This window comes from Streptomyces sp. NPDC048291, from assembly GCF_043201715.1.
In the GTDB taxonomy this organism is placed as follows: domain Bacteria; phylum Actinomycetota; class Actinomycetes; order Streptomycetales; family Streptomycetaceae; genus Streptomyces.
In genome coordinates, this window is sequence record NZ_JBICZC010000003.1 from 115,046 (window position 1) to 339,822 (window position 224,777).

Sequence of the window (224,777 nt, forward strand, 5' to 3'; positions counted from 1 at the left end):
CGCTTCAGCGGACACGGGACCTCCGGTGCGAGGGTGTGCTCAGCCGGATCCGGGTGTACGAGGTGTACGGCGCGGTCGCCCGCTCGGCCTCGGCGATCACGGCGTGGAGCGGGGGCAGGACGGAGTCCGGGGGCGTGCCCGGGTGCAGCCAGACCCGCAGGCCGACGTCGAGGCGTCGCCGGCGGCGGGGCAGTACGCGGGCACGGGCGCGGGCGACCCCGGGTACGGTCGCGGCGCGTGTGGTCAGGGCCTGTGCGAGGGCCTGGGGACGGACCGTGGAGCCGGGAGAGGGCAGGGCCAGGTGCCGGGTCGGGCCCGTGCGGAGCTGTGTGAGGGACCAGTACGCGAGGAGCGCGGTCAGGGCGATCGTCGCGGCCAGGACGGTGGGGGTCCACCAGCTTTCGGCACGGAGCCGTGCCAGGCGGGTGCGGTCCGGCAGGACGGTGCCCGTGCCCGCGGTCGGCCACCACGACGGCAGCCGCCCCTGGAGGGGGCCGCCGGCCATGAGCCATGCGCCCGCCAGGAGCAGTGCGAGCCCGGCGACGGCGAGGACGGTCCGGTTGGCGGTCGTCCGGGCACGCCCCATCATGTGTCACCTTCCGGGGTGCGGGCGGATACCGGATCGGGCCGGTCAGGCGTGGGATCACAGGATGCCTCCCGCACCGGCTGCAGAGACGGGCGCCAGACCGGCTCCGGGACGACGACGGCCCGCAGTCGGGGGACGCGACGCAGGTTGCAGGCGGTCAGGGCGGCTCGGGCGGCGGAGGTGACGGCGTCCCGGGTGTTCGCCCGGTCGCCGAAGCAGAGACCGGCCCGGACGGTGACGCGGCGCCTGCGCACCCGTACGCGTACCGCTCCGATCCCCGCCACGTCCGCCACCGCGTGACGGACCAGCGACTGCACCGCGGAACGGTCCACCGCCGCCTCCACGCGGGCCGCGGGGACCCGGACCGTGCACTGGTGGCGCCGGCCCGGGGTCACCGCGAGCAGGATCAGCCAGACACCGAGCAGGGCGGCCAGCGCGCCGACGGCGACCACGGCCGGATCCCCGGGGCCGTGACCCGACAGCCGGTCCACGGCCCCGACCCGCCAGGGCGCGGCCGCCCGGTGAGCGGTGTGCACCTGGAGCATGTCGAAGGCGAGAGCACCGCAGGACGCGGCGGCCGGCGCCGTGAGCACGGCGACGGGGACCCGGCGCTGGGACCACCGACGGCGGGGCGTACGGCCCTCGTCGCCCTGCGGAGCGGCGGGGGACGCCGGTGCCCGGGGCGCGGCCAGCGAGGTGACCGTGACCCGCGTGGACGCCACGTCCAGCCCCGTCAACTGCCCGGTGCGCGAGGTGACATGGCGCTGGACCTCCCGCACGGTGTCGGCAAGGGGAGCCGGGTAGGGCAGCGTGATCCCGAGGGACAGCTCCGCCCGCCCGCCGCGCACGGACGCCGCGGCCCCGGTCGCCCGGGAGGCGCCCCGTCGGGGGAGCGCCTCGGTGACCGCCCGCTCGGCGATCCGGCGCACGGCCCGTTCCGAGACGGTGGTGGTGCCCCGCTCGGCCGCGGCCGTCATCGGCGGCTCCGCTCGAACGCGTCCCGTACGTCCTGGACGCCGGCGCCGCCCTCGATCCACCGGCCCAGCGCCCAGCCCAGGCCGCCGAGTGCGGCCACGAGCAGGCAGGCGCCGAACCCGCCGAAGAAGCCCGCGAACGCCAGCGCCATGCCCGCGGCCATTCCCACCACTGGTGTACTCATGTCCCTCTGCCTCTCACCCCGTAAGACTCCCCGTTTACCCCGTGCCCTGGCACCGTCACTCCACGCGGGACCCGGTGGTGTTCTCGGGGTCGTCCTCGTCGGGCAGGTGGACGTCGTTGACGATGATGTTGACCTCGACGACCTCCAGGCCGGTGATCCGCTCCACCGCGTCGACCACGTTCTCCCGCACGTCCCGGGCCACGTCCATGACGGAGACGCCGTACTCGACGACCAGGTCCAGGTCGACGGCCGTCTGCCGCTCGCCCACCTCCACCTTCACCCCGCGTCCCACGTTGGCACGGCCGCCGGGCACGCGGTCGCGTACGGCGCCGATGGTGCGGGAGAGACCGCCGCCCATGTCGTGCACGCCCGGGATCTCCCGGGCCGCGATGCCCGCCACCTTCACGACGACGACGTCGGCGATCGAGGTACGGCCCCGGTCGGGCGCGGGCTGGTCGGCCCCGGCCGTGCCGCCGGACACGGCCGTGGTGTGGGGCGGCCTGCCGGTCTGCGGGGTGGACAGGTCCTTGGCGGCGGGTGCGGTCTGCGTGGTCATCGCGGGTTCCTCTCGGCTTTGTCCTCGATGGGCTCTTGCTTCGTCAGACCCGGCCCGGGCGCGTCTGTGACGCGGGGCCGGAAACAAATCGGCGGGGTGCCACACATGTGGCACCCCGCCGATCACGCTGCGTCAGCTGGTGGGCATCAGAACGCTGTCGATGATGTAGACGGTGGCGTTGGCGGTCTGGACGTTGCCGCAGACCACCTTGGCGGAGTCGTTGACGGTGTAGGACTCGCCGGAACCGGAGGTCGTCACCTTCGACTTCTCCAGGGTCTCGAAGGAGCCCTTCTCCAGGTCCTTCGGGGCGAGCTTCTGGCCGACGACGTGGTAGGTGAGGATCTTCGTGAGCTGGGCCTTGTCGTTGAGGACCTTGTCCAGGGTGGCCTTGGGGATCTTCGCGAAGGCGTCGTTGGTCGGCGCGAACACAGTGATGTTCTGGGCGTTGTTGAGGGTGTCGACCAGCCCGGCCTTCTTCACCGCGGCCACCAGCGTGGACAGGGCCGGGTTGTTGGAGGCGGCGGTGGCGACCGGGTCCTGGGCCATGCCGTCGAAGGAACCGGCGCCGGTCTTCGGCACCGCCGAACAGGCCGTCCCGAAGGGCTGGTCCGCCGAGGTGGTGCTGCCGGAGCCGGCCATGCTGTCGTCCGAGGCGGAGGCCGACGCCGACGACTTCGACGAGGAGTCCGCGTTGGTGGAGTCGGAGCCGCTGTCGGAGCAGGCGCTCAGGGCGAGGGGCAGGACGGCTGCGGCGGCCAGGGTCACGGCGGTACGGCGGATACGGGTGTTCATGGTGTTTCTCCTGTTGGTTGGCGCAGCCTGAGCTGCCTCGACACGGGGAAGGGAAAAGCGGTTTGGGGGGTCAGTCGACGGTCACAACCACGGAGTGCCATCCGCTGGCGCCGTCGGGGATGGTGCGGGTGCGTTTCTCGGTCTGCACCACGCCGGTGCGGTCGGTGGCCCGGACGGTGAGGGTGTGGCCGCCCTTGGTGGCCTGCCAGGGGAAGGTCCACTGGCGCCAGGTGTCGGCCGTGTCCTCGGCGGCGAGCCGGGCCTCCTGCCAGCGGCCGTCGTCCACGCGGATCTCGACCTTGTCGATGCCGCGGTGCTGGGCCCAGGCGACGCCGGCGACCATCACCGTGCCCGCCCCGGGCCGGGCGAACGGCTTCGGTGTGTCGATGCGCGACTCCGTCTTGATGGGCGCCCTGCGGGCCCAGCCACGCTTGACCCAGTAGGGGTCGTAGGAGTCGAACGTGGTGAGCTCGATGTCCTTGATCCACTTGCAGGCGGAGACGAAGCCGTACAGGCCGGGCACCACCATGCGGACCGGGAAGCCGTGCGCGAAGGGCAGGGGTTCGCCGTTCATGCCGAGGGCGAGGAGGGCCTCGCGACCGTCCATCACGTCCTCGACCGGGCTGCCGATCGTCATGCCGTCCACCGAACGGGCCACCAGCTGGTCGGCGGGGCCGCCCTTAGAAGGCGGCTTCACCCCGCACTCGGCCAGCAGGTCGGCCAGGCGTACGCCGATCCAGCGGGCGTTGCCGACGTAGGGGCCGCCGACCTCGTTGGAGACACAGGTGAGCGTGATGTCCCGCTCGACCAGGTCACGCCGCAGGAGATCGTCGTAGGAGAGCGTGACCGGGCGGGTGACGCCCTTGCCGTGGATCCGCAGCTTCCAGGTCGTCGCGTCCACCTTGGGCACCACGAGGGCCGTGTCGACGCGGTAGAAGGCCGCGTTGGGCGTGACGAAGGGGCTGAGACCGGGGATCCGCGGGCCCGCGCCCTTCGGCACGGCGGGGGCGGGGGACGCGGGCGCGGGCAGCACCACGTTCCCCCGGGAGGCGACCGCGTCCCGGCCGCCGGCCCCGGTCAGGGACCGGCCCAGCAGACCGGCTCCCGCCGAGGCCACGGCCGCCGTGCTCGCCGCGATCACGAAGCCGCGGCGGTCCCAGTCCCCGCCGGACGGGACCGTCGGCGGCGCGTGGGACTCCGTGCGGTGTTCGAGGCGGCCCGTGAGCACATACAGGAGTACGGCTCCGCCGACGGCCCCGGCCACCGAGGGGAGCGCATCCGTGACGCCGGTCGAGTCGGGCCTTCCGGTCGCCGCGAGCGCTCCCACGGCCCCGAACAGCAGCACACCGGCCGCCGCCGTGCGGCGGAACCGCAGTCCGGCCATTCCCAGGGACACCGCGAAAAGCGCAAGGACGGCGAGAATTCCCAGCTGGAGAACCAGTTTGTCGTCGGTGCCGAAATTCCGGATCGCCCAGTCCTTGACCGCGGCGGGCGTGCGGTCGATCGCGGCGCCGCCGACGGCGACCACGGGACCGGCCTGCGGGCGGACCGCACCCGCCACGGCCTCGGCGACCGCGAGCGCCGCACACCCGGCCAGCGCACCGCTGAGCGCACCCAGCAGCAGCCGCACCGGACCGGGCCGGCGGCGGGGATTCTTCTCGTTCTCGGTCACGTGGGGAATCCGGTTCTGAAACCCCGCCGGATTGGTCGCACCCACGATCGGATGAATTTCCTTTTCCCACCAATCCGCGCCCGCTCCGGCTACGGATCACCTATAAAAGTCCATTCATTTGGCCGGTCGTCGAATATGACGGCGGTCGTCGGCATCCGCCGGGCCCTCGCGGCCCGAAGTCCCGCGTAACGGGGACCGCGCCGCGGTGTCCAACCCCTGAGAAGACCGACTTTCGGAAGACCGGACGAGAGGAGCCGCCCAGTGGCGGGGGCCCGCACACCGAGCGCACCACCCGGCGGCGCACCACCGGACGCCCGGCCCGGCACGGACGACGCCCTGCTGGCGGTCCGTGCCGCGGAGGGTGACGAGGACGCGTTCGCCGTGCTCGTGCAGCGGCACGCGCCGTCGCTGACCCAGCTCGCCACGCGTCTGCTCGGCACCCGGACCGAGGCGGAGGACGCGGTCCAGGACGCCTTCCTCAGCGCCTGGCGGCGGCTGCCCGAGTTCCGGGGACGTTCCTCCTTCGGCACCTGGATGTACCGGATCGTCACCAACCGCTGTCTGAACGTGCTGCGTTCCCGCAGGCCCACGGCCCCGCTGGAGGCGGTCGCGGAGGTGGCCGCGGCCGAGCACAGCACGTCCCCGGCCCGGATCACCGAGGGCCGGGACGCGGTGCGTGAACTGCGCGAGGCCCTCGACCTGCTCTCGGCGGAACAGCGGGCCTGCTGGGTGCTGCGGGAACTGGACGGCCACTCGTACGAGTTCGTCGCGGAAGCGGTGGGCATCAGCCAGGAGGCCGTCCGCGCCCGTGTCTTCCGCGCACGCCGTTGTCTGACACAAGCGCTGGGGGCCTGGCGATGACCGACCGGACCGATCCGCCGCACGGCACGTCCGCCCACGAGGACGACGACGAACTCCTGCCCTGCGGACGGTTGTTGTCCCGAGTGTGGGCCGACTGGGAGGACCAGTCCGACGACGCCCACCGGCGAACCTGCCCGCACTGCCGGGAGGCGGTGCGCGGGCTCGACGAACTGGATTCCGCGGTACGCGGGTTGCGCACGGAGACGGCGGACACCGGCTCGTACGACGCCGAGTCGCTGACCCGACGGATCATGGACGTCGTCCGCCTCGAACTGCGTCCGGGCCGCCCCCTGCCGCTGGGCGAACCCGCCGAGGACCTGTGGATCATGGAAGCGGTCGCGGCACGCGCCCTGCGCGCCGCGGCCGAGACCGTACCGGGCGTCCGCGCCGGCTCCTGCCGCCTCCTCGAGGTCCGTGAGGACGGCACGGTCGAGGTCCGGCTCGACATCCACGCCCCGACCGGCGTCCCCCTGCCCGACCTCACCGCGCAGGTGCGGGAACAGGTCGGGCAGGCCTCCGGCCGCGCCCTGGGCATGGCCGTGGCGGCCGTGCACATCCGGGTCACCGACCTCCTCCCCCCGACGGCCGACGACGGCCGGGAAGGCAGTACGCCATGACCGAGCACACCGCGAGGACCCCGCACGGCGCGCTCGTCGAGGAAGTCGCCACCGCCGTGACGGGTGTGCCGGGGGTGGCCTTCCTCCGGCCCGGCCTGGCCGATCGGCTGCGCAGCGCGCTGCCCCGGCCGGCGCCGAACCCGGCAGGAGTCCGGATGACCCGACCGGACGGCGAGGGGCCCTGGCACGTCGAGATCCACGTCGTGGCGCTCCGGCAGGCGCGGACCGTGGACGTGGCTCGCGGTGTCCGCGACGCCGTAGGACGTCGCCTGGGTGTCCTGGCCCCCGCCGCATCCCCGCCCCGGATCACCGTGACGGTCACGGGGCTCCTCTGAGGCCGGTCCCAAGGGGGGCGGAGGTGCGGTCGCCATCGACTGCGCCACGACGATCCCCCTGACCGCGGTCGCCGTCGGAGAGGAGACCGGGCAGGTTCCGGCGCCGACCGGTCGCCCGGGAGTCGGCGCGGGAGCGCGGCCGGGCAGGACGGACACGGCACCGTCCGGCAGCGGGTCCCTGCCCCGGCGATCCTCCAGTGGCCGGGCCGCGGGAGGCGGCACGGCCCGACGATCGATCGTCGTGACCGTCAGCCGGGAAAGGCCATCAAGGCGAGCGGCGTGGTGGTGGGCTGCTTCGAGCCACCGTCGGGTTCGACGGTGAGGCCCATGCCCGACGCCCGGTCGACGCCGCCTTGCATCAGGACGGTCTGGTCACTGCGGTCGGGGTCCATCAGCCCGGCGGACCGCATGGTCCCACCGTCGTTGAACCAGAGTTGGTAGACCTTGCCGCCGGGCGGACGGGCCATTCCCGAGACGACGAACACGGCCCGGTCCCGGCTGCGGGAGACGACGACCGTGCCGGTGGCGCCTCCGGCCAGTTCGGCGGCCCGCGTCCGGGCGTCCGGCGCCGCGAGTACGGCGGCGATCTCGTCGGCACCCCGGGATGCCTGGCGTGCCTCGGCACGGGCGTCCGTAGCCTGCTGGTGCTGCCACACGGTCGTCCCGCCGAGCGCCGCAGCCGCGGCGAGGCAGGCGGCGAGCGCCCACCGGGACAGCAGCCGGGCCTTCAGCGCGGCCCGCGCCGGGAGGACCCGGATGGGCGTGCCGGGTGTCTCCTGGCGGACGGTGGTGATCCGGCGCAGCACCTGCTCGCGCAGTGCCGGGGAGGTGGGCGCGGCGACGGCCAGCCCCAGTCGGGCCGCGGTCGCGCTCAGCTCGGCGGTTTCCTGCGCGCAGGGCTCGCAGCCCACGAGGTGACGTTCGAACGAGGCGTTCTCCTGGTCGGACAGGGCATGCAGGGCGTACGCACCTGTCAGCCGGTGCAGGTCGATGGTCGTCACGCGGTCACCCCCAGGCAGTCGCGCAGCCGGATCAGTCCGTCGCGCAGTCGGGTCTTCACGGTCCCCAGCGGGAGCCCCAGTGCCTCGGCGACCTCGCGGTAGGTCAGGCCCCGGTAATAGGCGAGAGTGACGGACTGGCGCTGGAGTTCGGTCAACGTGCGCAGGCAGCGCCGCACCTGTTCGCGCTCCAGGCGTGCCTCGACATACTCGGCCACCTCGTCGTACTCCGGCACCTTGTCGAGCAGCGCGGCCTTGTGGTCCCGGAGCATCGCGGCGTCCACCGAACGCACCCGGTCCACCGCCCGGCGGTGCGCCAGCGTGAGGATCCAGTTGACCGCCGTCCCGCGATCGGGCCGGTAGTGGGGTGCCGTCCGCCACACCTCCACCAGAACCTCCTGCGCCACCTCCTCCGACTGCGCGTGATCCCGCAGCACGGCACGCACGACGCCCAGCACCGGGCCCGCCACGATGTCGTACACGTGGGCGAACGCGTCCTCGTCCCCCAGAGCCACCTGCCCCACGAGTTCCTGCAGGTCGGGCCTCACAGGGCGGTCTGTGCTGATATGTACTGCTTCTTTCACCGAGGGCCTCCACCGTCGGGACATGTCCGGGCGTAATCCGTTCCTGCAGGCCACGCGGATTGGTTGCACTCGTGACGAATTCTCTGACGGCGACGACCAGACCCCCAGGTTCCGCAGGCGGTCCGGGCCAGGCGGCAGGTCATCAAGCGCCGAGGTTCCTCTCGCCCCTCGACCGCCGCGATCCACTTCGGGGTGGCCACTCTCACGGCCCGCCGCCCGGCCGGAGCCGAACTCCCGTCCGGGTGGCGAGCCTGAGACTGCCGGCTTCCGTCGAGGAATCCGCTCAGTTGGCGAGGCTGAAGTCGCCGCCCACCGGGGCTGCGATCTTGTCGACGCCGGTCAGGGCCGTCAGCGTGGTCACCGGGGTGCTGCTGTCGGTGGTGGTGCCGTTGCCCAGCTGGCCGGAGCCGTTGGCGCCCCAGGAGCGGACCGTGTTGTCGCCGATCAGGGCGATGGTGTGCTCCCGGCCGCCGGCCGCCAGTTGGACGCCCGTCAGGCCCGGCACGGTGACCGGGGTGATCCGGTGGTCGGTGGTTCCGTCGCCGAGCTGGCCGGACGTGTTCTGGCCCCACATCTTGAGCTCGTTGTCGCTGTCGGTCACGGCCATGCTGTGGTTGCAGCCGGCCGCGACCAGCGAGACCCCGCCCGACCAGCCGCCCCGGGTGTCGACGGGGGTGTAGCGGTTGATCGTGCTGTTGTCACCGAGCTGGCCGTTGGCGTTGTAGCCCCACGCCTTCACCGCGTCGCCGCTGCTGCCCGGCCTGCCGACCAGGGCGAGGTTGTGGTTGCAGCCGGCCGCGATCCGGGTGACGCCGGTCAGGCCACCGACCGGGGCGGGGACGTTGCGGCTGGCGGAAGTGCCGTCGCCGAGCTGGCCGTTGATGTTGTAGCCCCAGGCCCACACCGTGCCGTCCTCGCGCAGTGCGAGGCTGTGGTTGAGTCCCGCGGCGATCGCGACCACCTTGTTCAGGCCCTCGACCCGGACCGGGACGCTGCTGTCGCTGTTGGTGCCGTTGCCGAGCTGCCCGTAGTTGTTGCGGCCCCAGGCCACCACGGTCTGGTCGTCCAGCAGCGCGAGGCTGTGCCAGCCGCCCGCGGCGATGTCCCGGGCGTTGGAGAGGTTGACGACCTGACCGGGCGCGTTGTGGCTGAACACCGAACCGTCGCCGAGCTGCCCCGACCCGTTGGCGCCCCAGGACTGCACGGTCCGGTCGGTCAGCAGGGCCAGTCCGTGCCCGGTGGCGGAACCGCCGCCGCCCGCGGCGATCTTCACCACCTCGGCGCTCGTCAGCCCCAGCACCGTGGTCGCCGTCGTGCGGAAGTCGGTCCAGGTACCGTCACCGAGCTGCCCGGAGCGGTTGTTGCCCCACGACTTCAGCCGCTTCTCCTGCTTGGCCGCGGCGGGCGCGCCACCGGCGGGCGCGGCCGCGTGAGCGGTGATCGGGGCCAGCACAACGGCGAGCGAGCAGAGCGCGGCAGCAAGCCTGCGACCTGTGCGAGAGAGGTCCACGGACGGGTCCTTCCGGAGATCACGAACATGACGTGATCTTCGTAGCGGCCCCGGCAGGTACCGCGGGCACGACTCGGCTCCGGTTCACCCGGTCAGCGGACTGGTCACGCGACTCGACGGCCAACCGCCTCTGCGCATGGCCGACCATCGCCCAGCGTGTGCGACACGAGGCCGCACCAAGCCAGTGAGGACAGCCGCATGAACGGAATGCGACAGTGCCGGACTTCGGGCCCGTGCCCAGGTCCGTCCCCGCGCTCACCTGCGTCGTTGGCAACGGCGGGGTGTGAAGCTGGGCGTCCTCGCTGCCCGTGGCCACCGTCGCCGGACAGGTGCGGCGCGGCAGCGGGCCTGAGTGGGCGTACAGCTGGTGGCTGAGCCCGCCGAAGCAGCAGACCGCAGGCTTGCCCTGGACCCTCGCGTACCGGCCTTGACCCCGCTTGGCTAATGCGAGTAGCTTTCTGGCTATCAACGTTAGCCATGGAGGTCGGCATGACTGAGTTCCTGAACGTGGAAGGCGGCACCCTCGCCTACGAGGTGACCGGCTCCGGTCCGCTGATCGTGCTTGCGCACGGGATCGGACAGAGCCGCGACGCCTATCGGTTCATGGTCCCGGAGCTGGTGGCCGCCGGTTACCGGGTCGCGGCCATGGACCTGCGCGGCAGCGGCGAGTCGACCGCGACGTGGGCGTCCTACACCCGCACCGACATCGCCGGCGACCTGATCGCCCTGATCGAGCACCTCGGCGGTCCCGCGGTGCTGGTCGGCCACTCCATCTCCGGCGGTGCCGCGACGATCGCCGCCGCCAAGGCACCGGCACTCGTGAGCGCCGTCGTCGAACTGGCGCCGTTCACCCGCAAGGTGGAGTACTCGCTGAGCGCCCTGGGCGTGTCCCGCTACCGCAGGGGCGCGACGGCGATCTCGGCCGTCGCCCTGCTCGGCAGCCACAAGCAGTGGCGGAAGTACCTGGAGATCGCGACCCCGGAGCCGCGCCCGGCGGACTGGGCCGCGAGCCTCGATCGCACCGACGCGATGCTGCACGAACCGGGCCGGATGAAGGCCCTGCAGAAGCAGATGAACAGCGCCGCCGACGCCGGTGCCCAACTCGGCAACGTGCGCTGCCCGGTCCTGGTCGTCATGGGCACCCTGGATCCCGACTGGGGCGACCCGAAGGCCGAGGGCGAGGCCATCGTGGCCGCGCTTCCGACCGGCGTCGGCCGGCTCGAGATGCTCCCGGGGGCGGGCCACTACCCGCAGGTCCAGTTCCCGTCGGCAGTGGTCGGCCTGGTGCGCTCGTTCCTGGAGACGGCCCGTGCCTAGGGCCGGACTCGACCGGGCCACGGTCATCGCGGCCGCGTCGGAACTCGCCGACGAGGTCGGTTTCGCCGGCCTGACCATGGGCCTGCTGGCCGAACGGGTCGGCGTGCGGACACCGTCGCTGTACAAGCACGTCGATTCGCTGGACGCCCTCCAGCGGGGCGTCGGCCTCCAGGCCGTCCGCGACATCGGCGCCGTCCTGACCCGTGCCGCCGTGGGCCGGTCCGGTCCGGACGCGGTCCGCGCGATCACCGAGACATACCGGAAGTGGGCCCTCGACCACCCCGGCCGGTACGCCGCCAGCATCCGTGCCCCGCGTCCCGAGGACGAGGAGTACCAGGCCGTGGCCCACGACGCGGTGCAGATCCTGTTCGACGCGGTCGCCGGCTTCGGGCTGACCGACGAGCGCGCCATCGACGCGGTCCGGGCCCTGCGCACCGTCATACACGGCTTCGTCGGCCTCGAAAACGACGACGCCTTCCAGATGGGGCGCGACCCCGCCGACAGCTACCGGTTCGTCGTCGACACGCTCGTCAACGGCATGCGGGCCGAGGCCGCCGTCGGCGGGCCCGACACCGTGCCGCTCCACGCCGGGGAGAGATCATGACCCAGGCCGCCGACTCCCCGAACCGCACCAACGCCGCCTCCGGGCTGCTGTTCCTGACCGAACTGATCGGCTGGACGGCCACCCCGTGGGCACTGCACCGGGTCGGCTGGGCGGTCGCGATCACCGCGCTGGTCCTGCTGATCGCGCTGCCGGCCGTCGTCGGGACACCCGGCGACCGCCCCTTCGACCCGCCGGTGGCGATCCCCGGCGCGGCGATGCTCCTGCTCGTGCTCCTCGAAGTGGCCGCCGCGGCGCTGGCGCCGTGGTTCGCGTGGCCCATGTGGGCGGCGGCCGTCGCGGCCGCGCCGGCCGCGACGTCGGTCGCACTCGAACAGCCCCGCTGGCGTTGGCTGTTGCGCCACTAGATCACGACTCGATACGCGTCCCAAGTGACGTCCCGTAACTGCCGACGCCAGATGACTCCAGGCCTTTGTCACGGGTCCCGGGCGGCGCTTGGTCCTCCCGGACGTAGTACCGCTTCGACAGCCTCCGCGAGACCTTTGATCAGGGGGCGGAAGCGTGCGGGCTTGGTACTGGTTCCTGGGCACGGGGTTCATCGTCGTCGCGTTCTTCTGCTTCATCACTGCCCTGACGATCTGGAACACCGCGCGCACAGACCAGACCTACCAGCGAAAGCCGAAGCACGTTGCGATACAGAGCGGCATGGGGAGGGCTGCCCGGCAGCCACTGGCCGCGAGAGATCATCTCGCCGCGTCTGGTGTGATCTCGGCGTCGGAACCCTCCTGGACAGCCCCGTATACCGGGCTGAGCCCGCGTCAGTTCGCCGAGCTGATCACGGCCCTGCGGCGCGAGGGCACCGACCCTGGAGCCTGTCGCGACCGGGTCATCACCACCGCCGCCAACGTCAATGACGTCACCCAGGCCCTCGCTCTGGTCGACGCCATCCCGCCTGTGACCGACCGGCCCGACCGGCCACGCCACCGCCCCGACTCGCTGCTCGGCGACAAGCGCGTCGAGCAGACCCTTGCCCTGCTCGACCAGTTCAAGCGCCTCGCCGTCCGCTGGGAACACCGAACCGAACTCCGCAACGCCTACGCCTCATTGGCCTAGGGCCTCATCTGCTGGAGGCGGCTGCCGAAGCACCGATCATGGTCACACCCCGAGCTGTTGGCTACAGCTCACACCACTTACCCAGAGGGCCGGCCGCCTTCCTGGACCCTCGTCGGCCCCGGGCCCGGGCGGGGTGAGCCGATCCGAAGGTCGTGGGCTTCTCCCGCGCGATCACAGGCGTCGGAGGGAGCCGGGATGCGTCATGTCGATGGCGGACTGAGAACCACCCGGGTAAGTTGGCGATCTTCGGATGGCAGAAGCTCCCGGAGTCCCTGAATGCGAACGTCATGACGCACCCCGCCCAGCCCCCCGTACGACTTCGCCTCGCCACCGCGCTTGACGGCCTGGCCGTCGCCTTCGGCGGGATGACGGCCCACCCGGACGAGCACAACTGCGAGTGCCACTGGGGCAGCGCCGAAGAACTCGCGCAGCTCAAGGTTCCGGATACGGAGCTGGACCCCGACCTCCTGCGCCGCACCTGGCAGGCCCCCGACTGGAGCGACCACGCATCCGTACTGCGCCGGATCCTGCCCCAGTTCGCCACGGCCCTCGTCAAAGGCTCCGTCGAGCCGCTCTTCGGCTTGGAGGAGGCCGGCCGCTCGTTCGCTATCGGGCATTGGCAGCAGTGGCCCACCGTCCAGGCCGAAGCGGTCAGGGACTTCCTGCACGCCTGGTGGGCCGACACGCTCACCGATCCCGATCCCGCGGTACCCGCGTACGAGGTCCTGGCATTGGTCACCGAGGCAGCTGCCACGCTCACCCCGTGGCTCACCACATGGGAAACGCTGACCGACCACCCGGCCGACGACCACCTGGCCGAGGCGGTGGCAAAGTGGGAGTGCGACCTGCTCGGCGACCAACTCCCCTGGGACTCCTGGGAGAACGAGGAAGAGACACGCACCGAGCTGACCGCCTGGCTGGTCCGCAATGCCCCTGCGCGGCTCAGGGCCTACGGCGTATCAGGGGAACTGCTCCACCGCATACGGCTGCTCGGCCTCACCGGCGACGATCGTTGGGAGGACCCGCACTGGCCCGGCCACCGCTGCTGATCCACCGAACCGTGCTGTGCCCTTGCGCCGGCAGCCCCGCAGGCCCTTCCGGTTCCTCAACCGCGACAGGGCCTGCCACCACACCGGCTACGGGACAGCCTCTAGGCGTCAAGGGACTCCGCGGCCTCACGGATCACCTCAAGGACGAGGTCAGGATGCGAGAGCATGGGAACGTGGCTGCTGTCCACGGCACGGACCTGGGCGCCCATGCGCTCGGCGGCGGACCGCTCCAGGTCGGGGGGTACGGTCCGGTCGTTGTTGGCGACGATGAACCAGCTCGGCCTGGTCCGCCAGGCGGTGCCGGGAACCTGCTGGTCGAAGAGGTCCGCCGCTGGTACGGCGCCCGTCGCCAGGACCAGTTTCTGCTCCGCTTCCGGGAGGTCGCCGCAGAAGTCCGGGACGCCCGAGGCCTTCAGCCACACACGGCCGTCAACGACCTCCACGTGCTCGAAGATGGGCGTGCGGGGGAACTTGTCCAGCTGTTGCTGCGACGTCTCGTCCTCGTCCGGGGCGAGCGCGGCGATGTACACCAGGGCGCCGACACGGTCGTGGGTGCCCGCTTTGGTGATCAGGGTCCCGCCGTAGGAGTGGCCGACCAGCACGATCGGGCCGGGCACGTGGTTGAGCGTGAAGTCGACGCACGCGACGTCGCTTTCGAGCGAGTCGAGGCCGTGCTGCGAGGAGAAGACCTCGTGCCCTTCGGCCTGGAGCGTGGGGATGAGCTTGTTGAAGCACGACCCGTCCGCCCAGAGTCCGTGGGCGAAGACAATGCTGGGCTTGCCCGCCATGGCGCCCCTCCTGTGAAGAGATCAAATATGCGGCATTGCACCATATTGCCTGCCCGGTGACACGCCTTGCCTGACAGCCAGGCGTGTCACCCCATGCCCACCGGGCCACGCGGTACCCGATGGAGTCGATGCGACGGCCTCCGGGACGGAGCGCGGCAGCCGCTCGCTCGAGGTGAGCGGCTCGCGGATGCCCGCGGCCCCGGATCCGCGACGGTGTCCGCGGGCGTTTCGGGACCGCGATTCGGGTTCCTGCCGTCAACTGGCCTGGAAGTAGTGGCCGTTGTCCGGATCGGCGAGGAGGCCGGGCCGGGCGGGTGCCCAGCCGAGGGTCCGGCGGGTGATGAGGCTGGACGCCGGCAGGTCCAGTGTGACCACGGCCGTGAGGAACCCGAAGTATCCCGGCAGCATCAGTTCGTCCGCGGGAACGCTGACGGCGGGCAGGCCCAGACGGCCGCCGACGGCCTCGGCGATCCCGCGGAACGGGATGCCTCCGTCCTCGACCGCGTGCCAGTACCGGCCGGCCGGGCCCTTCTCCAGCGCCAGGCGGAACACCGAGGCGGCATCGCGGGCGTGTACGGCGCCCCACAGGTTCGCGCCGTCCGCGGGGTAGCCGGCGAAGCCCTTCTCCTTCGCGACCGCGATCAGCGCGGGGAGGAAGCCGGTGTCGGTGGTGCTGTGCATGATGGGGGCCCCGAAGGGGTTCCGCGGTGGCCGTGCGGGTGTCGGTGCCGTCGCGTCAGGTGCCGGCGGCCGGTCGGTGGGTTCGGCGGGGGCGCCAGCCCGGGCGGGGGACGGAGTCGAGCAGGGCTCGGGTGTACGGGTGGCGCGGTGTCGTGAGGATCCGGGCGACGGGGCCCTCCTCGACGACCCGGCCGTCGCGCATGACCACGGTCTCCTGGCAGAGCTGGCGGACGACGGCGAGGTCGTGGGTCACGAACACCAGCGTCGTGCCCTTCTGTTCACGCAGGTCGGCGAGGAGGTTGAGGATCTGGGCCTGGACGGAGACGTCGAGGGCGGCGACCGCTTCGTCCAGGAGCAGGATGTCGGGCTCGACGGCCAGTGCGCGGGCGATGGCGGCGCGCTGGCGCTGACCGCCGGAGAGGCGGGCGGGCCGGGCGTCGGCGAGCCCCGGGAGGCCGACCGTGTCGAGCAGTTCGGCGACGCGCGCGGCCCGGTCCGGGTGCCGGCCCAGGCGGCGGGCGTGCAGCTGCAGCAGCTCGGCAAGTCCGGCGCCGATGGTCTGGCGCGGGTCGAGGCAGGAGTAGGGGTCCTGGTGCACGATCTGGACGGTCGCCGCCCGGGCGAGGCGCTCGGTGCGTCCCCTGGGGCGCGCGTCGACCGGGTTGCCGCGCAGCAGGACGCGGCCGGTGGTGGGTTGTTCCAGGCCTGCGATGAGGCGGACCACCGTCGACTTTCCGGCGCCCGACTCCCCTACCAGGGCGAGGGCTTCGCCCCGGCGCACCCGGAAGGTGACGTCCTCGCAGGCCGTCACGTGGTCGCGTCGTACGGCGTAGCGTTTGGTCAGGCCGCTGACCTCCAGCAGAGCGGTCATACTTCCTCCCTGGTCCGGTCGAGGTCGCCGGCGAGTTCGTCGGCGCGGTGGCAGGCGACGGCGCCGTCGGCGTCGGGGCGCAGCGTTGGGCGTTCGGCGCGGCAGCGGTCCTCGGCGAAGGCGCAGCGCGGGGCGAAGGGGCAGCCCTCGGCGGACTCGTGGGCCGCCGCGGGCCGGCCGGGGATGACGGGCAGCCGGGCGCCGGGCTCGCCCACGCCGGGGCGGGCGGCGAGCAGCCCTGCCGTGTAGGGGTGGCGGCGGCCGGAGTGCAGGGCGGCGGCGGGGCGTTGCTCGACGATCGTGCCCGCGTACATGACGGCGATGCGGTCGCAGACGGCGCCGGCCAGTTCCAGGTCGTGGGTGACGAAGAGCAGCGCGAGGTGCCGTTCGTGGCGTTGCTCGTCGAGGATCGCCATGACGTCCTGCTGGGTGGTGACGTCGAGGGCGGTGGTGGGCTCGTCCGCGAGCAGCAGGCGCGGTTCGGTGACCAGGGCGGAGGCGATCATCATGCGCTGGAGCAGGCCGCCGGAGAGCTGGTGCGGGTACTGGGCGAGGCGGCGTCGGCCGTCCGGGATGCCGATCTCGGCGAGCAGGGGCACCAGCCGCTCCTCGGCTTCGGCCCGGTTCAGGCCGTGGTGGCAGAGCAGGGGTTCGGTGAGGAAGTCGCCTAGGGTGCGGACCGGGTTGATGTGGGCCCGCGGGTTCTGGAAGATCATCGCCGCGTCGTGGGCGAGATAGCGGGTGAGGCGGTCGCCGTGCAGGGCGTGCACGTCCTGGCCGTCGAAGGCGACCGTGCCGCGCGGGCGGGCGTCCCGCGGGAGCAGCCGGATGACCGCGCGCGAGGTGAGCGACTTGCCGGAGCCGGACTCGCCGACCAGGCCGAGGGCCTCACCGGGGGCGAGGTCGAAGGAGGCGTCGCGGACGAGGGTGCGGGGTTCCTGGCGGCGGCGGTGCAGGTCGATGCCGAGGTGGTCGACCCGCAGCAGGGGCACGGGGTCGGTCATCGCAGGGTCTCCTGGTGGCTGCGGGCGATCATCGTGTCCCCGAGGAGGTTGAAGACGACGACGGTGAGGACGATCAGGCCGCCGGCCATCAGGCTCTGCCCGGGCGCTCCGGCGAGCAGCGAGGACTGGCCCTCCGAGACCATCAACCCCCAGTCGGAGGTGGGCGGTTGCACACCGAGTCCGAGGAAGGACACCCCGGCGAGATCGATGAGCGCGGAGCCGAAGGCGGCGGTGGCCTGGGCGACGACGAACGGCGCGAGGTTCGGCAGCAGATGGCGCAGGTTGATGCGCCAGGCCGACATCCCGGCGGCCTCCAGAGCGGCGATGTACGGCAGCCGGCGCTCGCGCACCGCCACCCCGCGCACGATGCGTGCCATGTACGGCAGGTAGGCGATGGCCAGGGCCACCACGGGCGCCGTCAGTCCGGAACCGAGCACGGCGACCGCGAGGACGGCCAGGAGCAGGCCGGGGAAGGCGAAGAGGATGTCGTTGACCCGGCTGACGATCCGGTCGAGCCGGCCGCCCCGCCACGCGCACAGCAGGGCGAGGGCGACACCGCCCGCGGTGGCGCCGACGATCACGAGGGCCGGGCCGAGCAGACTGATCCGGGCGCCGTACAGCAGCCGGGAGTACAGGTCGCGGCCGAGGGCGTCGGTGCCGAGCCAGTGCCCGGCGGACGGGTTCCGGCTCGCTTCGGCCATGTTGACGGCATCGGGTCGGTGGGTGGCGAGGACGGGGGCGAGCAGGGCCAGCGCCACGAGGAGCGCGGCCAGGGCGGTCAGCGCCTTGGCGGAGGGGGAGGCACCGCGCAGGGGCAGGCGCAGGGTCAGTCCGCGGGTGCCGAGCCGTACGGCGGACACGTTGCTCATCGGGAGCTCACCGCCCGGATTCTCGGGTCGAGGGCCGCCTGCAGGGCGTCGGTGGCGGCGTTGACGACGATGAAGACCACGACCATGAGGAGGCCGACGGCCTGGACGACGGGTGTGTCCTTCTGCGCCACGGCGGCGACCAGGGTGGCGCCGAGGCCGTTGAGCCCGAAGGCCTGCTCCACGACGACGTCCGCGGCGATGAGTCCGCCGACGGTCAGGCCCGCGGCCGTGCTGATGGGGATCATGGCGTTGCGCAGGATGTGCCGGCGCAGGATCCGGCGGCCGGGCAGGGCGCGGCTGCGCGCGGTCTCCACGTGCTCGCGGTCGGCCTCCTCGCGTACGGCGGCCTTGGTCATCTGGGCGAGATAGGCGGCGGAGGACAGCGCGAGGGTGAGGGCGGGCAGGGTCAGGTGCTGGAGCCGGTCGCCGAGGGCGGGACCGCCGCCACCGAGGGCCGGGAACCAGTGGACCTTCACCGCGAGCAGCGCGACCAGCGCGGACGCGGCGACGAACGAGGGCACCGCGAGACCGACGCCGGTGAGCGCGGTGATGACCGTGCCGGTCCGCCGGGACAGCGCGGCCCAGATGCCCAGCGCCAGGCCGAAGAGGAGGATCAGGACGGCGGCGTACCCGACGAGCAGCAGGGTGTCGCCGACGCGCGGCCCGATGAGCGAGGAGACGGACTGGCGGTACGTCAGTGACGTGCCGAGGTCGCCGTGGCAGAGGCCGGTCAGCCAGTCCCAGAAGCGGACCGGGAGCGGCTGGTCGAGACCGAGCCGGTGGCGGATGGCTTCCAGGGTGCGCTCGGAGGCGTGCGTGCCGGCGAGGCGGGTGGCGGGGTCGCCGGGCGCCGCGGCCAGCGCGGCGAACAGGGCGAACGCGGCGACCAGGACACTGCCGGCGACCCCGAGCAGCCGCAGCAGGGCCGTGGCCGCCGTACGGGCGAAGGGTTTCGTCACGAAAGGTGTCATCGCGCTCACCTGCTGCCGATCAGCGCGAGGGACGGGGCGAAGGTCTGGGCGAAGGAGGTGGTGGCTCCCGTGATGCGCTTGTTCATGTACGTCACCTCGTACGGGGAGAGCAGCGGTACGGCGAGGGTCCTGGCCTCCCAGCGCCGCTGGGCGTCGGTGATCAGCACGGCGCGCTCGTGCGGGTCGAGGGTCTGCTGCGCCTTGGTGAGCGCCGCCGTGGCGGTGGGGTCGTCGAAACCGGCCCAGTTGAACATCGCGTCCGGCAGGACCAGGTTGGGGATCCAGTCGAGCGGGTCGGGGATGTCCAGGAACGCCTCCGCCAGGACGAAGTCCAGCCCGCGGCGGTAGGTGGGGTCGTAGAACATGCTGGAGAACTGGAGCGCCGGGAGCTGGCGGATGGTCAGTGTGAGGCCGATGGAACGGGCCGCCTGCTGGATCACGGACGCCGCGTTGATCTGGTCCTGGTTTCCGGCCGCCACGGCGAGGGTGCCGGAGCGGAGGCCGGGGTGCTTCGCGACGAGGGCGCGGGCGGTGCGCAGGTCGGCGGCGGTGGGTGTGGTGTGGGCGAGGGGCAGCGCGGCGGCGGCCTTCTGGTAGACCGACCTGGTCCCGGGGTCCCAGCCGGTGGCCGGGAGCACGGTGGTGCTGGGGGTGGCGGCGCCCCGGTAGACGGTGTCGGCCAGCTGGGTGCGGTCGATGGCCAGGGACAGCGCGCGGCGGATGTCCGGTTCCGCGGCGATGCCCTTGTCCTGGAGCGGGGCCACCTGTACGGACTTGAGGCTGGGACCGTAGTAGAGCTGTCCGGCGACGCTTCCCTTGAGGGTGGGCAGCGCGGCGTTGGGGACGTCGTAGGCGCCGTCGATGGCACCGCTGGCCAGGGCCTGGGTGAGTGCGGTGGTGTCGGTGACGAAGAGCAGGGTGACCTTGCGGGCATGGGCCCGGTAACGGGCGTCCCAGTAGTGGGAGTTGGCCTTCAGCTCGATGCTGGCGCCGGACTTCCAGGAGGCCAGTTCGAAGGGGCCGGAGCACATCACACCGCCGGCCGCCGTGCCGAACTTCTTGCCCGCCCGCCGGGCGTAGCGGGCCTGGACGACGGTGCCCGCGGTGGTGGCGAGTTCCTTGAGGAAGAGCTCGTCGGGGCGGGTGAAGCGGATCGTGACGGTGTGGGTGCCGGTCGCCTCGATCGACTTCACGTTGACGAAGAAGGAGGAGGCGATGGCGTTCGGATCGAGCTGCCGCTTCAGGCTGTAGACCACGTCGGCGGAGGTGAGCGCGGTGCCGTCCCAGAACCGCACGTCGTCGCGCAGGTGCAGAACCAGGGTGCGTGCGTCGGGCTGGTCCCACGAGCGGGCCAGCGCGGGTGACGTGCTGAAGTCGGGGTTGAGGCGCAGCAGGCTGTCGCAGAGGTTGCTGACCACGAGGTACGGTGAGGAGTCGCCCGCCTGCTGGTAGTCGAGGGTGGTCGGCTCGCCGGCGGGCAGGTCCCACACCAGCGAGTCGAGCCGGCCCGTGGCCTTGTCGGACGTGCTGCGCAGGGTCGTGCTGCCGAGCTCGGCGCGTGGCAGGGCGGTACAGCCGGCCAGCGCGAGCGCGAGCACCGTCATCGTGAGGAGCAGCCGTCTGAGCGCGGTCACGACGGACTCACCGCATCGACGACGGTCAGGGCGACGACGGTCAAGGAGAGATGGGAGGCGTGCTCCCCTCCGGTGCGCAGGATCTGCGTGGTCGTCCTGCCGTCGGCGGCGAGCCACTCGTTCTCCTCCGTACCCGGGTGCGGCACGTACATGGGGAAGTCGCTGGAGGCGACGTGCAGTCGCAGCGCGTGTCCGGGGCGCAGCCGGTAGCCGGTGTGGGTGAGGTCGAAGGTGACCGGCGCGGGCGCGCCCCCCGGTATCAGGCGCTGGCCCCGTACGAGCACGTGCGCGGCCCCGTCGGGCGACACGTCGAGGAGCTTGAGGTAGACGTGTGCGCCCGGTCCGTCGGTGCCGACGGTCAGTGTGGCCCGGACCGGTCCGGCCAGGTCCAGCGGCTCGGTCACCGGGTCGGCGGTGAAGGTCAGCACGTCCGCGCGGTCGTACAGGGGGGACTCGTCGACGTGGTCCCGGAGTGCGGAGAACGAGTCCGGCACCAGGCTGGGCACCAGGTCCGACGGGTCGTGCACCCAGCTGACGGCCGCTTCCCCGGCCGGCGCGTCCGGCCACAGGCCGCCCCCGCCCCCGTCCAGGTGCAGGCGCAGGGTGCGCGCCCCGGCGGGCGGCCAGCTGTCCGCCGTACGGTCGCCGAGGTGGCCCTGGTGCCAGCGCACCCGGGGCAGTCGCTCCGGGGTTCCCTCGCCCTTCACGAACACGTCGAAGAACTCCACGAGGGGGCCCAGGTGGCGCGGCAGCAGCCGGTCCACCGCCGCGTCCACGTGCGCGTGGTCGAGTTCGGGCGGTACCGGGGCGTCGTCGAGGTGGTAGTTCTCGTGGTCGATCGAGTCGGCGTGCAGGTACTGGAGGGGAGCCCAGCCGGGGCGGGAGGAGAGCTCGGCCCAGTCGTTGATGCTGGGCTGGAGGCAGTTGTCGAACCAGCCGGCCTGGTGCAGCACCGGCAGCGGAGGTCCGTCGAAGGGATGTCCGTGCGGGAACGCGGGCACCGCCTTCACCTCGGGGACGAAGGAGTCCCACATGACCGGCCGGGCGCCGATGCCCTCGGTGATCTCCGTCATCGCCTCGATCAGGGGACGGCGGCTCAGGTCGGGCTCGAACTCGTACACCCACCGGTCGGTCCAGTAGGCGGCGTAGTAGAGCGCTCCGAAGAGCTGGGTGACGCCGTCGCGTTCCCAGTAGTCGGGGCGGATGCCGTCCGCACCGGTGACCCGCGGGGCGATCGCCTTCAGCGCCGGGTGCCCGGCGGAGGCGGCCGCCCACTGGGTGGCGCCGTAGTAGGAGTCGCCGAACATCCCGACCCGGCCGTCCGACCACTCCTGGCGCACGATCCAGTCGATCGTGTCGTAGCCGTCGTCGGCCTCGTGGACGAAGGGCGCGGTCTCGCCCTCGGAGCGGAACTTGCCCCGCACGTCCTGGACCACGACCGCGTAGCCGCGTGCGGTCAGGTAGGCGGCGATGCGGTCCATGAAGACGTAGCGGCTGTTCTTGTCGTACGGCAGCCGGACCAGCGCCGCCGGAAGCCGTCCGTCGCGGCCGGACGGCAGACCTTCCCGGCCGGACGGCAGATAGAGGTCGGTGGCCAGGCGCACCCCGTCCCGCATCGCGACCATCACCTGGGTCGCGGTGTCGGGGACGGGAGCGGGTTCGGCACGGTGCACGGGCAGGGGCATCTCACAGCTCCGGAGGAGGGAAGCGGGGTGCGGATCGCGGCGCGTGCGGAGAGTGCTCCGGGATCGCGATGCGTGCGGAAGGTGGCGCCGAGAGGGGTACGTGGCGTCGACGTGGCCCCGATTGAACAGCAATGTGAACACCGTTGTCTAGGGTGGAGTCTATGGTGGTGTCTGGACTGATCACGCGGCTGTTCCCTAGGATCACCGCAGGCTCGGCAGGCAGCGGAAGGGAAGTCCATGGGAGCGGCAGGGACCAGCGGAGGACGACGCCGGGGCAGCACGCTCACACGGGAGCAGATCATCGAGGCGGCCGTCGAGATCAGCACCGCCGAGGGCCCGGCCAAGGTGTCCTTCCGCTCCTTGGGCGCCCGCCTCGGTGTCGTCGCCACGGCGCTCTACCGGCACTTCCGTGACAAGGACGAGCTGATGCTCGCGCTGGCCGACCAGATCTTCGTGGAGATGACCGACCGCTTCACCCCCAGCGGGGACTGGGCCGCCGACCTGCACCGGATCGCGCAGCTGGGCCGGGAGGTGGGCCGCCGGCACGCGGTGACCCTCGCGTGGCTGGGCTACCGCAACACGGGCGGCCCCGGCGACCAGGGCATCGCCCTGGCCATCCTCCGGCTCCTCCTGGACGCCGGGCTGACCCAGGAACAGGCGCTCTTCCACTACGAGTTGTTCACGGACACCATGATGGGCCTGCACACGGTCGACGCCATGCGCGAGTCCCTCGACGAGGACACCCGCCGCAAGGACGACGCCGCTCTCGCCGCCCTCTACGCCAACGTGGCCCGCGCCGAGCCCCGCGCCTCCCGGATGCCGGCCCTCGCCATCGACAGCGACCCGGACGCGCTCTTCGCCGCCCAGGTCGACCTGCACATCCAGGCGATCCGGGCGACGGCGGCCGGCGCACCCACCGGCGCGCACCGGCCTTGAGGCGACCCGGGCCGGGGCATGTCGTCAGGCGTGGCGCCGTAGCCGATGACGCCGCACGACATGGCGTTCCCGCCGCTCGTCCCGAGGCCCGTGGCACCGTCGGGCGCGCGACAGCCGCCCACCTCGCCATGCTTCGCGGCGGCCAGGGTTGTCCCACGGTCGACGACGCGACGGATGAGCGCACGTGAGTCGCCGCGGGCGACAGCCACCGGTTCGCGGAGCAGTCGGCTTGCTCACGACTCGCCACGCACCCGGGTTCGACTGCGTGGGGTCCGCCCGGGCCGGCCGCGATCACCGGGCGCGTCGCCGGATGTTCACGGGTTCAGGGGGCCCGTACGGACTGCGCCGCCGCTCAGCTCCGGGGGAAGTCCGCGGCCCGGGAGGCGGTTTCCTGGGCGCGCAGTTCGTCCAGGGCGTCGCGCAGTCGGTCGTGGACGGCGTCGTAGCCGCCGTTGCCCAGGACGATGCGGCGGGGCGGAGGGTCCTGCCGCATCGCGTCGACCACGGCCTCGACGCCGCGGTGGGGATCGCCGGGCTGGCGGCCGTCCTGGCTGATCATGGCCGCCCGGACCGTCTCCACGAACTCCCGGTAGGCCGCCACGGTCTCGGTCACCGGCTCCTGGACGAAGCCGGCGTAGGCCCGGGTGCGGAAGGCGCCCGGCTCCACGGCGAGAACCCGGACACCGAACGGCTCCACCTCGGCGCGCAACGCGTCCGACATGCCCTCCACCGCGAACTTGGCGGCACTGTAGAAGCCGAAACCGGGCACGCTGGCGATCCCGGCGACCGAGGACATGTTGACGATCCATCCGCCGCGCCGCTGCCGCATCCCGGGAAGCACCGCGCGGACGAGGTCGACTACGGAGAAGAAGTTGAGCTCGAAGGAACGACGGACATCCGCCTCCGGGGAGCCCTCCACCGACCCGTACCAGCCGCGGCCCGCGTTGTTGACCAGGACGTCGATCCCGCCGAAGCGCGCCTGCGCTGCCCGGACGGTGTCCCGGACCTGCTGGGGGTCGGTGGTGTCCAGCTCCGGGAGCAGGATCCGCTCCCGCGCCTCGGCGCCGTGCAGGTCGGCCCATTCCTTCAGCTGCCCGGGGCGGCGGGCGGTCAGCACGACGTTGTCGCCCTGCCGCAACGCGACGTCGGCATAGGCCCTGCCGAAACCACCGGTACCGCCGGTGATGAACCAGGTCTTCATGGTGCTCCTCCTTGGAGCGTGCGGGGCGGCAGCGTCTCAGGGGGCGATGACCAGGCCGCTGATCAGCGGGCCTTCGAGGGTGAAGCGGTAGTCGAGGTCGACGCTGCCGCCGGGGAAGTCGCCCTCCAGGTGCTGGGTGAGGGTGAACCGGCGGGTGCCGGTGCGCTCGGCTGCGAGCGGCGTGGTGGTGTAGGTGAACTCGGAAGCGGCGTCGGCGATCCAGTCGGTGATCGCGGCGATGCCGGTGTGGGTGCGGCCCTCGTCGGTCACGCTCGCCTGCGGGGTCAGAAGCCCGGCCACCGCGGTGGTGTCCCGGGTGTCGAGCGCGGTCACGAACTGCCGGACGGCCGCGGGCAGGTCGGTGATCTCGATGCGAACGGTGCTGTCGGTCATGGGGATGCCTTACGTGAGGTGCCGTGCGCGAGGTGATGCGCGTGACGTGATGTGCGTGCGTCGGCCGGGAGGGGGAGGCCCCGGCCGGTCGGCTCATGTCGACGACGATGTGGGCTCTCCCGGGGAGAGGGTCAAGCGCACCGGGCCCGGCGGATGCACACTGGGAGAATGTCCTGGGGATTGACGATCGGCGAGTTCGCCCAGCTGACGCACCTGAGCGTGCGGACGCTGCGCCGCTACCACGAGTCCGGGCTGCTGGAGCCCGCCTCGGTGGACCCCGTCACCGGCTACCGCTACTACGCCGGCGACCAGATCCCCACCGCACAGGTCATCCATCGGCTGCGAGAACTGGACGTGCCGCTGGCCGACGTGGCCAAGATCCTCGCCACCGAGGACGCCGCGGAGCGCGCGGACCTGGTCGGTGAGCACCTGCGGCGGCTGGAGGCGGAGCTGGACCGCACCCGGGCCGCCGTGGTCTCCCTGCGAAGCCTGCTGCGGCCCGGCGACGGCGGCCTGCGGGTCGAGCTCCGCCCGGTGGCGGCCGGCACGGTCGCCGGGGTCGAGGACGTCGTCGGCCACGAGGAGCTGGTCTCCTGGTACGACGCGGCGATGGCCGAACTGGACGCCGCGGTCGCCGGTCTGCCGGCATCGGGGCCGCCGGGTGGGTACTACGCCAACGAGCTGTTCACCCGCGGCCGGGGAACGGCGATGGTCTACCGGCCCGTGGCGGACCCGCCGACCCTGGGCCGGGTGCGGCCGACGGATCTCCCGGCCGGCGAACTCGCCGTGGTCGTCCATCCCGGACCGCACGACGACATCGACGTCACCTACGGCCGGCTGGGCGCGTGGGTGGTCGACCACGCCCTCGCCGTCGACGGTCCGGTGCACGAGAGGTACCTCGTCGGCCCGCACGACGACCCGGATCCGGCGGCCTGGCGTACCGAGATCGGCTGGCCGGTGTTCCGGCTCGCGCCCACATCCGGCTGACGGCCGGCTGACCGCCCGGGGCCACCGGCGTACCTCGCCGACCTGCTGCATCGTGGCTCGGGCCGGGGTGGGTCCCGCGACGGAGCGGGTGCCTTCCCCGGGATCGCGGCAGGCCGGGCGCGGCAACAGGCCGCGGACATCGCCGGGCACCGTGGCCGCTACGCCGCCGGGCTGAAGGCGCTGCGGACGTACCGGGCCGCCGTCGCCGAAATGCTGCACAGGCTGGGCCGGCGGGTCACAGGGCCGACCCGCCGGACGCGTCGATGCACTGGCCCGTCACCCAGCGGGAGTCCGGCGAGGCGAGGAAGGCCACGATGTCCGCGACGTCCGCCGGTTCTCCCATCCTGCCGAAGACGGACATCGCGGCGTGCCGGGCCTCGGCCTCGGGGGTTTCCCAGCGCTTGCGGTTCAGGTCGGTCCTGACGAAGCCCGGTGCCACGCAGTTCACCGTGATCCGCCTGTCCCCCAGCTCCTTGGCGAGCGTGTGGGTCAGGGCCTCCAGGGCCGCCTTGGCCATGGTGTAGGCGAGGGAGGACGGGAGGGCGACGCGGGTGGCCGCCGAGCTGATGTTGATGACGCGGCCGCCCTCGCGCAGCAGCGGGAGCCCTTCCTGCACGAGGAACAGCGGCGCCCTGGCGTGGACGGCCATGAGCCGGTCGAAGCCCTCCGGGGTGACCTCGCGGACACCGCCCCCGATGTTGAAGCCGGCGTTGTTGACCAGGATGTCCAGCACGGTCGGCTCGCCCAGTGCGCGCAGGCCGGCGTCGAACCGCTCGTACACCGTCCGGATGCCGTCGTATTCGTCGAGCGGACCGTGCAGGGGAAAGGCGCGCCCGCCGGCGTCCGTGATCAGTGCGACGGTCGCACGGGCCGAGGACTCGTCGCTGCCGTAGTGCACGGCGACGAGTGCGCCGTCCGCCGCGAGACGGCGGGCGATGGCCCGGCCGATCCCCCGCCCGGCGCCGGTGACCAGAGCCGTCCTGCCGTTCAGCGTGCCCATCGGACCCCCCGCGTCATGACCACAGCACACAACCCGGGCGAGCGTAACTCATTGCAGAAACCACGTATCCGGTGCGTTCCGCCGCACGGCGGTCCCCCTCGCCGTGTCGGGCCCGGCCACCGGGTGGCCGGGCCCGACACGGGGTGGTGGCCGCGTCAGTCGACGCGGATCGTCACCGTGACGGTCTTGAGCACGGCCGGCAGCTTGGTGGTGTCGACCTTCAGGATCTCGCCGTTGTCGGTCTGGCCCGAGGCCGGCAGCACCTTCTGGTGCACGGTCCACTTCCCGTCGGGGTCGACGGCGATGGTGTCGATGCCGAAGTCGTCGTCGTTGGACAGGTACAGCGTCTTGCCGGCGTCCGTGGTGGCGACGCCCTCGACCTTGTCGTGCGCGAAGAACTTCCCGCTGGGGTCGAGCTGGCTCACCAGCGTCCCGAGGTCGAGGTACGGCTGCTTCTGCGCGACCTGGACGCCGGCGCCGGTGAGCGCGGTGAGCGCGGCGTTGGTGCCGACCTTGCCGACGAACGCCTCGGGCGACTTGCCGCCGATCGTCAGCCCGCTGACGTCGGTCGCGCCGTTGATGTCGACCTCGTAGAGCGACTTCCGGGCGAACGGCTCGAAGTTGCCGTCCCGTTCGTCGATGACGAACTTCGTGTCGGACAGTGCCGTGATCTCGCTGTTGGCGTCGCCCGTGGTGGCCGGGTCGTCCAGGAGATAGAGGTACTGCTTGGTCTTGAACGTGCGCAGGTCGACGGTGACGATGCGGGTGGGCGCGAGGTTGGACGCCTTGGTGCTGCCGAGGTCGGGCTGCTGCAGGGCTGCCTGCATGACGCCCACCAGGGTCGAGCCGTCCGGCGTGACCGTCAGGCCCTCCATGCCCTTGTTCTTCAGGCGGTTGGCCAGCTCGGCCGGCAGGTAGCCGAGGATCTTGTGGTACTGGTTGTCCTGGCTGTCCTTGTACGGGGTCAGCCGGCCCAGTTCGTAGCCGTTCGCGTCGAAGTGCGTGAGGTACGGGCCGTACTCGTCCGAGACCCAGAACGTGCCGTCGGGCAGCGCGACCAGGCCCTCGGAGTCGTAGCCGTAGGGGTCCCGGGCGACCGGCGTGGGAGTGCCGCCGTTGGCGTTGGTCGCGGTGACGTCGTCGATCACCTCGCTGGTGTCGTGCGGCGGACGGCCGCTGTACTGCACGCCGCCGAGGCTCTTCGGCCCCTTCAGGGTGATCTTGTCGACCAGCTCGGCCCTGCCCTTGCGGAGCTTGAACTCGCCGATCTGCGGGGTGAAGTCGGTGAGCATCTCGGACTTGTTGCCGTCCGGGGCGTCGGCGTTGGGACCGCGGTCGGTGAGGCCGTAGAAGTAGCCCGACTTGCCCGGCACCGGGGCGAGCGAGGAGCCGTAGCCCTCACCGGAGATCTCGGTGGTGGTGCCGCCCGGGCCGGTGACCGTCGCGAGCGCGGGCAGCGGGTCGCCGTTCCGCTTGGTGTCCTTGAACAGCTCCACGGCGTCGGTCGCCGTGTACGTGAAGGTGTCCGTGCCCGTGAAGCCGGCGTTCGGCGTGTACGTGAACGTGCCGTCCGCGTTGACCGTCGCCGTGCCGTGGGCCGGGTCGGTGTGCCGCACGACGGCGGTCGCGCCGGAGTCGTTGCGCAGAACGTCACCCGTCACCTCGTGGTGGCCGGAGTAGGAGTCGGCGGTCGCTTCGAAGTCGTGCGTCGGGGCCGACAGCCAGCCGTGGGCCTGGGCCACGACGGTGCCGGTGCCCGCCACCGCGGCGGTGACGACGATCGCTATGCCGATCCGGGTGCGCTTGCGCAAGCGAGGTCTTGAGGTCATGCCCATGAACTTGTAGGTCGGTGATGAACCCTGAGTCGCCATCAGGTGAACCGGCGGTTCAAAGTGGCCTGTTTTCGGCCTTCGGGTCGCAGCGTGCCGACACATCTGTCATGTTCACATCTTGACGGTCTTGGTATAGACCTTTTACTTTCCCGTCATGGCCGCTCCCCGTCTGCCCCGGCAGACCGGTCACGCGCTCCCACCCCCCTCACTCCACGTCAGGAGCAGCTCTCCATGCGCCCAACTCCCGTCCTGTCCCGCCTCCGCGGGCACCACGCCCTCGGCCGGCTGACGCTTGCCGTCGTCCTCGCCGCCGTCCTGTCCGCCCTGTTCACCGTCGCCCCGGCCCAGGCGGCGACCGGCCAGATCACCGGCCTGGCCGGCAAGTGCGTGGACGTGGCCGGCGCGAGCAGCACCAACGGCACCGCCGTCCAGCTCTACGACTGCAACGGCACCGGCGCCCAGAGCTGGTCGAACGGCGGCGACGGCACCCTGCGCGCCCTCGGCAAGTGTCTGGACGTGGTCGACCGCGGCACCGCGGACGGGGCCGCCGTCCAGCTCTGGGACTGTTCCGGCGGAGCGAACCAGCAGTGGGTCGTCACCGGCGCCCACGACATCGTCAACCCCGCCGCGAACAAGTGCCTCGACGTGACGGGCAACAACAGCGCCAACGCCACCCGGCTGCAGATCTGGACCTGCACCGGCGGCGCGAACCAGAAGTGGAACGCCCCGGCCGCCGACGGCGGAGGCGGCAACCCGTCCGGGTTCGTGGTCAGCGAGGCGCAGTTCAACCAGATGTTCCCGAACCGGAACGGCTTCTACACCTACCAGGGCCTGACCGCCGCGCTCGGCGCCTACCCCGGCTTCGCCACCACCGGCAGTGACACCACCAGGAAGCAGGAGGCGGCCGCCTTCCTCGCCAACGTCAGCCACGAGACCGGCGGACTGGTGTACGTCGTCGAGCAGAACACCGCCAACTACCCGACGTACTGCGACTGGAGCCAGTCCTACGGCTGCCCGGCAGGCCAGGCCGCCTACTACGGGCGCGGCCCCATCCAGCTCAGCTGGAACTTCAACTACAAGGCGGCCGGCGACGCGCTCGGCATCGACCTGCTCGACAACCCCTGGCTGGTGCAGAACGACTCGGCCGTCGCCTGGAAGACCGGCCTCTGGTACTGGAACACCCAGAGCGGCCCCGGCACGATGACCCCGCACAACGCCATGGTCAACGGCGCCGGCTTCGGCCAGACCATCCGCTCCATCAACGGCTCCCTGGAGTGCGACGGCCGCAACCCGGCCCAGGTCCAGAGCCGGGTCGACGCCTACCAGCGCTTCACCTCGATCCTCGGCGTCGCCCCCGGCGCCAACCTGTACTGCTGACCGCCTCCGTGTGTCCGTGAGGCCGTTCGCGGGAGCCGGCCGGGCGTGCGGTCGCCCGGCCGGCTCCCGCGCCGCCGGCTCAGCCCGGCAGTGTCCAGTTCTGGGCCGCCGTGCCGTTGCAGGTGTACAGCTGGAGCTGGGTGCCGTTCGTCGTCGAGGAGTTGGGGTCGTCGAGGCACAGCTTCGACTCGGGGTTGACCAGCGACCCGCTGCCGCCGGCGGTCCACTGCTGGGCGCCGGTGCCGTTGCAGGTCCACAGCTGGATCAGGGTGCCGTTGGTGGTCCCGCTGTGGTCGGCGTCCAGGCACTTGCCGAGGGCCCTGACCGTGCCGTCGCCCGCCACGGTCCAGTCCTGGGCGTAGGTGCTGTCACAGCCCCAGATCTGGACGTGGGTGCCGTCCGAGGTGCCGGAGGACGCGACGTCCGCGCACAGGTTCGAGGCCACCGCCGAGGTGACCGGGCCGATCCGCGGCGAGGCCGGGGCCGTGGTGTCCCCCGCGTACGAGGGCGGCGCCGCGGAGGCCGCCGTCGCCCAGGACGTGTTGGCGCTGGTGCCCAGGGTGAAGTCCAGGGTCCCGCCGGCCGTGATCGCCGTGGTGGGAGCGTAGGCGTTGTTCCACGCCGTGCCGTTCCACGCCGCGGACTGGACGTAGGGGGCGTTGTCGGCCGCTCCGTTGCCGTTGATCGTCAGCGACTTGCCCGAGGGAAGGGTGACCACGGCCTGGGTGAACAGCGGTGAGCCGAGGGCGAGGTCGGCGGTTCCGGGCGTCTCGGGGAACATGCCGAGCGCCGACCACACGTACCAGGCGCTCATCGCGCCGAGGTCGTCGTTTCCGTCGGCGAGGCCGCCCGGGGTGTTCGACCAGATCTGGTCCTGGATGGCCCGCACCGTGCCCTGCGTCGTGTAGGGCTGCCCGGTGTAGTCGTACTCCCACGGCAGTTCGATGCTCGGCTCGTTGCCGACCCAGGCGTAGCCGTTGGCGCCGGTGTAGCTGCGCAGCACGGTGTCCAGGTAGTGGTTCATCGCGGTGTTGCCGCCCTTGGCGCGGGCCAGGCCGCCGATGTTGAAGGGCACCATCCCGGTGTAGATCCACGAGTCGGCCTCGACCATGTCGGTACCGCTGGTGGGGTCGAAGCCGCCGGTCCACGCGCCGCTCGCGTTCCGGGGCTCCACGAAGCCGGAGGCGGGGTTGAGCACGTTGCGCCAGTCCTGTGCGCGGTTGGCGTACGTCTTCTGGTTCGCGGTGTCGCCGAGCGCCCCGGCCAGCGCGGAGATCGCGAAGTCGGCCGTGTCGTACTCCAGGGTGGTGGCCACCGGGCCGTAGAAGTTGCAGCAGCCGTAGCTGCCGTCGTGCGGCATGTATCCCGGCGAGTTCAGGTAACCGAGGCCGGGCCGGTCGTTGTTGGTGGTGCTCGCCTGCTTCACCATGTCCGCCAGGGCGGTCGTGGTGTCGAAGTTCCGGGCGCCGAAGGCGTAGTAGTCGGCGAGGATGGCGTCCGCCGGGTCACCGACCATGACATAGGACTCGCCGTTGTTCTCCGACCACTTGGGGAAGATCCCGGTCTGCGCGTAGTCGTCGACCATCGACTGCGCGGTGTCCGAGGCGACCTGGGGAGCCACCAGGGCTTCGAGCTGGGCCTGCGAGCGGTAGATGTCCCAGCCGGAGTAGTTCGCGTACACCGCGCCGTGCCCGGCGTCCACGGTGTGCGTCTTCCCGTCGAAGCCGTAGTACTGGCCGTTGCTGTCGCTGATCACGTTCGGGTGCAGCAGCGAGTGGTAGAGCGCGGTGTAGAAGGTCTGCTGCTGCGCGGCCGTTCCGCCGGCGATCTGCACCTTCCCGAGCGTGCTGTTCCACGCGTTCTGCGCGGCGGTGCGGGTCGCGTCGAAGTCCCAGCCGGTGTTCTCCCCGGTCCGGTTGGCGACGGCGTTCGCGACCGACACGTAGGAGATGCCGACCTTGGCCTGCACGACCGGGTTGCTCGTGGTGTTGAAGGTGACATAGCCGTTCGAGGCGGCGGCAGCAGGGGCGACCGAGGCGCTGGGGCTCTTGCCGTGCAGGACAGGGTGGTTGGGCTTCTCGGCGGCGTTCTTCGACGCCTTGGCCGGTGCCGGGGACGTGGCGGCCGAGGCCTTGGCGAGCGAGCTGCCCTGCGAGGCGAACGGCTGGTCGAAGACCATGTCGAAGTACACGGTGTACGTGTTCCCCGCGCCGCAGAAGTGTCCGCTGGTGACCTGCCCGCTGACCTCCGTGTTCGACACCTTGGTGAACTGTGTCGAGCCGGCGCCGTTCTGACTTCCCGTCAACTTGAAGATCAGGTTGGCCTGGCTGGTCGAGGGGAAGGTGAAGCGGGCCATGCCGCTGCGGGTCGTGGTGGTCAGCTCGGTGGTCACCTGGTTGTCGAGCGCGACCTTGTACGACCCGGCGGAGGCCGACTCGTTCGTGTGCGAGAACGCGTCCGTGGCACCGGTGTTCACGGCTCCCACCGTGGGCAGCACCGGTATGTCACCGGCCGCGCCGCAGCCGGGTCCCGCGATGTGGGTCAGGCTGAAACCGGTGATCGACGAGTCGTTGTACTCGTAGCCGCCGCCGTCGGGACGCGACGGTGTGTCCGGGCTCCACTGCACCATGCCGAACGGGACGTCGGCGCCCGGGAAGTCGTCGGCCTGGTTCGACGTACCGATGAACGGATTGACCAGGGTCGCCGGCGCGGTGACGAGCGCGGCCTTCCCGACCGCCCACGCCGGCGTGCACAGCCCGGCCGCGGCGAGCGCCGCAGCGGCGAGGAGACCGAGCGCCATGGTTCCGGGAGGTCTCGACAGTCGTGTGATCACGGGGTTTGCTCCTCGTACTCGGGAGTTGAGGATCCGACAACGTTGTCTCCGCGGATGACAACGTTGTCCAACCAGGGAGACGAGGTACCTGGGACGCGAACGCTTCGATGGACCCCTGGGCTGTGGGCGCCCCAGGAGCGGAGCGGGAACTCCTCGTGAAGCTAGCCACAAGGCAGGGGCATGTCAACGACTGCCGCAGGCCGGTCCGCGGTACGCATCTGACGACATCTCAGGCGGTCGCCCGCCTGGACCGCGGCAGTCCGCCGGACCGGGCGGCAGACTACGGTGGCGCATCCGGCGTCAAGGGAGGCAGCGCATGATCGACGTCGTCCTCGGAGTGGACGTGGGCACTTCCAGCACCAAGGGCGTGGTGGTGGACACCGCCGGCCGCATCCTGGGCGAGGCCGTACGCGGTCACGTGGTCGACCGTCCCCGGCCGGGGCACGTCGAGATGGACGCACAGGTGTGGTGGGACGAGTTCGTCTCGCTCGCGGCCGAACTGCTGGACCGCGACGACGTCGCCGTCCGGGCCGTCGGGGTCAGCGGCATGGGCCCGTGCACCCTTCTGGTCGACGACGTGGGAGAGCCGGTGCGTCCGGCGGTGCTCTACGGCGTGGACACCCGCGCGGAGGAGCAGATCGGCCGACTGAACCGGGAGTTGGGGCCGGACACGATCTTCCGCAGGTGCGGTTCGGCACTGTCCTCACAGGCCGTCGGGCCGAAACTCGCCTGGATCCGCGAGCGGGAGCCCGACGCGTGGGCACGCGCCCGCCGCCTCCTCATGCCCGCGTCGTGGCTGGCGCACCGGCTGACCGGCGCCTACGCGCTGGACCTGCACTCCGCGAGCCAGTGCACCCCGATGTTCGACATCCACGGGCAGCGCTGGATCCCCGAGTGGGCCGAGCACATCGCGCCCGGCATCGAACTGCCGCCGCTGCGCTGGCCGGGCGAGGAGGCCGGCCGGGTGGCCACGCCCGTCGCGGGCATCCCGGCGGGGACTCCGGTCGTCGTGGGGACGATCGACGCGTGGAGCGAGGCCGTCAGCGTGGGCGGGCACGGCGTCGGCGACCTGATGCTGATGTACGGCACCACGATGTTCCTGGTGAACACGGTCGACAGACTGGTGACCAGCCCGTCGATGTGGTCCACGGTCGGTGCCCTGCCCGGCACCCGCTGCCTGGCGGGCGGCATGGCCACCTCGGGAGCCGTCACCGACTGGCTGGGGCACCTCTTCGGCGACGTCGGCCCCTCGGTGCTGTTCGACGAGGCGGCCGCCTCGCCCCCGGGAGCGAACGGCCTGGTGATGCTGCCGTACTTCGCGGGCGAGCGGACACCCCTCATGGACCCCGACGCCCGGGGCGTGATCGCGGGCCTGACGCTGGGTCACACCCGGGGCGACCTGATGCGGGCGGCGCTGGAGGCCACCGCCTACGGGGTCCGGCACAACGTCGAGACGATGCTGGCGGCCGGCGCCGACATCCGGCGGATCGTCGCGGTGGGCGGCGGTACCCGGGGCGGGCTGTGGCCCCGGATCGTCAGCGACGTCACCGGTCTCGAACAGATCGTCGCCCGGACCACCGTCGGTGCCTGCTACGGTGCCGCCTTCCTCGCCGCCGGGCTGATCGGCCGCCCGGACATCACGGCCTGGAACCCGCCGGAATCGGTGGTCCGGCCCGATCCCGCCACCGCGGAGGTCTACGAGCGCCGGTTCGCCCAGTACCGGGTCCTGTACGAGAGCACCACCGCGGTCACCCACGCCCTGGCCCACGAGCAGAACACCGGTCCCGGGAGCCAAACCCCGTGACGTCGCGGGGCGTTCGGGACCGGAGTCCGCCTGCTATGGTGCGCCGATGTCAGCGATCAAGGAGTTCCAGGTCACCTTCGACTGCGCGGAACCCGAGCGTCTCGCGCGCTTCTGGTGCGAGGTGCTGGGGTACGTCGTACCGCCGCCACCGGCGGGGTTCACCACCTGGGACGAGTTCAAGGACGCACAGCCGGCCGAGCAGCGGGACGCGTGGTTCGCCTGCGTGGATCCCTCCGGAGTGGGCCCGCGCCTCTACTTCCAGCGCGTCCCCGAGGGAAAGGCCGTCAAGAACCGGGTGCACCTCGATGTGCGGGTCGGCACCGGACTCGTGGGTGCGGAACGCCTCGCGGTACTCGAGGCCGAATGCGCGCGACTGGTCCCGCTCGGCGCGGTACACGTGCGGACGCTGTACGACGGCAACGACGCGTGCATCCCGATGCTGGACATCGAGGGCAACGAGTTCTGCATCGACTGAGGGTTCCCCGGGACGGGACGGGCGCCGCCTCGCCGTCAGGCCCCGCGGGCGCGGGACGCCAGGCGGGCGGCGAGTGCGGCGACGAGGTCGCGCAGTTCGTCGGGGCGCTCGATGACGAACGGCCGGTCGAGCGCGGCGAGTACGGGTGGCAGCCAGTCGAGCCGCTCCGCCCGCAGCTCGACCCGCCACCAGCGCTCGGCCGCCCGGTCCCGGCCTGCCGCGGGCTCGTGCTCCGCCAGGCTCGCGACCCCGGCGGGCAGGTGGGCGCGGATCTGCGCCGCCGTCCCGTGGATCCGCAGGGTCACCTCGTGCCGGTACCCGGCCGTGGCGAACGCCGACAGCAGGCGCTCCGCCGGTGCGGGACCCTCGGGCGCCTCGAAGGAGCCGGGCAGGGTCCGCGCGTCCGCGATGCGGTCGAGCCGGAGGCTGCGGTCCTCGCCGATCCCGGCGTCCCTGCCGGTGACGTACCACCGGCCCGCGTGGGCGACGATCCCGTACGGGTGCAGCGTGCGTTCGCTGCGTCGTCCGTCGCGGTCGGCGTAGCGGATCGAGACCGGCCTGCGGTGGCGTACCGCGTCGGCGACGGTGAGCAGGACCCCGGCGTCCGGAGGGTCGGACTCGGCGGGCCGGTCCGTGAAGGCGAGGGCCTCCAGGAGGGTGTCGAGCCGGCGGGCGACGGGCTTGGGCAGCACCCGCCGGATCTTCGCCGACGCCGTCTCGTTCGCCGCGCGCTCCGCCGTCGTCAGCCCCGCCCGGCGGCCGGCGACCAGGCCGAGCAGCACGGCCAGTGCCTCGTCGTCGCTGAGCATGAGCGGCGGCAGGCGGTACCCGGGGGCGAGCCGGTACCCGCCGTAGCGGCCGCGCACCGATTCGACGGGCACGTCCAGGTCGATCAGCTGGTCCACGTACCGCCGCACGGTGCGTCCTTCGACGCCGAGCCGGTCGGCGAGTTCGGCCACGGTCCGGGTGCCGCCCGACTGGAGCAGTTCCAGGAGGGTCAGCACGCGGCCGGTGGGTCGGGACATGTGCACAACCTAGCCCGAATACCGGACCGATTCTGTCCGCTATTTCTCCTAGCCTGCGCTGTGCACGCCTTCAGCACGGCCAAGGAGATCCCATGGACTTCGTCTCGATCCGCATCATCACCGGCGACGTGGCGCGCCTCGTCGCGTTCTACGAGCAGGCCACGGGGGCCCGGGCGACCTGGGCCACCGAGGACTTCGCCGAACTCCGGACGGCCGGCGCGACCCTCGCGATCGCCGGTACCCGCACCGTCCCGCTGTTCGCCCCGGGCTCCGCACGCCCGGCGGCGAACCAGAGCGTGATCACCGAGTTCCTCGTCGACGACGTGGACCGCGTCCACCGGAACCTGAAGGGCTTCGTCGACGACTTCGTCACCGAGCCCACCACGATGCCCTGGGGCAACCGGTCGCTGCTGTTCCGCGACCCCGACGGCAACCTCGTCAACTTCTTCACCCCCGTCACCCCGGCGGCCCTCGCGAAATTCGGCCGCTGACGCCCCGGGCTGCGCCTCGGCCGACATCTCGGCCTGCGTCTCGGCCGTGACCTCAGAGGGTTGTCAGCCAGGCCGCCGTGTCGTCGGGGTGGGCGAAGCGGTGGGTGTGGAGCGGGGCGAAGCGGGGATCGCCGACCCGGCGCCCGATCTCGCGGCTCCGGGCGCCGTGCTGGGACCAGGCCCACCAGGCCGGGTGCTCCCGGCTCAGCCACCCCGACCAGGTCTCCCTGTTGCCGCCGAACAGGGACTCGCGGGTGACGGTGCGCCGGACGGACCTGCGCAGTACGCGGGGCATGACGACGCGTCTGGGATAGTCCAGCCAGATCACGGTGTCGGCCCGGTCCCACAGCAGGTCACGGACTTCCGGATAGCCGAGCGAGTCGACGACCCAGCGAGGCCCGGCGGTGAGTCGTGCGACGTCCTCGGCCAGTTCGCCGTTGACGGCCCAGCCGGGGCCATTGAAGTACAGGGCGTCCATCTCGTGGTACGGCACGCCCAGACGGCTGCCCAAGGTGCGGGCGAGGGTGGACTTGCCCGCGCCCGTCACACCCACCACCAAGATCCGTTCCACCGGTGCACCCTACCCCGCGCGCGACGTCGCCGTCCGGGCCGGTTCCGGCAGCGGGTGCCGGGCTCCCCTGAGTACCGCTACTCATGCCCGCCCGCGCCCGGGCGGGGACGATGGGTCGTGCCGGCGGACGGGCGGCGGGAGACGGGGGCACGGACCATGGGCAGATTTCTCGGGGCGGTGGCGGCGGTCGTGGCGGCGGCCACGGCGCTGGTCCTCGCGTATGTGGCGGGGGCGCCGACGGCGGTGGTGTTCGCGGTGGGGGCGGGGGCGCTGAGCCTGCTGTGGCTGCTGCTCCTGCTCACCGTGCCCTGGAACCTGTACTTCCGGGCGCATGCGGTGCTCGCCGAGATCGCGGTCAGCCGGGAGAAGGGCATGACGGTTCCGGCGGCCCGGGACGCAGAGGCCGCGCGCATCGCCCGCGCGATGCTCCGGGCGGCGGTCGCGGGGCACGTCGTCACGGCCGCGGCCGTCGTCGCGGTCGCCTGGGCGACGGGCGAGTTCACGGGGTACTGGTTCGCCGCGTTCTTCCTGCTGAGCACCTTCTTCCGGCCGGCCGGCGCGTACTTCGGCCAGCTCCGCGGGCGCCTGGGCAGCCTCCTCAAGGACGTCACGTATCCGCGGGACGACGTCGTCGAGTTGCAGGCCCGGCTGAACCGCGCCGAGGCCGGGACGCGGGTCCTGGAGGAGAAGGCCGAGGAACAGTACCGGGCCCTCGCCGAACTGCGCCGTACCGTCGACGCGTTGGCCCTGGGCTCGGAGGAGCGCGCCGAGCGGGCGGACCGCAGGATCACCGCGCTGGGCAGGGAGTTCGAGTCCACGGTGAACCGGCTCACCGACAACCAGGAACTCATCGCGGGCGTCAAGGCGTTCCTGCGGCTGCTGCGCTCCGGCGACGCCTCGAACGGCATCCCGGCCGCCGGGTGACGGGCCGCTGGGTGACCGGCGTCGGCCGGCCGGCCGTCTCCGGCGCCCGCGCTGTCTAGGGTTGGGGCATGGACGCCAGTACAAAACCCCCCGCCCCGAAGGTCGTTGACCCCGCGGAGCTGCTCGCCGACCCGTACGCCGGGTACGCCCGGCTGCGGGAGGCCGGGCCCGTGCACCGGGTCGCCGGCACCGACGGGCTGCCGGCCTGGCTGGTGACGCGGTACGACGACGTGCGGCAGGCCCTGGCCGATCCGCGGCTCTCCCTGGACAAGGCCCATGCCAAGCCCGGCGGTTACCGCGGGCTCGCGCTGCCGCCCGCGCTCGACGCCAACCTGCTGAACATGGACCCGCCGGACCACACCCGCGTCCGCCGCCTGGTGTCCCGGGCGTTCACGCCCCGCCGTATCGCCCTGCTGCGCGAACCCGTCCGGCGGACCGCCGGCGCCCTGCTCGACGCGATGGCGCCCCTCGGCCGTACCGATCTGGTCGCCGCCTACGCGGCACCGCTGCCCATCGCCGTGATCTGCGAGCTGCTGGGCGTGGCCGAGGGGGACCGGCCGGACTTCCGGGCCTGGACCGACGCCCTGGTCGTCCCGGACCCCACCCGGCCCGAGCGGGCGAAGGAGGCCGTCGGGGCGCTGCTGGCCTTCTTCGCGCGGCTGCTCGCCGGCAAGCGTGCCGAGCCCGCCGACGACCTGCTCTCCGCCATGATCGCGGTACGGGACGAGGAGGACCGGCTCAGCGAGGACGAGTTGATGTCGCTGGCCTTCCTGATCCTGTTCGCCGGGTACGAGAACACCGTCCACCTGATCGGAAACGCCACCCTGGCCCTGCTGCGGAACCCCGGGCAACTGGCCGCGCTACGGACGGATCCGGACCTGCTCGGGCCCGCCGTGGAGGAACTGGCCCGCTACGACGGGCCCGCGCCGCTCGCCATCCGCCGCTTCCCGACCGAGGACGTCGCCATCGGCGGGGTCACCGTCCCGGCCGGCGAGACGGTGCTGCTGTCTTTGGCGGCGGCCCACCGCGACCCGCGCCGCTTCGCCGAGCCCGACCGGCTCGACCTCGGCCGCGACGCCACCGGGCACCTGGCCCTCGGCCACGGCATCCACTACTGCCTCGGCGCACCGCTGGCCCGGCTGGAGACCGAGATCGCACTCGGCGCACTCCTCGCACGCTTCCCCCGCCTCGAACTCGACGTGCCGGTCGACCGGTTGGAGTGGCGTCCGTCGATGCGCACCCGCGGGCTGCGCGCCCTGCCCGTGCGCTACTGAACGGGCCGGCGGGCACACCACGGCCCCCCGGATGCCGCCGCTCGGGCGTCTCCGGGGGGCCGTGGTCCGGCGGGCGCCGCCGTCAGGTGCTGGTGCGCCTGCGGGCCGGCGCGCGGGAGGCGGACTTGGGCTCCCGGGGCAGGGTCTTGCGCGGTGCGGTGTCCCTGGTGTCGAGCACCTGGTCGCCGTCCACGGTGTCGAGCACCCGGTCGCCGTTCGCGGTGCCGGGGACCCGGTCACCGTCCGGGGCGGCGAGTACCCGGGCGCCGTCCACGGTGTCCAGCACCTGGTCGCCGTACAGGTCGTGCAGCCAGTTGGTCTGGTAGATGGTGTCGAGGTAGCGCTCGCCGAGATCCGGTGCGATGGCGACCGCGGTGAGGTCACGGGCGTCGTGCCGGGTCAGCCAGTCCGCCGCGCCGCTGACCACGGTCCCGGTGGAGCCTCCGAAGAGGAAGCCGTGCCGGGCCATGCGGTGGCACATCCGGATGGTGTCCGGCTCCTCCACCTGGATCACCTCGTCGACGAAGGACTCGTCGAGCAGCGGCGGGCGCATGCTCATGCCGAGGCCGGGGATCATCCGGCGGCCGGGCTCGCCGCCGAACGCCACCGAGCCAGCCGCGTCCACCGCGACGATCCGCACCGGACGGTGCCATTCGCGGAAGTAGCGGGCGCAGCCCATCAGGGTTCCCGTGGTGCCCGCGCCGACGAACAGCACGTCGAGCTCGGGGAACCGGCGGGCGATCTCCGGGGCGGTGGTGCGGTAGTGCGCCATCCAGTTGCCCGCGTTGGTGTACTGGCTGAGCCACACGTACCGGTCGTCCGACGCGCACAGCGAGCGGACGTACTCGATCCGCGTGCCCAGGAACCCGCCGTTGGCGTCCTGGTCGGCCACGATGTGCACCTCGCTGCCGAGCGCCTCCATCAGGAGCCTGGTCGACAGGTTGCAACGGGAGTCCGTCACACACAGGAACCGGTAACCCTTGCTCGCGGCGATCATGCTGAGCGCGACGCCGAGGTTGCCGGAGGAGGACTCGACCAGGACGGAGTCCGCTTTCAGGATTCCGTCCCGCTCGGCCTTCTCCACCATCTCGTTGGCGGCCTTCAGTTTGATGGATCCGGCGAAGTTGAAGGCCTCGCACTTCAGGTAGAGCGGGTGTCCGCAGATCGACTCCAGGTCGACGTAGAGGTCGCCCTCGTTGAAGGCGTAGGGAGCGGAGATGACAGGCACGGCGGGCCTCCTGGTGCCGGGCCGAGGACGACGGCCTCAGCCGTAGCGGCGCAGTTCGTGGAAGAAGTCATCGATCAGACCGAGGTCCCCGGCCCGGGACACCTCGTCGTAGACGTACTTGCCGACGGCGAGGTCGAGGACGCCGAGTCCGAAGGGCGAGAAGACCACCGGGCGGTCGGGCGGCGGGGCGGCCCGGCCGGCCATGACGTCGCCGAGGGTTCCGTTGAGGAAGTCACGGCTGCCGGTGAGCTGTTCGGCCAGATGGGGTGACGTGTCGGCCTTGAGGCAGTGGTCGACGTCGTCGACGAAGTTGGCCGCGCCCAGCAGGACCTCGGGGGCGAGGTCGCGCAGGGAGACGTGCAGGACCAGCGGGTTGTGGGTGAACCAGGCCGGGTCCGTGACATGGGGTTGTCCCGCGATGGTGGCGAAGACCAGCAGGTCGCTGCCGCGGACCAGGTCCTCGGCGCTCTCGTGGACGGTGATCCGCGCGCCGCCGCCGGTCTGCTCCAGGTAGCCGCGGAAGCCGCCGGCGCTGTCGGCGGACAGGTCGTGCACGCCGATCTCGTCGAAGTCCCAGCCGGTGCCGGCCAGGAACGTGTGGATGTAGCGGGCGATCAGACCGGTACCGAAGAAGCCGACCCGGCGGGGGCGGGTGCGGGTGCGGCTGAGCCAGTCGGCGGCCAGGGCGGCGGAGGCCGCGGTCCTGGTGGCGCTGATGATCGAGCTCTCCAGGCAGGCGAACGGGTAGCCCGTCTCCTGGTCGTTGAGGATGAGCACCGCGGACGCCCGCGGCAGCCCGCTGCTCACGTTCTCCGGGAAGCTGGAGACCCATTTCAGTCCGTCCACGTGGACGGAGCCGCCGAGGGAGGCCGGCAGCGCGATGATCCGCGAGGTCGGCCGGTCGGTGAAGCGCAGGAAGTACGACGGCGGGTTGACCGAGTCGCCCGCGTCGTGCAGCCGGTAGACGGTCTCGACCAGCTCCGTGAGCTGTTTCTCGCGCCCGCTCAGCGCCTGGTGCACCTGCTCGCCGGTGATGACCGCGAAGGTCGGTACGGCGGGCCGCCCGGGGGTGGCGGACCGGCTGCTGGTCGACAGTGTGTCGGTCATCGCTCGCTCGCCTCCGTCGCCGGGCGGTCCTCGGCCGGCCGGACGGGTTCGCCCATGCCGACGAGCACCTGCCGGTCTCCGGTGAACGCGTCCCGGCTGTGCGCGGTGCGGATGTTGTCCACGAGCAGCAGGTCGCCCCGCTGCCAGGGTTCGCGCCGGGTGTGCGCCTCGTAGGTGCCGTTGATCAGCTGGACGACGTCCTCGCCGATCGGTGTGCCGTCGCCGTGGCGGGTGTTGAACGGCAGTCCGTCCGCGCCGTAGACGTCCACCAGGTACTCGCGCACCTCGGGTGCGAGGGTCCACTCGTTGAGGAAGGCGATCTGGTTGAACCAGCAGCGGCGGCCGGTGACGGGGTGCCGGACGACGGCGCTGCGGCGCTGCTCGGTGCGCAGCGAGCCGTCGGGCTGCCAGGTGAAGTCGATGGCGTTGGCCCGGCAGTAGCGCTCGATCTCGGCGTGGTCGGCGGTGCCGAAGGACTCCGTGAGGCTCGCGCCGATCTCGTCGTTGTAGAACCGGGTGAGGATCCAGCCCTCCCGCTCGAACCGTTCGACGAGCCCGGCGGGCAGTGCCCGCAGCACCTCCTCGGCGTCGGCCACCGCCGTGGCCCCGCCCTGCTCGGGCGCGGTGAGGCAGGCGAACAGCATCAGGCCGGGCGCCTGGCGGAGATAGCTCAGCTCGTGGTGCATGCACATGGGCTGGTTGGCCGGCCAGGGCGTGGCCGCGTACACGCCGGGCCCGTGGGTCTCGCGGGGGGCGAAGGCCTCCCGCTCCGTCATGAGGTCCCCGGCCAGGTGCCCGAAGACGGCACCGGTCTGGGCGGTGTCGCGCAGTCCGAGGCCGCGGACGACCAGTGCCCCGTGCTCGGTGACCTGGGCGCGCAGCGCCTCGCGGTGCTCGGCCGCCCATTTCGGGGGGTCGTCGGGGGGATCGACGCGCAGGAGTGCCGGCTTGTCCGGCCGCAGCTCCACGTCGAGCGGTGATGCCAGGGAGGAGAACGGCATCTCGGGTTCCTTTCGGTCGACCGCCTGGGGTGTGACGGGTCAGGAGGAGGCGAGGGGGAGGACGGTGGTCAGGACGGCCCGCGCGGCCTCGGCGGGGCGGGTGCGCAGGAAGTGGTGGCCGCCGTCGGCGAGTTCGTGCAGCTCGACGCGGTCGGCGAGGAGCAGCCAGTCCCGGTGGTGCCGGGCGTGGCCGGCGGTGTGCGGGTCGTCGGCGGCGACGACCACCGAGAGCGGCGCGGACACCTTGACGGGCGGCGGGGCTTCCAGGGCCGTGCCGAAGTAGCGGTGGGCCGCGACGCAGTCGTGCCGGTAGGCGGCGGCGATGTGGGCGGCGTGCCGCGGGTTCAGCTCGGCGAGTTCGGGGTGGCCGCCGTCCGCGGCCAGGCGCGTCGCGAGCTCGGCGTCGCTCAGGTGCGCCAGTTCGGTGACGGCGGTGTGCCGTTCGGCGGCGGTGCCGAGGAGGTGCGCGCCGAGGAACAGCCGTTCCACGTGTACGCCGCGCTCCTTGAGCCGCCTGGCCGTCTCCATGGCCGGTGCGGCTCCGGAGGAGTGGCCCCAGAGCATGACCCGGGTCGGTCCGCGCGCCGTGAGTTCGGCGGCGACCTGCTCGGCCACCTCCTCGACGGACGCGAACGGCTCGGGGGGTGCGGCGAGGTTGTGGCCGGGCGGGTCCACGGCGAGGACGGTGAGGCCGCTGCCCGCCAGGGCGCTCGCCATCGGCTGGTAGTTGACCGCGTTTCCGCCCGCGGAGGGGAAACAGACCAGGGCGCACTCGTCGGCGCCGGTCCCGTCCGCCAGGGTCAGCAGCAGCTCCGGGCGCTGCCGGGCCGGCCCGTCGAGGAGGGCGGCCAGGTCGGCGAGGACGGGGTGCCGGGTGATGTCCTTCAGGGACACCGCGCGGTCGAGGGCGAGGCTGAGCCTGACCGCGGTCAGGGAGGTGCCGCCGGAGTCGAAGAAGTGGTCGGTGCGGCCGACCTGTTCCTCGGGCACGCCGAGCAGTTCGGCCCAGGCCGCGGCGACCCGCCGTTCGGTCGCGCCGAGTTCGCCGGCCGGCGTCCGGTGCGGGTCGCCCGTCGCCCGGTGTGCCTCGCCGGCGGGGGCGGCTTCGGCCTGCCTGGTCAGGGCCTTCTTGTCGATCTTGCCGTTGGCGGTCAGCGGGAGGCTGTCCTGCCAGTGGAAGGCGGAGGGCACCATGTAGCCGGGCAGTGCGGCGCCGAGTTCCTCGCGCAGGGCCTCGGGCCGCTGCCGGGTGCCGGAGTAGAAGGCGATGAGCTGCTTGCCGCCGCCGGTCCGTTCGGCGACGACCACCGCGCCGTCCCGTACGCCGGCCACCCGGAGCAGGCAGTTCTCGATCTCGCCGATCTCGATCCGGAACCCGCGGATCTTGACCTGGCTGTCCCGGCGGCCGAGGAACTCCAGCTTGCCGCCGGGGTGCCAGCGCCCCCAGTCGCCGCCCAGGTAGAGCCGTTCGCCGGGCCGGTAGGGGTCCGTGCGGTACGCCTCCCGGGTCCGCTCGGGGTCGTTGACGTAGCCGCGGCCCACGCAGACGCCGGAGAAGGCGATCAGCCCGGGGGCGCCGAGCGGTACCAGCGCCAGGTGCTCGTCGACGACGTGGACGCGGATGTTGTTGACGGCCCGGCCGAGCAGCACCCGCTCGGGCACCTCCCGGAGGAGTTCGTGGTTGGTGTCGTCGGACGTCTCGGTCAGGCCGTAGGCATTGAGCAGGCCGATGCCCGGCTGGACCGCCAGCCAGCGCTGGACCAGTTCGCGCTTCAGCGCCTCGCCGGTCACCGACACGTACCGCAGGTCCGGCAGGGCGCGCGGATGCTGCTCCAGGTAGGAGACCACGACCTCCAGGTACGACGGCACGAGCTGGGCCACGCCGACCCGGCCGCGCTCCAGGGTCTCGGTGAACCGTGCGACGTCCGTGATGACGTCCTGCTCGACCAGCAGGGTCCGGCCGCCGGCCAGCAGCGGGGCGACGAGCTGCCACAGGGAGATGTCGAAGCACTGCGGGGCGGTCTGGGCGACCACGGTCCCCGCGCCGATCTCCAGGTCGTCGATCTTGGCGTGGAGGTGGTTGAGCATGCCCGCGTGCTCGCACATCGCGCCCTTGGGCTCGCCGGTGGAGCCCGAGGTGAAGTAGATGTAGGCGAGTTGACCGGGTTCGACGCGGATCCCGGGGTCGTCGTCGGGGTGCGGTTCGGCGTAGGCCGTGTCGAACGGCAGCTTCGCGACGTCCGGCAGGGCGGCCAGCGCCCGGTCCAGGGTGCCGGTGCTGCCGGGTTCGGTCAGCGCCAGCCGGCAGCCGGCCCGGGACAGGGTGGTCTCGATGCGGCCGGCCGGGAAGTGCGGTTCGATCGGCAGGTACACGCCGCCCGCCTTGAACACCGCCAGCACCGCCGCCAGCCAGTCGAGGGTGCGCTCGGAGACGACGGCGACGACGTCCTCCCGGCCCAGGCCGCGAGCCAGCAGGGCGCGGGCCAGCCGGTTGGCGCGCCGGTTGAGTTCGTCGTACGTCCACTCCCGGGTGCCGTGCACGGCCGCCACGGCCTGCGGATGCGCCCGCACCCGCTGCTCGAACAGTTCGTGGGCGCGGGCGTCCGGCAGTGGGCGGTGCGGCCCGGCCAGGCCTTCGAGCTGCTCGTGCCGTTCCTCGGCCGAGAGCAGGCTCTGCCGGGTGTGGTCGGCGTCGGGGTCGTCGGTGAGCAGCCGCAGCGCGGTCAGGTGGTAGCCGCCGATGCGGGCGGCGGCCCCGGCGTCCAGGACGTCCGTGCGGTACCGCAGGCTCAGCGTCAGCAGGCTGTCGTGGTCGGTCCAGCGCACGTGCAGTGCGTCGTCGTCGGTGTGGTTCCCCCCGGCACCGGGGGGACTCCAGACCACCTCGTACGACGGCTCCGTCAGCCCGAGTTCGCGGCGCAGTCCGGCCACCGGGTGGTCCTGGTGCGCCTGCACCTCCGCCTCGGCGTGTGCGGCGGCCGAGAGCAGGGCCGCCCAGCTTCCGGCGGGGACGGGCACCCGGCACGGCAGCGGTTCGCCGCCGGAGACGGTGGTGTGCCCCGTGACCACCTCGGGCTCGCCGGAGAGCGCGGCCAGCACCTTGAGGTGGGCGGCCAGCAGCACGGTGCCGGCCGGCAGGCCGTGCCGCGCGGCCAGTTCACGCACCGCCCGGGTGAGGTCGTCCGGCAGCGGTGTCTCGTGCCCGGCCGTGCCCGGCACCGGTTCCCGGGCCCAGCGGGGCACGGGGGTGGCACCGCCGGCGGTCAGTGTCCGGGTCCAGAACTCCCGGTCCGTCTCCACGCGCGTTCCCATCGAATGGCCTTCCTCAACTCACGGTCGCCGTGGCGGCGTCGGCTGCTGTCGTGACCCGGGCGACGCCGGCGGACCGGCTGACGCCGTCCGGCATGTCCACCGCGGGATTGCCGCCCCACCGGGCGTGCGGGGGGACCTCCTCGCCCTTCATGAGGAAGGAGTCGGGTTCGAGCACCGCGCCGTCGCCCATGGTCACGCCGTAGTGCACATGGGCGGCGATGCCCAGGGTGCAGCCGTCGCCGAGCGTGGTGACGTCGGACTTGAAGGTGCCGTCCTCCTGCGAGTGGCACTGGATCTTGCTGCCGGCGTTGAGGGTGCAGTCGTCGCCGATGGTGGCGAGGGTCCGCTCGGTCAGGTAGCAGCCGTCGTCGAACACCCTGCGGCCGATGTGCACGCCCAGCAGCCGCCAGACCAGGCTCTTGAACGGGGTTCCGTTGAAGAGGTTGAGGAAGTGGTCCGGTACCTTCCACAGCCGTTCGTGCCACCAGAAGTAGGGGTCGTAGATGGAGCACAGCCGGGGACGCAGCGCCCGGAAGGAGGCGAGGCAGCGCTCGACCAGGACGAAGTAGGCGGCGGAGAAGGCGAGGGTGAATGCCAGGTAACCGCCTATCACCACGTGGCCGACCACGCCGTAGAGGTCCACGGAGGCGAGGCCGAACAGGGTGAGCGCGAAGGTGTGGAGCCAGCGCAGGAACAGCATGAGCGCCATGGAGCAGAGGTTGTAGCGGTTCTTCGCGGCCAGCCGGTGGCGAAACGTTTCGCCAGTCCTGAGGTGGTCGAAGCCGGCGTCGCGCTCCACCGAGCGGGGGATCTCGAAGCACGGTGACCCGAGGAGCCCCACGCCTTCCCGGACCTCGCCGTCGAGGGGCACCATCACCTTCGTCGCGAGCAGGCAGTTCTCACCGGTCCTGGCGCCCGACGGGTAGGCGATGTTGTTGCCCAGGAAGTTGTGCGCCCCGATCGAGGCCCGGGACAGCCGGAAGGACGTGCTGGAGAAGTCCGCGTTGAGGACGGAGAGGCCGTCGGCCACCATCGTCCCGCTGCCGACGGAGACCAGCAGCGGTGTCTCGTGCTGCACTTCGGTGCCGAAGTTCGACCCGGTCTGCTCGACCCGCGACAGGTCGTAGCCGATGCCGCGGAGGTAGCCCACGATGTAGGAGCTGTCGCCGAAGAGCCAGGCGAAGAACCTGACGTTCGTCATGCGGGCCGTGGTCCGCTGCAGCGCGTAGTGGAAGCCGTAGAGCGGATAGACCTTGTCGGGCTTGACCAGGAGGCCCAGCAGGCGCGGCAGGGTGCACAGGGCCGCGAGTCCCAGGACGAGGAAGCCGAAGAAGAGCACGGCGGAGAGCAGCAGGGCGTCGGGGAGCAGTTCCGACCAGCCGAGCGCGACCGTGTTCGGGTCGAGCCGCTTGCCGATCACCGGTACTTCAGTGAACAGCATGTAGGCGCCGCCGACGGCCAGCGGGACGTACACCAGGAGCAGTTGGAGCAGCGTGCCGAGGCCGAACCAGGCGCGGCGCAGGGTGCCGCAGTTCGCCGGGGCGATCCTGACGTAGTCGGTCCGGGTGGGCTCCGCGGGGGATCCGTGCCAGCGCTCGCCGTCCGGGACCGCCTGGCCGCGGTGCAGGGCGGAGGAGTGGCCGAGCTGGGCGCCGTGGCCGAGGGAGGTGTCGATGTCCAGCACGGTCTTCTCGCCGACGAAGGCGTTCGCGCCGAGGGTGATGCGGCCGGTCTGGATGTGCCCGGCGTGCGCCCGGTAGCCGAGGAAGAAGGAGTCCTTGCGGATCACCGTGCCCGCGCCGACGGTCAGCAGGTCGGTGCAGACGGGAACGGAGTGGGAGAGGATCGTGACGCCCTTGCCGATCCGTGCGCCGAGGGCCCGCAGGTACAGCACGTACAGCGGGGTCCCGGTGAGGAAGACCATCGGGTTCGCGTGCAGCAGCGCCTTGACGAGCCAGAACCTGAAGTACGTCAGGCCCCAGACGGGGAACTCACGGGGGCGCCAGCGGCCGACGAGCAGCCATTTCGCGACGACGGGGAAGGCGCACAGCGCCACGAACGCACCGCCGCCGAAGAGCAGCGACCGCAGATAGACGTCGGCAAGTCCCTTGCCGGTGGCGATCCACTCGTATCCCCTGGCGGTGACGAATCCGGAGACCAGGGAGTAGCCGAGGAAGACCAGCAACTGGAGGGTTCCGCAGACCAGATGGTTCCACCGGCCGGCGCGCGGGCCCGGCGCCGGTGACGGCTCGGACTGCTGCGGGGCGGGCACCGGATCGACGGGAGCGGGGGCGGTCCGGCCGAGTGCCGCCGCCAGGCTCTGGATCGTGGGGTGGCGGTAGATGTCCCGCATGGACGGCGACGGGAGATCGGCGGCCTTGCGTATTCGGGCACAGAACTGGGCCATCACCAGGGAGTTGGCACCGAGGTCGGTGAAGAAGTGGCTGTCGAACGGGACGGTCTCGGCGTCGAGGAGGTCAGCCAGCGCCTGCGCGAGCCTCCGCTCGGTCTCCGCCCCTGTGGGGCCGGTTCCGGTCAGGGCGACGGCAGGTTCATCCGGCTCCGAAACGACCTCGGAGGACTGTTCCACCATGCGATCTCCTGGAGAACGTGGATGTTCCTGATCACGAACCGGCGGATTCAGTCTGTCCGGATAAGGGCCTCACGTGCCACTTGTCCCATGGGTGGGAGCGAGCGCCCGGCATGAGCCGTCAGGCCCGCATTCCCTTGGTTTCACGCCCGGAAGGGGGGCGTGCGAATCACCCGAACGGCGGCCCCCCGGCCGGCAGCCCGCCTCGCGGGCACCGGCATCGGCCGGGGAACGGGACCGCCTCGTGCGGCGGCCGTACCCGGGTCCGTGCCGCGCCGGCGGGTGTCCTCACCGGCGGCGCGTGGGCACGGATCCCCGGGTTCCTCGGGTCGGGTCAGTCGTCGGCACCGTCCGTCGTCGGCACCGCGGCGGTCTCGTGCTCCGCGATGCCGACGAAGCGGCGTACGGCCTCCACGGGCATGTCGAGCCCCTCGGAGGCGGCACGCTCGTCACCGAACACCTGCACCGCCTCGGCGACGGCCACGGCCAGTTCGGCCTCCGCCTTGCGGACCTTGACCTCGGCCTTGTCCACGGTGTCGACCACCGCCAGCTGGCGGCGCTGCTTCTCCTGGAGCCGCTGCTTGCGGGACAGCGTTTTGTCAGAGTTCTGCACAGTCACGACCAAGATCATATGCGGGTCCGTGCACCCGCACGAAATCGGCAACTGCGCCCCCTCGAACCCCTGTTCACCCCCGCGTCAGGCCGTCAGCATCGCCCAGACCGCGTGGCCGCTGGTGAGCCGCGACCGGTCGACGCCCCAGGAGTCGGCGAGCTGCTCGACGAGCAGCAGCCCCCTGCCACCCTCGTCGTCGGGGCCGGGATCGCGCCGGGGCAGGCCGTGGCCGGAGTAGTCGTGGTCGTGGACCTCCAGCCGCAGACATCCGTCGGCGACCAGCCCCATCCCGCACAGGATCCGCACGCTCAGCGTGTGGATGACGGCGTTCGTGGCCAGTTCGGACACCAGCAGCACCGCGTCCTCGCACAGCTCGCGGGAGAGTCCCCACTCGGTGAGCCGGGCTCTCACGGAGCGGCGGGCGACTCTGACGCTGGAGCGGTGCGAGGGGAGCTCGATCCAGTGCGCACGGTCGGGCGCGTCTACGTCTAACAGGTCGCGGGGGGAGGTCGCGTGGGGGGACACGATGGCTGCCTTCCGTAAGGCGGGCGCGGCGGAGAGCGGGCTGAGCAGGCAGAACGGGCGGAGCAGAGCGGCAGAGCGGGCAGGACTGGACAACGACCGCACAGGGAGCGCGACATCGCCCGTGATCGTGACCGCGATTTACTCAAGTAATCATGCGCGCATGCAAGTTCAGGCTGCAACCGACTCCCTGATAATTTCAGAATGCCGGTATCGGTCTGGCTGCTTCAGCAAGTGCCTGTCACACTCATTCGGGTGACAGTCCCTCAGGAGGTAGGGCGTGAGCGAAGGCCGTTCGAACGCGGGGAGCACCAGTGCGCCCACCGTGCTGCGCATGATCCTGGGCCGCAGGCTCCAGGAGCGGCGTCAGGGAGCGGGCGTGTCACTGGAGGACGCGGCGCGGGCGCTTCGGGTCACCAGCCTGACCATCCGCCGGCTGGAGAAGGCGGAGGTCACGCTCAAGCCCCTGTACGTGGAGAAGCTGCTCGAGACCTACGGCGCCGACCGGCAGGAGCGGGACGAGTTCGTCGCCTTCGCCGAGCGGGCCAACGAGCCCGGCTGGTGGCACACCTACCGGGATGTGCTGCCCACCTGGTTCAGCGCCTACGTGAGCCTGGAGACCGGCGCGACGACCCTGCGCACGTACGAGCCGCACTACGCCACGGGGCTGCTGCAGACCCGGGAGTACGCGCGCCACGTGCTGAGCGGCGGTTTCCCCAACGACAGCGACGAGGACCTGGAGCGGCGGGTGAACCTGCGGCTGCGCCGTCAGGCCCTGCTGGAGCGCTCCGACGCGCCGACGCTGTGGGTGGTGATGGAGGAGGCCGTCCTGCACCGGGTGGTCGGCGGGCCCGAGGTGATGCGGGAGCAGATCGAACGGCTGCTGGAGGCCTCGGAGCTGGCGCATGTCAGCGTCGACGTCGTCCCGTTCACCGCCGGTGCCCATGTGGGCGTGTGCGCCCCGTTCACCTACTTCCGCTTCGCGGAGCCGGAGTTGCCGGACGTCGTCTACACCGAGGTCCTCTCCGGCGCGATGTACCTGGACCAGCGCTCCGACGTCGTCGCCCATCTGGAGGCGCACAACCGCATGTCCCTGCTCACTTCCGACGCGCAGAGCAGGGCGCTCCTGAACCGCATGCGCAAGGAGTACTCATGACCACCTTCGACACCTCCTGCGACGGCAGTGTCCACGACGTGTACAACGGCATGCCCGCATCGGACCTGGGGGAACAGGGCTGGGAGTCGCCCTGGAGCGGTCCCAACGGCGGTCAGTGCGTGCAGACGAAGCAGCTCGCCGACGGCAGGATCGCGCTGCGGCAGTCGACGGATCCGGCCGGCCCCGCCCTGATCTACACCCCGGAGGAGATCACCGCGTTCGTCGCGGGGGTCAAACGCGGCCTCGCCGACCACCTCACCAACGGCTGACCTCTCCCCCACGCTCCCCCCTCTTGAAAGGTTCAGGATGACCAACTCGCACGCGGCGCGGGACATCGACACCAGCAGGCCCCACTCCGCCCGCATGTACGACTACTACCTCGGTGGCAAGGACCACTTCGACGTCGACAAGGTCGCCGCCGAGACCGTCGCGTCCGCCTACCCGGGCATCTTCGTCTGCGCCCGGGAGAACCGTGCCTTCATGCACCGGGCCACCCGCGTCCTCGCCCGCGAGCACGGCATCCGGCAGTGGCTCGACATCGGCACCGGCATCCCCACCGAGCCGAACCTGCACCAGGTGGCCCAGTCGGTGGTCCCGGAGGCCCGGGTGGTGTACGCCGACAACGACCCGCTGGTGCTCAAGTACGCCGAGCGGCTGATGCGCAGCACCACGGAGGGCCGTACCACCTACATAGAGGCGGACGTCAACGACCCGCAGACGCTGCTCGACGCCCCGGAACTGGCGGAGGTGCTGGACCTCGGGCGGCCGGTGGCACTCTCGCTCAACGCGCTGATGCACTTCGTGACGGACGCGCAGGACCCGTACGGCATCGTGAGCCGGCTGCTCGACGTGCTGCCCTCGGGCAGCGCGCTGGCCCTGAGCCACTGCACGCCCGACTTCGATCCGGACACCTGGCAGAAGGTCACCGACATCTACAACAACGCCGGTACGCCGGTGCAGTTCCGCTCGCGGGCGGACGTGGCACGGTTCTTCGAGGGGCTGGAACTGCTCGACCCCGGCGTGTCCGTCGGCCACCGCTGGCGCCCGGACACCGAGCCGACCGCCACCGACGCGGAGGTCAGCCTGTGGACCGGGGTGGGCATCAAGCCGTAGGAGCCATTCCGAGGGGGGAAGAGCCTCCGGGCTGTCGTACCGCATGGGGGTGCGGTACGACAGCCCGGGGGTGTCAGCCGATGTGGTAGCTGTCGCCGTACACCTTCCAGTCCAGCGGGGTGTTCAGGCACAGGTTGCCCTTGTTCAGGAAGACCCGCTGCTCGGTGTCGACCCGGGTGGTGTCGCTGTGCGCCTCCTCCTGCTTCATGGCCCAGACCCGGGCGTCGAGGAAGGCGTTGAGGTACGTCTTCTCGTTGCCGCCCTGGGCCGGGGGCTTGGCGTGGCCGAGGGCGCGCTTGCGTATGTTGCTGAAGCTGGTGGGGTCGTCGCCGTCGCCGTGCATGACGATGGCGTCGTAGTAGGTGAACTGCCCGAGCGTGCCCAGCCCGTCCGTCTTGCCCTGCTGGACCGCCGGGTTGAAGTACACGCGGTCGCGCTCGTCGTTCTGCGCCTGCTGGAAGGCGCTGTCCTGGGCCGCCTTGCGCCAGTCCGCGGGGAAGTTCGGGTCGAGGCCGCTGTGCGAGTCGGTGCCGTTGACCCGGCGCAGGGCGGGCAGGTACTTGGCGAGCACGTTGCCGGGCTTGCGGTCGGTGTAGAGCTGGACGAGGTCGAGCATGTCGCCGGTACCGGAACAGAAGCCGATGATCCCGGCGGTGTAGCCGCGGCCGTCGCCGATGTCCTCGATGTACTTGTACTGCGCCTTCCAGTCGAGCGAGGAGTTCTCCGCGCTCGACACCAGCTTCATGGCGATCTCCTTCTTCGCCGGGTCGTCGAGGCCCACGCAGCCCGCGGCCGACGGGGCGGCGGCCGAGGCGTGCGCCGGGCGCAGCAGGACGGCTCCGGCGCCGACGGCGGACGCGCCCAGCAGGGCGAGCAGGGTACGGCGGGAGGTCAGGACGGGGTTGGTCGTGGTGGTGTCGTTCGGGTTCCGCACAGTGGCTCCAGTGGGGGGTGAGAAGTTCACCGATAGGAAGGTTTCCTATCAGTTGAACCCACTGATGTGTACCCGTCACGCAGAAAGTTCGTAGGGTCGAACAAGTCCGCCGGCGCGGTCCGGGGCGGCCGGCAAGGCTCAGCCCGTGGCGGTCCAGGCCTTCGGGCCGATGCCGCGCCACTCGATCAGCTCGGGGTCGTCGACCGTCGTACTGGCCTCGGGCAGGCCCGCGCGGCGCAAGAACTCGACGATGTCGAGCAGGTGGTACGCGGTGCCGACATACTCTCCGCGGATGGTGACCCGCCGGCCGCCGTCGGGGCCCGGCGGCTGCACGATGACAGGCGCGCCTTCCATAGTCCCCGGATGCCCCCGAGCGGCACGGATCATGCGCTGCGGGCTCAGCGGACGACGTCGAAGACGTTCTTCTGCACGCCGTTGGCGTAGACCTCGTGCTCGACCAGCTTCAGCTGCTGGGTGTCCTTGTCCGTGGCGCTGAACAGGCGCTTGCCGGCGCCGAGCAGCAGCGGGTAGACGAGCAGGTGGTAGCGGTCGATCAGGCCCGCGTCGGACAGGGCGTGGTTGAGCGAGGCGCTGCCGTGCACGATGACCGGGCCGCCCTCGGTCGCCTTGAGGGCGGCGACCTCGTCGAGCGAGCGCAGGATCGTGGTCTCGCCCCAGTCCGACACCAGGTCGCCGTCGGTGAGGGTGGTGGAGACGACGTACTTCGGCAGCGTCCGGTAGTGCGCGAACTCCGGCATGTCAGGCCACACCGGACTGAACGCCGCATAGCTGGCCCGGCCCAGCAGGAGCGCGGTCGACTCCTCCTGTTCCCGCCCCTTGATCTCGAACACCTCGGGGACGAACGCGATGTCCTTGAAGGTCCACCCGGAGTTCCGGTAGCCGGGCTCGCCACCCGGGCCCTCGACGACTCCGTCGAGGGAGATGAAGGCAGTGCTGATCAGGGTTCGCATCGGGGTTTCCTCGCCGTCCGGGGTCTGCCGCGGTGCTCCACGGCACCGCCCTCCACACCCTCCATCCGACAATAAAATTTGTCAAGAAAACTCAGATTGTCGGCGAGAAGCTCCCGGCCGGATTGGTGGAATTTTCAACAACCTCTGCCTGTTGTCGGCGTCGAAGGAGGTCAGAGGTGGACACGACGTACTACGACCAGGGAACCGCCGCCGAACGCTGGGCCAGGGCGCAGCTGTTCTTCGACGCCAAGGACTACGCGGGCGCCGCGCAGGTGCTCGCCGGGCTGGTCGAGGAGGCGCCGGAGCAGACCGGACCCCGGCTGCTGCTGGCGCGCGCCTACTACCACTCGGCCCAACTGCGCCGCGCGGAGGCCGAGTTGCGCGAGATTGTCGAGCGCGACCCGGTGGAGCACTACGCCCGGCTGATGCTGGGCCGCACCCTCCAGCGGCAGGCCCGCCACGAGGAGGCGGAGCCGCACCTGCGGATCGCCTCGGTGCTGGCCGGGGACTTCCCGGAGAACTGAGGAACCGCCGGCCGCGCCGTCACAGCGGCGCGGCCGCGCGCAGGATCAGGAACAGCGTCACCGCCGAGTTCGCGGAGGACATGGCCGATACGAGGGTGCCCGCGGCGGCGCCCCAGACGGCGAGACCGGCCGCGGTGAACGCGGAGGGCCAGCTGCGGGCCACCGGGGCGGGCCCGAGCAGGGCGGCGACCCGGCGCGGCACCGGACCGGTGGCGGCCGCCGCGGCCAGCGTCGGCGCCGGGGCGCCCGCGGACAGCAGGGCCGCCTTGCCGATGGCCCGGGCGACCGTGCGCCGGTCCCCCACCGAGCGGGCCGCCTCCTCGTCCGCCCAGCGCTCGGCCGTGTAGCGGACGGCGGTGCGCAGGGGCCGCAGGAAGGGGTTGGCGCGGGCCGCCAGGTGGACGGCGAGCAGGTGATGGTGGTGCCGGGCCGCGAGGTGGGCGCGTTCATGGGCGAACAGGGCCCGGCGTTCGCTTGGGGCGAGGCCGTCCAGGAGCGCGGTGGTGACGACGATCCGGTCGGGGAGCGCGTAGGCGTAGGGCGTGCTGTCGGGCAGCACGGCGACCGCACGGCCGGGCAGCGCGGTGAGCGCCCGGCGGGCACGCCGGGTGACCCGGCGGTGCCGCAGGAGGGTACGGCCGCACAGGACCGCGACCGCGGCGAGGGCGGGGATGGCGGCACGGCCGGCGATCTCGTCGTGCGGGACGGCGGCCCGTACCTCCGGGTCGGACCAGCCGTCCGGGAGGGGGTTGCCGGGGAGCTGGGCGGTGCCGACCACCATCAGCAGGACGAGGCAGAGCGTGCTGCACCCGGCCATCACCACGGCCATCGCGGTGAGCAGCCGGGTGGCGGCGCGCGGATGCAGCCGCCCCTCGGCCAGCCGGGCGACGGGCCACGCGGTCAGCGGCAGGACCAGCGGCAGGAAGACGAAGACCCCCATGGACGGTCAGTCTTCCGTACCGCCATGGTCCGCGGCCGGGACGTTCCGAGTGTTCACCGGGCCCGGCCCGGCGGCCTCCAGCAGAGCCCGCAGCACCTGTTCGTCACCGGGCGGCAGGGCGGTGACGAAGCTGGCGAGCACCGCCTCGCGGTCCCGTTCGCCGTCGAGGAGCCGGCGCATCCGCAGGGCGGCGAGCCGGGCCACGTCGGCGGTCGGCGTCCACAGGAAGGAGCGGCCCTGCCGTTCCCTGGCGACGACGTCCTTGGCGAGCAGCCGGGTCAGGATGGTCACGACGGTGGTGTAGGCGAGGTCGCCGCCGAGCCGCTCCTGCACCCAGGCGGCGGTGACGGGACCGCCGGCCTCGCGCAGCGCGCCCAGCACCTGCCCCTCCAGTTCCCCCTGCCCCCGCCGGGCCCGCGCCATAGTCCCGTCTCCCTCCGGCGTCGGCGTCTGGTGACACGCTCACCGGCGTGTCTCACCACGCTACTTCACGTCGGCCCCGCCCCCGTACGTCCGCCGGCCACGACGGTGCGCGATCTCGCCGAGCACGATGTCCACCGCGAGGAAGGCGGCCAGCGGGATCCCGAGCAGCGGCACGAACCAGCCGAGGACCGCGACCACCGCCATCGCCGGGACGAGGAGGTACGGCGGGACCTGCGCCCAGGCGCCGCGCGGGACCGGCCGACCGAAGGCGGAGCCACGGCCGCGCTGCCACCACATGCGGTAGCCCCACACGATCAGCAGGATCAGGGAGAGCGCCAGCAGGGCCAGGACGAGCTGGTTGACCAGGCCGAAGAGGATGCCGGTGTGCAGGTCGATGCCCCAGCGGGTGAGTTTGGCGAGCACCGGGTAGTCGGCGAAGCGCAGCACGTCGGTCACCTCGCCGGTGCCCGGGTCCACGGCGACGGCGTCCTGCTTCTCGGGCCAGCTGCGCTGGACCTGCCGCACCACGTAGGCGCTGTTCGCGTCGGCGGGCGGGACGATCTCGACCGGGTCCCCGAGTCCCTCCGCGCGGGCGGCGGCGAGCACCTTGTCCAGGCCTACGCCGTGCTCGGCGTCACCGCCGGTCCCGGCCGCCGTACCGTGCCCCGCGTGCTCGCCGCCGCTCGCGGCGGCGGAGACGGACGGGGTGGCCTGGCCGAGGGAGGTGCGCAGCTCGTCGATGTTGGCGCCGGCGTAGGTGGACCAGGTCAGGCCGGTCGCCGAGAGGAAGACGAAGCCCGCGGCGGCCCAGACGCCGACGGTGCCGTGCAGGCCGAGCGTGCGCCGCCGGCCGCTGGTGCCGCGCACCTTGCGCAGCGCCCGGCGCCGGGCGAACCACAGCACCAGGCCGCCGCCCGCGATCACCCACAGCCAGCTGGCCGCGAGCTCGCTGTAGAGCCGTCCGGTGTCGCCGAGGTGGAGGTCGCGGTGGAGCTCGTCGATCCAGGTGCGCAGCGGGAGCGCGCCCGTCGAGCCGTACTGTTCGAGCGCGCCGCGCACCTTGCCGGTGTACGGGTCGACGAACACCGCGAGGGTGTGGTCCGGGTTCACGCCCGGCACGCCCGACAGCAGCACCCTGGTGGTGGCGCCCGCCTCGGGCGCCGGCCGGATCGCGGAGACCGTGCCCTCGGGACGGGCCTTGCGGGCGGCGGCGACCTGCTCGGAGACCGGCAGCTCGGTCTTCCCCACCGGGACGGTCAGCTCATGGGCGTACACCAGCTTCTCGGCCTGGAAGGAGAAGGCGTACAGCAGGCCGGTGGCGGCGGCGACGAGCAGGAAGGGCGCGACCAGGACGCCGGCGTAGAAGTGCAGGCGCAGGACGAGGGGGCGCAGCGGGGCCCAGCGGCTCGGGGACGCGGCAGGGACGGTGGGTTGCGGGACCTCGTCCGTGGCCGTCGAGGGGGCGATGGACATCGGGGGCTTCTCCGGGGGCTGGTGGCGGAGCGGGGACGGTCCAGTAGTCGGACCGCGCCCGGGCCGAGTTCCCCACGGCCGAAGTGACCTGAGTCACATGCCACGCCATGGCATGCTGGCCCGATGGCATCTCCCAGTGATCGCGCACCTCTTGCCGAGCGGGTCGAGGAACTCCTCGCCCCCGGCGGCCCGTTGCCCATCGTCGCGGCCGGCGACCCGGTCCTGCGGCGCGGAACCGAGCCGTACGACGGCCAGTTGGCCCCGGCCCTGCTGGCCCGCTTCGTCGAGGCCCTGCGCGTCACCATGCACGCGGCACCGGGCGTGGGCCTGGCCGCGCCCCAGGTCGGCGTCCCGCTCCGCATCGCGGTCATCGAGGACCCGGCACCGGTACCGGAGGAGGTGGCGGCGGCCAGGGGCCGGGTCCCGCAGCCGTTCCGGGTCCTGGTCAACCCGGTCTACGAACCCGTCGGCACCGCCCGCGCCGCGTTCTTCGAGGGCTGCCTGAGCGTGCCGGGCTGGCAGGCGGTGGTGGCCCGGCCCGCGAGCGTCCGGCTGACCGGCGCGGACGAACACGGGCACGCGCTGGACGAGGTGTTCACGGGGTGGCCGGCCCGCATCGTCCAACACGAGACCGACCACCTCGACGGCATGCTCTACCTGGACCGGGCCGAGCTGCGTTCGCTGTCCTCCAATGCCGCCATGGCAGAGCGCTGGACCCAGCCGACCCCGGCGACGGCGGCTGACGAGTTGCGCTTCCCACTGCCCTGAGCGCAATCGCGCCCCTGAGGGGCGCGGGGAACTGCGCGACCGGCCACGACGGCGCCGCGGCCGACCGACAGCCCCCGCCCCCCTTCGGCCCTACCCCCGGTAAGCCTCCAGCAGCCGCAGCCACACCTCGCTCAACGTCGGATATGACGGCACCGCATGCCACAACCGGCTGATCGGCACCTCCCCGGCGACCGCGACCGTCGCCGAGTGGATCAGCTCACCCACCCCCGGCCCCACGAAAGTGACCCCGCGCAGGATCTCGGCCTCCAGGTCGACCACCATCCGGGCGCGCCCCTTGTAGCCGTCGCCGTACAGCCCGGCCCCGGCGACGGACGAGAACTCGACGTCGACGGCCCGCACCCGGTACCCGGCCTGCTCCGCCTCCGCGAGGGAGAGCCCGACGGCCGCCGCCTCCGGGTCGGTGAACACGACCTGCGGTACGGCGTCGTGGTCGGCGGTGGCCACGTGCGCACCCCACGGCGCCTCCAGCAGCGGCGTGTCCGCGACGCGCGCCGCGATCACCGCGCCCGCGATCCGGGCCTGGTACTTGCCCTGGTGGGTGAGGAGCGCCCGGTGGTTGACGTCCCCGACGGCGTAGAGCCAGTCGGTGCCCTCGACCAGCAGCGTGTCGTCGACCGACAGCCAGGAGCCCGGCTCCAGCCCGACGGTGTCGAGGCCGATGTCGTCGGTGTGCGGGACGCGCCCCGTGGCGAAGAGGATCTCGTCGGCCTCGATGCGGTCGCCGCTGTCGGTCACCGCCACGACCGTGCCGTTCTCGCGGGTGACCGACCGGACGGACGTACCGGTGCGGACGTCGACGCCGGCCTCCTTGAGCGCGTCGGCGACGAGTTCGCCGGCGAACGGCTCCATGCGGTTGAGCAGGCCCTTGCCGCGGACCAGGAGGGTGACCCGGGAACCGAGGGCCTGCCAGGCGGTCGCCATCTCGGTGGCGACGACACCGCCGCCGACGACGATCAGCCGGCCGGGCGCCTCCTGCGCGCTGGTGGCCTCGCGGCTGGTCCAGGGCTTGACCTCGGCGAGGCCCGGCAGGTCGGGCAGCTGGGCGCGGGTGCCGGTGGCGACGGCGACCGCGTGCCGGGCGGTGAGGGTGGTCAGGGTGCCGTCGGGGCCGGTCACGGTGACCGTGCGGGGTCCGGCGAGGCGGCCATGGCCGCGGTAGAGGTCGGCGCTGATGCCGTCCAGCCAGGCGACCTGGCCGTCGTCCTTCCAGTCCGAGGTGAAGTAGTTGCGGCGGGCGAGGACCGCGGCGGTGCCGAGGGGGCCCTGGACCGCCTGGGCGAGGCCGGGCAGGCGGCGGGCGTCGGACTGGGCGATGACCGGGCGCAGCAGGGCCTTGCTGGGCATGCAGGCCCAGTACGAGCATTCGCCGCCGACGAGTTCGCTCTCCACGACCGCGGTGGTGAGGCCGGCCGCACGGGTGCGGTCGGCGACGTTCTCCCCCACGGGCCCGGCCCCGAGCACCACGACGTCGTAAGCGATGGTTTCCGTTTCCGTCATGGGGCCAGTCTTGCGGGTGGTGTGCGCGGAGGCCACACGGGTAGGCAGGCGGAATACCTGCCCGGCCGGACATGTTGTGGCGAGCGGTTCCGCCCCGCCCCGGGGCGCCCCCCACGTCAGGAAGAGGGAAGCACGCATGAGCAGCACCGTGGAGCTCACCAAGGAGAACTTCGACCAGACGGTCTCCGAGAACGAGTTCGTCCTCATCGACTTCTGGGCGTCCTGGTGCGGCCCGTGCCGGATGTTCGCGCCGGTCTACGAGAAGGCCGCCGAGGCCAACCCCGACCTGGTGTTCGGCAAGGTGGACACCGAGGCGCAGCCGGAGCTGGCGCAGGCCTTCGGCATCCAGTCGATCCCGACCCTGATGATCGTCCGCGACCAGGTCGCCGTCTTCGCCCAGCCGGGAGCCCTGCCGGAGGCCGCCCTGACGGACGTCATCGGCCAGGCCCGCAAGCTGGACATGGACGAGGTCCGCAAGAGCATCGCCGCGCAGCAGGGCGGCGCGCAGGGCGAGTGAGCCCCGGTGGGCGGAGTCGAGGACACCGGCCGGGATCAGCTGGACTCGCGCTGCACGACCGAGGCACCGAGCACCCGGTGCGTCTCCGGTTCGCCGCCGGGGTCGCGCACCACGCGGTCGACCAGTTCGGCGAGGTCCCGGCCGGAGGGCAGGTCGATGTGGATGGTGGAGAGCCGGGGCCGCAGCAGCCGGCCGAGCATCAGGTCGTCGGCGCCGAGCACCGCGGTGTCCTCGGGAACGCGCACGCCCTCGTCCTGGAGGGCGCGCATTAACAGCATCGCGTACTCGTCGTTGTACGCGAACACCGCGTCGATCCCCAACTCCGGCCACCGTGCGGCGAGTTCGGCTGCCGACTCCTCCGTGTAGCCGAGCGGCACCCCGGTCACCTCGGCGTCGGTGCCGCGCAGGGCCTGGCGCACGCCTTCGAGCCGGGGCCGGGAGTAGGTCTCCAGGCCGGTCTCCTCGGGCACGACCACGCCGATCCGGCGCCGGCCACGGGCGTACAGGTGCCGTCCGGCGCAGTGGCCCACGGCATCGTGGTCCATCAGCAGGGCGTGGGCGCCCTCGACGCGTTCGGGGCCGAAGGTGACCACGGCGCGGGCGCCGGCCCGCTTGAGGACCGCGACGCCCTCGGGGCCGAGTTCGGAGCCGGGGACCAGTACGGCCACCGGCCTCAACTCGGCCCAGGCGCGGGCGGCTTCGTCACCGCGCAGGCCCGCGGTGCCGTGGTGGACGACCGTGTAGTCGAGGCGGCTGAGGGCCCACTGGAGATCGTTGATGAACTGCCCGTACAGCGGGCCCATCGCGATGGCCGGGGCGGGCATCAGGACCATCCGGCTGTGTCCCGCGCGCAGGCTGCGGGCGGCCGCGTGGGGGACGTACCCCAGTTCCTTCGCGGCCTCGTGGACCCGGCGGCGGGTGGGCTCGCTGATCCGGACGGCACTGGTGTTGTTGAGGACGTAGGAGACGGTCGCGCGGGACACGCCGGCCAGGCGGGCCACATCGGCGCTCGTGGGGACCGAGCGCGGGACCGGCGACGCTGCCGAGGGCGGTTTCGGGATGTGCACCATGACGTACGGCATCTTGGCAGAAGCCCGGAGAGGGGGGACGGGCGGGGCAAGGTGGTTGACCGTTCGACAAATTGGGGCCTTCGCCGCACCTGATCCGCGGGCCCGTCGCACCTGATCCGCGGGCTCGTCGCGCCTGATCCGCGGACCCGTCGCCTCTGATCCGCAGGCCGTCGTGCCTGATCCGCGGGCCCGTCGCGCCTGACCCGTGCGCTCATCGCGCCTGACCCGTGCGCCCGTCACATCCGATCCGCGGGGCCTTCACGCATGAACGAACATGTTCGCCAGGAACTTGTTCGCGACGAACGTGTTCGTTATGGTGGTCACATCCCAGCGCATCCCCGTTCCCGTCGGGAGCGCCCTCATGCCCAGGAGACCCACATGCCCACTCCCCACCACCCCATCGCGATCGTCGGAGCCGGTCTCGGCGGGCTCACGCTCGCCCGGGTGCTTCGGGTGCACGGTGTCGAGGCGGCCGTCTTCGACCTCGACGCCTCCCCCGCGGCCCGCACCCAGGGCGGCATGCTCGACATCCACGACGACTCCGGCCAGCCTGCGCTGCGCGCGGCCGGGCTGCACGACGCGTTCCTGGCGCACGTCCACGCGGGCGGCCAGGCGACGCGGGTGCTGGACAGGGACGCGCGGGTCCTGCTCGACCTGCCCGACGACGGCGCCGGCGGGCGGCCGGAGATCGACCGGGGCGACCTGCGCCGGCTGCTGCTCGGCTCCCCGCCCGAGGGCGTGATCCGCTGGGGCGCGAAGGCGACCGGCGCCCGCCCGCTCGGCGGCGGCGGCCGGCACGAGGTGACCCTCGACGACGGCAGTTCCTTCACGACCGACCTGCTGGTCGGCGCGGACGGCGCCTGGTCCAGGATCCGCCCGCTGGTCTCGGACGCGCGGCCCGCGTACACCGGGATCTCGTTCGTGGAGACCGACCTGCCGGACGCGGACGTACGGCACCCGGTGAGCGCCGAGGTGGTCGGCGGCGGCGCGCTGTTCGCGCTCGGCGCGGGCCGCGGGTTCCTCGCCCACCGGGAGACCGACGGCAGCCTGCACGTCTACACGGCGATGGAGGCGCCCGAGGAGTGGCTGGACGGGATCGACTTCGCGGACGCGGACGCGGCCAAGCGGGCCGTGCTCGATCACTTCGGCGGCTGGGACAAGAGCCTGCGGGCACTGGTCGCGGACGCCGAGGGCGCGCTGGTGCCCCGGCGGATCCACGCCCTGCCGACCGGGCACCGCTGGGACCGGGCGCCCGGGGTCACACTGCTCGGCGACGCCGCGCACCTGATGTCCCCGTTCGCCGGTGAGGGCGCCAACCTGGCGCTGGCCGACGGCGCGGACCTGGGCCTCGCGCTGGTCGCCCACCCGGACGACATCGAGGCCGCCGTGGCCGCCTACGAGGAGAAGATGTTCGCGCGCGCCGAGCGGTCCGCGGCGGACTCCGCCCGGGGCGGGGCGCTGCTGTTCCGCGCCGACGCGCCGCACGGCCTGGTCGACATGTTCACCGGCGGCGGGCCGGACGTCAGCGGGGCGGCAGCGTCCGCGTGACGCGGTCGACCAGGTCGGTCCAGCCGGCCTCCAGGCGCTCCATCGGCATCCCGCACTGCCTGGTCAGATGGTGGATCTGGGCGGGGTCGAGGTAGGCGAGCAGCGTCTGGGCGAGCAGTTCGCAGTCGGCGTCCGGCTCGATCTGCCGCAGCAGCATCGTGACGTGGGTGCGCAGCGCCTGGATCGGCGGGTTGGCGTAGCGCCGGGTGGGCTCGGGCTGGGCGGCCAGCTGGAGGTCCAGCTGCTCGGCCGCGCGGTAGAGCACCGCGACGCCGAACGCGCGCAGCCGCTCGACCGGCGGGGCGCCGGGGCCCAGGGGCGGCGGGCCGCCGAGGAAGTCGGCCTGGAGCTGCCGCGACGAGTGGTCGAGCAGGGCCATCAGCAGTCCGGTGCGGTCGCCGAAGCGGCGGAAGACCGTGCCCTTGCCCACCTCGGCCGCCGCCGCCACCGCCTCCATGGTCACGCCGGCCACGCCGTGCTCGGCGATCAGTCTGGCGGCGGCCTCCAGCAGGCGGGCGCGGTTTCGGGCCGCGTCGGCGCGCAGGCACGGTTCCTCGGGAGCAGGCCCGACTTCGAGCAACTGCGGGGTGTCGAAGGGCTCCTGGGGCTGCGGAAGGGGCGGCAGGGCGCTGGACATGAAGACAGCGTAAAGCATGGGGAACAGAACTGGACCGAGGTCCGTTTAAGGTGTTAGAAATTAAGCGGACCTCGGTCCGGATTCGTTACGGCAGTGTTTCACCCCCACTTGGAGTTCCCCATGTCTGTCCGCATCCTTGCGCTCGTCGGCAGCCTTCGCGCCGGTTCGCACAACCGCCAGCTCGCGGAGGCGGCCGTCAAGCTCGCCCCCGAGGGTGCCGTCGTCGAGGTCTTCGAGGGCCTGGCCGAGATCCCGTTCTACAACGAGGACATCGACGTCGCGGGCAGCGTCCCGGCCGCCGCCGCGAAGCTGCGCGAGGCCGCCCAGGCCGCCGACGCGTTCCTGCTCTTCTCCCCCGAGTACAACGGCACCATCCCGGCCGTCCTGAAGAACGCCATCGACTGGCTGTCCCGCCCGTACGGCGCCGGCGCCTTCGGCGGCAAGCCGGTCGCCGTCGTCGGCACCGCCTTCGGCCAGTACGGCGGCGTGTGGGCGCAGGACGAGGCCCGCAAGGCCGTGGGCATCGCCGGCGGCAAGGTGATCGAGGACATCAAGCTGTCGATCCCCGGCTCGGTGACCCGCTTCGCCGAGACCCACCCGGCCGACGACACCGAGGTCGCCGCCCAGCTGACCGAGGTCGTCGCCCGCCTGCACGGCAACGTGGCCGTGGCCGCCTGAGGCACAGTCTGAGACACCACCCGAAAGGGGCCGGCACCCGCCGGCCCCTTTCTCGTCTTCCAGGTCCCGCTCGTGGTCACTCGATCGCTCGCTCGATCGCTCACTCCATGCCGGCGAGCCGCTCTACGGCCGGCGCGACGAAGGTCTCCATCCACCCCGAGGTCTCGCCCAGGCGCGGGGACAGGATGACGGTGTCCAGGCCGAGCTTGGCGTAGCCCTCGATGTCCCGGCTGAAGGCGTCCAGGTCACCCGTGGTCACCGGCTCGGCGCCGTACGCGATGGTCTTGCGGATGCTGTCGTAGTCCCGCCCGACGGTGTCGCAGTGGCCGCGCAGCACCTCCAGCTTGTGCCGCAGCTCCTCCGGGGAGGACGGGATGAGGTTGCACGCGTCGGCGTACTGGGCGACCAGGCGCAGGGTCTTCTTCTCGCCCTGGCCGCCGATCATGATCTCGGGGTGCGGGGTGCTCACCGGCGCGGGCACGCAGAGCGTCTCGGCGAGCTGGTAGTACCGGCCCTCGAAGGGGCCGTCGTTCTCCGGGTCCCACATCTGCAGGCAGATCCTGAGCGTCTCCTCCAGCCGCTCGAAGCGCTCCGCGAGCTGCGGGTAGGGCACGCCGAGTCCGTGGTGCTCACGGTCGTACCAGGCGGCGCCGATGCCCAGGGTGGCGCGGCCTCCCGACACCACGTCCAGGGTGGTGGCGATCTTGGCGAGGAGTCCGGGGTGCCGGTACGTCACCCCGGTCACCAGGGCGCCGAGTCGCACTGTGGAGGTGCGGCCGGCCAGGTAGCCGAGGGTGGTGTAGGCCTCCAGCATGGGGTCCTCGGCGCCGCCGTTGAACTCCATCTGGAAGTAGTGGTCCATCACCGAGAGCCAGCTGACGCCCGCCGCCTCGGCCGCGGCACCGGCGGCGGCGAGTTCGGCGCCGAGGGCGGGCCCGCCGCCGGGGTGGTTGAACCGGTTGATGTGCACGCCCACGCGCATGGCCGTTCTCCGTCCGCCCTGATGTTGCGCACTGATGTTCAGCGCTGGTGTTCCGCACTGATCGTCTGCTGCCTCCTCGACGCTAGATCCTGGAGCGCGCTCGAAGTCAAGCCCCGGCACCGTGGGTCCGGCGTGTCCGGGCAGGTTTCCGGACAGCACCCGCCGGATGGCGGGGAGGTTCCGCCGTCCGGCGGCCCCGGGGAGCGCACGACCGCGCGGATCATGGGGGTACGAGCCGCAGCGCACCACCACGAGGAGCCGCCATGACCTCCGTACCGCCCCCGTTCGACCCCGAGCTCTCCGCCGCCCTGGAGCTGATCAAGGACGTGATCTCCCCGTCGTTCACGATGGCGGACATCGCCGAGATCCGGCAGGGCGCGGGGATACGGCTCCTCGCCGAGCTGGACCTCACGTTCGAGGGTGCGTTCGAGGTGCAGGACCGCACGGTGCCCGGCCCGGTCGGCGCGCCGGAGATCTCGCTCCTGATCTGCCGCCCGGTCGCCCCGGCCGCCGCCGGTCCGCTCCCGGTGATCTACCACGTGCACGGCGGCGGCATGGTCCTCGGCAACAACCGGGTGGGCGTGGACGTCCCGCTGGCCTGGGCGAAGGAGCTGGGCGCGGTGGTGGTCTCGGTCGAGTACCGGCTGGCGCCCGAGCACCCGCACCCGGCGCCGGTGGAGGACGTGTACGCGGGCCTGCTGTGGACCGCGGAGCACGCGAAGGAGATCGGCGGCGACCCGGAGCGGATCGTGATCGCCGGTGCCAGCGCGGGCGGCGGCCTCACCGCGGCCCTGGCCCTCCTCCTGAGGGACCGTCAGGGCCCTTCCGTGATCGGCCAGATGCTGATGTGCCCGATGCTGGACGACCGCAACGACACCCCCTCCAGCCACCAGATGAAGGGCCTCGGCGTCTGGGACCACACCTCCAACGAGACCGGCTGGACCGCCCTGCTCGGCGAGCGCCGGGGCGGCCCCGGCGTCTCCCCCTACGCGGCCCCGGCCCGCGCCGCCGACCTCACGAACCTCCCCCCGGCCTTCCTCGACGTCGGCTCCGCCGAGACCTTCCGCGACGAGACCGTCACCTACGCCTCCCGCATCTGGCAGTCCGGCGGCATCGCCGAACTCCACGTCTGGCCCGGCGGCTTCCACGGCTTCGACGGCTTCGCCCCACAGGCGGCCGTCTCCCAGTCGGCACGCGCGGCCCATGTGGACTGGCTGCGACGGCTGCTGGCACGCTGAGCGGACGTCAGCCGACGGGCTCCGGCTGCTTCGCCGGGGCCCGTCGGGCCGTCGCCCGGTCCAGGTGGACCGCCACGGTGCCGTAGAACCGCTGGACGGCGTCGTCGACGCTGCGGATGAACCCGGTCTCGGCGTTGCCCCGGCCGCTGCCCATGCTCTTGAGGAGGGAGAGCCGGAAGCCGGTGATCCGGGCGCCGTCCGCCTTCGGCAGCAGGTCGGCCGGTTCGGGGCGGAGCCGTTCGAGGGTGCCGCGCGGGCCGGCGGTGTCGCCCTCGACCAGGGTCTCGATGTGCAGGTCGGCCGGCGCCTCGGCCAGCGACCGCACCAGCCGCTTGGCCCAGCTCAGCGGGTAGCCCTGCTCCGGGGCCGGGATCTGCATGGCCGTGCGGAGCCTGCCGGTGCGCAGATCGGCCGCGATCTCCAGCACTCCCGGCGTGCCCTCGATGCGCAGTTCGGCCTGGAGCCGGCCCTGCAGGCACAGCTGGTCGGCGAGCAGGCTCCGGCGCTCCCTGGGGTCCCGGCCGGCCCTGGAGCCACGGACCGGGAGCACCTTCTGCCCGAGTTCGCCGCCCAGACCCAGGCAGACCTGCCGGATCAGCCGCTCCCAGCTCTCCACCACGTCGAGGGCGCGCGGGTCGCCCTGGCACAGGGTCTCGTCGTCGATGCCGTTGCGCACCGGGACCCAGGCGGGGCCCATGTTCTGGAAGCCGTGGCAGCCGGAGTTCTCGTGCTGGAGGTAGTGCAGCAGTTCCTGGAGCAGCCAGGCGTGCGCCTTGTTGCCGACACCCTCGTGCCGGATCAGCATCTGGGCCTGGTGGGCGACCTCAGCCCAGGAGAGGTGGCGCAGCGCCACCTTGTGCTTGCGCCGCCCGTCGATCTTGACGTCGACGAGCGGACTGCCGTCCAGGGCGACGTCGTTGGAGAGCGTGATCACGGCCTCGTAGCCACGGCGGGCCGCGATGTCCATGTAGGCCTGCACCTGCTCGGACTTCAGGGCGTTGCCGTTGGTCTTCGTCTCGACCAGGGCCGTCCACAGCTTGCCGGCCCGCTCGACGCGCACGACCCCGTCGGGACGCCGTGGGGTGTCGCCGTGCGGCAGGGACACCTCGGTGAACGTCTCCATGCGTCCGGCCGGGGCGCCGAAGCCCGCGGTGAGCCGTCGGCCGAGCTCGGGCACCTGGGCCATCACCGAGAGCAGGACGGAGGTGGCGCGCGTCTCGCGGTCGCGGTCGCTCTTCAGGGCCGAGACGGGGAAGAGCCGGGCCTGACGCCAGGACTCGTTCTCCGCGAGGGACTTACCGGCCGCCTTCGGCAGGGTGACCTTCTTCTTCGCCGTGCGGGGGCGGGCGGCAGACGGCTTCGTCGCGGTGTCGTCCGCGGGCGGGCGGGGCGCGGGGACGCCGTCCAGGTTGTCCGCCGCCTCCTGCTCGGCCAACGGCTCGGGACCGGCCTGTTCGTCGTCGGCGGGGCCTTCCAGCGCGTCCTGCGGTGCGTCGTCGTCGATGTCGACGCCGAAGTCGGTCGCCAGACCGGCCAGTCCGTCGGCGTACCCCTGACCGACGGCGCGGAACTTCCACTCCCCCGCCCTGCGGTACAGCTCCCCGAAGATGACGGCGCTCACCGCGGCGGCGTCCTCGATGGTGAACCGGAGCAGTCCGTCGCCGGCCGCGTCGGCCAGGGTGACCGTGAGGTTCTCCAGTTCGCCGAAACGGGCGTCCCGGTACCGGCTGGCCGCCACGACCATCCGGTCGACGTCCTGCGGTACGGCGGTCAGGTCGAAGCCGATCCGGTCCTCGTCGCCGGCCTCCGTGGGCGTCTTGCCGAGCAGTTGCACACTGCCGTCGGCCGCCACCGGGTTGTTGTAGAAGTAGAAGTCGGTGTCCCCGCGCACCTTGCCGTCGGCGCCGACCAGCAGAACGGACACGTCCGCGTCGCCCTCGCCGCTGGGGCTGACCCAGCCCAGGCTGACGATCACCGAGCCGACGTTCTCGCTCAGGGCCGACAACGTGACGTTGGACCCCTTCACCATCTCCTGCATGAATCCCCCCAGGATCCCCACCGTTGAGCTCGGCCAACTGTAGTGCGCACCGAGCTCGGCGGCGTCTTCAGTCCGGAAACGACCGACTTTTTACGATCTTGACCAGGCGGGCGGGGAAGCTCAGGGTCGGCGCAGGCCGAGCGCCCTGCGGTACGGCGGCCGGGGGCCCGCGGTGGTCGTGATGGTGGTGCAGGTCGGGTGGGCGGTCAGGGCGGCGGCCGCACTCCCCCGTGCTGTCCTCATGTGATGCCTCCCGCTCGTCGGATGGCCCCATCGTCGAGCGGGAGGAGGTGCGCGGTCGTCGGCCGATCGTCTCTGCCCGGGTGTCCTTCGGCTACGCCTCGGCGTCTTTGGTGGACTCAGCCCCCGTTCGCCGAGGCCTTCTTGATCGCCTCCCTGATCCTGGAGTAGGTGCCGCACCGGCAGACGTTCTCGATGGCGTCGATGTCGGCGTCCGTCGGGTGCGGGGTGTGTTTCAGGAGGGCGGCGGCGGCCATGATCTGGCCGGGCTGGCAGAAGCCGCACTGGGCCACGTCGCAGTCCAGCCAGGCCTGTTGGACGGGGTGCAGGGTGTCGCCGTCGGCCAGGCCCTCGATGGTGGTGACCGCGCGGTCGGCGCAGTCGGCGACCGGGACCGTGCACGGCTGGATCTCCTCGCCGTCGAGGTGGCTGGTGCAGGCGCGGCAGACGCCCACCCCGCAGCCGTACTTGGGGCCGGTGACGCCGAGCAGGTCGCGCAGGACCCAGAGGAGGGGCATGTCGGCGGGGGCCTCGACCGTCACCGGTTTGCCGTTGAGGACGAAGGAATACGAACGCATCGGTGCCTTCTGGGAGTCGGGAACGGCAGTGGTCAGAAGTCGAGGGGGAAGCTGCGCGGCTTCCTGCCGGTCGCGCGGGCGTAGGCGTTGGCGACCGCGCCCGCCGCCGCGGGGACGCCGAGTTCGCCGGCACCGCCCGGATCCCCGCCGGACGCGACGATGTGCGCCTCGAACACCAGCGGGGCGTGCCGCTGGCGGGCGTAGTGGAAATCGGCGAAGCTGCCCTCGCGGACCGCGCCCCGGTCGATGTGCAGCCCGGCGCGCAGCACGGTCGAGATGCCGTCGACGGCGGTGCCCATGAGCTGCGCCTCCAGGCCGCGCGGGTTGACGGCCGTGCCGACGTCGGCGGCCATCACCACCTTGGTGACCCGGGGGTTCTTCGGGTCGGTGGCGTCGATCTCGGCCAGGCAGGCGACGGCGGACCCGTACTCCTCGTGGACGGCGACGCCCTGCGCGGTACCCGCGGGCATCCGCCGCCCCCAGTGCCCGGCGGCGGCCGCCCTGGCGAGGACGGCCTTCACCGCCTTGCCCCGCAAGGTGGTACGGCGGAAGGCGACCGGGTCCCGGCCCAGCGCGCGGGCGATGTCGTCGACGACGATCTCCTCCGCCGTGCGCACGGTCCCGGAGTCCACCGAGCGCCAGGCACCGAGCGGTACCGGCAGTTCGATGCCGCCCGAATCGCCGCCCACCCGGCCGAAGTTGTACAGCCCGCTGTCACTGGGCAGCGGCCGTACCCCGGCGGACTGCGCGGTCGGACCCTGTCCGTCGGAGGACTCCCCCACCGAGGCCGTCATGTGCTGGAAGGCCACCACCCGGCCCCCGGCGACGCTGGCCCGGATCCGGTGGTGGTCGGCGGGGCGCATCCTGCCGTGCCGGATGTCGTCGTTGCGGCTCCACATCAGCTTGACGGGCCGGTGGGCCGCCTTGGAGACGAGGACCGCCTCGATCGCCTGGTCGAAGTTGAGCCGCCGCCCGAACGAGCCGCCGCCGCGCAGCACATGGACCCGTACGGCGGTCTTCGACAGCCCCAGCAGGTCGGCGACGGTCTCCCGGGCCTCCATCGGCGTCTGGGTGGCGAACCACAGTTCGGCCCGGTCGGCGCGGACGTCGGCGACGGCCGTGAGCACCTCCATCGGGGCGTGGCTGACGAACGCGAACGCGAACTCGCCCTCGACCTGCGTCGATCCGCGCGGCGGGGTGCCGAGCCGGGGCACCGCGGCCCGCAGCCGGGCGCGGATCTCCTTGTCGGACAGGGGAGCGAGCGGGCCGTCGGCCCAGGTGATCCGCAGCGCGTCCCGGGCCTGGAAGGCGTGGTGGAAGGTGTCCGCCACGACGGCGACCCCGCCCGGTACCTTCACGACCGCGTGGACGCCGGGCAGGGCGCGGGCCGCCGTGTCGTCGAGGGAGACCAGCTTGCCGCGCAGGGTCGGCGGCCGGGCCACCACGGTCGGCTTCGCGCCCGCCACCGCCAGGTCACCCGCGTACTTGGCGGCGCCGGTGACGATGTCCCGGGCGTCGATCCTGGTCGTCGGCTTCCCGATCACCCGGTGCCGGGAGGCCGGCTTGGGCTTGCTGGACACGTCCGGGGTACGGATCCGGGCCGCGCTCGCGGTCAGGGAGCCGAAGGCGGCGATCCGGCCGTCGGGGGCCACGACCATGGTGTTCCTGGTGCGCAGGCTGCGCGCGGGCAGCCGCCAGCGGCGGGCGGCCGCGGTCACCAGCCGGGCGCGCGCGGTCGCGGCGAGCTGCCGGGCCGGGTCGTACAGCGAACTGACCGAACTGGAGCCGCCGGTGTACTGGTTGCCCTTGCTGCGGGCGTCGGCGAGCGGGATCCGGACGTCGGCGAGGCGGGCGTCCAGCTCCTCGGCGATCATCATGGCGACGGCGGTCGTGATGCCCTGGCCGACCTCGACGCGGGGCAGCCGTACGACGACCTCGTTGGCCGCGGTGACCTCCAGGACGAGCATCTCCTCGTCGGTGCCGGTGACCAGGACGCCCGGGGCCGCGGTGGCGCCGTCGGCCCGCGGGGCGTCGCAGCCGAGCGGGGCGGCGACCGTGAGGGTGGCCGCGGCCACCGTGTACACCATGAATCCGCGGCGGGACGGTCCGGCGGCGGCCCGCGCGGGCTCGTGGCGGTCCAAGCGGGGCTCCTTCGGTCGGTTCCTGTGCCGGCGCTGTGCGCCGCCGGGTCTCGACAGCTAGGAGGGGCGGGCGCCCGCATCGGTTGCCTGCCGTGCCGGGCTCTCCTCGGCTGCCGGCCGGATGGCGCATCATGGCGGTATGAAAGAGCTGGCGGGGCGGCTGGCCGCGGTGGACCCGGATGCCGGGGCCGCCGTCGCAGTCATCGCCTACTTCGACCGGCTGGCCGAGACCAGGGCCGGCCTGGAGGCGCTGGTGCGCGGGGCCGCCGTGCTCGCCGGTTGTCCGGCGCGGCTGACCGACGAGGAGCGGCGGGTCCGGGTGCGGGTGGAGCCGGACGGACGGCGGACGGACCTGGCGGGCGCGCCCGAGCCCGGGTGGCCGTGCGCCCCGCTGGTGCCGGACGGGCCGCCCGCGCTGTGGCTGGAGCGGGCCGGGTCCGACGGTCCGAGCGTCGTCGACGCGGTGATCCTGGAGCGGGCCTCGGCGGCCGTACGATCCGTGCTCGACCGTACCCGGGGGCGGGCCCCGGGGCCGCCGGTGGACGACCCCGCGCTGGTCGAGACGGTCCTGGACGCCGGCGCCCCGCTGCCGGCCCGGCTGCACGCGGCCCGCAGGCTCGGCCTGGACACCGCCGATCCGGCGGCGCGCTACCGGGCGGTGGCGGCGGCCGACGGGCCGCCCCTGATCGTGGCCGACGGGCCGCCGCCCGTACTGCCGGCGGGACGTGCGGGCGTGGGGACGGCCGTGGCCGCCGTGGACCTCCCCCGGTCCTGGTCGGCGGCCCGTACCGCGCTGCGGTTCACCTCAGACGGCGGCGCGCGGGAGCCCGGCGGCCCGCCCGTCGTGCACGCCGACGAGCTGGGCGGGGTCGCGCTGCTCGCCGGTCTCGTCGTACCCGGTGCGGAGCCGGCGCCGGACGTCCGTGCCGTGCGGGCCGCCGCGGCGGACGCGCCCTGGATGCTGCGCACGCTCCACGCGGTCGCGTCGACGGCGAGCCTGCGGGCGGCGGCGGCCGACGTCAGCGTCCATCACTCCACGCTCCAGGACCGGTTGACGCATGCCGAGCATCTGCTGGGCTGGTCGGTGCGCACCCCGCAGGGCCGGTTCCGGCTGCAACTCGCCCTCACCATGCACCAGCTGATGGACAACCAGTGACGGTCAGTAGACGTCCCGGACGTAACGCTTGTCCGCGGCCAGCTGTTTGACGTATGCCGTCGCCTCGTCCTCGGTCAGTCCACCGTGCACCGCGGCGATGTCCCGCAGGGCCCGGTCGACGTCCCTGGCCATCCGGGAGGCGTCGCCGCAGACGTAGAAGTGGGCGCCGTCCTGGAGCCAGGACCAGAGCAGCGGGCCGTGTTCGCGCATCCGGTCCTGGACGTAGACCTTGGCCCGCTGGTCGCGGGAGAAGGCGGTGTCGAGGCGGCTCAGGGTGCCCTCGGCGAGCAGGGCGGTGAGCTCCTGCTCGTAGTAGAAGTCGGTGGCCCGGTGCTGTTCGCCGAAGAACAGCCAGTTGGGGGCGCGGTGGCCGCGTGCCCGGCGCTCCTCCAGGAAGCCGACGAACGGCGCCACACCGGTGCCGGGGCCCACCATGACCATGGGGGTGGCGGGGTCGGCGGGCGGCCGGAAGTGCGGGGAGCGCTGGACGTGCACCGGGACCGGCGTGCCGGGTTCGGCGTCGGCGAGGAACGGCGAACAGACGCCCTGCCGGGGCGTGCCGCGCAGGTTCTCGTAGCGGACCACGGAGACGGTGAGCGAGACCTGGTGGGGGTCGGTCAGCGGGCTGGACGAGATGGAGTACAGGCGCGGCTGGAGCCTGCCGAGGACGCCCGCCCACTCCTGGGCGGGCGCGCGGATCCCGAACTCGCCGACGACGTCGACCGCCTGCCGGCCCCAGGACCACTTGGCCAGCTCGTCCTTGTTGTCGGGGCGCAGCAGCTTCCGCAGCTCGCGGGGGTCACGGGCGCGTTCGGCGGTGAAGCGGAGCAGGTCAGGGGTGACGCGGGTGATGTCCAGGTGGCGGGAGAAGGCCTCGGCGAGGGGGACTTCACCGACTCCGTCGACCTGCACGCCGGTTGCGGCGGCGAGTCCGGTGGCGGCCAGCCATTCCGTCACCAGGGCCCGGGAGTTGAGGGGGCGTACGCCGAGCGCGTCGCCCGCCTCGTAGACCAGCGGGGTCTCGCTGTCGCGGGTGTCGAAGGTGAAGCGGCGGACCTCCTTGCCGGCGCCCGGCAGGCTCAGCGGCCGGTTGCCGACGAGGCGGGCGGTGGTGGGGGCGGGGCGCCGGGACCTGGCGGGGGCGGGCGCCGGTGCCGCGGGGCCGTCCTTGAGCGCAGTCAGCACCTGGTCGAGCCAGACCTCCGCCCGGGTCTCGTAGTCCGGTTCGCAGTCGGTGCGCGGCGCGATCCGGACCGCGCCGAGCTCGTCCAGCCGGCTGTCCAGGCGCCGCCCGTGCCCGCAGAAGTCGTCGTAGCTGGAGTCGCCGAGGGCCAGCACCGCGTACCGGCGGCCTTCGAGGCGCCCGGCGTCGAGAGCGGCGAGGCCGTCCCAGAAACCGGCGCCGTTGTCGGGGGCGTCGCCGTCGCCGAAGGTGCTGGTGATCAGGAGCAGGTCGGCGCCCGCGGGCAGGGCGGCCGGGTCGGCCTGGTCCATGGCGAGGAGGGAGGCCGCGTGGCCGCCCGCGGTGAGGCGCTCGGCGGCGGTGGCGGCGAAGTCCTCGGCGTTGCCGGTCTGCGAGGCCCAGAGGACCACCACCTGGCGCCCGGGCGTGGACGGCGGAGCCGGGGTCGCGGCGGACCGGGAGTACATGCCGGCGAGGGTGCCGTTGACCCACCGCGCGTGCTCGGGGCTGAACGGCGCGTCCGGCGGCAGCACGGGCACGCCCGGGGCGCCGACCGGGACGCCGGCCAGGAAGCCGACCAGGTACTGCCGTTCGGCCGCGGTGAGGACCGGCGGCGGAGCGGGGTCGAGGCCGAAGACGGAGGCGGCGGAGGCGTAGACGGGCAGTGCGGCGGCGGGCGCGACGGTGCCGGCACCGGGTACGACGGCGACACCGGGTACGGCGGCGGATGCGGGCACGACGACGTCGGCGGCAGGGTTCTCCGCCGCACCGGGCACCAGCACACTCACCGCTGTGGCCACCTTGGTCAGCGACACCGCGCACACCTTCAGCTCGGGCTGGAACGACAGGGGGTCGACCGCGTCGCTGGTCACCGCGTTGACGCTGAGGTACTCGCCGAAGAGGTCGTTCCAGTGGAAGGGCGCGAAGCAGGTTCCGGGCAGTACCCGGTCCGTGACCACCGCCGGCAGCACCGCCCGGCCGCGCCGGGAGGCGACCTCCACGGAGTCGCCGTCGGCGAGCCCGAGCCCGGCCGCGTCCTCGGGGTGGACCTCGACGAACGGGCCCGGGTTGAGCCTGTTCAGCTTGGCGACCTTCGCGGTCTTGGTCAGGGTGTGCCACTGGTGCTGGAGGCGGCCGGTGTTCAGGACGAACGGGTAGTCGTCGTCGGGCATCTCGGCGGGGTCGAGGTGCGGCCGGGCGTGGAAGACGGCGCGTCCGGAGGCGGTGGCGAAGCTGAGGGAGCCGTCGGTGTTCACGTACCGGACGGGGTTGCGGTCGGGTCCCTCCGCGGTGGCGGCCGGCCACTGGACGGGGGTGGCGCGCAGCCGGTCGTAGGTCACGCCCCGCAGGTCGTAGCCGGTCTGCGGGTTGTGGAAGCCCTTGATCTCCTCGAAGATCTCCTCCGCGCTGTCGTAGGAGAAGCCGTCCTCGTATCCCATCGCGCGGGCCACCCCGGCGATCAGCCGCCAGTCCGCGGTGGCCTCGCCGGGCGGGTCGGCGGCGGGGCGGGCGAGGGTGAGGTTGCGCTCGCTGTTGACCAGGACGCCCTCGGTCTCGGTCCACAGGGCGGCCGGCAGGACGACGTCGGCGTAGGCGTTGGTCTCGGTGTCGGTGAAGACGTCCTGGGTGACGACGAACTCGGCGGCCTCCAGGCCCTCGATGACGGTCCTGCGGTTGGCGACGGAGGCGACCGGGTTGGTGCAGATGATCCAGCAGGCCTTGATCTCGCCGTCGGCCATCTTCCGGAACATCTCCACGGTGCCCTTGCCCACGCCGTCGGCGCGGATCGAACCGGGCGCCAGCCCCCACCGCTCCTCGACGAACTCGCGGTCGGCGTCGACGAGCACCGACCGCTGGCCGGGCAGGCCCGGTCCCATGTACCCCATCTCCCGGCCGCCCATGGCGTTCGGCTGGCCGGTGAGGGAGAGCGGGCCGCTGCCGGGGCGGCAGATCTTCCCGGTCGCCAGGTGCAGGTTGACCAGGGCGTTGGTGTTCCAGGTGCCGTGCGTGGACTGGTTGAGACCCATGGTCCAGCAGCTGGTCCACTCCCCCGCCTCACCGATCAGCCGGGCGGCGGCGCGCAGGTCGGCCTCGGGGATCCCGGTGATCTCGGCGACGGTGGCGGGCGGGTAGTCGGCGAGGAACTCCGGCATCGCCTCCCAGCCCTCGGTGTACGCGGCGACGAACTCGGGGTCGGTGTGCCCGTTCTCGTACAGCAGGTGGAGCAGGCCGTTCATGAGCGCGAGGTCGGTGCCCGGCCTGACCTGGAGGAACAGGTCGGCCTTCGCGGCGGTGGCGGTGCGGCGCGGGTCGACGACGATCAGTTTCGCGCCCGCCTTCACCCGGTCCATCAGGCGCAGGAAGAGGATGGGGTGGCAGTCGGCCATGTTGGCGCCGATGACGAGGAAGACGTCCGCCTTGTCGAGGTCCTGGTACGAGCCGGGCGGGCCGTCGGCGCCGAGCGAGAGTTTGTAGCCGGTGCCGGCACTGGCCATGCACAGCCGGGAGTTGGACTCGATGTTGTTGGTGCGCAGATAGCCCTTGGTGAGTTTGTTGGCGAGGTACTGGGCCTCCAGACTCATCTGCCCGGAGACGTAGAGGGCGACCGCGTCCGGGCCGTGTTCGTCGACGATCGCCCGCAGCCGCCGCGCGGTCTCGGCGACCGCCGCGTCCACGGCCGACGGCACCGCCTCCGCGCCGCGCTCGGGCCGCAGCAGGGCGGTGGTGAGGCGGCCGGGCGCGGCGAGCATGTCGGCGGTGGTGGCGCCCTTCGTGCACAGCCGGCCGAAGTTCGCCGGGTGCTGCTTGTCGCCGGACGCCTTCAGGACGGTACGGCGGCCGTCCGGGCCGGTGCCGATGTCCAGGACCATGCCGCAGCCGACCCCGCAGTACGAGCAGACGGTCCGCACCCTGCCGGTGTCGGCGCTGCGCGAGTCCGGCGCGGCCACGGGCACCCCCTGTTCCTGCTGGTCGGCTTCTTCCATCCGACCCCGACGGTAGGTACGGCTGATTACACCGGCGTCACCGCTCCTGATCAACAGGGGTTAAGGCCGCCGCACAGCCGCGCTCCGGACGCTGTGAGCGGAAGCGCCCGGAATGCCTGCGCGGGCGGTCCCCGGACCGGTCCCGGGATGCGCCGCGCCGGTACCTGTTGCACGATGAGGGCGGCCGAGGGAGGGGGCAGGCGAGGAGGACCGGGTGGACAGGGACACCTCCTCACGACGAGCGGCCGCACCGGCACCGCCGACCGCGCCGACCGAACCAGCCGCACCGACCGCACCGACCGCACCAGCTCAGACCGCACCGGCGGGACCCTCGGCGGCGACCGCGCGGGACGCCCCGAGGCCACCGGGCGCGCGGGACACACGGGAGACGCGGGACGCCCCGAAGCCGCCGGTCGCGCCCGGCGCGCGGGGCACACCGGCTCCGGCCGCCACGGACGCATCCGCACCCCCCGGCGGCATCGGCTACATCGACATGCTGCGCGGGATCGTCGAGGGCGCGGCCGTGGGCTTCGCCGTCCTCGACACCGATCTGCGCTACCTCTACGTCAACCCGCACATGGCCCGGGCGACGGGCCTGCCCGCCGCCGCCTACCTGGGCCGCACCCAGCACGAGGTGCTGCCGCACATCCAGCGGCCCGACCAGGTGCTGCGGGACGTCATCCACGACGGCCGGCCGCGCGAGGCGATCATCACCGGACGCACCTGGGTGGACTCGCCGTACCAGGTCCGGGAGTGGCGGTGCGTCTACCACCGGCTCGTGGACGGCACCGGCAAGGTCGTGGGCGTCGCGGCGGTGGGCCTGGAGATCAGCGAGCCGCAGCAGTACGTGTACGAGCTGGAGCGCGCCCACCGACGGCTGGCGCTGCTGGACTCGGCCGCGTCCCGGATCGGCACCGGCACCGACGTCGCCGGGACCTGCCGGGAGCTGGCGGAGTTCGTCGTACCGGAACTGGCGGACGCGGCCGGGGTGGAGCTCACTCCGCCGGACACCGTCTCGGCGCGGCGGATGCCGACCCGGCTAGCGGCGTACGCCACCCGTCCCGGGCTGGTCACCGGTCTCGCGGCCCTCGACGCGCGCGGTGAGCTGGTCGGCTGGCCGCGCGGCACCGGGACCCGGCGGAACCTGGCTGCGGGCCGGATCTGGCGCCGCAACGCGATCACCGCGGCGCAGTGGCGGTCGCTGACACCGCGCTGGGCGCCCGCCCAGGCCTGTCTGACCGCCCGGGTCCACTCGGTGCTGCTCGCGCCCCTGGTCGCGGACGGCCGGGTGCTCGGCACCCTGATGCTGGCCCGGGCCGGGGACTCCGCGCCGTTCTCGAACGAGGACGCCACGGTGGCCCGCGAGCTCGCCGCCCGCGCCGCCCGCGCCCTGGACCGGGCGGTCCGCTTCGAACGCGAGCACACCATGGCCCTGGAGCTGCAGCGGGCCCTGCTGGCCGAGCCCGGCCAGTTGCAGCGGCACGGCGGTGTGGAGACCACCGCCCGCTACCGTCCCGCCGACGACGGCTCGCTGATCGGCGGCGACTGGTACGACGTCCTGGCGCTGCCCGACGGCCGCACGATGCTGGTCATCGGGGACGTGATGGGCCACGGGGTGGACGCGGCGGTGGCGATGAGCCACTACCGTTCGACGCTGCGCGCGCTGGCCCTCGCCGGACTCTCGCCGCGCCGCATCCTGCAGCACGCGGACCGCATGGTCGCCGACTCCGGCTTCGAGCGGGTGGCCACCTGCTTCCTCGCGCTCGGCGACTCGGACGTCTCCACGCTCACCTACGCCAGCGCCGGCCACCTGCCGCCGGTCTGGCTCACCCCGCAGGGCGAGATGCAGCTGGTCCCGGTGCCGGTCGGGCCGCCGCTGGGCAGCGGGCTCGGCCGGTACGAGCAGGGCGTCACCCCGGAACGCGGCGGGGTGCTGCTCCTGTACACGGACGGTCTCGTGGAGCGGCGCGGAGAGGACATCGACCGCGGTCTGGCCAGGCTGACGGGGCTGAAGCTGTGCCCCACCGATCCGCTGGACAAGATCCTGGACACGGTCCTGACGCACCTCGCCGCCGGCTCCGAGGACGACATCGCGCTGCTCGCTGCCCGCGTGGTACCCGGCTGAGCCGGACGCGCCCGTACGCCGGGGCGCGCGCCCGTCGTACCTCCGGCAGCCTCGTGACACCGCCGTGCGTGGCTCGTTCACCGCCAGGGAAACGATCAGCAGTGAGGACCCGGTATGCGGTACGACGAGAACGGCACGGCGGCCTCCGTGGAGCAGGGGCTGCGGGACTGGTTGTCCCGGGCCGCCGGGGAGCCGCTCGCGGAGGTTCACCGCTGGGCGCTGCACCCGCCCGGAAAGCTGGTGCGGCCGGTGCTCCTGCTGGAGTCGGCGGCGGCCGTGGGCGGGTCGTACGACCGGGTCATGCCGGCGGCGGTCGGGGTGGAGCTGGTGCATGTGGCGAGCCTGTTGCACGACGACATCCTCGACGACGACCGGCTGCGCCGGGGCAAGCAGTCGGGGCACGCCAGGTTCGGTCCCGGCGCGGCCGTCCTGGGCGGTGACGCGCTGATGTTCGCGCTGTTCGAGCAGGTGGTGGAGTGCGGTGGGCGCGGGGTGCCGGAGGCGGCCGTGCTCCGGGCCGTGGGCACGCTGGCACGCGCCGGCCGGCGGATGGCGCAGGGGGTGGCCCGGGAACTGGACCCGGTGCGGGCGCCGGACCCCGTGGCCGGGTATCTGGAGATGGTCCGGCTGAAGACGTCGGCGTTGCTGAGCGCGTGCTGCGAGGCGGGCGCGGTGCTGGGCGGCGGCTCGCCGGGGCAGGCGCGGGCGCTGGCCGGGTACGGCGAGGCGCTCGGGGTGGCGTTCCAGATCCGCGACGACCTGCTGCCGTACGGCCCGGAGGCCGGCCGGACGGGCAAGCCCGCCGACAGCGACCTGCGCAACGACCGGCCCAGCCTGCCCCTGCTGCTGGCCGGGCCGGTCTCGGCGGATCCGGAGAAGGTGGGGCGGCTGCTGGTGGAGACGGGCGCGCTGGAGGAGTGCACGCGGCTGGCGCGCGTCTACGCGGAACGGGCCCGCCGGGAGCTGGACGCGCTGCCGCCGGGCCCGCACCGGACCGCGCTGTGCCGGACCGCCGAGGCGCTGGCACCCGGACCGTGGCACGCGGGCGGTACCGGTTGAGGCCGGCACGGCTGTCCGGTCATCTGGAGACGCTGCGCCCGTACGACCTGGTGGTCACCCCCGTCATCACCGCGCTCGGCACCGCGCTGACCGCTCCGGCCGTCCAGTCCGGGCGGTTACTCCTGGCGGCCGCGCTCGGCCTCACGGCCTGTGCCGGGGCGCTCTACACCGCCGACTACCTCACCCGGCACGAGGACGCGCGGACCAAGCCGTACCGCCCGATCCCCTCCGGACGGCTGCGGGCCGCCACCGCACGCCGGTGCGCGGTCCTCCTGTGGCTGGCGGCGTTCGTGCTGGCCACGTCGGCCAACTGGCGCTCCCTGCTCTTCCTCGGCCTCGCGGTCCTCGCCCAGGACGCCTACGGGCGGAGCCTGAAGGGCCGGGGGCTGTGGGGGGATCTGGCCGTCGGCTTCTCGGGGTGGTCGTGCCCGCTGCTCGCGGGGGCCTGCTGCGCCGCGCCCTGGCCGCCCGCCCGGCTGGTGGCACCGGCGCTGCTGCTGGGCCTGCAGGGCACCTTCGGCAATCTGCTGCTCGCCCTCGACGACCGTCCGCACGACCTGCGCGCGGGCTGCCGCACCCTGCCGGTACGGCACGGTCCCGGCCGGACACGGACGGTGCTGACCGCACTGGCGGCGACCGAGTACGCGGGAGCGCTGCTCCTGCCGGGCCGGCTCGGGCCGGCCACCGCACCGGTGTTCCTGCTGCTGGCCCCGGCTGCCGCGGCCACAGCCGCCGCGGTGCTCGGCACCGTGCGGCGGCGTCCGGACCGGGCCGTCGAACTGCACATGTACGAGCGGGTGTGGCTGCCCGCGGCCCTGTGGGCGCTGACCGGCAGGACCGCCGTGGCCGTGGCGGTCGCGGCGGTCTCGGCCGGGGTGCTGCGGCTGACGTCCCGGCCGATGCTGCGGCCCGAGCCGTACGAGAAGGGCGGCGCGATCGGTGCCTGAGCCGTGGGATCAGTCGAGGGTTCAGCCGCGGGCTCGGTCGCCGGTTCAGCGGCAGGCTCAGGCGTAGGTTCAGTCGTAGGTTCAGTCGTAGGTGAGGACCATGCGGAAGTGCGCGCCCCCGGTGATCATCTTCTGGTAGGCCCCGTCGGCCTGCTCCAGCGGTACGGGTTCGATCGTCGGGCGGATCCCGTGCAGGGCGCTGAACTCCATGGTGTCCTGCACGTCCTGTGCGGTGCCGGACGGATGGCCGCGGACCACCCGGCCGCTCATCAGCAGCTGGAGCGGGCTGATCCCGAGGGGCTCGGGGTCGGCCCCGATCACCACCAGTTCGCCGCGGGGTGCCAGCCCGTCCACGGCCGCCGTGATCGCCTGGGAGTTGCCCGCGGTGGCCAGGACGACATTGGCGCCGCCGAGCGACTGGAGGGCCTCCGCGACCGGTGTCGGGGCCGTGGAGTCGACGTAGTGGTGGGCACCGAGCTGCTTGGCGAAGTCGGCCTTGTCGGCGCCGCGGGCGACGGCCACCGTCTCGAAGCCCATGGCCACCGCGTACTTCACCCCGAGGTGGCCGAGTCCGCCGAGGCCGACGACGGCGACCAGGTCACCGGGCTCGGCCGGGCTGCGCCGCAGGCCGTTGAAGGTGGTCACGCCCGCGCAGCCCAGGGGCGCCGCGTCGGCCGAGGTCAGTCCGTCGGGGATGCGGGCCAGGGCGTCGACCGGTGCGATCACCTGCTCGCCGAAGCCGCCGTCGTAGGCCCAGCCGGGCGTCTTCAGGTTCTCGCAGACGATGAAGTCGCCCTGCCGGCAGGGTTTGCAGTGGCCGCAGCTGCCGCCGAACCAGCCGACCGCCACCCGGTCGCCGAGCTGCCAGCCCCAGGCCTCGATGCCCTCGCCGAGTTCCTCGATCCGCCCGGCGATCTCGTGACCGGGGACCACCGGGAACGTGACGCCGGGCAGCGCGGCGGTGACGAAGAAGGCGTCGCTGTGGCAGATGCCGCAGGCCTCCACGGCGATCCGCACATGGCCTGGGCCCGGCCTCGGCACCTCCCGCTCGACGATCTCGAACGGCCCGCCCAGGGCGGTCACCTGCGCGACTCGGTAGGTACTCATGCGTCTCTCCCGGAACGGGTACGACGGGTAGGGTCGCCCCCCTCCCCCAGCACACCAGCTCCGGGCCGATCCCGCGCGTCGAGCCCCCGTGCCACGGGTGCGGGCCGGTGGGGGCTGGCCGCGCAGTTCCCCGCGCCCCTTCGGGGGCGCGGGGAAGGCCTGGTGATCAGGAGGTGATGCCGTTGTACTGGTCCCAGGTGTAGGCGAGGTCCGGGGCGGAGGGCTTGCCGGGCCAGTTGAAGTAGTCCCAGACGAGTTCGGCGGGGTTGGTGGCGAGGTAGCCCCGGCCGGGCAGGTCGTCGGCGTCGTCCCAGGCCCAGGGCGGGTTGGCCGCGTCGGTGTCGCAGGCGCCGTTGGCCGGGCCGAGGACACCGCCGGCGCCGCACTTCGCGCCGTAGGGGTTGGAGCTGTCGTCGCCCGCGAAGTTGTTCGGCGTGGCGAAGAGCGTGGTGAGGGTGCGGTTCGCCCACATGCCGTTCGCGGCGAAGACGTCGGTCAGGGTGTACTGCACGTCACGGTCGTTGGAGCCGGAGGGCACCTCGGCGGTGGAGCCGGGGTAGTAGACGATGCCGTCGCCGCTCGCGTACTGGCTGCGCTCCTGGGACAGGTAGCCCTCGGCCCAGGCGGCGTGGGTGTTGGGCTGCTGGGTGGTGAACGGGCGGCCGTGCCCGTCGTCGTGCGGGTCGCCCTGGAGCTTCAGCGTGCCGTCGACGCTCTCCTGCCCGCTGGTGAAGTCGCTGCCCGCGGGCACCCAGGAGTAGAAGTTGCTGTGCGCGACCGTGATCGCCGCCTTCAACTGACCGTGCGCGGAGCCGTCGTCGGCCACGACGACCAGGACGCCCTCCGCGTCGTTCTCGTGCTCGGTGAGGTCCTCCTGGTAGTTGTCCAGGACGCCGTCCGACCAGTCGCGCGGGTGGAAGTACGTGTACAGCAGGTAGGAGAAGGACGGGGTCTGGACGACCGAGTAGTAGACGTGCGCGGCGAGCGGGAACTGGCTGGTGTTCTCCCAGTTGTTACGGCCGTTGAGGTCGCCGTCGTAGTCGTACGACGTGATGTAGTCGGACTTGCCGCCGAGCGCGGTCTCGCCGGTGGAGTCGACGTCCTGGAAGTTGACCGGTGCCCACCACTGGGCGAGGGCGGCGCGGTCGGCGGCGGCGTCCGCGTGGGCCGCGGTCGGCCGGGTGAGGCCGGCAGCGCAGACGGCGGCGAGGGCGGCCGTCACGGCGAGGGATCTGCGTCGGGTCAGCGGCACACGGAAACGGTGGGGGCGGCTGGTTGCCACGGTTCCTCCGGGGGGCGGCGAAAGGAACCGGCACGACGGTGAAGTCGACGTGCCGGTACGGGAGTTGACGCGTGTTCCGGTGGTGCGTGTGATGCCGCGCGTACGATACAGCGCGGCGCGGGAGGCCCGGCAGGCCTCAGCAGGTGACGGTGCCTCCGCGCAGCGCGTGGCCGCTGTCGTTGCTGTCGTCGGACCACCACACGGGCTTGGTGCCGCCGCTGCACGCGTCGGAGCCGGAGACGGCGAAGCCCTCGTTGTTGTAGTTGCCCATGCCGGTCGGGCGGTTGTAGACGGCGGTGGTGGCGAGGACGCCGGAGGAGTTGATCTGCAGGGTGCGGTGCTGGCCGGAGCAGGTGTCGTCGCAGACCGCCCAGAGGCGGGACGCCTGCGGCTCCCACTGGAGCTCCATGACACCGGCCATGCCGCTGCTGACGGACGCGACGCGGGTGAAGGTACCGCCGTCCTTGAGGACGTAGCCGTAGATCATGCCGGTGCCCTCGACGCCGACGAAGAAGACCCCGCCGGAGTGCGAGCCGTAGTTCGCCGGGTTGTAGGCGGCACCGGTCGAGGCGTCCTTGAAGCCGGCGGCGGTCAGGGTGGCGTCGGGGACCCAGGTGATGCCCTCCAGGCCGAGGTTGGAGCCCACCGACGGCAGGTCGGAGGTCAGGTTCCACTCGGTGGAGGCGGTGAGGGTGGTGGCGGTGCCGCTCACGTCGTACTTGAGGACGGAGAGCCTGCTGGTGCCGGAGGAGTCCGCGTTGCGCTCACTCGACACGAAGACGCCCCCGGCGGAGCCGGAGCCGGTCAGCGTGACGCCCTCGTCGTCGGGCGTGCCCGAACCGCCGGGGAACTTGAGCGTCTTGCCGGACGTCCAGCCGTTGGCGGTGTCGGCCTTCCAGGCGGTGGAGCCGTTCGGCACCAGCCGCCACAGCTTGCCGCTGTTCTGTGCCGCCCACATCACGCTCCCCTCCTGGTAGAGGCCGCTCATGTCGGAGCCGAAGGCGTTCTTGGTGTCGGCGGTGGCGACCGAGCTGCCGCCCGGCCACGCGGTCGCCGAAATGCCGCCGGAGCCGCAGTCGTTGGCGGCGCCGAGGGTGAGCGCGGCCGAGCCGAAGGCGCCGGTGCCGTCGGGGCAGCGCGACCACGAGGGGTCGGAGTGCTGGGTCCAGCCGAAGCTGTCGACCAGGGTGGTGCCGTCGGCGAGGTAGAGGCGCGCCTCGTCGTCGGAGCCCAGACCGAAGGAGTTGTGCACGTCGAAGGCGACGAAGCCACCGGGGGCGAGCGTGGTCCCGGAAGCTATCGCGTACTTGGAGCTGTCGTTGTCGTCCCGGAGGATCCAGCCGGAGAGATCCACCGTGGCGGTGCCCTTGTTGTAGAGCTCCACGGAGTCGTTGACGTCTCCGGTGGTCACCACCTCGTTGATCCGGATGTCGTCGGCCGCCGCCGCGTGGGCGGGGGACGCCGTCAGGGCGCCGACGGCTAGCGTCGGTCCGGCGACGGCGACGAGCAGAACGCGGAGGCTGCGGCGCCACCGGCGAGCACGTGATTCGGTCACGAAGTCCGTCCTGGGGTGTCGTTGTGACAGGCCGCCAGGACCCTTCCTGCGCAGCCCGAACGGCCGCCTTCGCGCAGGTGAGGTGGTTGTGAACGGTGAGCGAACCGCCAAGATCGATCCGGTCGGCCGGCTACGCGGGTCTGCTGTGCAGGACTTCGCGGGCCTGCTCGGCGGCGCGGGCGATGCTCTCGCTGACGAAGTCGAGAAAACGGGCGATGTTCTCCAGGCGGTCGGCGGCGGGGGTGCGCGGGCCGAGGACGGTGACACCCTGTCGTGCGGTCTCGGCGATCTGGGCGGTGCCGCGCGCGCTGGCCATCATCGACTGGTACCAGACGTCGTCGTCGACGAAGTACCGCTCGCGGCGGCGTTCGTCGCGCTCCCTGCGGACCAGCCCCTGCTCCTCCAGGAACGCGACCGCCTTGGAGACGGACGCCGGGCTGACCCGGAGCCGCTGGACGAGTTCGGACGCGGTGAGGCTGGCCGCGTCACTGACGCAGAGACAGGCCAGCACCCGGGCCATCATCTTGGGCGTGCCCGACTGCATGAAGACGGTGGTGAGCGTCTCCTCGTACTCGGCGACGGCGTCGGCGTCCCGTCCGTGCGGCTGCGGGACCGCTCCCGGCCCCCGGGAGGAGGCGGGCCGGCGCCGGTGGGCGCGGCGCTCGGTGGCCCGGTGGGCCAGGTCGGCGCGGTAGGCGGTGGGACCGCCGTTGCGCATCACCTCACGCGTGACCGTCGAGGTCGGACGGTCGATACGGCGGGCGATCTCGGCGTAGGGGAGGCTGTCGGCCAGCCCCAGCGCGATCTGCTGGCGTTCCTGCTGGCTGAGCCTGCCTCCCGGCATCGCGATCTCCTCGTTGTTCCCGCAGGGCGGTCCCTGACCTCGCGAGCATAGCGTTCACTCACGGCTCATTGCAATGACAGATCATCCGCCGTTGCGTTACCTTCAGGACCGTTGCAACAGTTTACATGCTCTTAGCTGCCTATATATCAGTCGTACGCAACAAACGCGTTGTCGCAAACAGGAAAGCAACGTAGCGTTTCCGTTGTCAGAAACAACGAGGCCAAACGGGAGACCACGATGCAGAAGTTCGACACCCCCGCCCCGATCTCCGCCGTCCTGGACATCCCCGCCGGACGCGTCCAGTTCATCGCGGCGGACCGCGCCGACACCACCGTCGAGGTTCTGCCCGCCGGCCCCGCCAAGAGCCGCGACGTGAAGGCGGCGGAGGCGACCACCGTCTCCTACTCCGACGGCGTCCTGCGGATCACGTCCGGGACCCCCGGCAACCAGCTCTTCGGCCCCTCCGGCTCCGTGGAGGTCACCGTCCGGCTGCCCGCCGGCTCCGGCGTCGAGGTCAGGGCGGCCTCCACCGAACTGCGCGGCGTCGGACGCCTCGGCGACGTCGTCTTCGACGGCGCGTACCGCGAGATCAAGATCGACGAGGCCGCGAGCCTGCGCCTCACCGCGACCGACGGCGACGTCGAGGTCGGCCGGCTGGGCGGGCCCGCGGAGATCAGCACCGCACGGGGCGACATCCGGATCGGCGAGGCGACCCGCGGCACGGTCGTGCTCCGCACCCAGGACGGCGACATCTCGGTCGGCGCCGCCACCGGCGCCTCGGCCGCCCTGGACGCCGGCACCGGCACCGGCCGCGTCGACAACGCCCTCAAGAACGACGGCACCACCGAGCTCGACATCCGCGCCACCACGTCCCGTGGCGACATCACCGCCCGCAGCCTGTAGGCAGGTTGACCGACCGTCCGCCCCGAAGGGCCCGGCACCCCGCGCGCCGGGCCCTTCGCCGTCCCCGGTGACCCCTCACAAGTATTCACGTACCTGAACCTTGCGCACATGTATGTACGCACGTGTCGTCGCATGCGAGACTCCTTCAACTCCCCCACTCATCGGTTCAGTTGGAGAGGAAGGCACCCATGCACATGTCCCGCAGGGCCGTGCTGGCCACCGCAGGCGGCGCCGCGGTCGCGTCCGCCGCCGTACCTCAGTCCGCGCAGGCGCTCGCCGGCCGGGTGCCGACGGCGACGGAGGAGGTGCTGCGGGACGCGGCCGACTACGCGGTCGCGAAGGTGCGTGCCGTCGCGCCCGGGGTGAGCGGCTTCCCCGTCGGGACGAAGTTCGAGAAGTGGGTCTACTCCCAGAACGGCGACTGGGTGGGCGGGTTCTGGCCCGGCGTCCTCTGGATGAGCTGGCTGCACAGCGGCGACGACAACCTGCGCGACCTCGCCCTCGCGTCGGCCGCGAAACTGGCCCCGCGCCAGTACGACACCGGCACGCACGACCTGGGCTTCCTGTTCACCCCGTCCTGGGTCACCGCCTGGCGGCTGACCGGCGACACGTCCTGGCGGGACGGCGCCGTACAGGCGGCGCGCTCACTGCTCCAGCGCTACAACCCGCGGGGCCGCTACATCCGGGCCTGGGGTGCGCTCAGCACCTCCGACAACGCGGGGCGCATGATCATCGACACGATGATGAACCTCGACCTGCTCGTCTTCGCCGCCCGGCAGACCGGCGACGGCGCGTTCATGGACGCGGCGGTGGGACACGCGCAGACCGCCCGGCGGCTCTTCCCGCGGCCGGACGGCTCCACCCCGCACGTCTACGACCTCGACCCCGCCACCGGCACCCCCATCGGCCCGAACACCGTCCAGGGCTACAGCCCCACCTCCTGCTGGGCCCGCGGACAGGCCTGGGGCATCTACGGCTTCACCACGATGTACCGCCGCACCGGCGACCACGGGTTCCTCACCACCGCCCGCGCCCTCGCCGACTTCGCCGTCCAGGCCCTCGGCCCGGACCACATACCCGTCTGGGACTACCGCGCACCGCAGCAACCGCACGACGTCAAGGACGCCTCCGCCGCGGCCGTCATGGCCTGCGGACTGCTCGACCTGGCCGCCGCCACGGGCAGCGGGCGCTACCGCACCACCGCGCTGCGCATCCTCGGCGCCCTGTGCGGGACCTGCCTCACCACCGACTCCGGCCGCGCCGAGGCCGTGGTGGCCCGCTGCACCCGCAACCGCCCGGCCGAGGACGGCATCGAGATCTCCCTCCCCTACGCCGACTACTACCTCCTCGAAGCGATCCTGCGCGTCCTGCGACCGCACGACCTGGACCGCGCGATCGACCTGTCGACGGTCTGAGGAGGCGCCGCCCGTCGCTCAGCCGGCCGGCGCCGGCCGACCAGGACGACGGCCGCGGCACCGCTCGCCGACGGTGGCTAGGGCGTGGCGCCCGTCGTCGGGGACGTGTCGGCCGGCGGTGCGGTGAGAGGGGTCGGCGAGGGCGGGGACGCCTCCCCCGAGTCGGCCTGGACCATGAGGACGACGGCGATGACCGCCGTGGTCAGGGCAGCCATGGTGGCCAGCCACCAGATCCCGATCGCTTTCGCGTGAGCGGCCATGGCACCCTCCTTCGCCGCGGAGCGGACGCCGTTGCCCGAAGACGGAACTCTCTTTTCACAGCACGCGACAACCGGCGCCCCACACCACCGGCCTCACCGCCACATTCTGGCCGCGTTCCACGGTTGTCGCGCCGAATTGAGAAATCTGCCAGGTACTTGACCCCTTATCAGAGGAAACAACCGATTGTCCGCGGGCGAGCCCCTGCCAAGGCTCCTGCTATGGTGCGCCGATGCCGTCGATCAAGCGGTTCCAGGTCACCTTCGACTGCGCGGAACCCGAGCGCGTCGCTCGTTTCTGGTGCGAGGTGCTGGGGTACGTCGCACCCCCGCCACCGGCAGGCTTCGCCACCTGGGAGGACGCCAACCGCTCCCTGCCTGCGGAGGACCGGGGTTCGTGGTTCGCCTGCAGTGATCCCTCGGGGGTCGGTCCGCGGCTGTACTTCCAGCGCGTCCCGGAAGGCAAGGTCGTCAAGAACCGCGTGCATCTCGACGTGCGGGCCGCCACCGGACTCGTGGGCGAGGAACGCCTGGCCACGCTGGAGGCCGAATGCGCACGGCTGGTCGCGCTCGGCGCGGTGCGCGTGCAACTGCTGCCCGCCGACGACGAGAACGAGTCCTGCATCGCAATGCAGGACGTCGAGGGCAACGAGTTCTGCCTCGACTGAGCGTCCGCCGAGGCGGCGCCCGGACACGTCGGGCGGCGGCACTCCTCGGCCAGGGGGCAGGCCTGCCGGTGTGATTGCCGGTGCGGTCGGGTGACGGGCTTGTGGAGCCGATGTGCGGGCATACGGGATGTCACCCCATCGAGAGGAGCCCGTTCATGCCCGGCATGGTTGCGGCAGTCCTGTTCTTCATCGCCTTTCTGATCAACGCGGCGGACATCAGCACCAACGACACGTTCACCTCCACGAACGTGATGCTGCTGGGGCTGACCGCCCTGGCCCTGCACGTCGCGGGCATCGGCACCGGCTGGTCGTACCGGAGGCGGCGGCGCTGATCACGCGTTCCGCGGCCGTGGGTTCGGCGAGTCCCGGGTGGTCCGGTTCGGCTGGCCGGGAGGTGCGGCGGTCTCGGTCCCGGGCGGCAGGTTCATCGGCGTGACGACCTGGATGGCCGAGGGCGGAACGGGGCTGTCCTCCGGGAGCGCCCCGTGGGCCCGCATGATGATCTGGCAGGCGCGGCGCATGTCCTGGCGCAGGTCGTGGTGGAGGACCGCGGACAGGCGGCGCTCGCGCAGCAGGCGGGTGTTGTCGTGGTCGAGGTCGTGGGCGACGAACACCGCGCAGGCGCGTCCGAGGGCCGCGAAGGCCTCCAGGGTGGCGTGGTTGCCGCCACCCACGGAGTACACGGCGACGATGTCCTCGTCGCGTTCGAGCGCGTCGAGCACGAGGTCGTACTGGGTGGCGTCCAGGCCGTCGCTGTCGGTGACCTCGACCAGGGTCCGCCGCGGCTGGTCGGCGCGCATGGCACCGCGGAAGCCCATCTCGCGCTCCTCCTCGCCGCGGAAGGAGCCGCGGCTGATGGTGGTGAGCACGTTGCCCGGCCGGTCGCCGAGCCACTGTCCGAGGAGGTAGGCGGCGGTGGCGCCGGCCGCGCGGTTGTCGATGCCGACGTAGGCGAGGCGGGCGCTGTGCGGGAGGTCGGTCACCAGGGTGACGACGGGGATCCCGGCCGCGACCAGCCGCCCCACCGCGGCGGTGATCTCCGGTACGTCGGGGGCCTTGAGGATCACGCCCTGGGTACCGCGCCCGGCGATCTTCTCCAGGGCGGAGACAAGGTCCCGGGGCGGGCAGGTCTCGCGGAAGTGGAACCGGGAGCGTACGACGGCCGGGTGCAGGGCGGGCAGTTCGGCCTCCAGCGCCTCGCGTACGGCGGTGGAGAACCGGTCCGGGGCCTGCATCACGATGTCGATCATGAAGGTACGGCCGCCGATGCGGACCTGGGCCTGCTGCCGGTCCAGGTCCTTGACGGCCTGGTGGACCTCGCGGACGGTGCCCTCGCGGACATTGCCCCGCTGGTGGAGGACACGGTCGACGGTGGCCGTGCTCAGCCCTGCCTGACGGGCGATTTCCCTGATCGTGTAGGGATGGCGCATGACGGATCCCGGTGGACGGTGATGGACTTTTGATGCACTGCTGAGGATTGAATGATGGGTTCGGGTTCTCAAGACTGGCAGAAGGACAGGCACGGCGAAAGGACCCTGATGCCCTCCCAGACCACGGCACGGCGGACTCGGCCGACGACTCGGCTGACCGAGGCCGACTGTGACCTCGACGCGTTCCGCTCGCTCGTCGAGCAGGAGACCGACGCCGCCGACCACCCTTCCGCGGAGCGCGTGGAACAGAACGTGCCCCTCTACGACAGCGACCGGCTGCGTACCCTCGCCGCCACCCCCGACGGGCGCCTCGGGATCCAGGACGAGCTGGTCAGCGCGCTGCTCGACGGCCCCGGTGTCGTCGTCCTCAAGGGCGCGTTCGACGACCCGGACGTCGTCGACCGGGCCACCGGGGCCTTCACCGGGCTGATCGAGGAGGAGCGCGCGAGCGGGACCGCCCGCGGCGACCACTTCGCCCGGCCGGGCGCCAACGACCGCGTCTGGAACGCGCTGGACAAGATGGCCGTACGGGCGCCCGAGGTGTTCGCCGACTACTACGCGAACGACCTGCTGGCGCTGGTCGCCGAGGCCTGGCTGGGCCCCGCCTACCAGGTGACCTCGCAGGTCAACGTCGTCAACCCGGGTGGTGCCGCGCAGAGTGTGCACCGCGACTACCACCTCGGGTTCCTCTCCCAGGAGCGCGCCGCCGGCTACCCGGCGCACGTCCACCGCCTGTCGCCCGTCCTCACCCTCCAGGGCGCCGTCGCCCACTGCGACATGCCCGTCGAGTCCGGCCCGACCCTCTATCTGCCGCACTCGCAGAAGTTCGAGCCCGGCTATCTCGCCTGGCGGCTCCCCGAGTTCGTCGGGTACTTCGACGCCCACCATGTGCAGCTGCCCCTGGACAAGGGCGACGCGGTCTTCTTCAACCCCGCGCTCTTCCACGCCGCCGGGCACAACCGCTCCACCGGCATCCGCCGCATGGCGAACCTGCTGCAGGTCTCCTCCGCCTTCGGGCGCGCGATGGAGACGGTGGACCGCGAGGCGATGGCGAACGCCGTCTTCCCGGTGCTGCTGCGCCGCAGGGACGAGGGTTTCTCGCAGAACTGGCTGCGCCGCGTGGTCGCCGCGACCGCCGAGGGCTACCCCTTCCCCACCAACCTGGACCTCGACCCGCCGGTCGACGGTCTCGCCCCGCCCTCCCAGGCCGACACCCTGTGGCAGGCCGTCGACGAGGGCTGGACCCCCGAGCGGCTGCGCCGGGAACTCCACGCCGGCGCCGAGCGCCGCCACAGCTGAAGGGAACACCGCACTCATGGCACTTCTTCAGGACAAGGTCGTCCTGGTCAACGGCGGCAGCCAGGGCGTCGGGGCCGGCATCGTGCGGGCGGCCGTACGCGAGGGCGCGGCCGTCGTCCTCACCGGCCGGCGCCCCGAGGTCGGCGGGAAACTCGCCGCCGACACCGGCGCGCGCTTCGTACGGGCCGACCTCGCCGACCCGGCGCAGGCCCGCGACTCCGTCGCACACACCGTGGAGGCGCACGGCCGGATCGACTGCCTGGTCAACGCGGCCGGCCTGACCTCCCGCGGCTCGCTCCTGGACACCACACCCGAGTTGTTCGACCAGCACATGGCGATCAACCTGCGGGCACCGTTCTTCGCGATGCAGGCGGCGGTGGCCGACATGAAGGCCCGCGAGGCGCCCGGCACCATCGTCAACATCATCTCCAACTGCGCCCACGGCGGCCCGCCCTTCCTGGCGCCCTACTCCGCGGCCAAGGCCGGACTCGCCGGGCTGACCCGCAACGCGGCCCACGCCCACCGCTGGGACCGGATCCGGATCAACGGCCTCAACATCGGCTGGACCGACACCGAGGGCGAGGACGCCGTGCAGCGCGCCTTCCACGGGGCGGGCGACGACTGGCGGGAGCGGGCCGCGGCGGCCCAGCCCATGGGCAGGCTCGGCCAGGTCGACGAGATCGCCGACTTCGTCGTCCTGCTGCTCTCCGACCGCAGCGGAGTGGTGACCGGATCCGTCATCGACTGGGACCAGAACGTCTTCGGCGGCATGGACTGAGCACGCTGCCCGCAGTGACCCCCACCCCCTTGTCCAATCTATCGAATCTCGATAGATTCCCATCGTGAGTCGATGGAAGGACGGGCTGTGGGAAAAATGACCGTGCGCGCGCTGCGCACCGTGCTCGCGGTGGTGCTCGGTGGCACCGTGCTCATACAGGCGATGATGCTGTGGACGTTGATCAGCGGGAACGACCCGGAGGACGGAACGCTCCCGCTGACCGCGTTCCGCCTGATCACGATCCTGGGCATGGCCTCGGTCCAGGTCGCCCTGGTCTGCGTGTGGCGGCTGGTGACGATGGTGCGACGCGGAACCGTGTTCTCGCACGCCGCCTTCCGGTACGTGGACGGCGTGATCGGCTCGATCGTGGCGATCGCCCTCCTGTGGTTCGCGGTCACGGCCGTCAACGCGCCGGGCCAGCGGGACGACCCGGGCGTCAGCGTCATCATGGCCGGGATCGGCGTGGCCGTCCTCGGGGTGGCGCTCATCGTGCTCGTACTGCGGATGCTGCTCGCCCAGGCGGTCGCCCGCGACGTCGAGGCGACGCAGATGCAGGCCGAGCTGGACGAGGTCATCTGATGCCGATCGCCGTCGACATCGACGTGATGCTGGCCAGGCGGAAGATGTCCGTGGGCGAGCTCGCGGACCGCGTGGGGATCACCCCCGCCAACCTGGCGGTACTCAAGAACGGCCGCGCCAAGGCGGTGCGCTTCGCGACCCTCGCCGCACTCTGCGAGGTCCTGGAGTGCCAGCCGGGCGACCTGCTGCGCTGGGAGGCCGAGGACACCGAGGAGGAGGCCGTGGGCGGCCGGCCCGCCCCGGAGCGGGCATGAGAACGCCCGGCGCGCGGGGTCCCACGCGCCGGGCATCGGGAGGGGCGTCCGGAGGCGCGAACGCCGCAGCCGGGTGCCCAACCGTTCGTTCCGCTCGGCGGACGTGACGACGGTCCGCTGACGGTCGCCGAGATCTGCACCCTCGAAGTGCGCGGGGCCGGCATCGCGTTCCTGTCGTCCTGCGAGGGCGGGGCGGCGGATCCCGACCTGCCGGACGAGACCCTCGACCTCGCGGGCGCGCTGCTGATCGCCGGCTACCGCCAGGTGATCAGCGCCGCATGGGCGGTCATGGACGAGACCGCGCCGGAGGTCGTGCGGCACGTCTACGGCCACGAGAAGCCCGCGGCGGGGGCGGCGGAGCCGTGGGGGGCGCAGGCCCTGCACACCGCCGTCCGCGCGGTGCGCGACCGGTTGCCGCCGGTGGAGTGGGCGGGCTATCGCTACAGCGGGGTGTGAGCGGGGCGGGCGACGGTGGCGGTTCCGGTACGGCCTTCCAGTGTGGTCCGCAGGCCGTACAGGTGGGAGCGTGCGTCGGGCGGCAGTGTCTCGTCCTGGGCCAGGCGGTCGGCAACCCGACGGGCGGCCTCGGACGCGTCGGCACCGGCCGGGGTGAACGGACCGGGGAGCCAGTGGACGAGGGCGTTCCCGGCGATGGCGGGCAGCCGGGGATCCTCGCCAGGGAGGGCGTCGAGCACGGGCGGCCAGTCTCCCGCCACGGCCAGGGCGGCGAGCCTGCCCACCGCCACGCCGGGATGGGCACCGGACGTGTCGAAGTCCCGTACCGCCCGGTACGCCCGGACGGCGTCCGGATTCCCGGCGCCCGCACGGGCGGCCAGGTAACCCGTCGCCGCGAGGAGGTCCGCGAACGGCGGTACCTCCCACACCCCGAGGGCTCCGAGCGAGACCGGTACCGCCGGGTCCGCGCCGTCGTACCGCTCGATCCGGTCGCACAGCAGGGGCAGCGCGTCCACCAGCCCGAGGACGGCCGACGCCCGGGCGAAACGCGGTACGTCGGCGGGTCCGGCAGCCCGCAGCCGCTTCAGCGCCCCTTCCGCGATGCGGGCTTCGGAGCCTTCGGCGACGCAGGCCCGGACCGGCCCCGCCAGCAGCAGGAGTCCGTGGTCCGCCAGGACATCGAGGGCGAGATCCTGGTCGTCGGTGTCGGGTGAGGACAGCAGGGCCGTGACGGTGTCCGCGTCGGCCGAGCAGCGGATCAGGGTGGCGGCCCAGGCGCCGCGGAGCCGGGCCGGCAAGCCGCCGGCGGCGAAGTGGCGGTGCGCCCGGCGCGCGAGCCGGAGCCCGGCCTGCCGGTCGCGTGCGCGTACGGCGTCGGCCAGGGCCGCGATGCCGTCGAGGGAGGAGTCCGGATCGCACGCCTCGGCCGCCCTGACCCCGAACAGCTCGGCCTGCGCCAGGAGTTCCGCGGGCAGCGTCCGTACGGTGGCCGCCACGGGCCCGGCGCGCTCGGGGAGGCCTGCCCCGGCGGGCGAGTCCGGCCCGGACAGCAGGGCGAAGACATCGGCGCCGCGCTCGGGTGCGTCGAGCAGCAGACGGTGCAGGGCGGCGGTGCGGCAGAGCCCGTCAGTGGTGGTCCGCAGTACCTCGTGGGCGGAGTCGGGCTCGCCCCTCCGCCACAGCACGTCCTCGTACCGTGCCGCGGTCTCCGGACGCGGCACGCCCCGGACATGCTCCTCCAGCAGTTCGCCGCACAACTCCCCCATCCCCGGCGCGAACCGCCGCTCCAGCAGCGTCCGGACGCGCTCGGGACCGGGCAGCCGCCGCACGAGCCGTACGCGCTCCACGGCGAGGGCGGCGGCGTCGCCCCCGGAGACCCCCGAGACCCCGGAGACCCCCGAGACCCCGGAGACCCCGGAGACCCCGGAGACCGGACCGTCCAGGGCCCGCTCGACGTACGCCAGACCTTCGCGCTCCGCCGACTGCCGGGCCTCCTTGAGAGCGGCCGGCTGGGACACGTCCAGGGCGTCCAGGGCGGCGAGCGCCGCCCGGACCACGGGCCACGGCATGCCGGGCCGGACGACATCGGCTGTGCAGAGTGCCAGACGCCGCAGGGTGAGCGTCTCAACGGCGTGCAGCGCGGGCAGGGCCAGTGCCTGCGGGGTGTCCGGCGTCAGCAACGGGGCCAGCAGGTGGGCCAGTTCCTCCGAGATGCGGCGCCCGTACGCGGCCTGACGGGTGGTGCGGGCTGCCGTGACCAGGGCGCGCAGTGCTGCCGTCCGGGCGGTCGGCGGGCCGTCCGGGTCCGCCAGGGCGGTGAACAGGTGTCGGTAGGCGACCGGCGCGTCGAACGCGGCGAGCGCGTCGGCCGCCGCGCGGTGCTCCAGCTCCCCGGCCCGCCGGTCGGCGAGGACCGTGGCCTGGCGGTCCAGGAATGCCGCGACCGGCCTGCGCGGGGGAAGGGCCGGGGCTCCCAGCAGGGCGGCGGCCTGCACCGGGTCCGCCTCGGCGAGTTCCTCGACGAGGCGCGGCAGCAACTCCTCGGGCGACCGTGTCAGCGCGGCCAGCCGCCGGAAGGCCCCGTACCAGCGGTGACGGAGTGCCAACCGCCGGAGCAGCGCTCTGTCCTGGGCCCTCGAACGCAGCCAGCGGAACGCGAAGTACTCCCGGTCCTCGACCCGGTGGAAGGCTCTCTCCGCGGTAAGCACCCCCGAGTCGACGAGCAGGGCCCACATGTCCTCCGGGAGTTCCCGGCCACCGTGCGGCTCCTCCTCGGGGTCGGTGAGATGCGCGGCCTGTGCCTTCACGTGAAGGAGCGCCGGGCCGGGCCAGTCCGCGGTGACTTCTTTGAAGTAGGCGTGCAGCACCTCGTGTTCGTTGCCCGGCCGGCGCCGTGCGGGCCCGCCGACGGGCCAGTGGGCGAGACGCGCGAGCAGCAGCGGCGAACAGCGTCCCTCCCGCAACAGCTCCGCCCAGGTGTCGGAGAGTGCCAGGTCGGTGAGTTCCGCGGCGTGCTCGGGGCCGAGTCCGCGCTGCGCCGAGCGGCGGGCGAGATAGCGCGCGGCCTGCTCCGGCCGGGGCCCCAGCAGGCGTACGGCGGTGTAGGCGTCGTACTCGGCGGTCGGCTCGGGGCCCGGCGCCGCCGCCGTGACGCCTACCGCCGGCCAGCGCCGGGTGAAGTCACCCAGGATCCCGGCCGCGGTGGGTGGTTCCGCTCCGCGCGGCAGATCGACCAGGAGGTGCACCACGCCCGCCCTGAGGAGGTTCGTCCGGTCGGCGCCGGGTGCCACCGCCTCCAGGACTGCCCCGATCCGGTGTTCCAGCGCGTCCGCGTCCGCGCACCGGGCGATCGCCGCCCCCGCCAGACGCACGGGCAACAGCCCCGGGGCGGCGCCCGCCGTCCCGCCGGCGCTCTGCAGGGCTGTCAGTCTCCTGCGTTCCACCTCGTCGAGCAGGGTCGTCCGGCCCGAACCGACCCCGCCGAGGACCAGCGCGTACGACGTGGCCAGTACCTCCTCGACCGCGCTCGGCGCCTCGGACCAGGCCCGCCGACTCGGCCCCGGCCCGGGTGAAGGACCCGCCACCGCCGCGGCCAGGTCGATGAACGGAGTGCGCGTCTTCCGCTCCCCGTCGAGTTCCCGCAGCCGTCGGTGCGTGGCCGGACCGGCCACCGCGCGGGCCACACCGGTGCGGAATCTCCGGAGGGCGTCGACGGGACCGGTGCCCGCCTCCGTCTGCAGCCCGTCGACCACCGCGGCCAGGAGACCGGCCGCGCGAGGATCCGGCTCGTCCGGGAGCAGGGGCAGCAGAGCCCGGGCGGCAGCGGCGAGTTCGGAGCCGCCCCACAGCCGCAGGAAGGGACCGCCGTGCTCGCCGTACTCGCCGTACTCCAGGGCTTCCGTCGCGACACATGCCGACGCCACCTGGGCACGCCAGGACGCCGTCGTCTGCTGGTCGTCCGGCCACTTGAACGCGCGGTGCGCGGCGAGGAGCAGGGCCACCTGGTACTCGCTCCACCACGGGTGCCCGGTGTCCTTGCCCGCGCATGTCCGCCGCACCCGTGCCCGGAGGACGGAGAGGAGCCGGATCGCGGCGACCGCGTGCCGGCCCCGGTGGGCGACGAGGCCGACGAGCCGTTCGCCGAGCACGCCGAGACCGTCCGGGCCCGGTGGCAGCAGGTCGGCCATCAGGTCGCCGAGCAGCAGAACGCGCTGTACGGCCACCAGGTCGTCGAAGCTCAGCCCGTCGGCGAGGGGCCGGCGCAGCAGGTTCAGCTCCAGCCAGGCCAGATCGTCCAGCACCGGCATGTCGCGCTGTCCTCGGGCGTAGTCGATGAGGAAGGGCCGGCCGTCGCAGAACAGGATGTTGCGGTGGTTCAGGTCGCCGTGGACCACGCCGACGAGGGTGGCGGCGGTGCGCTCGTGGACGACGTGTTCGAGCAGCGTGTAGGGATCCCGGGCACGCGTGCCGCCCACCCGGACGACCCCCGGTGTGTCGCCGAGCGCCCCCAGGGCAGCGGCGATACGCCGCCGGGCGCGGTGCGGGCGGGTGTCCGTCACCCTGCCGTGGACGTACCGCACCTTCTCCGGGTCCAGGTCGCGCAGTTCGGCGTCGCAGCCGGGCTCGAACTCCACGGCCACCACCGCGTTGTCACGCTCCACCAGGAGACCTCCGGCGGTGGCCCGCGCCCCCGGTACGGTGAGCGTGACGAGTCCTCCCGGAGTCAGGACGCCCTCCTCCTCGGGAGGTGCGAGCCCCGCCCTGATGACGTCCAGAGGCGCGACCAGATGGGCTCGGAGGGTGTCCAGGTCCGGCGTGCCGTACACGGGCTGGCCCTTCGCGTCGACGCCGTTCACCACCACCGTCACGTCGGGGCCGAGCGACCGCTTCGCCGCCATCCGGTCATCGGGGTCCCGGCGGGGGACCGCGCCCTGGTACATCGCCAGGGAGGCGAGGCCCAGCAGACGGTCCAGCGCGTCCGCGGCGTGTTCGACGTCGCCGGCGGTCCCGCCCGGTGCCACCGCCCGTTCGGCCAACTGCTCCAGGCTCAGCACTTCTTGGTCCGGCTCGCACCCGGCCCACGTGGCCACGTCGACGTAGACCACCGCCTCGTCGGGCTCCAACTCCTGTGCCGTGGCGGGGTCGTGCGCGCCCGGGGTTGCGGTCCGGATGGGCACGAAGAGCGTGTGGGGAAGCTGGGAGAAGATCCGCAGGAAAGCCTCGAGTTCGTCGTGCGCCTCCTCGGCCGGGGCCAGTTTGGCGACGTGCCGGGTCCACACCCCGGCCGTCTTCGCCCGCAGACCGATGACCACCGCGCCGCTCAGGCCCCCGGCGAACTGCCTTTCCACGTGGATGTGTTCGGGCGCCCACGAAGAGGGACCCGGAGCGCTCCCGGGTTCGTCGGCCGTCCGGGCCCGGTGCAGCGCGGCCGAGATGCGGGCCTGGGCCGCCCTGCCGAACTGCTCGGCGAACGTGATCCGCACTCTGCCCCCTGCCGACGGTGACTGCCGCCGCCACGGCGCCCGCTACAGCGTAACCGCGACGGCACTTACCGCGACGGAAGGGCGCCGCGGCGGCTACGATCCTCTGGCACACTGCGCGCGGCGGGAGAGGCGACGTGACCGGGACGGACACGGTGGACGGGGCCACGACGGGGCCGTTGGGCTGGGACGACGTCTGCGAGCGGTTCCACGACATCCGGGTGCGGGCGCACGCCCATTCGCTCCAGGACGACTGGCGGGCCCTGGCGACCGAGCCCGGTACGCCCACCGCCGCCCTGCTGTCGCGATGGCAGGACCTGGTCGACGCGATCGAGCGGCTCGACGTGGCCCGGGACGACTCGACCGTACGTTACGGCGACGACGACGGAGTGGCGGAGGAGGGCGGCGAGACAGCGGCGGACGAGGAGTCGGACGCTGACGGGGAATCGGACGCGGACGGGGAGTCGGACAGTGCCTGGTTCGACGCGTGGGATCCGGCGAGCGAGGAGTTCGGCTGCCCCGGCGCCCTGTGCCGCCGGGTACGCACCGCACTGCTGCTCGCTCCGAGATGCTGGCTGCTGGACCGCGACATGAAGGCGCTGCCCCCGGCCCCGGAGCCCGCCCCGGACGGCACGCGCTGAGCACGGGGACCGATCCTCGGGAGCCCGGCGACCGCGACCCCTTGACGGAGCTCGGCGCGCTTCTGGACGGCTGCCAGGAGACGGACGACACCGGCGTGCTGCTCGCCGACACGGCCCTGCGGCTGGCCGACGAGGTGCTCGCCGGCGTCGACTGGACGCCCCGCGACGGAACGGACGCGCCCGTCGATGCGCTGCGGAGCGCGTCGGCGGTGGCGCGGTTCCACCGGCAACGCGGCCGGCACGACCCCGCACGGCATGCCGCCGAAGTCCGCGCCGGTGCGGAGGTGTTGCTGGCCGCCCTGGCCCTCACCCCCGAGGGACCCGATCCGGCGCTGGTCGACAGGTACCGGACCGTCTACCGCGGTGTTCCGGCGACGCAGGTCCTGGCGCTCGCCCGGCACGCGGTGGGCATGCGCGTGCTCGGGCACGCGGAACGTACGAACGACGACGGCGCCGTGCGCCGCGCCCTGGTCCTGCTGGACGGGGCGCTTGCGGTGGCCGCGCCGAACCATCCACACCTGGCCGCGTTCCACAGCAACCGGGGCTCCGCGCACTGGGCGTTGTTCGAGCGAACCGGTGACCGGCACGCACTGGACGCGGCGGTCGCCGACTTCGCCCGCGCGTCCGGTGCACCGGACGGCGGCGTACGACCCGCCGCCTCGCCGCACGGCGGCAAGGACCGTGCGGCCCTGCTGGGCAACCTGGGCGCGGCCCTGTCCGCACGTTTCGCGCTCTCCGGCGGCGCCCTGGCCGACCTGGAGGCGGCGGTACGCGTCCAGCGCCTGGCCCTGCGCGCCGCGGCGCACGACGACCCGGACCGCGGGCTGTACCAGTCGAACCTCGGTTCGTCGCTCGTCACCCGCTTCGAGCACACGGGCGACGCGCGCTCACTCGCCGAGGCGGTTCGGCTGCTGACCGACAGCCTGCGGAACACCGCGGCGGACACATCCGAACAGGCGGACCGACGGGCGAACCTGGCCTGGGCCCTGGCACGCCACTTCGAGCAGACGGCGGACACGGACGCGTTGCGGGCCGCGCTCGACCATATGACGCACGCGGTCGCGGCGACCTCACGCGACCACCCGGACTGGGCCTCGCGGCTGGGCAATCTCGCCGCCGTCTGCCTGCGCGTCTTCGACCGGACGAAGGACGACACGGCACTCGAACTGGCCGAGGACGCCCTCCAGGACGCGTTGAGCCGTCCGCACCGGTTGCGGAGAGCGCATCTGGAGAACCTCGGCACCGTTCACCAGCGGCGGCACGACGTACGGGGCGGCCCCGAGCACGCCAGGGCGGCCGTCGCGGCGTACGAGGAGGCACTCGCGCTGACCCCCGTGGGCGACCCGGGCCGCCCGGGCGCGCTGTCCAACCTGGGCAACGCGCTCATCGGCCGCTACCGCGACGATCGATCCCCCGCCGACCTGGACCGCGCGGTGCGCCTGCTCCGCGAAGCCGTACGCGCCCCTGCCGACGATCCGGACCGCTGCCGTTACCTGACCAACCTGGGCGCGGCCCACGAGGAGCGCTCGAAACTGGCGCCGCCGGCCCGCGCCCGGCGCCCGTCCCCCGCCGTACGCGAGCGGGAGCGTGCGCTTGCCGCCTACGCGGCGGCGGCGCGCGTACCGACGGCGCCGGTGCTGGGGCGGGCCAGGGCCGCACTGCACCGGGGGCGGCTGGCGGCGGCCGTCGATCCGCGGCGGACGGACGCCCTAGACGGCTACCGGGATGCCGTGGGACTGCTGGAGTCCCTGGCCTGGTTCGGGCTGGGACGGCTCGATCAGGAGCGGCTGCTGCGGGAGTTCTCGGGGGCTGCCGGGGAAGCCGCCGCCTGTGCCGTCGCGCAGGGGCGCGACGAGCTGGCGCTGGAGCTGCTGGAACAGGGGCGGGGTGTGCTGCTGGCCCAGGCCGTGGGCGGGCGCGGCGGGCACGACCTGCTCGACCGGACCCGCCCCGAGCTGGCCCGCCGGCTGCGCCGGCTCCAGGACGTCCTCGAACGCCGTACGTTCGACTGGCGGGAACCACCGGAGCCCTCGGACCCGGCGCTCACCCGGGCCATGGCACGCTGCTCGGCCGCGGCTGCCGAACGGGAGACGTTGCTGGCGGAGATCCGGCACCTGCCCGGGCTGGAGAGGTTCCTGCTGTCTCCGGACGCCACCGAGCTGCGCGCCGCCGCCGAACACGGACCCGTGGTCGTCGTCAACGTGAGCAGGCTGCGCTGCGACGCGCTCGTCGTCACCACCGGCGGTGTGCGCTGCGTCCCGCTGCCGGGTCTGACCCGGGACCGGCTGCGCACAGCCGCCCGGGCCCACTTACGGCTCGTCGCGAGACTGCGGCGGCCCGGCACCCCGCGGCAGCGTACGGCCGCCGCCGAGACCCTGCGCGAGACGCTGGCCTGGCTGTGGACCGCCGTGGCCGGGCCGGTACTTGCCGGGCTCGGCCTGGACCACCGCGACGACGACTGGCCGCGTCTGTGGTGGTGCCCCACCGGCCCCCTCTCGCTGCTGCCCCTGCACGCCGCGCAGCGCTACGACCCGGCCCGCCTGCGCGACACCGGAGTCGCCGACCGGGTGATCTCCTCCTACACACCCACCCTGCGCTCCCTGATCGCCGCGCGGAGACCGCCCGCGGTCCCCGAGGACCCGACCGGTCCGCGCGGCCTGCTCACGGTCTGTGTGCCGCACCTCCCGGGCCGGCCGCGCCTGCGGCACGCCGCACGGGAGGTGCGGGCGGTTCGCGCCGCGCAGCCCCCGGGACCGGCCGACGGTTCCCGGGTGTTGGCCGGACGCGGAGCGACCCTGGCACGCGTCACGGCCGAACTGCACCGGTATCGCGGGCTGCTCTTCGTGGGGCACAGCGCCCAGAGTCCGAGCGACCCCGGCCGCGCCGCCCTGTACACCCAGGACGGTCCGCTCACCATGCGGGAGATCGCCGCGCTGCGGCTGCGCACCGCCGATCTCGCCTATCTGTCCTCCTGCGAGAGCGCGTTGGGCGACCTGTCCCTGCCCGACGAGGCCCTCTCGTTGGCCGGCGCGCTCCAGATCGCCGGGTTCCGGCAGGTCGTGGCGAGCCTGTGGGCGGTGCTCGACGCGGGTGCCCCGGAGATCACCGGCGGCTTCTTCGGCCGCCTGGCGCTGCCCCCGGCGGCCGCGGCGGGAGCCGAGGGCCCGGCGACCGCGCTGCACGCCGTGCTGCGTTCCGCGCGACTGACGAACTCACCGCTGGTCTGGGCCGGTTACTGCCACACCGGCTGCTGAACCCGACCGGCGCGGGTCAGCGCAGAATCGGCAGATCCGCGTTGAGCCGCCGCGCCCCGAAGAGATAGGCGGACTGCGGCTGGATGTAGCACGCGTCGAGCCGACCGTATTCGATGTCGTACGCCGACACCCGGATGATCCCCCCGTCGGCGGGATCGTCCGCCAATTCCAGCAGCAGCCGCCGCAGTTCGGCGGCTCCCGGCGACGCGGGATCGAGGTCGCAGACCTCCAGCAGACGCAACTGCCGGTACGACCGGCCGGGCACCCGGTGCGGACCGTCCAGCACGGTGCGGACGGCGACGAAGTCGACGGTCGTGAGATCGACGCCGAGGTCCGGGTGCCCCACCTCGGCCAGTTCCTCCTCCAGTTCACGGCGCAGGCACTCCGCCGCGGACTCCCGCCCCTCGCTCTTGGCCCACCAGCGGGCGAATCCGGCCAGCGCTCTGGAGGGCACGAAACCCCGCAGGTCGTGCCGCATGTTGGGCTGGCTGCGCGGCTCCTCGTGGAAGCCCAGCCGCTCCAGGTGCCGGCGGGCCCCCGCGGAGTACTTGGCCACGCCACCCGGGGGGCCGTAGGAGCCGGGACGGCGCGGCGAGTGGAACAGGACGTACCCGCCGTCGTCCTGGACGCGCAGCAGCACCGCCGCCGACACCCGCATCCGCCGGCCCGGCCGCAGCGCCGGCAGCAGCAGGCGCAGTCTGCGCCGGTGCAGCCACAGTCCGGCCGCGCCCGAACCGAGCGCCGACACGATCAGCCCGGTCAGGATTTCCTCCAGCACTGTCCCACCCCCGAATGACTTCGCGCCGGAATCGTCTCCGCGGTCCTTTCGCCCACTCGACAATGTCCCCATGGCCCGTGCCCGCGACACACCGGACCCGTCCCGATTCCCGGACACCCTGCTCTCCCGGGCGGCGAGACGGGTGCGAAACCGCCTCGCCGCGCACTGGAACGACCGCGCCGCCGCCTGGATGGCGCGGGCCGAGGGACGGGCCGCCCGCCGACGGCTGCGCCGGGCCGAGCGCCTCCTGCGGCGCGCGATCAGGGTCACCGCGTCCGAACGGGCCGGCCGGCATTTCTCCCTCAATCTCAGCCTGCTGCTCCAGCAGCGCCACGAACTGCCCCTGTCCGACGCCCCGTCGGAGCCGGCCGAGGCGGCCGAGGCGGTAGCCGCCGCCCGCCACGCCCTCGCCGGGCTCTCGGCGGAGGAGGAGTGGTGGTGCGACGCCCTGTGCACCCTCGCGGACGCCCTCCTGTGGGTACACGCGACGGGAACAGGCACGGGCACCGGCACAGACACGGGCACGGGCACGGGCACGGGCACGGGCACGGGCACGGGCATCGAACTCGACGAGGCCGTGCGGTGTCTTGTGCGGGCCGTCGCCGATGTCCCGCGCGACTCCGGCGAACTGCCCGCTCTGGTCGTCCGGCTCGGCAACGCACTGGAGACGTCCGCGGATTCGGGAGCGGTCGATGTCGACGCGCTGGAACGGTCCCTCGGCGTGGCCCGCGACGCGGTGGCGGAGGTCCGCGGCGACGGGCGGCCCATGGCACGGTGGGCGCTGGCCGAGACCTTGTGCTCGGTCGCCCTGGCCGCCGGGTGGACGGCCGCCCTCGACGAGGGCATCGGCATCTACCGCGACCTCAGGCATGAACTTCCGCCGGAGAGCAGCGTGTTGCATTCCCTCGGCACCGCCCTCCTGCTGCGCGACGAGGCCGAGCACGCCCCCGACTCGGTCGTCGAGGCGCTGAGCGTGCTGCGGGAGGCGGCGGCCGCCGTAGCCCCGGGGAGCGCGGAACGGCGCTCGGTGGACGAGGACTTAGGGGCAGCCCTGCATACCTCGTACGAGAATTCCGGGGATACCGCACTCCTCGACGAGGCGATCGCACTGCTCGGCGCCACGGTCGCCGGCACCCCCGACGGGGAGCCCGGACTCGTCCTGCGCAGAATGCGCCTGGCGACAGCTCTGGACGCCCGGGCCACCCGCACCGGAGCGGTCCGCGACGCGCGCCGGGCCGCGGAACTGCTCTCCCAGGCGCTGGCCGGCGCCGTCACCGAGGAGGACGACGAGCAACACGCAAGCATCCTGCTCGCCCTGGCGAACACGCTGCTGACGGTGGCCGAGCTCACCGACGCACCGGATCTGGTCCCGAAGGCCGTCGGCCATCTGCGGACCGCCGCACGGCTGGCCACCGGCACGCTCCTGCGGGTCCGGGTCCACTCCAGCCTGTGCGGCGCACTGCGGTCGTCCTTCGAGCAGGGCGGTCCCCCGGCCGACCTGGACGACGCGGTGGCCGCCGGACGTACGGCGGTGCGGCTGGCCGGTGACGGTGCCGCGGACCTGCCGGAGTGCCTCACCAACCTCGCCAACGCGCTGGCCGGCACGTACGACCGGTCCGGAACCGAGGCATCCGAACTGCTCGACGAGGCCATCGCCCATGCCCGGGCGGCCGTGGCCGGGTCGACCCCGGAGCGTCCCGGACACGGCGACTCCCTCTCCTGTCTGGGCCTGTGTCTCACCGCCGAGTACGAGACGGTCAAGGACCTCACGGTGCTGACGGAGGCGGTTCGGCACCACCGCGAGGCGCTGCGGGTCACGCCCTCCGACCATGTCCGGCGTCCGGGGTACCTGTCGAACGCCGCCACCGCACTGGGCCTCCTGCACGAACACACCTCCGACACCGACGTGCTGGCCGAGGCCGTCGAGACCGCGCAGGAGGCGGTGGACACCGCCGCCGGCCACGACCCCGAACGGCATGTCTATCTCCAGGTCCTGGCCCGGGTCCTGCGCGAGCGGCACTTCGCCGCGCGCCGTGCCCGCGAACCGTCCTCCGGCGCGCATCTCCGGCAGGCGCTGGAAGCCGGACGCCGTGCCGTCCGGGTCCTGCCGCCCGGGGCACCGACAGGCGCCGCCTGCCGCGGGAACCTCGCCGCCGACCTGCTGCTGAGCCACCAGGAAGGCCTGAGCGAAGGCGACGGCGACCTGGCGGAAGCGCTCGCCCTGCTGGCCGGGGAAGCGGCCGCCCTGCCGCCCGGCACCCCGGAGCTCGCCCTGTCGCTCTACAACCTCGGTCTGGCCCGGGTGGCACGGTACGAACGCACCCACGACGGCGCGGAACTGTCCATGGCCCTCGCCGCGTTCACGGAGGCGGAGGGGATCACGACGGCTTCGCCGATGCTGCGCGCCGAGGCCGCCCTGGAACACGGCCGGGCCGCCGCCGCGGCTCAGCGGTGGCCGGCCGCCGTCGCGGGGTTCGAACGGGCACTCGCCCTGTTGCCGCTGCTGCCGTTCGCCCGGTTGGACCGCGGTGACCAGGAGTACGTCCTCACCGTGTTCGCCGGTCTGGGCCGCGACGCCGCCGCCTGTCTGCTCGCCTGCCCCGGCGCGGATCCGCTGCGCGCCGTGGAACTGGCCGAACAGGGGCGTGGCGTGCTGCTCGACGCGATGTTCTACCCGGAGAGCGACGTGGCCGCGCTGCACCGCGTCTCCCCGGAGCAGGCCGAGCGGTTCGAACGGCTGCGGGAGCGGCTCGACGCGGGGCGCTCGCGCCAGTGGTCCCGCCGGTCCGGCAGCGCCGTCCGCTATCTGGAGCCGACCACCGGAGAAGAGTCCGCCGACAGCCGGAAGGCCCTCGCGGCCGAACTGGACGACGTGGTGGGGCAGATCCGCGGGCTGGACGGCATGGCCCACTTCGCACGGCCCACCTCTGTCGGTGAACTCCTCGGCGGTTCCGCCGTCTCACAGGGCCCGGTCGTTCTGGTCAACGTCAGCCCCTACCGGTCCGACGCCCTGGTGCTCACCGCCAGCGGGGTGCGGGTCGTCCCCCTGCCCGGGCTGACCCCCGACCGGCTGGACCGGGCCGTCACCCTGCATCTGCGCACGCTGCACGCGATGCGCGCGGCGGGCAGCCGCGCCCCGGCGCGCCGTCACCGGGTCTCCGAACTGCTTGCCGAGGTCTGCGCCTGGCTCTGGCACAGCGTGGCGGGACCGGTGCTGAACGCACTGGAACCGGCGCCGGCCGAGGACGCCCGCCCGAGGCTGTGGTGGTGCCCGACCGGGCCACTGGCCCTCCTGCCGCTGCACGCCGCCCAGCATTACGACGCCCGGCTTGGCCGGGACGACGGAGTGCCGGACCGGGTGGTCTCGTCGTACACCCCCACCCTGCGCGCGCTGGTGGCCGCACGACGGCCGCACCCGCCGGCGACGGGCCTCGGGGACGCCGCCGACGACGGTGACCTCCTGGTGGCCTCGGTACCCCGCGTGCCGGGGCTGCGCCCGCTGGCCTTCGACGAGGAGGAGATCGCGGCGGTCTCCGACGCCTGCCCGCGCCCCCCGGAGGTCCTTCGAGGTGACGGGGCCACTCAGGAGGAGGTCACCGTTCGGCTGGTCCGGCATCGCTGCTGGCACTTCATCGGGCACAGCAGGCAGGACCTGCTCAACCCCGGCCTTGCGGCGATCCGGCTCGCCGACGGCGAACTGACCGCGCTGGACCTGACGGGGCTGCGTCTGCACCGCGGAGAACTGGCCTACCTGTCGTCGTGCGAGAGCGCCACCACGGGCACCGGTGTGCCGGACGAGCCGCTCCATCTCGCGCTGAGCTGCCAGATCGCCGGCTACCGGCACACCGTCGGCACTATGTGGTCGGTTCTGGACCACTCCGCCGCGGCGATGGCGGGGCGGTTCTACGCCCATCTCACGGTGGACGGCCGCCTGGCACCCGAGATGGCGGCCGACGCCCTGCACAAGGCCGTCATGCACCTGCGCCGCACCTCGCCGATCCAGGTCTGGGCGGCGTACATGCACGCCGGCGCATGAGGCCGGCGCATGAGGCCGACCGTCCGATACCCGCTCCGCAGCGTCCCCGGCTCGCACGGGTGAGGCCCCGGCCGCCTACCAGATCAGGCACCAGTAGTCGCCGTAGTGCCCGATGCCGATACGCCCGACGCGGGGCACAAGGTTCGGGTTCGGCTGCCCCACGGCCGACAGCGAGCAGACCGGGTCGCCGACCACCTGTGCAGCCGCCATCCGTTTGGCGGCGGCCACGGCCTCCGACGACGTGACCCAGGTGGTCGTTCCCGGTTCGTTGCCGGTGGTCGCCGGGGCCGGGGTCACCGGGGTCACCGGGGTCACCGGGGTCACCGGGGTCACCGGGGTCACCGGGGTCATGGAACCTGGTGTCCGCGAGGGCTGCGAGGTGAGCGGGGGCGGGCTCGGCTGCGTCGTCGTGGGTGACGGCGGGGGCGATGGCGGAGGCGCAGGCGGGGGCGAAGGCGGGGGCGGGCTCGGCCGGGGCGGGGTCACGGACGGTCTGGGGGTCGGTGTGTGGGGAGGCGCCGGCTTCGTGGTCGGCGTGTGCACCGGCGGCTGCGGAAGGGCCGGGGCCGTTCGGTGGGGCGCCGGCCGGGTGGCGGTGGGCACCGGCGCGATGGGCACCGGCGCGGTCGGCACCGGCGGTACGGTCCGGGTCGGCCGAGGCGCGGCGGTGTGCGTGGGCCTCGGGGTCGCCGGGGCCGGTGAGCTCGTGGCCGACGGCCGCGGCGAAGGGGACAGGGACGGACTCGGCGTCGACGCCGATGCCGACGCCGTGGGTGGCGGCGTGGGTGACGGCGTCGCGTGGGGGGCGCTGCCGCCGCCGGACGACAGCAGCGCCCAGGCCGCCAAACCGCCCCCCAGGGCGACCACGGCCGCTCCGCCCACGATCCACGGAGCCCGTCGCGGTGGCTGCCGGTGCCGGTTCATGATTCTCACTGTCTATCCGAACGCCCACGGCCTCAAGCCGGAGCCGTCGACGAACCCGCGAAGGCGGACGGCCGCACGACCCTCGACCGAGATCGAGAACCAGTTCGAAGAAGTGCGCGTCAAACGCCCCGCAGCACGCGTTCGATTGCCGCCCGGCCTGCCGGCCCCCAGTGCGGCTTGCCGCCGGGAAGGCCCCGGTCTCCGTTCTGCCCCATGAGCATCAGGAAGAGGCTCCTCATGGCGGCCAGCCCGCGGGCGCGCCGGATCGCCGCCTCGTCCGCATGGGCGTACCCGTCGAAGAACCGTGTGGCCGTACCCGCGGGTAGCAGCACCCATGCGGCGGCGAGGTCCAGCGCCGGGTCACCGGCGAACATGTCACCGAAGTCGACGATGCCCGAGAGCGTTCCGTCCGAGACGACGACGTTCGCGGGATGGAGGTCGCCGTGCACCCACACGGGCGGCCCCTCCCACGCGGGGGCCGCAACGGCGTCGTCCCAGACCGCCCGGACGTCGGCAGCGATGTCGTCGGGGACGACGGCCCGGAAGAACTTCTCGAAACCGTCCGTGCAGTCCCTGGGATGCGCCCCGCGGTCCGTAGCGATCGGCGCCTCGGCGGGCGCCGCCACATGGAGCGCCCGGAGAAAGCCCGCCAGCGTGTCGGCCGCGTGGGCGCCGCGGCTGATCGAGCCGTGGTCGAGCGGCTCGCCGGGAACCCACGTCATCACGGTCCAGTGCTTGGGGAAGCGCTCGGACGGTGCGCCGAACCGCACCGGGGTCGGCACCGGGAGCGGCAGGCGCGGGGCCAGCACGGGCAGCCACCGCCGCTCCTTCAGCTGGAGTTCCGGGGTGGGGTCCATGCGCTGCATGCGCACGGCCAACTCGTCTCCGAGGCGCCACATCTGGTTGCCCCAGCCGCCCGCCACCTCGCGGACGGCCAGCCCTGCAAGGTCCGGATGCTGCTCCCGCAACAGATCGCGGACCAGCTCCGCGGTGATCTCGGTCCGGGTCTCGGTCTGGGTCTCGGTCATGCGAAGTCACAGTACTTATCGATCGTTTCAGAGGCAGGACTCCGCGTCGCCCCCCGTACCAACGCTCAACGCCTCGGCGGCTGTTCGATCGCCCCGCCCCGGTGAGGTGTGGGGATGTAGCCCTTCGTCCCAGAGGGCAGAGCGTCGAGGCATGCCTGGGAGCAGGCGTTGACCAGCATCGGCAGCACATCGGTCGCCACCGTCCGCGAGAGCCATGCCTGGTGCGGGCCCGTCGCCGGGACGGGTCCGGTGCAGACGCTGCAGGTGCGGGCCGCGGTGGTGCCCCAGCGGGCGGGATCCAGGCCGTCGCGGTCCAGGGCCGTATCGCCGGGCGGGAGGAGCCGCGGGAACGGCGGCCGGTACTTGTAATTGCCGTAGACCGAGCGCGTACTCACCGTGCTGTTCACCAGCCGGGCGCACCGCGTGATTTCGTACGGGAACCAGTGCAGCCGTCTCGAGGTGTAGGGGCTGAACTCCTCCAGGCTTGTCATGTCGCCGATCTCCGGAGGTATCCGGACCAGGTTGCTTCCGTACAGCACCAGGGTCCGCACCGCCGTCAGTCGCCCGATCGAGGCCGGCAGCGTCACGATCTGCCGCCGCTCCTCGGGGCTCAGCTCCGGCAGCGGGCGGAACTCCTCCCGCCCGTCTGCCGCCGCCTCCTCGATCAGCTCCAGCAGCCGGAGCCAGCCCGCAGCACCGGTGTCCTGGATCTCGGCGTGGAAGGACGTCGCCGCGCCGGGCGGGCTCACCCGGACCTGACTGAAGCAGTCACAGTGGTCCCGCGGCACTCCGGGCCGGGAGTCCACCGCCTCGGGAAAGCGGTTCGGGAAGACCTGCGCGGGCAGCTGTTCGTCCGTCATGGCGCAACGATAGGCAGGCACTGCCGGTACGGCACCATCCGTCGGTCAGGCCCGGGCCGTCACCGGCACGGACGAGCTGTCCCGCCGGGAATCTTCGGACGCTCTCCGTAATCGGCGGGCGCCCGAGGGCATCACGGTGAGCCGCTTCCAACCGCTCCCCGCCCCCGTAGAAATGGTCCCGAGAATGCTGGGGGGCTCTCACAGTACCTGGATCACCAGGGTCTCCCGGACGTCCATAACGCCTGTCAACCTGGTTGGGCCGAAAGCGCCGACAACACGGCGACAACACTCCATGGACACGCGAACTGCGGCTTTACCCCCATGAGTTCAATTCAGCTGCCCCGAATGCGCGACCGTGCCGGCGCCTTCTTCCACGACAGAAGAGATGGAGACCAATGACGGACAGTCAATTCACCACTCACACAGAACTTTTCGACCTGAGTGGGAAGTACGCCCTTGTCACTGGCGGCACCAAGGGAATTGGGATGATGATAGCCCGCGGCCTTCTCCAGGCGGGCGCCCGCGTCGTCATCAGCTCACGCGGGGCAGACACCTGCGCGGAGGCACAGCGTCTGCTGTCCGAATTCGGCGACGTTCGAGCAATCCCCGCCGACCTGTCCAGGCACGACGAGTGTCAGCGCCTCGCCGATCTCGTCAAGGCCGACTCGGAACACCTGGACATCCTTGTCAACAACGCGGGAGCGATGTGGCGCGAGCCGCTGGCGACGTTCCCGGACGAGGCCTGGGACGCAGTGATCGACCTCAACCTCAAGTCGCCGTTCTGGTTGGTGCAGGCGCTGCTCCCCGCACTTCGCAAGGCGGGCACCGCAGATGATCCCGCGCGGATCATCAACATCGGCAGCATCGCCGCCATCCACGTCGCCCAGGCGCCCAACTACTCGTACGCCAGCAGCAAGGCGGCACTCCATCAACTCACCAGAGTGCTTGCCAGGGAGCTGGGCCCACAGCACGTCACGGTGAACGCGGTAGCACCGGGAGTGTTCCCGTCGCGGATGATGGCGTCCACGATCGATGCCATCGGCGACACGATCGCGGCGGCGGCCCCTCTGCGCCGGCTCGGCCGCGACGACGACATGGCGGGTATCGCCGTGTTTCTCGCCAGCCGGGCCGGGTCCTACCTCACGGGTGCCATCATCCCGGTGGACGGCGGCACCGCGACGACCGCAACGGGTACCCCTTAGGCTGCGGGACGGGCATACGGCGAGGGGATGGCCACGATGGATCTACGCACCGATATCCGGGAGTTCCTCAGCTCGCGTCGCGCCCGCATCGCACCCGAGCAGGCGGGCCTGCCCGCTTACGGCGGCAACCGTCGGGTCAAAGGTCTGCGCCGCGAGGAGGTCGCGCTGCTGGCGGGGGTGTCGGTCGACTACTACGTGCGCATGGAGCGCGGCAGCCTCGCCGGTGCCTCCGACGGCGTGCTCGACGCGTTGGCCTCTGCCCTGCAACTCGACGAGGCCGAGCGCGACCACCTGTTCCACCTCGCGCGCCAGTCCAGGGCGCCCAGCGGCCCACGCCGGCGCAGGCCTGCCGTGACGGTGCGCTCGACGCTGCAGCAGGTGCTCGACGCGATCTCCGATGCGCCGGCCTGGATCGGTAACGGCCGTTATGACGTGCTCGCCATGAATCAACTCGCCCGCGCGCTGTATTCACCGGTGCTGGCCGACCCGCGACGGCCCGCGAACACGGCGCGGTTCGTCTATCTGGCTCCCGAGGCAGCCAGAGATTTCTTTGTCGACTACGACCGGATTGCCGGTGACGTGGCCGCGAAGCTGCGCATGGAAGCCGGCCGCAATCCGCACGACGAGGAGCTGATCGCCCTGGTCGGCGAACTGTCGACGCGCAGCGAGCTGTTCCGGCAGCGGTGGGCGTCCCAGGACGTGCGGCTGCACCGGTCAGGACGCAAGCGGATGCGCCATCCGATCGTGGGCCGGCTCGACTTGGACGTCGAATCCCTGGAACTGCCCGCTGAACCCGGCCTGCACCTCAACGTCTACACCGCCCCCGCGGGCACACCGACCGCTGACAACGTAGCGCTCCTGGCGTCGTGGGCGGCCACCCAACAGACCCTGGCGACCGAACTCGAAGCACACAACGGATAGTCCAACCGCTTCAGCCGTACTGGTCAGCGGACTATGACTCGCCGACGGAGACCTGCTGGGCGGGTGTGACTGAGTATCGGAGTTGGCCCCGATGGACAACTACGGTGCACAGGAGGTCGCGGTGGTGAGCGCCGTCGGCACCGGCGCCCGGCCGACGGTCGCTCGGCCTCGGACCGGGCCAGACGGGTGCCTGGCACGACACGAAGCCGACCCGGATGTTCGCCACCGGGATGCCCGGCTCGGCTTACGTGGTGCGCAGTCGGGTGACCGTGATGAGGAGACGACCGGCCCCGCGCAGGCCGCAGATTTTTTTTGCGGAGAGCGACAACCTCGAGTGGGGCCGCACGTCTGGTGGGGTGAAAGGCGTTTCCGGGACGGGATTTCAGTCCCGGTGCTGCCTGACCTGTCAGCGTTGTCCATGAACTCTATGGAGTCGTTTCCTATGCGCCACGCCCGCGCCAAGAAGTCAAACCGTTCCCTCCGCACCTGGGTGCTGGGGTCGACTGCCGGTCTCGCCCTGGTGGTGGGCGGCGGCATCGCCGCTCAGGCGGCCACCGCCGACCACGCGCACCCGGCCAAGTCGGCCACGGCCGACCCGAAGCCCGTGCCCTCCACCCCGGGCAAGCACACCTCCACCGACACCGACCCGACCCCGGTCCCGGGCGACGCGAACGGCAAGCCCTACCCGTCCGCCGTGCCCTCCACACCGGCCAAGCACACCTCCACCGACACCGACCCCACTCCGGTCCCGGGCGACGCGAACGGCAAGCCCTACCCGTCCGCCGTGCCCTCCACCCCGGGCAACACCGGCCGCTGAGTCGCCGACCACAGGTGTGGCGGGGCCGGACAGGAGCCGGCCCCGCCGTACCCTTGATGTGAACGAGGACGATGCAGCTCACCCTTGCCCTGCCCTGGTGGGCCCGGCTACTGCGCCGCGCCCGGACCACCTCCTCCACTCCGGCGTCCGGCGCGCCGCTCATCGGCCGACGATTCCGGCACCTGCGTTCGGTGGCCGACCGGGACGGCGAGGAAGACTCCCCCACACTCGCCGATCTGTACCGGACCCGGCGGCTCGACATGGTCCGGCTGGCGGTCTTCCTGGTCGACGACCTGCACACCGCCGAGGACGTCGTCCAGGATGCCTTCGCCGCCGTCTGCCGTCGGCACGGCGAACGGCTGGACGACCTCCAGGACGCGCATGCCTACCTCCACACCGCGGTGGTCAACGCCGCCCGCTCGGTGCTGCGTCGGCGGCGCACCGCGCGCGCGTACACCCCGCCGTACCAGGGTCCGGGGGCGCCGGTCGACGAGTTGCTGCTGCTCGCCGAGGAGCACCGGCAGGTCTTCGACGCGCTGGCGCAGCTCACCGCGCGCCAGCGCGAGGTACTGGTCCTGCGTTACTGGTCCGACCTGACCGAGGCGCAGATCGCCGACACCCTCGGCGTGTCCCGTGGCACCGTCAAGTCGACCGCGAGCCGCGCGCTCACCACACTGGAAAAACTCTTGGAGGTGGACCGATGAGTGCTCGGGCACCGATCGAGGAACGACTGCGCGCCGCGCTGGAAGCACGCGGGCAGCTCATCAGCGCCCACGACCTGTCACCAGGCCGCCCGCCCGCCGGAGGTACCTGGGGCACACGCAGGATTCGGCGGGTGCTGTACGTTGCCGCAGCCGCCACCGCGGCGGCCGCAGCCGCCGTCGTCCTCGTGCTGTCCTCCAACACCCCGGACCGCCCCCGCCCGGCACCGCCCGCACAACATTCCAGCCCCACCGCCACCCCTACCTCCACCGTCCCGTCCGCGGTGCCCTCCGCCGTCCCGTCCGGGCCCTAGCAGGGCTCCGTTACCGACGTTGAACTTGGGTTGTCGTGGGCGGGGGTGACAGCCCGGTTCCGGCGAGGCACCCGTCGGTCAGGCCGGGGCGGTACCGGATCGTCCGGTCGGCGTCGACACGGTCTGGCTGGGCGAGTTCGGATGGAGGCACGATCGCATCGGTCAGCACGCGGCGCTCGGCCAGGCTCTCGAACCCGTGCCCGCGTCCCGTCGCCGTCATGAACGCGAGCCCGGGCCGGTGCCACTGCCTCGGGTGCCACGAGAACGCGCGCACAGGACGGGCCCGGGTCCAGGCAAACACGGCAAGATCACGAACAGGACAGGTCACGTGGACGAACCTTGGGCGGGCCGCTTCCCTCTCATCGCCGCTGTTGCGTCGCGTGGCAGCGGTTGCCGATCGTGCGGAGGGCGTCGAGCAGTTCGGGAGGCCCGTCGACTTCGAAGTCGGCGTCGATGACCAGAATGTGTGCGGCGAGCATGTGCGGAGACTCCGCGCCGACGTGGACCAGACAGGTGTGGTCGTCGACGGCTTCGACGACTGTGGCCGGGGTCAGCCATTGCACCAGCTCGGTAGCCGATTTGTGCACCCGCACCCGCGCGCGGCAGCGGGTGAGCGCGGCGTCGACGCCTTTGGTGACATAGGCGGTCAGGTCCCGCTCCGGGGGCTCGCGGGGTGTAAAGCGTGGCCCGGTAGGGGTGCGGAGCTGCATCCGGTCGGCGCGGAAGGTGCGCCAGTCGGCGCGCTCGAGGTCCCAGCCGATGAGGTACCACTTGCGGCCGAGGTGCACCAGCCGGTGCGGCTCGAGCTCCCTGCGCTGGTCGGTGCCGTCGTGGGTGCGGTAGTCGAAGCGTAGGCGGTGCTGGTCCCGGCAGGCCGCGGCAATCGCGGTCAGGACCTCCGGCGCGACGACCGGTCCGCCGTGTCTGGGGATGACGATGGAGGTGCGCAGGAGGTTGATCCGGCGACGCAACCGGGCAGGCAGGACCTGTTCGAGCTTGGCCAGCGCCCGGGTGGCCGCTTCCTCGATCCCGGCGACCGCGCCGGCGGCCGCGCTGTTCAGGCCGATCGCGACGGCGGTGGCCTCGTCGTCGTCAAGTAGCAAGGGAGGCAGCTTCGCCCCGGGTGTGAGCTGGTAGCCCCCGCCGACGCCGGGCAGCGCGTGCACCGGGTAGCCGAGCTCTCGCAGCTTTCCGATGTCGCTGCGCACGGTGCGCGCGCTCACCCCAAGTCGCTCGGCGAGCTCCGGCCCGGTCCATGAGGGGCGGGCCTGCAGCAGTGACAGAACCTGCAGCAATCGGGCGGAGACGGTCAGCACGATGAATACGCTACTCCTATTGCGGAAGGGATCTTTCCGCAATAGGAGGTGTCATGGAGGGCATGACGAACAACACCACCGAAACCGAGATCCGTCCGTTCCGGATCGAGATCCCGCAGGCCGCCCTCGATGACCTGGACGAGCGCCTGGCCAGGATCCGCTTCCCGGACGAGCTGCCCGGCACCGGCTGGGACCTCGGCGTCCCGACCGGATACCTGGCCGAACTGGTCGACTACTGGCGCAACGGCTACGACTGGCGGGCGCACGAGGCCCGGCTGAACGACTTCCCGCAGTTCGTGACGGAGATCGAGGGCACCCGGGTGCACTTCCTGCATGTCCGCTCGCCCGAGCCGGACGCGGTGCCGCTGGTCCTCACCCACGGCTGGCCGGGCTCGATCGTGGAGTTCCTCGGCCTGATCGGCCCACTGAGCGACCCGCGCACCCACGGAGGCGACCCGGCCGACGCCTTCCACCTGGTCATCCCCTCCGTGCCCGGCTTCGGCTTCTCCGGGCCCACCCGCGAAACGGGCTGGAATCCGAACCGAGTGGCCCGGGCGTGGGTGGAGCTCATGCACCGCCTCGGCTATGAGCGCTTCGCCGCTCAGGGTGGCGACCTGGGCGCGTTGATCACGCCGGAGCTCGGCCGGGTCGCGCCCGAGTCGGTCATCGGCCTCCATGTGAACGCCGCCTCCGTCGGTTTCCAGCCGATGGGCCCCGCGCCCGAGGACGTGGTGGCCAAGCTGACCCACGAGGAGCGGCAGCGCCTGGCGGCGCTCGGCAGGTTCGCCGCCGACGGCACCGGTTACCGGGCGATCCAGTCGACACGTCCGCAGACCCTCGCGTACGGTCTGACCGATTCCCCGGCCGGCCAGCTCGCCTGGATCATCGAGAAGTTCAAGGAGTGGTCCAACCCCTCGGCCGAACTGCCCGAGGACGCGGTCGACCGGGACACGCTGCTCACCAACGTGATGCTGTACTGGCTCACTGTGACAGCAGGCTCGGCAGCGCGGGTGTACTACGAGGCGGCCAAGCACGCCCAGGCCGGCTGGTTTCCCCTCACGCGTTCCGAGGTGCCCACCGCGGTGGCGAACTTCGCCGGCGACACCGCCATCCGGCACTGGGCCGAAGAAGCCAACACCATCGTCCGCTGGAGCGAGTTCGACCGCGGCGGACACTTCGCGGCCCTGGAAGCCCCCGGCCTCCTGGCCCGCGACATCAGGGAGTTCTTCCGCTCTCTTCGGTGACCTCACAGCGACCCCGGGTCCTCCCTCAGCCCTCGCCGTCTTTCTGTGCGGCCGACCGTGAAGCGCAAGGCGGCCAACTGAAGCACTCAGCGTGCGACACGAGGTCGCACCATGAGCACCGTAGTGGGCCTGGATGGACAGCCATGGTGCTCAACTACCGGTGTCCGACCCTGAGTTCCGTCGTCTCCCGCCATCCGCGCGCCGCGGTCTGCGTCGGCCGGGATGGCGGCTGAGGCGACCTCGCCTTCCGTGCTGCCTCATCTCTCACGGTTCGATGTAGTGGACGGTCTGCATCATGCCGAGGTCCTCGTGGTGGAGCTGGTGGCAGTGCGCGATGGTGCGGCCGGTGAAGTCCTCGTACTTCACCAGGAAGGTGACGGACTCTCCGGGGGTGCCGCCGGCCAGGCCGACGGTGTCGTGCCAGACGGGCACCGGGAGCCGCCGGCCGTTGCGGTGGGTGACGAGAAACTGGTTGGTGTGCAGGTGGAAGGGGTGGTTGAACGCGGGGACGGTCTCGCCGGTGCGGACGGTCCACCGCTCGACCGTGCCCAGTCGCAGGGTGTGGTTGGTGAAGGCGGGGTCGAACAGACCGTATGCCGGGTCACGGGTCAGGTCGCCGTGGGGGTCGGCCGCGGGGGTGGCTCCGGTGCCCAGCATGCGGTAGGCGTTGGGGAAGGCTCCCGGGAAGACCCCGGGGTCGACGTGGAGAACGACCTCCCGGTCCGCGCCGGGGTCGGTGACGTCGCTGTCCTCGATGAGCGGCCGGCCCGGTGGCAGCGAGCGCGGCACGCGCATCGGCGGTGCGACGGGTGCGCCGGCCACCTCGATCGTCATCAGCGGCACGGGCACACCCTCGGCGCGCAGTGCGTACCGGCCTGCCGCACCTGCCTGGACCAGCACGTCGGCGCGGTTGCCCATGGCCAGGTCGATCTCCTGGCGCACGAGCGGTGCGGCGAAGGTGACGCCGTCCTGAGCGATCTGGTGCACCGTCGGTCGGGGGGTTTCGCCGGCGACGGTCAGGCGCAGGGCGGTGACCGCGGTCGCGGCGACCAGGCGCCACCGCTGGACCTCGCCGGGCCGCAGTACGAGGGTCGGGTTGACGGCGCCGTTGACCGTGAACGTGGACGCGACGGCCGTCACCCAGGCGTTGGAGGCGAAGGCAGGGACCCGGCCGTCCCGGAGCTTGAGTTCGCTGATGACGACGACGATGTCGGCGGCGGCCCTGATCTCGGGCACCTCGTCGACGTCGCCCTCCACGATGATCGCTCCGGCCATGCCGCCGACGATCTGCTCCGCGGTGGATCCGTGCAGGTGTGGGTGGTACCAGTAGGTTCCGGCGGGGTGGTCGGCCGGTACCTGCACAGTCGTCACATACCGTGGCTCGGCGCCGCCGGCGGCGGCCTCGTCGGGTGTGCGCGGGGCGAACTCGCGCAGGACGTTGTCGGCGCGCCCGGACGGGGAGACATGCATCCCGTGGGTGTGCAGGTTGAGGCTGTTGGGGCGGTGCGGTGTGTTGTGTCCGCCGGTGTGGGGCGGGTTGGGCGGCAGGCCGTTGATGTGGGTCAGCCGCAGCGTGTCTCCGCGGCGCACCCGCAGGGTCGGCCCCGGAACGGTCCCGTTGTAGGTACGGGTGCCGACCTGTCCGTAGCCCGGGACCCAGACGTCCGTGAACCGGACGTCGAGGGTCTGCTCCACGAGCGGCGACACCGGCCCGTGCACCGACCGTGACGACGAAACCGCCGGTTGCGGGAAGCCCGCCGGCACCGCGGCTGTGCGCCGTCCGGCCGGTACCCCACCGGGTGCCCCTACGAGACCCGCCGAGGCCCTGAGCACCGACCGACGACTGACCTCTCCACATACCCCCATACCAGTTCAATCTAGATCGACTTGTGAAGGCCGCCCGGGGGACGCGCCGTGGGCACCGGATATCGCCGGTGATGCCGTTGCATTCCTGCGCTCCTGCGTGGCTGCGGGCGATGCGCGGAGCGGAGACCACACGTCACCCATTCGGCCTATGCGTGCCTGTCCCCAGGTGCGGCGTCCCCCGTTCGGCCGCACGGTGGACGTGGCCGACTTGCCGCCACGCAACAGCCATGATCGCCAGCTTCTCGGGGAGGCGCCGTGATCGTGATAGCCCTGCTCACCCCGGTGGTGCCGCTTCTCCTGCTGATCGGACTGCCCGCACTGGAGGACCGCCTGTTCCCGCCACCACCCCTTCCGGAGCCGACGGACCCCGGAGAACGTGCCGAAGGCGACTGACGCTCCGGCCCTCGTCCCCCTCGGGGACCGCGGGTTCCGAAGTCCCCGAGGCTGCGCCGGGGCGGGACAGCTGCCACCAGCCGACCGCCACGGCCTCGCGGTCTCTGCCGCGGGGAGAGGCGCACGTCAGCGCTATGCGCGTTCGGCCGAGCTGCCGATGGAGAACGGGCACGTGGTGGTCCACCGGCCGGGCCAGGTGGCCGCACCGGACACCACCGTCCTGCCGGTCATGGTCCGCGACGGGGTCTTCGGCGACCCGGTCAAGCCCCACAGGAATTGGAGTGGCCCTACCCGGGCCTGCCCGCGGCCGTCGTCTCGCAGTTCGCCGGACACAAGGTCGGTGCCCCGAGGCCGTCGCACCCACGGCCTCGCTCGGCTCACGGCATATGTCGTGGACCGGTCGTCGGCCCGGCGCTGACACAACAGAAGCAACAGTGCTTATATAAGCACTGTTACGATGCGTCTCATGGCCGACCCCCGCGCACTCGACCCGACGCAGCAGAGCCGCTGGCGCCCCCTGCGCCTGCTTCAGGCGTCAATGGACGCCGACATCGCCCAGGTCTACTCCGAGCAGCAGATCGACGGGCTCAAGCCCAGCTTCGTCATGGAACTGCTCCGGCTCCACGCCTGCGGACCCATGACCATCGCGGAACTGGCCGAGTCGGTCCAGCGCACGCACTCGGCGCTCAGCCAGAAAGTCGCCGCGATGCGCACGGCCGGCTGGGTCCAGACCGTCGTGGGCGACGACGCACGCACCAAGAAGGTGACGCTCACCGACAAAGCCCACCGCATCGTGGACCGCCTGGCGGCGGAATGGCGGGCCACCGAGGCCGCCGTCGCTGACCTGGAGGCCGAGGTTCCCTACCCGCTCTCCCAGGTCGTCACCGATATCGAGCGGGCTCTGGAGCGCAAGAGCTTCCACGACCGGATCACCGAGAAGCTGGCGGAGGATCCCGTATGGGGCTGAAGCGCACGCTGATCGACGTGACTCCGTTACGGTCCTCACCACCGTTCCGGCGGTTGTGGATCGGGCAGACCCTGTCCGGTTTCGGCGGCCAGATGACACTCGTCGCCGTCATGTTCCAGGTCTGGCAGATGACGAAGAGCACCACGTGGACAGGCGCCGTCGGGCTGGCCCAGGCGATACCCCTCGTCGCGCTCGGACTGTTCGCCGGCTCGCTCGTCGACCGGGTGGACCGCCGGAAGTTCTACCTGCTCACGATCAGCGGACAGGCTGCGTGTTCGCTCCTCCTCGCATTCCAGGGCTTCCTCGGGCACGTTCCTGCCGCCGGCGTCCTGGCGCTGGTCGCACTCCAGTCCTGCTTCGGCGCAGGCAGCGGCCCCGCCTCGCGCACCTTCATTCCCCACCTCCTGCCCAAGCGCCAACTGGCCGCGGGTCTGGCGCTGAGGCGAATCGCCTTCCAGGGCGCCATGCTGCTCGGTCCCGCACTCAGCGGACTGATCGTGGGCGGGCTGGGAGCAGGCGCCTGCTACCTGATCGACGCCCTGACCTTCATCGCCGCGCTCTACGGCGCGTTCGGCTTGCCGCAGATGGACCCCGGAGACGAGCCCGCACGGCCCGGCCTGCGCGGAGTGCTGGACGGCCTGGCCTTCCTGGCACGCACCCCCGTCATTCGAGGGGCCCTGCTCACAGACCTGGCCACCACCGTGCTGTCGATGCCCATCAGCCTGTTCCCCCTGGTCAACGCCGAACAATTCGGCGGCAACCCCCGCACCCTCGGGCTGTTCCTCACAGCCATCGCCGTCGGCGGCGTCGCAGCGTCGCTCTTCTCCGGAACCTTCACACGGTTCCCCCGCCCCGGCCTGGCCATGCTGGGCGGATCCGCCACCTGGGGCGCAGCGCTGACATTGTTCGGCTTCTCGCCCAACCCATGGGCCGGTTTGACCTTCCTCGTCATAGCCGGCGCCGCCGACACCGTCTCCGTCGTTTCCCGGAGCACCGTCGTCCAGATGCACACCCCGCACGATCTGCTCGGCCGCGTCAGCGCAGCCGAACAGATCGTCGGGCAGGCGGGACCCGACATCGGCAACATGCGCGGCGGTCTCGTCGCAGACGCCACCTCGGGAGCAGCAGCCCTCGCCAGCGGTGGCCTGCTATGCCTCGGCGCCATCGTCGTGGTGGGCGCCACCACGGCAGACCTGCGCAGTTCCTCCGTATCGTCCCATCCACACACAGCCGCAGCCAGCCCATGAGCTCCGAGGCGCGCAGTCACTGGTTCCAACTCTCGTGACCAGGTTCCAACTACACCGGACGCCCGTTGCACATCCGTTGCACATTTCCGCGGGAAATCCCCAGAAATCGAGGGAACCCGCGGGGACCACTGGCGGGCAATCAGAACGTATCCCCAGGTCAGCAGCGGTGCAGGTCAGGACCAGGCCGTCACCGGTGTGAACGAGCTGTCCTGGCGGAACAGGTCCGTGCCGTCAGAGATGTCCACGCGGAGTTGGTAGTTGTAGTGGCGCAGGTAGCGGCCCGGGTAGTTGTACGACTCGAAGCGGACCGATCCGTCGGCCGAGCCCGTGCGGGCGATGAACGTGGCGTCCTGGGCGAACGTCGTGGTGCCGTCGTTGGCGTCGAAGCGGCCGCGGAAGTCGTAGTGGCGGAGGTAGTTGCCACTGGCGTCGCGGAAGGAGTAGCCGTTGGCGTCGGCGAGGCCCGCGACGACGGTGAAGGTGGCCGCCTGCTTGTCGGCGGTGGCGCTGGAGCCGGTCACCACCGGGAGGTTGAGGAGGGCGGACACCTCTTCCCAGTACCTGGTGGGGTAGTTGGCCGACCGGAAGGAGCGGGTCGCGTTCTTCGTGACCGACGGGCCGCCGGACACCGTCTCCTTGATCACCGTGAAGTGCCGGGCCGTGCCCGAGAGGGTCGGCAGGGCGGTCGGCGCGGACCACGTGGCGAACGTGTCGTAGCTGTCGCTGTAGTAGTAGTTGCCGTCGCCGTAGCCGTCGAAGAAGATCCGCCAGCCGCCGTTGTCGAGCTGGATGACGGAGGGGCCCTCGCGGTAGCTGCCCCAGCCCGCCCAGTCGCCGGTCCTGGAGATCGTGTAGGGGCCCTTGAGGCTGGTTGCCGTGCCGTACTCGATGTACTTGGCCGTCTCGTTCTTCGTGAAGGCGTGGTAGGCAGAGCCGATCCGCACGATGTACGTGTCGATGTGGTTCGTGCCGATGCCGGACAGGGCGACCGGTGAAGTCCAGGCGGTGAGGGCCGAGTTGGTTGCCGTCAGGAGGTACGGCGTGAAGATCCACTCGTCGTCGGTCGTCGAGCAGGACACGATGACGTTGACGCTGCCGTCGCTGTCGACGAACCACTCGGGCGCCCAGGCCCGGGACAGGTTCGTGATGGGGACCGTGTAGTCGTACAGGAAGGTCCAGTTGACCCGGTCGGCGCTGCGGGCGAAGCCGATCGTGGTGCTCTCGTCCTCCCAGGTGTGGGTGGTGTAGGTGACGTAGTAGTAGCCGTCCGTGTGCTTGAAGACGCTCGCGTCCCGGATGCGGTTGCTGGGCGGGGTGTAGGCCGAGGACTGCAGGAGGCGGAAGTCGGTGGCGTCGTCGGACTGGTAGACGTTGACGGTGCCGTCGTCGCTGTCGAGGAACGGGACGATGGTGTAGCGGGTGGCGTAGCCGCTCGCGGGGGCGGCGGCGTCGGCCGTGCCGAGCAGGCCGGGCAGTTCGCCCAGGGCCAGGGCCGTCGCGGGCAGGGCGGCCAGCGCGCGCAGCAGGGTGCGACGGGACGGGGCGGGGGGACGTGTGGTCACGGCGGCTCTCCGGGGGGGGCTCGTGCAGACGCGGACACGGCAACGCGTCCGGTATTTCGAACTGAGTTCGACAAGTCGACGCAGAAAGTAGAAGTCACGCCAGGTGCACGTCAATGCTTTGCGCAGGACTGGGGCGCAGCTGGACGCCGGCTGTGCGAAACCTGTCCTGCCGGAGCCGGATCGACGTTACTCTCCGGTAAACGTCGCGCCCGGAGGTGGGTCACCGCATGTCGTACGACCGTTCCGCAGGCCTCGCCGAGTCCGTACGCGCGCTGGCCGCAGGTGAAGTGACGTCCCGTCAGCTCACTGAGGAGTGTCTCGCGCGGATCGAGGCCACCCAGGGCTCCCTCAACGCCTTCCGTATCGTGCGCCGTACCGCCGCCCTCGCCGAAGCGGACGCCGCCGACCGGGAGTTGGCCGCCGGAGTGCGCCGACCGCTGCTCGGGGTGCCGGTCGCGGTGAAGGACGACACGGACGTGGCCGGCGAGCCGACCGCCTTCGGCTGCCCGGGCGAGTTCCCGCCGGCGGCGGAGGACGGCGAGGCCGTACGGCGGCTGCGCGCGGCCGGGGCCGTGATCGTCGGCAAGACGAACACGTGTGAGCTGGGGCAGTGGCCGTTCACCGAGGGGCCGGCCTTCGGTGCCACCCGCAACCCCTGGCAGCCAGGTCACACTCCGGGCGGGTCCTCGGGCGGGTCGGCCGCCGCCGTCGCGGCGGGCCTCGTGCCGGCCGCGCTCGGCTCGGACGGCGCCGGATCCGTGCGCATCCCGGCCGCCTGGACCCACCTCGTCGGCATCAAACCGCAGCGCGGCCGCATCTCCACCTGGCCGCGCGGCGAGTCCTTCCAGGGCATCACCGTCAACGGCACCCTGGCCCGCACGGTCGCCGACGCGGCCCTGCTGCTGGACGCGGCGAGCGGGAACCATCCGCAGGACCCGCACCAGCCACTCCCGTTGACGCTCACCGACGCGGTCGGCCGCGATCCCGGGCGGCTGCGTATCGCGCTCTCCCTCAAGCCGCCGTTCACCGCGCTCCCCGCGCGCCTCCAGCCGGAGCTGCGCACCCGGGTCCTCGAACTCGCCCAGAGACTGGCCGCGTTGGGCCACACCGTCGAGGAGGCCGACCCGCCCTACGGCCAGATCGGGCTCACCTTCGTCCCGCGTGCCACGGTCGGGATCGCCGAACGCGTCCGCGAGGCCCCGCACCCGGACCTGCTCGACCGGCGCACACTGGAGGCGGCCCGCCTGGGCCGGCTGCTCGGCGGGGCCCCGCTGCGGGCCGCCCGGCGCGCGGAGGCCGCCCTGCGGGGCAGGATCGGCGCCTTCTTCACGTCGTACGACGTCGTCCTCGCGCCGACCACCGCCGCTCCCCCGCCCCGCGTCGGCGCGTTGCTGGGCCTCGGTCAGTTCGCCACCGACCGGGCGATGATCGCCGCCTGCCCCTACGCCTGGCCGTGGAACGTGCTGGGGTGGCCGGGGGTGAACGTGCCGGCCGGGTTCGTCGGGGACGGGCTGCCGGTGGGCGCCCAGTTGCTCGGGCCGGCGGACAGCGAACCGCTGCTGGTCTCCGTCGCCGCCCAGCTGGAGGCCGAACTGCGCTGGCACGAGCTCTGGCCGCCGCAGGCCGCGGCCGTCGACGCCCCGGCGGCGTAGCAGCAGGCCACTTTCCCCTCGCTTGACCTGACCGTACCCTCTGACCATGGACGATGCGGCGATGGTCGGGCTCGTGGGGCGGGTCAGCGGAACGGTCGGGCCCGGGCTCGTCGGCGAGGTGATCGTCCGGGTCCGCGGCGGCGCCGAGCACTTCCTCGCGTACGCCGCCGACGGCACCGGCCGGATCGAGCGGGGCACGGTGGTGATGGTGGTGGAGTACCTGCCGCCGCGGACGGTCTACGTCACGCCCGCGTACGACAGTTGAGCGGGCTAAGCCCCAGGTGAGGGGCGTATGCGTCAAGATTGCAACAAGGAACCGCCAGCGTCTTCACCCGGCGCTCGCACGGGCGCACACTCCCTTCGTTCGGTGCCGAAAGGGCACCATTCAAAGGGGGCGTATGCCGATGGTTGTCGGCGTCGTTGCGGGGGTGGCGGTTCTCGCCGTTCTCGTGCTGATCGGTGTGTTCAAGATGATGTGGCGGGTCGCCGAGCCGAACGAGGCGCTCATCATCTCCGGTTCGAAGCATCGGACCGAGGGGCTCGAAGAGGGCATGGGGTTCCGGATCGTCACGGGGCGGGGCACGCTGGTGCTGCCGGGCGTGCAGGCGGTGCGCAAGCTGTCCCTGGATCTCAACGAGACCGAGTTGTCGGTCGACTGCGTGACCCAGCAGGGCATTCCGCTGAAGGTGCGGGGCGTGGTCATCTTCAAGGTGGGCGACGACTTCGTGTCGATCGCCAACGCGGGCCGACGTTTCCTGGACCAGCAGAAGATGATGTCCGAGCGGGTGCACAACGTGTTCGCGGGTCATCTGCGGTCCATCGTGGGCGGGTTGACGGTCGAGGACATGATCCGCGACCGGGACAAGCTCACCGGGCAGACCCGGGCCGCCTGCGGCACCGAGATGGAGAAGCTGGGGCTCATCGTGGACTCCCTGCAGATCCACGAGATCGAGGACCCGACCGGGTACATCCAGAACCTGGCGATGCCGCACGCGGCGGCCGTGCAGCGGGACGCGCGGATCGCGCAGGCGGAGGCGAACCGGCTCGCCACGGAGGCGGAGCAGCAGTCGTTCGCCCGGATGGCCGAGGCCACCCGGGACAGCGAGATCCTCCAGGCCGGCTACCAGGCCGAGCGGGACAAGGCGGCGGCCCAGGCCCGCCAGGCGGGTCCACTCGCCGACGCGGCCTCCCGGCAGGAGGTCGTGGTCCAGGAGACGCGGGTCGCCGAGCTGGAGGCGCACCGGCGCGAGCAGCAGCTCCAGGCGGACGTCCGCAAGCCGGCCGACGCCAGGGCCTACGAGAAGCGGACGCTGGCCGAGGCCGAGCGTGACGCGCGTATCTCGGCGGCCCAGGCCAAGGCGAAGGAGACGGAGCTGGCGGCGGCGGCCGAGGCGACCCGGGTCAAGGCGGCCGCGGGTGCCGAAGCCGAGGCGACCAAGTCCCGGGGTGCGGCCACCGCGGCGGCGACCCGGGCCACCGGTGAGGCCGAGGCGGCAGCCGCGCAGGCCAAGGGGCTCGCGGAGGCCGAGGCGGCCAGGGCGAAGGGGCTCGCGGAGGCGGAGGCCATCAAGGCCCGTGCCGCCGCCCTCGCGGAGAACCAGGAGGCGGTCGTCGCCCAGCAACTCGCCGAGAACTGGCCGGAGATCGTCAAGGCGGGCGCGTCCGCCTTCGGCAACGTCGACAACATGGTGCTGCTCAACGGCGCCGACGGCATGGCCGAGTTGTTCGCCAAGGCGCTCACCATGGGCGGCACGGGGCTCGGTCTCGCCCGTCAGCTCCTCGCGTCGATGAACCAGAACGGGCAGACGCCGGCCGGTACTTCACCGGCCCTCAACGGGGTCACGTCCCCGCCGTCGCAGAAGGTGCAGGTGGAGGAGGGCGGCGAGTAGCGGCTGGAGAACAACCGAAACGCAGGGGTGCCCCCGGCCGCGGCCGGGGGCACCCCCGTTCTCACTCCTGTGCGTTGAGCCGTTGCAGCAGCTCCAGCAGTGTCGTCCGCTCCGCCGTCGACAGGCCTGTGAAGCAGTCGGCGAGCACCTCGCCGGCCGCCCCGTGCCCGGCCGCCGGTGTCCGCTCCCGTCGGCGGTGAGGTGGTGCCGGATCCGCGCGCCCAGGCCGGTCACCCCCCGCACCTCGAACGCCCCGGCGTCACCGCCGAGTTGATCGAGGCGGAACCGCACCGCCCAGGCACCCCGCCTGTTCTCGCAGGCTGAGGCCCCTTAGGGTGCCCTCGTGACTGCGTATATCGACGACGAGAACATCCCCGGCCGTTACGGCCCCACCGCGACCACCGAGGCCGACCCGCGCGAGGTCGGCACGGTGCGCACCGAGTACTCCCCCGCCCACGACGGCGACCCCGACCCGGGTGAGATCGTGTGGACCTGGGTCCCGTTCGAGGAGAACGACGGGCGGGGCAAGGACCGGCCGGTGCTGGTCGTCGCCCGGGAGGCGGAGGGCACCCTGCTCGCCGTCCAGCTGTCCAGCAAGCGGCACGACAACGACCGCGAGTGGGTGGCGATCGGCAGCGGGCCGTGGGACCGCACCGGACGCGACTCCTGGGTGGACGTGGACCGCGTCCTGCGCCTGCACGAGGACGGCATGCGCCGCGAGGCCTGCGCAATCGACCGGGGCCGCTTCAACCTCGTACGCCACCGGCTGCACGAGCGCTACGGCTGGAAGTGAGCCGCTGGTCGCGGACGGCGACGGTCCGGAACGCCTCCTCGAAGGCTCCCCGGACCACGGCTCCCGGCGTGCGGTCCAGGACCCCGAACACCACGTGTGCGAAGGTGCCCGCGAACCGTCCGCCGGGGCCCAGCAGCTCCCGGAAGGCGCCCGCGACCTGCGCCGGGTCGTTCTGGAACACCCCGCAGCCCCAGGCGCCGAGCACCAGCCGCCCATAGCCGTGCGCGGCGGCCACCTCCAGCACCCGCTCGGCCCGTACGGCGAGGGCACCCGGCAGTTCACCGGCGCGCTCCGGAGCCGTACGGCGGATCACGCCCGCGTTGGGCGCGGCGGCGGTGAGGAAGCCCGCGCGGTAGGGCTCGGCGAGCAGTGCGCCGCGGTCGTCGCGGAAGACCGGGACGGCCGGGGAGTGGATCACGCGGTCCGTGTAGAAGGGGTCGCGGTGTGCGCGGTGGTGGTCGTAGTAGGCGGCGGCCTCGCGCACGCACGTGTACAGCGCGGAGGCCCGGCACAGGGCCTCCTCCTGCGCCTGGGCGCCGTTCAGGTAGCCGCCGCCCGGGTTGCGGGCCGAGGCGAAGTTGAGCACGGCCACCGGGGCGTCGGCGAGCCGGCGGGCGGCCTCCAGACTGCTCTCGCCGGTGACCTCGAAGACGGTGTCCGGTGCGGGCGGGACGGGATCGCGATCCGGGGACGGCGGGACCGGCACCGGTTCCGGGCCGTACAGCCGCGTCCCGGCCCGTGCGGCCGCGATGTCGGCGGCCAGCGGGACCTCCCGGCCGTCGGGGGCACGGTAGCTCCCCGCGGCGACGATCTCCTCGGTCTGCCGTGCGATGCCGCGCAGGCGCGCGCTCATGGCGCCACCCCCGTGGACGCCATGGCCGCGGCCCGCGCGGCCTCCCCCGTCGTGCTCATGCACGCATCCTGGGCGATGCTGGTGGTGCCGTGCAACGGAGTTTCCCTGGCCTGAAACGGCTGGAAACAGGCAACGAAGGAGCAACGAAGCGGCGAGGAAGCAGAGGTTACCGATCTAGAACGTGCCGATAGGTGCCCTTGTGCGAACGGACGTGAAGGTCTTGGGTGGGACGGACGATGCCGCCCCGGACGTATCCACGGCCGGGACGGTGGCATGGTGGAATCTCAGGAGGATCCCGACATGTCCGACTCGATATCCGACAGCGGCGACTGTACCGACGGATCGGTGAGAACCGACTTCTCGGACGACCGCACGACTGTCACCGAGGCCGAGGTGGAGGCCCTGGTCAAGGGCATCTGCTTCAAGACCGGCCCGCCCCGCACGCTCGGGGTCGAAGTGGAATGGCTGGTCCACGAGCTGCGCAGACCGCAGCTCCCGGTGACACCCGAACGACTCGAAGCGGCCTACGCCGCACTGCGCACGGTGCCCCTGGGGTCGGCGCTCACCGTCGAGCCCGGCGGCCAGCTGGAGCTCAGCTCGCCGCCCGCCGCCTCCCTCACGGAGTGCGTTGGCACCGTCTCCGCCGACCTGGACGCCGTCCGCAAGGTCCTCGCAGCACAGGACCTCGGACTTGTGGGCGTCGGTCACGATCCCTGGCACACCCCCCGCCGCTTCCTGCGCGAGCCGCGCTACGACGCGATGGAGAGCTGCCTGGACCGCACCGGCACGGCCGGCCGCCACATGATGTGCTCCTCGGCGTCCGTCCAGGTCTGCCTGGACGCCGGCCACGAGGAGCCCGGCCCGCTCGGGTACGTCCGGCGCTGGTGGCTGACCCATCAGCTCGGCCCGGTGCTGGTGGCCGCGTTCGCGAACTCCCCGCTGGTCGGGCAACGGCCCACCGGCTGGCTCTCCACCCGGCAGCTGCTGTGGATGGAGATCGGCGCGGGCCGCGCGGGCGGGCCCCCGCTGGACGGCGACCCGCGCGCCGCCTGGGCCCGGCACGTGCTCGACGCACCGGTGATGTGCGTACGGCGGGACGGCGGCCCCTGGGAGGTCCCCGAGGGCCTGACCTTCCGGGCCTGGACCCGGTCGGGGGCGCCCACCGGCGCGGATCTCGCGTACCACCTCACCACCCTCTTCCCGCCGGTCAGACCGCGGGGTCATCTGGAGCTGCGGATGATCGACGCGCAGCCCGGCGACGACGGGTGGATCGTGCCGCTGGCGGTGACGGCGGCGCTGTTCGACGACCCGGAGGCCGCCGAGACCGCGTACCGGACGGTGAAACCGCTGGCCGAGCGGGCGGGGCCGCGACCCGCCCCGAACAACCCGCTGTGGATCGACGCGGCCCGCACCGGGCTCCGCGACCCCGAGCTGCACGAGGCCGCCGTCGCCTGCTTCACGGCGGCCCTGGAGGCCCTGCCGAGGATCGGCGCGGCCCCCGGGGTCACGGACGCCGTGGCGGCCTACCGGGACCGGTACGTGCTGCGGGGCCGCTGCCCGGCCGACGACCTGCTGGACCGACTGCGCGGCACGGCCGGTCGCGCCCATGGGAAGGACATCAGCGCATGACCGAGACCGACGCCGACATCGATATCGAGACCCTGCGGGACCGGGCGCTGAAGTCCCTCATCACGGCCCGCGACCGCACCACGCTGCTGACCAGCTGCGTGGAGGGGCCCGACCTCACCGCCCAGCACTCCCCGCTGATGTCCCCGCTGGTCTGGGACCTCGCGCACATCGGCAACCAGGAGGAGCTCTGGCTGCTGCGCAACGTCGGCGGCCGGGAGGCGATGCGCCCCGAGATCGACAGCCTCTACGACGCCTTCGAGCACCCGCGTTCCGAGCGGCCCTCGCTGCCGCTGCTGCCGCCCGCCGAGGCCCGGCAGTACGCGGCGGAGGTGCGCGGCCGGGCCCTGGACCTGCTGGACAGCGCGGCGTTCAGCGGCACCCGGCTGACCGAGGCGGGCTTCGCCTTCGGGATGATCGCGCAGCACGAACAGCAGCACGACGAGACGATGCTGATCACCCATCAGCTCCGCAAGGGCCCGCAGGCCCTGACCGCCCCGGACCCGGCCCCGGTGCCGCCGTTCACCGGCCCGGCCGAAGTCCTGGTCCCCGGCGGCGAGTTCATCATGGGTACCTCCACCGAGCCCTGGGCGCTGGACAACGAACGCCCCGCGCACCGGCGCGAGGTGGCGCCCTACTGGATCGACACCGTCCCGGTGACCAACGGCCGGTACCTGGCGTTCATCGAGGACGGTGGCTACGAGAACGAGCGCTGGTGGACGCCTGAGGGCTGGGCGCACATCCGGGAACACTCCATCTCCGCGCCGCACTTCTGGCACCGGGAGGGCCGCCAGTGGCTGCGCCGCCGGTTCGGGGTCACCGAGGTCGTACCGCCCGAGGAGCCGGTGCTGCACGTGTCCTGGTACGAGGCGGACGCCTACGCCCGCTGGGCCGGGCGCCGGCTGCCCACCGAGGCCGAGTGGGAGAAGGCCGCCCGGCACCACCCGGGCGAGGACCGGTCCCGGCGCTATCCGTGGGGCGACGCCGACCCGGCGCCGAACCACGCCAACCTGGGCCAGCGGCACCTGCGCCCGGCCCCGGCCGGCAGCTACCCGGACGGCGAGTCACCGCTCGGCGTACGGCAGTTGATCGGTGACGTGTGGGAGTGGACGGCCAGCGACTTCGAGCCGTACCCGGGCTTCACCGCCTTCCCGTACAAGGAGTACTCGGAGGTGTTCTTCGGCCCCGAGTACAAGGTGCTGCGCGGTGGTTCGTTCGCCGTGGACCAGGTGGCCTGCCGGGGCACGTTCCGCAACTGGGACTACCCGATCCGGCGGCAGATCTTCTCCGGCTTCCGCACCGCCCGTGACGCGGAGACCGCCTGATGTGCCGTCACCTCGCCTGCCTGGGACCCGAGGAGCCGCTCGGCCGGCTCCTCGTGGAGCCCGAGCACTCCCTCTACCGGCAGTCGTGGGCGCCCCGGCACCAGCGGTACGGGACGGTCAACGCGGACGGCTTCGGGGTCGGCTGGTACGCACCGGGCGATCCGCAGCCGGCCCGCTACCGGCGGGCCGGGCCGATCTGGGCGGACCCGTCCTTCGCCGACCTGGCCCGGGTCGTGCGCACCGGCGCGCTGCTGGCCGCCGTACGGGACGCGACCCTGGCGGGCGCGGACGGGGAGGCCGCGGCGGCGCCGTTCGCCGCGGGCCGCTGGCTGTTCAGCCACAACGGGGCGATCCCGGGCTGGCCGGGGTCCATGGCGCCCCTGGTCCCGCTGCTGCCCCCGGCCGACCTGCTGTCGATGGAGGCCCGCACCGACTCGGCGTTCGTCTGGGCGCTGGCCCTGCACCGGCTGCGGTCGGGCACGGAGCCGGGCCCGGCCCTTGCCGAAACGGTTCAGCAGGTGGCCGAGGCGGCGCCCGCGGCCCGGCTGAACCTCCTCCTCACCGACGGCGAGACCATCACCGCCACCACCTGGGGCGACAGCCTCCACTACCTCGTGGAACCCGGCCTGCGCACCGTCGTCGCCTCCGAGCCGTACGACGACGACCCGCGCTGGCAGGAGGTCCCCGACCGCACGCTGCTCACCGCGAGCCGCGCGGGCGTCGCTCTCACGCCCGTCGAGGACCCGGTCGAGAACCCGGTCGAGGGCCTGGCATCGGTACCACCTAAGGAGCCTTGTACGTGAGTCCCTTCCGTGTCACCCGCACCCTTCCCGAGGACGCGACGGACGCCGCGCTGCGCGCCGATGTCCTGACCGGCCTCACCGCAACGCCCAAGACGCTGCCGCCGAAGTGGTTCTACGACGCCCGGGGCAGCGAGCTGTTCGAGCGGATCACCGAGCTGCCCGAGTACTACCCGACCCGGGCCGAGCGGGAGATCCTGCGCACCCGGTCCGGCGAGATCGCCGCCGCGAGCGGTGCCCGCACGCTGGTGGAGCTGGGCTCGGGCTCCTCCGAGAAGACCCGCCTGCTCATCGACGCGCTCACCGGCATCGAGGTGTACGTCCCGGTCGACGTCAGCGAGAGTGCGCTCGCGCAGGCCGGGGAGGCGCTCGTCGCGGAGCGGCCGGGGCTGACCGTGCACGCCCTGATCGCCGACTTCACCGGCCGCCTCGAACTGCCCGAGACGCCGGGCCCGCGGCTGCTGGTGTTCCTCGGCGGCACGATCGGCAACCTGCTGCCCGCCGAGCGGGCGGAGTTCCTGGCCTCGGTGCGGCGGCGGCTCGCGCCGGGCGACGCGCTGCTGCTCGGCACCGACCTGGTCAAGGACGAGGGGGTGCTGGTCCGGGCGTACGACGACGCGGCCGGGGTGACGGCCGAGTTCAACAAGAACGTCCTCGCCGTGGTGGACCGGGAGCTGGACGCCGACTTCGACCCGGACGCCTTCGACCATGTCGCCCTGTGGGACGCGGAGAACGAGTGGATCGAGATGCGGCTGCGCTCCCGGGTGGCGCAGACCGTGAAGGTGCCGGCGCTCGATCTGGCCGTGGACTTCGCGGCGGGCGAGGAGCTGCGGACCGAGGTGTCGGCGAAGTTCCGGCGGGACGGGGTGACCGCCGAACTGGCCGCCGCGGGGCTGGAGCTGACCGATTGGTGGACCGACGCGGAGGGGCGCTTTGCGCTGTCGCTGAGCGTGGCGCGCTGAGTAGTCCGCCGGGCGCTCCGCCGGGGGGCCGCGCCACGTCGTCGGTCGTCTGCGGCGCCGACGTGGCTGGTAGCGCAGTTCCCCGCGCCCCTTTCGGGGCGCTGCCACGCCGTCGAACGTCCGCGGCGCCGTCGTGGCCGGTCGCGCAGTTCCCCGCGCCCCTTTCGGGGCGCGGACGCTCACCCGAAGTCCGGTGCGAGTAGGTCGGTGATCTGTCGGGAGGCGCGGCGGGCCTCGGTCTCGGGGTCCGCTCCGCGGAGCACCTTGGTCATGTAGGTCTTGATCGGGTTTTCGGCCTCCACCGCCGGCCAGTCCGGGGTGTGGGGGGTCGCCCGTCCCCGTGCGGCACCCGCCGCCATGGCGGCGACCCCCTCCTCCCCGGCCACCGCGCCCGCCAGCGTGGTCTTGTTGGGCACGTAGTTCATGGTGCGGGCCAGGTCGGTGTCCCACTTGGCGCCGGTCAGCGCGCCGACGACGGCCGTCGCGTCGTAGGGCCGGTCGGTGTTCTGCGGTACGACGAGGTCGGAGCCTCCGGTGAAGACGGCACCGGGGTGGTCGGCGGTGAGCCCCGGCACCGGGAAGTAGCCGATCTCGTCCTTCAGTTCGGGATTCTCCTGCACGACGGACTGGGCGAGGCCGGGCACCGCGACGATCTGCGCGACCTGTCCGCCCGCGAACACCTGGGCCTGGGGCGGGTGTTCCTCGTCGGCGTCGACGGGTCCCCTGCCGAGGGCCTGGAGTTGCCGGTAGAAGTCCATCCCGCGCAGCGCGGCCGGGCTGTCGAGGGCGCCCTTCCAGTCCGCGTCCGACTCCCGGGCGAGGTCGCCGCCCTCGTCCCAGATGAACCCGGAGAGGGTGTACCAGTCCTGTCCGGCGAGGTAGATCCCCTGGTCGCCGCCGGAGTTGAGCTTCCCGGTGTCGGTCAGCCACTCCTCGCGGGTCTTCGGCGGGGAGGTGATCCCGGCCTTCTCGAAGAGGTCCTTGCGGTAGATGACGACCCGGTTGGCGGCGTACCAGGGGATGCCGTACTGGCGGGAGTCGTCCCGGCCGGGCTCGGCGAGGCCGGGCAGCCAGTGCTCCTTGCCCCAGTCGCGCATCGACTCCAGGGTGAGGTCGGTGAGCCGGCCGTCCTCGACGTACTGCGGGACCTGGGTGTTGCCGACCTCGATGACGTCGGGCGCGTCGGCGGAGTCGCTCTTCAGGGCCGCCTGCACCTTGTCCACGATGCCGGTCCAGTCCTGGATGCGGATGTCCAGGCGGATGTCCTTGTGGGTGCGCTCGAAGTCCGCGGTGAACCGGTGCAGGAAGTCCGCCGAGGCGCTGTTCCGCATCAGCCAGACCGTGACCGTGTGGCGCCCGCCCCCTTCGCCCGGCAGGACTCCACAGGCGCTCAGCAGGGCGGCGGACACACAGACGAGGGCAAGTGGGCGGCGATGTCTCACGAGGGTTCCTGTTCTGTCTGGCGGACAGGCGAAGAGGCCCGACGTGGGGGAACGAGCACCGGGGCTCGTACGGGTGTACGGGATTTTGGTATGGACCAATACGGAGGGTCAAGACCTGTCTGCGTTTCGGAACCGACGCCTCGCGCTCCGCTTCCGGATGCGGCACCGTGGAGTGACGACGAGAGGAGCTTCCCGATGACGAACCACACCTACCGGGTCACCGAGATCGTCGGCACCTCGCACGAGGGCATCGACCAGGCCATCCGCAACGGTGTCGCGCGCGCCAACCAGACTCTGCGCAACCTGGACTGGTTCGAGGTGACGCAGGTCAGGGGCCAGATCGAGAACGGGCAGATCGAGCACTACCAGGTGGGCCTGAAGGTGGGCTTCCGCATCGACGAAGAGGACTGACGCCATACCGTCAGGTCCGCCCCTCGCCCTCCTGGGCCTGCTCCAGCGCGACCGAGCGGTCGGCCCAGCGGGCCCGTACGACGGTGAAACCGGCCCGTTCGGCGGCGTCGCACACCAGCTCGTCGTCATCGACCAGGACGCGGACCGAACGCCCTTCGGCGAGCCGCCGCAGGATCTCCAGCTTGGTCTGCCGGGCCGGCCTGCGGTCGGCGTTGCGCCGCATGTGCACGCGCCCCTCGGGCAGCCCGTGCGCGGCGAGCCAGTCCAGCGTGGAGCGCCGGCAGCGCTCGGGCCGCCCCGTGAGATAGACGATGTCGCACTCCTCGGCGGTCGCCACGGCCAGCGCGACCCCCTCGGCGATCGGCGGATCGTGCGGCGCCGCCGCGAAGAACGCGTCCCAGTCCCGGGGTTTGCCCTCCAGGAACCGCTGCCGGTGCGCGGTGTCGGCGAGGGTGTTGTCGATGTCGAACACGGCGATCGGACGCTTGCTGCTCTCGGTCACCCGGCCACCCTATCAATTGCTCATGGGATCCATTTTCATATAGCGTCCCGGTGTCTGCCCGCCACAGCACCGAGGAGAAGCTCCATGGCCGTCCCCAAACGCAGGATGTCCCGCAGCAACACCCGCCACCGCCGCGCCCGCTGGAAGGCGACCACCCCGCCGCTCGTACCGGTGACGGTCGACGGCGTCCGGCACCTGGTCCCGCAGCACCTGGTCAGGGCCTACGAGCGCGGGCTGCTGCGCCCCGGGGACTGAGCCCCGGCGGGAATCCTGTGGCCGCCCCGGTGTTGAACCCGCTGTGAACGCACTGACCGCCCGGACCCGGTTCTCCGTCCTCGACCGCTCCCGCACCCGGGAGGGCCACTCGCCCGCCGAGGCGCTGCGGGACACCGTGGCACTGGCGCGGGAGGTGGAGGCGCTGGGCTACCACCGCTTCTGGGTGTCGGAGCACCACGGTGTGCCCGGGGTCGCCGGTTCCGCGCCGACCGTGCTGGCCGCCGCCGTGGCCGCCGCGACCCGGACCATCCGGGTCGGGACCGGCGGCGTGATGCTGCCGAACCACCAAACCCTCGTCGTGGCCGAACAGTTCGGCGTGCTGGAGTCGCTGTACCCGGGGCGGATCGACATGGGCCTGGGCCGGTCGGTGGGTTTCACCGGCGGGGTGCGCAAGGCCCTGGGCCGGGACCGGGAGGACGCCGAGGACTTCGCGGCACAGCTCGGCGAGCTGCTCGGCTGGTTCGAGGGGACCTCGCCGACCGGGGTGCGGGCCCGCCCGGCGGAGGGGCTGCGCGTGCCGCCGTTCGTGCTGGCGATGGGCGAGGGCGCCGACATCGCGGCACAGGCCGGGCTGCCGATGGTCATCGGCGACCTGCGCAACCGGGAGAGGATGCGGCGCGGCATCGACCACTACCGCGACCGCTTCCGGCCCTCCCCATGGGCGACCGAGCCGTATGTCGTGATCTCCGGGACGGTCGCCGTCGCCGACACCCCCGAGGCGGCCCGAAGGCTGCTCGTCCCGGAGGCGTGGTCGATGGCGTACTCCCGCACCCACGGCTCCTTCCCGCCCCTCCCACCGGCCGAGTCCGTCGAGGCCCGGCCCATGACCGCGAAGGAACGCGGGTTCTACGAGTCCGGCCTCACCGGCCACCTCGCCGGCACCGCGGAGCAGGTGGCCGACGAGCTGGAGACGGTCCTGAAGGAGACGGCCGCCGACGAGGTGCTGGTCACGACCAGCACCTACGACCGGACGGCCCTGCTGGACTCCTACCGGCGGCTGGCTTCGATCGTGCGGCCAGCGGTCGTCCGGACCGTCTAGACCGTCGCGGGCTTGTCGGAGCGGATCACGATCTCGCCGTGCTCCGCGTCCACCACCGCCCGCTCGCCCGCCACCAGCTGGCCGGAGAGCAGCAGGTCGGCGAGGCGGTCGTCGACCTCGCGCTGGATGGTGCGGCGCAGCGGACGGGCGCCGAAGTCCGGTTCGTGGCCGAGGTTGGCGAGCAGCACGGCTGCCGAGTCGGTGACTTCGAGCGAGACGTCCTGCGCGCGCAGCCGGCTCCGGGTGTGTTCGAGGAGCAGGTCGACGATCTCGCGCAGCTGGGTGCGGTCCAGGCCGCGGAAGACGATGATCTCGTCGATGCGGTTGAGGAACTCGGGCCGGAAGTGCTGCTGGAGGGCCGGCATGACCGCCTCGCGGACCTTGGTGTAGTCCTCCGTGCCGGCGGCCAGGATGCGGTCGGCGCCGATGTTCGACGTCATGATGACGACGGTGTTCTTGAAGTCGACGGTACGGCCCTGGGCGTCGGTGAGGCGGCCGTCGTCGAGGAGCTGGAGCAGGGTGTTGAAGACGTCCGGGTGCGCCTTCTCCACCTCGTCGAGGAGGAGCACGGCGTACGGCTGCCTGCGCACCGCCTCGGTGAGCTGGCCGGCCTCCTCGTGGCCGACGTATCCGGGCGGGGCGCCCACCAGCCGGGAGACCGTGTGGCGCTCCTGGAACTCGCTCATGTCGAGGCGGATCATCCGGGATTCGTCGCCGAAGAGGGCCGCGGCCAGGGCGCGGGCCAGTTCGGTCTTGCCGACGCCGGTCGGGCCGAGGAAGAGGAAGCTGCCGACGGGCCGGTTGGGATCGCTCATGCCGGCGCGGGCGCGGCGGACCGCGCGGGCGACGGCGGTGATCGCCTCGTCCTGGCCGACGACCCGCTCGTGCAGGTGCTCCTCCAGCTTCATCAGCCGCTCCCGCTCCTCCTCGGTGAGCTCGGCGACCGGGATGCCGGTGGTGCGGGAGACGACCTCGGCGATGTCCTCGGCGGTGACCTTGGGCGCGTGTTCCTCCGCGGTGCCGGCCTGTTCCAGCTCGGCCTCGGTCGCCTTGATGCGGTCGCGGAGCTCCTTGGCGCGCTCGTACTCCTCGTCGGCGACGGCCTGGTCCTTCTCCCGGTTCAGGGCGGCGACCCGGTCCTCGATGTCACGGGTGTCGGTGGGCGGGGTCTTCGAGCGCAGCCGGACCCGGGCCGCCGCCTGGTCCATCAGGTCGATCGCCTTGTCGGGCAGGAACCGGGAGGTGATGTACCGGTCGGACAGCTCGGCCGCCGCGACCACCGCCTCGTCGGTGATGCGGACCTGGTGGTGGGCCTCGTAGCGGTCGCGCAGGCCGCGCAGGATCTCGATGGTGTCGTCGACGGTGGGCTCGCCGACCAGGATGGGCGCGAACCGGCGTTCCAGGGCCGCGTCCTTCTCGATGTGCTTGCGGTACTCGTCGACGGTGGTCGCGCCGATGAGATGCAACTCGCCGCGGGCGAGGGCGGGTTTGAGGATGTTGCCCGCGTCGAGGGAGCCGTCCCCGCCGCCGCCGGCGCCCACGACCGTGTGCAACTCGTCGAGGAACAGGACGAGTTCGTTGCCGTGCTCGCGGACCTCGTCGAGCAGCTTCTTCAGCCGTTCCTCGAACTCGCCCCGGTACTTGGTGCCGGCCACCATCCCGGCCAGGTCCAGCGAGACCAGCCGCTTGCCCTCGAGGGTCTTGGGCACCTCCCCGGCGACGATCCGCTGTGCGATGCCCTCCACGATGGCGGTCTTGCCGACACCCGGGTCACCGATGAGGACCGGGTTGTTCTTGCTGCGCCGGGAGAGCACCTCGATGGTCTGCTCGACCTCCTCGTCCCGCCCGATCACCGGGTCCAGGCGCCCGGCCCTGGCGTCCTCGGTGAGGTCGCGGCCGTACTCGTCGACGGTCGGCGTGGTGCTGGGCTTCTTGCGCTCCGCCGCACCCTCGGACGGCATCCGGGTCGGTTCCCAGCCGCTCTCGCCGAGCGCCCGGCCGGCCGCCGACTCGGGGTTGGCGGCGAGCGCGCGCAGCAGGTGCTCGGGGCCGATGTAGGAGGCGCCCTCGGCGCGGGAGATCTGGTAGGCGTCCAGGAGGGCGCGTTTCGCGGCCGGGGTGAGCGCGGTGGGCTCGGCCTTCGCGCCGCCGCCGTGCCCCGCGGTGAGCCGCGCCCGGAGCTGGTCGGGGTCGGCGCCCGCCTCGGTGAGCAGCCGCCGGGTGGAGTCGAGGCCGGTGGCGGCGGCCAGCAGATGCCGGGCGTCCAGTTCGTCGCTGCCCTCGACGGCGGCGAGGTCGCGGGCCTCGGCGACCAGCTCCCGGGCCCGCTCGGACAGCAGGCTGCCGATGTCGACGCGCTGCGCGCGGCGGGGCTGGGCACCTGCCCCCGAGCCGCCGAAGAAGCGGGACATCAGCTCGTCGAACTCTTCGAAGGGACTGCGTCCGAATCCGAAACCGGAAGTGCTCATGGGGCCGGGCCTTTCTGCGGACAGCTGTATGGGGCGGCTCCGCGGGGCGGCTGCGCGAGAGCCTCTCCGGAGGGCTCCGCGAAGGGCGGAAATCCGCGTCTTCCAAGCTCGCACAGGCACGCCGGGCCCGCACGGGGACGGCCGCCGAGATGCGGACGGCGCCCCGGCCGGTGACGCTGGGGGTGGAAGCCGCAACCAGCGAGGAGGGCTGCCATGTCCATGCTGGACAAGCTCAAGGGGATGCTGAAGGGCCACGAGGACCAGGCCAAACAGGGCGTCCAAAAGGGCGGCGACATGATCGACCAGCGGACCGGGAACAAGTACCAGTCCCAGGTCGACATGGCCCAGAAGCAGGCCGACGACTACATCGAACGCGAGCGGAGGCAGGGCAACCCTCCGCAGTAGCGAGCGACCGCGAGGGCTAGGATCGCGGGGTTTGTCCCTGCCCCGCGAGCCGCCCGTCACGGAGTGTCCGTCCGATGCACAGCCCCCATGACCCGTACGTCCGGGTGCGCGGCGCCCGTGAGCACAACCTCAAGGGCGTCGACGTGGACATCCCCCGGGACGTGCTGGCCGTCTTCACCGGTGTGTCCGGCTCGGGGAAGTCGTCCCTGGCGTTCGGCACGATCTACGCCGAGGCCCAGCGGCGCTACTTCGAGTCGGTCGCGCCGTACGCGCGCCGGCTGATCCACCAGGTGGGGGCGCCGAAGGTCGCGGAGATCAGCGGGCTGCCGCCGGCGGTGTCGCTGCAGCAGCGCCGCTCGGCCCCCACCTCCCGCTCCTCGGTCGGCACCGTCACCAGCCTCTCGAACTCCCTGCGCATGCTGTTCTCGCGTGCCGGGGACTATCCGCCGGGCGCCGGGCGGCTCGATTCCGACGCGTTCTCGCCCAACACGGCGGCGGGCGCGTGCCCCGAGTGCCACGGCCTTGGCCGGGTGCACCGGACGACCGAGGAGTCCCTGGTCCCCAACCCGTCGCTGTCGGTCCGCGAGGGCGCGATCGCCGCCTGGCCGGGTGCCTGGCAGGGCAAGAACCTGCGGGACATCCTGGACGCGCTCGGCCACGACGTCGACCGGCCGTGGCGCGACCTGCCCGCCGGGCAGCGCGAGTGGATCCTCTTCACGGACGAGCAGCCGGTGGTCACCGTGCACCCGGTCCGGGATGCCGACCGCATCCAACGGCCCTACCAGGGCACGTACATGAGCGCCCGCCGGTATGTGCTGAAGACCTTCTCGGACTCCAAGAGCCCCGCGCTGCGGGCGAAGGCGGAGCGGTTCCTGACCAGTGCGCCCTGCCCGCTGTGCGGCGGCGGCAGGCTGCGGCCCGAGGCCCTCGCGGTCACGTTCGCCGGCCGTACGATCGCCGATCTCGTCGCGCTGCCGCTGACCGAGCTGGCCGGGCTGCTGGGCGACGCCGCCGGCCGGAGCGGGTCGGAGACCGTGCGGGTGCTCACCGCGGACCTCGTCTCCCGTATCGACCCCGTCGCCGAGCTTGGCCTCGGCTATCTCAGCCTCGACCGGTCGACGCCCACCCTCTCCGCGGGCGAGCTGCAACGCCTGCGCCTGGCCACCCAGTTGCGGTCCGGGCTCTTCGGTGTCGTCTACGTCCTGGACGAGCCGTCGGCAGGGCTGCACCCGGCGGACACCGAGGCGCTGCTCACCGTGCTGGCGCGGCTGAAGGCGGCCGGGAACTCGGTGTTCGTGGTGGAGCACCACCTGGACGTGGTGCGCGGCGCCGACTGGCTGGTGGACGTGGGTCCGCGGGCCGGCGAGCACGGCGGCGAGGTGCTGCACAGCGGACCGGTCGCGGAGCTGGCCGGGGTCGCGGAGTCCGCCACCGCCCGCTACCTGTTCGCGCGGGATCCCGCCCCGGCACGCGCACCGCGGCCCGCCAGGGGCCTGCTGACGGTCGGCCCGGTGACCCGGCACAACCTGCGCGCGGTCACCGCCGAGTTCCCGCTCGGCGTCCTCACCGCCGTCACCGGGGTGTCCGGCTCCGGCAAGTCGACGCTGATCGGCGAGATCACCGGGGAACCGGCCGAGGTCGGCCGTCTGGTCTCCGTCGACCAGAAGCCGATCGGCCGCACCCCGCGGTCCAACCTGGCCACCTACACCGGCCTGTTCGACGTCGTACGGAAGGTGTTCGCGGACACCGGGCAGGCGCGGGCGCGCGGTTACGGCGTCGGGCGGTTCTCCTTCAACGTGGCCGGGGGCCGCTGCGAGACCTGCCAGGGCGAGGGGTTCGTCAGCGTGGAGCTGCTGTTCCTGCCGAGCACCTACGCGCCGTGCCCGGACTGCGGCGGGGCCCGCTACAACCCGGAGACCCTCCACGTCACGTACCGGGGGCGGAACATCGCCGAGGTGCTGGACCTGACCGTGGCGGGCGCGGCGGAGTTCTTCGCGGACACCCCGGCCGCCGCGCGCAGCCTGGCGACACTGCTCGACGTGGGCCTCGGCTATCTGCGACTCGGGCAGCCCGCCACGGAGTTGTCCGGCGGCGAGGCCCAGCGCATCAAACTGGCCGGTGAGTTGCAGCGCGGGCGGCGCGGCCACACCCTCTACCTTCTCGACGAGCCGACGACGGGACTGCATCCGGCCGATGTCGAGGTGCTGATGCGGCAGTTGCACGGGCTGGTCGACGCCGGGCACACGGTCGTGGTGGTCGAGCACGACATGACGGTGGTGGCGGACGCCGACTGGGTGATCGACCTGGGGCCGGGCGGCGGGGACCGGGGCGGCCGGATCGTCGCGGCGGGCCCGCCGGCCGAGGTCGCCCGGGCCGGCGGCAGCGTCACCGCGCCCTATCTGTCCCGTGCCCTGCGCTGACGGTCTTCAGGAACGCTTCAGGTTGCCCCGGAACCGTGGGCGCATGCACGGACACCACCCCCGCACCCCCGAAGCCGAACGCAGCCGCCGCTGGTTCATGAACAAGGCGCTGCTCGCCGGCGGCGTCGCCGCGCTGGCGACCATGACCGGCTGCTCCGACGGCTCCTCGAACGCGTCGAGTTCATCCTCGGGAGCCCCGAGCGGCGGCATGCCCTCGGGCGGCCCCGGCGGAGCCGGCGGCATGGGCCCCGGCCAGTCCGAGGTCAAGTACAAGGACTTCACCGGCCTCACCACGGACGGCAAGGTCGTCGACGACCTGTACTCGGTCCACTCGACCGGCGTCTCCACGGACAAGGTCGTCAAGGCGGCGCAGGCGTTCCTGGACGGCCTCAGCTCCAAGGAACGCAAGTCCTGCACCTTCGACGTGGCCGACGACGAGTGGCTGGCCTGGAGCAACGTCGACGGGTACGAGCGCAAGGGCGTCCGGATGGGCGACATCACGGACAAGAAGCGGGAGTCGGGTTTCGCGCTGCTCGGCTCGGCACTGTCCGCGAAGGGCCTCGCCCAGACCCGGAACATCATGAAGCTCAACCAGTTCCTGGGCGACTACAACGGCGGCAACCGGGAGACGCTCACCGAGGGCGCCTACTTCTTCACCTTCATGGGCACCCCGTCGACGAGCAAGCCGTGGGGCTTCCAGTACGAGGGCCACCACGTGGCGATCAACTACTTCGTGCTCGGCGACCAGGTCGTGATGACGCCGACCTTCATGGGCTCCGAGCCGACCTCGGCCACCTACCAGGGCGAGAAGATCACCCTCTTCAAGCCGGAGACCAAGGCCGGTCTGGCCCTGATCCGCTCCCTCACCTCGGCCCAGCGCGCCAAGGTGATCGACTCGAAGGTGAGCAAGTCCGGCACCGACATGAAGGCGGGCGCCGGCTCCGACAACCTCAAGCTGGCCTACCAGGGCCTGCCCGGCTCCGAGCTCACCTCCGCGCAGCAAGACAAGCTCCTCGACCTGGTCCGCGTGTACGTCGGTTACATGGACGACGGCCACGCCGGGGTGAGGATGACGGAGGTGGAGAAGCACCTGGACCAGACGTACTTCTACTGGCTCGGCAAGACCAAGGACACCTCGGCCTTCTACTACCGGGTGCACAGCCCGGTCGTCCTCATCGAGTACGACGCCCAGTCGCCGCTCGCCTACGGCACGAAGACCGGCACCGGCGGCGGGCAGCCCTCGGGGCAGCCCACCGGCCAGATGACCGGGCAGCCCACCGGCGGTATGCCCTCCGGCGGGCCGGGCGGCGGTGGCATGGGCGGCCCGAGCGGCACGCCCACCCAGCAGCACATCCACACCATCATCCGCACGCCCAACGGCGGCGACTACGGCGTCGACTTGCTCAAACTCCACTTGGAGACCGACCACTGAGAAGCCCGCTCGGGGTTCACCAGAGCCGCGTGCGTCCAGGCCGGCTCGTGGGTCACCGGCTGGGCGGCGCGGGCGAGGGTACGACGGTCCGGGTGGCTGCCGGCCGCTATCAGCGGCCGTATGTCCACCTCGGCCACCAGGCCGCGGGTCGACACCACTCGCCAGAGGGAGGCCAGCAGCGTGTCCGCGCCGACATAGGCGGGCACGGTGCTGGCCGTTCCCGCTTCCAGCCGGTAGTGCAGCCGCACCGGCTGCACGGGCGCGCCGGCGTCCAGCGCGGCCTGGAACACGGCCCGCCGGAACCGTCCCTGGGCCCGGCCGCACCAGGTGCTGCCCTCCGGGAAGGCGACCACCGCGGCGCCCTCGCGCAGCGCTCCCGCGATCCGGCCGACCGTGTCCGGCAGCGCCCGCAGCCGGTCCCGGTCGATGAACAGCGCCCCGGCCCCGGCCACCAGCGCGCCGGCCACCGGCCACTCGCGGATCTCCTTCTTGGCGAGCATCCGCGCCGGCCGTACGGCGGCCAGCAGCGGGATGTCCATCCAGGAGATGTGGTTGGCGACAAGGAGCACCCCGCCGGTGCCCGGAGCACTCCCGGTGATCCGGACCCGGACCCCGGCCGCCCGGACGAGCGTCCGGGAGAACCGGCGCACCCACTCGGTGGGGATCCTCCCCCGCAAGCGGGGGGACCCCCAGCCGAGCGCGACAATCGAGATGGCGACGAGCATCATGACCACGACCGCGGCGAACCGCAGTACGGCCCGGGGCAGGGTCGTCAGGGACCCCACGCGCTCCACGCACGCGCCCGGGGTGCAGGGCGCGCTGGGCAGCCAGACGCTCATCAGGCCGGGACGAGCGAGAGGAAGTGCCGCAGGTAGCGCGCGTTGACACGGCGCATCGACAGCAGCACGTACATGTCGGCGACCCCGAAGTCCGGGTCGTGCGCGGGCTCGCCGCACACCCAGGCGCCGAGGCGGATGTAACCGCGCAGCAGGGCGGGCAGCTCGGTACGGCCCTCGGCGGCCGGCACGGTGGGGACCCAGGGGTTCAGGGGCCGTACCCGGAACTCCTCCGGTGCGAGGTGCTTGGCCTGCACCCGGTCCCAGGTGGCGGCGGCGAGGGCGCCGCCGTCGGCGAGCGGGACGGAGCAGCAGCCGGCCAGCCACTCGTGGCCGCGGTCGACCATGTAGCGGGCTATGCCGGCCCAGATCAGGCCGATGACGGCACCGTCGCGGTGGGCGGGGTGCACGCAGGAGCGGCCGACCTCGACGAGGCCGGAGCGGATGGGGGCGAGCGTGCTCAGGTCGAACTCGCCCTCGGAGTAGAGGCGGCCTGCGACCGCGGCACGCTCCGGCGGGAGGAGCCGGTAGGTGCCGACGACCTCGCCGGTGAGGGCCTCGCGGATGAGGAGGTGGTCGCAGTACGCGTCGAAGGCGTCCACGTCCAGTCCCGGCTCCGGCCCGTCGAGCCGGGCTCCCATCTCTCCGGCGAACACCTGGTAGCGCAGCCGCTGTGCGGCCCGGACGTCGTCCTCGTCACGGGCGAGCTGCACCAGATAGCCGGAGTCCCCGGCTGGGGCGGCGAGAGCGGGGGGTGAGGCGGGCATGGCGGTCATGGAGGTCTCCTGCGCCGAGCGGAAGCTGAGGAAATCTGCACCTGCTTTCTTCCGTGGCAGGCTGGACTCGGCGTGACATGCGCGGGACCCGTGGATGTGCGACTGCTGAATGCCGGGGGTCGCCCCCTTTCCGGTCACTCACAGACGCCTGAGGGTAACGCTACCGTGATCAAACGGCCGTAAAGAACGCGAGACGGGGCCGGTGAGCACCACTCCCCGACCCCGCCCGTCCGCGCTTCCCGGCGAACGACTGTGAATTTTCAACGCCCCGAAGGACAGCGCCCCGTCAGGGGCGCGGGGAACCGCGCGACCAGCCACATCGCACCCGCACCCCGCAACGGTGCTACCGCTTCCCCGCCTTGCGGGCAGCCCGCAACCACTCCTTGTTCATACTGGTGATCGACACCAGCGGAATCCCCTTCGGGCAGGCCGTCGCACATTCCCCCGTCAGCGTGCACCCCCCGAACCCCTCCGCGTCCATCTGCCCCACCATGTCCAGCACCCGCGTCTCCCGCTCGGGCGCCCCCTGCGGCAGCACGTTCAGGTGGTTCACCTTGGCGGACGTGAACAGCATCGCCGCCCCGTTCGGGCAGGCCGCGACACACGCCCCGCACCCGATGCACTCCGCGTGTTCGAACGCGAAGTCGGCGTCGGCCTTCGGCACCGCCGTGGCGTGGGCCTCCGGCGCCGCCCCGGTCGGCGCGGTGATGTACCCGCCGGCCTGGATGATCCGGTCGAACGCCGACCGGTCCACCACCAGATCCTTGATCACCGGGAACGCGGACGCCCGCCACGGCTCGATGTCGATCGTGTCGCCGTCCTGGAAGGACCGCATGTGCAACTGGCACGTCGTGGTCCGCTCCGGCCCGTGCGCGTCCCCGTTGATCACCAGGGAGCACGCGCCGCAGATGCCCTCGCGGCAGTCGTGGTCGAAGGCGACCGGGTCCTCGCCGCGCAGGATGAGTTCCTCGTTGAGGGTGTCGAGCATTTCGAGGAACGACATGTCCGACGAGATGCCGTCCACCTCGTACGTGGACATCGCTCCGTCGGCGTCGGCGTTCCGCTGCCGCCAGACGCGCAGGGTGAGCTTCATGCGTAGCTCCGCTGGGTGGGGTGGACGTACTCGAAGACCAGGTCTTCCTTGTGCAGCACCGGGGCGTCCCCGGTATTGGTGAACTCCCAGGCCGCCGCGTAGGCGAACTCGTCGTCCCGGCGGGCGGCCTCGCCGTCCGGCGTCTGGGACTCCTCCCGGAAGTGGCCGCCGCAGGACTCGGCGCGGTGCAGCGCGTCGAGGCACATCAGCTCGGCCAGTTCCAGGTAGTCGACGATGCGGTTGGCCTTCTCCAGGGACTGGTTGAACTCCTCGCCGGTCCCCGGTACCTTGATCCGCCGCCAGAACTCCTCCCGGATCTGCGGGATCCGCTCAAGTGCCTTGCGCAGACCGGCGTCCGTGCGGGCCATGCCGCAGAACTCCCACATCAGCTCGCCGAGTTCGCGGTGGAAGGAGTCCGGCGTACGGTCGCCGTCGACGGACAGCAGCAGGTTCAGCCGGTCCTCGGTCTCGGCCAGCACCTCCTGGACGGCGGGGTGTTCGTCGGTCACCGCGTCCTGGTGGGGGTTGCGGGCGAGGTAGTCGTTGATGGTGGCCGGGAGCACGAAGTAGCCGTCGGCCAGGCCCTGCATCAGCGCGCTGGCACCGAGCCGGTTGGCGCCGTGGTCGGAGAAGTTGGCCTCGCCGACCGCGAACAGGCCGGGGACGGTGGTCTGGAGGTCGTAGTCGACCCAGAGCCCGCCCATCGTGTAGTGCACGGCGGGATAGATCCGCATGGGCACCTCGTACGGATCCTCGTCCGTGATCCGCTGGTACATGTCGAAGAGGTTGCCGTACTTCGCCTCGACGGCCTTGCGCCCCATCCGACTGATCGCGTCGGCGAAGTCCAGGTAGACACCCTGCCCGCCGGGGCCGACGCCCCGCCCCTCGTCGCAGACGTTCTTCGCGGCGCGGGAGGCGATGTCGCGCGGGACCAGGTTGCCGAAGGACGGGTAGATGCGCTCCAGGTAGTAGTCGCGCTCGCCTTCGGGGATCTGGTTCGCGGGCCGGGTGTCGCCCTTCGCCTTCGGGACCCAGATCCGGCCGTCGTTGCGCAGCGACTCGCTCATCAGGGTGAGCTTGGACTGGTGGTCGCCGGTGCGCGGGATGCAGGTGGGGTGGATCTGGGTGAAGCACGGGTTGGCGAACCAGGCGCCGCGCCGGTGCGCCCGCCAGACCGCGGTGGCGTTGGAGTTCATGGCGTTCGTCGACAGGTAGAAGACGTTGCCGTAACCACCGCTCGCCAGCACGACGGCGTCGGCGAAGTACGTGTCGATCCTGCCCGTGATCAGGTCCCGGGCCACGATCCCGCGCGCCCGTCCGTCGACGACGATCACGTCGAGCATCTCGGTGCGCGGGTGCATCTCCACGTTCCCGGCGGCGATCTGCCGGCTCAACGCCTGGTAGGCGCCGAGCAGCAGCTGCTGGCCCGTCTGGCCGCGGGCGTAGAAGGTGCGGGACACCTGCACGCCGCCGAAGGACCGGGTGTCGAGCAGGCCGCCGTACTCGCGGGCGAACGGCACGCCCTGCGCCACGCACTGGTCGATGATCTCGACGGAGATCTGGGCGAGGCGGTGCACGTTCGACTCCCGCGCCCGGAAGTCGCCGCCCTTGACGGTGTCGTAGAACAGCCGGTGGACGGAGTCGCCGTCGTTGCGGTAGTTCTTCGCCGCGTTGATCCCGCCCTGCGCGGCGATCGAGTGGGCGCGGCGCGGCGAGTCCTGGTAGCAGAACTGGACGACGTGGTAGCCCTGTTCGGCGAGGGTGGCCCCGGCGGAGCCGCCTGCCAGGCCGGTGCCGACGACGATCACGGTGTGCTTGCGCCGGTTGGCGGGGTTGACCAGCTTGGCCTCGAAACGGCGCTTGTCCCAGCGCTCGGCGACCGGGCCGTCGGGGGCCTTGCCGTCGGCGACGGGCGTGCCGGTCGGGTAGTTCACGTAGTCGGTCATGTCAGCTCACCACTCCGGTCATGACGCCCACGGGTACGGCGATGAAGCCGGCCGTGAGCAGCAACGCGAGGACGTCGGCCGTGATCTTGAGGGCACGGTCGCGGGTGCGGCTGCCGACGCCGAGGGTCTGGGCGGCGCTCCAGAAGCCGTGCCGCACGTGCAGGCCGAGCGCGAGCATCGCGACGATGTAGATGACGTCGCCGTACCAGGTGGAGAAGGTGTCCACGACGTTCTGGTACGGGTGGCCCTCCTGGAAGCCGCCCGAGTGCACGGTGCCGGTGGTCAGGTCCAGGATGTGCCAGACGATGAACAGGCCGAGGATGATCCCGCCCCAGCGCATGGTGCGGGTGGCGTAGGAGGCCCGCGGCTTCTTGTGCACGTACTTGCTGGGACGTGCCTTGATGTCGCGGCGGCTGAGCTGGTAGGCGGACGTGGCGTGGGCGACCACGGCGACGACCAGGACGATCCGGATGAGCCAGAGCGTCCACTCGTAGTGCATGAACGGTTCGCCGACGGTGCGCAGCCAGTGGGCGTAGTGGTTGAACTCGCCCGCCCCGAAGAAGATCTTCAGGTTTCCGATCACGTGCGCGACCAGGTACAGCAGCATGACCACGCCGCTGACGGCCATCACGGTCTTCTTGCCGACGGAGCTGTCCCACATCGTGCGCGCCATGGACGGCCGTCGGTCCGTCCGCGTTGCCAGAGCCATGGGGACGACGCTAGAGCCGGACCACCCGATCGGTCCAAGACATGGTCCGGCTTGATTCCATAGCCGGAAGCTATCGTGTCACCATGCAGTTCCAGCAGCTTCAGTACTTCGTCGCCGTGGCCGAGACCCGGCACTTCACCCGGGCCGCCGAGCTGGTCCATGTCGCCCAGCCGTCGCTGTCCCAGCAGATCAAGGCGCTGGAGCGGGAACTGGGGGCGGATCTCTTCCTGCGGGCGCGCGGGAACATCACGCTGACCGACGCGGGCGAGGCGCTGCTGCCGCTGGCCCGGCGGATCCTCGCGGACGCGGACACCGCCCGGCACGAGGTGCAGGAACTGGCGCAGCTGCGGAGCGGCCGGGTGCGGCTGGGGGCGACGCCCAGTCTGTGCACCGGGCTGCTGCCGGACGTGCTGCGGGCCTTCCACGACCGGTATCCGGGGATCCAGCTGCTGATCGAGGAGAGCGGCTCCCACGACCTGGTGCGGGAGCTGGCGCGCGGCGCGCTGGACCTGGCGCTGATCGTGCTGCCGCTGCCGCCGGCGTCGCCCGCGCTGACGACCGTGGAGCTGCTGCGGGAGGACCTGGTGGTCGTGTCCTCGCCCGAGGCGACGGTGCCCGGGCGGGGGCGGGGCGGGGTGAAGATCGCGGACCTGGAGGGGGAGCGGCTGGTGATGTTCCGGCACGGCTACGACCTGCGGGAGCTGACCGTCGCCGCGTGTCGCTCCGCTGGGTTCGAGCCGGGTTTTGCTGTCGAGGGGGGTGAGATGGACGCGGTGCTGGGGTTCGTGCGGGCGGGGCTGGGGGTGGCCGTGGTGCCTCGGATGGTGGCGGCGCGGTCGGGACGGGGGTTGCGGGTCACTCCGTTGGCTCGGCCGGGGTTGCACCGGACGATCGCGTTGGCGCACCGGAGCGACGTGGCTCCGCCTCGGGCGGCTCGGGAGTTGCAGCGGATGCTGCTGGAGAGGTGACAGAGCGTCGTCGGGTGCGGGCAGGTGGGGGCTGGTCGCGCAGTTCCCCGCGCCCCTTTCGGGGCGTGCACCTGGCGCCCCTGAAAGGGGCGCGGGGAACTGCGCGAGCAACCACCCGCGGCCCGCGCCGTACCGACCGGCCGGTGCCGCGGGCGGGTCAGCCCGTCGCGTCCACCAGTGCGAGCTCGTGCAGTCTCTCGGGTGGGCCCGGGCGGGCGTAGTACCAGCCCTGGGCCGTGTCGCAGCCCAGTATCCGGAGTTGCTCCGCCTGGGCCCCCGTCTCCACGCCCTCGACGGTGACCGCGAGGTCCAGGCTGTGGGCCAGGGTGACGATGCCCTCCACGATCTTGAGGTCGACCGGGTCCGCGGGGAACTGCTGCATGCTCTGGGTGAAGGAGCGGTCCAGCTTGAGGATGCTCACCGGCAGGCGGCGCAGGTTCGCGAGGTTCGAGTAGCCGGTGCCGAAGTCGTCCAGGGCGATGTCCACGCCCATCTCGGCGAGGCGCCGCAGGGGTTTGAGGAGGTCGTCGTCGGCGCCGATGAGCGCGGACTCGGTCACCTCCAGGCAGAGGGCGTCGGGGGCCACCCCGGTCCGCTCCAGGATGTCCACCGTGTCCTGGACCAGGCCGGGGTGGGAGAGCTGGCACGGGGAGAGGTTGACGTTGATCCGCAGCGGGCCGGCGCTGTCGTGCTCGCCGTAGCGTTCTCGCCACTCGCGGGCCTGGCGGATCGACTCCTCCAGGACCCAGCGGCCCAACGGGACGATGAGACCGGTGTGTTCGGCGAGCGGGATGAACCGGTCGGGGCCGAGGACACCGTGCTGCGGGTGCAGCCAGCGGACCAGGGCCTCGGCGCCACGGACACTGCCGTCGCCCAGGTGGACCAGCGGCTGGTACTCGATGAAGAACTCGTTCCGGTCCAGGGCGGCCGGCAGTGCCGTGGTCAGGCCGTGCCGGGTGATCGCGCGGGCGTCCGCCTCGGGGTCGGCCAGTTCGAAGCGGTTGCCGCCCGCCGACTTGGCCCGGTACATCGTGATGTCGGCGCTGCGCAGCACCTCGGCCGGGGTGCGCTCGCCCGCCGGGCCCTCCACGATGCCGATGGAGCCGCGGACCATGAGTTCACGGCCGTCGATGCTGATCGGGGTGACCAGGGCGTTCATGATGCGGTCGGCCAGGTCGTCGACCTCGCGCTGGGTGGCGGGTCCGGTGGTCAGCGCCACGAACTCGTCGCCGCCGAGCCGGGCGACCATCTCGCCGGGCGCCGTCGCACAGGACTGCAGCCGGTCGGCGACCTCCACGAGCAGCCGGTCGCCGGCCGAGTGGCCGAGGCTGTCGTTGATGGTCTTGAAGCCGTCCAGGTCGAGGTAGCACAGCCCGAACCGCTGGCCCTCGCCTGCCGACAGGGCCTTCTCCAGGCGCTCGAAGAACAGGGTGCGGTTGGGCAGGCCGGTGAGCGCGTCGTGGGTGGCCTCGTAGCGCAGCCGGAGGTTGAGCAGGCGGCGCTCGGTGGTGTCCTCCATGAGGGCCAGCTGGTACTGCGGTTCGCCGTCCGCGTCCCGGAGCAGGGAGACGGTCAGGTTGGTCCACAGGACCGTTCCGTCGGAGCGGTTGAACGCTTTTTCGACGTGGTAGTGCTCGCGTTCGCCGCGCACCAGCTCCTCGTAGAGCCGCCAGGTCTGCGGCGCGTCCTCGGGATGCGCCCACTCCAGGACGTTGCGGCCGCGCAGGGTCTGTTCCGAGCCGCCGAACATGCGCAGCAGCGCGCCGTTGACCTGGAGCACGTTGCCTTCGAGGTCGGCGATGCCGATCCCTATCGCCGCGCCCTCGAAGACGGCGCGGAAGCGGGCCTCGCTGGCGTGCAGCGCCTGCGCCACCACGCCCTGGGCGCGCAACGCGGCCTGGGCGATGGCCTCCTGCTCGGCCAGCGTGCGCTTGCGCAGCGCCTGGGCGAACCCGGCGGCCATCGCGTGCTGGATCCGCGAGGAGCGCATCCGCAGCTCGTCCTGGGGGCCGTCCTCGCCGCAGTACAGGACCAGGTACGCGTCGACGCAGTCGAGGGAGCGGGTCAGCGCCTCCGGGTCGGTGCAGTGCGCGTCGATCAGCGCGGCGCCGACCTGCCGGGCCTCGTCGGTGTCGAAGCCGTGCGCCAGCAGGATCTCGCTCAGCCGACGGGCCAGCGGCAGCAGTTGCTCCTCGAACTCGGGACGGGTCAGGGACGTCGAGGTCACCGGGAACACCGCCCGGCTCCAGATCGTCGCGAACCTGCGCAATCTGTCCTCCGGGCCGCCCGGCTCCGCGGTCACGCCGCGATCCCCACGCCGGCGAATCCGGCGAAGGCATACGGATCCTCGTCCTCCGGCGCCGACTCCGGCCGCCAGTGCGGCATCGGCACCAGTCCGGGTTCCACCATGTCGTACCCCTCGAAGAACCGCGCGATCTCGTCGCGCGAGCGCATGATCAGTGGGTTGCGAATGTCCCTGTATACGTCCACCGCGCCCTCGGCCCGCTCGGCCGGCAGCGGGATTCCCTCGTACGAGGCATGCGTGAGAACAAGCAGGCTGCCGGGCGCGAGTGCGTCGCGCAGCTGTACCACTGCCCCGTACGGGTCGTCCGCGTCTTCCACGAAGTGCAGTATGGCAACGAGAAGCAGGGCCACTGGCCGATTCAGGTCGATCAGGCGCTCCACCTGGTGGCTGGACAGGATCTCCTGGGGCTTGCGGAGGTCGGCGGCGACCACGTCCGCGTCCTCGTTGCCCGCCAGTACGGCGTTGCTGTGGGCCACCGCCACCGGGTCGTGGTCGACGTACACCACGCGCGCGCCGGGGTGCGCCGCCTGCGCGACCTCGTGGACGTTGCCGAAGGTGGGGATGCCGGAGCCGATGTCCAGGAACTGGTCGATGCCGGTGCCCACGGCGTGCCGGACCGCGCGGCGCATGAAGGCGCGGTTGGCCTGCATGATCTTCGGCAGTCCCGGCAGGTGGGTCATCGCCTTGCGGGCCGCTTCCCGGTCGACCTCGAAATTGTGCGAACCGCCCAGGTAGAAGTCGTAGATACGCGAAACGCTCGGCACCGAGATGTCGATGCTCCGTGGGGCCCAGGCGGGACGCTCCATGTATCTCTCCAAGGCTGAGGCGATCCGGTGTTCGAGCTGAGGCTACTGATCGCCTGCGAACGGGGGTAGCCGAAACGGAAATTGACCATCCGTTCCTGGTCACTGCCTGGGAATTGAGCTGTGGGGTTTGGGGCGCGTTCGGTTTGTTCGTCGGGTGCGGGTGATTCGTGGTCGCTCGCGCAGTTCCCCGCGCCCTTGGGGGCGCGACACCGGGACGCGCAGAAGCCCGCCCCCTCCGTGCGGTGTGGAGGGGGCGGGCGGTCGTGCGCCGTTGTGTCGTCTTCCGGGACTCTCGCTGGCCTCTGCCCTCCCTTCCGCGATGCGCGAATGTGGACTTGGGCGGGGCGATCAACCCTGGGGAGGTGATCCCTAATTGCTCGGCGCGCCGACCAGCTTTCCTTCGGGCGAGACGGCGTACCACGTGCCGCCGACGCCCTGTCCGTTGGTGTCCCCGGCCTTCGCGTCGCCGGAGAAGGTGTAGATGGGCCAGCAGTCGACCGTCTGCTGCTTCTCGCCGTTGTCGGGCCGGGTGAAGCCCATCAGGCCCTTCTTCACGATGCCCTTGGTGTCGTCCGAGGAGATCTCGGCCACGGCCGGCCACTTGGTCAGGCAGTCACCGGTGCAGTTCGAGATGACCTTGGGCCATGCCTTGTCCTTGATGAAGCGGTAGACCGTCATGCCGTTCTTGTCGACGACGATGTCGCCGAGCTTGGCGTCCTTGCGGACCGACAGGCCGGGCAGAGCGGCCAGCGTGGCCTTCTTGCCGTCGGGGGCCGCCGCGAACCACTTGCCGCCCACGCCCTGGCCGTTGACGTCACCGGCGTTGACATCCTTGGCGTAGCGGTAGACCGGCCAGCCGGCGACGGTCAGCTGCTTGGTGCCGTCGGTGCGGGTGACCTCGCCGAGCAGCGACTTGTCGATGCCCTCGCCGGCCGTGGCGTCGTCGGCGGGCACCGGCGGCCAAGTGGTGGCGCAGTCGCCGTCACAGTTGGACTTGGGGGGATTGGCGGTGTCCGCGTCGAAACGGTAGAGGGTGAGACCGCTGCCGTCGGTCAGCACCTTGCCCAGGTCGGGGTTGGAGGCAACGGTCAGCTTGCCGGCCGGGGCGACCACGGCCGGGGAGCTGGAGGCCTGGCTGCCGTCGGCGCCGTAGCCGTTGCCCGTGCCGGTGGAGGCGGAGGGGTTGGTGATGCTGCCGATGCCGGCCGGCGCCGTGGCGCCGACGTTCTGGGCCGCCGAGGACGGAGTGGTCGTGTTGTCCTGACCGCACGCCGTCGCGAACACCATCACCCCCGCGGCCGTGGCCACCAGCGAGGCGCTCCTCCACGAGGTCTTCATCGTCAACTCCCCATAATCGCCTGGTTATTGCAGCGCCTCTGCGCCGCCGCACGACACCAGGTACGGATACCGGGGGCCGAAGTGTTCAACGGGCGCACAAATTTCTTTCGGCGCACCGTGCCCGCGGACCGCGTCCCGCACGGGCGTACGCTTCGAGCCATTCGCGTGACGGTGTGATTCAAACCGGTTTACGCCACATGTACCCCGTTCGGGCCAATCACCCGGTACTCCGGCGTGCGACGGCGCCCGACGCCCCATGATCTCCGTCGTGCATGCACCCGAAGCGACCAGACTCGCGCCCGTCCCGAGGGTGTTGGCCCTGCTGACGCTGACGTGGACCCTGGTGGGCTGCCCGGTCGGCACGGCATCGGCCGACGCCTGCGCCTACGCCTCGACGGGCCCCGACGGCAGCTACGCGGTGGCCGTCGCCGGGGACTCCTGGCCCACTCCCCCGCCGTGTCCGGCGCCCACCCCGCCGCCCTGCCCCACGCCGACCCCGACGCCCACGCCCACACCGACCCCGCCCCCGAAACCCACCCCGAAACCCAAGCCCACGCCGACGCCGAAGCCGCCGCGCACCACTCCGCCGGCACCGCGTCCGGCCCCACCGCCACCGCCCCGGCGGGCGCCGGCCCCGAAGCCCACGCCCACCCCGCCGCCGCCGGCGCCGCGGCCGAAGCCGACGCCGGCCCCCACCCCGCCGCCGAAGCCCACGCCGCGGCCCTCACCGACCCCGGTGGCCTACCCGCCGTACCACGTCCAGTCGACCGGCGCGGCGGCCCCGAACCGCACCTCGCCCGTCACCTACGTCCTGCTCATCGCCGTACCCGCGATCATCGCCGTCGCCGCGTTCCGCGCGCGCTGACGGCCGGCCCACTGATTCCTGGAGGCTTCCGTTGCCGGATTGGCTTGTTCTCGTCCTCGCGATGCTCGCGGCCGTCGCCGTGGTCGTCATCATCACCCTCGTCCGCGACAAGAGGGCGGCGGAGGACGAGGATCCCTCCGAGACGCCGGACGTCATCGAGTACATGACCATGTGGATCGGCGTCATCTACGCCATCGTCCTCGGGCTGGCGGTGGCCGGGGTCTGGGAGGCCCGCAGCGCCGCCCAGGACCATGTGCAGGCGGAGGCGCAGGCGCTGCACGAGATCTACGAACGGGTCCGGGTCTATCCGCCGGACACACGTGACCGGATCCGGGCGGACGTCGACGCCTACGTGGCCCAGGTCGTCGACAAGGAGTGGAAGGAGATGGCCGACCACGGCCGGCTCTCCCAGCACGGTGCCGAGCTGCTCGCGCAGATCCGGCAGGACGTCACCGACTACGAGCCGAAGACCGACTTCCAGGCGCAGGCCTACCAGCCGCTGGTCGACCAGGTCGCCGCGCTCGACCAGGCGCGCAGCGCCCGGGCCGACTCGACCGGGGCGACCATGCCGAACGTGGTGTGGATCGGGCTGCTGACCGGGGCGGCGATCACCATCGGCATGGTGTTCGCGCTGCAGATCAGGCGCACCCGGCGGGAGCTGATCCTGGCCGGCCTGTTCTCCGCGACCATCACCTTCATGCTGTTCCTGATCTGGGACTTCGACGAACCGTACAGCCGGGGCATCACGGCGACGGCGCAGCCGTTCCTGAACCTCTTCCCGCACATCAAGGGGTAGCGGGCATCCCGGGGGACATCGCGCCGCACCGCGCCACGCCGCCGATGTCCCCCGGACGGCCCACACCTCTCCCCCGTTCGCCCTACAGCGTTCGCGCGCGTGTACGGAGGTTTCTAGCGTTCCGATCAGCGAGGTGCGTTTCCGGCACTGGCGGAACTGGTCCGCGTGCCGCTCCTCGGGGACCGGAGGAACCACCATGCGCGCGATACGCGTTGCTTCGGCCGCACTGCTGGGTCTCGGCGGCCTCGCCCTCTGCGCTCCGGTCATCCTCGCGAGCGACACCAGCAGAACCAGCGACGCCGGGCGGCGGGACGACGGCGCGCGCTTCGGCTTCCGGGTCACACCCACCACCGTCGCGGCGGGCGGCCGGGTGAGCCTGCACCTGGACCGCGGCAGCGGCTGCCGGGGCACCGCGACGGTCACCTCGGGCCTGTTCGACACGGTCCGTATCCCGTCGGAGCAGGACTCGGTGACGGCCACGGTCGACCGGACCGCGAAGTCGCAGGCGTCGTACCGGGTGACGTTCACCTGCGACGGGTCCAGCATGTCGACCCAGCTGGCCGTCGCGAGCAGCACGGCGGCCGGACACGCGGCCGGACACGCGGACGGGCACGCGGACGAGCACAGCACGGCGGACGGACGCACCGACGCGCAGACCGGCGGCCGTACCGACGGCGGCACGGGCAGCGGCACGGGCGGCACTGCGGACGGCCGTACGGCCGGACACGCGGACGGGGTCTCCGACAGCGGCACGGACACGCGCACCGACGGCGACAGCGACAGTCGTGCCGACGCCGGTGCCGACGGCCGTACGGTCGGCGACGGTTCCGGCAGCGGTGCGGGGCTCAACCCGCAGCCCCTGCCGCCCGGACGGGGTGTCCAGGCCGGTGAGGGCGGCAGCATCGACGGGTTCGACCTCCAGGAGATCGGCCTCGGCGCGGCGCTCGTCGTGGGGTCGGTCGGTACGGCGTACCGGCGCTCGCGCAGGCACGCCGGCGAGGACGGCGCGTGATCATGGTGCGGTCGTCCCGGCCTGTGTCCCGGTCCGCCGCGGGACCGGGACACAGGCCCGCCGGCTCAGAGCCGCTTCTCGCTCCGGCGGCGCAGCCAGAACCCGCAGCCGGCGAGCACGGACGCGCCCACCAGGCCGCCGCCGATCGCCATGTCCGCCGGGGTGGCCCCGCTGGAGACGCTGCCGCCGAGCCCGCCGCGCACCCCGCCGAGCACGAAGAACGCGTCCCGCCGGACCAGGGTGCGGCCGTCGCAGCGCACGGTCAGGTCGTACGGGCCGGGGCTGGCGTTCCGGTCGATGGTGGCGACACCGCGGGCCATGTCCCCGCCGAACGGGAACAGCGATGTCGTACGGAAGGCGCGGGAGGTCATGGAGCCGCTGCGGCAGTTGTTGACGGTGACGGTGAGCCGCTGGCCGGTGGCGATCGACCGGGGCTGGACGACGATGTCACGGCCGCCGTCCCCCCGGTCGCCGAAGTCGTCGCCCCGGCCGCCGAAGTCGTCGAAGCGCCCTTCGTCGCCCCGGCCGCGGCCGCCGTTGTTGAAGCGCCCGTCACCGAACCCGCCCACCCCGTATCCGGGGACCACCACGCCGGGGACCACGCCGACACCCGCGACGCCTCCGACACCGGCGACGCCTCCGACACCACCGACACCGGCGACGCCTCCGACACCGCCGACACCACCGACACCGGCCCCGGGGGCGACGCCCGTCCCGCCGACGACCGGGGCCTGGGTGTTGGGCGGGCCGCCGGGATTGCCCAATCCGTCGGCGACGGCCATGGGGGCGGCGGCGCCGAGAACGGCGACCACGGTGCACGCGGCCGCCAGCGCACGTGAGTTTCGCATCTCTTCCTCCGCGGAAGGCGCCCCGGGAACGGTCCCCGGTGGATCGGCGAGAAAGCACCTCCCGAATAGACCCTCAGATGCCCGGAACACGCCCGCATTTCGAGAATGGTCCGTCCTGGTGAGGGGACACGCCGCACGAAAAGCACACAATCGGATATTGCCGCAGGTCACGGACCGTCAGAAAAATCCTGGGAACGGCAACTCGGATGGCGCACCCGCATACGCGCGGGCCACCCGTTCGCCCGTCGCCCCGTCGCCGCACCTGCGCGGGGGACTTAGCTTTTTCCCATGCGTGATACGGACCCGAGGGCGGCCGCGTCGAGAGGGGATGGCGAATGTCTGCGTCCGAACTTTCCGAGGTGGCCGAAGAGGAGGAGCGGCGGCGGAAGCGTGCCCCCTGGGGCGTGATAGCGCTCGTTCTGCTGACCGGTCTGGCACTTATCCGGAACGGTTCGGGAGAGTTCGACACCGGTCCGCCGCAGCCGGCCTCGGCCGCCGCCCCGGACAGCCGTACCACGGTTCCGGGCACCTTCGCCACGGCGCCGGCCGCGCTGCCGTTCGCCACGGCGGACCGGATCAGGATCCCGGCGATCCGGGTCGACGCGCCGGTGATGCCGGTAGGTCTGGACACGGACGGCTGGATCGCGGCGCCGCCGCCGGACGACCCGAATCTGGCCGGCTGGTTCAGCGGGGGCGTCTCGCCCGGCGAGAAGGGCACGGCCGTCGTCGTGGGCCATGTCGACAACACGAAGGGCCCGGCGGTCTTCTACGGGCTCGGTTCCCTGAAGAAGGGAAACCGGATCGAGGTCGACCGCCAGGACGGCCGGACGGCCGTGTTCGAGATCTACGGAATCGAGGTCTTCGCGAAGGCCGGCTTCCCGGGCGACCGGGTCTACGGTTCCAAGGGCACACCGGAGTTGCGGGTCATCACCTGCGGCGGCGGTTTCTCGAAGCAGAACGGCTACGACGGGAACGTCGTGGTCTTCGCCCGCCTGGTCGAGGCCCGCTGAGGCCACCACCGGGCGGGCGCGGGCCCGTTCAGGTCCGGCGGCGCGGCACGGTCAGGCGGTAGCCGTTGTCCAGCAGGTAGGGCAGGTACTCGCGCAGGGCCTGGACACTCTGCGAGCGGTCGCCCCCGGCGTCGTGGGAGAGGACGACGACGCCGGGGGCGGCGCCGTTCTCGATCGTGTCGACGATGGTGCGGGTGCCCGGTTCGGTCCAGTCGGTGCTGTCGACGGTCCAGGCCATCGGCTCCATGCCCATCTCGGCGCCGAGCTGGAAGGCCGCCCGGTTCCAGGCGCCGTAGGGGGCACGGAACCACTGCGGGCGTTCGCCGTAGGTGTCCTCGATGGCGTCGCTGGTGCTCGCCATCTCGTCGCGGATCTCACGGCGGTTCAGGGTGGTCAGCAGCGGATGCGTCCAGGTGTGGTTGCCCACGACGTGGCCCGCCTCGGCCATCCGCGCGACCAGTTCCCGGTTGACGACGATGCACTCGCCGCACAGGAAGAACATCGCCCGCACGTCGTACTTGGCGAGGGTGTCCAGGATGTGCGGGGTGTAGTTCGGGTTGGGGCCGTCGTCGAAGGTGAGCATCATGCGTCTGCCGCTGCGGGAGATCTCCGTGATGGGTTCCCTGCGGACCTTGAGCTTGCGCGGCGCGGTGCGCGGCGGGCCGTATCCGGTGAGCGGCTGGAGCCGGAAGGCGGAGGACTTGAGCGCCGGGCGGGCCTGCGGTCCCGCGGCCGGGGCGACCCCGCCGGCCGCCTCCTCGGCGCTGCTCGCCAGCACGATGCCCGCGGTGCCCACGGCTCCCAGCGCGGCGCCGCCGGCGAGCAGCAGCCGGCGGCGGGTGAACAACTGATCCTTCTGCATGACTCATCAGTCGCCCGGCAGGAGTCCGGCGCAGCACATCAACACCGGTGCGGCGGTGGGAAAGCACCCGCACGGACCAGCAGGGGGAGGTTTGGGTAAGAAAAGGCCTAAAAACGTCAGCGGCGGCGGACCAGCGGGAAGGGAAGCGTCTCGCGGATGGTGAGGCCGGTGAGGAACATGACCAGCCGGTCGACGCCGAGGCCGAGCCCGCCGGTGGGCGGCATCGCGTATTCGAGGGCGTCGAGGAAGTCCTCGTCGAGTTCCATCGCCTCGGGGTCGCCGCCGGCCGCGAGCAGCGACTGGGCGGTGAGCCGGCGGCGCTGTTCGAGGGGGTCGGTCAGTTCGGAGTAGGCGGTGCCGAGTTCGGTGCCGAACGCGACCAGGTCCCAGCGCTCGGCGAGCCGGGGGTCGGTGCGGTGCTGCCGGGTGAGCGGGGAGACCTCGGTCGGGAAGTCCTTGTAGAAGGTGGGCAGCTCGGTGCGTTCCTCCACCAGTCGCTCGTACATCTCCAGGACGACGTCGCCGGGCCCGTCGTCGGCGGTGTACGGCACCCCGAGGCGGTCGCAGTGCCGGTGCAGCCGCAGCAGTTCGGTGCCGGGGCCGATCTCCTCCCCCAGCACCTCGGAGATCGCCCCGTACACGGTCCTGACCGGCCAGGCACCCGAGATGTCGTACTCCGTTCCGTCCTTGCGGGCCACCGGGGCGCCGAGGGCGGCGGTCGCGGCGCCCTGGATCAGTTCGCGGGCCAGGTCGAGCATGACGTCGTAGTCGGCGTACGCCTGGTAGGCCTCCAGCATCGTGAACTCGGGGTTGTGCTTGTGGGAGACGCCTTCGTTGCGGAAGGTGCGGCCGAGTTCGAAGACTTTCTCCAGACCGCCGACGCAGAGCCGTTTGAGGTACAGCTCGGGGGCGATGCGCAGGTGGAGGTCGAGGTCGTAGGCGTTGCTGTGGGTGGTGAAGGGGCGGGCGTTGGCGCCGCCGTGGATCTGCTGGAGGATCGGGGTCTCGACCTCCAGGTAGCCGCGGTCCAGGAGGCCCTGGCGCAGCGCCTGTACGGCGGCGGAGCGGGCGCGGATCACGTCCCGGGCGGCGGGTCCTGTGGCGAGGTCGAGGTAGCGGCGGCGGACCCGGGCCTCGGGGTCGGCGAGGCCGCGGTGTTTGTCGGGCAGCGGGCGCAGGCACTTGGCGGTGAGCTGCCAGCCGGTGGCGAAGAGGGTCGGTTCGCCCCGGTCGCTGACGCCCATCCGGCCGGTGGCGGTGATCTGGTCGCCGATGTCGGCGTCGGCGGTGAACCGGTCGAGGGCGGGTCCGGCCCCTTCGCGGGTGAGGGCGAGTTGACGGTCGCCGGACCAGTCGCGCAGCGTCACGAAGACGATGCCGCCGAAGTCGCGGACCAGCATGATCCGCCCGGCGACGGTGGCCGTCTCGCCGTCGCGGACGCCGGTGAGGGCGCGGGGCGGTGGGCCGGTGGCCACCGGGTAGGGGTCGACGCCCGCCGCCCGCAGCCGGTCCAGCTTGCGGCGCCGGACCCGGAACTGGTCCGGCAGGCCGGCGTCCGGTGCGCCGGACCCGGTTGCGTCCCCTCCGTCGGCACCGGGCACCGGCGCGGACCGCGGTGCCTCGGCGGGCGGCGGTCCGGTCTGCGGGTGCCCCTTTCCCCAGAGTTTGCGCAGGGACGGTACGGAGACGAAGCCTTCGGCGATTCCGGAGGCGAGGCCGATCCGGGCGAGGGAGCCGGCGTCGCCGTAGCAGAGGAAGCGCGGGTACCACTCGGGGCGGTACTTGGCGTTGGAGCGGTACAGGGCCTCCAGCTGCCACCAGCGGGAGAAGAACAGCAGCAGGCCGCGCCACAGCCGAAGCACCGGTCCGGCGCCGATGCGGGCGCCCTCCTCGAAGACCGAGCGGAAGACGGCGAAGTTCAGCGAGATGCGGCGCACGCCCAGTCTGGGAGCGGCCGCGCACAGGTCGGCGACCATGAACTCCATGACTCCGTTGGGGGCGGTGCGGTCACGGCGCATCAGGTCGAGGGAGATGCCGTCGCCGCCCCACGGCACGAAGGAGAGCAGGGCGAGCAGCCGGCCGTCCTCGGCCATGGCCTCGACGAGCAGGCAGTCGCCGTCGGCGGGGTCGCCGAGCCGGTCCAGGGCCATCGAGAAGCCGCGCTCGGTCTCGGTGTCGCGCCAGGCGTCGGCCTTGTCGACGGCCTCCTCCATCTCCGTCTCGGTGAGGTCGGCGTGGCGGTGGACGCGGCAGGTGGCGCCGGTGCGCCGGACCCGGTTGACGGCCTGCCGGGTGACCCGCATCTCCCGGCCGCCCAGGTCGAAGTCGGCGACGTGCAGGATCGCCTCGTCGCCGAGTTGCAGGGCGCCGAGGCCGGCCCGGACGTAGGCCCTGGCGCCGTCCTCGGAGGCGCCCATCACCGCGGGCACCCAGGCGTGCCGGCGGGCCGCGTCCAGCCAGGCGGCGATGGCGTGCGGCCAGGCCTCCGGGTCGCCGACGGGGTCGCCGCTGGCCAGGCAGACGCCGGCCTCGACCCGGTAGGTGACGGCGGCCTTGCCGCTGGGCGAGAAGACGACGGCCTTGTCGCGGCGGGTGGCGAAGTAGCCGAGGGAGTCCCGGTCGCCGTAGGCCTTGAGGAGGGCGCGGATGCGGGCCTCCTCGTCGCCGTGCAGGGCGGCTTCCAGGCGCTGTGAACGGAACAGGGTGGCGGCGGCGTTGAGCAGGGCGAGGGCGCCGAAGAGGCCGAGCAGGAAGGCGACGAAGCGGGGCGGGCGGCCGCCGTAGCTGCCGCCGGAGACCAGGCCGCCGCAGACCCGGTCGGCCGCCCAGGCCAGGTGCTGGCCGTGCGGGAGCGAGCCGGGGAAGAGCGAGACCAGGCCCCAGCCGGCCAGAATCGCGATCAGCAGGCCGATCAGCAGGACGGCGAGGGCCCGGCGTACGGCGGCTCTGCGGGAGGCGGCGTAGAACTCGCGGCGGGCCACGATCAGCAGGGCCAGGGCGAGTCCGCAGACCAGCAGTGAGCTGAACGAGTACCAGTCGAAGCGGAAGGCGACGATCAGGATGTCGGCCAGCACCAGCAGGCCGAGGTAGATCACCACCAGCCACCAGGCGACCTTCTTGCGGGCGGCGGTGGCGCCGCCGAGCAGGAACAGGAAGACCGCGTACGCCAGGTTGGGGCTGACCGGCACCACGACGGCGTCGACGAAGTGCACGACCGGGCGGAGCAGCAGGCGCAGCGGGGCGATGAAGGAGAGCAGGGCGCACAGCAGGGCGAGGGCGCCGAAGAACGTCCCGAAGGCCTCCGGAACCCAGGTCAGCCGCCCGTAGCGGGGCGGGCGTATCGGGCCCGCCGGCTCCCTGCCCGTGGCGGGCTCCACGGCGGCACTCATGTCTCCGACTGTAGGAAGCGTGCGGCGGGCCCGCCCGTCGAGCGGGTGCGGGCCGGTGGGGGCTGGTCGCGCAGTTCCCCGCGCCCCTAAAGGCAGGGGGTGCACGGCGCCCCTTCCGGGGCGCGGGGAACTGCGCGAGCAACCACCCACGGCGCGCACCCGAACGGCGCACGGCCGCCCCAGCGGGATGCCCCGGGCACTGACCGGACCTGCGGATTCCGATAGCCTCGGATCGTGGCGGAACAACACCAGTTCGAGCGGGGCACGGACGGCCCCAAGGTCATCGTGGTCGGTATGGACGGCTCGGACTCCTCGTGGCGCGCGACCTCCTACGCCGCCGGTCTGGCCCGGCGGCAGCACGCGCTGCTGGCCGTCGTGTACGTCCAGCCGGTCTTGGCGGCCGGCGCGGCGCTCGGGGCGCCGGTGGCGGAGACCACCGACGAGATCGCGGAGGACCTGGTCGCGCAGATCCGGGAGGCGGCCGAGCGGCTCAAGGGGATATTCGAGGTGCGCTGGGAGTTCCACACCTTCCGCGGGGACGCCTTCAACGGGATGGTGAAGGCGGCCGACGAGCTGAAGGCCGACGCGGTCGTGGTGGGCGCCTCCGAGCAGGCCGGCCACCGGTTCATCGGCTCGGTCGCGATCCGTCTGGTGAAGGCGGGACGGTGGCCGGTGACGGTCGTGCCGTAGCGGTCTCCCGCCGGAGCAGCAGCGGGGTCGCCAGGAGCAGGATCCCGGCGACGGCGATCGCGGTGCGCGGGCCGGTGAGGCTCGCCAGCAGGCCCCACAGGGCGGTCATGGCGGCCGTGGTGGCCTTGCCGGTGACCGACCAGGCGGACAGGGTGCGGGCGACCCGGTCGTCCGGGGTGTGCTCCAGGCGGCGGGTGGCGTACACCGGGCTGTAGACGGCCGAGCAGGTGATCACCCCGAACTCCAGGACCATCACCAGCAGCAGTCCGGGCAGCCCGGGTCCGACGAAGGCCAGCCCGAGCGGCCAGACGGCGCGCAGGGCGCTCGCGGTGCGCAGCACCCGCCACTGGCCGTACCTGGTGACCAGCGGCCGGGCCAGCCGGGCACCGAGGAGACCGCCCAGGCAGGGCACGGCGAAGGCGAGACCGTACTGCCAGGGGGTGAAGCCGAGCCGGCCGAGCATGAGGACGGCCAGCGGCGGTGCGGCGACCATGATCAGGGCGTTGCCCGCGAGGCTGTTGAAGAAGAGGGGCCGCAGGGCCGGGCTGCCGAGGATGTACCGCCAGCCGTCGAGCAGGTCGGCGGCGCGCAGGCGCTGTCCGTCCCGCCGTGCGGGAGGGGGTTCGCCGCCGCCGACGGCCCGGATGCCGAGGGCCGACAGCAGGAAGCTGACCGCGTTCGCCGCGACGGTCGTCACCGGCCCGAACAGGCCGATCGCGGCACCGCCGAGGGGCGGCCCGAGGACCAGCGCGGTCCAGTTGGTGGACTCGAACCGGGCGTTCGCGGTGAGCAGCCGGTCGGCCGGGACGAGGGACTTCAGGAAGGAACCGGAGGCCGCGTTGAAGGTGATGTCGGCCGCCGCGACGATCATCGAGACCAGCAGCAGCTGGCCGAGGCCGAGGGCGCCGAGGGCGTACGCGGCGGGGATCGTGAGCAGTGCGGCGAACCTGACGAGGTCCATCGCCATCATCACCGGCCGCTTGCGCCGGAACTCCACCCACGGCCCGAGCGGCAGCGCGACGACCGCGCCCACGGCGGGCCCGGTCGCGGCGAGCAGCGACACCTCGGCCGGCCCGGCGTGCAGCGCGACGACGGCGATCACCGAGAACACGTCGAAGGCGAGCCAGGTGCCGAGCGCACTCACCGAGTACGCGGCCCACAGCCATCCGAACCGCCGCCCCATGCACAACCTCCCGTTGACCCGGGACATGAAAACGCGCAGGTGGCCGCCGAATCAAACAACCCCCGGGGCAACTGCCACAACCAACGGTTATACGGTGAGGACGTGGACCTCACCGCCGTGCGCACCTTCGTCACCGTGGCCGACTCCGGGCAGTTCCAGGAGGCCGCGGCGGTGCTGGGGGTCACCCAGCAGGCGGTGTCCAAGCGGATCGCGGCGCTGGAGCGGGAGCTGGGGGTGCGGCTGTTCACCCGGACCGCCCGGGGCGCCGAGCCGACCGTGGACGGGCAGGCGTTCCTGCCGTACGCGCACGAGCTGCTGCTGGCCGAGGAACGGGCCGCCGCCTCGGTACGGCGGGGCCGGCGCCCCCTGCGGGTCGACGTGGTCGGCGCCCGGCTCGCGCCGGCGGCGCTGCTGCGCGGCTTCCACGAGGCGCACCCGGAACTCGCCCTGGACGTCGTCACCCTCTTCGACGTGGAGTCGGCGCTCACCGCGCTGCGCTCCGGTGCGATCGACGCGTCGTTCCGGGCGGTCGCCATGCCCGGCCGGCCGCTGCAGAGGGGCATCGAGGCCGCCCGGGTGTACGACGAGCCGGTCCAGCTGCTCACCGGCCCCGGGCACGTCCTGGCCGGCCGGACCTCGGTGGCGCCCGGTGAGCTGGCCGGGCACCGGATCTGGATCCCGGGGATCGTGGAGGGCACCGAGTGGGCCGCGTACTACGCCTCGCTCGCCGCCGAGTTCGGACTCGCCATCGACTCCTCGGGACCCAACTTCTCCGGGGCGCTGCAGGACGCGCTCGCGGACTCCGGCACCCTGGCCACCCTCGTCAGCGAGCGGACCGGGCTGGTCTGGCCGGACGGTCACGGCCTGCGCCGGATCCCGCTGGTCGACCCGACCCCGCTCTACCCGCACTCCCTGCTCTGGGCCGCCGCCAACCCGCACCCGGCGCTCACCGCCCTGCGCACCCATCTCGCCGGGGCCCGCCCGCCGCGCACCACCGCCGCCACCTGGACACCGGGCTGGGCCGAGACCGTGCGTGGCGTCTTCCGTCCCTGACGCCCCTGGGCCATCATGATCGGCCGTCAGCCGTTCGCGATCGGCGAAGAGGTGAGGCACATGGCCAGGCTCCGTATGGGTGAAGGAATTCTCCGTCGCAAACCCATCGAACACATCGAGGAGACGGAGGTCACCGAGGGCCCCCGGCTCGACAGATCGCTCGGGCTGGTGCAGCTGACCGCGATCGGTGTCGGCGGCATCATCGGCGCGGGCATCTTCACCCTCGCCGGTACGGTCGCCAACGAGACGGCCGGTCCCGCCGTCCTGGTCTCGTTCCTCATCGCCGGTCTGGCGAGCGCCTGCGCCGCGCTGTCCTACGCCGAGTTCGCCGGGCTGATCCCGAAGGCGGGTTCGGCGTACACGTACGGCTACGCGGTGCTCGGCGAGTTCGCGGGCTGGTTCATCGGCTGGGACCTGCTCCTGGAGTACACGGCGATCGTGGCGGTGGTCGCGATCGGCATCTCGGGGTACTTCAGTTTCCTGGTCGAGGAGATGGGCGCGAACCTGCCGCACTGGATGCTCGGCGCGCCCGGCACGGGCGACGGACACCGGGTCGACCTGTTCGCCGCCCTGCTCTGTCTCCTCATCGCCTACCTGCTCAACCTCGGCATCCGCAGCGCGGCCCGCTTCGAGACGGTCGTGGTGGTGCTCAAGGTGCTGGTGGTGCTGCTGGTGATCGCGGTCGGCGTGTTCCACATCAGCACGTCGAACTACCACCCGTTCTTCCCGTTCGGCATCAGCGGCGCGTTCACCGGGGCGGCGACCGTGTTCTTCGCCGTCTTCGGGTACGACGCGATGTCGACGGCGGCCGAGGAGTCGAAGGACGCCCAGCGGCACATGCCGAAGGCGATCATCTACTCGCTGGCGATCTCGATGGTGCTGTACGTGGCGGCCTGTCTGGTCCTGACGGGCATGCAGAACTACAAGGAGATCGACCCGGAGAGCGGCTTCTCGACGGCGTTCAAGTCGGTGGGGCTGAGCGGTCTCGCGGACGTGATCGCGGTGGGCGCGATCATCGGCATCCTGACCGTCATGTTCACGTTCATGCTCGGGGTCACCCGGGTGTGGTTCAGCATGTCCCGGGACGGGCTGCTGCCCGCCTGGTTCTCGAAGACGCACCCGACGCGGCACGTGCCGACCCGGGTGACCTGGATCGTGGGGGTGGCCTCGGCGCTGCTCGCCGGGTTCGTGCCGATCGGCGAGGCGGCCGAACTCACCAACATCGGCATCCTGCTGGCGTTCGTGGTGGTGTGCGCGGCGGTGATCGTGCTGCGCTACCGGCAGCCGGAGCTGCCGCGCACCTTCCGCACGCCCTGGATGCCGTTCGTGCCGGCGCTGGGTGCCGTCTTCTCGATCTGGCTGATCACGTTCCTGAAGTGGGAGACCTGGGTGCGGTTCGCGGTCTGGTTCGTGATCGGCTGCGTGATCTACTTCGGCTACTCGTACAAGAGGTCGCGGCTGGCGGGGCGTTGAACGCTCCGCTGGAGGTGCCGCGACATGCCGTCAGCCGGCTGCGGCACCGTCGTGGCCGGCCGCGCCGTTCCCCGCGCCTCCCACGGGGTGCCGGCGAGGCCCGACGGAGGGCGACGGGCCCGCCGGGAGGCCGCGGAGGAAGCCGAGCAGGAGGGCGTTGAACTCCTCCGGCTTCTCCAGGTTCGGATAGTGGCCGGCTCCCGCGACGACCTCGGCGCGGCCGTTCGGCACCTCGCGGGCCAGCCGGTCGGCGGCGGCGAGCAGGTCGGCGGGTTCCAGGCCGCCGTTGATCGCGAGGACCGGGACGTCGATCTCGGGTACCCGGGGCCAGGAGTCGGTCACGCGTACCAGCCGGTCGGGCTCGTCCGGCGTGTGCTTGGAGATCGTGTGCAGGGCCAGCTCCCGCAGCCGGCGCGGGAGCTCCGGGTCGACGGCGTCGGGGGTGCGGTGCTCGCCCGCCACGACCTTCACGAAGGCGTCGAGCCAGCCCTCGATGTCGCCGGCGCCCAGGGTGCGGGCGTACTCGGCCTGGAGCTCCGTGTGCCAGGGGTCCGTGTAGCGGAAGTCGCCGGTGGCGGCACCGCAGGTGACCACCGCGCGGACCAGCCCGGGGTGTTCCAGCACGGTGTCGGTGGCGATCACGCCGCCCATGGAGACGCCGACGAGGACGGCCGGCCCGGCGTCGAGGTGGCGCAGGAGTGCGGCGAGGTCGTCGGCCCAGCGGAACGGCTCGCTCGCGTTGGCGGAGAAGCCGTGGCCGCGTACGTCCGGGGCGATCACCCGGTACCCGGCGGCCAGCGCAGGGATCTGCCGGTACCAGGAGCGGTGGTCGACGTACCCGGCGTGGAGCAGGACCACCGGGTCGCCGGAGCCGGTGTCGAGGTAGGCGAGGTCGCCGTCGGAGGACGGGAAGAAGCGGACGTCCGCAGCAGCATTCATGACAACCAAGGTGTCATCTTCGCAGAGTTTTAACAACCGAGTTGTCATATCGGTCGGGGTGCATGATGGCCGGGTGAACGACATCGACAAGCCCCTCGCCCCCGACGAGCTGGGCGAGCGCATCACCGAGGTGTTCGATCTGATCGGACCGCTCTACCGGCGCGCCTTCCGCAAGATCGAGCAGGGCGAGCAGATCGAGGGGGCCTCGGTCGGGGTGCGCTCGGTGCTGGACCTGCTGCGCCGGTACGAGCCCATGACGGTGCCCCAGATGGGCCGGATCATGGCGCTGAGCCGGCAGTTCGTGCAGCGCATGGTGAACGACGCGGTGGCGCGCGGCTGGGCCGAGGTCACCCCCAACCCGGCACACCAGCGCTCCTCCCTGATCCGGCTCACGGCCGAGGGGCGGGCGACCGTCACGGCGGTCCTGGCCCGCGAGCACGCCCTGAACCGGCAGGTCGGCGGCGATCTGACCGACGCCGAGATCACGGCGTGCGTGCGGGTGCTGAAGCAGCTGCTGGTGACCTTCGACCACGTCGACGTGGAGTGACGGCCGGGTGGGCTACTCCCCCATGATCAGCCCGTCCTTCGCGGCACCGCGGCTGAGCACGACGTCCCGGATGGCGTCCCGGGCGGCGGTGAAGTCGGCGCCCTGGTCGATGGCCGCGTTCAGGTCGACGACCCGGCCGGCGTCGACGTCGTAGAGCTGGGGGATGAACTCCGCCTTGGCGACCTCCCAGCGCCCGCCGGGACCGGTGGGCGGGGTGAAGGTGAAGCGGGCGAGGGTGGACTGGTTGCCGCGCGGGTCCTGCCGGCCCCGGCTGTCGTACATCTCGCCGGCCAGCTGGTCGCCGAGGCCGTAGACCACCCAGGTGCCGTTGACCTTCTCGTACGCCTGCGGGATGTGCGCGTGGGTGCCGAGGATCAGGTCGATGTCGGGGCGGCCTCCGGTGCGCGCCTCGGTGAGCCGTTTGGCGAGGGTGAGCTGCTGCTGGTCGGGAGCGTCCGTGCCCTCGGTGCCCCAGTGCAGGGAGACCACGACCACGTCGGCGCCGGCCTGCCGGGCGGCGCGGGCGTCGGCGAGGATGCGGTTCTCGTCGAGGAGGCCGACCGCCCAGGGCTGGCCGGGCGGCAGGGAGTTGCCGTTGACGTCGTAGGTGTACGAGAGCTGGGCCACCCGGGCGCGACCCGCGGTCATCAGGCTGAGGGTGCCGGCCTCGGCCTGGGTGCGGGCGGTGCCGGAGTGCCTGAGGCCCACCCGGTCCAGGGCGTCGAGGGTGCGCTGGATGCCCGCGGCGCCGTCGTCGAGGGCCCGGTCGGAGGCGGTGGAGCAGCCGTCGTAGCCGGTGGCGGCGAGGGCCTCGGCGAGCTGCGGCGGGGAGGTGAGGCCGCCGTGGGCGCCGTCCGCGGCGGTGACGGTCGCCAGGTGACAGAGCGCCAGGTCGGCGCGGGAGACGACGGGCTGGACCCCGGCGAGCATCGTCCGGAAGTCGTAGCCGTTGCCGCCCGCGTCGAAGTTCGCGTGGTCGTTCGCGGACTTCTGCGGCATGACGTCACCGGAGGCGACGAGGGTGAAGCCGGTGGCGGGCACGGCCGGTGCCGGTTGCGGGGGCGGGGCGGCGCTCTCCTCCCGCACGTGGTTCTGACAGGCGGCAGCGGCGGCGAGCAGGGCGGTCAGGGCCAGGGCCGCCTGGCGTCTGCGATTGATCATCAGGAGCACCCCAGAGTCGCAAGCCTTGTCCGATTTACAGATCAATGGGTACGAAGGTGGAGGCGACCGCAAACAACTCAGGCGCCCCGATTGACCCATCCGGGTCGGGTAAGGGGGATGAGGAACCGTTCGTCGCACCGTTCGCCGACGCGATCGACCGTCCGCCGCACATCCCGGTACGCCCCCTGTCCCCCGGCCCGGCCCTGCGATGCCATACGGCCATGACGGCCGGAACCACCCTTCCCCACGGGACGACGACCGCCGAGCACGAGCTCGTCGCGCTCCAGCGCGAGCACGGGCGACCGCTCTTCGCGCTGCTGCTCCGGCTCAGCGACGGGGACCGGCAGCGGGCCGAGGACCTCGTCCAGGAGACCCTCGTACGCGCCTGGCAGCATCCCGAGGCGCTGCGCGCCGACGACTTCGACTCCGTGCTGCCGTGGCTGCTCACGGTCGGCAGGCGGCTCGCCATCGACGCGCGCCGGGCCCGGCAGGCGCGGCCCGCCGAGGTGCACGACGCCGTCCTGGAGAACGCCCGGGCCGCCGGCGACCACGCCGAGCGCGCCGCCGCGACGCTGGACGTCCGGGAGGCTGTGAAGACTCTCACCCCCGAACACCGTGAAGTCCTGGTGCTGGTGTATTTCCAAGGGGCGAGTGTGGCGGAGGCCGCCGCGACCCTGGGGATTCCACCCGGTACCGTGAAATCGCGGGCGTACTACGCGCTGCGCGCCCTGCGCCGGGTTCTGCCCGGTTATGCACCCGACCTGGGATGAAACCGTAAGCCAGGTCAAACCTCGGTAAAGCGCCTTGCTGAGGACCGTGTTTGAGCAATCAGCTGTCTTCATCCGTGTTCCGCACCGGGAGAGGGACGGACCCGGGGTCGGGGCCACGCGCGCACCGGAGGAAGGCAGGACGGGATGCTGCACAGAGGTCAAGAGAGCACGGACGGGGCCGGAAGCGGGGAACTGGCGGTCCCGATGGCCTGGTTGTACGCCGAGTACATCGCCGACGAGCTGCTGCGCACCGGCGATCTCATGCCGCCGACGTCCTTCGAGTTCCGGGCCGGCCGCGACGCGCTGGCGCTGACCATCTTCCTCTCCGACACGGACGGCGAACTGTCGGGCATCCGGGTCGTCTCCCAGTTGGAGAACTGGCTTTCGCTGACGGCGTACGACCAGGCCTGGCAGGACTGGGTCGGCGAACGTATGGCAGTGGTGACGGCCGAGACGGCCGAGTCGGGCGGGCCGTCACCGGACCTGGATCTGGCCACGGCCGCCTGGCGCTGGCTGGAGGAGACCGAGCTGCTCGCGCCCGACCTGGACGCGGTGCCGGGCGGCGGTTCGGTGTTCGGCGAGGACGACGGACCGAAGGTGTGGACCCCCGCCTGGCGGCTCGGTCTGCCCCTCGGACACCTCGCGATCCATCTTTTTTGATTCAGGACCAATCCGCGGGCCCGGCCGCTCCGAATCCGTTGATTACGATTCTGTACGTGGCTTGAGTGAAACGGCTGCCGACTGCGTACGGGTGGGAGCAAGGAACAACGAGTAACCCCCACCCGCACCCATCGGCACGAGGATTCGGCATGAGGTCCCTGGAAAGGCATCGCGACGTCGGCGCGTACGCGCTCGGCGTGCTGGACGAGGCGGAGGCCTTCCGCTTCGAGGACCATCTCATGGAGTGCCCGAGCTGTACGGCACACGTGACCGAGTTCGGCCCCGCGGCACGGCAGTTGATGCTGTACCGCCGGGCCACGCCGCGCTTCGTGCACCCCATGGCCCAGCCCGGGCCCCGGCTGCTCGACCGGCTGCTCGCCGAGGTCGCGACCCGGCACCGGGCCAAGCGCCGCAAGCTGCTGTACGGCCTGGCCGCCTCGGTGGTGTTCGCGGTCGCCGGCCCCGGCATCGCGTCCTACGTCGGCCACGACGCGGCGCCGGCCGTGCAGGTCACCGCGGCCACCGACGCGCAGTCCGGCATCTGGGCGCAGGTGAAGTCGGAGGACACGGACTCCGGCAGCACGATCGAGCTGCAGGTGAAGGACCCGGACGGGCCGCGTTCCTGCCGCCTGATCGCGGTCGGCGACGACGGTTCCGAGCAGATCGTGACCACGTGGGCGGAGCGGGACCACGACGGCCGGGTGAGCACCATGACGGGCGGCTCCTCGATGCACCCGGACGAGATCGACCGCTACGAGGTGCGCAACGCGGACGGGCAGCGCCTGGTGACCCTGGACCCCAAGTGAGAACGGAAGCGGGAACGGGAACGGGAACGGGCTACCTGAGCAGGCGGGACATGCGGCGGTCCGCGAGCGGCTTGCCGCCGGTCTGGCAGGTCGGGCAGTACTGCAGCGAGGAGTCGCTGAAGGAGACCTCGCGGATGGTGTCGCCGCAGACCGGGCAGGGCTCCCCGGTCCGGCCGTGGACCCGCAGCCCGCTCTTCTTCTCGGCCTTGAGCCGACCCGCCGCCAGGCCGTGGGAGCGCTCCACCGCCTCGGTGAGGGTGGTGCGCAGCGCCTCGTACAGCAGGTGCGTCTCCTCGGGCGTCAGGGACGCGGCCAGCTTGAACGGGGACATCCGCGCCGCGTGCAGGATCTCGTCGCTGTAGGCGTTGCCCACCCCGGCGATCAGGCTCTGGTCGCGCAGGGCGCCCTTCAGCTGCCGGCGCTCGTCCTTGAGGAGCGCGCCGAGCCGCGCCTCGTCGAAGTCCGCGGCGAGCGGGTCGGGGCCGAGCCGGGCGATACCGGGGACGTCCTGCGGGTCGCGGACGACGTACACGGCCAGCTTCTTCTGGGTGCCGGCCTCGGTGAGGTCGAAGCCCTCGCCGGTCTCCAGGGCCGCCCGCAGCGCCAGCGGGCCCTTCCCGGGGCGGGGCAGCCCGTCCGGCAGCCGGTCCTTCCACTGCAGCCAGCCCGCACGGGCCAGGTGGGTCACGAACCGCAGCCCGCGGTCCCCCTCGATGTCCAGGAACTTGCCGTGCCGGTGCACGGCGACGACCTCGCTGCCCTCGAAGGCGCCGACCGGGGGGTCGTACGTCTTCAGGACGCTGATGGCGACCGGCAGCACGCGCACGACCTGGCGGCCGACCAGGTGCTCGGTCAGGAAGTCCCTGAGCGCTTCGACCTCGGGCAGTTCGGGCATGCGTCCAGGGTGCCACCCGCTGCGGCTGCGCTCCGCCGGAAGTGCCGCAGGGGTCGTCTTGCGACTGCGGCGCCGTGGGGGCTGGTCGCGCAGTTCCTCCCCCAGCCTTCGGCCGGGGGCACCCCCAGCGCCCCTTACGGGGCGCCAGTCAGGTCCCGTCGTCCTTGTCCGGCATGCGGAACTCGCACCAGACCGCCTTGCCGCCGCCGCGGGCCTCCACGCCCCAGGCGTCGGCGAGCTGGTCGACGAGCAGCAGTCCGCGGCCGGAGACGCCGTCCTCGCCGGCCTCGCGGCGGCGCGGGAGGGCGCTGGAGGAGTCCTCGACCTCGACGCGGAGCCGGCGGTCGCTGCCGCCGAGAATCCGGAGGGTGACGATCGCGGAGCCCTCGGTGTGCATCAGCGCGTTGGTGATCAGTTCGTCGGCGACCAGCTCGATCTCGTCGGTGCGGTCCTCGGCGCCCCAGGCTCGGACGGCGGCGCGGACCATGTGCCGGGCCAGGGCGAGCGCCTCGGGGTCGCCGGAGGCCACGTGCTGCTGGAGGCGGCCGACGGCCTGGGCGGTGTCGGTGCCGCGGCGGCGCAGCAGGAGCAGGGCCACGTCGTCGTCGCCGGCCCGCTCGTCGGCGATCTCGATCAGCAGGTCGGCCAGGTCGCGCACGTCCTCCGGGCCCTCGGTGACCTGCTCGGTCAGGGCCCGCATGCCGTCCCCGAGGTCCTTGCCGGGCTGTTCGACGAGCCCGTCGGTGCACAGCAGCAGCGTCTCGCCGGGGTCGAGCTCCAGCGTGGACACCGGGTATTCGAGGCTGTGGAACTCGGCGGACAGGCCGAGCGGCAGCCCGCCCTCGACGGGGACCCGGCGGCAGCCGCCGTCGGCTGCGCGGACCAGCGGGTCGATGTGCCCGGCGCGGACCACCTGGACGACTCCGGTGGCCAGGTCGGCCTCGGCGTACAGGCAGGTGGCGAAGCGGTCGGTGTCGAGCTCGTCGAGGAAGACCGAGGCGCGGGCCATCACGGTGGCCGGGGCGTGGCCCTCGGCGGCGTAGGCACGCAGCACGATGCGCAGCTGGCCCATGACGGCCGCCGCGTGCGTGTCGTGGCCCTGGACGTCGCCGATGACCGCGCCGACCCGGCCGCCGGGCAGCGGGATGAGGTCGTACCAGTCGCCGCCGATGTCCCGGCCCAGGGAGCCGCCCGCGGCGGCGGAGCGGTAGCGGACGGCGACGTCGGCGCCGGGCACGCTGGGGATGGTGCGCGGCAGCATGGCCTGCTGGAGGCCCTGCGCGAGGTCCTTCTCCTGCTCGAAGAGCATGGCCCGCTGCAGGCTCTGGGCGATGCTGCTGCCGAGCGCGACCAGGACGGCGCGCTCCTCGGTGGAGAAGCCGAGCCGGTCGTTGTAGAGCAGGCCCATGGCACCGATCGGGCGGGCCTGGGCGATCAGCGGCAGGTAGGCGGCCGAGGTGATGTGCAGGTCGACGATGTGCGGCCACAGTATCGGGTAGCCGTCGGCGAACTCCTCCGGCGACTCGATGAAGCACGGGCTGAGGGTCCGCACCACCTCGCCCATCGGGTACGGCTCGTCTATCCGGGTGATCCGGGTGCCGGGCACGAAGCTGCCGACCGGCCCTTCGGCGACCAGCCGGATCCGGCCGGCCTCGACCAGGCCCATCACCAGGCTGGTGGCGCCCAGGTTGGGGATGCCGTGGGTGTCCTTGAGGACGTCGATGACCTCCTGGACGCTGCTGGCGTGCGCGAGGGCGGCGGTGACCGCCTGGACGACGCCGGTCTGCCGGCGCAGCGCCTGTCCCTGGGCGTCCCGCAGGTTGCGGGCCTCGCTGTCCTCCAGTTCCCGGGTGGCGTCCCGGACGATCCCGACGACCCGGCGCGGGCGGCCCGTCTCGTCGCGCCGGATGTAGCCCTGGGTGTGGGTCCAGCGCGGGGTGCCGTCGCGGCGCCGGATGCGGAAGTACGTCCCGTAGTTCTCGCTGCCGTCCTTGATGGCCTGGGACACCACCGCGTCCAGCCTGCTGGACTCGGCCGGGGGTACCCGCACGGCGAGGGACTCGGGGCGTCCGTCGTACTCCTCGGGGGTCAGGTCGAACACCTCGTACGCCTGGGTGTCCATGTGGAACAGGCCGGCGTCGAGGTCCCAGTCGAAGGTGCCCATGTGGTTGAGCGCCAGGATCGGGTGGTCCAGATGAGCGGGCCAGTCGTCCGGGAGTGACGGAGCGCTCGCTCCCCGGTCAGCCATGGGGCCACCATGCCAGGGGAACCCCTTATGGGCAATTCATCCCCTATTGTCTGCTTCACTCGCTCGGGTTACGCAAGCGGGGAGGCGCGGTACACAGGGTGACAGGCCCCTGCCGGGACGGGGGCGGACACCGGAGAGAGGGAGGAGCGCACGGCCGTGGACTGGTTCACCGACCCCGGGTACTGGGTGAGCCGGCTGGTCTTCCAGCGGGCTCTGGCCGGCGTGTACCTCGTCGCGTTCCTGACGGCGGCGCTGCAGTTCCGGGCCCTGCTGGGCGAGCGCGGGATGCTGCCGATCCCGCGGTTCGTGGCCCGCGTCCCCTTCCGGCGGGCACCGAGCCTGTTCCACCTGCGCTACTCGGACCGTCTCTTCGCGGGCTGCGCCTGGGCGGGCTGCGCGGTGTCGGCGGCGCTGCTGGCGGGCGCGGACTCCGAACTCCCGCTGTGGGCCGGAATGGTGCTGTGGCTGGTCCCCTGGGCGCTGTACCTCTCGATCGTCAACGTCGGCCAGACCTGGTACGCGTTCGGCTGGGAGTCCCTGCTCCTGGAGACCGGCTTCCTGGCCGTCTTCCTGGGCAACGACGAGGTGGCCCCGCCGGTCGTCGTCCTGTTCCTGCTGCGCTGGATCCTGTTCCGGGTGGAGTTCGGGGCGGGACTGATCAAGATGCGCGGGGACGCCTGCTGGCGCAAGCTCACCTGCCTGCACTACCACCACGAGACCCAGCCGATGCCGGGCCCGCTGAGCTGGTTCTTCCACCATCTGCCGGGGCCGGTGCACAAGGCGGAGGTGGCCGCGAACCACGTCACCCAGCTGCTGGTCCCGGTCCTGCTGTTCACCCCGCAGCCGATCGCGACCGCTGCCGCGTCCCTGATGATCCTCACCCAGCTGTGGCTGGTGGCCTCCGGCAACTTCTCCTGGCTGAACTGGATCACCATCGTGCTGGCCCTGTCCGCCCTCCGACTGCCCACGGACCACGCCGCCGCACCGCCCACCCCCCTCTGGTTCGAGGTGGTCGTCCTCGCCGTGACGGCGCTGCTGCTCTGCCTGAGCTACCACCCGGTGCGGAACATGGTCTCCCACCGCCAGGTCATGAACCGCTCCTTCGACCCGCTCCACCTGGTCAACACCTACGGCGCGTTCGGCAGCGTCAGCCGGATCCGGTACGAGGTGGTGGTCGAGGGCACTCTGGACGCCGTACCGCACGAGGAGTCGGACTGGCGGGAGTACGAGTTCAGGGGCAAGCCGGGCGATCCCCGGCACTGGCCGCGCCAGTTCGCGCCCTACCACCTCCGCCTGGACTGGCTGATGTGGTTCGCCGCCCTCTCCCCCGCGTACGCCGGTGACTGGTTCGGCGGCCTGGTGGAACGCCTCCTGGAGAACGACCGGGACACCCTGCGGCTGCTGCGCAGCTCCCCCTTCCCGCCCGACCGGCCCCCGCGCTTCGTCCGCGCCCGCCTCTTCCGCTACCGCTACACCACCTGGCGGGAGCTTCGGGAGACGGGCGCGTGCTGGGAGCGGACGTACGTACGGGAGTTCCTGCCGCCGACCCGGCTGGCGGGGGCGGCTCAGAGGCCGTAGACGCGGGCGGCGGTGGTCTCCAAGACCGCGGTGCGGTCGGCCGGGGCGGTCAACTCGGTTGCCGCTTCAAGGACTTCGCGGTAGGTCCCGGCCAGGACGCACACCGGCCAGTCCGAGCCGAACATCAGGCGGTCCGGGCCGAAGGCGTCCAGGACCGTGGCGGCGTACGGGCGCAGGTCGTCGACGGTCCAGGAGGCGGGGTCGGCCTCCGTCACCATGCCGGAGAGCTTGCAGACGGTGTTGGGCCGGGCGGCGAGGGCGCGGACGCCGGTGGCCCAGGGTTCGAGGGCGCCGGAGGCGATGGGGGGCTTGCCCAGGTGGTCGAGGACGAAGGTGAGGTCCGGGTGGGACTCGGCGGCCTTGACGGCGGCCGGGAGCTGGTGGGCCTGGACGATGAGGTCGTAGACGAGGCCCGCGTCCGCGAGCGCGGCCAGGCCCCGGCCGACGTCCGGGCGCAGCAGCCACTCCGGGTCGGGTTCGCCCTGGACCTGGTGGCGGATGCCCTTCAGGTGGGTGCCGCCGGGGAGTTCGCGGAGGCGGGCGAGTTCGTCGGCGACGTCGGGCCGGGTGAGATCGGTCCAGCCGACGACTCCGGCGACCAGGTCGTGGGCGGCTGCGAGGGCGAGGAACTCGGGGGTCTCCTCGGGGACGGTGACCGTCTGGACCAGGACCGTGCGGGTGACCCCGGCCGCCGCAGCCTCGGGTGCGAGGTCCGCGACGGTGAAGTTCCGCCGGAGCGGCTGGAGTTCGGGTCCGGTGATCCAGTCCTGGTCGCGTACCGAGAGGTCCCAGACGTGGTGGTGGGCGTCGATCGTCATGGCAGCTCCCATACGACGGGCAGGCCGGCCGCCGGGCCCGCCTCGGAGTAGTCGTGGACGACGTCGAGGAGTTCGCCCATCCGGGCCTGCCAGGCCACGTTGACCGGGAGCTTCTCCAGCTCGGCGAGGAGGCGGCCGTAGTCGGCGCAGTCCAGGACGTGGAAGAGGTCGGTGCCGCTGCGCCAGATGGTCCAGGAGGTGGCCCCGGCGGCCCGGATGGCGTCGGTGAGTTCGGCGGGGACCTCGCGGTGGGCGGCCTCGTACGCGGGGATGCGGTCGGCCCGGACCTTGGTGTGCAGGGCGACCCTCATGACCGGTCCTCCGCGGGCACGGGGGCTTCTGCGGGCAGCAGGCCGGTGGCGTGCAGCTCCTGCCAGAAGGCGGCGGGGACGTGGGTGGCGAACTGCTCCGCACCGTCCGCGATCTCGGCCGCCGAACGGGCCCCGACCAGGACGCTCGCCACGGCGGGGTGGGCGGCGCAGAAGGCGAGGGCGGCGGCGCGCAGCGTGCTCCCGTGCTCCTCCGCGAGCGCCTTGAGGCGGAGGGCGCGGGACAGCAGCTCGTTGGAGACCTGGGCGTAGTCGTAGGTGGCGTCCGGTTTCGGGTCGGCCAGCAGACCGGAGTTGAAGGCGCCGCCGATCACCACCGAGGTGCCGCGTTCGGCGGCGGCCGGGAGCAGGTCGGCGAGGGCGCTCTGGTCGAGCAGGGTGTAGCGGCCCGCGCACAGCACCACGTCGACGTCGGTGTCGCGGACGAACCGGGTGAGCATGGCCGTCTGGTTCATGCCGGCGCCGATCGCGCCCACGACCCCCTCGGCGCGGAGCTTCTCCAGCGCCGGGTAGCCCTCGCGGAAGGCCTGCTCGGCGTGGTCGTCGGGGTCGTGCAGGTAGACGACGTCGACCCGGCCGAGGCCGAGCCGCTCCAGGCTGGCCTCCAGGGTGCGGCGGATGCCGTCGGCGGTGAAGTCCCAGACCCGGCGCAGGGTGTCGGGCACGGCGAAGCCGTGGGCGAGGTCGTCGCCGTCGCCGGGGCCCGGTTCCAGGCGGCGGCCGGCCTTGGTGGAGAGGGTGTACGAGTCCCGGTCGTACCGGCGCAGGGCCTCGCCCAGCCGCCGCTCGGACAGCCCCAGGCCGTAGTGCGGGGCGGTGTCGAAGTAGCGGATGCCCTGCTGCCAGGCGGCGGTGACGGTGTCGTACGCCTGCTGGTCGGGGAGTTCGGTGTACAGGTTGCCGATCACGGCGGCGCCGAGGCCCAGCGGGCTGACCCGGACGCCGCTGCGGCCGAGCGCGTTCACTGGCCCACCGGCCGGAGCCTGAGGCCCTGCATGCCGCCGTCGACGGCGAGGGAGGTGCCGGTGGTGGCGCCGGAGAGCGGGCTCGCCAGGTAGGCGATGGCGCCGGCCACCTCGGCGGCGGAGACCAGGCGGCCGGAGGGCTGGCGGGCCTCCAGGGCGGCGCGCTCGGCGGCCGGGTCGGGCGCCCGGTCCAGGAGGCGGCCGATCCACGGGGTGTCCGCGGTGCCGGGGTTGACGCAGTTGACCCGGACGCCCTCGCGGACGTGGTCGGCGGCCATGGCCAGGGTGAGCGAGTACACGGCGCCCTTGGTGGCGCTGTACAGGGCGCGTTGCGGCAGGCCGGCGGTGGCGGCGATGGAGCAGGTGTTCACGATCGCCGCGTGCGCGGAGCGGCGCAGGTGCGGGAGGGCGGCGCGGGCGGCGCGGACCATGCCGAGGACGTTGACGTCGAAGACGCGGCGCCACTCGTCGTCGTCGTTGTCCTCGACCGTGCCCTGGGCGCCGATGCCCGCGTTGTTGACCAGCACGTCGAGGCCGCCGAGGGCCTCGACGGCACTCGCCACGGCCGCCCGCACGGAGGCGTCGTCGGTGACGTCGGCCCGGAAGCCGAGCAGCGGCTTCTCGACGGCGGACGGGTCGAGGTCGAGGACGGCGACCTGGGCGCCGCGCTCGGCGAGGAGTTCGGCGGTGGCCCGCCCGATCCCGGAGGCGCCGCCGGTGACCAGGGCCCTCAGACCCTCGAAGTCGGTCATGCCGCCCGTCCCTTCTGTGTCTCGGGGTCGGCGGCCCAGAAGGTGCCGCCGGGATAGGTGTACTCCGTGACGGACTCCGGTCGCATGGCGGCCGAGAAGCCCGGTGCGGTGGGTGCCGTGTAGTGGCCTTCGCGGATCACCACCGGGTCGATGAAGTGGTCGTGCAGATGGTCGACGTACTCGATGACCCGGTCCTCGGTGGTGCCGGCGACGGCCAGGTAGTCGAACATCGAGAGGTGCTGGACGAGTTCGCACAGTCCGACGCCGCCCGCGTGCGGGCAGACCGGGACGCCGAACTTGGCGGCCAGCAGCAGGATGGCCAGGTTCTCGTTGACGCCGGCGACCCTGGCCGCGTCGATCTGGAGGATGTCGAGGGCACCGGCCTGGAGCAGCTGCTTGAAGACGATCCGGTTCTGGACGTGTTCGCCGGTGGCGACCTTGACCGGGGCGACCGCCCGGCGGATGGCCGCGTGGCCGAGGATGTCGTCGGGGCTGGTGGGCTCCTCGATCCAGTACGGGTCGAACTCGGCGAGGGCCAGGGTCCAGCGGATCGCCTCGTCGACGTCCCAGCGCTGGTTGGCGTCGACGGCCATCCGGATGTCCGGGCCGACGACCTGGCGGGCGACCCGGCAGCGCCGGATGTCGTCGGCCAGGTCGGCGCCGACCTTCAGCTTGATCTGCCGGAAGCCGTCGGCGACCGCCTGGGCGGCGAGTCGGGTCAGCTTCTCGTCGTCGTAGCCGAGCCAGCCGGCGGAGGTGGTGTAGGCGGGGAAGCCGCGCTCCAGGAGCCGGGCCCGCCGCTCCCCGGCACCCTCCCGGCCCCGGTGGAGGATGGCGAGGGCCTCCTCGGGGGTGAGGGCGTCGGTGAGGTAGCGGAAGTCGATCTGACGGACGATCCACTCGGGCTCGGCGTCGGCGAGCAGCTGCCACAGCGGCTTGCCGGCGCGGCGGGCGGCGAGGTCCCAGACGGCGTTGGTCACCGCGCCGATCGCCATGTGCATCACGCCCTTCTCGGGGCCGAGCCAGCGCAGCTGGCTGTCGCCGATCAGGTCCCGGTAGAGGGATCCGGGGTCCTCGCAGAGAGCGTCGACCGGACGCCCGAGCACATGGTTCCGCAGCGCGTCGATCGCGGCGACCTGGACGTCGTTGCCCCGCCCGATGGTGAACGTGAACCCGTGCCCCTCGTGCCCGTCGCCGGCGTCGGTGCGCAGCACGACATAGGCCGCCGAGTAGTCGGGGTCCGGGTTCATCGCGTCGGAGCCGTCGAGCTCGCGCGAGGTGGGGAAACGGATGTCGTGGGTGTCGACCGCGGTGATGCGGGCGGAGGGGCCGGGGCTCGGGGACACGGAATGCCTTTCCGTCGGGGGGAGTTCGGGACGCGGGTGGGTCACGGCGGCGGCCGGCGTGCCGCCGTCGGTCAGTCCTGCGCCCGTCCCGTGGTGACACGGGCGATCATGAGGGCGACCAGGATGATGCCGCCGTAGATGGCCTGGATCCAGAACGACGGCACCTGCGCCAGGGTGAGCAGGTTCTGCACGACACCCAGAAGGAGTACGCCGGTCAGGGCGCCGAACATGGTGCCCTTGCCGCCGTCCAGGCTGATGCCGCCGATCACCGCGGCGGCGAACACCGTGAAGATCATGTTGTTGCCCTGGTTGGCGCTGATCGCGCCCACGTACCCGGTCTGCATGATCCCGCCGACGGAGGCGAGCGCCCCGGCCACCACGAACACCCCGAGCATCACCCGGTCGACGCGGATGCCGGCGGCGCGGGCGGCGTCGGCGTTGCCGCCGATGGCGTACAGGGCGCGGCCGACGCGGTGGTACTTCAGCACCAGCCCGGTGACCGCGAAGGCGACGGCGGCCAGCCACACCGACATGGGGACGCTGAGGAACGTGGAGGTGGCCAGCGTGAAGAAGCTGTCGGGCATCCCGAACAGCGTCTTGCCCTTGGTCGCGCCGACCAGCACACCGCGCAGCACGATCAGCATCGCGAGCGTCACGATGAACGCGTTGAGCTTGAACTTGACGACCAGGATCCCGTTGAAGGCGCCGACCGCCGCGCCGACGACGAGGATCGCCACCATGGCGAGGGCGGCGGGGAGTTCGGTGCCCCAGCCGGACTCGGCCGACGGCAGGACGAGGAGGGCGCCGACGGCGGGCGCGATGCCGACGACCGACTCCAGGGAGAGGTCGAACTTGCCGGTGATCAGGACCAGCGACTCGGCCAGCACCACCATGGCGAGGGCGGCGGAGGCACCGAGGATGGAGATCAGGTTGCGCTCGGTGAGGAACGAGTCGTTGACCACCGCGCCGAGCACCAGGAGGAGCAACAGGGCGGGGACGAGGGCGAGTTCACGGGCCCGGCGCAGGATCACGGTGCGGGCCGTGCGCGGGTCCGGGGAGCGCACCGGGGTGAGCGGCGGGGCCTTGGTCTCAGCCATGGTCCACTCCTTCGGGCATGGAGTCCACTCCTTCTATGGAGGCGATCAGCTCGTGGTCGTGCCAGCCGGCCGGGTGTTCGGCGACGATCCGGCCGTGGAAGAGGACGAGGACGCGGTCGCAGCGGCGCAGGTCGTCGAGTTCGTCGGAGACGACCAGTACGGCGGTGCCGTCCTCGCGGGCGGTGTCCACGCGGGCCAGCAGCGACTCCTTGGACTTCACGTCGACGCCCGCGGTGGGGTTGACCAGGACCAGCAGCCGGGGTTCCGAGGCGAGGGCGCGGGCCATGACGACCTTCTGCGCATTGCCGCCGGACAGGTCGGAGACGGGCTGGTCGGGGCCCTCGGCGTGGATGTCGAGGCGTTCGATCAGCCCGGTGGCGAAGCCGCGTCTGCGGTCGGTGCCGACGAACCCGCCGCGGCCGAGCCGGTCCAGGACGGTCATGGTGGCGTTGTCGCCGATGCTCATGCCGGAGACCAGCCCCTGGTCGTGCCGGTCGCGGGGCACGAAGCCGACGCCGGCCCGGAGCGCGGCCCGCACATCGCCGAACGGCAGCCGTTCGTCCTGCAGTTGCGCGGTGCCGCCGGTCGGGGTGCGCAACCCGGCGATGGTCTCGGCGAGTTCGATCTTGCCGCTGCCGCTGGTGCCGGCGAGGCCGACGACCTCACCGCTGCGGACGGTGAGGTCGATGCCGTCGTACGACTCGGAGGTGAGCCCGCTGGTGCTGAGGACGACGGGTGCTCCGGCGGGCACCGCGTCCCGCGGCCCCTGCCGCTGCCCGGTCACCGCCTCCCCCGCCATCGCCTCCACCAGGGCGGCCCTGGGCAGGTCGGCGACGGGGGCGGTGATGATCCAGCGGGCGTCGCGGAGCACGGTGACGGTCTGGCAGACCTCGTACACCTCCTGGAGGTGGTGCGAGATGAACAGGAAGGTCACGCCCGAGTCCTGGAGCGACCGCATCCGGCTGAACAGCCGCTCGATCTCCCGGTTGTCGAGCTGGGCGGTCGGCTCGTCGAGGACGATGAACCGGGCACCGAAGCTCAACGCCCGGGCGATCTCCACCATTTGGCGGTCCTCGACCTTGAGGTCGGCGGTGCGGGCCTCGGGGTCGACGCGGACGTCCCAGGTGTCGAGGAGCGCGGCGGCCTCCTTGCGGAGTCGCCGCCAGCTGATGAAACCCCGGTGCAGGGGCTGCCGGTTGATGAAGAGGTTCTCGGCGACCGTCAGCTCCGGTACGACGGTCGGCTTCTGGTAGACGCAGGCCACCCTGCGCCGCCAGGCGTCCCGGTCGGCGAGCGCGGGCGCGGGTTCGCCGTCGAAGCGGACCGTGCCCTCGTCCGCGGCCTGGAGGCCGGTGAGGACGTTGACCAGGGTGGACTTGCCGGCGCCGTTGCGGCCGACGAGGGCGTGGGACTCGCCGGGCAGCACGGTGAGCCGGCCGTCGGCGAGGGCGACGGTGGGGCCGTACCGCTTGACGATGTCCCGGGCCTCAACGAGTGGCGTGATCATTTGACCGTGTTGCCCCACAGCTTCGGGTCGTCCACGTTGTCCTTGGTGACCAGGGGCGCGGGCAGCTGGTCCTCCAGGATCCCGCTGGACAGCTTGACGATCGTGGAGTCGTGGTCGGTCGGACCCGGCTTGAAGGTCTTCCCCTCCATCGCCGCCTTGATGTAGTACATGCCGTACTTGGCGTAGGCGTCGGCGGGCTGGGAGACGGTCGCGTCGATCTGGCCCTTGCGGATGGCGTCGAACTCCTGCGGGATGCCGTCGTTGGAGACGATCACTATGTGCCCGCTCTGCCCGGCCGTCTTGAGCATGCCCTTGGACTTCAGGGTCTGCAGGGTCGGGGCGAGGTAGACGCCGCCGGCCTGCATGTAGATGCCCTTGATGTCGGGGTTGGCGTTGAGCAGGGTGCCCAGCTGGGAAGCCGCCGTGTCGGACTCCCACTTGGCGGGGATCTCCAGGACCTTGAGCTTCGGGTACTTCTTCTTCACGCAGGACCGGAACGCCTCCGAGCGGTCCCGGCCGTTGACCGAGGCCAGGTCGCCCATGATCTGCACGACCTTGCCGCTGGTGACGTGCGCGCCGAGGTAGTCGCAGGCCTTCTCGCCGTAGGCGACGTTGTCGGCGCGGACCACCATGGCGACCTTGCCCTTGTCGGGCGCCACGTCCACGGCGACCACCGGCACGCCCTTGCGTTCGGCCTGGTCGAGCCCCGCCTCGATGGCGGCACTGTCCAGCGGGGCGACGACCAGCCCCTTCACGCCCTGGTTCAGCTCGTTGTTGATGTCGGTGATCTGCTGCGAGGGGTCGCTGTTGGAGTTGACCGTCTTCAGCGCGTCCACGCCCTCGGTCTTCGCCATCTTGGGCACGTAGTCGTTGTACGACTGCCAGAACGGCGAGGTCAGCAGGGGCAGGATCACCCCGACCTTGCCGGTGCCGCCGCCTCCGGCACTGCCGCTGCCGGTGTCCTTCGTGCTGCCGCAGGCGGCGAGCGCGAGCGAGGCTCCGACGGCCACGGCCGTCGCGGCGACGATCCGGGACCTGTTCCGCTTCCTCAGTGTTCTGCCGGGCATCTTGGCAGCTCCTCATCGAGCGTGTTCGAGCAGATGCCCGCATACTTATCAGACCACTCGACGGGTTCAACACCCTGCGGACGCTTATTTTCCGTCGATGGACCGTCGAAGGAGTCATAGTGGTCGGACCACCTGGCTGGTTAGACTTCGGCGCACCGGCGACAGGAGGAGTGGTGTGGACGAGACGGCGCCACAGAAGGGCACGGTGACGCAGCGCGCCATCGAGCGGATCAAGGCGATGATCGCGGAGGGCCGCCTGGAGCCGGGCCAGCGGCTGCCGACGGAACGGGATCTCGCCGCCCAGCTGGGCATGTCCCGCAGCTCCATGCGCGAGGCGATCCGCGCGCTGACGGTCCTGGGCGTGCTGGAGGCCCGGCACGGCTCGGGCATCTACGTCACCCGGCTGGAGGCGGGCGACCTGCTGGAGACGTTCGGCGTGGTCGCCGACCTGTCCCGCGGGCCACAGCTGGTGGAGCTGCTGGAGGTACGGCGGGTTCTCGAATCCACGGCGACGGCGCTGGCCGCCGCGCGGATCACGGCCGATCAGCTGGCCGAGGTGGAGAAGCACCTCACGGCGATGAACGCGACGGACGACCCCGAGGAGATCCTCGCGCACGACCTCGCGTTCCACCGGGTGATCGCGGGGGCGGCGGGGAACGACACGATGGCGGCGCTCCTGGAGGGGCTGTCGTCGCGGACGTTCCGGGCGCGGGTGTGGCGGGGGTACGAGGAGGAGGGGGCGTTCGCGCGGACGCGGCGGGAGCACGCCGCCATCCACCGGGCGTTGGTGGCCCGGGATCCGGAGGCGGCGCGCTCGGCGGCGGCTGCGCATGTCGGTGAGGTGGAGGAGTGGTTGCGTGCACAGCTCAGGGCTTAGTGCGGTGTCGCGACTGCGGGTGCGTGGGGGCTGGTCGCGCAGTTCCCCGCGCCCCTGAGGGGGCGCTTCAGGCTCGGCGGAGTCGCAAAGTCACCAGCTCGAACGGGCGCAGGCGCAGTCCAACACTGTTGCCGACTTGCTCAGGCGCATCGGGGAGTGGGCGCTCCAAGAGATCCGTCGCGGTGACGTCCGCGACCTCGAAGCCCGCCGTCAGGGTCGCGCGCGCCCTGCCCCCGTGTGCCTCGTGGAAGCGGACCACCACGTCGCCGCTGCCGTCGTCCGCCAGCTTCACCGCCGTGATCACGACCGCGTCGTTGTCGACCGTGACCAGGGGGGCGACGTCGCTCGCGCCCGTCAGCCGGCGTTCCGGGAGATTGATCCGCCAGCCCTCGCGGACCGCGTCCGCGATGCCCGCGCCCGGTACCAGTGCGTGCCGGAAGCGGTGGATGCCCTGGTCGGTCTCGGGGTCGGGGAAGCGGGGGGCGCGCAGCAGTGAGACGCGGACCGTGGTGGTCGTACCCCGGTCGCCGTCCGTGCGGACGCTGCGCGTGACGTCGTGGCCGTACGTCGAGTCGTTGACGATCGCCACGCCCCAGCCCGGCTCCTCCAGCTGGACGAAGCGGTGGTTGCAGGCCTCGAACTTCGCGGCCTCCCACGAGGTGTTGGTGTGGGTCGGGCGGTGGAAGTGTCCGAACTGGGTCTCCGACGCGTACCGTTCGGCGTGCACGTCCAGGGGGAAGGCCAGCTTCAGGAACTTCTCCGTCTCGTGCCAGTCGGCCTCCGTGTCGATCAGCAGCCGGCGCTCCCCCGGCGGCAGGGACAGCACCTGGGTGACCCGGGACGAGCCGAAGGACCGTACGATCCGGACGCCCTCCGCGACGGCCGTCACCTCGTCGGTCTGCGTGAGGTCCGTGACCGCGTTGCGGTAGAAGGCGTCGACGTCCCAGGCGTCCCACATGTTCGGGAAGTCCGGGTGGAGTTGGAGCAGGTTGGCGGCCGTGCCGGGCGCGATGGTCTCGCGGCCGGCGTCGAGGTCGTAGGCGGACACGACGAGGCCGCGGGCGTCGATCTCGATGCGCAGGAGGCCGTTGGAGAGGACATGGCCGCCCTCGGGCCGGTCCGACACGGTCACCTCGCCGGACGGCCGCTCCTGTGCCGCGCCGCCGGCAGGGACGCCGCCGCGGCCGTGCGGGGCCGCGTTGAACAGCAGCGGCCGGTCGCCCTCCCCCGCCAGCGCCCGCTGGGCCGCGTCGACGATGCCGTCGAGTTCGGCCGCGATCCGCTGGTAGGTCGCCCTGGCCTCCCGGTGCACCCAGGCGATGGACGAGCCGGGCAGGATGTCGTGGAACTGGTGGAGCAGGACCGTCTTCCAGATCCGGTCCAGGTCCGCGTAGGGGTAGGGGAATCCGGTGCGGACCGCCGCCGTCGCCGCCCAGAGTTCGGCCTCGCGCAGGAGGTGTTCGCTGCGCCGGTTGCCCTGCTTGGTCTTCGCCTGGCTGGTGAGGGTGGCGCGGTGCAGTTCGAGGTAGAGCTCGCCCACCCAGACGGGCGCGTCCGGGTATTCGGCCTCGGCCTTCGCGAAGAACTGCTCCGGGGTCTCCCAGACGACCGTCGGTGCGCCCTCCAGGTTCCGCACCCGGGCCGACTTGGCGACCATCTCCCTGGTGGTACCGCCGCCTCCGTCGCCCCAGCCGGTGGGCGCGAGGGAGTGCCTGGCGCGGCCCTTGTCCTTGAAGTTGCGGGCCGCGTGGGCGAGTTCGCTGCCCTTCATGGAGCAGTTGTAGGTGTCGACGGGCGGGAAGTGGGTGAAGATCCGGGTGCCGTCGATGCCCTCCCAGTGGAAGGTGTGGTGCGGGAACTTGTTCGTCTGGGACCAGGAGATCTTCTGGGTGAGCAGGCGGGTCGAGCCCGCCGCCCTGATGATCTGCGGGAGTCCGGCGGCGAAGCCGAAGGTGTCCGGCAGCCACGCCTCGTCGTTCTCGATGCCGAACTCGTCGAGGAAGAACCGCTTGCCGTGCACGAACTGACGGGCCATCGCCTCCGAACCCGGCATGTTGGTGTCCGACTCGACCCACATCCCGCCCGCCGGTACGAACCGCCCCTCCGCGACCGCCTTCTTCACCCGCGCCCACACCTCGGGCCGGTGCTCCTTCACCCACGCCCACTGCTGCGCCTGCGACATGGCGAACACGAAGTCGGGCTCGTCCTCGATGAGGGCGGTCATGTTGGCGGTGGTGCGGGCGACCTTGCGGACCGTCTCGCGCAGCGGCCACAGCCACGCCGAGTCGATGTGCGCATGCCCCACCGCGCTGATCCGGTGTGCGGACGGCGCGGCAGGGGTGGCGAGGACGTCGGTGAGGCGGGCGCGGGCCTCGGCCGCCGTGCCGTTCACGTCCTGGAGGTCGACCGCGTCCAGGGCCCGTTCGACCGCGCGCAGGATCTCGTGGCGGCGCTGTGCGTCGGCCGGCAGTTCGGCCATCAGCTCGCCGAGCACCTCCAGGTCGATCACGAGCTGCCACACGGTCTCGTCGAAGACGGCGAGGTCCATCCGGGTGAGCGTGTACTGCGGTTCGTGCCCGGCGGTGTCCTTGTCGCCGAGCCAGGTGGGCCGGAAGGGGTGGTAGTCGAGGATGACGGGGTTGGAGGCGGCCTCGACGTGCAGCCGGACCTGTTCGCCGCCCTCGACGGGGGCGCCGACGCGGACCCACTGGTTGCGCGGGTTGAGGCCCTTCACCGGGGTGCCGTCCGGGCGGTAGACCAGGCCCTCGCACTGGAAGCCGGGCATGTTCTCGTCGAAGCCGAGGTCCAGGAGGGCCTCCACGGTCCGTCCGGCCCACTCCTCGGGAACGGTTCCGGTCACCCGGAACCAGCTGGTGCCCCACGGAGCACCCCACCGGGCGCCCACCGCGATCGGCTCGGGCTCGGCCGCGAGCCCCTCGTCGACCGGCACGGGCTCGCCGGGCGCGTGCCACACCGCGACGTCGAGCGGCACGGACTCGGGGTACACGGCGGGGCGGATGCGCTCGTCGAGGACGCGCCTCAGGCGGGCTTCGACCAGGCTGTGGTCGTCATGCATGTGGGGTGCTCCGTTTGTTGGTTACCGGTTACCAGGTGTGCGTGACGGTGACAGGGTCCGACGAGGTGTACAGCTCCCCTACCGCACGCACTTCGAACCGTGCGGTCGTCTCTCCCTGCTCCGGCTGGAGGCCGGCCAGGTAGTAGGCGCGCTGGCCGGTGGCGCCGAGGAAGCGCCGGGGGCCGTCGGGGAGGAGGCGGTGCAGGGTGTACTGACGCACGGCGCCGGGGGCCGCGCCCCAGGCGAGGCGCAGGTTTCCCCCGTCGGCCGCGGTGATCTGCGGGTCGGCGGGAGCGGCGGGGGTGTCCGTCCCCTCCCGTACGGCGATCCGGCCGAGCCGCCACCGGACCGGTCCCTCGGTCGCCGTGAGGCGGACGCCGAGGGCGTGCACGGTGCCGGAGAGACCGGTCAGCGGGACGGCCGCGGTCGACCAGCCGTCGCCGGAGTCCACCGGCAGATAGGTGTAGGGCGGTGCCGTGCCGGCGCTGCCCGGCTCGGCGGTGGCGATGGCCAGCTCGACGTCCACGCTCCCAGCGTCGGTCCGGTACGTCAGCTCGACAACCGTCTGTGCCGTGATCGGCAGCCGGGTCGCGTAGAGGTCGAGTACCGCGGGCCGGTCCAGGGCGCCGTCCACCAGCACGCTGCTGCCGCCCCGCCAGGCGTCCGCGAAGTCGAAGGTCACGGCCGGCCGGGTGCCGGACGTCCGGACGGACCAGCGCCGGGACGGGAGCCGGTCCTGCACGCCGAGGTGGTTCCAGGGCGTGTCCGAGGTGACCTCGCCGTCCTCGTACCAGCGCAGTCCGTGGCCGGTGTTGAAGACGCTCGCGAACGGGACCGCCGTCACCGTCGACCGGTCCGCCACCGACACGGCGGGCGCCCGCCAGGGGTCGGTGCCGTCGGGCTGGGAGGGGTCCAGTGACCGGCCGGTCCAGAAACGGTCGTCGGCGGCGTGGAAGTCGCCGGGGGTGCGGCTCGCGGGCAGGTGGTTGCGGGTCCACTCGGGCCGGTAGAAGCCGATGGAGGTGATGTGCGCCGCGCCGCTCGGGACCATCGCGTCCCAGTTCACGGAGGTGTTGGAGCCGTTGGACTCGACGTCGACCCCGGCCCACAGCTCGTAGCGGCTGCGGCCGAGCTGGACGGCCTTCGTGCCCGAGGAGGCGAGGGTCGAGGTGCTCCACCGGAAGTCGACGAACATGTCGTCGGCGGCCTGGAAGAAGGCCTGGTTCTGGCTGTTCAGGGCGCCCTGCCAGCTGACCGTGCCGTTGACGGTCATCGCGTCGTACCAGGTGACCCGCTGTCCCTGGGCCGCCGCGAGGGACTTGAGCTCGGTGACGAAGCCGAGCATGGCGGTGCCGAGGGCGGTGTTGCCGCCGCCGGTCTCGGCGTTCACGAACCAGCCGTCGAAGCCGTAGGCGGCGGCCAGGGCGACCAGTTGGGCGGCCAGGGGGTAGTGCCCGGTGGCGTCCGTCTGGACCAGGTCGCGGGTCCACTGGAGCTGGCCGCCGTAGGCGGTGGGCGGCAGGAAGATGTTGCCGAGGACGGGGACGCCGTGCCGGTGGGCCGCGTCGACGATCGGCGCGTTCGGGGCGAGGATCAGTCCCTCTCCGGCCGAGCCGCCCCAGAAGACCAGTTCGTCGAGGTACGCCCAGTGGGTGAGGGCGTAGTAGTCGGCGGTGGCGGAGCCCTGGGAGGGGTTGCTGGAGGTGGGTCCGAAGGACACCAGGGACTGGACGCGGGCCTGCCCGGAGCGGGCGGTGGTGTTGGCGGGGGTCGGGGTGAAGCGGGCGGCGAGCGGCACGGAGGCCGCGTTGAAGGCGAGGTCGGGGTCGCCGGCCGCCGTCCAGGTCTTCAGGCTGCGCCAGGTGATGCCGGTGCCCGGGCTGCCGGAGGGGAAGGAGTCCGGGTAGAAGTAGGACGCGTAGGGAGGGGTGGCCGTGGTGGCGGCCGAGGTGGCCTTCCGGGTGGCGGCCAGGGCGGGAGTGGGTAAAAAGGCCGCAGCGGTGGCGGCGATGAGGACGGAGCGTCTGCTGGGGTTCACGAGCGGGTGCCTCCTTGTGGGGTGGGGAGAACCTGTTCGGGGGTGACGACTTCGGTGATGCCGCGCGCGGTGAGATGGTCCCGGTCGGCCGCGCGGGTGTCGAGGACGGTGGTGGGGCGGGCGCCGTCGGCGGCGAGCCGGAACCAGGCGTCGAAGACCGGCCCGCCGGGGGCGTTGCGGGAGCGCAGGGCCGGGTCGGCGGGCACGACGAGCGCCGTGCCGCGCGGCCGGGCCGTCGCGGGTTCGGCCGCCGCGAGAACGTGGGCGATGTCCTTGGGCTTGCGGTCGTTGGTCAGCAGACCGAGCCCGTATTCGAGTTCGGGGAAGTCGGCGAGGCTCCGGCTGACGTCGTGCGAGCACCACCAGGTGATGCCCCACAGGTCGGGGCAGTCCAGGACGGCGGTGACCGTCGCCTCGGCGAAGGCCGCCGCGTGCTCGGCGGGGATCAGCGGCGCGGGCGCGCCCACCTCCTGCAGCCAGACGGGCCGGTGCGGGTCCTCGGCCCAGGCCTTGCTCAACTCGACGAGATAGGCGGCGTGTTGCTCGGTCTGCGGGGCCGTGCGGCCGTGCCGCTGGGCGGTGCCGTCGAACACCCAGGAGTGCACGGCGGTGACGGCGCCGAGGCGGGCCGAGTGGGCGGGGGTGAAGGGCTGGTCGTCCTGGTACCAGGCGGCGTCGTAGGAGGCGTGCAGATGCAGCCCGCCGGGGGCGCCCTCTTCGCAGGCGGCCAGCAGCCGTAGGAGCCACTGCTCCGCCTCCGTTTCGCTGACCCGGTCGGGATCGGGGTGCGGGCCTGCGGCGAACTGGTTGACCTCGTTGCCGATGGTCATCCCGATGAAGTTGGGCCGGTCCGCGAGGGCCGCGGCGAGGGTGCGCAGGTAGGCGGCCTCGCCTTCGACGACCTGCGGGTCGGTGAAGAGGTTGCGCCGGTGCCAGGTGCGGGTCCAGGCGGGCAGGAAGTCGAAGCTGCTCAGGTGCCCTTGGAGGCCGTCGACGTTGACGTCCAGACCGCGCTCCGCCGCGGCGTCGGCGAGGGCGACGAGCTGCTCGACGGCGCGCGGCCGGATCAGGGAGCGGTTGGGCTGGAAGTAGGGCCACAGCGGGAAGACCCGGATGTGGTCGAGCCCCAGCGCGGCGATCGAGTCGAGGTCGGCGCGCACCGAGTCCGGGTCGAAGTCGAGCCAGTGGTGGAACCACCCTTCGCTGGGGGTGTAGTTGACGCCGAGGCGCACGGCAGGAGGCATGCGTAGTCCTTGCTGGCGGTTGACGGGGTTCAGCCCTTGACGGCTCCCTCGCCGACGCCCCGGAAGAAGTACCGCTGGAGGCAGGCGAACAGGGCGATGAGCGGGGCGACGGCGATCACGGTGCCGGCGGCGACGAGGCGTTCGTCGTTGGCGAAGGTGCCGTGCAGGTAGTTGAGGCCGATGGTGAGCGTGAACCTGGAGGGGTCGCTGAGCACGATGAGGGGCCACAGGAAGTCGTCCCAGGCGCCCATGAAGGCGAAGATCGCGACGACGGCGACGGTGCCCTTGACCGACGGCAGGGCGATCCGCAGGAACCGCTGCCAGACGTTCGCGCCGTCGACGTAGGCCGCCTCCTCGATCTCGTAGGGCAGGTTGACGAAGGCGTTGCGCATCAGCAGCACGTTCATGGCGCCGATCGAGCCGGGCAGGACGACACCGATCAGGGTGTTGTTGAGGCCGAGTTCGCGCATGGTGGTGAACTGGGCGATGATGATGCCCTCCACCGGGACGAGCATCGCGAGGATGAAGACCAGGGTGGCGGCCCGCCGGCCCCGGTAGCGCAGCCGGGCCAGGGCGTACCCGGCGAGTGCCGAGCCGACGCAGTTGGTGACCACGCTGGCGCTCGCGACCTTCAGGGAGTTGAGGGCGTAGTCCCAGACGGGGATGGTGTCGGCGACCCGCCGGTAGTTGTGCAGGGTGGGGTGTTCGGGCAGGAGACTGGGCGGCGAGCTGAAGATGTCCTCGGTCGGGCCCTTGAGCGAGGTCGACAGCTGCCACAGGAACGGGCCTACGGTGACGGCCAGGACGAGCAGCAACAGGGCGTAGCGCAGGACCAGTTCACCGATCCGGATGCGGCGGCCGTGTTCGTCGGTGACGCGTGCCTCCTTGGCCGGGGGCACGGTCCGTACGCGTTCCTCGGTGACGGTCATGGCCGGTCCCTCCGGTCGGCGCGCAGTACGAGGAGCATCAGCGCCACGGTCACCACGAAGACGACGACGGAGAGCGCCGAGGCGTAGCCGACCCGGCCGGTCAGTCCGGTGCCGGTCTGCTGGACGAGCATCACGAGGGTGGTGTCCTCGCCGGCCGGGCCGCCGTCGGGACCGGCCATCAGGTACACCTCGGAGAAGGTCTTGAAGGCGCTGACCGAGGAGAGTGCGGCGACCAGGACCATGGTGGAGCGCACGGCGGGCACGGTGACGGTGAGGAAGCGGCGGACCGCTCCGGCGCCGTCCACGGCGGCGGCCTCGTGCAGCTCGCGCGGCACACTGGCGAGCGCCGCCAGATAGATGATCATGTAGTAGCCGAGGCCCCTCCAGACCGTGACCGCCATCGCGCTCAGCAGGAGCAGCCACTGGTCGCTGAGGAAGCCGACCCGGCCGACCCCGGCGGTCTCGAGCAGCGAGTTGACCAGGCCGCGTTCGTCGAGCAGCCACACCCAGATGAGCCCGACCACGACGATCGAGGCGACGACCGGGGTGTAGAAGGCGGAGCGGAAGAAGGTGATGCCGGGGATGTTCTTCTGCACCAGCAGGGCGAGCAGCAGCGGCAGGACGACGAGGGCGGGGACCACCCCGACGATGTACAGGGTGCTGTTGCGCAGGCCGGTCCAGAACATGTCGTCGTGGATCAGCTCACGGAAGTTGGCGAGCCCGACGAAGCGGCCCGGGATCAGGGTGCGGCGGTCCGTGAAGGAGTTCACCACCGTCGAGACGAACGGGTAGAGCACGAAGGCGCCGACAACCAGCAGCCCGGGGGCGGCGAACAGCCAGGGACTGGTGGGCAGTTGGCGCCGCACGCGGGAAACGTCGGCCATCGGTTCCTCAGCCCTCCTGCTGGAGCAGCCGGTCGCAGGCCTTGACAGCGTTGTCGAGGGCCGTCTTGGGACTCTCCTTGCCCTGCAGCGTCTTGGCCACCTCGTTGCGCAGCGCGGTCTTCATCTGGTCGCTGAACAGGACCGGCGTGTAGTTGACGGCGTTCTTCAGCGACTTGGCGGCGGCGATGCGCACCCGGGTCTCGTCGGTGCCGTCCTCCTTGGTGAAGTACGGGTCGTCGAGGGAGCCGGCGGTGCTCGGGAAGATGGCGACCTTCTTGGCGAAGGACATCTGGTTCTGCGCGTCGGTCACGAAGTGCGCGAAGGCGACGGCGGCGGCGGTGTGCTTGGTCCGGGAGTTGACCATCACGCCCATCACGTACATGTTGACGTGGCCGGTGCTGGTGATCTGGTCGGTGATGCCGATGTTCTTGTACAGGTTCGGCGCCTGCTTCTTGAAGTTGTCGAGGTCGAGGGCGCTGCCGGGGTTCATGGCGACGGCCCCGGTGAGGAACTTCTTGCCGGTGGACTCGGGGGTCGCGGTCAGCGCCTGCGGGTCGAGCGCCTTGGCGTCGTACAACTCCTTGTATTTGGTGAGGAGTTCGATGCCCTTGGCGTCGTTGAAGGCGAAGCCGGTCCCGGCCTTGTCCATCAACTGCGAGCCGTAGCGCCCGAAGTCCTCGATCGTCGGCACGTTGGCGAGGGTGGCGACCTTGCCGTCGCTCTGCTGGGCCATCCTCAGCGCGTCGGTGAAGAGTTCGTCGTAGGTCTTCGGCGGCTGCTCCGGATCGAGGCCGGCCTGCTTGAACAACGTCTTGTTGTAGAAGAGCGGGCCGGTGTTCAGGTACCAGGGGAAGGCGTACGTGCCGCTCGTCCCCGGTATCTCGTGGCTGGCCCAGGCGCCCGCCAGATACTCCGACTTGTACTTGGCCGCCGCCTTGTCGAGGTCGAGGGCGAGGCCCGCCTTGGCGAGCGGGGCGACCAGGTCCGGGGAGACGTTGACGACGTCGGGGAGGGTGCCGCCGGCCGCGTCCGCGCTGATCTTGTCGGCGTAGCCCTCGGCCGGCTGGTCGATCCACTTCACGTGGGTGCCCGGGTACTTCTTCTCGAAGTCCGCGACCAGGCCGTCGAAGTACGACTTGAAGTTGGCGCGCAGGTTCCAGGTCTGGAAGGTGATGTCGCCCTCGACCTTGCCCGAGGCGTCGGTGGAACCGCCGTCGTCCCCGCCGGAACCGCAGGCGCTCAGCGGCAGGGCGAGGACGGCGGCAGCGGCGAGGGCGAAGGCTCTGCGGGAGATGCGCATGGTCCGTTGCTCCTTTGCAGCGGGGTCGGCCGGAGGTGCCGCGCCAGACCTTGCACGCCGTTTTGGCACCGCGTCAATGGATTCGGCGCAGCTAAAGTCATTAGTGACTCAAAACCCCTGCTCAGAAAGGTGTTACGAACGTATTGCCATGGATCGCTAATGCGCTTTAGGGTGTGGCGACTCAAGCGCATTAGCAGATCACGGCCCCGAACCGAATGAGGAAGTGAGTTGGCGGAGAAACGCGTCCCCGCGCGCCGGCCGACGATGAAGGACGTCGCCCGCCGCGCCGGTGTCTCCGAGAGCGCGGTCTCCTTCGCGCTCAACGGCCGCCCCGGGGTCTCCGAGACGACCAGGGCCCGGGTCCAGCGGATCGCCGAGCAGCTCGGCTGGCGCCCCAGCACGGCCGCCCGCGCCCTGTCCGGCGAGGGCGCGGCCACCGTCGGCTTCGTCCTCGCCCGCCCCGCGCACTCGCTCGGCGTGGACTCGTTCTTCCTGCAACTGGTCTCGGGCATCCAGGAGGTGCTCGCCGAACGCCATCTCGGACTGCTCTTCCAGATGGCGGAGGACGTGGCCGACGAGTGCGCGGTCTACCGGCGCTGGTGGGCGGAGCACCGCGTCGACGGCGTCCTGGTCGTCGACCCCCGCGCCGACGACCCACGCCCCGACCTCCTCGACGAACTCGGCCTGCCCGCCGTGGTGATCGGCGGCGCCCCCGACGAACGCCACCCCGGGCTCTCGACGGTCTGGGCGGACGACGCGGCCGCGATGGCGTCGGTGGTCGACGAGCTGACCCGGCTGGGCCACCGCCGCATCGTGCACATCGCGGGACTGCCCGGCCTCGCGCACACCCAGCGCCGGATCCGCACCCTGCGCGCGGAGGCCGCCCGGCGGGGCCTGGGCGAGGTCCACTCGGTCACCACCGACTACTCCGACGCCGAGGGCGCGGCCGTCACCCGCCGCGTCCTGCGCGCGACCCCGCCCCCGACGGCCCTGATCTACGACAACGACGTGATGGCGGTGGCCGGCGTCGCGGCGGCGGCCGAACTCGGCTACTCCGTCCCGGACGACGTCTCCGTCGTCTCCTGGGAGGACTCGGCCCTGTGCCGCATGGTCAAGCCCTGGCTCTCCGCCCTCTCCCGCGACAGCACGGAGTTCGGCCGCACGGCGGCCCGCGAGCTGACCGCCCTGCTGGACGGCGGCTCGGCACGGGCGGTACGGGTGCCGGTGCCGCATCTGACGATCCGGGGCAGCACGGCACCGGCCGCTCGCTACGATGAGCCGTCTGTCTGAGGGCTGTTACGGGGGAAGCAAGTGGACGAGGGCACGATGCCGATGATGATCCCGGTCGAGATCGACGGCCAGGCGATCCTGATGGCGGTGGCTCCCGGCGAGGGCACCTCGCAACTCGCCCTGGGCGAGGAACAGGAGATCGGCTGGCGCCGTCCCAGCCTGGACCCGGTCCTCGACGGCCTGACGGCGGTCGCCCGATCGCTGGGCACCCGGCTCCAGCAGACGGGAGCCTCGAAGGCGACGGTCGAGTTCGGCTGCGACGTCTCCTTCGAAACCGGACAGTTCCTGGCCGTTGTGGGCAAGGCCTCGTCCAAGTCCGCCTGGAAGGTGACCCTGGAGTGGACCGCGCCGGAGGCGGCCGCGGGAGCGTAGGCGTGGACGGCTGGAGGGGGTTGCTGGCGGCGGCGACGGTCGCGCTGGACCTGCCGGGGACCGACGCCGGCGGGACCGGTTTCGTGATCGCGCCGGGTGTGGTGGTGACGTGTGCCCATGTGGTGGCCGGGGCCGATGAGGTGCGGGGACGGATCGGGTCCGGGTCCGGGTTCGCGCTGACGGTGACGGACGCGGAGCGCTACCGGTCCGCCAACGGACTGGACGTGGCGTTCCTGCGGTTCGCGGCCGAGGCGTCGTACGTGCTGGCCTCACCGGTCGCCGCCCTCGGCGACCGGCTCCGGGCCTACGGTCATCCGAAGGGCGACTTCCGGGCGGGCCAGTGGGCCACGCTCGAATACCAGGGCGACTCACGTCTGGGCTTCGAGGACGCCATGGCCATGCCCCGGGGCTACGGCGTCCCGGTCGGCGAGGGCTTCAGCGGCAGCCCCGTGGTCAACGAACGTACGGGCGCGGTCTGCGGAATGCTGGCGCGGTCCAACAAGGCGGGCAGCGCCCACATGATCCCCGTCGCCGAGATCCTGGCCCGCTGCGCCGTGCCCGCGCCGCCGGTCGCCTGGCTGCAGACGCTCACGGACGAGCAGGTTCGGGCAGGAGGCCACCGGTATCCGGGCGCACTGCTGCGGGACTACCTGGAGGCGGCTCGCGAGGCCGCCGACGAGCACCCGTACGCCGCCCTGCTCACCGACGCCGGGGACGTGCCCCTGTCGACGGTGTACGTCCGTCAGGAGGCTTCGCACACCGAGGACCGGGCCGTCGACGACGGTCCGCGTGGCCGCCGACGGTCCGCCCGCGCCGGGACCGCCGCCGAGAGCGTGCTCACCGACCATCGTCACGTGCACTTCACCGGCGGGGCCGGCAGCGGCAAGTCGAGCCTGCTGCGCCGTCTCGCGTTCACCGCCGCGTCCGCATGGCTCGACGACCCCGGCCGGGCGCCCTCGTACATCCCGGTCCTGGTCACCGCCGACCAGCTCGTGGACCGTCCGCTGCCCGAAGCCCTGGCGAACGCGCTGGCCCGCGACCTGCCCGGGCTGCGCCGCTCCCCCGTACCGGAACTGTACGAGTCCGCGCCCATGCCGTCCGTCGACTGGCTCGTCTGCGTCGACGGACTCGACGAGGTGCTGGATCCGGAGCACCGCAGCCGGGTCATCCGGCTAATCCAGCGCTGGGCCCGCGAACCCCATCTGCGCTTCGTGGTGGCGAGCCGGTCACTGGTGACCGCCGAGATGAACCGGCTGGACGAACTGGAGCGCTACGTCCTGCGCGAGTTCGACGACGCCGAGGTCGGCGAACTCGTCCGTACCTGGTTCAGGGAACTGTGCGTCGAGGACGCCCGCACCCGGGCGGACACGCTCACCGACACCCTGCGTCAGGGACGGCTGGCGGAGGTGGCGCGCAATCCGCTGTACCTCACGATGATCTGCGCGGTCGCCGCCGTACGGGACCTGCCCCGCAACCCCGCCGAACTCTACGCCCGGTTCGTCGGCGTCCTCCGCGAAAAGGGGGCCCAGCGGCTCCGGCGCAGCGAACCCGGTGCGCACGGCATCACCCCCGACCTGCTGGAGCAGGTCTACGACGTCCTGCATCCCGTGGCCGAACTGCGCCAGAGGGGGGACATCCGCCCGCTGCTCGACCAGGCGGTGGAACTGCTCGTCGAGCACGCCCCGCCGGAGACCGTGCTGCGCGCGCTCACCTTCACCGGCCTGACCCGGCAGCGGGGTGGCGCCCTCTATTTCCTGCACCACACCATCCAGGAGTACCTGGCCGGGCACGCCATCGCCGACCGCCTCAACCCGAAGGACCCGGAAGCCCTGCGGACGGTCCGCGAGGCGATTGCGGCCGAGCGTCCCAACCTGGTGCTGTTCATGGCCGCTCGCTGGCACGAACAGGGCATGCCCATGGGCGAGTTCATGCGCACGGTCGTGGACGACGGAGGCTGGCGCGACCTGTTGCTGTGCGCCACGATCCTCAGCGACGAACTCGTCACGGACGAGGAACTGACGGCACGGTTCGCACGCGCCGTGCTCAAGCTCTACGACAGTGACGTGCACGTGGGTGACATCTACCCGGACTCGGTGCTGGACCGCTTGTACGCGGTGCTCGACCCACCGGGCCTGGCCGATATCGTCGGCGACCCCCATGTGCCGCACCAGGCGCGGGTCGAGGCGCTCCGGCACCTGGTGGCGCGGAACGCCGAAGGGGCCGTGGCGCTGGCCACGGTACTTGCGGACGACCCGGGTCTGTCCACCGACATCCGGGTGGACGCGGTCGGGCTGCTGGCGCGGGCGGGCGATCGGCGGGGCGCGTCCGGTCGTCTGAGGGCCCTCGCCGCGGATCCCGGTCACGTGCCCGCGACCCGGCTGAAGGCGGCCCTCGCCCTCGTCCCGCTGGATCCGGCCGCCGGGACGGACTCGCTCGCGTCGCTGCTGCGCGCAGTGGACTTCCCCCAGACCTTCGTCACCGACAGCCTGCGTCTCCTGTCGGCCGGCCGGTCCGAGGAGAGCCTCTCCGTACTGGCCGACGCCCTGGCCGACAACCCCGCGCTGGCGGGTCGTCCGCACACTCTCCGCGTGCTGAGAGGCCTGCTGCTCGCCCACGTGGCCCCGGAAGCCCTCAGGACGCTGTGCCTGGACCCCGAGGTGCCCCTGCATCTGCGGCACTGGGTGACCTGGCACCTGGACGACGTCGAGACGATTCGCCTCGTCTCCACGCAGGTCGTCCAGGACCCCCACTCGCCCGAGGACGCCGTCGACGATGCGGTGGGCAATGTCGACGACGTGACGCTCGTCGAGAGCACGGCACGGAACGAACGCCTGTCCGCCCACAGGCGGTTGCGGGCGGTCGCCCAGCTGGTCCGCCTCGACCAGCCGTCCCTGGCACTGGATTGTCTGGAAAGTCTCCTGGCCGTCCCCGGGCACGTGGACCGGTGTGCTCAGCTCCTCCGCGAACTCGGTGAGCCGGTCAGGGCCCGGCACCTGCTGGCCGAGTCGTTCAACGATCCGCAACTCCCCGTCGGCGACCGGGTCAGGCATGTCTCGTCACTGATCGCCCTGGGCGCCTCGGAGCTGCTCCGCGTCCCTCTGACGGACATGGCCGTGGACGTCGGAACCGGAGCGGCCGACCGGCTCCAGGCGGCGGAGGAGATCGAGGATCTGGATCCGGCCGGCGCCAAGGCCCTTGTCCACGGCATCGCGGCGGACGACTCGATTCCGGGCGACGACCGGCTCGACGCGGCGACCCGGCTGCTCAACTCCGGCGAACGGGACATCGCCTCCTCGCTGCTGCGCCGGATCTCCGCGGACCGGCGGGTGGGGATGCGTTACCGCGTCCGAGCCCTGGAGAAGCTGGCCGAGGTCGACCTGCGAGCCACCTCCGAGACCCTGCACCGCGTCCTCGACGAGGCCGGGCTACCGGACGAACACCTCTGGCAACTGCTGTCCCTGGCCGACGCCATGACGCCCGAGGTGACCCTTCGCAGACGCCTGTACACGCTGATCGAGGACGAGAGCGTGCCGACGGACTCCTTCCTGGACTTCGACGCCAACTGGGAATTCGACGACGCCGTGGGCGCGTCTCTCGTCCGACGCGCCCTGAGCCGTGTCGCCGAGGATCCCGCGGCCGGCCCCTGGGCGCGCACCCGGGCCGGCCAGAGACTGCTCGGGCTGGTTCCGTACCCCCGTTGGAAGGCCCTGATGGCGGAGGTCGCCGAGGACCGGATGTACTGCCTGAACCTTCATCTGGACCTCGCCGGCTACGGCACCTACCCGTACAGCCCCGAGGTCTCCCAGACTCAGTCGTTCGTCCGGGAGGAGGAGGGCGTCACCGCCCCGGCGGGAGCCTTCGCCGGGGTCGACCCCCGTGAAGCCGCGGAGTACTGGATCGAGTCGCTGGCACAGCGCCGCCCGGAAGCGGTCACCCGGCTCGGCAATCTGTGGTTGCTGGTGCACGTCGAGGCGGAGTCCGACCGCATCCGGGAGCGTCTGCTGTCCTGGGCGCGGGACACCGAGGCACCGCTTCCCGAGCGGATCGCGGCGTCCCGGGTCGCCGCCGGGCATCCCCATGACGACTGGCACGCCGTGGCCTCCGACGCCTCCGTCCCGCCCGAACTCCGGGTGGCGATCTGCGAGCACCTACCGGTGAGCGGCGCGTTCAACCGCATCCCCCTCACCCGCGCCTTGACCGCGGAGGCGGCCCACCCGGTCGGCGTCCGCGCACAGGCCGCCGCCCTCCTCGCCGAAGACCTGGGCGAGGAAGGCCGCCAAGCCCTCCTCGCCCTCTCGGGCCCCGCCACCACGGCCCCCGAAGCCCATCTCGCCGCCGCGGCCGCCTGGGTGAAGCTGGACATCGGCTGCGAGGCGGAGGCCGCCTGCCTCAGGGTTCTGGACGACGCACGGGCAACCGCCCACCACCGGGTCCGCGCCGCGGGCGAGCTCCTGCGCTGGCGCTCGGCACGTGACGCGGCCAAGCGGACCCTGAGATCGGTGCTTTCCGCCCCGGACGCACCCGTCCCCGTACGCATCGACGCGGCCGAGCGTCTGCTCACCGCCCGTGCGACCGCCGACGCCCACCTGGGTCTCCTGCGGCTGGCCCTCGAACACACGCCGACGTCCGGCGAACGATCACGCATCACCGCTCTGCTGCCGGCCGACCTCCGGGCACACCTCGACGGCGTCACCCGGTCAGACAGCTGACCGGTACAACCCGAACTCCGCAAGCCGCGCCTCGGCCCGGGACGCTGTGACCCTGAGCCGCCACCGGCGGGCCCGTACCGGCGTTGCGAGACGCAGGATCCTGCTCGCGCCGACCGTCCCGGCCTCGGCCACCTCGGTCCAGGAGCCGTCCGTGTACGCCTCGACCACGGCCCCCTCCACCTGCTGCCCGTACCGGATGTCCTCGGCCAGCCGGACCCGGTCCACCTCCAGCTCGCGGCCCAGGTCGACGGTCACCCCGCCCGGCGTCACCGCGCGCCGTGCGCCGTGTGCGAGGTCCGCGGGCAATTCCCGGTCGACCCGTTCGCGGAACTCGCGCAGCCGGGTGACGTCCGTGGCGTGCAGCAGACCGTCGGTGTCCGGGGGGACATTGAGCAGCAGGACGGCGTTGCGGCCCACCGAGCCGAAGTAGATCTCCGTCAACTCGTCGACGGATTTGGGCTGTTGGTCGGCGTGGTAGAACCAGCCGTCCCGGATGGACACGTCGCACTCGGCCGGCCACCACTGGAGGTAGTCGGTCTTCGGCCGGGCCGCGACCAGGGCGGCCCGGCTGCCCTCGTCGGCGGTGTCGTAGGACAGAGCCCAGTCCGTGCGGCCGTACTGGTTCTCCTTGACGGGGATGACGCTCCACTCGTCCTCGCGGGCCAGCCCGCTCTCGTTGCCGACCCAGCGCAGGTCGGGGCCGGTGACCGCGATCGCGGCGGCCGGGGCGAGCGCGCGCACCAGCGTGTACCAGCTGTCCCAGTCGTAGTCCTCCACCTTGTCCGGCGGGATGTGGCCCTGGGCGCCGTCGAACCAGACCTCGTCGACCGGGCCGTACTCGGTGAGCACCTCGTAGAGGGTGTTGAGCATGTGGGCGCCGTAGTCGGTGGCATCGAGGGTGAAGGAGCGGGACGGGGTACGGTCGTCGCCGTCGACCGGGGTCGGGATCGTGCGGGGCGAGCGTGCGCTGCCGTTGGCGTAGACGCCGTGCAGGTACTGGTTCTCGTCGGCCGGGGAGAGGTAGACGCCGACCTTCAGGCCGTACCGGCGCATGGAGTCGGCGAAGGAGCGCAGGACGTCGCCGTGGCCGCCCTGCCAACTGCTGGCCCCGACGGTGTGGTCGGTGTAGCGGGACGGGTAGAGGACGAACCCGTCGTGGTGTTTGACGGTGAGGATGGCGAGCCGGAAGCCGCCGTCGCGCAGGGCTCGGGCCCACTGGTCGGTGTCGAGGCCGGTGGGCTGGAAGACGTCCGGGTCCTCGTCGCCGGTGCCCCATTCCAGGCCGGTGAAGGTGTTGACGCCGAAGTGCAGGAACGCCGTGCGTTCCAGGGCCTGCCAGGCGATCTGCCGGGCGGTGGGCCGGACCTGGGAGGCCTTGCGGACCAGGTCGGCCTCGGTGTCGTCGGGGCCGACCGGGATACGGGACCGGTCGGTGTCCGCGGTGGCGGTGGCCGGGAGGGCCGGGAGGCCGGCCGTCATCGCCACGGCCGCCGCCGAGGTGACGAAGACGCGTCGGGAGAGATGCATGGGCGTGCTCCTCGGGTCAGGAGAGGTGCCAGAGGGCGGGGGTGCGCTGGTCGGGCGGGTACTGGACCGGGCGGCCGTCGTCCGTCAGGGTCAGCGCCATGCGGGTGATCGCGTTGATCAGGTGGTAGCCGGTCGCCGCCGGCTCCAGCTCCCAGCGCTGCAGGGTGTTCCCGCTGTCGCAGGGCTCCCAGGTCGCCTGCACGCCGGGCTGGAGCGGGGCGTTGAGCGTGAGCCTGCCGCCGTGGATCTCCAGGCAGCCGTCGGCCCCGCGGAGGGTCGCGTAGCCGTCGGCGGTGCGCAGGACCTCCGCCCGGTACGCCACCCCGTCCGCCCGGAGGGTGTACGTCCCGTCCGGTACCGGCACCTTCGTCAGGTCCCGCCAGCCGGGTGCGTGTCCGACCGCGGTGCCGCGTGCGGCGAACTCCGCGTAGGTGGCGTCGGGGTGCGGGTCGCCCCAGGTGGCCTGGGCGATGTGCCGTAGCGCGGGCCACAGTTCGGCCGCGACCTCGTTCTCGGTCTCGCCGCTGCCGTTGTCCGGCCAGAGGCTGATCTTGGCGCCCGTGATGCCGGTGGCGGAGTCGAGCTTCTCGCCCTCGAAGGAGCGTGGGTCCCAACTCTGGTCGTAGAGCGCCTCGGTGTCGCTGTGGAAGCCGCCGCGGACGAGGTAGAGCGAGTACGACGCGTTCATCACCGGGTAGCCCTGGGCGATCAGTTCACTGGGTTTCACCGCCACGTTCAGCCAGTGCTCGACGGTCGTCCCGGCGGCCACGGGGACGGTGTTGGCGCCGGTGAGGCCGTCGTTCCAGATGCGCAGGTGCCGTCCCCTGCCCGCCGCGTAGGCCTGGACCCGGTTGACGAAGTCCACGTAGGCGTCCTGCGGGGTGGCGTCCGGGCCGTACTTCTGCTGGGCGTACCGGAGCATCTGCGGGTACTTGGCGTAGTCGGAGCCGAGCATGTACTCGTCGGCGCCCATGTGCCAGGACGTCGCGGTGAAGACCTGGGCGTACTCGTCCATCAGGCTCGTGTAGTAGTCGAAGGCGGCCTGCTGGGTGACGTCGAGCCGGGCCGGCTGCTTGACGCCGTCGGAGTCGGTCAGTTGCAGGTCGGGGCGGTTCTCGATCCAGGGGTCCATGTGGCCCGGGGAGTTGATCTCGGGGATGATCTCGACGTGGTAGCGGTCGCCTAGGGCGACGAGGTGCCGTATCTCGTCCTTGGTGTAGTAGCCCCAGGTGTTCGCCTCGGGATGGGCGTCGCTCTTCACCTTCAGTTCCAGGAGCAGCTGGTTGAGCTTGTGGTACGCCATCTCGCGGACCAGGTTCTCCAGCCAGGGCAGGGAGACGTGGATGTAGCAGGCGCAGACGCCGACGCCCCGCTCGCGGTAGCGCGGCACGTCGGTGGTGTGTCCGGCGGGGATCCGGTCGCCGCGGGCGAGGAGCTGGAGGAGGGTGCGGGTGCCGTAGAAGGCTCCGGTCTCGCTCGCGCCGGTGATCGACAGCCGTCGGCCGGCGGTGAGTTCGTAGCCCTCGGTGCCCAGCGCGGGCCGTGCCGACGGGCGGACGTCGATGACGATGTCGCCGGGGTGGGAGGCGCTCGTGACGACCGGGACCACGCCGTGTCCGGCCGCCCGGAGGTCGTCGGCGAGGGTGTCGGCGACCCGGCGCCCGGCGGCGTCCGAGGCGACGAGACGCGTACCGGGGCCGAACGCGTAACTCCCCTGTGCCGAGACCCAGTCGGTCAGCGCGGGCACGGTGACCGGTGCGGCCGCCGGCTGCTCCTGCGCCGCCGCCGGGGCCGGTGCCACCAGCAGGGTCAGCGCCGCCGCGGCCCCGAGGAGCCGCAGCAGCCGTCGTCGGGCCTCACCCATGCCATTCCACCTTGAACACCCACGCGTGCCGTCCTGCCCTGCGGGCCGCCTCGGGCACGTCGATCACCAGGGCGCCGTTGGAGACCGTCCAGGTCAGGGGGCGGCCGTGGCCGAGCATGGTCACCTTGTCACCGGTGCGGACCGGCACCGGGGCCTCGACGGTGAGCTTGGCGCCCGGCCGGGTCAGGGAGTGGATGTAGAAGGCCTCGTCCGGGCGGACCGTGAACCGCAGGTCGTCGCCGAGCTGGGCCATGCGCGACCAGTACGTGGTGCCGTGGATCGCCTCGCCGTTGACGGCGAGCCAGGCGCCGGTCTCGCGCAGCCGGGTCTGCATGATCTCCGGGATGGTGCCGTCGGCGCGCGGGCCGATGTCCAGGAGGAAGTTGCCGTTCTTGGAGACGATGTCGACGAGGCTGTGCACGACCTCCTCGGTGGTCATGTAGGCGTCGTCCGGGGTCTGCCGGTTGTAGCCGTAACTGCGGGGGTCCAGGCCCCTGCTGGCCTCCCACTTGGCGACGACCGTGTCGGCGTACGTCGTGTACTCGGGCGTCGTGTAGTCGTGGAAGCCGATGCCCGAGCGGTCGTTGACGGTCACGTCGACCGGACGGGCCCGGTTCTTGGCGTGGTTGAAGTACTCGGCGAGGACATGGACGCTGTCGTTGGCGCCGCCGATGTCGCACCAGATGATCTCCGGGTCGTAGCCGTGGATCAGTTCCAGCAGCTGCGGGGCCTGGTAGTCCCGTACGAAGTCCTTGCCTGCGGTGTAGCCGGTGTACGGCAGCGGGTCCAGGGTGTACGGGTTGCGCGGGGCGTGGCCCATCCAGGGGCTGTCGGGGTTGAACCACTCGGGCATGGAGAAGTAGAGGCCGCGGTGGAGTTCGGGCGTGTACCGCCGGGACGCGTCGAACAGCTCCTTCACCAGGTCCCGTTTCGGGCCGAGCTGTACCGCGTTGCGGCCGGAGACCCTGGTGTCCCACAGGGCGAAGCCCTCGTGGTGCTTGGAGGTCAGGACGTGGTACCGGGCACCGGCGTCGCGGAACAGCTCCACCCAGGCGCGCGGGTCGAACTTCTCGGCGGTGAAGCGCGGGATGAAGTCGTCGTAGGCGAAGTCCGGGCCGTAGGTGTCCCGGTGGTATGCGTACGTCGGGTTGTTCGGGTCCTGCATCTGGTCCCAGTACCACTCGGCGTACTGCACCCCGACCGGCGCCCAGGCGGGCACCGAGTAGACGCCCCAGTGGATGAAGATGCCGAACTTGGCGTCGTTGAACCAGTAGGGCGCGCGGTGGCCGGCCAACGAGGTCCCGGTGGGCTGGTAGTCGGCGGTGCCGAGCGTCAACGTGCTCTGTTTCGCGGCGGCTTGGGTGCCGCGGCCGTGGACGGCGACCGTGCCGTCCTGCTGGGTGCCGGGCGCGGTGCCCGTGCGGTTGCGGATGCCGACGCGGACGCGGGCCTGTTCGCCGGGGTCGAGGCGGTGGACGCGGGCGGGCTCGACGGTGCGGGCGCCGGGGACGTCGACGCGTACGGACACCGTGTCGCCCGCCAGGATCGCGACGGTGCCCGCGTTGACGACGGTGGCCTCGACGCTCTGGGCGCCGGTGGCGTCGAGCAGGGAACTGGTGGACCGGGTGTCGCGCAGCGCCAGCGCCCGTCCCTGGGCGACGGGCTGGAGGGAGAGCGCGAAGACGTGCAGGGCGGTCTTGCCGGCCTCCGCCGGGTTGGTGACCGGCAGGGTGAGGGCGACGGCCTCGCGCTGCGGGTCGATCCACACCTCGGAGGTGCCGATGCCGACGCTGTGCGCGTCCTTGCCGCCGTCCGGCTGGTAGCGGTACGGCGCCGACAGGGACCCGCCCACCGAGTACCAGTCGCCGCCGCTCAGGCCGCCGGTGCTGGTCGTGCCGTCGGCGTAGTGGACGGTGGCGGTGCCGGAGGCGGTGCCGTAGCTGCCCGCGGTGAGGAAGAGCGCCGACAGGTAGCGGCCCCTGGGGAGGTCCAGGCGCTGGCCGAGTGCGACGACGTTGTTGCCGGCGCCCGCCGTGGCGGCCGGGAAGTCGAAGGGGATGCCGTCGACCTCGACCCGCCCGGCCGGGAGTTCCTCGCCCGGGAACGTGTAGCCGGAGCCGTCGAAGTCACCGCCGCGGGCGGCGGCGGTGTCGATGCCATCGTTGTCGTAGAGGGCGTCGAGCGGTACGGGAACCGGGTCGGGGACGGGAACCCAGGGCGACGCGGCCACCGCTTCGGCCTGCTCGGCGGCCGACCCGGTGGCGTGCGCTTCGGCGGCATGCGCCTCGGCCGGTGCGGTGAGGGGCAGGGCCGCCGCCGCGGCGGCACCCGCGGCGATACCCAGGACCTGGCGTCTCGGTGGAGGAGACATGCTCATTGCGCGGCTCCATTCATCGGATGTCTGATGATTGAGCGGGCTCAGAGGACTGTCAATGGGGCGTGCACCAACGAGAGTTGGGCCAGTGGTCGGATGACCTGCGGGAGGAGCGCAGGCATCGCCGGCCGTGTCGCGGCGGATCCGGTCGCTGTGACCAGGAGCCGGGACTCTCGACGTGGCGCCCGCGGCCGGGCAGAGTGCCCTTTCGTACCGACGAGTAAGCCGCTTGTCCGCACCCCGAGGAGTGCCCGTGACCGACTGGGCCGGCCGCACCGCCGCCGAGATCGCCGACGCCGTACGTGAGAAGCAGGTCACGCCCCGGGAGGTGGTCGCCGCGCACCTGGAGCGGATCGCCCGGCTCGACGGGCGGATCGGCGCGTTCCGCAAGGTCCGGACGGAGGCGGCGCTGGCGGAGGCGGACGAGGTCGCGGCCCGTGCCGACCTCGCCGGACTCCCCCTCGCCGGGGTGCCGTTGGCGGTGAAGGACAACCTGGCGGTGCGCGGTGAGGCGCACCTGGACGGTTCGGCCGCGATGCCGGACACGCCCGCCGACGCGGACCATGTCACGGTGGCCCGGCTGCGGGCGGCGGGCGCGGTGGTCATCGGGCTGACCAACGTGCCCGAGCTCTGTGTCTTCGGCACCACCGAGGGGGCGCACGGCATCACCCGCAACCCGTGGGACACCGGGCGCAGCGCGGGCGGCTCCTCGGGCGGCAGCGCGGCCGCGGTCGCCGCCGGGCTCGCGCCGATCGCGCTGGGCAACGACGGCATGGGCTCGCTGCGGATCCCCGCGGCCAACTGCGGTCTGGTCACCATCAAGCCGGGGTTCGGCGTGGTGCCGGCCGGGATCGGCAACGGCGACTGGTTCGGCATGTCGGAGAACGGGCCGCTGGCGACCACCGTGGCGGACGCCCGGCTGATGCTCTCGGTCCTGGCGGAGCGGGAGTTCGAGAGCACCGGGGAGCGCACCCCGCGGAAGATCGCCGTCTCGCTGCGCAGCCCGCTGGTCGGGGTGACCGTCAGCAAGCCGTATACGAACGCGGCGACGGAGGCGGCCGGGCTGCTGGCGGGCACCGGACACCGGGTGCGGCGCGCCGACCCGCCGTACCCGGCGTCGATCGGTGTCACCGCGATCCGGCACTGGACCGCCGGGACGGCCGTGGACGCGGCCGGCCTGGACCCCGCCCTGCTGGCCCGGCGGACCCGGGTGCACGCGGCCATCGGGCGCCGCTTCCTGCACGGGGTGCAGGTGGGCGACGCCCGTGAGCGGCTGCGCGCCCGGCTCGCCCCGTTCTTCGCCGAGCACGACGTGCTGCTCACCCCCGCCCTGGCCCGGCACGCCCCGAAGGCGGCCCCCTGGCACGAGCGGGGCTGGTTCCGCAACGCCCTGGCGGGTTCCAACTACTCCCCGCTGACCCCGGCCTGGAACCTCACCGGCTGGCCGGCGATGTCGGTCCCGTTCGGCACGCTGGCCTCGGGCGCGCCCTGTGCCGTGCAGCTGGTGGGCCGGCCGGGGTCGGAGGCGGTGCTGCTGGAGGTGGCCCAGCAGCTGGAGACGCTGCGGCCCTGGCAGCGGGTGGCGCCGGTCGGCTGAGTTCGCCGCCCGAGGTGCCGAGGCCGGTCGTCGGTCCTCGGTCGTCCGCGGCGCCGTGGTGGCTGGTCGCGCCCACGCGGCGGTAGCCGCACATGCAATACAGCCCCGCGCCCTTTGGGGCGCGGCTTCAGGGCGTGAGCAGTTCGTCGAAGGTGCCGGCGCGGATCAGGGCCACCACGGCCGCGATGTCCGCGTCCATCCGCCGGTCCGTGTCGACGAACGGCGCGCGGGTGCGGATGAGGTCGTACGCGGCCCGGGTGCGCGAACCCATGAGCTCGGCCCCGCGCAGGTCCAGTGCCTGGCAGGCGGTGAGCAGATGGCTGGAATCCGGCGTCGTCGAGCGGGTCGTTCAGGTCCAGCACCTGGCTGTGCGGTAGGGCGAGCCGGGAGTCGGCGAGCAGCTGTGCGATCAGCTCGGCGCCGGCGAGTTGTCCGGGGTGCGGCTTGGCCCCGTGGATGAACGCGGCGAAGTGTCCCCGGTTGCCGAACAGCGCCTCGGAGGCCATCGCCGTGCACAGGGCGGCGACCCCGGCGAGCCGTTCGGCGGCGGCGGTGGCCAGGACCGCGAAGGCGGAGCTGCACGAGGTGCCGTTGATCAGCGCGAGCCCGTCCTTGGCCTCCGGCACCAGCGGTTCGAGCCCGACTTCGGCGAAGACCTCGGCGGCCTCGCGCACCTCGCCGCGGAACCGGACGCTGCCGGATCCGGTCGGCACGGAGGCGCAGGTCGCCGCCTTCATCGCCGCGGGCGAACTCGCCCTGCCGCCGCGGAAGACGGTGGAGCAGGGCGCCGCGACCTGGGTACTGCTGGCGGCCTCGCCGTAGGTGGTGGGGGTCGGCGGCCGCTACTACGAGGACTGCGCGGAGGCAAAGCCGGTCACCGAGCGGGCCGCCGACACTGTCGGCGGTGTCGCGCCGTACGCCCTGGACCGGGAGAACGCGGCCCGGCTGTGGGCGGTTTCCGAGGCGCTCGTCGGCTGACGCGCCTCACAGGGCGCGGTACATGATGTGCAGGCCGACCGGTCCGTGCTCGGGGTGGTCGAAGGCCCCCGGGACCGTGCCGAGGATCGTGAAGCCGAGGGAGGTCCACAGGGCCACGGCGGGGTTGGTCTCGACGACGGCGTTGAAGACCATCGCCCGGTAGCCGTGCGCCCGGGCCTCGGCGAGGATGTGCTCGGCGAGCGCACGCCCGATGCCCCGGCCGCCCTGGTCGGGGTCGACCATGAAGCCGGCGTTGGCGACGCCTGCGGCGGGGCCCCCGTAGTTGGGGGTCAGGTAGGCGGAGCCGACGACGGCTCCGGTGGGGTCCTCGGCGACGTAGACACGCTTCGCCGGACTCATCCACAGCTCGCGGGCCGCCTGCTCCGAGGTGTCGGGGTCCCAGCCGTAGGTCTCGGCGGCGGCGACGATCCGGTGCCAGAAGGGCCAGATCTGCGGCCAGTCGGCCGCGGTGGCTTCTCTGATCAGCATGGGCGTGAGTCTCGCACGCCCATGCGCGTCGGCGATCGCGACGGGACCGACCTGGCGGTCAGTCCACGCTGGGCAGGATGTGGGGCTCGGCGAGATCCTCCTCGTAACCCGCGAGGCGGATCGGGGCGGACCGGGCCCACACGTCGAGGCTGCCGAGCTGTCCGGGGCGGCTGCCCGCGCGCTCCGTGCGTTCCTTGGGGCGCTGCTCGCGATTCGTCTTCTCAGGTGTCACCGCGCACTCCTTATGTGTCGGTCACCCTCGGGGCGTGCCGGACGGTCTGCGTTCCGGTGCCGGGCGCCCGCTCGGGTCTGGATGAAAGGCCGGTTCGGACGCGGTGGCGCCGGTAGCTCACAAGAGAGCGGGCCGCTGTCGGCCGACTCGTCCCGGGACGGACCGTGGGTGTGGGTGGGACCCCTTTTTGCTGTCCGTCCCCTATAGATTAACCAAATGAGCAGGGGTCCGCTCGATAGGGAGTGCAAACAAGGTGTAACTATCGCGAGTCGCTCCGCATTTCGGCGACCCGGAAATACACCTTTTCGTAACATGATGCCCCCTTTGCGGCCCGGCCGCCCCACCTCTCCATGCGAATGCATTTTCGAAGAGACGGGTCGCCGCTCCCCTCACAGGCTGCGCAGTTCAGGTTGCGTTGGCCGGGTCGAAAACTCGACATGATCCGATGGCGCAGGACAACGGCTGTCTCGCGGAAGGACTGACGCATGGAGCTGCGCAGCGTCGAGGAGCTGATGGATCTGCTGTACGCCTGCCGGCACCAGCACGGGCTGCGCACCGCGGCACTGCTGCGCCGCAGCCGCCCCGCCGACAAGGAACTCCAGGTCGCGGGCCTGGTGCACGGCATCGAGGAACTGCTCGGCCCCGCCGACGGCACCGCACACGCGGTACGGCACCTGCTCGGGGAACGCGTCTACCACCTGGTCCGCGGGCGCGGCGGCGCCACCGACGACGACGTGCTGCGCCTGCGCCAGGCGGACGAGGAGAGCCGCACCGCGGGCTTCGACGCCGGTGTCCTGGAGGACTGGCGGACCGTCCTGGAACTGGTCGCGGCCCGCAACTCCCGCCTGGGGGCTGTCGACTGACGTTCCGTCATGAGACGGTACACCGATGACGTCATCGTACGGGCCGTCGTACGGTCTGCGGGGCCGGGCGGCCGTCGTCACCGGCGGCACCCGGGGCATCGGGCGCGCGGTCGCCGAGGGGCTCGCGGCGGCCGGTGCGCTGGTGTGCGTGAGCGCGCGGGACCCGGACGAGGTGCGCCGTACGGCCGCCGGTCTCGGCGGGGTCGGCCTGGCCGGCAACGTCGCCGAGCCGGAGCACGCCCGGGAGCTGACCCGGCTGGCGCTGACCGAGTTCGGGCGGCTGGACATCCTCGTCAACAACGCGGCGACCAACCGCCCCTACGGCCCCCTCATGGACGCCGATCCGGGCCTGTGGCGCGAGGCGTTCACGGTCAACGTGGAGGCCCCGCTGCGGCTGACGCAGTGCGCGTGGCGCGGCTGGATGCGGGAGCACGGCGGCTCGGTGATCAACATCTGCACGGAGGGCGCGACCCATGTCGGCCCCCACGTGGGCGCGTACGGCACCAGCAAGGCGGCGCTCCTGCACCTCACCCGGCAACTGGCGGGCGAACTGGCCCCCCGGGTACGCGTGAACTCGGTCTCACCGGGCCTGGTCCGCACGGAGATGGCCCGCTTCATGTGGGAGCCCCGCGAGCAGGAGATCGCCGCCGGCCTGCCACTGGGCCGGATCGGCGAACCGGAGGACGTGGCCGGGGCGGTGCTGTGGCTGGCCTCGGACGCCGCAAGGTGGGTGACCGGAGCAGACGTACTGGTGGACGGCGGTACGAGGGTCCGGGCGGCACACACGGCAACCTGGGCGCGACCCCCTGGGGGCGCGGGGCTGTAGCACTATGCGGCTCCGCCGCGTGGGCGCGACCAGCCCCCACCCACCCGCACCCGAACCACAATCGCACCCCTCCCCCGGCCAAACCCCCGGAGGATCAGGCGGGGCTCACCACTTGCCGGGCTCGTAGTCCTTCAAAAAGACCCCGTACACGTCGTCGCCGTCCTCGCCGCGCACGATCGGGTCGTAGACGCGGGCCGCCCCGTCGACCAGGTCGAGCGGCGCGTGGAAGCCGGCCTCGGCCAGTCGCAGCTTGTCGTAGTGCGGGCGCTCGTCGGTGATCCAGCCGGTGTCGACGGAGGTCATGAGGATGCCGTCGGTCTCGAACATCTCCGTCGCGCTGGTCCGCGTGACCATGTTCATGGCGGCCTTGGCCGCGTTGGTGTTGGGGTGCCCGGCGCCCTTGTAGCCGCGGCCGAAGACGCCCTCCATCGCCGACACGTTGACGACGTACGACCGGCCGCGCGCCGCCTGCTTCGCCGCCGCGGCCATGGCCGGCCGGAGCGCGCTGATCAGGATGAACGGCGACGTGTAGTTGCAGAGCTGGGTCTCCAGGAGCTCGATCGGCGAGATCTGGTCGATGGTCTGCACCCAGGTGTTGGTGTCGACGACGTCCGGGACGAGGCCGCCGGCGTCGATGGCGGTGCCGTCGAGGTGCCGGGCCACGCTGGCGTTGCCCGCGACGAGGGCGAGGCCGGCTACCTGCTGCGCGTCCAGGCCGCTGATGCCGAGGGGCAGCGCGGCGAGACCGTCCACGGCACCCGAGTTGAAGGCGCCGATGACCTGGTGGGCGGGGAGCTCGCCGGCGGGCAGCGGGGCGCTCTCGCCCTCGACCAGGGCCGCGTACGCGGCGGGCAGCCGGCGTACGGTCTGGGTCGCGTTGTTGATCAGGATGTCCAGCGGGCCCGCCGCGCCGACCCGCTCCGCGAGGGCGACGGCCTGCGCCGGGTCACGCAGGTCGATGCCGACGACCTCCAGGCGGTGCAGCCAGTCCGCCGAGTCCTCCATCGCCTTGAACCGGCGGATGGCGTCCTTCGGGAAGCGGGTGGTGATCGTCGTGTGGGCGCCGTCCCGCAGCAGCCGCAGCGCGATGTACATGCCGATCTTGGCGCGGCCCCCGGTGAGCAGGGCGCGCTTGCCGGTCAGGTCGGCGCGGGCGTCGCGCTTGGCGCGGTTCAGCCGGGCGCAGTCCGGACAGAGCTGGTGGTAGAAGTAGTCGACCTCGACGTAGCGGGTCTTGCAGGTGTAGCAGGAGCGCGGGCGCTGGAGTATCCCCGCGACCCGGCCCTCCCCGGTCCTGGAGGAGGGCAGCAGGCCCTCGGTCTCGTCGTCGATGCGCTCGGCGGAGCCGGTCGCGGTGGCCTCGGTGACCGCCTTGTCGTGGGCGGTCTTGGCGGCCCGGCGCTCCTGGCGGCGGCGCTGCTTCACCGTGCGGTAGACGCCGGCCGTGGCCCGGCGCACCGCGATGGCGTCCGGGTGGTCGACCTCCAGCTCGTCCAGCTCGGCGAGCACGCCGAGGCAGACGGCCAGCCGCTCGGGGTCGATGCCGGGGCCGTAGACCACGGCCCCGTCCGAGAAGCCGTCCGTGGCCTCGTCCACGGCCCGCACCGCGTCCTCGGCCGTCGGGCCGTCCTGTGTCACCGTCATCGCGCTGCCGCTTCCCTGATCCACCAGCGGCGCTCCGACTCGCGCCCGCTTTCGAACAGGGAATTTTACGGAGCCCCGGGCATTACCTCCAAACCCGTCCGGATCATGGCTCGCAGACGGCGATCAGCGAGTCCACCTCGTCGGTGACCGCGCGGGCCAGCACGTCGAGGTCGGGGACGGCGTTCGCGTCGGCGACCAGGCCGTAGTGGACGTGGTTGCGGTAGGTGGAGATGGCGACCGCCAGGGACTGGCCGGGCGCCAGCGGGGCCAGCGGGTAGACGGCCGTCAGCGGGTGGCCGCCGAGGCGCAGGCCGACGCCCGGCAGCGGCACGCTGGTGACCAGGATGTCGAACCAGAGCCGGGCGGCCTGGCCGACGAGCGGCCCGCCGAGCCGGTGCCCGAGCGCGGGTACGTGGTCGGCGAGCAGGGCGACGGCACCGGCGCCCCGGTTGGGGCCGGCGTCCTTGTTGCGGACCATCGCCGTGCGGACGCGGTCGAGGCGGGCGATCGGGTCGGGGTTGTCGACCGGGAGCCGTATCAGGTACCCGGAGAGCCGGTTGCCCTGCGGGGCGACGGTGCGCGGGCGGCGCTTGGAGACGGGGATCAGGGCGCGCGGGGCGACGCCCTCGGTGCCCTCGCCGCGCTCCTCCAGCCAGCGGCGCAGGGCGCCGGCGACGACGGCGATCAGGACGTCGTTGACGGTGCCGCCGACGGCCTTGCGGACGCGGTGCACGTCGTCGATGTCGAGGTCGACGCCGGCGATGCTCCGGGTACCGGTCGGCTCGGACTTCAGGGCGGCCGACGAGCTCACCCCGAGGGCGGACAGGGCGACCGAGGCGCCGATGTCGAGGGCCCGGCCCACGTCGGAGAGGGCGCCGCGCACCAGCTCGGGCAGCCTGCGCACGTCGGGCAGCGCCAGCATCGGGCGCGGCGGCTCGATCGAGCGGGGGGCGCGCACCGGCAGGTCGAGCGGGTCCATGACACCGGCGGCCAGCTTGAGGGCGCGCAGCCCGTCGGCGAGGGCGTGGTGGAACTTGAACAGCACCGCGAAGGACACCCCGTCCTCGCCGGGCAGCACATGTGCCTCCCACGGCGGCCGGCCGCGCTCCAGCGGGCGCTCCATCAGCCGGCCGGCGACGGTGTGGAAGTCGGCGGTCGGGGCGTGCAGCCGGACGTGGTTCAGGGGGTCGAAGTCCGGGTCGGTCTCGCGGGCCGCGCTGCCGAACGCGAGTGGCTGCCAGACGTCTCTGATGCGCATGCGCAGTCCGGGCACGGCGACGGCCCGGGCCGCGAGCAGGTCGGCGGCGTGCGCGCCGGCGGTCGGCGAGTGCGCCGAGAACACGCCCAGCGCGCCGAGGTGCATCGGGTGTTGCTCCGACTCGATGTTCCAGAACGCCAGATCGAGAGGAGCGAGCAGGTCAGCAGTCGCAGTCTTCAAAGGGAATGCCTCGCGTTGACGGAGGGTGGATCAGCAGTCAAACGCCGACTCATTATTACGGTCAAGTACGATCACGCTACGCTCAGTTAACAGCAGATTAAGTCCCACCTCCTCCGAAAGAGGCGGGACTCATGGGGCACCTGAGGTCACTTCAGCGCCGGCGGTCCCGCCTCGGGTGACGTACCCCACTCTGACGGGCGCGGGCCGACCGTGAACGCCAGCGAGCGCAGGGAGCGCAGCGCACCGGTCGTCAGATAGGTACGGCCGTAGTCGCCGCCGTCGGCGCGGGCCCGCTGGATGTACCGGTGGTCGGCGGAGGTCCCCGGCGCGGTCACGGTGAACCCGCCGCTCGGCCAGAAGCGGCGGTCGAGGCGGACGTCGGCCCGGTCGAAGACGGGGGTGGACAGGCCCCAGGTGCCGTAGCCGGGCTGCACCGGGAAGAGGCCGAGGGACGACAGGACGTTCCAGGCGGACATGGTGCCGAGGTCGTCGTTGCCGGTCATCCCGGCCGGGCCGTCGGTGAACAGGGTCAGCGCCGCGTGCACCACGTCGGTGGTCTTCCAGGGCTGGCCGGTGGAGAGGTAGGTGTACGGGGCGATCAGGTCGGGCTCGTTCATCGGGTTGTAGACGGCCGCGTTGTAGTAGGCGTACGCGTTGCCGTGCACCCACACCTCGCGGGCGGTCTTCGCCGGGTCGGCGAGCACCTTGTCGTAGGCGAAGAAGGAGTCGAGCCGGGCGTTGGTGGCGCGCTCGCCGCCGATCAGGGAGATCACGCCGGGCAGGTCCTGCGGGACGAGCCACTGGTACTGCCAGGCGGTGCCCTCGTGGAAGCCGATGCCGCGGGCCGGGTCGGGGCTGCCGGTGAAGAGGCCGGCGGCGTCACGGGCGCGGAAGAAGCCGGTGGAGGGGTCGAAGACGTTGCGGTAGTTCTGCGCCCGGGTGGCATAGCGGGCCGCGTCCTCGACATGGCCGAGTTCCCGGGCCATCTGGGCGAGCATCGCGTCGGAGAGCGCGTACTCCAGGGTGACGGAGGCGCCGTGGTCGTAGTCGGAGTCGCCCACCTTGGTGTGCGGGCGGCCCTTGAGGTACGGCGCGTAGCCGTCGGCGAGGTATTCGGCGTTGACCTCGCGGCCGACCCCGGCGTTGGCGGCCGGCGGCACGCCGTCGGCGTTCTTCCGCAGCGCCCGGTAGGCCCGCTCCTCATGGCCCTTGAGCAGGCCCAGCTGGTAGGCGGTGGTCAGGAAGGGGGTGACCGGGTCACCGGTCATGATGTTCGTCTCGACCGTGCCGTAACCCCACTTGGGCAGCCAGCCGCCCTCCTCGTCGACCTTCAGTACCGACAGGGCCATGTCGCGGGCCTCGCGCGGGGCGAGCAGGGCGAGCGCCTGGGCCTGGGTGCGGTAGGTGTCCCAGAGCGACCAGTTCTGGTAGTACGTGAACCCCTGGGCGCGGTGGATCCGGCGGTCCCAGCCGGTGTAGCGGCCGTCGGCGTCGCCGCCGACGTTGGGCGCGAGGAAGGTGCGGTACAGGGACGAGTAGAAGGTGCGGCGCAGGGTCGGGGAGCCGCCCCGGACGCGGACGTCACCGAGCCGCCGCTCCCAGGCATCCCGGGCCTGCCGTCGTACCGTGTCGAACGAACGGCCGCCCTCGGCGCGCAGGTTGACCTCGGCGCCCTGTGCGTCGACGTACGACAGGGCGGTGGTCGCCTCCACCGTACGGTCCCGGGTGGTGTCGAAGCGGACGTAGGCGCCGTCGGCTCCGGTGCGGGAGCCGGGGGTGACCGCGGTGCCGTTCCAGGTGCCGTACGCGGTGAAGGGGCGGCTGAAGCGGGTGACCGTGTAGACGGTGTAGGGGGCGCTCTCGCGGCAGAAGCCGTGGCCGGTGATCCTGGTGCGGACGGTGTGGTCGTCGAGGATCTCGACGTCGCTGCTGACCGGCTTGTGCAGTGCCTGGTGGGCGTTGAGCAGGACGTTGGCCTTGCCGGTGGCCGGGAAGGTGTAGCGCTGGACGCCGGTGCGGGCGGTCGCGGTCAGCTCGGCGGTCACGCCCGAGTCGAGGCCGACGCGGTAGTAGCCGGGGCTCGCCGCCTCGTCGGCGTGGTCGAACCCGGCGGCGTACGTGGCGTAGTCCGTCTGCGTGACGTCGCCGGTGGTGGGCAGCACGGGCAGGTCGCCGCCGATGGCGCAGCCGACGCCGGAGAGGTGGACCAGGGAGAAGCCGCGGATCCGGCGCTGGGAGTAGTCGTAGCCGGTGCTGTGCCCGGTGTCCGGGGAGAGCTGCACCATGCCGAAGGGCACGGCCGCGCCGGGGAAGGTGTTGCCCTCGTCCTGGCTGCCGATGAACGGGTTCACCAGGTCGGCGAGGTGGCCGTCGGCCGGTTCGGCGGCCCCCGCGGCGGGGGCGGTGAGCAGCGCGGACGCCGTCAGCACGGCGGCGAGGCACAGCCGGCTGCGCCGGAGAGCCGCGGTGGTATGTGACATACCACTGGTCCCTCTCATGTCGGATGACCTCCGAAGTTCGACATTGCTGTCTGCATCGTGAGGGGAGAGGGCGGCAAAATCCGGCAAATGAGGGGTTTTCACTCGCAGCGCGTCGCGCCCGAGTCGGCGGGCACCCGGGGCGGGGCTAGGAGACCAGCTGTCCCTTCCCGAGGCCGATGACCCCGCCCTTGGAGACGGTGTAGAGCTCCGTGTCGCGGTCCGGGTTGACGCCTATCGTCGCGCCGGGCGGGACCTCGACGTTCTTGTCCAGGACCGCGCCGCGCACCACGGCGCCGCGCCCGATGATGACGTTGTCGTGCAGGACCGACCCCTGGACCACCGCGCCCGGGTCGACGCGCACGCCCGGGGAGAGCACGGACCGGGTGACCTGGCCCCGTATCAGGCAGCCGGCGCTGATGATGGACTCGCTCGCCATGCCACCGGCGTTGAAGCGGGCCGGGGAGAGCTGGTTGGAGTGGGTGTAGATGGGCCAGCTGCGGTTGAAGAGGTTGAACGCGGGCCGCTCGGCGATCAGGTCCATGTGGGCGTCGTAGTACGCGTCGAGGGTGCCGACGTCCCGCCAGTAGCCGCGGTCGCGGCTGGTCTCGCCGGGGACGTGGTTGGTGCCGAAGTCGTAGAGCTGGGCCTCGCCGCGGGCGGTCAGCTGGGGCAGGATCGAACCGCCCATGTCGTGCACCGAGTGCTCGTCCTCGGCGTCCCGGTGCAGGGCCTCCACCAGGGTCTTGGTGGTGAAGATGTAGTTGCCCATCGAGGCGAAGACGCAGTCCGGGGCGTCCGGCAGGCCCGGCGGGTCGGCCGGCTTCTCCAGGAAGGTCTCTATCGTCTGCCCGTCCGAGCCCGGGGCGATCACGCCGAACGCCGAGGACTCCGCGCGCGGGATGCGGATGCCCGCGACCGTGACCCCTACGCCGCCCTCGATGTGCTGCTGGAGCATCTGCCGCGGGTCCATGCGGTAGACGTGGTCGGCGCCGAACACCGCGACGTAGTCGGGCTGTTCGTCGTGGATCAGGTTGAGGGACTGCAGGATGGCGTCGGCGCTGCCCAGGTACCAGCGCGGGCCGAGCCGCTGCTGGGCCGGGACCGGCGTGACGTAGTTGCCGAGCAGACTGGACATCCGCCAGGTGGTGGTGATGTGCCGGTCCAGCGAGTGCGACTTGTACTGCGTCAGCACGCAGATGCGCAGCACGTCCGCGTTGACCAGGTTCGACAGCACGAAGTCGACCAGACGGTAGGTACCGCCGAAGGTGACCGCTGGTTTGGCCCGGTCGGCGGTCAGCGGCATCAGGCGTTTGCCCTCCCCGCCGGCCAGCACGATCCCGAGTACCGAAGGTCCACCACGACGCATGGCCGCTCCCCTCACCCTGGTGCTCCATGCCTGCCCTGGGAGCACACCCGCTAAGCCTGCACCGGGATCACGTCGAACAGGCGGCCTGTTCGTTACGCCTGTCGTTACGCCTGCTTGAGGATCTCCTCGTAGAGCCGGACCGTGCGCCGGGCCACGGCGTCCCAGCCGAACTCCCCGACGGCCCGCTCCCGTCCGGCCTCGCCCATCCGGCGGGCCGTCTCCCGGTCCCCGACGACCGTGTCCAGCGCCCGTGTCAGGCCCTGCTCGAAGTCGTCGTCCAGATCGACCAGCAGGCCCGTCTTGCCGTCCTCGACGACCTCGGGGATACCGCCGACCCGGGACGCCACCACGGGCGTGCCGCAGGCCATCGCCTCCAGGTTGACGATGCCGAGCGGCTCGTAGACCGAGGGGCAGGCGAACACGGCAGCGTGGGTGAGGAGTTGGATGACGTCGGCGCGGGGCAGCATCTGCGGGATCCAGTGCACGCCCTCGCGGACCCGGCTCAGCTCCGCGAACAGCTCGCGGAACTCCCGGTCGATCTCCGGCGTGTCGGGCGCCCCCGCGCAGAGGACGACCTGGGCCGCCGGGTCGATGTCCCGTACCGCGCGCAGCAGATGGGGCACGCCCTTCTGGCGGGTGATCCGGCCGACGAACAGCACGTAGGGGCGGCCGGGGTCGATGCCGGTCCTGGCCAGGACGTCGGTGGAGCGGTCCGGGCGGTAGAGGGCCGTGTCGATGCCGTTGTGCACGACGTGGACCTTCGCCGGGTCCAGCGCCGGGTAGCAGTCGAGGATGTCCGCGCGCATCGCCCCGGACACCGCGATCACGCCGTCGGCGGCCTCGATCGCGCTGCGCTCGGCCCAGCTCGACAGGGCGTAGCCGCCGCCGAGTTGCTCGGCCTTCCAGGGCCGCAGCGGCTCCAGCGAGTGGGCGGTCACCACGTGCGGGACGCCGTAGAGCATCTTGGCGACGTGGCCGGCCAGGTTGGCGTACCAGGTGTGGGAGTGGACGAGTTCGCGGCCTTCGAGGCCCGCGGCCATCGCCAGGTCGACGGAGAAGGTGCGCAGCGCGTCGTTGGCGGTGTCCAGGGCGGACCAGGGGCGGTGCCGGACGACGCCGACCCCGCGGCCCTCGCCCCAGCAGTGCACCTCCAGGTCTACCAGGGGCCGCAACTCACGGGCGAGGAACTCCACGTGAACACCCGCGCCGCCGTAGACGTCCGGGGGGTACTCCCGCGTCAGCAGTCCGACTCGCACCCGCAACCCCTCGCTCTCCACGGCCGGTTGTTCCATGGTCACCCAGATGCGGCGCGCGGGGAAGAGCGCGGTGGTTGTGTGAAACAACAGTCACCGCAGACCCCGCCGCCCGGTACCCGGTAGTAGAGACAGCAGCTGCGGCGCCGGAAGGCCAGGCCGGTGCGGGTGCCGGTGGATTTCAGCAGGGGGTGCGCGAAGAGGGCGTCGGCGAGGGTACGGGTCCGGGCGACCGAATCCGCACAGTCGTTCGTACGCGCCCAGCGGTCCAGCTCGCGGGCGGCACCGGCCAGCGCGGAGCCGGCGTTGCCCCGCAGCAGACCGGCGGCGAGTCGGTAGCGGTCCCGCAGGGCCGCACCGAGGGGTTCGAGATGGGCGTGCACCACGGCTCGTACGACGGCGTCGGCGAGCTCCTCCGGGTCGGCGGGCGCGGCCGGATCGGGGCCGGTACCGGTACCGGCGGGCAGTGGGCGCACCTCGGTGAGCCAGAGGTCGTCGGGAGCGCCGGCGGCGGGGTCCCAGCGGAGCAGGTCCGGGTCGAGGTCGGGCAGGCGGCCGTAGCGGACGGCGCAGCCGAGGGCGACGGACCAGAGCCGGGCGGCCAGCGCCTGGTGGGCGACGGAGGCGGCGACGCGGGGCTCGGCGGTGCCCAGACGCCCCGAAACGACCTCGACACGGAAAGTAAGGACATTCCCGTAAACATCCGACGTGAGTTTTTTATAGCCCTTTGCCAGGGTCGCGAGCCGGCCGATCCGCGCCGCGTCGGGGCCTCCTACCGCCGGTCGGACCGTGCGCAGCACGAAGAAGCCGCCGAGCGGCCGGAGCGCGGCGAGATCGGGGTCCAGCTCCTCGAAGAGGTCCACGAACAGCAGTAGTACCAGGGTCCCCGGGAGCCCGGGGACACGCCGCCTCCACCCGGCGGCCCCCACCCTGGGGATGATCGGGATCCCGCCGTACTCCATCGGTAGTAGGACCCATTAGGTGCTCAGGTACGACGACGGGAAGCACGCGGACGGGCAGAGTGTTGCTCATGGAAGCCGACCGATCACCGCGCGGGGCCAAGCGGCCCCGCCTGACGCAGAGGAGCCGAGTATGAGCGCCCTCGCGTTGTCCGTGTTGCTTTCCTTCGTCTCCGCCGTCGCCTACGCCGGCGGAGCGATCGTGCAGGAGCAGGTAGCGGTCTCCTCCCCCGACGAGCAGTACGCGCCGCTGCGCCGCCCGAGCTGGTGGGGTGCGATGGCGCTCAACGGCCTCGGCGGCCTGCTGCACGTCGTGGCACTGGCCTACGGCCCGCTGAGCCTGGTCCAGCCGCTGGGCGCGCTCACCATCGTCTTCGCACTGCCCATGGCGGCCCTGTTCGTCGGCCGCCGGGCCGGGGCGACCGCCTGGCGGGGCGCGATCATGGCGACCGTCGGTCTGGCCGGTCTGCTCTCCCTGGTCGGCTCCTCCGACTCGCACACCCTGGACTCCGCCGGGCGGATCGGGGTCGCGGTGGTCACCGGCGCGGCGGTCGTGGCGCTGATGATCGCGGGCCGGGCCGCGCACCGGCACCCGGCGGTGCGCAGCGTGCTGCTCGCCGTCGCGTCCGGCATAGCCTTCGGCATGTCCTCGGTGTTCACCAAGGTCGTGGCGATCGACTGGGACGGCGGGATCGCCACCGCCGACCTGCTCTGGCTGTCCGTGATCGGCGCGTACGCGGTCGCGGGCGTCCTGATCTCGCAGGCCGCGTACCGGGGCGGCGGCCTCGCCGCGCCCCTGGCCACGCTGACCGTGGTCAACCCGGTGCTGGCCGCCGCGGTCGGCATCACGATGTTCGGCGAGACGTTCCGCTACGGCGCGACGGGCACCCTGCTGGCGCTGGGCTGCGGTGTGGTCGCGGCGGGCGGCCTGATCCTGCTGACGACCGAGCGCATCGAGGGCACCCCGCATCCTGCCCTGCCGGTGCCGGACCCCGCGGTGGCCGAGGTGTCGCCCGAGCCGCTGGTCGAGGCGCTGGTGGAACTGGCCGAGGCGGGTCTGGCGCAGTCGGGTACCGAGCGCGGCGGTGCGGACCGCGTCGGCGCGACGCAGGCGGAGCCGGTGGAGGTGGCCAGGCCGGCGGAGGCCGCCTCACTGGTCGGGATGCCGCAGCAGCGGACGGGGTCCGCGGTGCGGGACATGGTCCCGGAGGTGCCCGAGGTGCTGCTGCCCGCCGGCGACTACGTGCACGGTCCCTTCCTGGAACGACACCGTACGCGGATCAAATCCTGACGCCGGCGGCCCGGAGATAGGCGACCGGGTCGATGTCCGTGCCGAAACCGGGCCCCGTCCGCACCTCGAAGTGCAGATGCGGGCCCGTGGCGTTTCCGGTGGAGCCGGAGCGGCCGATCCGCTGGCCCGTGGACACGCTCTGCCCGGCCCGCACGGAGATCGCCGACAGGTGGCCGTACTGCGTGTAGCGGCCGTCGGCGTGCCGGATCACCACCTGGTAGCCGTAGGAGCCGCCCCAGCCCGCCGTGACGACCTGCCCGGCCTCGACCGCCTTCACGGAGGTGCCGGTGGGCGCGAGGAAGTCGACGCCGGTGTGGTAGCCCTTCGACCAGTGCGAGCCGGACGCGTGGTAGGGCGTGCCGATCGGGGCGTCGACGGGGGCGACGAGGGTGTGGGTGCCGGACTTCGTCGTCGCGGCCTTCGTCCTGGATTCCGACTTGGGCTCGGCCTTGGGGTGGGCCTTGGTCTTCGTGGCCGCCTTCTTCGGGGCCGCCTTCTTCGTCGCCGGTTCGGTCTTCGTGGCCCGGCCCGTGAGGCTCAGCCGCTGGCCCGGCAGGATCAGGTCGGGGTCGGAGCCGACCGTCGTGCGGTTGGCCGCGTAGAGCCGGGGCCAGCCTCCGGAGACGTCGTTTTCCTCGGCGATCCCGGAGAGCGTGTCGCCGTGCACCACGGTGTACATCTCGGCCCGGCCGGCCCGGGACTGCGGGGTGGTCTGCGGCTGTACGTCCCGTACGGAACTCTTCGCGGCGCTCTTGGCCGAACCACTCTTCGCGGCGTGGTTCGTCGCGGGGTGGGTGGCGGCGCTCTCCGTGTGCACGTCGGGGGTGTCGCCGCCGCGGGTGAGCCCGGCCCGCACCGAGCAGACCGGCCAGGCGCCCGGGCCCTGGCCGTCGAGGACCTTCTCCGCCACGGCTATCTGCTGGTCCTTGGTGGCCAGGTCGGCGCGCGGCGCGTACCTCGTGCCCCCGTACGCCTCCCAGGTGGACTGGGTGAACTGGAGGCCGCCGTAGAAGCCGTTGCCGGTGTCGATGCCCCAGTCGCCGCTGGACTCGCAGGCGGCGACCCGGTCCCAGGTGGACACGGAGGCCGCGTCGGCGCTCCCGGCGGCGGCGAGCGGGAGCGCGAGGCCGGCACCGCCCGCCGTGACGGTGAGCGAGGCACGGTTGATCCTGTTCGGCTGGTACCGGCGGTGCCGGCCGTGATCGGCCATGTCGGAAGTCCCCCTCGCCACGCGCGTCAGGAAGGCCAAAAGTAAGCGTCCCGAACAGGCCATGACAAGACGGCAATCAGCCGCCTCTTTTCCCCGGGTTGTCCCCGGGTGCTCGGCCGTCACGCCCGAACGGGGGCGAGAGGAACAGGCATTGACGCGCCGTCAGCCGTACGGGTCCGGCAGGGCTCCCTGAATGCGTTTCACGAGGTTACTGAGGCGTCGGGCCGGTGTGGTGCGTATCTGCAAGTGCGGCCGGTCGAACGGCGGGTCAGGATGGCCTTTGGGCGATACTGGCGGGCATGAGCGGCGGCAGCATCCCTTGCACGTTCTACGGGATCGACTTGATTCTTGAGGAGCAGGCGGTATGAGCACTTCGGCGCAGATCGGCGTCACGGGTCTCGCGGTCATGGGCCGCAACCTCGCCCGGAACTTCGCGCGCAACGGCTACACGGTGGCGTTGCACAACCGCACGGTGTCCAAGACACGCGAGCTGGTGGAGAACTTCGGGGACGAGGGCGACTTCATCGCGGCCGAGACCGCCAAGGAGTTCGTGGCGGCGCTGGAGCGGCCGCGCCGGCTGGTCATCATGGTCAAGGCGGGCGGTCCGACGGACGCGGTGATCGAGGAGTTCGCACCGCTCCTGGAGCCCGGCGACATGATCATCGACGGCGGCAACGCGCACTTCGCGGACACCCGGCGCCGCGAGAAGGCGCTGCGCGAGCAGGGCATCCACTTCGTGGGCATGGGCGTGTCCGGCGGTGAGGAGGGCGCGCTGCACGGGCCGAGCATCATGCCGGGCGGGCCGAAGGAGTCGTACGACTCGCTGGGCCCGATGCTGGAGAAGATCTCGGCGAAGGCGGCCGACGGCGCGCCGTGTGTGACGCACATCGGCCCCGACGGCGCCGGGCACTTCGTGAAGATGGTGCACAACGGCATCGAGTACGCCGACATGCAGCTGATCGGCGAGGCGTACCAGCTGCTGCGCGATGTCGCCGGGTACTCCCCCGCGCAGATCGCGGACATCTTCCGCACGTGGAACACGGGCCGGCTCGACTCGTACCTGATCGAGATCACGGCGGAGGTGCTGGCGCACGTGGACGCCGCGACCGGCAAGCCGTTCGTGGACGTGGTGGTGGACCAGGCGGAGCAGAAGGGCACCGGCCGCTGGACGGTGCAGATCGCGCTCGACCTGGGCGTGCCGGTGTCGGGGATCGCCGAGGCGGTCTTCGCGCGGTCCCTGTCGGGCCACGCCGACCTGCGGGCCGCGTCCCGGGACCTGGCCGGTCCGAAGCCGACGGCGCTGTCCGAGGCGGAGGCGGCGGCGTTCGCGGACCGGGTGGAGCAGGCGCTGTACGCGTCGAAGATCGTGTCGTACACGCAGGGCTTCCACGAGATCCAGGC

The 224,777-nt window shown here is 72.3% G+C and carries 195 protein-coding genes and 1 pseudogene (2 of these 196 running past the window's edge); 87 read left to right on the forward strand and 109 right to left on the reverse strand.

Annotated elements, in window-relative coordinates:
- The 7 genes from ACGF5O_RS08150 to ACGF5O_RS08180 all read right to left on the reverse strand — a co-directional run.
- On the reverse strand, positions 1-15 hold the 5' end (the start) of the coding sequence (locus ACGF5O_RS08150) for a YihY/virulence factor BrkB family protein (protein WP_393809085.1). Its footprint begins 891 nt before the window's first position; 15 of the gene's 906 nt are visible here — the first part of the coding sequence; it begins with the start codon at positions 13-15; its stop codon lies off the left edge, out of view.
- On the reverse strand, positions 5-589 hold the full coding sequence (locus ACGF5O_RS08155; RefSeq protein ID WP_393809086.1) for a hypothetical protein: 585 nt from the start codon (positions 587-589) through the stop codon (positions 5-7). The genes ACGF5O_RS08150 and ACGF5O_RS08155 overlap by 11 nt, the downstream gene beginning before the upstream one ends.
- Positions 586-1,563, reverse strand: a complete 978-nt coding sequence (locus tag ACGF5O_RS08160) for a DUF6286 domain-containing Asp23/Gls24 family envelope stress response protein (protein ID WP_393809087.1) — start codon at positions 1,561-1,563, stop codon at positions 586-588. The genes ACGF5O_RS08155 and ACGF5O_RS08160 overlap by 4 nt, the downstream gene beginning before the upstream one ends.
- A complete protein-coding gene (locus ACGF5O_RS08165; RefSeq protein ID WP_393809088.1) occupies positions 1,560-1,745 on the reverse strand; it encodes a hypothetical protein in 186 nt (61 codons plus the stop codon). Before ACGF5O_RS08165 ends, ACGF5O_RS08160 begins: the two co-directional genes overlap by 4 nt.
- Before the next feature lie 55 nt (positions 1,746-1,800).
- Complete coding sequence (locus tag ACGF5O_RS08170) at positions 1,801-2,301, reverse strand: Asp23/Gls24 family envelope stress response protein (protein ID WP_393809089.1); 501 nt, start codon at positions 2,299-2,301, stop codon at positions 1,801-1,803.
- A 132-nt stretch (positions 2,302-2,433) separates the two neighbouring features.
- Positions 2,434-3,093: a fasciclin domain-containing protein gene (locus ACGF5O_RS08175; protein ID WP_393809090.1), complete on the reverse strand. Its 660-nt coding sequence runs from the start codon at positions 3,091-3,093 to the stop codon at positions 2,434-2,436.
- Positions 3,094-3,163: 70 nt separating this feature from the next.
- Entirely contained in the window at positions 3,164-4,765 is a 1,602-nt protein-coding gene (locus ACGF5O_RS08180; RefSeq protein WP_393809091.1) for a sulfite oxidase, read from the reverse strand.
- A 261-nt stretch (positions 4,766-5,026) separates the two neighbouring features.
- Here ACGF5O_RS08180 and ACGF5O_RS08185 point away from each other — a divergent pair, with 261 nt between their 5' ends.
- Genes ACGF5O_RS08185 through ACGF5O_RS08195 form a run of 3 tightly spaced genes read left to right on the forward strand, consistent with a single transcriptional unit; the run spans position 5,027 to position 6,578 of the window.
- The gene (locus ACGF5O_RS08185; protein ID WP_393809092.1) at positions 5,027-5,626 is read left to right on the forward strand and encodes an RNA polymerase sigma factor; all 600 of its coding nucleotides are present in this window, start codon (positions 5,027-5,029) and stop codon (positions 5,624-5,626) included.
- Positions 5,623-6,243 carry an Asp23/Gls24 family envelope stress response protein gene (locus ACGF5O_RS08190; protein ID WP_393809093.1) on the forward strand — a complete coding sequence of 207 codons (621 nt, stop codon included), beginning with the start codon at positions 5,623-5,625 and terminating at the stop codon, positions 6,241-6,243. Before ACGF5O_RS08185 ends, ACGF5O_RS08190 begins: the two co-directional genes overlap by 4 nt.
- Positions 6,240-6,578, forward strand: coding sequence for a hypothetical protein (locus ACGF5O_RS08195; protein ID WP_393809094.1), 339 nt, complete (start codon positions 6,240-6,242; stop codon positions 6,576-6,578). Before ACGF5O_RS08190 ends, ACGF5O_RS08195 begins: the two co-directional genes overlap by 4 nt.
- 248 nt (positions 6,579-6,826) lie before the next feature.
- On the opposite strand, the gene ACGF5O_RS08200 is transcribed toward ACGF5O_RS08195, so the two are convergent.
- The 3 genes from ACGF5O_RS08200 to ACGF5O_RS08210 all read right to left on the reverse strand — a co-directional run bounded on the left by ACGF5O_RS08200 (position 6,827) and on the right by ACGF5O_RS08210 (position 9,670).
- Positions 6,827-7,579 carry an anti-sigma factor domain-containing protein gene (locus tag ACGF5O_RS08200; RefSeq protein ID WP_393809095.1) on the reverse strand — a complete coding sequence of 251 codons (753 nt, stop codon included), beginning with the start codon at positions 7,577-7,579 and terminating at the stop codon, positions 6,827-6,829.
- Complete coding sequence (locus ACGF5O_RS08205; protein WP_393809096.1) at positions 7,576-8,160, reverse strand: sigma-70 family RNA polymerase sigma factor; 585 nt, start codon at positions 8,158-8,160, stop codon at positions 7,576-7,578. The genes ACGF5O_RS08200 and ACGF5O_RS08205 overlap by 4 nt, the downstream gene beginning before the upstream one ends.
- 283 nt (positions 8,161-8,443) lie before the next feature.
- The gene (locus ACGF5O_RS08210; protein ID WP_393809097.1) at positions 8,444-9,670 is read right to left on the reverse strand and encodes an RCC1 domain-containing protein; all 1,227 of its coding nucleotides are present in this window, start codon (positions 9,668-9,670) and stop codon (positions 8,444-8,446) included.
- 489 nt (positions 9,671-10,159) lie between these two features.
- Between ACGF5O_RS08210 and ACGF5O_RS08215 the strand changes: the two genes are divergently transcribed.
- From ACGF5O_RS08215 to ACGF5O_RS08235, 5 genes are all read left to right on the forward strand, one after another.
- A complete protein-coding gene (locus ACGF5O_RS08215) occupies positions 10,160-10,987 on the forward strand; it encodes an alpha/beta fold hydrolase (protein ID WP_393809098.1) in 828 nt (275 codons plus the stop codon).
- The gene (locus ACGF5O_RS08220) at positions 10,980-11,591 is read left to right on the forward strand and encodes a TetR/AcrR family transcriptional regulator (protein WP_393809099.1); all 612 of its coding nucleotides are present in this window, start codon (positions 10,980-10,982) and stop codon (positions 11,589-11,591) included. The genes ACGF5O_RS08215 and ACGF5O_RS08220 overlap by 8 nt, the downstream gene beginning before the upstream one ends.
- Positions 11,588-11,956 (forward strand): hypothetical protein, encoded by a 369-nt coding sequence (locus ACGF5O_RS08225; RefSeq protein ID WP_393809100.1) that lies wholly within the window; start codon positions 11,588-11,590, stop codon positions 11,954-11,956. Before ACGF5O_RS08220 ends, ACGF5O_RS08225 begins: the two co-directional genes overlap by 4 nt.
- Positions 11,957-12,110: 154 nt before the next feature.
- The gene (locus tag ACGF5O_RS08230; protein WP_393809580.1) at positions 12,111-12,662 is read left to right on the forward strand and encodes a hypothetical protein; all 552 of its coding nucleotides are present in this window, start codon (positions 12,111-12,113) and stop codon (positions 12,660-12,662) included.
- Positions 12,663-12,949: 287 nt separating this feature from the next.
- Positions 12,950-13,711, forward strand: coding sequence for a hypothetical protein (locus ACGF5O_RS08235; RefSeq protein ID WP_393809101.1), 762 nt, complete (start codon positions 12,950-12,952; stop codon positions 13,709-13,711).
- Positions 13,712-13,812: 101 nt separating this feature from the next.
- Here the strand turns inward: ACGF5O_RS08235 and ACGF5O_RS08240 are convergent, their stop codons facing one another.
- The 8 genes from ACGF5O_RS08240 to ACGF5O_RS08275 all read right to left on the reverse strand — a co-directional run bounded on the left by ACGF5O_RS08240 (position 13,813) and on the right by ACGF5O_RS08275 (position 22,214).
- Positions 13,813-14,499 (reverse strand): alpha/beta fold hydrolase, encoded by a 687-nt coding sequence (locus tag ACGF5O_RS08240; protein WP_393809102.1) that lies wholly within the window; start codon positions 14,497-14,499, stop codon positions 13,813-13,815.
- 255 nt (positions 14,500-14,754) lie between these two features.
- The gene (locus tag ACGF5O_RS08245) at positions 14,755-15,180 is read right to left on the reverse strand and encodes a hypothetical protein (protein ID WP_393809103.1); all 426 of its coding nucleotides are present in this window, start codon (positions 15,178-15,180) and stop codon (positions 14,755-14,757) included.
- Between the two features lie 55 nt (positions 15,181-15,235).
- The gene (locus ACGF5O_RS08250) at positions 15,236-16,051 is read right to left on the reverse strand and encodes an ABC transporter ATP-binding protein (protein WP_393809104.1); all 816 of its coding nucleotides are present in this window, start codon (positions 16,049-16,051) and stop codon (positions 15,236-15,238) included.
- Complete coding sequence (locus ACGF5O_RS08255) at positions 16,048-17,055, reverse strand: ABC transporter ATP-binding protein (RefSeq protein ID WP_393809105.1); 1,008 nt, start codon at positions 17,053-17,055, stop codon at positions 16,048-16,050. The genes ACGF5O_RS08250 and ACGF5O_RS08255 overlap by 4 nt, the downstream gene beginning before the upstream one ends.
- Complete coding sequence (locus ACGF5O_RS08260) at positions 17,052-17,924, reverse strand: ABC transporter permease (protein ID WP_393809106.1); 873 nt, start codon at positions 17,922-17,924, stop codon at positions 17,052-17,054. The genes ACGF5O_RS08255 and ACGF5O_RS08260 overlap by 4 nt, the downstream gene beginning before the upstream one ends.
- On the reverse strand, positions 17,921-18,895 hold the full coding sequence (locus tag ACGF5O_RS08265) for an ABC transporter permease (RefSeq protein WP_393809107.1): 975 nt from the start codon (positions 18,893-18,895) through the stop codon (positions 17,921-17,923). Before ACGF5O_RS08265 ends, ACGF5O_RS08260 begins: the two co-directional genes overlap by 4 nt.
- A 5-nt stretch (positions 18,896-18,900) precedes the next feature.
- Positions 18,901-20,529 carry an ABC transporter substrate-binding protein gene (locus ACGF5O_RS08270; protein WP_393809108.1) on the reverse strand — a complete coding sequence of 543 codons (1,629 nt, stop codon included), beginning with the start codon at positions 20,527-20,529 and terminating at the stop codon, positions 18,901-18,903.
- Positions 20,526-22,214 (reverse strand): CocE/NonD family hydrolase, encoded by a 1,689-nt coding sequence (locus ACGF5O_RS08275; RefSeq protein ID WP_393809109.1) that lies wholly within the window; start codon positions 22,212-22,214, stop codon positions 20,526-20,528. Before ACGF5O_RS08275 ends, ACGF5O_RS08270 begins: the two co-directional genes overlap by 4 nt.
- A gap of 237 nt (positions 22,215-22,451) precedes the next feature.
- On the opposite strand from ACGF5O_RS08275, the gene ACGF5O_RS08280 reads away from it, so the two are divergent.
- Positions 22,452-23,150: a TetR/AcrR family transcriptional regulator gene (locus ACGF5O_RS08280; RefSeq protein ID WP_393809110.1), complete on the forward strand. Its 699-nt coding sequence runs from the start codon at positions 22,452-22,454 to the stop codon at positions 23,148-23,150.
- A 352-nt stretch (positions 23,151-23,502) separates the two neighbouring features.
- On the opposite strand, the gene ACGF5O_RS08285 is transcribed toward ACGF5O_RS08280, so the two are convergent.
- Together ACGF5O_RS08285 and ACGF5O_RS08290 are read right to left on the reverse strand one after the other, a co-directional pair.
- Positions 23,503-24,351 (reverse strand): SDR family NAD(P)-dependent oxidoreductase, encoded by an 849-nt coding sequence (locus tag ACGF5O_RS08285; RefSeq protein ID WP_393809111.1) that lies wholly within the window; start codon positions 24,349-24,351, stop codon positions 23,503-23,505.
- A 36-nt stretch (positions 24,352-24,387) separates the two neighbouring features.
- Positions 24,388-24,744, reverse strand: a complete 357-nt coding sequence (locus ACGF5O_RS08290; RefSeq protein ID WP_393809112.1) for a nuclear transport factor 2 family protein — start codon at positions 24,742-24,744, stop codon at positions 24,388-24,390.
- A gap of 168 nt (positions 24,745-24,912) precedes the next feature.
- On the opposite strand from ACGF5O_RS08290, the gene ACGF5O_RS08295 reads away from it, so the two are divergent.
- Positions 24,913-25,731 (forward strand): MerR family transcriptional regulator, encoded by an 819-nt coding sequence (locus tag ACGF5O_RS08295; RefSeq protein WP_393809113.1) that lies wholly within the window; start codon positions 24,913-24,915, stop codon positions 25,729-25,731.
- Positions 25,732-25,966: 235 nt separating this feature from the next.
- Here the strand turns inward: ACGF5O_RS08295 and ACGF5O_RS08300 are convergent, their stop codons facing one another.
- Positions 25,967-26,731, reverse strand: a complete 765-nt coding sequence (locus ACGF5O_RS08300; RefSeq protein WP_393809114.1) for an SDR family oxidoreductase — start codon at positions 26,729-26,731, stop codon at positions 25,967-25,969.
- Between the two features lie 155 nt (positions 26,732-26,886).
- Positions 26,887-28,560 (reverse strand): esterase-like activity of phytase family protein, encoded by a 1,674-nt coding sequence (locus ACGF5O_RS08305; RefSeq protein ID WP_393809115.1) that lies wholly within the window; start codon positions 28,558-28,560, stop codon positions 26,887-26,889.
- A 234-nt stretch (positions 28,561-28,794) separates the two neighbouring features.
- On the opposite strand from ACGF5O_RS08305, the gene ACGF5O_RS08310 reads away from it, so the two are divergent.
- A complete protein-coding gene (locus tag ACGF5O_RS08310; protein ID WP_393809116.1) occupies positions 28,795-29,940 on the forward strand; it encodes a glycoside hydrolase family 19 protein in 1,146 nt (381 codons plus the stop codon).
- Positions 29,941-30,019: 79 nt separating this feature from the next.
- On the opposite strand, the gene ACGF5O_RS08315 is transcribed toward ACGF5O_RS08310, so the two are convergent.
- Positions 30,020-32,773: a lectin gene (locus tag ACGF5O_RS08315; protein WP_393809117.1), complete on the reverse strand. Its 2,754-nt coding sequence runs from the start codon at positions 32,771-32,773 to the stop codon at positions 30,020-30,022.
- Between the two features lie 316 nt (positions 32,774-33,089).
- Here ACGF5O_RS08315 and ACGF5O_RS08320 point away from each other — a divergent pair, with 316 nt between their 5' ends.
- Both ACGF5O_RS08320 and ACGF5O_RS08325 read left to right on the forward strand, forming a co-directional pair.
- Entirely contained in the window at positions 33,090-34,577 is a 1,488-nt protein-coding gene (locus ACGF5O_RS08320) for an FGGY-family carbohydrate kinase (protein WP_393809118.1), read from the forward strand.
- Positions 34,578-34,623: 46 nt separating this feature from the next.
- Positions 34,624-35,052, forward strand: a complete 429-nt coding sequence (locus tag ACGF5O_RS08325) for a VOC family protein (RefSeq protein ID WP_393809119.1) — start codon at positions 34,624-34,626, stop codon at positions 35,050-35,052.
- Between the two features lie 35 nt (positions 35,053-35,087).
- Here ACGF5O_RS08325 and ACGF5O_RS08330 read toward each other — a convergent pair whose 3' ends face one another.
- Positions 35,088-36,077, reverse strand: coding sequence for a helix-turn-helix transcriptional regulator (locus tag ACGF5O_RS08330; RefSeq protein WP_393809120.1), 990 nt, complete (start codon positions 36,075-36,077; stop codon positions 35,088-35,090).
- Between the two features lie 92 nt (positions 36,078-36,169).
- Here ACGF5O_RS08330 and ACGF5O_RS08335 point away from each other — a divergent pair, with 92 nt between their 5' ends.
- A complete protein-coding gene (locus tag ACGF5O_RS08335; protein WP_393809121.1) occupies positions 36,170-36,568 on the forward strand; it encodes a VOC family protein in 399 nt (132 codons plus the stop codon).
- Between the two features lie 52 nt (positions 36,569-36,620).
- Here ACGF5O_RS08335 and ACGF5O_RS08340 read toward each other — a convergent pair whose 3' ends face one another.
- Positions 36,621-37,139, reverse strand: a complete 519-nt coding sequence (locus tag ACGF5O_RS08340; RefSeq protein ID WP_393809122.1) for an adenylate kinase — start codon at positions 37,137-37,139, stop codon at positions 36,621-36,623.
- A gap of 156 nt (positions 37,140-37,295) precedes the next feature.
- Between ACGF5O_RS08340 and ACGF5O_RS08345 the strand changes: the two genes are divergently transcribed.
- Both ACGF5O_RS08345 and ACGF5O_RS08350 read left to right on the forward strand, forming a co-directional pair.
- Positions 37,296-38,063 (forward strand): hypothetical protein, encoded by a 768-nt coding sequence (locus tag ACGF5O_RS08345; RefSeq protein WP_393809123.1) that lies wholly within the window; start codon positions 37,296-37,298, stop codon positions 38,061-38,063.
- Positions 38,064-38,131: 68 nt separating this feature from the next.
- The gene (locus ACGF5O_RS08350; RefSeq protein ID WP_393809124.1) at positions 38,132-39,337 is read left to right on the forward strand and encodes a cytochrome P450; all 1,206 of its coding nucleotides are present in this window, start codon (positions 38,132-38,134) and stop codon (positions 39,335-39,337) included.
- An 82-nt stretch (positions 39,338-39,419) separates the two neighbouring features.
- On the opposite strand, the gene sbnA is transcribed toward ACGF5O_RS08350, so the two are convergent.
- The 7 genes from sbnA to ACGF5O_RS08385 form a co-directional block, all read right to left on the reverse strand.
- Positions 39,420-40,565 carry a 2,3-diaminopropionate biosynthesis protein SbnA gene (gene sbnA, locus ACGF5O_RS08355; RefSeq protein ID WP_393809125.1) on the reverse strand — a complete coding sequence of 382 codons (1,146 nt, stop codon included), beginning with the start codon at positions 40,563-40,565 and terminating at the stop codon, positions 39,420-39,422.
- Between the two features lie 36 nt (positions 40,566-40,601).
- Positions 40,602-41,672: a 2,3-diaminopropionate biosynthesis protein SbnB gene (sbnB, locus tag ACGF5O_RS08360; RefSeq protein ID WP_393809126.1), complete on the reverse strand. Its 1,071-nt coding sequence runs from the start codon at positions 41,670-41,672 to the stop codon at positions 40,602-40,604.
- Positions 41,669-42,673: a TauD/TfdA family dioxygenase gene (locus ACGF5O_RS08365; RefSeq protein ID WP_393809127.1), complete on the reverse strand. Its 1,005-nt coding sequence runs from the start codon at positions 42,671-42,673 to the stop codon at positions 41,669-41,671. Before ACGF5O_RS08365 ends, sbnB begins: the two co-directional genes overlap by 4 nt.
- A 39-nt stretch (positions 42,674-42,712) precedes the next feature.
- Entirely contained in the window at positions 42,713-45,985 is a 3,273-nt protein-coding gene (locus tag ACGF5O_RS08370) for an amino acid adenylation domain-containing protein (RefSeq protein ID WP_393809128.1), read from the reverse strand.
- Positions 45,986-45,998: 13 nt separating this feature from the next.
- On the reverse strand, positions 45,999-48,578 hold the full coding sequence (locus tag ACGF5O_RS08375; RefSeq protein ID WP_393809129.1) for a Pls/PosA family non-ribosomal peptide synthetase: 2,580 nt from the start codon (positions 48,576-48,578) through the stop codon (positions 45,999-46,001).
- Between the two features lie 331 nt (positions 48,579-48,909).
- Entirely contained in the window at positions 48,910-49,194 is a 285-nt protein-coding gene (locus ACGF5O_RS08380) for a hypothetical protein (RefSeq protein ID WP_393809130.1), read from the reverse strand.
- Between the two features lie 78 nt (positions 49,195-49,272).
- Complete coding sequence (locus ACGF5O_RS08385) at positions 49,273-49,713, reverse strand: ATP-binding protein (RefSeq protein ID WP_351495558.1); 441 nt, start codon at positions 49,711-49,713, stop codon at positions 49,273-49,275.
- A 277-nt stretch (positions 49,714-49,990) separates the two neighbouring features.
- Here ACGF5O_RS08385 and ACGF5O_RS08390 point away from each other — a divergent pair, with 277 nt between their 5' ends.
- From ACGF5O_RS08390 to ACGF5O_RS08400, 3 genes are read left to right on the forward strand one after another with little or no spacing between them, the layout of a single operon-like run.
- Positions 49,991-50,866 carry a helix-turn-helix domain-containing protein gene (locus ACGF5O_RS08390; RefSeq protein WP_393809131.1) on the forward strand — a complete coding sequence of 292 codons (876 nt, stop codon included), beginning with the start codon at positions 49,991-49,993 and terminating at the stop codon, positions 50,864-50,866.
- Entirely contained in the window at positions 50,863-51,135 is a 273-nt protein-coding gene (locus ACGF5O_RS08395) for a DUF397 domain-containing protein (protein ID WP_393809132.1), read from the forward strand. Before ACGF5O_RS08390 ends, ACGF5O_RS08395 begins: the two co-directional genes overlap by 4 nt.
- A gap of 37 nt (positions 51,136-51,172) precedes the next feature.
- Positions 51,173-51,979 carry an SAM-dependent methyltransferase gene (locus ACGF5O_RS08400; RefSeq protein ID WP_393809133.1) on the forward strand — a complete coding sequence of 269 codons (807 nt, stop codon included), beginning with the start codon at positions 51,173-51,175 and terminating at the stop codon, positions 51,977-51,979.
- A 73-nt stretch (positions 51,980-52,052) separates the two neighbouring features.
- On the opposite strand, the gene ACGF5O_RS08405 is transcribed toward ACGF5O_RS08400, so the two are convergent.
- The 3 genes from ACGF5O_RS08405 to ACGF5O_RS08415 all read right to left on the reverse strand — a co-directional run bounded on the left by ACGF5O_RS08405 (position 52,053) and on the right by ACGF5O_RS08415 (position 53,884).
- Positions 52,053-52,913 carry a chitosanase gene (locus ACGF5O_RS08405; RefSeq protein WP_393809134.1) on the reverse strand — a complete coding sequence of 287 codons (861 nt, stop codon included), beginning with the start codon at positions 52,911-52,913 and terminating at the stop codon, positions 52,053-52,055.
- 138 nt (positions 52,914-53,051) lie between these two features.
- On the reverse strand, positions 53,052-53,267 hold the full coding sequence (locus tag ACGF5O_RS08410) for a hypothetical protein (RefSeq protein ID WP_393809135.1): 216 nt from the start codon (positions 53,265-53,267) through the stop codon (positions 53,052-53,054).
- A gap of 44 nt (positions 53,268-53,311) precedes the next feature.
- Positions 53,312-53,884 (reverse strand): dihydrofolate reductase family protein, encoded by a 573-nt coding sequence (locus ACGF5O_RS08415; protein WP_393809136.1) that lies wholly within the window; start codon positions 53,882-53,884, stop codon positions 53,312-53,314.
- 176 nt (positions 53,885-54,060) lie between these two features.
- On the opposite strand from ACGF5O_RS08415, the gene ACGF5O_RS08420 reads away from it, so the two are divergent.
- On the forward strand, positions 54,061-54,408 hold the full coding sequence (locus tag ACGF5O_RS08420) for a tetratricopeptide repeat protein (RefSeq protein WP_393809137.1): 348 nt from the start codon (positions 54,061-54,063) through the stop codon (positions 54,406-54,408).
- A 19-nt stretch (positions 54,409-54,427) separates the two neighbouring features.
- Here ACGF5O_RS08420 and ACGF5O_RS08425 read toward each other — a convergent pair whose 3' ends face one another.
- The 3 genes from ACGF5O_RS08425 to ACGF5O_RS08435 are packed head-to-tail and all read right to left on the reverse strand — an operon-like array spanning position 54,428 to position 57,244.
- On the reverse strand, positions 54,428-55,348 hold the full coding sequence (locus ACGF5O_RS08425; RefSeq protein ID WP_393809138.1) for a M48 family metalloprotease: 921 nt from the start codon (positions 55,346-55,348) through the stop codon (positions 54,428-54,430).
- A 6-nt stretch (positions 55,349-55,354) separates the two neighbouring features.
- A complete protein-coding gene (locus ACGF5O_RS08430; RefSeq protein WP_393809139.1) occupies positions 55,355-55,771 on the reverse strand; it encodes a BlaI/MecI/CopY family transcriptional regulator in 417 nt (138 codons plus the stop codon).
- A 60-nt stretch (positions 55,772-55,831) separates the two neighbouring features.
- Complete coding sequence (locus tag ACGF5O_RS08435; RefSeq protein WP_393809140.1) at positions 55,832-57,244, reverse strand: PepSY-associated TM helix domain-containing protein; 1,413 nt, start codon at positions 57,242-57,244, stop codon at positions 55,832-55,834.
- Positions 57,245-57,367: 123 nt separating this feature from the next.
- Between ACGF5O_RS08435 and ACGF5O_RS08440 the strand changes: the two genes are divergently transcribed.
- Positions 57,368-58,012 carry a peptide deformylase gene (locus tag ACGF5O_RS08440; protein WP_393809141.1) on the forward strand — a complete coding sequence of 215 codons (645 nt, stop codon included), beginning with the start codon at positions 57,368-57,370 and terminating at the stop codon, positions 58,010-58,012.
- A 90-nt stretch (positions 58,013-58,102) separates the two neighbouring features.
- On the opposite strand, the gene ACGF5O_RS08445 is transcribed toward ACGF5O_RS08440, so the two are convergent.
- Positions 58,103-59,530, reverse strand: a complete 1,428-nt coding sequence (locus ACGF5O_RS08445; RefSeq protein WP_393809142.1) for a dihydrolipoyl dehydrogenase family protein — start codon at positions 59,528-59,530, stop codon at positions 58,103-58,105.
- A 136-nt stretch (positions 59,531-59,666) separates the two neighbouring features.
- Here ACGF5O_RS08445 and trxA point away from each other — a divergent pair, with 136 nt between their 5' ends.
- Entirely contained in the window at positions 59,667-60,047 is a 381-nt protein-coding gene (gene trxA, locus ACGF5O_RS08450; protein ID WP_393809143.1) for a thioredoxin, read from the forward strand.
- 35 nt (positions 60,048-60,082) lie between these two features.
- Here trxA and ACGF5O_RS08455 read toward each other — a convergent pair whose 3' ends face one another.
- On the reverse strand, positions 60,083-61,129 hold the full coding sequence (locus ACGF5O_RS08455; protein ID WP_393809144.1) for a LacI family DNA-binding transcriptional regulator: 1,047 nt from the start codon (positions 61,127-61,129) through the stop codon (positions 60,083-60,085).
- Positions 61,130-61,495: 366 nt separating this feature from the next.
- Here ACGF5O_RS08455 and ACGF5O_RS08460 point away from each other — a divergent pair, with 366 nt between their 5' ends.
- Positions 61,496-62,665, forward strand: a complete 1,170-nt coding sequence (locus ACGF5O_RS08460; protein WP_393809145.1) for an FAD-dependent oxidoreductase — start codon at positions 61,496-61,498, stop codon at positions 62,663-62,665.
- On the opposite strand, the gene ACGF5O_RS08465 is transcribed toward ACGF5O_RS08460, so the two are convergent.
- A complete protein-coding gene (locus tag ACGF5O_RS08465; RefSeq protein ID WP_393809146.1) occupies positions 62,640-63,320 on the reverse strand; it encodes a TetR/AcrR family transcriptional regulator in 681 nt (226 codons plus the stop codon). The two genes, ACGF5O_RS08460 and ACGF5O_RS08465, sit on opposite strands and share 26 nt — an antisense overlap.
- Before the next feature lie 102 nt (positions 63,321-63,422).
- On the opposite strand from ACGF5O_RS08465, the gene ACGF5O_RS08470 reads away from it, so the two are divergent.
- Positions 63,423-63,980 (forward strand): NAD(P)H-dependent oxidoreductase, encoded by a 558-nt coding sequence (locus ACGF5O_RS08470; RefSeq protein ID WP_393809147.1) that lies wholly within the window; start codon positions 63,423-63,425, stop codon positions 63,978-63,980.
- A 100-nt stretch (positions 63,981-64,080) separates the two neighbouring features.
- On the opposite strand, the gene ACGF5O_RS08475 is transcribed toward ACGF5O_RS08470, so the two are convergent.
- Complete coding sequence (locus ACGF5O_RS08475) at positions 64,081-64,962, reverse strand: LLM class F420-dependent oxidoreductase (RefSeq protein ID WP_393809148.1); 882 nt, start codon at positions 64,960-64,962, stop codon at positions 64,081-64,083.
- 263 nt (positions 64,963-65,225) lie between these two features.
- On the opposite strand from ACGF5O_RS08475, the gene ACGF5O_RS08480 reads away from it, so the two are divergent.
- Positions 65,226-66,200 (forward strand): alpha/beta hydrolase, encoded by a 975-nt coding sequence (locus ACGF5O_RS08480; RefSeq protein WP_393809149.1) that lies wholly within the window; start codon positions 65,226-65,228, stop codon positions 66,198-66,200.
- Between the two features lie 7 nt (positions 66,201-66,207).
- On the opposite strand, the gene ACGF5O_RS08485 is transcribed toward ACGF5O_RS08480, so the two are convergent.
- The 4 genes from ACGF5O_RS08485 to ACGF5O_RS08500 form a co-directional block, all read right to left on the reverse strand.
- The gene (locus tag ACGF5O_RS08485) at positions 66,208-68,238 is read right to left on the reverse strand and encodes a TerD family protein (RefSeq protein ID WP_393809150.1); all 2,031 of its coding nucleotides are present in this window, start codon (positions 68,236-68,238) and stop codon (positions 66,208-66,210) included.
- A 120-nt stretch (positions 68,239-68,358) separates the two neighbouring features.
- Positions 68,359-68,481: a hypothetical protein gene (locus tag ACGF5O_RS08490; RefSeq protein WP_393809151.1), complete on the reverse strand. Its 123-nt coding sequence runs from the start codon at positions 68,479-68,481 to the stop codon at positions 68,359-68,361.
- Positions 68,482-68,597: 116 nt separating this feature from the next.
- A complete protein-coding gene (locus ACGF5O_RS08495; RefSeq protein ID WP_362589595.1) occupies positions 68,598-69,056 on the reverse strand; it encodes a (2Fe-2S)-binding protein in 459 nt (152 codons plus the stop codon).
- A 32-nt stretch (positions 69,057-69,088) separates the two neighbouring features.
- Positions 69,089-71,143, reverse strand: a complete 2,055-nt coding sequence (locus tag ACGF5O_RS08500) for a molybdopterin cofactor-binding domain-containing protein (protein WP_393809558.1) — start codon at positions 71,141-71,143, stop codon at positions 69,089-69,091.
- Positions 71,144-71,336: 193 nt separating this feature from the next.
- On the opposite strand from ACGF5O_RS08500, the gene ACGF5O_RS08505 reads away from it, so the two are divergent.
- Positions 71,337-72,353, forward strand: a complete 1,017-nt coding sequence (locus ACGF5O_RS08505; RefSeq protein ID WP_393809152.1) for a helix-turn-helix domain-containing protein — start codon at positions 71,337-71,339, stop codon at positions 72,351-72,353.
- Positions 72,354-72,356: 3 nt separating this feature from the next.
- On the opposite strand, the gene ACGF5O_RS08510 is transcribed toward ACGF5O_RS08505, so the two are convergent.
- On the reverse strand, positions 72,357-76,406 hold the full coding sequence (locus ACGF5O_RS08510) for a molybdopterin-dependent oxidoreductase (protein ID WP_393809559.1): 4,050 nt from the start codon (positions 76,404-76,406) through the stop codon (positions 72,357-72,359).
- A gap of 328 nt (positions 76,407-76,734) precedes the next feature.
- Between ACGF5O_RS08510 and ACGF5O_RS08515 the strand changes: the two genes are divergently transcribed.
- The 3 genes from ACGF5O_RS08515 to ACGF5O_RS08525 all read left to right on the forward strand — a co-directional run bounded on the left by ACGF5O_RS08515 (position 76,735) and on the right by ACGF5O_RS08525 (position 80,651).
- On the forward strand, positions 76,735-78,645 hold the full coding sequence (locus ACGF5O_RS08515) for a SpoIIE family protein phosphatase (RefSeq protein ID WP_393809153.1): 1,911 nt from the start codon (positions 76,735-76,737) through the stop codon (positions 78,643-78,645).
- A gap of 114 nt (positions 78,646-78,759) precedes the next feature.
- Positions 78,760-79,704 carry a polyprenyl synthetase family protein gene (locus ACGF5O_RS08520; RefSeq protein WP_393809154.1) on the forward strand — a complete coding sequence of 315 codons (945 nt, stop codon included), beginning with the start codon at positions 78,760-78,762 and terminating at the stop codon, positions 79,702-79,704.
- Positions 79,680-80,651: a UbiA family prenyltransferase gene (locus ACGF5O_RS08525; RefSeq protein WP_393809155.1), complete on the forward strand. Its 972-nt coding sequence runs from the start codon at positions 79,680-79,682 to the stop codon at positions 80,649-80,651. The genes ACGF5O_RS08520 and ACGF5O_RS08525 overlap by 25 nt, the downstream gene beginning before the upstream one ends.
- Positions 80,652-80,732: 81 nt before the next feature.
- Here ACGF5O_RS08525 and ACGF5O_RS08530 read toward each other — a convergent pair whose 3' ends face one another.
- The 4 genes from ACGF5O_RS08530 to ACGF5O_RS08545 form a co-directional block, all read right to left on the reverse strand.
- Entirely contained in the window at positions 80,733-81,758 is a 1,026-nt protein-coding gene (locus ACGF5O_RS08530) for an alcohol dehydrogenase (RefSeq protein ID WP_393809156.1), read from the reverse strand.
- A gap of 166 nt (positions 81,759-81,924) precedes the next feature.
- Positions 81,925-83,010 (reverse strand): hypothetical protein, encoded by a 1,086-nt coding sequence (locus tag ACGF5O_RS08535; RefSeq protein ID WP_393809157.1) that lies wholly within the window; start codon positions 83,008-83,010, stop codon positions 81,925-81,927.
- A 166-nt stretch (positions 83,011-83,176) separates the two neighbouring features.
- Positions 83,177-84,595: a lamin tail domain-containing protein gene (locus tag ACGF5O_RS08540; protein ID WP_393809158.1), complete on the reverse strand. Its 1,419-nt coding sequence runs from the start codon at positions 84,593-84,595 to the stop codon at positions 83,177-83,179.
- Between the two features lie 130 nt (positions 84,596-84,725).
- Positions 84,726-85,439: a helix-turn-helix domain-containing protein gene (locus ACGF5O_RS08545; RefSeq protein WP_393809159.1), complete on the reverse strand. Its 714-nt coding sequence runs from the start codon at positions 85,437-85,439 to the stop codon at positions 84,726-84,728.
- A gap of 237 nt (positions 85,440-85,676) precedes the next feature.
- Here ACGF5O_RS08545 and ACGF5O_RS08550 point away from each other — a divergent pair, with 237 nt between their 5' ends.
- Together ACGF5O_RS08550 and ACGF5O_RS08555 are read left to right on the forward strand one after the other, a co-directional pair.
- On the forward strand, positions 85,677-86,342 hold the full coding sequence (locus ACGF5O_RS08550; RefSeq protein ID WP_393809160.1) for a DUF4097 family beta strand repeat-containing protein: 666 nt from the start codon (positions 85,677-85,679) through the stop codon (positions 86,340-86,342).
- Between the two features lie 188 nt (positions 86,343-86,530).
- Positions 86,531-87,757: a glucuronyl hydrolase gene (locus ACGF5O_RS08555; protein ID WP_393809161.1), complete on the forward strand. Its 1,227-nt coding sequence runs from the start codon at positions 86,531-86,533 to the stop codon at positions 87,755-87,757.
- Positions 87,758-87,834: 77 nt separating this feature from the next.
- On the opposite strand, the gene ACGF5O_RS08560 is transcribed toward ACGF5O_RS08555, so the two are convergent.
- Positions 87,835-88,017 (reverse strand): hypothetical protein, encoded by a 183-nt coding sequence (locus tag ACGF5O_RS08560; protein WP_393809162.1) that lies wholly within the window; start codon positions 88,015-88,017, stop codon positions 87,835-87,837.
- 230 nt (positions 88,018-88,247) lie between these two features.
- Here ACGF5O_RS08560 and ACGF5O_RS08565 point away from each other — a divergent pair, with 230 nt between their 5' ends.
- The gene (locus tag ACGF5O_RS08565) at positions 88,248-88,682 is read left to right on the forward strand and encodes a VOC family protein (RefSeq protein WP_393809163.1); all 435 of its coding nucleotides are present in this window, start codon (positions 88,248-88,250) and stop codon (positions 88,680-88,682) included.
- A 155-nt stretch (positions 88,683-88,837) separates the two neighbouring features.
- Positions 88,838-89,014 carry a hypothetical protein gene (locus ACGF5O_RS08570; RefSeq protein WP_393809164.1) on the forward strand — a complete coding sequence of 59 codons (177 nt, stop codon included), beginning with the start codon at positions 88,838-88,840 and terminating at the stop codon, positions 89,012-89,014.
- On the opposite strand, the gene ACGF5O_RS08575 is transcribed toward ACGF5O_RS08570, so the two are convergent.
- Positions 89,015-90,112, reverse strand: coding sequence for a LacI family DNA-binding transcriptional regulator (locus ACGF5O_RS08575; protein ID WP_393809165.1), 1,098 nt, complete (start codon positions 90,110-90,112; stop codon positions 89,015-89,017).
- A gap of 108 nt (positions 90,113-90,220) precedes the next feature.
- Between ACGF5O_RS08575 and ACGF5O_RS08580 the strand changes: the two genes are divergently transcribed.
- From ACGF5O_RS08580 to ACGF5O_RS08600, 5 genes are all read left to right on the forward strand, one after another.
- Entirely contained in the window at positions 90,221-91,411 is a 1,191-nt protein-coding gene (locus tag ACGF5O_RS08580) for a phytanoyl-CoA dioxygenase family protein (protein WP_393809166.1), read from the forward strand.
- A gap of 16 nt (positions 91,412-91,427) precedes the next feature.
- Positions 91,428-92,189, forward strand: coding sequence for an SDR family oxidoreductase (locus ACGF5O_RS08585; protein ID WP_393809167.1), 762 nt, complete (start codon positions 91,428-91,430; stop codon positions 92,187-92,189).
- A gap of 87 nt (positions 92,190-92,276) precedes the next feature.
- Positions 92,277-92,768 carry a DUF2975 domain-containing protein gene (locus tag ACGF5O_RS08590; RefSeq protein WP_393809168.1) on the forward strand — a complete coding sequence of 164 codons (492 nt, stop codon included), beginning with the start codon at positions 92,277-92,279 and terminating at the stop codon, positions 92,766-92,768.
- Positions 92,768-93,022 (forward strand): helix-turn-helix domain-containing protein, encoded by a 255-nt coding sequence (locus ACGF5O_RS08595; protein ID WP_393809169.1) that lies wholly within the window; start codon positions 92,768-92,770, stop codon positions 93,020-93,022. The genes ACGF5O_RS08590 and ACGF5O_RS08595 overlap by 1 nt, the downstream gene beginning before the upstream one ends.
- Positions 93,023-93,169: 147 nt before the next feature.
- Positions 93,170-93,478, forward strand: coding sequence for a CHAT domain-containing protein (locus tag ACGF5O_RS08600; RefSeq protein ID WP_393809170.1), 309 nt, complete (start codon positions 93,170-93,172; stop codon positions 93,476-93,478).
- On the opposite strand, the gene ACGF5O_RS08605 is transcribed toward ACGF5O_RS08600, so the two are convergent.
- Positions 93,463-98,460, reverse strand: coding sequence for a hypothetical protein (locus ACGF5O_RS08605; protein WP_393809171.1), 4,998 nt, complete (start codon positions 98,458-98,460; stop codon positions 93,463-93,465). The two genes, ACGF5O_RS08600 and ACGF5O_RS08605, sit on opposite strands and share 16 nt — an antisense overlap.
- Before the next feature lie 134 nt (positions 98,461-98,594).
- On the opposite strand from ACGF5O_RS08605, the gene ACGF5O_RS08610 reads away from it, so the two are divergent.
- Both ACGF5O_RS08610 and ACGF5O_RS08615 read left to right on the forward strand, forming a co-directional pair.
- A complete protein-coding gene (locus ACGF5O_RS08610) occupies positions 98,595-99,098 on the forward strand; it encodes a hypothetical protein (protein WP_393809172.1) in 504 nt (167 codons plus the stop codon).
- A gap of 41 nt (positions 99,099-99,139) precedes the next feature.
- On the forward strand, positions 99,140-102,352 hold the full coding sequence (locus ACGF5O_RS08615) for a CHAT domain-containing protein (protein ID WP_393809173.1): 3,213 nt from the start codon (positions 99,140-99,142) through the stop codon (positions 102,350-102,352).
- Between the two features lie 16 nt (positions 102,353-102,368).
- On the opposite strand, the gene ACGF5O_RS08620 is transcribed toward ACGF5O_RS08615, so the two are convergent.
- Positions 102,369-103,130, reverse strand: coding sequence for a hypothetical protein (locus ACGF5O_RS08620; protein ID WP_393809174.1), 762 nt, complete (start codon positions 103,128-103,130; stop codon positions 102,369-102,371).
- A 70-nt stretch (positions 103,131-103,200) separates the two neighbouring features.
- Here ACGF5O_RS08620 and ACGF5O_RS08625 point away from each other — a divergent pair, with 70 nt between their 5' ends.
- Entirely contained in the window at positions 103,201-107,166 is a 3,966-nt protein-coding gene (locus tag ACGF5O_RS08625) for a CHAT domain-containing protein (protein WP_393809175.1), read from the forward strand.
- 75 nt (positions 107,167-107,241) lie between these two features.
- Here ACGF5O_RS08625 and ACGF5O_RS08630 read toward each other — a convergent pair whose 3' ends face one another.
- From ACGF5O_RS08630 to ACGF5O_RS08640, 3 genes are all read right to left on the reverse strand, one after another.
- Positions 107,242-107,517, reverse strand: coding sequence for a hypothetical protein (locus ACGF5O_RS08630; RefSeq protein WP_393809176.1), 276 nt, complete (start codon positions 107,515-107,517; stop codon positions 107,242-107,244).
- 692 nt (positions 107,518-108,209) lie between these two features.
- Positions 108,210-109,118: an aminoglycoside phosphotransferase family protein gene (locus tag ACGF5O_RS08635; protein ID WP_393809177.1), complete on the reverse strand. Its 909-nt coding sequence runs from the start codon at positions 109,116-109,118 to the stop codon at positions 108,210-108,212.
- 65 nt (positions 109,119-109,183) lie between these two features.
- Entirely contained in the window at positions 109,184-109,978 is a 795-nt protein-coding gene (locus ACGF5O_RS08640; RefSeq protein ID WP_393809178.1) for a leucine-rich repeat domain-containing protein, read from the reverse strand.
- Between the two features lie 395 nt (positions 109,979-110,373).
- On the opposite strand from ACGF5O_RS08640, the gene ACGF5O_RS08645 reads away from it, so the two are divergent.
- The 5 genes from ACGF5O_RS08645 (at position 110,374) to ACGF5O_RS08665 (ending at position 113,933) form a co-directional block, all read left to right on the forward strand.
- The gene (locus tag ACGF5O_RS08645; protein ID WP_393809179.1) at positions 110,374-111,180 is read left to right on the forward strand and encodes an SDR family oxidoreductase; all 807 of its coding nucleotides are present in this window, start codon (positions 110,374-110,376) and stop codon (positions 111,178-111,180) included.
- 27 nt (positions 111,181-111,207) lie between these two features.
- Complete coding sequence (locus ACGF5O_RS08650) at positions 111,208-112,101, forward strand: helix-turn-helix transcriptional regulator (protein ID WP_393809180.1); 894 nt, start codon at positions 111,208-111,210, stop codon at positions 112,099-112,101.
- Positions 112,102-112,543: 442 nt separating this feature from the next.
- Complete coding sequence (locus ACGF5O_RS08655; protein WP_393809181.1) at positions 112,544-112,918, forward strand: hypothetical protein; 375 nt, start codon at positions 112,544-112,546, stop codon at positions 112,916-112,918.
- Between the two features lie 71 nt (positions 112,919-112,989).
- On the forward strand, positions 112,990-113,622 hold the full coding sequence (locus ACGF5O_RS08660) for a SigE family RNA polymerase sigma factor (protein WP_393809182.1): 633 nt from the start codon (positions 112,990-112,992) through the stop codon (positions 113,620-113,622).
- Positions 113,619-113,933 carry a hypothetical protein gene (locus tag ACGF5O_RS08665; RefSeq protein WP_393809183.1) on the forward strand — a complete coding sequence of 105 codons (315 nt, stop codon included), beginning with the start codon at positions 113,619-113,621 and terminating at the stop codon, positions 113,931-113,933. The genes ACGF5O_RS08660 and ACGF5O_RS08665 overlap by 4 nt, the downstream gene beginning before the upstream one ends.
- 359 nt (positions 113,934-114,292) lie before the next feature.
- On the opposite strand, the gene ACGF5O_RS08670 is transcribed toward ACGF5O_RS08665, so the two are convergent.
- Positions 114,293-115,249: a helix-turn-helix transcriptional regulator gene (locus ACGF5O_RS08670; RefSeq protein WP_393809184.1), complete on the reverse strand. Its 957-nt coding sequence runs from the start codon at positions 115,247-115,249 to the stop codon at positions 114,293-114,295.
- Between the two features lie 62 nt (positions 115,250-115,311).
- On the opposite strand from ACGF5O_RS08670, the gene ACGF5O_RS08675 reads away from it, so the two are divergent.
- Positions 115,312-116,493 (forward strand): epoxide hydrolase family protein, encoded by a 1,182-nt coding sequence (locus ACGF5O_RS08675; RefSeq protein WP_393809560.1) that lies wholly within the window; start codon positions 115,312-115,314, stop codon positions 116,491-116,493.
- Positions 116,494-116,757: 264 nt separating this feature from the next.
- On the opposite strand, the gene ACGF5O_RS08680 is transcribed toward ACGF5O_RS08675, so the two are convergent.
- The gene (locus tag ACGF5O_RS08680) at positions 116,758-118,188 is read right to left on the reverse strand and encodes a multicopper oxidase family protein (protein WP_393809185.1); all 1,431 of its coding nucleotides are present in this window, start codon (positions 118,186-118,188) and stop codon (positions 116,758-116,760) included.
- A 426-nt stretch (positions 118,189-118,614) separates the two neighbouring features.
- Between ACGF5O_RS08680 and ACGF5O_RS08685 the strand changes: the two genes are divergently transcribed.
- The 3 genes from ACGF5O_RS08685 to ACGF5O_RS08695 all read left to right on the forward strand — a co-directional run bounded on the left by ACGF5O_RS08685 (position 118,615) and on the right by ACGF5O_RS08695 (position 120,966).
- Complete coding sequence (locus ACGF5O_RS08685) at positions 118,615-118,752, forward strand: hypothetical protein (RefSeq protein WP_393809186.1); 138 nt, start codon at positions 118,615-118,617, stop codon at positions 118,750-118,752.
- 466 nt (positions 118,753-119,218) lie between these two features.
- Positions 119,219-119,719: a MarR family winged helix-turn-helix transcriptional regulator gene (locus ACGF5O_RS08690; protein WP_393809187.1), complete on the forward strand. Its 501-nt coding sequence runs from the start codon at positions 119,219-119,221 to the stop codon at positions 119,717-119,719.
- Entirely contained in the window at positions 119,710-120,966 is a 1,257-nt protein-coding gene (locus ACGF5O_RS08695) for an MFS transporter (protein ID WP_393809188.1), read from the forward strand. The genes ACGF5O_RS08690 and ACGF5O_RS08695 overlap by 10 nt, the downstream gene beginning before the upstream one ends.
- A 173-nt stretch (positions 120,967-121,139) precedes the next feature.
- Here the strand turns inward: ACGF5O_RS08695 and ACGF5O_RS08700 are convergent, their stop codons facing one another.
- Positions 121,140-122,528 (reverse strand): glycoside hydrolase family 43 protein, encoded by a 1,389-nt coding sequence (locus ACGF5O_RS08700; protein WP_393809189.1) that lies wholly within the window; start codon positions 122,526-122,528, stop codon positions 121,140-121,142.
- 227 nt (positions 122,529-122,755) lie between these two features.
- Here ACGF5O_RS08700 and ACGF5O_RS08705 point away from each other — a divergent pair, with 227 nt between their 5' ends.
- From ACGF5O_RS08705 to ACGF5O_RS08720, 4 genes are all read left to right on the forward strand, one after another.
- A complete protein-coding gene (locus ACGF5O_RS08705) occupies positions 122,756-124,180 on the forward strand; it encodes an amidase (RefSeq protein WP_393809190.1) in 1,425 nt (474 codons plus the stop codon).
- A 46-nt stretch (positions 124,181-124,226) separates the two neighbouring features.
- Positions 124,227-124,445: a hypothetical protein gene (locus ACGF5O_RS08710; RefSeq protein WP_393809191.1), complete on the forward strand. Its 219-nt coding sequence runs from the start codon at positions 124,227-124,229 to the stop codon at positions 124,443-124,445.
- Positions 124,446-124,578: 133 nt separating this feature from the next.
- Positions 124,579-126,069: a flotillin family protein gene (locus ACGF5O_RS08715; protein ID WP_393809192.1), complete on the forward strand. Its 1,491-nt coding sequence runs from the start codon at positions 124,579-124,581 to the stop codon at positions 126,067-126,069.
- Positions 126,070-126,412: 343 nt separating this feature from the next.
- Entirely contained in the window at positions 126,413-126,862 is a 450-nt protein-coding gene (locus ACGF5O_RS08720) for a type II toxin-antitoxin system PemK/MazF family toxin (protein WP_393809193.1), read from the forward strand.
- Here the strand turns inward: ACGF5O_RS08720 and ACGF5O_RS08725 are convergent.
- Positions 126,816-127,715 (reverse strand): TIGR02452 family protein, encoded by a 900-nt coding sequence (locus ACGF5O_RS08725; RefSeq protein ID WP_393809194.1) that lies wholly within the window; start codon positions 127,713-127,715, stop codon positions 126,816-126,818. The two genes, ACGF5O_RS08720 and ACGF5O_RS08725, sit on opposite strands and share 47 nt — an antisense overlap.
- 300 nt (positions 127,716-128,015) lie before the next feature.
- On the opposite strand from ACGF5O_RS08725, the gene egtA reads away from it, so the two are divergent.
- Genes egtA through egtD form a run of 4 tightly spaced genes read left to right on the forward strand, consistent with a single transcriptional unit; the run spans position 128,016 to position 132,428 of the window.
- Positions 128,016-129,344, forward strand: coding sequence for an ergothioneine biosynthesis glutamate--cysteine ligase EgtA (egtA, locus tag ACGF5O_RS08730; protein ID WP_393809195.1), 1,329 nt, complete (start codon positions 128,016-128,018; stop codon positions 129,342-129,344).
- Positions 129,341-130,666 carry an ergothioneine biosynthesis protein EgtB gene (egtB, locus tag ACGF5O_RS08735; protein WP_393809196.1) on the forward strand — a complete coding sequence of 442 codons (1,326 nt, stop codon included), beginning with the start codon at positions 129,341-129,343 and terminating at the stop codon, positions 130,664-130,666. The genes egtA and egtB overlap by 4 nt, the downstream gene beginning before the upstream one ends.
- Positions 130,666-131,469, forward strand: coding sequence for an ergothioneine biosynthesis protein EgtC (gene egtC / locus ACGF5O_RS08740; protein WP_393809197.1), 804 nt, complete (start codon positions 130,666-130,668; stop codon positions 131,467-131,469). Before egtB ends, egtC begins: the two co-directional genes overlap by 1 nt.
- Positions 131,466-132,428 (forward strand): L-histidine N(alpha)-methyltransferase, encoded by a 963-nt coding sequence (gene egtD, locus ACGF5O_RS08745; protein ID WP_393809198.1) that lies wholly within the window; start codon positions 131,466-131,468, stop codon positions 132,426-132,428. The genes egtC and egtD overlap by 4 nt, the downstream gene beginning before the upstream one ends.
- A 179-nt stretch (positions 132,429-132,607) precedes the next feature.
- Here egtD and ACGF5O_RS08750 read toward each other — a convergent pair whose 3' ends face one another.
- Positions 132,608-133,837, reverse strand: coding sequence for an extracellular solute-binding protein (locus ACGF5O_RS08750; protein WP_393809199.1), 1,230 nt, complete (start codon positions 133,835-133,837; stop codon positions 132,608-132,610).
- A 228-nt stretch (positions 133,838-134,065) separates the two neighbouring features.
- On the opposite strand from ACGF5O_RS08750, the gene ACGF5O_RS08755 reads away from it, so the two are divergent.
- Positions 134,066-134,281, forward strand: coding sequence for a dodecin (locus ACGF5O_RS08755; protein WP_351715100.1), 216 nt, complete (start codon positions 134,066-134,068; stop codon positions 134,279-134,281).
- A 10-nt stretch (positions 134,282-134,291) separates the two neighbouring features.
- Here ACGF5O_RS08755 and ACGF5O_RS08760 read toward each other — a convergent pair whose 3' ends face one another.
- Positions 134,292-134,783 (reverse strand): hypothetical protein, encoded by a 492-nt coding sequence (locus ACGF5O_RS08760; protein ID WP_393809200.1) that lies wholly within the window; start codon positions 134,781-134,783, stop codon positions 134,292-134,294.
- A gap of 84 nt (positions 134,784-134,867) precedes the next feature.
- On the opposite strand from ACGF5O_RS08760, the gene rpmF reads away from it, so the two are divergent.
- Positions 134,868-135,038: a 50S ribosomal protein L32 gene (gene rpmF / locus ACGF5O_RS08765; protein ID WP_393809201.1), complete on the forward strand. Its 171-nt coding sequence runs from the start codon at positions 134,868-134,870 to the stop codon at positions 135,036-135,038.
- A 43-nt stretch (positions 135,039-135,081) separates the two neighbouring features.
- Entirely contained in the window at positions 135,082-136,098 is a 1,017-nt protein-coding gene (locus ACGF5O_RS08770; protein WP_393809202.1) for an LLM class flavin-dependent oxidoreductase, read from the forward strand.
- Here the strand turns inward: ACGF5O_RS08770 and ACGF5O_RS08775 are convergent.
- Positions 136,095-138,566 carry an ATP-dependent Clp protease ATP-binding subunit gene (locus tag ACGF5O_RS08775; protein WP_393809203.1) on the reverse strand — a complete coding sequence of 824 codons (2,472 nt, stop codon included), beginning with the start codon at positions 138,564-138,566 and terminating at the stop codon, positions 136,095-136,097. The genes ACGF5O_RS08770 and ACGF5O_RS08775 overlap by 4 nt on opposite strands.
- Positions 138,567-138,779: 213 nt before the next feature.
- Between ACGF5O_RS08775 and ACGF5O_RS08780 the strand changes: the two genes are divergently transcribed.
- From ACGF5O_RS08780 to ACGF5O_RS08790, 3 genes are all read left to right on the forward strand, one after another.
- The gene (locus tag ACGF5O_RS08780; RefSeq protein WP_393809204.1) at positions 138,780-138,971 is read left to right on the forward strand and encodes an antitoxin; all 192 of its coding nucleotides are present in this window, start codon (positions 138,780-138,782) and stop codon (positions 138,969-138,971) included.
- Positions 138,972-139,045: 74 nt separating this feature from the next.
- A complete protein-coding gene (locus ACGF5O_RS08785) occupies positions 139,046-141,391 on the forward strand; it encodes an ATP-binding cassette domain-containing protein (protein ID WP_393809205.1) in 2,346 nt (781 codons plus the stop codon).
- Positions 141,392-141,434: 43 nt separating this feature from the next.
- Positions 141,435-142,823: a DUF3500 domain-containing protein gene (locus ACGF5O_RS08790; RefSeq protein ID WP_393809206.1), complete on the forward strand. Its 1,389-nt coding sequence runs from the start codon at positions 141,435-141,437 to the stop codon at positions 142,821-142,823.
- Here the strand turns inward: ACGF5O_RS08790 and ACGF5O_RS08795 are convergent.
- The 5 genes from ACGF5O_RS08795 to ACGF5O_RS08815 all read right to left on the reverse strand — a co-directional run bounded on the left by ACGF5O_RS08795 (position 142,778) and on the right by ACGF5O_RS08815 (position 148,147).
- The gene (locus tag ACGF5O_RS08795; RefSeq protein WP_393809207.1) at positions 142,778-143,662 is read right to left on the reverse strand and encodes a lysophospholipid acyltransferase family protein; all 885 of its coding nucleotides are present in this window, start codon (positions 143,660-143,662) and stop codon (positions 142,778-142,780) included. The two genes, ACGF5O_RS08790 and ACGF5O_RS08795, sit on opposite strands and share 46 nt — an antisense overlap.
- The gene (locus ACGF5O_RS08800) at positions 143,662-144,435 is read right to left on the reverse strand and encodes a GNAT family N-acetyltransferase (RefSeq protein WP_393534375.1); all 774 of its coding nucleotides are present in this window, start codon (positions 144,433-144,435) and stop codon (positions 143,662-143,664) included. The genes ACGF5O_RS08795 and ACGF5O_RS08800 overlap by 1 nt, the downstream gene beginning before the upstream one ends.
- 343 nt (positions 144,436-144,778) lie before the next feature.
- The gene (locus ACGF5O_RS08805) at positions 144,779-145,528 is read right to left on the reverse strand and encodes a succinate dehydrogenase/fumarate reductase iron-sulfur subunit (protein ID WP_393809208.1); all 750 of its coding nucleotides are present in this window, start codon (positions 145,526-145,528) and stop codon (positions 144,779-144,781) included.
- The gene (locus tag ACGF5O_RS08810) at positions 145,525-147,474 is read right to left on the reverse strand and encodes a fumarate reductase/succinate dehydrogenase flavoprotein subunit (RefSeq protein WP_393809209.1); all 1,950 of its coding nucleotides are present in this window, start codon (positions 147,472-147,474) and stop codon (positions 145,525-145,527) included. The genes ACGF5O_RS08805 and ACGF5O_RS08810 overlap by 4 nt, the downstream gene beginning before the upstream one ends.
- A gap of 1 nt (position 147,475) precedes the next feature.
- Positions 147,476-148,147, reverse strand: coding sequence for a succinate dehydrogenase (locus tag ACGF5O_RS08815; protein ID WP_393809561.1), 672 nt, complete (start codon positions 148,145-148,147; stop codon positions 147,476-147,478).
- 119 nt (positions 148,148-148,266) lie between these two features.
- On the opposite strand from ACGF5O_RS08815, the gene ACGF5O_RS08820 reads away from it, so the two are divergent.
- Complete coding sequence (locus tag ACGF5O_RS08820; RefSeq protein WP_393809210.1) at positions 148,267-149,151, forward strand: LysR family transcriptional regulator; 885 nt, start codon at positions 148,267-148,269, stop codon at positions 149,149-149,151.
- A gap of 157 nt (positions 149,152-149,308) precedes the next feature.
- On the opposite strand, the gene ACGF5O_RS08825 is transcribed toward ACGF5O_RS08820, so the two are convergent.
- The 3 genes from ACGF5O_RS08825 to ACGF5O_RS08835 all read right to left on the reverse strand — a co-directional run bounded on the left by ACGF5O_RS08825 (position 149,309) and on the right by ACGF5O_RS08835 (position 153,600).
- Positions 149,309-151,453: a putative bifunctional diguanylate cyclase/phosphodiesterase gene (locus ACGF5O_RS08825; protein WP_393809211.1), complete on the reverse strand. Its 2,145-nt coding sequence runs from the start codon at positions 151,451-151,453 to the stop codon at positions 149,309-149,311.
- Positions 151,450-152,262, reverse strand: a complete 813-nt coding sequence (locus ACGF5O_RS08830; RefSeq protein WP_393809212.1) for an SAM-dependent methyltransferase — start codon at positions 152,260-152,262, stop codon at positions 151,450-151,452. The genes ACGF5O_RS08825 and ACGF5O_RS08830 overlap by 4 nt, the downstream gene beginning before the upstream one ends.
- 369 nt (positions 152,263-152,631) lie before the next feature.
- Complete coding sequence (locus tag ACGF5O_RS08835; protein WP_393809213.1) at positions 152,632-153,600, reverse strand: SCO0930 family lipoprotein; 969 nt, start codon at positions 153,598-153,600, stop codon at positions 152,632-152,634.
- Positions 153,601-153,868: 268 nt separating this feature from the next.
- Here ACGF5O_RS08835 and ACGF5O_RS08840 point away from each other — a divergent pair, with 268 nt between their 5' ends.
- The 3 genes from ACGF5O_RS08840 to ACGF5O_RS08850 all read left to right on the forward strand — a co-directional run bounded on the left by ACGF5O_RS08840 (position 153,869) and on the right by ACGF5O_RS08850 (position 156,273).
- Positions 153,869-154,465: a hypothetical protein gene (locus ACGF5O_RS08840; RefSeq protein ID WP_393809214.1), complete on the forward strand. Its 597-nt coding sequence runs from the start codon at positions 153,869-153,871 to the stop codon at positions 154,463-154,465.
- A 31-nt stretch (positions 154,466-154,496) separates the two neighbouring features.
- Positions 154,497-155,261 carry a DUF4239 domain-containing protein gene (locus ACGF5O_RS08845; RefSeq protein WP_393809215.1) on the forward strand — a complete coding sequence of 255 codons (765 nt, stop codon included), beginning with the start codon at positions 154,497-154,499 and terminating at the stop codon, positions 155,259-155,261.
- A gap of 196 nt (positions 155,262-155,457) precedes the next feature.
- Positions 155,458-156,273, forward strand: a complete 816-nt coding sequence (locus ACGF5O_RS08850) for a hypothetical protein (protein ID WP_393809581.1) — start codon at positions 155,458-155,460, stop codon at positions 156,271-156,273.
- A gap of 65 nt (positions 156,274-156,338) precedes the next feature.
- Here ACGF5O_RS08850 and ACGF5O_RS08855 read toward each other — a convergent pair whose 3' ends face one another.
- Positions 156,339-157,121, reverse strand: a complete 783-nt coding sequence (locus ACGF5O_RS08855) for a hypothetical protein (RefSeq protein ID WP_393809216.1) — start codon at positions 157,119-157,121, stop codon at positions 156,339-156,341.
- Between the two features lie 335 nt (positions 157,122-157,456).
- Here ACGF5O_RS08855 and ACGF5O_RS08860 point away from each other — a divergent pair, with 335 nt between their 5' ends.
- Entirely contained in the window at positions 157,457-158,131 is a 675-nt protein-coding gene (locus ACGF5O_RS08860) for a class F sortase (RefSeq protein ID WP_393809217.1), read from the forward strand.
- Between the two features lie 28 nt (positions 158,132-158,159).
- Here the strand turns inward: ACGF5O_RS08860 and ACGF5O_RS08865 are convergent, their stop codons facing one another.
- Positions 158,160-158,993 carry a polysaccharide deacetylase family protein gene (locus ACGF5O_RS08865; RefSeq protein ID WP_393809218.1) on the reverse strand — a complete coding sequence of 278 codons (834 nt, stop codon included), beginning with the start codon at positions 158,991-158,993 and terminating at the stop codon, positions 158,160-158,162.
- A 116-nt stretch (positions 158,994-159,109) separates the two neighbouring features.
- Positions 159,110-162,382, reverse strand: coding sequence for a bifunctional lysylphosphatidylglycerol synthetase/lysine--tRNA ligase LysX (gene lysX, locus ACGF5O_RS08870; RefSeq protein WP_393809219.1), 3,273 nt, complete (start codon positions 162,380-162,382; stop codon positions 159,110-159,112).
- A 234-nt stretch (positions 162,383-162,616) separates the two neighbouring features.
- On the opposite strand from lysX, the gene ACGF5O_RS08875 reads away from it, so the two are divergent.
- The gene (locus ACGF5O_RS08875; RefSeq protein ID WP_393809220.1) at positions 162,617-163,072 is read left to right on the forward strand and encodes a universal stress protein; all 456 of its coding nucleotides are present in this window, start codon (positions 162,617-162,619) and stop codon (positions 163,070-163,072) included.
- Here ACGF5O_RS08875 and ACGF5O_RS08880 read toward each other — a convergent pair.
- On the reverse strand, positions 163,008-164,255 hold the full coding sequence (locus tag ACGF5O_RS08880) for an MFS transporter (RefSeq protein ID WP_393809221.1): 1,248 nt from the start codon (positions 164,253-164,255) through the stop codon (positions 163,008-163,010). The two genes, ACGF5O_RS08875 and ACGF5O_RS08880, sit on opposite strands and share 65 nt — an antisense overlap.
- Before the next feature lie 102 nt (positions 164,256-164,357).
- Here ACGF5O_RS08880 and ACGF5O_RS08885 point away from each other — a divergent pair, with 102 nt between their 5' ends.
- Positions 164,358-165,308, forward strand: a complete 951-nt coding sequence (locus ACGF5O_RS08885; protein WP_393809222.1) for a LysR family transcriptional regulator — start codon at positions 164,358-164,360, stop codon at positions 165,306-165,308.
- Between the two features lie 60 nt (positions 165,309-165,368).
- Positions 165,369-166,781 carry an amino acid permease gene (locus ACGF5O_RS08890; RefSeq protein WP_393809223.1) on the forward strand — a complete coding sequence of 471 codons (1,413 nt, stop codon included), beginning with the start codon at positions 165,369-165,371 and terminating at the stop codon, positions 166,779-166,781.
- A 30-nt stretch (positions 166,782-166,811) separates the two neighbouring features.
- Here the strand turns inward: ACGF5O_RS08890 and ACGF5O_RS08895 are convergent, their stop codons facing one another.
- Positions 166,812-167,720, reverse strand: coding sequence for an alpha/beta fold hydrolase (locus ACGF5O_RS08895; RefSeq protein ID WP_393809224.1), 909 nt, complete (start codon positions 167,718-167,720; stop codon positions 166,812-166,814).
- A 73-nt stretch (positions 167,721-167,793) separates the two neighbouring features.
- Between ACGF5O_RS08895 and ACGF5O_RS08900 the strand changes: the two genes are divergently transcribed.
- Positions 167,794-168,267, forward strand: coding sequence for a MarR family winged helix-turn-helix transcriptional regulator (locus tag ACGF5O_RS08900; protein ID WP_393809225.1), 474 nt, complete (start codon positions 167,794-167,796; stop codon positions 168,265-168,267).
- Between the two features lie 12 nt (positions 168,268-168,279).
- Here ACGF5O_RS08900 and ACGF5O_RS08905 read toward each other — a convergent pair whose 3' ends face one another.
- A complete protein-coding gene (locus tag ACGF5O_RS08905) occupies positions 168,280-169,428 on the reverse strand; it encodes a CapA family protein (protein WP_393809226.1) in 1,149 nt (382 codons plus the stop codon).
- A 221-nt stretch (positions 169,429-169,649) separates the two neighbouring features.
- On the opposite strand from ACGF5O_RS08905, the gene ACGF5O_RS08910 reads away from it, so the two are divergent.
- The 3 genes from ACGF5O_RS08910 (at position 169,650) to ACGF5O_RS08920 (ending at position 171,664) form a co-directional block, all read left to right on the forward strand.
- On the forward strand, positions 169,650-170,198 hold the full coding sequence (locus tag ACGF5O_RS08910; protein WP_393809227.1) for a sigma-70 family RNA polymerase sigma factor: 549 nt from the start codon (positions 169,650-169,652) through the stop codon (positions 170,196-170,198).
- Positions 170,199-170,342: 144 nt separating this feature from the next.
- Positions 170,343-170,858: a hypothetical protein gene (locus ACGF5O_RS08915; protein ID WP_393809228.1), complete on the forward strand. Its 516-nt coding sequence runs from the start codon at positions 170,343-170,345 to the stop codon at positions 170,856-170,858.
- 149 nt (positions 170,859-171,007) lie between these two features.
- A complete protein-coding gene (locus ACGF5O_RS08920) occupies positions 171,008-171,664 on the forward strand; it encodes a zf-HC2 domain-containing protein (protein WP_393809229.1) in 657 nt (218 codons plus the stop codon).
- Positions 171,665-171,695: 31 nt separating this feature from the next.
- Here the strand turns inward: ACGF5O_RS08920 and ACGF5O_RS08925 are convergent, their stop codons facing one another.
- On the reverse strand, positions 171,696-172,559 hold the full coding sequence (locus tag ACGF5O_RS08925) for an Fpg/Nei family DNA glycosylase (RefSeq protein ID WP_393809230.1): 864 nt from the start codon (positions 172,557-172,559) through the stop codon (positions 171,696-171,698).
- Between the two features lie 148 nt (positions 172,560-172,707).
- Positions 172,708-174,807 (reverse strand): SpoIIE family protein phosphatase, encoded by a 2,100-nt coding sequence (locus ACGF5O_RS08930; RefSeq protein WP_393809231.1) that lies wholly within the window; start codon positions 174,805-174,807, stop codon positions 172,708-172,710.
- Positions 174,808-174,963: 156 nt separating this feature from the next.
- On the opposite strand from ACGF5O_RS08930, the gene ACGF5O_RS08935 reads away from it, so the two are divergent.
- A complete protein-coding gene (locus ACGF5O_RS08935; RefSeq protein ID WP_393809232.1) occupies positions 174,964-176,385 on the forward strand; it encodes a lipase maturation factor family protein in 1,422 nt (473 codons plus the stop codon).
- On the opposite strand, the gene ACGF5O_RS08940 is transcribed toward ACGF5O_RS08935, so the two are convergent.
- The 8 genes from ACGF5O_RS08940 to ACGF5O_RS08975 all read right to left on the reverse strand — a co-directional run bounded on the left by ACGF5O_RS08940 (position 176,373) and on the right by ACGF5O_RS08975 (position 184,266).
- Entirely contained in the window at positions 176,373-177,203 is an 831-nt protein-coding gene (locus ACGF5O_RS08940) for an amidohydrolase family protein (RefSeq protein WP_393809233.1), read from the reverse strand. The two genes, ACGF5O_RS08935 and ACGF5O_RS08940, sit on opposite strands and share 13 nt — an antisense overlap.
- Positions 177,200-177,514 carry an L-rhamnose mutarotase gene (locus ACGF5O_RS08945; protein WP_393809234.1) on the reverse strand — a complete coding sequence of 105 codons (315 nt, stop codon included), beginning with the start codon at positions 177,512-177,514 and terminating at the stop codon, positions 177,200-177,202. Before ACGF5O_RS08945 ends, ACGF5O_RS08940 begins: the two co-directional genes overlap by 4 nt.
- The gene (locus ACGF5O_RS08950; protein WP_393809235.1) at positions 177,511-178,497 is read right to left on the reverse strand and encodes an aldo/keto reductase; all 987 of its coding nucleotides are present in this window, start codon (positions 178,495-178,497) and stop codon (positions 177,511-177,513) included. Before ACGF5O_RS08950 ends, ACGF5O_RS08945 begins: the two co-directional genes overlap by 4 nt.
- Positions 178,494-179,249 (reverse strand): SDR family NAD(P)-dependent oxidoreductase, encoded by a 756-nt coding sequence (locus ACGF5O_RS08955; RefSeq protein WP_393809236.1) that lies wholly within the window; start codon positions 179,247-179,249, stop codon positions 178,494-178,496. Before ACGF5O_RS08955 ends, ACGF5O_RS08950 begins: the two co-directional genes overlap by 4 nt.
- Complete coding sequence (locus tag ACGF5O_RS08960; RefSeq protein WP_393809237.1) at positions 179,246-180,595, reverse strand: L-fuconate dehydratase; 1,350 nt, start codon at positions 180,593-180,595, stop codon at positions 179,246-179,248. Before ACGF5O_RS08960 ends, ACGF5O_RS08955 begins: the two co-directional genes overlap by 4 nt.
- A gap of 71 nt (positions 180,596-180,666) precedes the next feature.
- Entirely contained in the window at positions 180,667-181,692 is a 1,026-nt protein-coding gene (locus ACGF5O_RS08965; RefSeq protein WP_393809238.1) for an ABC transporter permease, read from the reverse strand.
- The gene (locus ACGF5O_RS08970) at positions 181,685-183,199 is read right to left on the reverse strand and encodes a sugar ABC transporter ATP-binding protein (protein WP_393809239.1); all 1,515 of its coding nucleotides are present in this window, start codon (positions 183,197-183,199) and stop codon (positions 181,685-181,687) included. The genes ACGF5O_RS08965 and ACGF5O_RS08970 overlap by 8 nt, the downstream gene beginning before the upstream one ends.
- The gene (locus ACGF5O_RS08975; RefSeq protein ID WP_362651289.1) at positions 183,196-184,266 is read right to left on the reverse strand and encodes a sugar ABC transporter substrate-binding protein; all 1,071 of its coding nucleotides are present in this window, start codon (positions 184,264-184,266) and stop codon (positions 183,196-183,198) included. Before ACGF5O_RS08975 ends, ACGF5O_RS08970 begins: the two co-directional genes overlap by 4 nt.
- 175 nt (positions 184,267-184,441) lie before the next feature.
- Between ACGF5O_RS08975 and ACGF5O_RS08980 the strand changes: the two genes are divergently transcribed.
- Positions 184,442-185,143 (forward strand): FadR/GntR family transcriptional regulator, encoded by a 702-nt coding sequence (locus tag ACGF5O_RS08980; RefSeq protein ID WP_393809240.1) that lies wholly within the window; start codon positions 184,442-184,444, stop codon positions 185,141-185,143.
- 67 nt (positions 185,144-185,210) lie between these two features.
- Here the strand turns inward: ACGF5O_RS08980 and ACGF5O_RS08985 are convergent, their stop codons facing one another.
- Genes ACGF5O_RS08985 through ACGF5O_RS09010 form a run of 6 tightly spaced genes read right to left on the reverse strand, consistent with a single transcriptional unit; the run spans position 185,211 to position 194,614 of the window.
- Entirely contained in the window at positions 185,211-188,219 is a 3,009-nt protein-coding gene (locus ACGF5O_RS08985; protein ID WP_393809241.1) for an alpha-mannosidase, read from the reverse strand.
- Between the two features lie 28 nt (positions 188,220-188,247).
- On the reverse strand, positions 188,248-190,257 hold the full coding sequence (locus ACGF5O_RS08990; RefSeq protein WP_393809242.1) for an endo-beta-N-acetylglucosaminidase: 2,010 nt from the start codon (positions 190,255-190,257) through the stop codon (positions 188,248-188,250).
- A complete protein-coding gene (locus tag ACGF5O_RS08995; RefSeq protein WP_393809243.1) occupies positions 190,254-191,501 on the reverse strand; it encodes a glycosyl hydrolase in 1,248 nt (415 codons plus the stop codon). Before ACGF5O_RS08995 ends, ACGF5O_RS08990 begins: the two co-directional genes overlap by 4 nt.
- A 29-nt stretch (positions 191,502-191,530) precedes the next feature.
- The gene (locus ACGF5O_RS09000) at positions 191,531-192,430 is read right to left on the reverse strand and encodes a carbohydrate ABC transporter permease (protein WP_393809244.1); all 900 of its coding nucleotides are present in this window, start codon (positions 192,428-192,430) and stop codon (positions 191,531-191,533) included.
- Complete coding sequence (locus ACGF5O_RS09005) at positions 192,427-193,314, reverse strand: carbohydrate ABC transporter permease (protein ID WP_393809245.1); 888 nt, start codon at positions 193,312-193,314, stop codon at positions 192,427-192,429. Before ACGF5O_RS09005 ends, ACGF5O_RS09000 begins: the two co-directional genes overlap by 4 nt.
- Positions 193,315-193,321: 7 nt before the next feature.
- Entirely contained in the window at positions 193,322-194,614 is a 1,293-nt protein-coding gene (locus tag ACGF5O_RS09010) for an ABC transporter substrate-binding protein (protein ID WP_393809246.1), read from the reverse strand.
- A 264-nt stretch (positions 194,615-194,878) separates the two neighbouring features.
- Here ACGF5O_RS09010 and ACGF5O_RS09015 point away from each other — a divergent pair, with 264 nt between their 5' ends.
- From ACGF5O_RS09015 to ACGF5O_RS09025, 3 genes are read left to right on the forward strand one after another with little or no spacing between them, the layout of a single operon-like run.
- Entirely contained in the window at positions 194,879-195,904 is a 1,026-nt protein-coding gene (locus ACGF5O_RS09015; protein WP_393809562.1) for a LacI family DNA-binding transcriptional regulator, read from the forward strand.
- Positions 195,905-195,925: 21 nt separating this feature from the next.
- Positions 195,926-196,276, forward strand: coding sequence for a CU044_2847 family protein (locus ACGF5O_RS09020; protein ID WP_393809247.1), 351 nt, complete (start codon positions 195,926-195,928; stop codon positions 196,274-196,276).
- A gap of 2 nt (positions 196,277-196,278) precedes the next feature.
- Positions 196,279-200,985, forward strand: coding sequence for a trypsin-like peptidase domain-containing protein (locus ACGF5O_RS09025; protein WP_393809248.1), 4,707 nt, complete (start codon positions 196,279-196,281; stop codon positions 200,983-200,985).
- Here ACGF5O_RS09025 and ACGF5O_RS09030 read toward each other — a convergent pair.
- From ACGF5O_RS09030 to ACGF5O_RS09040, 3 genes are read right to left on the reverse strand one after another with little or no spacing between them, the layout of a single operon-like run.
- On the reverse strand, positions 200,974-202,512 hold the full coding sequence (locus ACGF5O_RS09030) for an alpha-L-fucosidase (protein ID WP_393809249.1): 1,539 nt from the start codon (positions 202,510-202,512) through the stop codon (positions 200,974-200,976). The two genes, ACGF5O_RS09025 and ACGF5O_RS09030, sit on opposite strands and share 12 nt — an antisense overlap.
- A 16-nt stretch (positions 202,513-202,528) precedes the next feature.
- Entirely contained in the window at positions 202,529-204,376 is a 1,848-nt protein-coding gene (locus tag ACGF5O_RS09035; protein WP_393809250.1) for a family 20 glycosylhydrolase, read from the reverse strand.
- The gene (locus ACGF5O_RS09040; protein ID WP_393809563.1) at positions 204,369-206,747 is read right to left on the reverse strand and encodes an alpha-L-fucosidase; all 2,379 of its coding nucleotides are present in this window, start codon (positions 206,745-206,747) and stop codon (positions 204,369-204,371) included. The genes ACGF5O_RS09035 and ACGF5O_RS09040 overlap by 8 nt, the downstream gene beginning before the upstream one ends.
- Before the next feature lie 256 nt (positions 206,748-207,003).
- Between ACGF5O_RS09040 and ACGF5O_RS09045 the strand changes: the two genes are divergently transcribed.
- Positions 207,004-208,347 (forward strand): amidase, encoded by a 1,344-nt coding sequence (locus ACGF5O_RS09045; protein ID WP_393809251.1) that lies wholly within the window; start codon positions 207,004-207,006, stop codon positions 208,345-208,347.
- A 127-nt stretch (positions 208,348-208,474) separates the two neighbouring features.
- Here the strand turns inward: ACGF5O_RS09045 and ACGF5O_RS09050 are convergent, their stop codons facing one another.
- Together ACGF5O_RS09050 and ACGF5O_RS09055 are read right to left on the reverse strand one after the other, a co-directional pair.
- Positions 208,475-208,618 carry a hypothetical protein gene (locus tag ACGF5O_RS09050; RefSeq protein ID WP_393809582.1) on the reverse strand — a complete coding sequence of 48 codons (144 nt, stop codon included), beginning with the start codon at positions 208,616-208,618 and terminating at the stop codon, positions 208,475-208,477.
- Positions 208,619-208,775: 157 nt separating this feature from the next.
- Positions 208,776-209,084, reverse strand: a pseudogene (locus ACGF5O_RS09055) (aromatic amino acid lyase); the annotation flags it as partial.
- Between the two features lie 85 nt (positions 209,085-209,169).
- On the opposite strand from ACGF5O_RS09055, the gene ACGF5O_RS09060 reads away from it, so the two are divergent.
- Positions 209,170-209,325 carry an NADP-dependent oxidoreductase gene (locus ACGF5O_RS09060; protein WP_393809252.1) on the forward strand — a complete coding sequence of 52 codons (156 nt, stop codon included), beginning with the start codon at positions 209,170-209,172 and terminating at the stop codon, positions 209,323-209,325.
- 6 nt (positions 209,326-209,331) lie between these two features.
- Here ACGF5O_RS09060 and ACGF5O_RS09065 read toward each other — a convergent pair whose 3' ends face one another.
- Both ACGF5O_RS09065 and ACGF5O_RS09070 read right to left on the reverse strand, forming a co-directional pair.
- Positions 209,332-209,814 carry a GNAT family N-acetyltransferase gene (locus tag ACGF5O_RS09065; RefSeq protein WP_393809253.1) on the reverse strand — a complete coding sequence of 161 codons (483 nt, stop codon included), beginning with the start codon at positions 209,812-209,814 and terminating at the stop codon, positions 209,332-209,334.
- Between the two features lie 58 nt (positions 209,815-209,872).
- Complete coding sequence (locus ACGF5O_RS09070; RefSeq protein ID WP_189267454.1) at positions 209,873-210,046, reverse strand: hypothetical protein; 174 nt, start codon at positions 210,044-210,046, stop codon at positions 209,873-209,875.
- A 485-nt stretch (positions 210,047-210,531) separates the two neighbouring features.
- On the opposite strand from ACGF5O_RS09070, the gene ACGF5O_RS09075 reads away from it, so the two are divergent.
- Together ACGF5O_RS09075 and ACGF5O_RS09080 are read left to right on the forward strand one after the other, a co-directional pair.
- A complete protein-coding gene (locus tag ACGF5O_RS09075) occupies positions 210,532-210,909 on the forward strand; it encodes a hypothetical protein (protein ID WP_393809254.1) in 378 nt (125 codons plus the stop codon).
- A 25-nt stretch (positions 210,910-210,934) separates the two neighbouring features.
- Positions 210,935-211,735: an SDR family oxidoreductase gene (locus ACGF5O_RS09080; protein WP_393809255.1), complete on the forward strand. Its 801-nt coding sequence runs from the start codon at positions 210,935-210,937 to the stop codon at positions 211,733-211,735.
- Positions 211,736-211,840: 105 nt separating this feature from the next.
- On the opposite strand, the gene ACGF5O_RS09085 is transcribed toward ACGF5O_RS09080, so the two are convergent.
- The 6 genes from ACGF5O_RS09085 to ACGF5O_RS09110 all read right to left on the reverse strand — a co-directional run bounded on the left by ACGF5O_RS09085 (position 211,841) and on the right by ACGF5O_RS09110 (position 220,797).
- Complete coding sequence (locus ACGF5O_RS09085; RefSeq protein WP_393809256.1) at positions 211,841-213,379, reverse strand: SDR family NAD(P)-dependent oxidoreductase; 1,539 nt, start codon at positions 213,377-213,379, stop codon at positions 211,841-211,843.
- 103 nt (positions 213,380-213,482) lie between these two features.
- Positions 213,483-214,742 (reverse strand): wax ester/triacylglycerol synthase family O-acyltransferase, encoded by a 1,260-nt coding sequence (locus tag ACGF5O_RS09090; RefSeq protein WP_393809564.1) that lies wholly within the window; start codon positions 214,740-214,742, stop codon positions 213,483-213,485.
- A gap of 221 nt (positions 214,743-214,963) precedes the next feature.
- Complete coding sequence (locus ACGF5O_RS09095) at positions 214,964-217,297, reverse strand: GH92 family glycosyl hydrolase (protein WP_393809257.1); 2,334 nt, start codon at positions 217,295-217,297, stop codon at positions 214,964-214,966.
- A 145-nt stretch (positions 217,298-217,442) separates the two neighbouring features.
- Entirely contained in the window at positions 217,443-218,663 is a 1,221-nt protein-coding gene (gene glgC / locus ACGF5O_RS09100; protein WP_393809258.1) for a glucose-1-phosphate adenylyltransferase, read from the reverse strand.
- A 104-nt stretch (positions 218,664-218,767) separates the two neighbouring features.
- A complete protein-coding gene (gene glgA / locus ACGF5O_RS09105; protein ID WP_393809565.1) occupies positions 218,768-219,919 on the reverse strand; it encodes a glycogen synthase in 1,152 nt (383 codons plus the stop codon).
- A 38-nt stretch (positions 219,920-219,957) separates the two neighbouring features.
- Positions 219,958-220,797 (reverse strand): (2Fe-2S)-binding protein, encoded by an 840-nt coding sequence (locus ACGF5O_RS09110; protein ID WP_393809566.1) that lies wholly within the window; start codon positions 220,795-220,797, stop codon positions 219,958-219,960.
- A 211-nt stretch (positions 220,798-221,008) separates the two neighbouring features.
- Here ACGF5O_RS09110 and ACGF5O_RS09115 point away from each other — a divergent pair, with 211 nt between their 5' ends.
- The gene (locus ACGF5O_RS09115; RefSeq protein ID WP_393809259.1) at positions 221,009-222,166 is read left to right on the forward strand and encodes a DMT family transporter; all 1,158 of its coding nucleotides are present in this window, start codon (positions 221,009-221,011) and stop codon (positions 222,164-222,166) included.
- Here the strand turns inward: ACGF5O_RS09115 and ACGF5O_RS09120 are convergent.
- Entirely contained in the window at positions 222,156-223,376 is a 1,221-nt protein-coding gene (locus ACGF5O_RS09120; protein WP_393809260.1) for a transglycosylase family protein, read from the reverse strand. The genes ACGF5O_RS09115 and ACGF5O_RS09120 overlap by 11 nt on opposite strands.
- A gap of 364 nt (positions 223,377-223,740) precedes the next feature.
- Between ACGF5O_RS09120 and gndA the strand changes: the two genes are divergently transcribed.
- Positions 223,741-224,777 carry the 5' portion of an NADP-dependent phosphogluconate dehydrogenase gene (gndA, locus tag ACGF5O_RS09125; protein WP_393809261.1) on the forward strand. Its footprint extends 403 nt past the window's final position, so 1,037 of the gene's 1,440 nt are visible here — the first part of the coding sequence; it begins with the start codon at positions 223,741-223,743; its stop codon lies off the right edge, out of view.

What these genes read in the sequence shown, in the direction of transcription:
- ACGF5O_RS08155 (WP_393809086.1), bottom strand. Translation starts at nt 589, where the DNA reads ATGATGGGGCGTGCCCGGACGACCGCCAACCGGACCGTCCTCGCCGTC.
- ACGF5O_RS08160 (WP_393809087.1), bottom strand. Translation starts at nt 1,563, where the DNA reads ATGACGGCCGCGGCCGAGCGGGGCACCACCACCGTCTCGGAACGGGCC.
- ACGF5O_RS08165 (WP_393809088.1), bottom strand. Translation starts at nt 1,745, where the DNA reads ATGAGTACACCAGTGGTGGGAATGGCCGCGGGCATGGCGCTGGCGTTC.
- ACGF5O_RS08170 (WP_393809089.1), bottom strand. Translation starts at nt 2,301, where the DNA reads ATGACCACGCAGACCGCACCCGCCGCCAAGGACCTGTCCACCCCGCAG.
- ACGF5O_RS08175 (WP_393809090.1), bottom strand. Translation starts at nt 3,093, where the DNA reads ATGAACACCCGTATCCGCCGTACCGCCGTGACCCTGGCCGCCGCAGCC.
- ACGF5O_RS08190 (WP_393809093.1), top strand. Translation starts at nt 5,623, where the DNA reads ATGACCGACCGGACCGATCCGCCGCACGGCACGTCCGCCCACGAGGAC.
- ACGF5O_RS08195 (WP_393809094.1), top strand. Translation starts at nt 6,240, where the DNA reads ATGACCGAGCACACCGCGAGGACCCCGCACGGCGCGCTCGTCGAGGAA.
- ACGF5O_RS08215 (WP_393809098.1), top strand. Translation starts at nt 10,160, where the DNA reads ATGACTGAGTTCCTGAACGTGGAAGGCGGCACCCTCGCCTACGAGGTG.
- ACGF5O_RS08225 (WP_393809100.1), top strand. Translation starts at nt 11,588, where the DNA reads ATGACCCAGGCCGCCGACTCCCCGAACCGCACCAACGCCGCCTCCGGG.
- ACGF5O_RS08235 (WP_393809101.1), top strand. Translation starts at nt 12,950, where the DNA reads ATGACGCACCCCGCCCAGCCCCCCGTACGACTTCGCCTCGCCACCGCG.
- ACGF5O_RS08240 (WP_393809102.1), bottom strand. Translation starts at nt 14,499, where the DNA reads ATGGCGGGCAAGCCCAGCATTGTCTTCGCCCACGGACTCTGGGCGGAC.
- ACGF5O_RS08245 (WP_393809103.1), bottom strand. Translation starts at nt 15,180, where the DNA reads ATGCACAGCACCACCGACACCGGCTTCCTCCCCGCGCTGATCGCGGTC.
- ACGF5O_RS08250 (WP_393809104.1), bottom strand. Translation starts at nt 16,051, where the DNA reads ATGACCGCTCTGCTGGAGGTCAGCGGCCTGACCAAACGCTACGCCGTA.
- ACGF5O_RS08255 (WP_393809105.1), bottom strand. Translation starts at nt 17,055, where the DNA reads ATGACCGACCCCGTGCCCCTGCTGCGGGTCGACCACCTCGGCATCGAC.
- ACGF5O_RS08260 (WP_393809106.1), bottom strand. Translation starts at nt 17,924, where the DNA reads ATGAGCAACGTGTCCGCCGTACGGCTCGGCACCCGCGGACTGACCCTG.
- ACGF5O_RS08265 (WP_393809107.1), bottom strand. Translation starts at nt 18,895, where the DNA reads ATGACACCTTTCGTGACGAAACCCTTCGCCCGTACGGCGGCCACGGCC.
- ACGF5O_RS08275 (WP_393809109.1), bottom strand. Translation starts at nt 22,214, where the DNA reads ATGCCCCTGCCCGTGCACCGTGCCGAACCCGCTCCCGTCCCCGACACC.
- ACGF5O_RS08280 (WP_393809110.1), top strand. Translation starts at nt 22,452, where the DNA reads ATGGGAGCGGCAGGGACCAGCGGAGGACGACGCCGGGGCAGCACGCTC.
- ACGF5O_RS08285 (WP_393809111.1), bottom strand. Translation starts at nt 24,351, where the DNA reads ATGAAGACCTGGTTCATCACCGGCGGTACCGGTGGTTTCGGCAGGGCC.
- ACGF5O_RS08290 (WP_393809112.1), bottom strand. Translation starts at nt 24,744, where the DNA reads ATGACCGACAGCACCGTTCGCATCGAGATCACCGACCTGCCCGCGGCC.
- ACGF5O_RS08295 (WP_393809113.1), top strand. Translation starts at nt 24,913, where the DNA reads ATGTCCTGGGGATTGACGATCGGCGAGTTCGCCCAGCTGACGCACCTG.
- ACGF5O_RS08300 (WP_393809114.1), bottom strand. Translation starts at nt 26,731, where the DNA reads ATGGGCACGCTGAACGGCAGGACGGCTCTGGTCACCGGCGCCGGGCGG.
- ACGF5O_RS08305 (WP_393809115.1), bottom strand. Translation starts at nt 28,560, where the DNA reads ATGACCTCAAGACCTCGCTTGCGCAAGCGCACCCGGATCGGCATAGCG.
- ACGF5O_RS08310 (WP_393809116.1), top strand. Translation starts at nt 28,795, where the DNA reads ATGCGCCCAACTCCCGTCCTGTCCCGCCTCCGCGGGCACCACGCCCTC.
- ACGF5O_RS08320 (WP_393809118.1), top strand. Translation starts at nt 33,090, where the DNA reads ATGATCGACGTCGTCCTCGGAGTGGACGTGGGCACTTCCAGCACCAAG.
- ACGF5O_RS08325 (WP_393809119.1), top strand. Translation starts at nt 34,624, where the DNA reads ATGTCAGCGATCAAGGAGTTCCAGGTCACCTTCGACTGCGCGGAACCC.
- ACGF5O_RS08330 (WP_393809120.1), bottom strand. Translation starts at nt 36,077, where the DNA reads ATGTCCCGACCCACCGGCCGCGTGCTGACCCTCCTGGAACTGCTCCAG.
- ACGF5O_RS08335 (WP_393809121.1), top strand. Translation starts at nt 36,170, where the DNA reads ATGGACTTCGTCTCGATCCGCATCATCACCGGCGACGTGGCGCGCCTC.
- ACGF5O_RS08345 (WP_393809123.1), top strand. Translation starts at nt 37,296, where the DNA reads ATGGGCAGATTTCTCGGGGCGGTGGCGGCGGTCGTGGCGGCGGCCACG.
- ACGF5O_RS08350 (WP_393809124.1), top strand. Translation starts at nt 38,132, where the DNA reads ATGGACGCCAGTACAAAACCCCCCGCCCCGAAGGTCGTTGACCCCGCG.
- sbnB (WP_393809126.1), bottom strand. Translation starts at nt 41,672, where the DNA reads ATGACCGACACACTGTCGACCAGCAGCCGGTCCGCCACCCCCGGGCGG.
- ACGF5O_RS08365 (WP_393809127.1), bottom strand. Translation starts at nt 42,673, where the DNA reads ATGCCGTTCTCCTCCCTGGCATCACCGCTCGACGTGGAGCTGCGGCCG.
- ACGF5O_RS08370 (WP_393809128.1), bottom strand. Translation starts at nt 45,985, where the DNA reads ATGGGAACGCGCGTGGAGACGGACCGGGAGTTCTGGACCCGGACACTG.
- ACGF5O_RS08375 (WP_393809129.1), bottom strand. Translation starts at nt 48,578, where the DNA reads ATGGTGGAACAGTCCTCCGAGGTCGTTTCGGAGCCGGATGAACCTGCC.
- ACGF5O_RS08395 (WP_393809132.1), top strand. Translation starts at nt 50,863, where the DNA reads ATGACCACCTTCGACACCTCCTGCGACGGCAGTGTCCACGACGTGTAC.
- ACGF5O_RS08400 (WP_393809133.1), top strand. Translation starts at nt 51,173, where the DNA reads ATGACCAACTCGCACGCGGCGCGGGACATCGACACCAGCAGGCCCCAC.
- ACGF5O_RS08410 (WP_393809135.1), bottom strand. Translation starts at nt 53,267, where the DNA reads ATGGAAGGCGCGCCTGTCATCGTGCAGCCGCCGGGCCCCGACGGCGGC.
- ACGF5O_RS08415 (WP_393809136.1), bottom strand. Translation starts at nt 53,884, where the DNA reads ATGCGAACCCTGATCAGCACTGCCTTCATCTCCCTCGACGGAGTCGTC.
- ACGF5O_RS08425 (WP_393809138.1), bottom strand. Translation starts at nt 55,348, where the DNA reads ATGGGGGTCTTCGTCTTCCTGCCGCTGGTCCTGCCGCTGACCGCGTGG.
- ACGF5O_RS08430 (WP_393809139.1), bottom strand. Translation starts at nt 55,771, where the DNA reads ATGGCGCGGGCCCGGCGGGGGCAGGGGGAACTGGAGGGGCAGGTGCTG.
- ACGF5O_RS08435 (WP_393809140.1), bottom strand. Translation starts at nt 57,244, where the DNA reads ATGTCCATCGCCCCCTCGACGGCCACGGACGAGGTCCCGCAACCCACC.
- ACGF5O_RS08440 (WP_393809141.1), top strand. Translation starts at nt 57,368, where the DNA reads ATGGCATCTCCCAGTGATCGCGCACCTCTTGCCGAGCGGGTCGAGGAA.
- ACGF5O_RS08445 (WP_393809142.1), bottom strand. Translation starts at nt 59,530, where the DNA reads ATGACGGAAACGGAAACCATCGCTTACGACGTCGTGGTGCTCGGGGCC.
- trxA (WP_393809143.1), top strand. Translation starts at nt 59,667, where the DNA reads ATGAGCAGCACCGTGGAGCTCACCAAGGAGAACTTCGACCAGACGGTC.
- ACGF5O_RS08455 (WP_393809144.1), bottom strand. Translation starts at nt 61,129, where the DNA reads ATGCCGTACGTCATGGTGCACATCCCGAAACCGCCCTCGGCAGCGTCG.
- ACGF5O_RS08460 (WP_393809145.1), top strand. Translation starts at nt 61,496, where the DNA reads ATGCCCACTCCCCACCACCCCATCGCGATCGTCGGAGCCGGTCTCGGC.
- ACGF5O_RS08465 (WP_393809146.1), bottom strand. Translation starts at nt 63,320, where the DNA reads ATGCTTTACGCTGTCTTCATGTCCAGCGCCCTGCCGCCCCTTCCGCAG.
- ACGF5O_RS08470 (WP_393809147.1), top strand. Translation starts at nt 63,423, where the DNA reads ATGTCTGTCCGCATCCTTGCGCTCGTCGGCAGCCTTCGCGCCGGTTCG.
- ACGF5O_RS08475 (WP_393809148.1), bottom strand. Translation starts at nt 64,962, where the DNA reads ATGCGCGTGGGCGTGCACATCAACCGGTTCAACCACCCCGGCGGCGGG.
- ACGF5O_RS08480 (WP_393809149.1), top strand. Translation starts at nt 65,226, where the DNA reads ATGACCTCCGTACCGCCCCCGTTCGACCCCGAGCTCTCCGCCGCCCTG.
- ACGF5O_RS08485 (WP_393809150.1), bottom strand. Translation starts at nt 68,238, where the DNA reads ATGCAGGAGATGGTGAAGGGGTCCAACGTCACGTTGTCGGCCCTGAGC.
- ACGF5O_RS08490 (WP_393809151.1), bottom strand. Translation starts at nt 68,481, where the DNA reads ATGAGGACAGCACGGGGGAGTGCGGCCGCCGCCCTGACCGCCCACCCG.
- ACGF5O_RS08495 (WP_362589595.1), bottom strand. Translation starts at nt 69,056, where the DNA reads ATGCGTTCGTATTCCTTCGTCCTCAACGGCAAACCGGTGACGGTCGAG.
- ACGF5O_RS08500 (WP_393809558.1), bottom strand. Translation starts at nt 71,143, where the DNA reads ATGGTGTACACGGTGGCCGCGGCCACCCTCACGGTCGCCGCCCCGCTC.
- ACGF5O_RS08505 (WP_393809152.1), top strand. Translation starts at nt 71,337, where the DNA reads ATGAAAGAGCTGGCGGGGCGGCTGGCCGCGGTGGACCCGGATGCCGGG.
- ACGF5O_RS08510 (WP_393809559.1), bottom strand. Translation starts at nt 76,406, where the DNA reads ATGGTCCTGGACATCGGCACCGGCCCGGACGGCCGCCGTACCGTCCTG.
- ACGF5O_RS08520 (WP_393809154.1), top strand. Translation starts at nt 78,760, where the DNA reads ATGCGGTACGACGAGAACGGCACGGCGGCCTCCGTGGAGCAGGGGCTG.
- ACGF5O_RS08530 (WP_393809156.1), bottom strand. Translation starts at nt 81,758, where the DNA reads ATGAGTACCTACCGAGTCGCGCAGGTGACCGCCCTGGGCGGGCCGTTC.
- ACGF5O_RS08545 (WP_393809159.1), bottom strand. Translation starts at nt 85,439, where the DNA reads ATGCCGGGAGGCAGGCTCAGCCAGCAGGAACGCCAGCAGATCGCGCTG.
- ACGF5O_RS08550 (WP_393809160.1), top strand. Translation starts at nt 85,677, where the DNA reads ATGCAGAAGTTCGACACCCCCGCCCCGATCTCCGCCGTCCTGGACATC.
- ACGF5O_RS08555 (WP_393809161.1), top strand. Translation starts at nt 86,531, where the DNA reads ATGCACATGTCCCGCAGGGCCGTGCTGGCCACCGCAGGCGGCGCCGCG.
- ACGF5O_RS08560 (WP_393809162.1), bottom strand. Translation starts at nt 88,017, where the DNA reads ATGGCCGCTCACGCGAAAGCGATCGGGATCTGGTGGCTGGCCACCATG.
- ACGF5O_RS08565 (WP_393809163.1), top strand. Translation starts at nt 88,248, where the DNA reads ATGCCGTCGATCAAGCGGTTCCAGGTCACCTTCGACTGCGCGGAACCC.
- ACGF5O_RS08570 (WP_393809164.1), top strand. Translation starts at nt 88,838, where the DNA reads ATGCCCGGCATGGTTGCGGCAGTCCTGTTCTTCATCGCCTTTCTGATC.
- ACGF5O_RS08575 (WP_393809165.1), bottom strand. Translation starts at nt 90,112, where the DNA reads ATGCGCCATCCCTACACGATCAGGGAAATCGCCCGTCAGGCAGGGCTG.
- ACGF5O_RS08580 (WP_393809166.1), top strand. Translation starts at nt 90,221, where the DNA reads ATGCCCTCCCAGACCACGGCACGGCGGACTCGGCCGACGACTCGGCTG.
- ACGF5O_RS08585 (WP_393809167.1), top strand. Translation starts at nt 91,428, where the DNA reads ATGGCACTTCTTCAGGACAAGGTCGTCCTGGTCAACGGCGGCAGCCAG.
- ACGF5O_RS08595 (WP_393809169.1), top strand. Translation starts at nt 92,768, where the DNA reads ATGCCGATCGCCGTCGACATCGACGTGATGCTGGCCAGGCGGAAGATG.
- ACGF5O_RS08625 (WP_393809175.1), top strand. Translation starts at nt 103,201, where the DNA reads ATGGCCCGTGCCCGCGACACACCGGACCCGTCCCGATTCCCGGACACC.
- ACGF5O_RS08630 (WP_393809176.1), bottom strand. Translation starts at nt 107,517, where the DNA reads ATGACCCCGGTGACCCCGGTGACCCCGGTGACCCCGGTGACCCCGGTG.
- ACGF5O_RS08635 (WP_393809177.1), bottom strand. Translation starts at nt 109,118, where the DNA reads ATGACCGAGACCCAGACCGAGACCCGGACCGAGATCACCGCGGAGCTG.
- ACGF5O_RS08640 (WP_393809178.1), bottom strand. Translation starts at nt 109,978, where the DNA reads ATGACGGACGAACAGCTGCCCGCGCAGGTCTTCCCGAACCGCTTTCCC.
- ACGF5O_RS08645 (WP_393809179.1), top strand. Translation starts at nt 110,374, where the DNA reads ATGACGGACAGTCAATTCACCACTCACACAGAACTTTTCGACCTGAGT.
- ACGF5O_RS08650 (WP_393809180.1), top strand. Translation starts at nt 111,208, where the DNA reads ATGGCCACGATGGATCTACGCACCGATATCCGGGAGTTCCTCAGCTCG.
- ACGF5O_RS08655 (WP_393809181.1), top strand. Translation starts at nt 112,544, where the DNA reads ATGCGCCACGCCCGCGCCAAGAAGTCAAACCGTTCCCTCCGCACCTGG.
- ACGF5O_RS08660 (WP_393809182.1), top strand. Translation starts at nt 112,990, where the DNA reads ATGCAGCTCACCCTTGCCCTGCCCTGGTGGGCCCGGCTACTGCGCCGC.
- ACGF5O_RS08665 (WP_393809183.1), top strand. Translation starts at nt 113,619, where the DNA reads ATGAGTGCTCGGGCACCGATCGAGGAACGACTGCGCGCCGCGCTGGAA.
- ACGF5O_RS08675 (WP_393809560.1), top strand. Translation starts at nt 115,312, where the DNA reads ATGACGAACAACACCACCGAAACCGAGATCCGTCCGTTCCGGATCGAG.
- ACGF5O_RS08690 (WP_393809187.1), top strand. Translation starts at nt 119,219, where the DNA reads ATGGCCGACCCCCGCGCACTCGACCCGACGCAGCAGAGCCGCTGGCGC.
- ACGF5O_RS08695 (WP_393809188.1), top strand. Translation starts at nt 119,710, where the DNA reads ATGGGGCTGAAGCGCACGCTGATCGACGTGACTCCGTTACGGTCCTCA.
- ACGF5O_RS08705 (WP_393809190.1), top strand. Translation starts at nt 122,756, where the DNA reads ATGTCGTACGACCGTTCCGCAGGCCTCGCCGAGTCCGTACGCGCGCTG.
- ACGF5O_RS08710 (WP_393809191.1), top strand. Translation starts at nt 124,227, where the DNA reads ATGGACGATGCGGCGATGGTCGGGCTCGTGGGGCGGGTCAGCGGAACG.
- ACGF5O_RS08715 (WP_393809192.1), top strand. Translation starts at nt 124,579, where the DNA reads ATGCCGATGGTTGTCGGCGTCGTTGCGGGGGTGGCGGTTCTCGCCGTT.
- ACGF5O_RS08725 (WP_393809194.1), bottom strand. Translation starts at nt 127,715, where the DNA reads ATGAGCGCGCGCCTGCGCGGCATCGCACGGCAGACCGAGGAGATCGTC.
- egtA (WP_393809195.1), top strand. Translation starts at nt 128,016, where the DNA reads ATGTCCGACTCGATATCCGACAGCGGCGACTGTACCGACGGATCGGTG.
- egtB (WP_393809196.1), top strand. Translation starts at nt 129,341, where the DNA reads ATGACCGAGACCGACGCCGACATCGATATCGAGACCCTGCGGGACCGG.
- egtC (WP_393809197.1), top strand. Translation starts at nt 130,666, where the DNA reads ATGTGCCGTCACCTCGCCTGCCTGGGACCCGAGGAGCCGCTCGGCCGG.
- ACGF5O_RS08755 (WP_351715100.1), top strand. Translation starts at nt 134,066, where the DNA reads ATGACGAACCACACCTACCGGGTCACCGAGATCGTCGGCACCTCGCAC.
- rpmF (WP_393809201.1), top strand. Translation starts at nt 134,868, where the DNA reads ATGGCCGTCCCCAAACGCAGGATGTCCCGCAGCAACACCCGCCACCGC.
- ACGF5O_RS08775 (WP_393809203.1), bottom strand. Translation starts at nt 138,566, where the DNA reads ATGAGCACTTCCGGTTTCGGATTCGGACGCAGTCCCTTCGAAGAGTTC.
- ACGF5O_RS08780 (WP_393809204.1), top strand. Translation starts at nt 138,780, where the DNA reads ATGTCCATGCTGGACAAGCTCAAGGGGATGCTGAAGGGCCACGAGGAC.
- ACGF5O_RS08785 (WP_393809205.1), top strand. Translation starts at nt 139,046, where the DNA reads ATGCACAGCCCCCATGACCCGTACGTCCGGGTGCGCGGCGCCCGTGAG.
- ACGF5O_RS08790 (WP_393809206.1), top strand. Translation starts at nt 141,435, where the DNA reads ATGCACGGACACCACCCCCGCACCCCCGAAGCCGAACGCAGCCGCCGC.
- ACGF5O_RS08795 (WP_393809207.1), bottom strand. Translation starts at nt 143,662, where the DNA reads ATGAGCGTCTGGCTGCCCAGCGCGCCCTGCACCCCGGGCGCGTGCGTG.
- ACGF5O_RS08800 (WP_393534375.1), bottom strand. Translation starts at nt 144,435, where the DNA reads ATGACCGCCATGCCCGCCTCACCCCCCGCTCTCGCCGCCCCAGCCGGG.
- ACGF5O_RS08805 (WP_393809208.1), bottom strand. Translation starts at nt 145,528, where the DNA reads ATGAAGCTCACCCTGCGCGTCTGGCGGCAGCGGAACGCCGACGCCGAC.
- ACGF5O_RS08810 (WP_393809209.1), bottom strand. Translation starts at nt 147,474, where the DNA reads ATGACCGACTACGTGAACTACCCGACCGGCACGCCCGTCGCCGACGGC.
- ACGF5O_RS08815 (WP_393809561.1), bottom strand. Translation starts at nt 148,147, where the DNA reads ATGGCGCGCACGATGTGGGACAGCTCCGTCGGCAAGAAGACCGTGATG.
- ACGF5O_RS08820 (WP_393809210.1), top strand. Translation starts at nt 148,267, where the DNA reads ATGCAGTTCCAGCAGCTTCAGTACTTCGTCGCCGTGGCCGAGACCCGG.
- ACGF5O_RS08830 (WP_393809212.1), bottom strand. Translation starts at nt 152,262, where the DNA reads ATGGAGCGTCCCGCCTGGGCCCCACGGAGCATCGACATCTCGGTGCCG.
- ACGF5O_RS08835 (WP_393809213.1), bottom strand. Translation starts at nt 153,600, where the DNA reads ATGAAGACCTCGTGGAGGAGCGCCTCGCTGGTGGCCACGGCCGCGGGG.
- ACGF5O_RS08850 (WP_393809581.1), top strand. Translation starts at nt 155,458, where the DNA reads ATGCGCGCGATACGCGTTGCTTCGGCCGCACTGCTGGGTCTCGGCGGC.
- ACGF5O_RS08855 (WP_393809216.1), bottom strand. Translation starts at nt 157,121, where the DNA reads ATGCGAAACTCACGTGCGCTGGCGGCCGCGTGCACCGTGGTCGCCGTT.
- ACGF5O_RS08860 (WP_393809217.1), top strand. Translation starts at nt 157,457, where the DNA reads ATGTCTGCGTCCGAACTTTCCGAGGTGGCCGAAGAGGAGGAGCGGCGG.
- ACGF5O_RS08865 (WP_393809218.1), bottom strand. Translation starts at nt 158,993, where the DNA reads ATGCAGAAGGATCAGTTGTTCACCCGCCGCCGGCTGCTGCTCGCCGGC.
- lysX (WP_393809219.1), bottom strand. Translation starts at nt 162,382, where the DNA reads ATGAGTGCCGCCGTGGAGCCCGCCACGGGCAGGGAGCCGGCGGGCCCG.
- ACGF5O_RS08880 (WP_393809221.1), bottom strand. Translation starts at nt 164,255, where the DNA reads ATGGGGCGGCGGTTCGGATGGCTGTGGGCCGCGTACTCGGTGAGTGCG.
- ACGF5O_RS08890 (WP_393809223.1), top strand. Translation starts at nt 165,369, where the DNA reads ATGGCCAGGCTCCGTATGGGTGAAGGAATTCTCCGTCGCAAACCCATC.
- ACGF5O_RS08895 (WP_393809224.1), bottom strand. Translation starts at nt 167,720, where the DNA reads ATGAATGCTGCTGCGGACGTCCGCTTCTTCCCGTCCTCCGACGGCGAC.
- ACGF5O_RS08905 (WP_393809226.1), bottom strand. Translation starts at nt 169,428, where the DNA reads ATGATCAATCGCAGACGCCAGGCGGCCCTGGCCCTGACCGCCCTGCTC.
- ACGF5O_RS08910 (WP_393809227.1), top strand. Translation starts at nt 169,650, where the DNA reads ATGACGGCCGGAACCACCCTTCCCCACGGGACGACGACCGCCGAGCAC.
- ACGF5O_RS08915 (WP_393809228.1), top strand. Translation starts at nt 170,343, where the DNA reads ATGCTGCACAGAGGTCAAGAGAGCACGGACGGGGCCGGAAGCGGGGAA.
- ACGF5O_RS08920 (WP_393809229.1), top strand. Translation starts at nt 171,008, where the DNA reads ATGAGGTCCCTGGAAAGGCATCGCGACGTCGGCGCGTACGCGCTCGGC.
- ACGF5O_RS08925 (WP_393809230.1), bottom strand. Translation starts at nt 172,559, where the DNA reads ATGCCCGAACTGCCCGAGGTCGAAGCGCTCAGGGACTTCCTGACCGAG.
- ACGF5O_RS08930 (WP_393809231.1), bottom strand. Translation starts at nt 174,807, where the DNA reads ATGGCTGACCGGGGAGCGAGCGCTCCGTCACTCCCGGACGACTGGCCC.
- ACGF5O_RS08940 (WP_393809233.1), bottom strand. Translation starts at nt 177,203, where the DNA reads ATGACGATCGACGCCCACCACCACGTCTGGGACCTCTCGGTACGCGAC.
- ACGF5O_RS08945 (WP_393809234.1), bottom strand. Translation starts at nt 177,514, where the DNA reads ATGAGGGTCGCCCTGCACACCAAGGTCCGGGCCGACCGCATCCCCGCG.
- ACGF5O_RS08955 (WP_393809236.1), bottom strand. Translation starts at nt 179,249, where the DNA reads ATGACCGACTTCGAGGGTCTGAGGGCCCTGGTCACCGGCGGCGCCTCC.
- ACGF5O_RS08965 (WP_393809238.1), bottom strand. Translation starts at nt 181,692, where the DNA reads ATGGCTGAGACCAAGGCCCCGCCGCTCACCCCGGTGCGCTCCCCGGAC.
- ACGF5O_RS08970 (WP_393809239.1), bottom strand. Translation starts at nt 183,199, where the DNA reads ATGATCACGCCACTCGTTGAGGCCCGGGACATCGTCAAGCGGTACGGC.
- ACGF5O_RS08975 (WP_362651289.1), bottom strand. Translation starts at nt 184,266, where the DNA reads ATGCCCGGCAGAACACTGAGGAAGCGGAACAGGTCCCGGATCGTCGCC.
- ACGF5O_RS08985 (WP_393809241.1), bottom strand. Translation starts at nt 188,219, where the DNA reads ATGCATGACGACCACAGCCTGGTCGAAGCCCGCCTGAGGCGCGTCCTC.
- ACGF5O_RS08995 (WP_393809243.1), bottom strand. Translation starts at nt 191,501, where the DNA reads ATGCCTCCTGCCGTGCGCCTCGGCGTCAACTACACCCCCAGCGAAGGG.
- ACGF5O_RS09000 (WP_393809244.1), bottom strand. Translation starts at nt 192,430, where the DNA reads ATGACCGTCACCGAGGAACGCGTACGGACCGTGCCCCCGGCCAAGGAG.
- ACGF5O_RS09005 (WP_393809245.1), bottom strand. Translation starts at nt 193,314, where the DNA reads ATGGCCGACGTTTCCCGCGTGCGGCGCCAACTGCCCACCAGTCCCTGG.
- ACGF5O_RS09010 (WP_393809246.1), bottom strand. Translation starts at nt 194,614, where the DNA reads ATGCGCATCTCCCGCAGAGCCTTCGCCCTCGCCGCTGCCGCCGTCCTC.
- ACGF5O_RS09015 (WP_393809562.1), top strand. Translation starts at nt 194,879, where the DNA reads ATGAAGGACGTCGCCCGCCGCGCCGGTGTCTCCGAGAGCGCGGTCTCC.
- ACGF5O_RS09030 (WP_393809249.1), bottom strand. Translation starts at nt 202,512, where the DNA reads ATGCATCTCTCCCGACGCGTCTTCGTCACCTCGGCGGCGGCCGTGGCG.
- ACGF5O_RS09035 (WP_393809250.1), bottom strand. Translation starts at nt 204,376, where the DNA reads ATGGGTGAGGCCCGACGACGGCTGCTGCGGCTCCTCGGGGCCGCGGCG.
- ACGF5O_RS09040 (WP_393809563.1), bottom strand. Translation starts at nt 206,747, where the DNA reads ATGTCTCCTCCACCGAGACGCCAGGTCCTGGGTATCGCCGCGGGTGCC.
- ACGF5O_RS09050 (WP_393809582.1), bottom strand. Translation starts at nt 208,618, where the DNA reads ATGGGTTCGCGCACCCGGGCCGCGTACGACCTCATCCGCACCCGCGCG.
- ACGF5O_RS09065 (WP_393809253.1), bottom strand. Translation starts at nt 209,814, where the DNA reads ATGCTGATCAGAGAAGCCACCGCGGCCGACTGGCCGCAGATCTGGCCC.
- ACGF5O_RS09075 (WP_393809254.1), top strand. Translation starts at nt 210,532, where the DNA reads ATGGAGCTGCGCAGCGTCGAGGAGCTGATGGATCTGCTGTACGCCTGC.
- ACGF5O_RS09080 (WP_393809255.1), top strand. Translation starts at nt 210,935, where the DNA reads ATGACGTCATCGTACGGGCCGTCGTACGGTCTGCGGGGCCGGGCGGCC.
- ACGF5O_RS09085 (WP_393809256.1), bottom strand. Translation starts at nt 213,379, where the DNA reads ATGACGGTGACACAGGACGGCCCGACGGCCGAGGACGCGGTGCGGGCC.
- ACGF5O_RS09090 (WP_393809564.1), bottom strand. Translation starts at nt 214,742, where the DNA reads ATGCACCTCGGCGCGCTGGGCGTGTTCTCGGCGCACTCGCCGACCGCC.
- ACGF5O_RS09095 (WP_393809257.1), bottom strand. Translation starts at nt 217,297, where the DNA reads ATGTCACATACCACCGCGGCTCTCCGGCGCAGCCGGCTGTGCCTCGCC.
- glgC (WP_393809258.1), bottom strand. Translation starts at nt 218,663, where the DNA reads ATGCGTCGTGGTGGACCTTCGGTACTCGGGATCGTGCTGGCCGGCGGG.
- ACGF5O_RS09115 (WP_393809259.1), top strand. Translation starts at nt 221,009, where the DNA reads ATGAGCGCCCTCGCGTTGTCCGTGTTGCTTTCCTTCGTCTCCGCCGTC.
- ACGF5O_RS09120 (WP_393809260.1), bottom strand. Translation starts at nt 223,376, where the DNA reads ATGGCCGATCACGGCCGGCACCGCCGGTACCAGCCGAACAGGATCAAC.